Source organism: Blastococcus litoris (genome assembly GCF_003075095.1).
GTDB lineage: Bacteria > Actinomycetota > Actinomycetes > Mycobacteriales > Geodermatophilaceae > Blastococcus_B > Blastococcus_B litoris.
The window spans coordinates 1-226,506 of the sequence record NZ_QCZF01000008.1; the positions used below are offsets into that span (position 1 = coordinate 1).

The 226,506-nt window shown below is 73.8% G+C and carries 216 protein-coding genes and 3 tRNA genes (1 of these 219 only partly in view); 129 read left to right on the forward strand and 90 right to left on the reverse strand.

What is annotated here, in order from left to right:
* Positions 1-128: 128 nt before the first annotated feature.
* The 4 genes from DCS98_RS16725 to cofD form a co-directional block, all read right to left on the reverse strand.
* Positions 129-626 (reverse strand): MarR family winged helix-turn-helix transcriptional regulator, encoded by a 498-nt coding sequence (locus tag DCS98_RS16725; protein ID WP_116452533.1) that lies wholly within the window; start codon positions 624-626, stop codon positions 129-131.
* Positions 627-690: 64 nt separating this feature from the next.
* On the reverse strand, positions 691-1,299 hold the full coding sequence (locus DCS98_RS16730; RefSeq protein WP_116452534.1) for a dTDP-4-dehydrorhamnose 3,5-epimerase family protein: 609 nt from the start codon (positions 1,297-1,299) through the stop codon (positions 691-693).
* Between the two features lie 26 nt (positions 1,300-1,325).
* Entirely contained in the window at positions 1,326-2,381 is a 1,056-nt protein-coding gene (locus DCS98_RS16735; protein ID WP_116452535.1) for a coenzyme F420-0:L-glutamate ligase, read from the reverse strand.
* Positions 2,378-3,325: a 2-phospho-L-lactate transferase gene (cofD, locus tag DCS98_RS16740; protein WP_116452536.1), complete on the reverse strand. Its 948-nt coding sequence runs from the start codon at positions 3,323-3,325 to the stop codon at positions 2,378-2,380. Before cofD ends, DCS98_RS16735 begins: the two co-directional genes overlap by 4 nt.
* Before the next feature lie 345 nt (positions 3,326-3,670).
* Between cofD and DCS98_RS16745 the strand changes: the two genes are divergently transcribed.
* Both DCS98_RS16745 and DCS98_RS16750 read left to right on the forward strand, forming a co-directional pair.
* Complete coding sequence (locus DCS98_RS16745) at positions 3,671-3,925, forward strand: WhiB family transcriptional regulator (RefSeq protein ID WP_175527062.1); 255 nt, start codon at positions 3,671-3,673, stop codon at positions 3,923-3,925.
* Positions 3,926-4,003: 78 nt separating this feature from the next.
* Positions 4,004-4,813, forward strand: coding sequence for a hypothetical protein (locus DCS98_RS16750; RefSeq protein ID WP_116452538.1), 810 nt, complete (start codon positions 4,004-4,006; stop codon positions 4,811-4,813).
* Between the two features lie 4 nt (positions 4,814-4,817).
* Here the strand turns inward: DCS98_RS16750 and DCS98_RS16755 are convergent, their stop codons facing one another.
* The 3 genes from DCS98_RS16755 to DCS98_RS16765 are packed head-to-tail and all read right to left on the reverse strand — an operon-like array spanning position 4,818 to position 6,956.
* Complete coding sequence (locus DCS98_RS16755) at positions 4,818-5,678, reverse strand: hypothetical protein (protein ID WP_164704621.1); 861 nt, start codon at positions 5,676-5,678, stop codon at positions 4,818-4,820.
* 35 nt (positions 5,679-5,713) lie between these two features.
* Positions 5,714-6,181 carry a metallopeptidase family protein gene (locus DCS98_RS16760; RefSeq protein WP_116452540.1) on the reverse strand — a complete coding sequence of 156 codons (468 nt, stop codon included), beginning with the start codon at positions 6,179-6,181 and terminating at the stop codon, positions 5,714-5,716.
* Positions 6,182-6,203: 22 nt separating this feature from the next.
* Positions 6,204-6,956, reverse strand: coding sequence for a decaprenylphospho-beta-D-erythro-pentofuranosid-2-ulose 2-reductase (locus DCS98_RS16765; protein ID WP_116452541.1), 753 nt, complete (start codon positions 6,954-6,956; stop codon positions 6,204-6,206).
* Positions 6,957-7,057: 101 nt separating this feature from the next.
* On the opposite strand from DCS98_RS16765, the gene DCS98_RS16770 reads away from it, so the two are divergent.
* From DCS98_RS16770 to hpf, 13 genes are all read left to right on the forward strand, one after another.
* Positions 7,058-7,408, forward strand: coding sequence for a DUF3499 domain-containing protein (locus DCS98_RS16770; RefSeq protein WP_116452542.1), 351 nt, complete (start codon positions 7,058-7,060; stop codon positions 7,406-7,408).
* 36 nt (positions 7,409-7,444) lie between these two features.
* Positions 7,445-8,809 carry a phosphomannomutase/phosphoglucomutase gene (locus DCS98_RS16775; protein ID WP_116452543.1) on the forward strand — a complete coding sequence of 455 codons (1,365 nt, stop codon included), beginning with the start codon at positions 7,445-7,447 and terminating at the stop codon, positions 8,807-8,809.
* Complete coding sequence (locus DCS98_RS16780; protein ID WP_116452544.1) at positions 8,806-9,006, forward strand: Trm112 family protein; 201 nt, start codon at positions 8,806-8,808, stop codon at positions 9,004-9,006. The genes DCS98_RS16775 and DCS98_RS16780 overlap by 4 nt, the downstream gene beginning before the upstream one ends.
* Before the next feature lie 41 nt (positions 9,007-9,047).
* Positions 9,048-10,190, forward strand: coding sequence for an SIS domain-containing protein (locus DCS98_RS16785; RefSeq protein ID WP_116452545.1), 1,143 nt, complete (start codon positions 9,048-9,050; stop codon positions 10,188-10,190).
* Positions 10,191-10,277: 87 nt separating this feature from the next.
* On the forward strand, positions 10,278-11,219 hold the full coding sequence (locus tag DCS98_RS16790) for a DUF808 domain-containing protein (RefSeq protein ID WP_116452546.1): 942 nt from the start codon (positions 10,278-10,280) through the stop codon (positions 11,217-11,219).
* 63 nt (positions 11,220-11,282) lie between these two features.
* Complete coding sequence (locus DCS98_RS16795) at positions 11,283-13,046, forward strand: glycerol-3-phosphate dehydrogenase/oxidase (RefSeq protein ID WP_116452547.1); 1,764 nt, start codon at positions 11,283-11,285, stop codon at positions 13,044-13,046.
* A gap of 79 nt (positions 13,047-13,125) precedes the next feature.
* The gene (manA, locus tag DCS98_RS16800; protein ID WP_116452548.1) at positions 13,126-14,301 is read left to right on the forward strand and encodes a mannose-6-phosphate isomerase, class I; all 1,176 of its coding nucleotides are present in this window, start codon (positions 13,126-13,128) and stop codon (positions 14,299-14,301) included.
* A 157-nt stretch (positions 14,302-14,458) separates the two neighbouring features.
* Positions 14,459-15,937, forward strand: a complete 1,479-nt coding sequence (ahcY, locus tag DCS98_RS16805; RefSeq protein ID WP_116452549.1) for an adenosylhomocysteinase — start codon at positions 14,459-14,461, stop codon at positions 15,935-15,937.
* A gap of 139 nt (positions 15,938-16,076) precedes the next feature.
* Positions 16,077-16,784: an MtrAB system response regulator MtrA gene (mtrA, locus tag DCS98_RS16810; RefSeq protein WP_456559068.1), complete on the forward strand. Its 708-nt coding sequence runs from the start codon at positions 16,077-16,079 to the stop codon at positions 16,782-16,784.
* Between the two features lie 16 nt (positions 16,785-16,800).
* Positions 16,801-18,516, forward strand: coding sequence for an MtrAB system histidine kinase MtrB (mtrB, locus tag DCS98_RS16815; protein WP_116452551.1), 1,716 nt, complete (start codon positions 16,801-16,803; stop codon positions 18,514-18,516).
* Entirely contained in the window at positions 18,513-20,240 is a 1,728-nt protein-coding gene (locus DCS98_RS16820; protein WP_116452552.1) for an LpqB family beta-propeller domain-containing protein, read from the forward strand. Before mtrB ends, DCS98_RS16820 begins: the two co-directional genes overlap by 4 nt.
* Before the next feature lie 60 nt (positions 20,241-20,300).
* The gene (locus tag DCS98_RS16825) at positions 20,301-21,095 is read left to right on the forward strand and encodes a phosphoribosyltransferase family protein (protein ID WP_241038197.1); all 795 of its coding nucleotides are present in this window, start codon (positions 20,301-20,303) and stop codon (positions 21,093-21,095) included.
* 39 nt (positions 21,096-21,134) lie between these two features.
* On the forward strand, positions 21,135-21,818 hold the full coding sequence (hpf, locus tag DCS98_RS16830; protein WP_116452553.1) for a ribosome hibernation-promoting factor, HPF/YfiA family: 684 nt from the start codon (positions 21,135-21,137) through the stop codon (positions 21,816-21,818).
* A gap of 37 nt (positions 21,819-21,855) precedes the next feature.
* Here the strand turns inward: hpf and DCS98_RS16835 are convergent, their stop codons facing one another.
* The gene (locus DCS98_RS16835) at positions 21,856-22,428 is read right to left on the reverse strand and encodes a GNAT family N-acetyltransferase (protein ID WP_116452554.1); all 573 of its coding nucleotides are present in this window, start codon (positions 22,426-22,428) and stop codon (positions 21,856-21,858) included.
* 10 nt (positions 22,429-22,438) lie between these two features.
* The gene (locus DCS98_RS16840; RefSeq protein WP_116452555.1) at positions 22,439-22,831 is read right to left on the reverse strand and encodes a pyridoxamine 5'-phosphate oxidase family protein; all 393 of its coding nucleotides are present in this window, start codon (positions 22,829-22,831) and stop codon (positions 22,439-22,441) included.
* A gap of 73 nt (positions 22,832-22,904) precedes the next feature.
* On the opposite strand from DCS98_RS16840, the gene secA reads away from it, so the two are divergent.
* Positions 22,905-25,907 carry a preprotein translocase subunit SecA gene (gene secA / locus DCS98_RS16845; RefSeq protein WP_116452556.1) on the forward strand — a complete coding sequence of 1,001 codons (3,003 nt, stop codon included), beginning with the start codon at positions 22,905-22,907 and terminating at the stop codon, positions 25,905-25,907.
* A gap of 58 nt (positions 25,908-25,965) precedes the next feature.
* Here the strand turns inward: secA and DCS98_RS16850 are convergent, their stop codons facing one another.
* Both DCS98_RS16850 and DCS98_RS16855 read right to left on the reverse strand, forming a co-directional pair.
* Positions 25,966-26,523 carry an Rv3235 family protein gene (locus DCS98_RS16850; protein WP_116452557.1) on the reverse strand — a complete coding sequence of 186 codons (558 nt, stop codon included), beginning with the start codon at positions 26,521-26,523 and terminating at the stop codon, positions 25,966-25,968.
* A 49-nt stretch (positions 26,524-26,572) separates the two neighbouring features.
* Positions 26,573-27,265 (reverse strand): LysM peptidoglycan-binding domain-containing protein, encoded by a 693-nt coding sequence (locus tag DCS98_RS16855; RefSeq protein WP_116452558.1) that lies wholly within the window; start codon positions 27,263-27,265, stop codon positions 26,573-26,575.
* 99 nt (positions 27,266-27,364) lie between these two features.
* Here DCS98_RS16855 and DCS98_RS16860 point away from each other — a divergent pair, with 99 nt between their 5' ends.
* Entirely contained in the window at positions 27,365-27,934 is a 570-nt protein-coding gene (locus DCS98_RS16860; protein WP_116452559.1) for a hypothetical protein, read from the forward strand.
* Positions 27,935-27,938: 4 nt separating this feature from the next.
* On the opposite strand, the gene DCS98_RS16865 is transcribed toward DCS98_RS16860, so the two are convergent.
* Positions 27,939-28,166, reverse strand: a complete 228-nt coding sequence (locus DCS98_RS16865) for a helix-turn-helix domain-containing protein (RefSeq protein ID WP_116452728.1) — start codon at positions 28,164-28,166, stop codon at positions 27,939-27,941.
* A gap of 211 nt (positions 28,167-28,377) precedes the next feature.
* Between DCS98_RS16865 and DCS98_RS16870 the strand changes: the two genes are divergently transcribed.
* The 4 genes from DCS98_RS16870 to DCS98_RS16885 all read left to right on the forward strand — a co-directional run bounded on the left by DCS98_RS16870 (position 28,378) and on the right by DCS98_RS16885 (position 32,464).
* Positions 28,378-29,166, forward strand: a complete 789-nt coding sequence (locus tag DCS98_RS16870; RefSeq protein ID WP_116452560.1) for an SAF domain-containing protein — start codon at positions 28,378-28,380, stop codon at positions 29,164-29,166.
* Complete coding sequence (locus DCS98_RS16875) at positions 29,166-30,461, forward strand: CpaE/TadZ family protein (protein ID WP_116452561.1); 1,296 nt, start codon at positions 29,166-29,168, stop codon at positions 30,459-30,461. The genes DCS98_RS16870 and DCS98_RS16875 overlap by 1 nt, the downstream gene beginning before the upstream one ends.
* Before the next feature lie 62 nt (positions 30,462-30,523).
* On the forward strand, positions 30,524-31,903 hold the full coding sequence (locus tag DCS98_RS16880) for a WS/DGAT/MGAT family O-acyltransferase (RefSeq protein ID WP_116452562.1): 1,380 nt from the start codon (positions 30,524-30,526) through the stop codon (positions 31,901-31,903).
* A gap of 48 nt (positions 31,904-31,951) precedes the next feature.
* On the forward strand, positions 31,952-32,464 hold the full coding sequence (locus tag DCS98_RS16885) for a DUF6912 family protein (protein ID WP_116452563.1): 513 nt from the start codon (positions 31,952-31,954) through the stop codon (positions 32,462-32,464).
* On the opposite strand, the gene DCS98_RS16890 is transcribed toward DCS98_RS16885, so the two are convergent.
* Positions 32,407-36,660 carry an FtsK/SpoIIIE domain-containing protein gene (locus DCS98_RS16890; protein WP_164704622.1) on the reverse strand — a complete coding sequence of 1,418 codons (4,254 nt, stop codon included), beginning with the start codon at positions 36,658-36,660 and terminating at the stop codon, positions 32,407-32,409. The genes DCS98_RS16885 and DCS98_RS16890 overlap by 58 nt on opposite strands.
* Before the next feature lie 153 nt (positions 36,661-36,813).
* On the opposite strand from DCS98_RS16890, the gene DCS98_RS16895 reads away from it, so the two are divergent.
* Positions 36,814-37,107, forward strand: a complete 294-nt coding sequence (locus tag DCS98_RS16895) for a WXG100 family type VII secretion target (RefSeq protein ID WP_116452729.1) — start codon at positions 36,814-36,816, stop codon at positions 37,105-37,107.
* A 229-nt stretch (positions 37,108-37,336) separates the two neighbouring features.
* Positions 37,337-37,843: a MaoC family dehydratase gene (locus tag DCS98_RS16900; RefSeq protein ID WP_116452565.1), complete on the forward strand. Its 507-nt coding sequence runs from the start codon at positions 37,337-37,339 to the stop codon at positions 37,841-37,843.
* A 29-nt stretch (positions 37,844-37,872) separates the two neighbouring features.
* On the opposite strand, the gene DCS98_RS16905 is transcribed toward DCS98_RS16900, so the two are convergent.
* Positions 37,873-38,289 carry an NUDIX hydrolase gene (locus tag DCS98_RS16905; RefSeq protein WP_241038199.1) on the reverse strand — a complete coding sequence of 139 codons (417 nt, stop codon included), beginning with the start codon at positions 38,287-38,289 and terminating at the stop codon, positions 37,873-37,875.
* 75 nt (positions 38,290-38,364) lie between these two features.
* On the opposite strand from DCS98_RS16905, the gene DCS98_RS16910 reads away from it, so the two are divergent.
* The 5 genes from DCS98_RS16910 to DCS98_RS16925 all read left to right on the forward strand — a co-directional run bounded on the left by DCS98_RS16910 (position 38,365) and on the right by DCS98_RS16925 (position 41,761).
* The gene (locus DCS98_RS16910; RefSeq protein WP_116452566.1) at positions 38,365-38,988 is read left to right on the forward strand and encodes a DUF6758 family protein; all 624 of its coding nucleotides are present in this window, start codon (positions 38,365-38,367) and stop codon (positions 38,986-38,988) included.
* A 164-nt stretch (positions 38,989-39,152) separates the two neighbouring features.
* On the forward strand, positions 39,153-39,311 hold the full coding sequence (locus DCS98_RS23100) for a hypothetical protein (protein WP_164704629.1): 159 nt from the start codon (positions 39,153-39,155) through the stop codon (positions 39,309-39,311).
* A gap of 12 nt (positions 39,312-39,323) precedes the next feature.
* Complete coding sequence (locus DCS98_RS16915; protein ID WP_116452567.1) at positions 39,324-39,974, forward strand: PH domain-containing protein; 651 nt, start codon at positions 39,324-39,326, stop codon at positions 39,972-39,974.
* A gap of 22 nt (positions 39,975-39,996) precedes the next feature.
* Positions 39,997-40,854 (forward strand): PHP domain-containing protein, encoded by an 858-nt coding sequence (locus tag DCS98_RS16920; RefSeq protein WP_116452731.1) that lies wholly within the window; start codon positions 39,997-39,999, stop codon positions 40,852-40,854.
* 37 nt (positions 40,855-40,891) lie between these two features.
* On the forward strand, positions 40,892-41,761 hold the full coding sequence (locus DCS98_RS16925; protein ID WP_241038201.1) for a RecB family exonuclease: 870 nt from the start codon (positions 40,892-40,894) through the stop codon (positions 41,759-41,761).
* Here DCS98_RS16925 and DCS98_RS16930 read toward each other — a convergent pair.
* From DCS98_RS16930 to DCS98_RS16945, 4 genes are read right to left on the reverse strand one after another with little or no spacing between them, the layout of a single operon-like run.
* Complete coding sequence (locus tag DCS98_RS16930; RefSeq protein WP_116452568.1) at positions 41,758-42,618, reverse strand: oxygenase MpaB family protein; 861 nt, start codon at positions 42,616-42,618, stop codon at positions 41,758-41,760. The genes DCS98_RS16925 and DCS98_RS16930 overlap by 4 nt on opposite strands.
* Positions 42,615-43,532, reverse strand: coding sequence for an alpha/beta fold hydrolase (locus DCS98_RS16935; protein WP_116452569.1), 918 nt, complete (start codon positions 43,530-43,532; stop codon positions 42,615-42,617). Before DCS98_RS16935 ends, DCS98_RS16930 begins: the two co-directional genes overlap by 4 nt.
* Positions 43,533-43,575: 43 nt before the next feature.
* A complete protein-coding gene (locus tag DCS98_RS16940; protein ID WP_116452570.1) occupies positions 43,576-44,724 on the reverse strand; it encodes an outer membrane protein assembly factor BamB family protein in 1,149 nt (382 codons plus the stop codon).
* A gap of 14 nt (positions 44,725-44,738) precedes the next feature.
* The gene (locus DCS98_RS16945) at positions 44,739-46,358 is read right to left on the reverse strand and encodes a DEAD/DEAH box helicase (protein ID WP_116452571.1); all 1,620 of its coding nucleotides are present in this window, start codon (positions 46,356-46,358) and stop codon (positions 44,739-44,741) included.
* A 383-nt stretch (positions 46,359-46,741) separates the two neighbouring features.
* Here DCS98_RS16945 and DCS98_RS16950 point away from each other — a divergent pair, with 383 nt between their 5' ends.
* Both DCS98_RS16950 and DCS98_RS16955 read left to right on the forward strand, forming a co-directional pair.
* A complete protein-coding gene (locus tag DCS98_RS16950; RefSeq protein WP_241038203.1) occupies positions 46,742-47,395 on the forward strand; it encodes a ferritin-like fold-containing protein in 654 nt (217 codons plus the stop codon).
* A 10-nt stretch (positions 47,396-47,405) separates the two neighbouring features.
* The gene (locus tag DCS98_RS16955; RefSeq protein ID WP_116452573.1) at positions 47,406-48,074 is read left to right on the forward strand and encodes an SDR family NAD(P)-dependent oxidoreductase; all 669 of its coding nucleotides are present in this window, start codon (positions 47,406-47,408) and stop codon (positions 48,072-48,074) included.
* A gap of 54 nt (positions 48,075-48,128) precedes the next feature.
* On the opposite strand, the gene DCS98_RS16960 is transcribed toward DCS98_RS16955, so the two are convergent.
* Positions 48,129-48,365, reverse strand: a complete 237-nt coding sequence (locus tag DCS98_RS16960) for a DUF3107 domain-containing protein (RefSeq protein ID WP_116452574.1) — start codon at positions 48,363-48,365, stop codon at positions 48,129-48,131.
* Between the two features lie 95 nt (positions 48,366-48,460).
* Entirely contained in the window at positions 48,461-49,102 is a 642-nt protein-coding gene (locus DCS98_RS16965) for a TetR/AcrR family transcriptional regulator (RefSeq protein ID WP_116452575.1), read from the reverse strand.
* Positions 49,103-49,170: 68 nt separating this feature from the next.
* Between DCS98_RS16965 and DCS98_RS16970 the strand changes: the two genes are divergently transcribed.
* The 11 genes from DCS98_RS16970 (at position 49,171) to DCS98_RS17015 (ending at position 63,861) form a co-directional block, all read left to right on the forward strand.
* Positions 49,171-50,238 (forward strand): alpha/beta fold hydrolase, encoded by a 1,068-nt coding sequence (locus DCS98_RS16970; protein ID WP_116452576.1) that lies wholly within the window; start codon positions 49,171-49,173, stop codon positions 50,236-50,238.
* Between the two features lie 33 nt (positions 50,239-50,271).
* Entirely contained in the window at positions 50,272-51,309 is a 1,038-nt protein-coding gene (locus DCS98_RS16975; RefSeq protein WP_241038211.1) for a DUF3152 domain-containing protein, read from the forward strand.
* Positions 51,310-51,429: 120 nt separating this feature from the next.
* Positions 51,430-52,338 carry an ABC transporter ATP-binding protein gene (locus tag DCS98_RS16980; protein WP_116452578.1) on the forward strand — a complete coding sequence of 303 codons (909 nt, stop codon included), beginning with the start codon at positions 51,430-51,432 and terminating at the stop codon, positions 52,336-52,338.
* Positions 52,335-53,978 (forward strand): ABC transporter permease, encoded by a 1,644-nt coding sequence (locus DCS98_RS16985; RefSeq protein WP_116452579.1) that lies wholly within the window; start codon positions 52,335-52,337, stop codon positions 53,976-53,978. The genes DCS98_RS16980 and DCS98_RS16985 overlap by 4 nt, the downstream gene beginning before the upstream one ends.
* A 93-nt stretch (positions 53,979-54,071) precedes the next feature.
* Positions 54,072-55,232 (forward strand): adenylyltransferase/sulfurtransferase MoeZ, encoded by a 1,161-nt coding sequence (moeZ, locus tag DCS98_RS16990; protein ID WP_116452580.1) that lies wholly within the window; start codon positions 54,072-54,074, stop codon positions 55,230-55,232.
* Positions 55,233-55,303: 71 nt separating this feature from the next.
* Positions 55,304-55,885: a TIGR03086 family metal-binding protein gene (locus tag DCS98_RS16995; RefSeq protein WP_116452581.1), complete on the forward strand. Its 582-nt coding sequence runs from the start codon at positions 55,304-55,306 to the stop codon at positions 55,883-55,885.
* A gap of 95 nt (positions 55,886-55,980) precedes the next feature.
* On the forward strand, positions 55,981-56,271 hold the full coding sequence (locus DCS98_RS17000) for an MGMT family protein (RefSeq protein WP_116452582.1): 291 nt from the start codon (positions 55,981-55,983) through the stop codon (positions 56,269-56,271).
* Between the two features lie 46 nt (positions 56,272-56,317).
* Positions 56,318-56,488, forward strand: coding sequence for a hypothetical protein (locus DCS98_RS23105; RefSeq protein ID WP_164704630.1), 171 nt, complete (start codon positions 56,318-56,320; stop codon positions 56,486-56,488).
* 63 nt (positions 56,489-56,551) lie between these two features.
* A complete protein-coding gene (locus tag DCS98_RS17005; protein ID WP_116452583.1) occupies positions 56,552-59,734 on the forward strand; it encodes an ATP-dependent helicase in 3,183 nt (1,060 codons plus the stop codon).
* On the forward strand, positions 59,731-63,051 hold the full coding sequence (locus tag DCS98_RS17010) for an ATP-dependent helicase (protein ID WP_116452584.1): 3,321 nt from the start codon (positions 59,731-59,733) through the stop codon (positions 63,049-63,051). Before DCS98_RS17005 ends, DCS98_RS17010 begins: the two co-directional genes overlap by 4 nt.
* Positions 63,052-63,195: 144 nt before the next feature.
* A complete protein-coding gene (locus tag DCS98_RS17015) occupies positions 63,196-63,861 on the forward strand; it encodes a DUF998 domain-containing protein (protein ID WP_164704631.1) in 666 nt (221 codons plus the stop codon).
* A 7-nt stretch (positions 63,862-63,868) separates the two neighbouring features.
* On the opposite strand, the gene DCS98_RS17020 is transcribed toward DCS98_RS17015, so the two are convergent.
* A complete protein-coding gene (locus DCS98_RS17020; RefSeq protein WP_116452586.1) occupies positions 63,869-64,720 on the reverse strand; it encodes an alpha/beta fold hydrolase in 852 nt (283 codons plus the stop codon).
* A gap of 58 nt (positions 64,721-64,778) precedes the next feature.
* Between DCS98_RS17020 and DCS98_RS17025 the strand changes: the two genes are divergently transcribed.
* A complete protein-coding gene (locus DCS98_RS17025; RefSeq protein ID WP_116452587.1) occupies positions 64,779-66,200 on the forward strand; it encodes a M20/M25/M40 family metallo-hydrolase in 1,422 nt (473 codons plus the stop codon).
* On the forward strand, positions 66,197-67,741 hold the full coding sequence (locus tag DCS98_RS23370; RefSeq protein WP_206340316.1) for a serine/threonine-protein kinase: 1,545 nt from the start codon (positions 66,197-66,199) through the stop codon (positions 67,739-67,741). Before DCS98_RS17025 ends, DCS98_RS23370 begins: the two co-directional genes overlap by 4 nt.
* A gap of 6 nt (positions 67,742-67,747) precedes the next feature.
* Here DCS98_RS23370 and DCS98_RS17035 read toward each other — a convergent pair whose 3' ends face one another.
* On the reverse strand, positions 67,748-68,512 hold the full coding sequence (locus DCS98_RS17035) for a putative protein N(5)-glutamine methyltransferase (RefSeq protein WP_116452588.1): 765 nt from the start codon (positions 68,510-68,512) through the stop codon (positions 67,748-67,750).
* 53 nt (positions 68,513-68,565) lie between these two features.
* On the opposite strand from DCS98_RS17035, the gene DCS98_RS17040 reads away from it, so the two are divergent.
* From DCS98_RS17040 to nudC, 4 genes are all read left to right on the forward strand, one after another.
* Positions 68,566-69,453 (forward strand): DUF2510 domain-containing protein, encoded by an 888-nt coding sequence (locus DCS98_RS17040; protein WP_116452734.1) that lies wholly within the window; start codon positions 68,566-68,568, stop codon positions 69,451-69,453.
* Positions 69,454-69,601: 148 nt separating this feature from the next.
* Entirely contained in the window at positions 69,602-70,912 is a 1,311-nt protein-coding gene (locus DCS98_RS17045) for a M16 family metallopeptidase (protein WP_116452589.1), read from the forward strand.
* On the forward strand, positions 70,909-72,264 hold the full coding sequence (locus DCS98_RS17050) for a M16 family metallopeptidase (protein WP_116452590.1): 1,356 nt from the start codon (positions 70,909-70,911) through the stop codon (positions 72,262-72,264). Before DCS98_RS17045 ends, DCS98_RS17050 begins: the two co-directional genes overlap by 4 nt.
* Entirely contained in the window at positions 72,261-73,181 is a 921-nt protein-coding gene (gene nudC / locus DCS98_RS17055) for an NAD(+) diphosphatase (protein WP_116452591.1), read from the forward strand. The genes DCS98_RS17050 and nudC overlap by 4 nt, the downstream gene beginning before the upstream one ends.
* Here nudC and DCS98_RS23685 read toward each other — a convergent pair.
* The 3 genes from DCS98_RS23685 to DCS98_RS17070 all read right to left on the reverse strand — a co-directional run bounded on the left by DCS98_RS23685 (position 73,174) and on the right by DCS98_RS17070 (position 74,820).
* Complete coding sequence (locus tag DCS98_RS23685; protein WP_241038213.1) at positions 73,174-73,512, reverse strand: hypothetical protein; 339 nt, start codon at positions 73,510-73,512, stop codon at positions 73,174-73,176. The genes nudC and DCS98_RS23685 overlap by 8 nt on opposite strands.
* 311 nt (positions 73,513-73,823) lie before the next feature.
* Complete coding sequence (locus DCS98_RS17065; protein ID WP_241038215.1) at positions 73,824-74,381, reverse strand: ANTAR domain-containing protein; 558 nt, start codon at positions 74,379-74,381, stop codon at positions 73,824-73,826.
* A gap of 172 nt (positions 74,382-74,553) precedes the next feature.
* Positions 74,554-74,820, reverse strand: a complete 267-nt coding sequence (locus tag DCS98_RS17070) for a mycoredoxin (RefSeq protein ID WP_116452594.1) — start codon at positions 74,818-74,820, stop codon at positions 74,554-74,556.
* A 166-nt stretch (positions 74,821-74,986) separates the two neighbouring features.
* On the opposite strand from DCS98_RS17070, the gene DCS98_RS17075 reads away from it, so the two are divergent.
* The 4 genes from DCS98_RS17075 to DCS98_RS17090 all read left to right on the forward strand — a co-directional run bounded on the left by DCS98_RS17075 (position 74,987) and on the right by DCS98_RS17090 (position 78,264).
* The gene (locus DCS98_RS17075; RefSeq protein WP_116452595.1) at positions 74,987-76,999 is read left to right on the forward strand and encodes an ATP-dependent helicase; all 2,013 of its coding nucleotides are present in this window, start codon (positions 74,987-74,989) and stop codon (positions 76,997-76,999) included.
* A 215-nt stretch (positions 77,000-77,214) separates the two neighbouring features.
* Positions 77,215-77,508, forward strand: a complete 294-nt coding sequence (locus tag DCS98_RS17080; RefSeq protein ID WP_116452596.1) for a hypothetical protein — start codon at positions 77,215-77,217, stop codon at positions 77,506-77,508.
* 157 nt (positions 77,509-77,665) lie between these two features.
* Positions 77,666-78,007 carry a WhiB family transcriptional regulator gene (locus tag DCS98_RS17085; protein ID WP_116452597.1) on the forward strand — a complete coding sequence of 114 codons (342 nt, stop codon included), beginning with the start codon at positions 77,666-77,668 and terminating at the stop codon, positions 78,005-78,007.
* Complete coding sequence (locus tag DCS98_RS17090; RefSeq protein ID WP_116452598.1) at positions 78,004-78,264, forward strand: hypothetical protein; 261 nt, start codon at positions 78,004-78,006, stop codon at positions 78,262-78,264. Before DCS98_RS17085 ends, DCS98_RS17090 begins: the two co-directional genes overlap by 4 nt.
* Positions 78,265-78,380: 116 nt before the next feature.
* Here the strand turns inward: DCS98_RS17090 and DCS98_RS17095 are convergent, their stop codons facing one another.
* The 3 genes from DCS98_RS17095 to DCS98_RS23110 form a co-directional block, all read right to left on the reverse strand.
* The gene (locus DCS98_RS17095; RefSeq protein WP_241038217.1) at positions 78,381-79,703 is read right to left on the reverse strand and encodes an ABC1 kinase family protein; all 1,323 of its coding nucleotides are present in this window, start codon (positions 79,701-79,703) and stop codon (positions 78,381-78,383) included.
* Between the two features lie 71 nt (positions 79,704-79,774).
* On the reverse strand, positions 79,775-80,905 hold the full coding sequence (locus tag DCS98_RS17100; protein WP_116452599.1) for a ThiF family adenylyltransferase: 1,131 nt from the start codon (positions 80,903-80,905) through the stop codon (positions 79,775-79,777).
* A gap of 115 nt (positions 80,906-81,020) precedes the next feature.
* Positions 81,021-81,173 (reverse strand): DUF5679 domain-containing protein, encoded by a 153-nt coding sequence (locus tag DCS98_RS23110; protein WP_012950213.1) that lies wholly within the window; start codon positions 81,171-81,173, stop codon positions 81,021-81,023.
* 403 nt (positions 81,174-81,576) lie between these two features.
* On the opposite strand from DCS98_RS23110, the gene DCS98_RS17105 reads away from it, so the two are divergent.
* A complete protein-coding gene (locus DCS98_RS17105; protein WP_241038219.1) occupies positions 81,577-82,281 on the forward strand; it encodes a M48 metallopeptidase family protein in 705 nt (234 codons plus the stop codon).
* On the opposite strand, the gene DCS98_RS17110 is transcribed toward DCS98_RS17105, so the two are convergent.
* Positions 82,278-83,648: a zinc-dependent metalloprotease gene (locus DCS98_RS17110; protein ID WP_116452600.1), complete on the reverse strand. Its 1,371-nt coding sequence runs from the start codon at positions 83,646-83,648 to the stop codon at positions 82,278-82,280. The genes DCS98_RS17105 and DCS98_RS17110 overlap by 4 nt on opposite strands.
* 106 nt (positions 83,649-83,754) lie before the next feature.
* Between DCS98_RS17110 and DCS98_RS17115 the strand changes: the two genes are divergently transcribed.
* The 3 genes from DCS98_RS17115 to DCS98_RS17125 all read left to right on the forward strand — a co-directional run bounded on the left by DCS98_RS17115 (position 83,755) and on the right by DCS98_RS17125 (position 88,008).
* Entirely contained in the window at positions 83,755-84,777 is a 1,023-nt protein-coding gene (locus DCS98_RS17115) for a YlbL family protein (protein WP_116452601.1), read from the forward strand.
* 117 nt (positions 84,778-84,894) lie between these two features.
* A complete protein-coding gene (locus DCS98_RS17120) occupies positions 84,895-87,861 on the forward strand; it encodes a UPF0182 family membrane protein (RefSeq protein ID WP_241038289.1) in 2,967 nt (988 codons plus the stop codon).
* Positions 87,862-87,934: 73 nt separating this feature from the next.
* Positions 87,935-88,008 (forward strand) — tRNA-Met (locus DCS98_RS17125).
* A 234-nt stretch (positions 88,009-88,242) separates the two neighbouring features.
* On the opposite strand, the gene DCS98_RS17130 is transcribed toward DCS98_RS17125, so the two are convergent.
* The 9 genes from DCS98_RS17130 to DCS98_RS17170 all read right to left on the reverse strand — a co-directional run bounded on the left by DCS98_RS17130 (position 88,243) and on the right by DCS98_RS17170 (position 95,884).
* A complete protein-coding gene (locus DCS98_RS17130) occupies positions 88,243-89,049 on the reverse strand; it encodes a DUF4386 domain-containing protein (protein ID WP_116452603.1) in 807 nt (268 codons plus the stop codon).
* 92 nt (positions 89,050-89,141) lie between these two features.
* Positions 89,142-89,597, reverse strand: a complete 456-nt coding sequence (locus tag DCS98_RS17135) for a hypothetical protein (protein ID WP_116452604.1) — start codon at positions 89,595-89,597, stop codon at positions 89,142-89,144.
* 128 nt (positions 89,598-89,725) lie between these two features.
* Positions 89,726-90,529, reverse strand: coding sequence for an ABC transporter permease subunit (locus DCS98_RS17140; RefSeq protein ID WP_116452605.1), 804 nt, complete (start codon positions 90,527-90,529; stop codon positions 89,726-89,728).
* The gene (locus DCS98_RS17145; RefSeq protein ID WP_116452606.1) at positions 90,526-91,428 is read right to left on the reverse strand and encodes an ABC transporter ATP-binding protein; all 903 of its coding nucleotides are present in this window, start codon (positions 91,426-91,428) and stop codon (positions 90,526-90,528) included. Before DCS98_RS17145 ends, DCS98_RS17140 begins: the two co-directional genes overlap by 4 nt.
* A 62-nt stretch (positions 91,429-91,490) precedes the next feature.
* Positions 91,491-92,339, reverse strand: coding sequence for an SDR family NAD(P)-dependent oxidoreductase (locus DCS98_RS17150; protein ID WP_116452607.1), 849 nt, complete (start codon positions 92,337-92,339; stop codon positions 91,491-91,493).
* Between the two features lie 65 nt (positions 92,340-92,404).
* Positions 92,405-93,487, reverse strand: a complete 1,083-nt coding sequence (locus DCS98_RS17155; RefSeq protein ID WP_241038221.1) for an NAD(P)-dependent alcohol dehydrogenase — start codon at positions 93,485-93,487, stop codon at positions 92,405-92,407.
* A gap of 220 nt (positions 93,488-93,707) precedes the next feature.
* Positions 93,708-94,463 (reverse strand): DUF4389 domain-containing protein, encoded by a 756-nt coding sequence (locus tag DCS98_RS17160; RefSeq protein ID WP_116452738.1) that lies wholly within the window; start codon positions 94,461-94,463, stop codon positions 93,708-93,710.
* Between the two features lie 175 nt (positions 94,464-94,638).
* On the reverse strand, positions 94,639-94,896 hold the full coding sequence (locus tag DCS98_RS17165) for a putative antibiotic biosynthesis monooxygenase (protein WP_116452608.1): 258 nt from the start codon (positions 94,894-94,896) through the stop codon (positions 94,639-94,641).
* 52 nt (positions 94,897-94,948) lie between these two features.
* Positions 94,949-95,884: an NAD(P)/FAD-dependent oxidoreductase gene (locus tag DCS98_RS17170; RefSeq protein ID WP_116452609.1), complete on the reverse strand. Its 936-nt coding sequence runs from the start codon at positions 95,882-95,884 to the stop codon at positions 94,949-94,951.
* 76 nt (positions 95,885-95,960) lie between these two features.
* On the opposite strand from DCS98_RS17170, the gene DCS98_RS17175 reads away from it, so the two are divergent.
* The gene (locus tag DCS98_RS17175) at positions 95,961-96,542 is read left to right on the forward strand and encodes a helix-turn-helix domain-containing protein (protein ID WP_241038223.1); all 582 of its coding nucleotides are present in this window, start codon (positions 95,961-95,963) and stop codon (positions 96,540-96,542) included.
* A gap of 514 nt (positions 96,543-97,056) precedes the next feature.
* Here the strand turns inward: DCS98_RS17175 and DCS98_RS17180 are convergent.
* A complete protein-coding gene (locus tag DCS98_RS17180) occupies positions 97,057-97,521 on the reverse strand; it encodes a hypothetical protein (RefSeq protein ID WP_164704632.1) in 465 nt (154 codons plus the stop codon).
* 139 nt (positions 97,522-97,660) lie between these two features.
* On the opposite strand from DCS98_RS17180, the gene DCS98_RS17185 reads away from it, so the two are divergent.
* The 4 genes from DCS98_RS17185 to DCS98_RS17200 all read left to right on the forward strand — a co-directional run bounded on the left by DCS98_RS17185 (position 97,661) and on the right by DCS98_RS17200 (position 99,677).
* Positions 97,661-97,734, forward strand: a tRNA-Met gene (locus tag DCS98_RS17185).
* 136 nt (positions 97,735-97,870) lie between these two features.
* Positions 97,871-99,169 carry a cytochrome P450 gene (locus DCS98_RS17190; protein ID WP_116452612.1) on the forward strand — a complete coding sequence of 433 codons (1,299 nt, stop codon included), beginning with the start codon at positions 97,871-97,873 and terminating at the stop codon, positions 99,167-99,169.
* Positions 99,166-99,360, forward strand: coding sequence for a ferredoxin (locus DCS98_RS17195; protein WP_116452613.1), 195 nt, complete (start codon positions 99,166-99,168; stop codon positions 99,358-99,360). The genes DCS98_RS17190 and DCS98_RS17195 overlap by 4 nt, the downstream gene beginning before the upstream one ends.
* A 32-nt stretch (positions 99,361-99,392) precedes the next feature.
* Positions 99,393-99,677: a GNAT family N-acetyltransferase gene (locus tag DCS98_RS17200; RefSeq protein WP_116452614.1), complete on the forward strand. Its 285-nt coding sequence runs from the start codon at positions 99,393-99,395 to the stop codon at positions 99,675-99,677.
* A gap of 7 nt (positions 99,678-99,684) precedes the next feature.
* Here DCS98_RS17200 and DCS98_RS17205 read toward each other — a convergent pair whose 3' ends face one another.
* A complete protein-coding gene (locus DCS98_RS17205) occupies positions 99,685-100,194 on the reverse strand; it encodes a VOC family protein (RefSeq protein ID WP_116452615.1) in 510 nt (169 codons plus the stop codon).
* Positions 100,195-100,261: 67 nt separating this feature from the next.
* Complete coding sequence (locus DCS98_RS17210; protein WP_116452616.1) at positions 100,262-100,528, reverse strand: helix-turn-helix domain-containing protein; 267 nt, start codon at positions 100,526-100,528, stop codon at positions 100,262-100,264.
* A 46-nt stretch (positions 100,529-100,574) separates the two neighbouring features.
* Here DCS98_RS17210 and map point away from each other — a divergent pair, with 46 nt between their 5' ends.
* A complete protein-coding gene (gene map, locus DCS98_RS17215; protein ID WP_116452617.1) occupies positions 100,575-101,345 on the forward strand; it encodes a type I methionyl aminopeptidase in 771 nt (256 codons plus the stop codon).
* Between the two features lie 102 nt (positions 101,346-101,447).
* Here the strand turns inward: map and DCS98_RS17220 are convergent, their stop codons facing one another.
* On the reverse strand, positions 101,448-102,587 hold the full coding sequence (locus DCS98_RS17220) for a cystathionine gamma-synthase (protein ID WP_116452618.1): 1,140 nt from the start codon (positions 102,585-102,587) through the stop codon (positions 101,448-101,450).
* Positions 102,584-103,966 carry a cystathionine beta-synthase gene (locus DCS98_RS17225; RefSeq protein ID WP_116452619.1) on the reverse strand — a complete coding sequence of 461 codons (1,383 nt, stop codon included), beginning with the start codon at positions 103,964-103,966 and terminating at the stop codon, positions 102,584-102,586. Before DCS98_RS17225 ends, DCS98_RS17220 begins: the two co-directional genes overlap by 4 nt.
* A gap of 90 nt (positions 103,967-104,056) precedes the next feature.
* On the opposite strand from DCS98_RS17225, the gene DCS98_RS17230 reads away from it, so the two are divergent.
* Genes DCS98_RS17230 through DCS98_RS17245 form a run of 4 tightly spaced genes read left to right on the forward strand, consistent with a single transcriptional unit; the run spans position 104,057 to position 107,724 of the window.
* Positions 104,057-104,839: an aldo/keto reductase gene (locus DCS98_RS17230; RefSeq protein ID WP_241038226.1), complete on the forward strand. Its 783-nt coding sequence runs from the start codon at positions 104,057-104,059 to the stop codon at positions 104,837-104,839.
* Positions 104,840-104,861: 22 nt separating this feature from the next.
* A complete protein-coding gene (locus tag DCS98_RS17235; RefSeq protein WP_116452620.1) occupies positions 104,862-105,869 on the forward strand; it encodes an aldo/keto reductase in 1,008 nt (335 codons plus the stop codon).
* Complete coding sequence (locus DCS98_RS17240) at positions 105,866-106,339, forward strand: XdhC family protein (RefSeq protein WP_116452621.1); 474 nt, start codon at positions 105,866-105,868, stop codon at positions 106,337-106,339. The genes DCS98_RS17235 and DCS98_RS17240 overlap by 4 nt, the downstream gene beginning before the upstream one ends.
* 5 nt (positions 106,340-106,344) lie before the next feature.
* On the forward strand, positions 106,345-107,724 hold the full coding sequence (locus DCS98_RS17245) for an FGGY family carbohydrate kinase (protein ID WP_116452622.1): 1,380 nt from the start codon (positions 106,345-106,347) through the stop codon (positions 107,722-107,724).
* Between the two features lie 4 nt (positions 107,725-107,728).
* On the opposite strand, the gene hisN is transcribed toward DCS98_RS17245, so the two are convergent.
* The gene (gene hisN / locus DCS98_RS17250; RefSeq protein ID WP_116452623.1) at positions 107,729-108,532 is read right to left on the reverse strand and encodes a histidinol-phosphatase; all 804 of its coding nucleotides are present in this window, start codon (positions 108,530-108,532) and stop codon (positions 107,729-107,731) included.
* Positions 108,533-108,606: 74 nt separating this feature from the next.
* Between hisN and DCS98_RS17255 the strand changes: the two genes are divergently transcribed.
* Positions 108,607-109,143, forward strand: a complete 537-nt coding sequence (locus DCS98_RS17255) for a DUF2087 domain-containing protein (RefSeq protein WP_116452624.1) — start codon at positions 108,607-108,609, stop codon at positions 109,141-109,143.
* On the opposite strand, the gene rsgA is transcribed toward DCS98_RS17255, so the two are convergent.
* The 3 genes from rsgA to DCS98_RS17270 form a co-directional block, all read right to left on the reverse strand.
* Entirely contained in the window at positions 109,140-110,012 is an 873-nt protein-coding gene (gene rsgA, locus DCS98_RS17260) for a ribosome small subunit-dependent GTPase A (RefSeq protein ID WP_241038228.1), read from the reverse strand. The two genes, DCS98_RS17255 and rsgA, sit on opposite strands and share 4 nt — an antisense overlap.
* A 140-nt stretch (positions 110,013-110,152) precedes the next feature.
* Positions 110,153-111,433, reverse strand: a complete 1,281-nt coding sequence (gene aroA / locus DCS98_RS17265) for a 3-phosphoshikimate 1-carboxyvinyltransferase (RefSeq protein ID WP_116452626.1) — start codon at positions 111,431-111,433, stop codon at positions 110,153-110,155.
* Positions 111,434-111,479: 46 nt separating this feature from the next.
* Positions 111,480-112,943 (reverse strand): NAD-dependent succinate-semialdehyde dehydrogenase, encoded by a 1,464-nt coding sequence (locus tag DCS98_RS17270; RefSeq protein ID WP_116452627.1) that lies wholly within the window; start codon positions 112,941-112,943, stop codon positions 111,480-111,482.
* A 132-nt stretch (positions 112,944-113,075) separates the two neighbouring features.
* Between DCS98_RS17270 and DCS98_RS17275 the strand changes: the two genes are divergently transcribed.
* Positions 113,076-113,822, forward strand: a complete 747-nt coding sequence (locus tag DCS98_RS17275; RefSeq protein WP_116452628.1) for an SOS response-associated peptidase — start codon at positions 113,076-113,078, stop codon at positions 113,820-113,822.
* Positions 113,823-113,878: 56 nt separating this feature from the next.
* A complete protein-coding gene (locus DCS98_RS17280; protein WP_241038230.1) occupies positions 113,879-115,351 on the forward strand; it encodes a fused MFS/spermidine synthase in 1,473 nt (490 codons plus the stop codon).
* Position 115,352: 1 nt separating this feature from the next.
* Here DCS98_RS17280 and ybaK read toward each other — a convergent pair whose 3' ends face one another.
* Complete coding sequence (gene ybaK, locus DCS98_RS17285; protein ID WP_116452630.1) at positions 115,353-115,826, reverse strand: Cys-tRNA(Pro) deacylase; 474 nt, start codon at positions 115,824-115,826, stop codon at positions 115,353-115,355.
* 209 nt (positions 115,827-116,035) lie between these two features.
* Between ybaK and DCS98_RS17290 the strand changes: the two genes are divergently transcribed.
* The gene (locus DCS98_RS17290; RefSeq protein WP_116452631.1) at positions 116,036-116,722 is read left to right on the forward strand and encodes a sigma-70 family RNA polymerase sigma factor; all 687 of its coding nucleotides are present in this window, start codon (positions 116,036-116,038) and stop codon (positions 116,720-116,722) included.
* A complete protein-coding gene (gene rsrA, locus DCS98_RS17295) occupies positions 116,719-117,048 on the forward strand; it encodes a mycothiol system anti-sigma-R factor (protein WP_116452632.1) in 330 nt (109 codons plus the stop codon). Before DCS98_RS17290 ends, rsrA begins: the two co-directional genes overlap by 4 nt.
* A gap of 64 nt (positions 117,049-117,112) precedes the next feature.
* Here the strand turns inward: rsrA and DCS98_RS24135 are convergent, their stop codons facing one another.
* Positions 117,113-117,187 (reverse strand): 50S ribosomal protein bL37, encoded by a 75-nt coding sequence (locus DCS98_RS24135; RefSeq protein WP_014377707.1) that lies wholly within the window; start codon positions 117,185-117,187, stop codon positions 117,113-117,115.
* A gap of 170 nt (positions 117,188-117,357) precedes the next feature.
* Between DCS98_RS24135 and DCS98_RS17305 the strand changes: the two genes are divergently transcribed.
* Together DCS98_RS17305 and DCS98_RS17310 are read left to right on the forward strand one after the other, a co-directional pair.
* A complete protein-coding gene (locus DCS98_RS17305; RefSeq protein ID WP_116452740.1) occupies positions 117,358-118,404 on the forward strand; it encodes a biotin carboxylase N-terminal domain-containing protein in 1,047 nt (348 codons plus the stop codon).
* Positions 118,405-118,458: 54 nt separating this feature from the next.
* Entirely contained in the window at positions 118,459-118,683 is a 225-nt protein-coding gene (locus DCS98_RS17310; protein ID WP_116452633.1) for a biotin/lipoyl-binding carrier protein, read from the forward strand.
* A gap of 3 nt (positions 118,684-118,686) precedes the next feature.
* Here the strand turns inward: DCS98_RS17310 and DCS98_RS17315 are convergent, their stop codons facing one another.
* Positions 118,687-119,160, reverse strand: a complete 474-nt coding sequence (locus tag DCS98_RS17315; protein ID WP_241038240.1) for a GNAT family N-acetyltransferase — start codon at positions 119,158-119,160, stop codon at positions 118,687-118,689.
* Between the two features lie 89 nt (positions 119,161-119,249).
* Here DCS98_RS17315 and DCS98_RS17320 point away from each other — a divergent pair, with 89 nt between their 5' ends.
* Positions 119,250-120,731, forward strand: a complete 1,482-nt coding sequence (locus DCS98_RS17320; protein ID WP_116452635.1) for a sensor histidine kinase — start codon at positions 119,250-119,252, stop codon at positions 120,729-120,731.
* Between the two features lie 235 nt (positions 120,732-120,966).
* On the opposite strand, the gene DCS98_RS17325 is transcribed toward DCS98_RS17320, so the two are convergent.
* The gene (locus tag DCS98_RS17325; RefSeq protein ID WP_116452636.1) at positions 120,967-121,218 is read right to left on the reverse strand and encodes a WhiB family transcriptional regulator; all 252 of its coding nucleotides are present in this window, start codon (positions 121,216-121,218) and stop codon (positions 120,967-120,969) included.
* A 310-nt stretch (positions 121,219-121,528) separates the two neighbouring features.
* Complete coding sequence (locus tag DCS98_RS17330) at positions 121,529-122,551, reverse strand: diacylglycerol/lipid kinase family protein (RefSeq protein WP_116452637.1); 1,023 nt, start codon at positions 122,549-122,551, stop codon at positions 121,529-121,531.
* 95 nt (positions 122,552-122,646) lie between these two features.
* Between DCS98_RS17330 and DCS98_RS17335 the strand changes: the two genes are divergently transcribed.
* Positions 122,647-123,135, forward strand: coding sequence for a hypothetical protein (locus DCS98_RS17335; protein WP_241038242.1), 489 nt, complete (start codon positions 122,647-122,649; stop codon positions 123,133-123,135).
* Here DCS98_RS17335 and DCS98_RS17340 read toward each other — a convergent pair.
* From DCS98_RS17340 to sodN, 7 genes are all read right to left on the reverse strand, one after another.
* Positions 123,132-123,914, reverse strand: coding sequence for an HAD-IIA family hydrolase (locus tag DCS98_RS17340; RefSeq protein WP_116452638.1), 783 nt, complete (start codon positions 123,912-123,914; stop codon positions 123,132-123,134). The two genes, DCS98_RS17335 and DCS98_RS17340, sit on opposite strands and share 4 nt — an antisense overlap.
* Before the next feature lie 16 nt (positions 123,915-123,930).
* Positions 123,931-124,368, reverse strand: coding sequence for a hypothetical protein (locus DCS98_RS17345; RefSeq protein ID WP_116452639.1), 438 nt, complete (start codon positions 124,366-124,368; stop codon positions 123,931-123,933).
* Positions 124,365-124,871, reverse strand: coding sequence for a GNAT family N-acetyltransferase (locus tag DCS98_RS17350; RefSeq protein WP_116452640.1), 507 nt, complete (start codon positions 124,869-124,871; stop codon positions 124,365-124,367). Before DCS98_RS17350 ends, DCS98_RS17345 begins: the two co-directional genes overlap by 4 nt.
* Positions 124,868-125,668 (reverse strand): CDP-diacylglycerol--serine O-phosphatidyltransferase, encoded by an 801-nt coding sequence (gene pssA, locus DCS98_RS17355; RefSeq protein ID WP_116452641.1) that lies wholly within the window; start codon positions 125,666-125,668, stop codon positions 124,868-124,870. The genes DCS98_RS17350 and pssA overlap by 4 nt, the downstream gene beginning before the upstream one ends.
* Before the next feature lie 10 nt (positions 125,669-125,678).
* Positions 125,679-126,344, reverse strand: coding sequence for a phosphatidylserine decarboxylase (locus DCS98_RS17360; RefSeq protein ID WP_116452642.1), 666 nt, complete (start codon positions 126,342-126,344; stop codon positions 125,679-125,681).
* A 48-nt stretch (positions 126,345-126,392) separates the two neighbouring features.
* Positions 126,393-127,619, reverse strand: a complete 1,227-nt coding sequence (locus tag DCS98_RS17365; RefSeq protein WP_241038244.1) for a PP2C family protein-serine/threonine phosphatase — start codon at positions 127,617-127,619, stop codon at positions 126,393-126,395.
* A 121-nt stretch (positions 127,620-127,740) separates the two neighbouring features.
* A complete protein-coding gene (sodN, locus tag DCS98_RS17370) occupies positions 127,741-128,145 on the reverse strand; it encodes a superoxide dismutase, Ni (protein WP_241038246.1) in 405 nt (134 codons plus the stop codon).
* Between the two features lie 51 nt (positions 128,146-128,196).
* On the opposite strand from sodN, the gene DCS98_RS17375 reads away from it, so the two are divergent.
* Positions 128,197-128,574 carry a S26 family signal peptidase gene (locus tag DCS98_RS17375; RefSeq protein ID WP_241038248.1) on the forward strand — a complete coding sequence of 126 codons (378 nt, stop codon included), beginning with the start codon at positions 128,197-128,199 and terminating at the stop codon, positions 128,572-128,574.
* Between the two features lie 40 nt (positions 128,575-128,614).
* Positions 128,615-129,814, forward strand: coding sequence for an NAD(P)-dependent malic enzyme (locus DCS98_RS17380; protein WP_116452645.1), 1,200 nt, complete (start codon positions 128,615-128,617; stop codon positions 129,812-129,814).
* On the opposite strand, the gene DCS98_RS17385 is transcribed toward DCS98_RS17380, so the two are convergent.
* From DCS98_RS17385 to DCS98_RS17425, 8 genes are all read right to left on the reverse strand, one after another.
* Positions 129,804-131,252: a pyridoxal phosphate-dependent decarboxylase family protein gene (locus DCS98_RS17385; protein ID WP_116452646.1), complete on the reverse strand. Its 1,449-nt coding sequence runs from the start codon at positions 131,250-131,252 to the stop codon at positions 129,804-129,806. The two genes, DCS98_RS17380 and DCS98_RS17385, sit on opposite strands and share 11 nt — an antisense overlap.
* A complete protein-coding gene (locus tag DCS98_RS17390; protein WP_116452647.1) occupies positions 131,249-132,583 on the reverse strand; it encodes an MFS transporter in 1,335 nt (444 codons plus the stop codon). The genes DCS98_RS17385 and DCS98_RS17390 overlap by 4 nt, the downstream gene beginning before the upstream one ends.
* An 18-nt stretch (positions 132,584-132,601) precedes the next feature.
* Positions 132,602-134,113, reverse strand: a complete 1,512-nt coding sequence (locus DCS98_RS23690; RefSeq protein ID WP_241038250.1) for a metal-dependent hydrolase — start codon at positions 134,111-134,113, stop codon at positions 132,602-132,604.
* Positions 134,110-134,292 carry a DUF6104 family protein gene (locus DCS98_RS17405; protein WP_116452648.1) on the reverse strand — a complete coding sequence of 61 codons (183 nt, stop codon included), beginning with the start codon at positions 134,290-134,292 and terminating at the stop codon, positions 134,110-134,112. Before DCS98_RS17405 ends, DCS98_RS23690 begins: the two co-directional genes overlap by 4 nt.
* Positions 134,293-134,296: 4 nt before the next feature.
* The gene (locus DCS98_RS17410; protein WP_241038259.1) at positions 134,297-138,034 is read right to left on the reverse strand and encodes a multifunctional oxoglutarate decarboxylase/oxoglutarate dehydrogenase thiamine pyrophosphate-binding subunit/dihydrolipoyllysine-residue succinyltransferase subunit; all 3,738 of its coding nucleotides are present in this window, start codon (positions 138,032-138,034) and stop codon (positions 134,297-134,299) included.
* Between the two features lie 161 nt (positions 138,035-138,195).
* The gene (locus DCS98_RS17415) at positions 138,196-139,005 is read right to left on the reverse strand and encodes an ankyrin repeat domain-containing protein (protein WP_116452650.1); all 810 of its coding nucleotides are present in this window, start codon (positions 139,003-139,005) and stop codon (positions 138,196-138,198) included.
* A 39-nt stretch (positions 139,006-139,044) separates the two neighbouring features.
* Entirely contained in the window at positions 139,045-139,800 is a 756-nt protein-coding gene (locus tag DCS98_RS17420; protein ID WP_116452651.1) for an ABC transporter permease, read from the reverse strand.
* Positions 139,797-140,717 (reverse strand): ABC transporter ATP-binding protein, encoded by a 921-nt coding sequence (locus DCS98_RS17425; protein ID WP_241038262.1) that lies wholly within the window; start codon positions 140,715-140,717, stop codon positions 139,797-139,799. The genes DCS98_RS17420 and DCS98_RS17425 overlap by 4 nt, the downstream gene beginning before the upstream one ends.
* A gap of 204 nt (positions 140,718-140,921) precedes the next feature.
* On the opposite strand from DCS98_RS17425, the gene DCS98_RS17430 reads away from it, so the two are divergent.
* From DCS98_RS17430 to DCS98_RS17440, 3 genes are all read left to right on the forward strand, one after another.
* The gene (locus DCS98_RS17430; protein WP_241038263.1) at positions 140,922-141,392 is read left to right on the forward strand and encodes a universal stress protein; all 471 of its coding nucleotides are present in this window, start codon (positions 140,922-140,924) and stop codon (positions 141,390-141,392) included.
* Positions 141,393-141,408: 16 nt separating this feature from the next.
* A complete protein-coding gene (locus tag DCS98_RS17435) occupies positions 141,409-142,473 on the forward strand; it encodes an adenylate/guanylate cyclase domain-containing protein (RefSeq protein WP_116452654.1) in 1,065 nt (354 codons plus the stop codon).
* Positions 142,474-142,568: 95 nt separating this feature from the next.
* The gene (locus DCS98_RS17440; RefSeq protein WP_116452655.1) at positions 142,569-144,206 is read left to right on the forward strand and encodes an ABC-F family ATP-binding cassette domain-containing protein; all 1,638 of its coding nucleotides are present in this window, start codon (positions 142,569-142,571) and stop codon (positions 144,204-144,206) included.
* 4 nt (positions 144,207-144,210) lie between these two features.
* Here DCS98_RS17440 and DCS98_RS17445 read toward each other — a convergent pair whose 3' ends face one another.
* The 4 genes from DCS98_RS17445 to DCS98_RS17460 are packed head-to-tail and all read right to left on the reverse strand — an operon-like array spanning position 144,211 to position 147,736.
* Positions 144,211-144,753 (reverse strand): GNAT family N-acetyltransferase, encoded by a 543-nt coding sequence (locus tag DCS98_RS17445; protein WP_116452656.1) that lies wholly within the window; start codon positions 144,751-144,753, stop codon positions 144,211-144,213.
* A 1-nt stretch (position 144,754) separates the two neighbouring features.
* Positions 144,755-145,876: an alpha/beta fold hydrolase gene (locus DCS98_RS17450; protein WP_116452657.1), complete on the reverse strand. Its 1,122-nt coding sequence runs from the start codon at positions 145,874-145,876 to the stop codon at positions 144,755-144,757.
* Entirely contained in the window at positions 145,797-146,237 is a 441-nt protein-coding gene (locus DCS98_RS17455; RefSeq protein WP_116452658.1) for a hypothetical protein, read from the reverse strand. The genes DCS98_RS17450 and DCS98_RS17455 overlap by 80 nt, the downstream gene beginning before the upstream one ends.
* On the reverse strand, positions 146,234-147,736 hold the full coding sequence (locus DCS98_RS17460) for a long-chain-fatty-acid--CoA ligase (RefSeq protein WP_116452659.1): 1,503 nt from the start codon (positions 147,734-147,736) through the stop codon (positions 146,234-146,236). Before DCS98_RS17460 ends, DCS98_RS17455 begins: the two co-directional genes overlap by 4 nt.
* Before the next feature lie 144 nt (positions 147,737-147,880).
* On the opposite strand from DCS98_RS17460, the gene DCS98_RS17465 reads away from it, so the two are divergent.
* Positions 147,881-148,627 carry an SDR family NAD(P)-dependent oxidoreductase gene (locus DCS98_RS17465; protein WP_116452660.1) on the forward strand — a complete coding sequence of 249 codons (747 nt, stop codon included), beginning with the start codon at positions 147,881-147,883 and terminating at the stop codon, positions 148,625-148,627.
* Positions 148,628-148,645: 18 nt separating this feature from the next.
* Here DCS98_RS17465 and DCS98_RS17470 read toward each other — a convergent pair whose 3' ends face one another.
* Entirely contained in the window at positions 148,646-149,533 is an 888-nt protein-coding gene (locus DCS98_RS17470; RefSeq protein WP_241038265.1) for an alpha/beta fold hydrolase, read from the reverse strand.
* A gap of 102 nt (positions 149,534-149,635) precedes the next feature.
* Here DCS98_RS17470 and DCS98_RS17475 point away from each other — a divergent pair, with 102 nt between their 5' ends.
* A complete protein-coding gene (locus DCS98_RS17475) occupies positions 149,636-150,043 on the forward strand; it encodes a RidA family protein (protein ID WP_116452745.1) in 408 nt (135 codons plus the stop codon).
* 43 nt (positions 150,044-150,086) lie between these two features.
* Here the strand turns inward: DCS98_RS17475 and DCS98_RS17480 are convergent.
* From DCS98_RS17480 to DCS98_RS17490, 3 genes are all read right to left on the reverse strand, one after another.
* Positions 150,087-150,158, reverse strand: a tRNA-Arg gene (locus tag DCS98_RS17480).
* A 59-nt stretch (positions 150,159-150,217) separates the two neighbouring features.
* Entirely contained in the window at positions 150,218-150,919 is a 702-nt protein-coding gene (locus DCS98_RS17485; protein ID WP_116452661.1) for a DUF305 domain-containing protein, read from the reverse strand.
* Positions 150,919-151,743 (reverse strand): DUF3105 domain-containing protein, encoded by an 825-nt coding sequence (locus DCS98_RS17490; protein WP_116452662.1) that lies wholly within the window; start codon positions 151,741-151,743, stop codon positions 150,919-150,921. Before DCS98_RS17490 ends, DCS98_RS17485 begins: the two co-directional genes overlap by 1 nt.
* Before the next feature lie 195 nt (positions 151,744-151,938).
* On the opposite strand from DCS98_RS17490, the gene argS reads away from it, so the two are divergent.
* From argS to DCS98_RS17605, 23 genes are all read left to right on the forward strand, one after another.
* Complete coding sequence (gene argS, locus DCS98_RS17495; protein ID WP_116452663.1) at positions 151,939-153,600, forward strand: arginine--tRNA ligase; 1,662 nt, start codon at positions 151,939-151,941, stop codon at positions 153,598-153,600.
* Positions 153,597-155,090 (forward strand): diaminopimelate decarboxylase, encoded by a 1,494-nt coding sequence (lysA, locus tag DCS98_RS17500; protein ID WP_116452664.1) that lies wholly within the window; start codon positions 153,597-153,599, stop codon positions 155,088-155,090. Before argS ends, lysA begins: the two co-directional genes overlap by 4 nt.
* On the forward strand, positions 155,087-156,382 hold the full coding sequence (locus tag DCS98_RS17505; RefSeq protein ID WP_116452665.1) for a homoserine dehydrogenase: 1,296 nt from the start codon (positions 155,087-155,089) through the stop codon (positions 156,380-156,382). The genes lysA and DCS98_RS17505 overlap by 4 nt, the downstream gene beginning before the upstream one ends.
* The gene (gene thrC / locus DCS98_RS17510) at positions 156,379-157,455 is read left to right on the forward strand and encodes a threonine synthase (protein ID WP_206340318.1); all 1,077 of its coding nucleotides are present in this window, start codon (positions 156,379-156,381) and stop codon (positions 157,453-157,455) included. Before DCS98_RS17505 ends, thrC begins: the two co-directional genes overlap by 4 nt.
* The gene (gene thrB, locus DCS98_RS17515; RefSeq protein WP_116452666.1) at positions 157,452-158,363 is read left to right on the forward strand and encodes a homoserine kinase; all 912 of its coding nucleotides are present in this window, start codon (positions 157,452-157,454) and stop codon (positions 158,361-158,363) included. Before thrC ends, thrB begins: the two co-directional genes overlap by 4 nt.
* Before the next feature lie 244 nt (positions 158,364-158,607).
* Positions 158,608-160,746 (forward strand): transcription termination factor Rho, encoded by a 2,139-nt coding sequence (gene rho, locus DCS98_RS17520; protein WP_116452667.1) that lies wholly within the window; start codon positions 158,608-158,610, stop codon positions 160,744-160,746.
* Between the two features lie 128 nt (positions 160,747-160,874).
* Entirely contained in the window at positions 160,875-161,108 is a 234-nt protein-coding gene (gene rpmE, locus DCS98_RS17525) for a 50S ribosomal protein L31 (RefSeq protein ID WP_116452668.1), read from the forward strand.
* Between the two features lie 90 nt (positions 161,109-161,198).
* Positions 161,199-162,275 (forward strand): peptide chain release factor 1, encoded by a 1,077-nt coding sequence (gene prfA, locus DCS98_RS17530; RefSeq protein ID WP_116452669.1) that lies wholly within the window; start codon positions 161,199-161,201, stop codon positions 162,273-162,275.
* Between the two features lie 14 nt (positions 162,276-162,289).
* Entirely contained in the window at positions 162,290-163,126 is an 837-nt protein-coding gene (gene prmC, locus DCS98_RS17535) for a peptide chain release factor N(5)-glutamine methyltransferase (RefSeq protein ID WP_277394624.1), read from the forward strand.
* 27 nt (positions 163,127-163,153) lie between these two features.
* Positions 163,154-163,795, forward strand: coding sequence for an L-threonylcarbamoyladenylate synthase (locus tag DCS98_RS17540; RefSeq protein ID WP_116452670.1), 642 nt, complete (start codon positions 163,154-163,156; stop codon positions 163,793-163,795).
* A gap of 100 nt (positions 163,796-163,895) precedes the next feature.
* A complete protein-coding gene (locus DCS98_RS17545; RefSeq protein ID WP_116452671.1) occupies positions 163,896-165,149 on the forward strand; it encodes a glycosyltransferase family 4 protein in 1,254 nt (417 codons plus the stop codon).
* A complete protein-coding gene (locus DCS98_RS17550; RefSeq protein ID WP_116452672.1) occupies positions 165,146-165,634 on the forward strand; it encodes a Cg1360 family ATP-synthase-associated protein in 489 nt (162 codons plus the stop codon). Before DCS98_RS17545 ends, DCS98_RS17550 begins: the two co-directional genes overlap by 4 nt.
* Positions 165,635-165,650: 16 nt before the next feature.
* Positions 165,651-165,992, forward strand: a complete 342-nt coding sequence (locus DCS98_RS17555; RefSeq protein ID WP_116452673.1) for an AtpZ/AtpI family protein — start codon at positions 165,651-165,653, stop codon at positions 165,990-165,992.
* Entirely contained in the window at positions 165,989-166,816 is an 828-nt protein-coding gene (atpB, locus tag DCS98_RS17560; RefSeq protein ID WP_116452674.1) for a F0F1 ATP synthase subunit A, read from the forward strand. The genes DCS98_RS17555 and atpB overlap by 4 nt, the downstream gene beginning before the upstream one ends.
* A gap of 64 nt (positions 166,817-166,880) precedes the next feature.
* Entirely contained in the window at positions 166,881-167,108 is a 228-nt protein-coding gene (gene atpE / locus DCS98_RS17565; protein WP_164704633.1) for an ATP synthase F0 subunit C, read from the forward strand.
* A 41-nt stretch (positions 167,109-167,149) separates the two neighbouring features.
* Positions 167,150-167,713 (forward strand): F0F1 ATP synthase subunit B, encoded by a 564-nt coding sequence (locus tag DCS98_RS17570; RefSeq protein ID WP_116452675.1) that lies wholly within the window; start codon positions 167,150-167,152, stop codon positions 167,711-167,713.
* Positions 167,713-168,588 (forward strand): F0F1 ATP synthase subunit delta, encoded by an 876-nt coding sequence (locus DCS98_RS17575; RefSeq protein ID WP_116452676.1) that lies wholly within the window; start codon positions 167,713-167,715, stop codon positions 168,586-168,588. The genes DCS98_RS17570 and DCS98_RS17575 overlap by 1 nt, the downstream gene beginning before the upstream one ends.
* Positions 168,589-168,643: 55 nt before the next feature.
* Positions 168,644-170,281, forward strand: a complete 1,638-nt coding sequence (atpA, locus tag DCS98_RS17580; protein WP_116452677.1) for a F0F1 ATP synthase subunit alpha — start codon at positions 168,644-168,646, stop codon at positions 170,279-170,281.
* 3 nt (positions 170,282-170,284) lie between these two features.
* The gene (locus DCS98_RS17585; RefSeq protein ID WP_116452678.1) at positions 170,285-171,262 is read left to right on the forward strand and encodes a F0F1 ATP synthase subunit gamma; all 978 of its coding nucleotides are present in this window, start codon (positions 170,285-170,287) and stop codon (positions 171,260-171,262) included.
* 43 nt (positions 171,263-171,305) lie between these two features.
* Complete coding sequence (gene atpD, locus DCS98_RS17590; protein ID WP_116452679.1) at positions 171,306-172,751, forward strand: F0F1 ATP synthase subunit beta; 1,446 nt, start codon at positions 171,306-171,308, stop codon at positions 172,749-172,751.
* A 164-nt stretch (positions 172,752-172,915) separates the two neighbouring features.
* On the forward strand, positions 172,916-173,149 hold the full coding sequence (locus DCS98_RS17595; protein ID WP_116452680.1) for a hypothetical protein: 234 nt from the start codon (positions 172,916-172,918) through the stop codon (positions 173,147-173,149).
* A gap of 83 nt (positions 173,150-173,232) precedes the next feature.
* Positions 173,233-173,619 carry a F0F1 ATP synthase subunit epsilon gene (locus DCS98_RS17600; protein ID WP_116452681.1) on the forward strand — a complete coding sequence of 129 codons (387 nt, stop codon included), beginning with the start codon at positions 173,233-173,235 and terminating at the stop codon, positions 173,617-173,619.
* Positions 173,620-173,665: 46 nt separating this feature from the next.
* The gene (locus DCS98_RS17605) at positions 173,666-174,067 is read left to right on the forward strand and encodes a DUF2550 domain-containing protein (protein ID WP_116452682.1); all 402 of its coding nucleotides are present in this window, start codon (positions 173,666-173,668) and stop codon (positions 174,065-174,067) included.
* Here DCS98_RS17605 and DCS98_RS17610 read toward each other — a convergent pair.
* Positions 174,064-174,678: a cob(I)yrinic acid a,c-diamide adenosyltransferase gene (locus DCS98_RS17610; protein ID WP_116452683.1), complete on the reverse strand. Its 615-nt coding sequence runs from the start codon at positions 174,676-174,678 to the stop codon at positions 174,064-174,066. The genes DCS98_RS17605 and DCS98_RS17610 overlap by 4 nt on opposite strands.
* Positions 174,679-174,716: 38 nt before the next feature.
* On the opposite strand from DCS98_RS17610, the gene murA reads away from it, so the two are divergent.
* A complete protein-coding gene (gene murA, locus DCS98_RS17615; RefSeq protein WP_116452684.1) occupies positions 174,717-175,997 on the forward strand; it encodes a UDP-N-acetylglucosamine 1-carboxyvinyltransferase in 1,281 nt (426 codons plus the stop codon).
* On the opposite strand, the gene DCS98_RS17620 is transcribed toward murA, so the two are convergent.
* A complete protein-coding gene (locus DCS98_RS17620) occupies positions 175,994-176,332 on the reverse strand; it encodes a hypothetical protein (RefSeq protein WP_241038269.1) in 339 nt (112 codons plus the stop codon). The two genes, murA and DCS98_RS17620, sit on opposite strands and share 4 nt — an antisense overlap.
* A gap of 94 nt (positions 176,333-176,426) precedes the next feature.
* On the opposite strand from DCS98_RS17620, the gene DCS98_RS17625 reads away from it, so the two are divergent.
* From DCS98_RS17625 to DCS98_RS17635, 3 genes are all read left to right on the forward strand, one after another.
* The gene (locus DCS98_RS17625) at positions 176,427-178,445 is read left to right on the forward strand and encodes a protein meaA (RefSeq protein WP_116452685.1); all 2,019 of its coding nucleotides are present in this window, start codon (positions 176,427-176,429) and stop codon (positions 178,443-178,445) included.
* A gap of 18 nt (positions 178,446-178,463) precedes the next feature.
* Positions 178,464-179,234: an enoyl-CoA hydratase-related protein gene (locus DCS98_RS17630; RefSeq protein WP_116452686.1), complete on the forward strand. Its 771-nt coding sequence runs from the start codon at positions 178,464-178,466 to the stop codon at positions 179,232-179,234.
* A gap of 201 nt (positions 179,235-179,435) precedes the next feature.
* On the forward strand, positions 179,436-180,800 hold the full coding sequence (locus DCS98_RS17635; RefSeq protein ID WP_116452687.1) for a dicarboxylate/amino acid:cation symporter: 1,365 nt from the start codon (positions 179,436-179,438) through the stop codon (positions 180,798-180,800).
* A gap of 59 nt (positions 180,801-180,859) precedes the next feature.
* Here the strand turns inward: DCS98_RS17635 and DCS98_RS17640 are convergent, their stop codons facing one another.
* Positions 180,860-181,750, reverse strand: a complete 891-nt coding sequence (locus tag DCS98_RS17640) for a hypothetical protein (protein ID WP_116452688.1) — start codon at positions 181,748-181,750, stop codon at positions 180,860-180,862.
* Positions 181,751-181,807: 57 nt separating this feature from the next.
* Between DCS98_RS17640 and nucS the strand changes: the two genes are divergently transcribed.
* The 3 genes from nucS to DCS98_RS17655 all read left to right on the forward strand — a co-directional run bounded on the left by nucS (position 181,808) and on the right by DCS98_RS17655 (position 184,654).
* Complete coding sequence (nucS, locus tag DCS98_RS17645; RefSeq protein ID WP_116452689.1) at positions 181,808-182,479, forward strand: endonuclease NucS; 672 nt, start codon at positions 181,808-181,810, stop codon at positions 182,477-182,479.
* 84 nt (positions 182,480-182,563) lie between these two features.
* On the forward strand, positions 182,564-184,345 hold the full coding sequence (locus DCS98_RS17650; RefSeq protein ID WP_116452690.1) for a 3-hydroxyacyl-CoA dehydrogenase family protein: 1,782 nt from the start codon (positions 182,564-182,566) through the stop codon (positions 184,343-184,345).
* A 3-nt stretch (positions 184,346-184,348) separates the two neighbouring features.
* Positions 184,349-184,654, forward strand: a complete 306-nt coding sequence (locus DCS98_RS17655; RefSeq protein WP_116452691.1) for a hypothetical protein — start codon at positions 184,349-184,351, stop codon at positions 184,652-184,654.
* A gap of 1 nt (position 184,655) precedes the next feature.
* Here DCS98_RS17655 and DCS98_RS17660 read toward each other — a convergent pair whose 3' ends face one another.
* The 4 genes from DCS98_RS17660 to mce form a co-directional block, all read right to left on the reverse strand.
* Positions 184,656-185,987: a class F sortase gene (locus DCS98_RS17660; RefSeq protein ID WP_116452692.1), complete on the reverse strand. Its 1,332-nt coding sequence runs from the start codon at positions 185,985-185,987 to the stop codon at positions 184,656-184,658.
* Positions 185,988-186,061: 74 nt separating this feature from the next.
* The gene (locus tag DCS98_RS17665) at positions 186,062-187,255 is read right to left on the reverse strand and encodes a hypothetical protein (protein WP_116452693.1); all 1,194 of its coding nucleotides are present in this window, start codon (positions 187,253-187,255) and stop codon (positions 186,062-186,064) included.
* 125 nt (positions 187,256-187,380) lie between these two features.
* Positions 187,381-188,712: a crotonyl-CoA carboxylase/reductase gene (ccrA, locus tag DCS98_RS17670; RefSeq protein WP_116452694.1), complete on the reverse strand. Its 1,332-nt coding sequence runs from the start codon at positions 188,710-188,712 to the stop codon at positions 187,381-187,383.
* 68 nt (positions 188,713-188,780) lie between these two features.
* Complete coding sequence (mce, locus tag DCS98_RS17675; protein ID WP_116452695.1) at positions 188,781-189,233, reverse strand: methylmalonyl-CoA epimerase; 453 nt, start codon at positions 189,231-189,233, stop codon at positions 188,781-188,783.
* 174 nt (positions 189,234-189,407) lie between these two features.
* Between mce and DCS98_RS17680 the strand changes: the two genes are divergently transcribed.
* The 3 genes from DCS98_RS17680 to DCS98_RS17690 all read left to right on the forward strand — a co-directional run bounded on the left by DCS98_RS17680 (position 189,408) and on the right by DCS98_RS17690 (position 193,124).
* A complete protein-coding gene (locus DCS98_RS17680) occupies positions 189,408-190,598 on the forward strand; it encodes an acetyl-CoA C-acetyltransferase (protein WP_116452696.1) in 1,191 nt (396 codons plus the stop codon).
* 83 nt (positions 190,599-190,681) lie between these two features.
* Positions 190,682-191,617, forward strand: coding sequence for a methylmalonyl Co-A mutase-associated GTPase MeaB (gene meaB, locus DCS98_RS17685; protein ID WP_241038279.1), 936 nt, complete (start codon positions 190,682-190,684; stop codon positions 191,615-191,617).
* 37 nt (positions 191,618-191,654) lie between these two features.
* Positions 191,655-193,124 carry a phytoene desaturase family protein gene (locus DCS98_RS17690; protein ID WP_116452698.1) on the forward strand — a complete coding sequence of 490 codons (1,470 nt, stop codon included), beginning with the start codon at positions 191,655-191,657 and terminating at the stop codon, positions 193,122-193,124.
* A gap of 21 nt (positions 193,125-193,145) precedes the next feature.
* Here DCS98_RS17690 and DCS98_RS24030 read toward each other — a convergent pair whose 3' ends face one another.
* Positions 193,146-193,682 carry a C40 family peptidase gene (locus DCS98_RS24030; protein ID WP_338070215.1) on the reverse strand — a complete coding sequence of 179 codons (537 nt, stop codon included), beginning with the start codon at positions 193,680-193,682 and terminating at the stop codon, positions 193,146-193,148.
* A gap of 403 nt (positions 193,683-194,085) precedes the next feature.
* Between DCS98_RS24030 and DCS98_RS17700 the strand changes: the two genes are divergently transcribed.
* The 4 genes from DCS98_RS17700 (at position 194,086) to DCS98_RS17715 (ending at position 200,254) form a co-directional block, all read left to right on the forward strand.
* On the forward strand, positions 194,086-194,595 hold the full coding sequence (locus DCS98_RS17700; RefSeq protein ID WP_116452700.1) for a MarR family winged helix-turn-helix transcriptional regulator: 510 nt from the start codon (positions 194,086-194,088) through the stop codon (positions 194,593-194,595).
* A gap of 22 nt (positions 194,596-194,617) precedes the next feature.
* Positions 194,618-196,297, forward strand: a complete 1,680-nt coding sequence (locus DCS98_RS17705; RefSeq protein WP_116452701.1) for a coenzyme B12-dependent isobutyryl-CoA mutase large subunit — start codon at positions 194,618-194,620, stop codon at positions 196,295-196,297.
* Positions 196,298-196,386: 89 nt separating this feature from the next.
* Positions 196,387-199,158 carry a penicillin acylase family protein gene (locus DCS98_RS17710; protein WP_116452702.1) on the forward strand — a complete coding sequence of 924 codons (2,772 nt, stop codon included), beginning with the start codon at positions 196,387-196,389 and terminating at the stop codon, positions 199,156-199,158.
* A 130-nt stretch (positions 199,159-199,288) separates the two neighbouring features.
* The gene (locus DCS98_RS17715) at positions 199,289-200,254 is read left to right on the forward strand and encodes a tetratricopeptide repeat protein (protein ID WP_116452703.1); all 966 of its coding nucleotides are present in this window, start codon (positions 199,289-199,291) and stop codon (positions 200,252-200,254) included.
* A gap of 231 nt (positions 200,255-200,485) precedes the next feature.
* Here the strand turns inward: DCS98_RS17715 and DCS98_RS17720 are convergent, their stop codons facing one another.
* The 5 genes from DCS98_RS17720 to DCS98_RS17745 all read right to left on the reverse strand — a co-directional run bounded on the left by DCS98_RS17720 (position 200,486) and on the right by DCS98_RS17745 (position 210,093).
* Positions 200,486-201,871, reverse strand: a complete 1,386-nt coding sequence (locus tag DCS98_RS17720; RefSeq protein WP_116452704.1) for a neutral zinc metallopeptidase — start codon at positions 201,869-201,871, stop codon at positions 200,486-200,488.
* A gap of 130 nt (positions 201,872-202,001) precedes the next feature.
* A complete protein-coding gene (glgB, locus tag DCS98_RS17725; RefSeq protein WP_206340319.1) occupies positions 202,002-204,770 on the reverse strand; it encodes a 1,4-alpha-glucan branching protein GlgB in 2,769 nt (922 codons plus the stop codon).
* Positions 204,771-204,798: 28 nt separating this feature from the next.
* Positions 204,799-206,169, reverse strand: coding sequence for a maltokinase N-terminal cap-like domain-containing protein (locus DCS98_RS17735; protein WP_116452706.1), 1,371 nt, complete (start codon positions 206,167-206,169; stop codon positions 204,799-204,801).
* The gene (gene treS, locus DCS98_RS17740) at positions 206,166-208,010 is read right to left on the reverse strand and encodes a maltose alpha-D-glucosyltransferase (protein WP_116452707.1); all 1,845 of its coding nucleotides are present in this window, start codon (positions 208,008-208,010) and stop codon (positions 206,166-206,168) included. The genes DCS98_RS17735 and treS overlap by 4 nt, the downstream gene beginning before the upstream one ends.
* A gap of 49 nt (positions 208,011-208,059) precedes the next feature.
* On the reverse strand, positions 208,060-210,093 hold the full coding sequence (locus tag DCS98_RS17745) for an alpha-1,4-glucan--maltose-1-phosphate maltosyltransferase (protein ID WP_116452708.1): 2,034 nt from the start codon (positions 210,091-210,093) through the stop codon (positions 208,060-208,062).
* Between the two features lie 149 nt (positions 210,094-210,242).
* Between DCS98_RS17745 and glgP the strand changes: the two genes are divergently transcribed.
* Together glgP and DCS98_RS17755 are read left to right on the forward strand one after the other, a co-directional pair.
* On the forward strand, positions 210,243-212,792 hold the full coding sequence (gene glgP, locus DCS98_RS17750) for an alpha-glucan family phosphorylase (protein WP_116452709.1): 2,550 nt from the start codon (positions 210,243-210,245) through the stop codon (positions 212,790-212,792).
* A 122-nt stretch (positions 212,793-212,914) separates the two neighbouring features.
* Complete coding sequence (locus DCS98_RS17755; protein ID WP_116452710.1) at positions 212,915-213,868, forward strand: FHA domain-containing protein; 954 nt, start codon at positions 212,915-212,917, stop codon at positions 213,866-213,868.
* Positions 213,869-213,988: 120 nt separating this feature from the next.
* On the opposite strand, the gene glgX is transcribed toward DCS98_RS17755, so the two are convergent.
* Positions 213,989-216,148, reverse strand: a complete 2,160-nt coding sequence (glgX, locus tag DCS98_RS17760) for a glycogen debranching protein GlgX (protein WP_116452711.1) — start codon at positions 216,146-216,148, stop codon at positions 213,989-213,991.
* Between the two features lie 70 nt (positions 216,149-216,218).
* On the opposite strand from glgX, the gene DCS98_RS17765 reads away from it, so the two are divergent.
* Complete coding sequence (locus DCS98_RS17765; RefSeq protein ID WP_241038281.1) at positions 216,219-217,022, forward strand: ABC transporter ATP-binding protein; 804 nt, start codon at positions 216,219-216,221, stop codon at positions 217,020-217,022.
* A 6-nt stretch (positions 217,023-217,028) separates the two neighbouring features.
* On the opposite strand, the gene DCS98_RS17770 is transcribed toward DCS98_RS17765, so the two are convergent.
* Positions 217,029-217,997, reverse strand: coding sequence for a hypothetical protein (locus tag DCS98_RS17770; RefSeq protein ID WP_206340320.1), 969 nt, complete (start codon positions 217,995-217,997; stop codon positions 217,029-217,031).
* A 134-nt stretch (positions 217,998-218,131) separates the two neighbouring features.
* On the opposite strand from DCS98_RS17770, the gene DCS98_RS17775 reads away from it, so the two are divergent.
* From DCS98_RS17775 to DCS98_RS17810, 8 genes are all read left to right on the forward strand, one after another.
* Positions 218,132-218,911 (forward strand): enoyl-CoA hydratase/isomerase family protein, encoded by a 780-nt coding sequence (locus DCS98_RS17775; RefSeq protein WP_116452712.1) that lies wholly within the window; start codon positions 218,132-218,134, stop codon positions 218,909-218,911.
* Positions 218,912-219,036: 125 nt separating this feature from the next.
* Positions 219,037-220,179, forward strand: coding sequence for an ABC transporter substrate-binding protein (locus DCS98_RS17780; RefSeq protein ID WP_116452713.1), 1,143 nt, complete (start codon positions 219,037-219,039; stop codon positions 220,177-220,179).
* A 59-nt stretch (positions 220,180-220,238) separates the two neighbouring features.
* Positions 220,239-221,087 carry an ABC transporter permease gene (locus DCS98_RS17785; protein WP_206340321.1) on the forward strand — a complete coding sequence of 283 codons (849 nt, stop codon included), beginning with the start codon at positions 220,239-220,241 and terminating at the stop codon, positions 221,085-221,087.
* Positions 221,084-221,962 carry an ABC transporter permease gene (locus DCS98_RS17790; protein ID WP_206340322.1) on the forward strand — a complete coding sequence of 293 codons (879 nt, stop codon included), beginning with the start codon at positions 221,084-221,086 and terminating at the stop codon, positions 221,960-221,962. The genes DCS98_RS17785 and DCS98_RS17790 overlap by 4 nt, the downstream gene beginning before the upstream one ends.
* Positions 221,959-223,053 (forward strand): ABC transporter ATP-binding protein, encoded by a 1,095-nt coding sequence (locus DCS98_RS17795; RefSeq protein WP_116452714.1) that lies wholly within the window; start codon positions 221,959-221,961, stop codon positions 223,051-223,053. Before DCS98_RS17790 ends, DCS98_RS17795 begins: the two co-directional genes overlap by 4 nt.
* A complete protein-coding gene (gene cds1 / locus DCS98_RS17800; RefSeq protein ID WP_116452715.1) occupies positions 223,050-224,153 on the forward strand; it encodes an L-cysteine desulfhydrase Cds1 in 1,104 nt (367 codons plus the stop codon). The genes DCS98_RS17795 and cds1 overlap by 4 nt, the downstream gene beginning before the upstream one ends.
* Before the next feature lie 150 nt (positions 224,154-224,303).
* Positions 224,304-225,677: a hemolysin family protein gene (locus tag DCS98_RS17805; protein WP_116452716.1), complete on the forward strand. Its 1,374-nt coding sequence runs from the start codon at positions 224,304-224,306 to the stop codon at positions 225,675-225,677.
* Positions 225,674-226,506, forward strand: the 5' portion of a protein-coding gene (locus DCS98_RS17810) for a hemolysin family protein (protein ID WP_116452717.1). 187 nt of this gene lie beyond the right edge of the window; only the first 833 of its 1,020 coding nucleotides appear in the window; the start codon lies at positions 225,674-225,676; the stop codon falls past the right edge of the window. The genes DCS98_RS17805 and DCS98_RS17810 overlap by 4 nt, the downstream gene beginning before the upstream one ends.

Genomic DNA, 226,506 nt, shown 5'->3' on the forward strand with positions numbered 1-226,506 from the left:
GACCTCCGGGTTCGTGTCGTGGGTGCCTTCAGCAGCTCCACTCCACGTCCGGAGGTCCTCCCTTCACAAGACCGCTCAATCAGATCTCGTGGTCACACGCCCTCAACCAACGTCGCTGGGCAGTACATCTAGGTCGGGCAGGAGCCGCCGGGGTCGACCCGGTCCAGGATGCGACCCCCGATGTGCCGCAACTGCTCGGCCTGCTCCGGGCCCAGCGCGTCGAACACCAGCCGGCGCACGGCCGCCACGTGCCCGGGCGCGGTGGCGACCACCTTGTCCCAGCCGGCGTCGGTGAGGACGGCGTTGGTGGCGCGGCGGTCGTCCGCGCAGGCCTCGCGGACGAGGTAGCCCTGGTCCTCCAGGCGGCGGGCGACGTGCGAGAGCCGGGACAGGGACCCGTTCGCCAGGGCGGCGAGCTCGCTCATCCGGGCGGTCCGGTCCGGCCGTTCGGAGAGCATCGCCAGGACCATGTACTCGAAGTGGCTCAGTCCCGCGTCGCGCTGCAGCTGGGCGTCCAGCGCTCCCGGCAGCAGCGTGATCACGCCGGCGAGGGACAGCCACGCAGCGCGCTCGCCGGCGTCCAGCCAGCGCGGCTCGGACGTGGCCGCCCCGTCGGTCGTGGGCACGCACCCAGCCTACGCCGGTACTTGACGCTTCAACGTCTCGCTGCCGGGAGGGCCGGTCCGAGCCTCAGCCGGCTGCGGCTCGCAGTTCGGCGTAGCGGGCGGCGCACTGCTCCATCGTCGGCAGCAGGCCCTGCTCCTGCGCCTCGGCGAGGCTGGGCGCGGCCTGGTCCTTGGCGGAGAACTCGAACTCGACGTCGCTGGGCCAGGGCAGGTCCAGCGCCGGGTCCATCGGGTTGATCCCGAACTCGCGGCCGGGGGAGTAGCCGGTGGAGACCAGGTAGGTGACCGAGCTGTTGTCGGCCAGCGACACGAACGCGTGCCCGAGGCCCTCCGCGAGGTAGACGGCCCGCGGCTGCTCGCTGTCGAGCAGGACGGAGTCGTGGACCCCGAACGTCGGGGAGCCCACCCGGATGTCGACGATCACGTCGAGGACCTTGCCCGCGGGGCAGTAGACGTACTTGGCCTGGCCGGGCGGGACCAGGGCGAAGTGCACCCCGCGCAGCACGCCGCGGGCGGACACGCTGTGGTTGGCCTGCGCGAGCGTGAGCCCGAACCCGGTCTCCTGCGCCAGGACCCCGGCCTTGTACCACTCGGTGAAGCGACCGCGGGAGTCGCCGTGGGGTACCAGGTCGAGGACGTAGCTGTCAGGTACGGCGAGCTCGCGGATCTCCACGCCGCGACGCTACCGAACCCGGCTGGTCACGAGGGTGGGGTGCCCAGCCAGAGCCGCCCGACGAGCGACGAGCCGCCCGGCGTCCCCACCGGCTCCCAGCGGGTCGTCCAGCCCTCCGCGTGCAGCTGGACGATGGCCGCCCCGAGCAGTGCGCCGAGGTTCAGCGCCGTCGTCAGGTTCGGGGTGTCGGAGAGGTGGACGTCGACCACGCCGTCGCCCTCGCCGCCGTGCCGCAGGACCACGGGGAACTCCGGCAGCGCGGCGCTGGCGACCCGGAAGGCGGAGGCGACCGCGGCCAGCTCGCCGGTCCGCGGGACCAGCTCGGCGCCCGGCCCGCGGGAGCCGACCAGGTCGCGGGCGCCGTAGGGGAAGAGGTCGTCGGCGGGGAGCCGCACCAGGGGACGGGTGCCCGGATCGGGGTCGGGGCGCTCGACGGGCAGCCCCCGGACGACCGCGACGGGTACGCCGGCGAGCTTGCCCTTGACGAGGTCGGCCGCCGACGCCAGCTCGTCGACGACCGCCACGCGGGTGGTCTCCAGCCGGTTGCCCCAGGCGTCCACCGCACCGCGGTGGTCGAGCAGCGCCGGGATGCCCGCGGAGCCGACCGCCACGTCGGTGAGCCCCTCGCGCCAGGTGCGGCCGAACGTGTCGCTCACCACCACGGCCACCTCGACCCCCCGCAGCTCCCGCAGCCGGTCGCGCAGGCGGCGGGCCGAGGCGTCGGCGTCCTCGGGGAGGAGCACCAGGGCGTCGGCGCCCACGTTGGAGGCGTCGATCCCGGCCGCGGCGACCACCCAGCCCTGGCGGGTCTGCACGATCGCCAGCGGCCCCCGGCGGGCGACGACGCGCACCGCCTCGTCCTCGACGGCCTTCAGCCGCAGCGCCTCGCGGTCGGCGCCCGGCGGGACGTGGACGAGCCTGCCCTCCACCTTCGACACGGCCTTGGAGGTGACGACGACGACGTCGCCGTCGGCGAGCCACGGCGCGGCGGAGGCGATCGCGGCGGCCAGGTCGTCGCCGGGGGAGAACTCGGGCAGCCCGTGGACGGGCAGGACCGACAGGCCCGGAGGGGGCCCGCTCACCGCGCGGCGTCGAGGGCGGCGCGGGCGAGGGCGGTGGTCGCCTCCCGGTCGGACATGAGCAGCGGCACCTGCCGGACGTCGACGCCGGGGACGTCCGCGGCGTCGTCCGGGGCGACCAGCCAGGCGTCGAGCAGCCCACCGGCCGACCGCGCGCCGTAGTGGCGCCCGACGCCCTCGGCGCTGACCTCGATGCCGAGGGCGGGCAGGCAGCGGTCGGCCATCCCGCGGACGACCGCGCCCCCGACGACCGGCGAGACGCCGACCACGCGGGCGGGGGAGGCCAGCAGCGCCTCCCGGAGCCCGGGCACGCCGAGCACCGTCCCGATCGACACCACCGGGTTGGACGGCGCCAGCAGGACGACGTCGGCGGCCGCGAAGGCCTCGGCGACCCCGGGGGCCGGCCGGGCGGCGTCGACGCCGATCTGGACGAAGGCCTGGGGGTCGAGGCCGGCGCGGTGACGCACCCACCACTCCTGGAAGTGGATGGCGCGCTGCTTCCCGTCCTCCGGGTCGGTCACGACCACGTGCGTCTCGACCCGCTGGTCGCTCATCGGCAGCAGGGTCACGCCGGGCTGCCACCGGTCGGCCAGCGCCGCGGTCACCGCAGAGAGCGGGTAGCCCGCGTCGAGCATGCGGGTGCGGATGAGGTGGGTGGCCAGGTCGCGGTCGCCCAGCCCGAACCAGTCCGGGTCGGCTCCGTAGGCGGCCAGCTCCTCCTTGACGGTCCAGCTCTCGCCGGCCCGGCCCCACCCGCGCTCCTCGTCGATGCCGCCGCCGAGGGTGTACATCACCGTGTCGAGGTCGGGGCAGATGCGCAGACCGTGCAGCGTCACGTCGTCGCCGGTGTTGACGACGGCGGTGATCTCCGCCCCGGGCGCCGCCCATCGGACGCCACGCAGGAAACGAGCCCCTCCGGTCCCACCGGCCAGCACGACGATCTGCACGAAAGACATGGTGCCCGATAGGCACTTGTCGACTGTTCCACGGGCGTGTCGGGGGCCTGGACGAGAATTGACGAACGGCTGGTACGCGTGGGGCTGGTGTGGCGTGTCGCTTACACCGGGCGAAGTTGACGGGCAGGCAACGACACGCGTGTAATTCCGGCGATGTCATCGAGTGCAGAGCGGTCCGGGAACGTCCCGGGGACCGCGCACCGGGACAAGAGCGAGAGGGGACGCACCACCATGGCCGAGGTTTCGTGGCTGAGCGACTACGTCAGTGGCAACGACCGGTCCGACCGGTTCGGCGCGGGGGCGGGCTCGGGCCTGGGTCAGGGCGCGAACCAGGGCATCGCCGGCCTGCTGGGCATCGGGGCGGAGGCCGACGCGCAGTCGTGGCAGGAGCAGGCGCTGTGCGCCGAGACCGACCCGGAGGCGTTCTTCCCCGAGAAGGGCGGCTCCACCCGCGAGGCCAAGAAGATCTGCACCGGCTGCGAGGTCAAGGCCCAGTGCCTCGAGTACGCGCTGGCCAACGACGAGCGCTTCGGCATCTGGGGCGGCCTGTCCGAGCGTGAGCGCCGTCGGCTGCGCCGCCGCGCCGTCTGAACCACCGCACGACCCGGCCCCTCGGGTCGTCCCACGGCCGCCGACGGTCCCCGTCGGCGGCTGTGGTCGTATTCGGAGGTGCTCACGCGGATCGCCGTCGGTCGTGACCGGGTGGTCCGGGAGGTCCGTGCCGCGGCGCCGTTGATGGCCGACCTGCGCGCCCCGGTCACGGCCCGGGCGCCGTGGCTGACCGCGGTGCTCAACGCCTCGGCCGCACGGCGAGGGGGCGGCCGCCCGGTGGCCGTCGTCGTCGATCCGCACGGGCAGGGCCGTCCGGAGGCGGTGGCGTTCCTCGCGCTGCGGCGTCGCACAGCGGTCACCCTGGTCACGATGCTGGGGGACGGGGTCGGCCCGCTGCCGCAGGGGTGGCCGCCGGCGCGGCTGCTGGCCCGCGACCCGTCGGCGGCGGAGCAGCTCGCGGCCGGCATCTGCGACGTCCTCGGCACGCTGCGCGGGCCGCACCGCCTGCGGCTGACCGGCCTGCCGCTCGGGGACCCCACGGTGCGCGCCCTGGCCGCCCGTCTCCCCGACGGGATGGTCGGCAACGCCCGCAGCACCGCGATCACCGACGCGCTCGACGGCGCGGGCGAGGTGTGGCGTACCCGCGATCCCCGGGAGCTCGACCGCCGGCTGCCCGAACTCCTGGCGCGCGTTCCACGGGCCGGCGACCGCGCCTTCCTCCGCGCCGCCGCCCGCCTGCACGCGGCGATCGGTCAGCTCGAGCTCGCGGTGCTGCCCGGCCGGGACGGGCCGCGTGCCGCGCTGCTCACCCTGCTCGACGGCGGCGCCCGAATGCCGTGGTGGGGCTGGTCCGACGTCGGCGGGCTGGACGCGGCGATGGGGGCGCCCGTGGTCACGCTTTCCGACCCGGCCCGCGGCTGGCCCTGAGGGCTCAGCCGGCGGCGGTGATCTCGTTCCGCCCCGCCTCGCTGGGGACCGCCCGTTCGTCGCCCAGCGTCAGCGACCCGGTCGCCGGCTCGCTGCCGCCGTCGGCCGTGCCGTCGCGGGGGGCCACCTCCACGGCGATCTCGTAGACCCGGCCGGTCGGTGCCGGGGCCGAGCCGTTGGAGCGGCGGAACGCCGGGAAGGAGCCGGAGACGGTGAGGGCGTCGCCGTGGGTCTCCAGGGCGAGCGCCGGGGACGCCAGCTCCGCGTGCTCGACGACCGACCGGGAGCAGCCGGCCACCACCGGATCGGCGGGGGCGCTGTCCCGGAGGCAGTTCCAGGTGGGCAGCTCCACCTCGGCGGCCGCCCGGCCGTCGCGCACGGTCACCTCGACCCGGGGGTAGGCCACCGTGACGCCCACGGGGTGGCGCTCGAGGACCACGCCCTCGAAGGCGAGCTGCGCGGTGGTGGCCGGCGGTGGTGCGGGGTCGCGGTCCGACCGGCCGGCGTCGTCCGCCCCGCCGACGGCGGCGACCGTCGCGACCGCGCCGACGAGCACCAGCGCGGTCGCCCCCATCGCGGCCAGCGCCCTCCGGGTCCCGTCGTCGCGGACCGGGGCCGGGTGCGCCGGCGGCGCCGGTGGGCCCAGTGCGGCCCATCCCTCGGCCGCGGCGGGCGCGGGGCCCGTGCCCGGAGGGGACTCGAGGAACCCCGGGAGGTCGTCGCCCCCGGGGTCGGGTTCGCCGGCGGGCGCCGCCGCCCCGCGGCGGCGCGCCAGCAGGACGGCTGCCGCCGCGAGCAGGGGGAGGAGCAGCCCCAGGACGACGCCGAGCACGAGCCAGGGCCCGGCCGCCACGGGGATCTCCATCGCGGTCAGCATCCCAGGCGAGCCGGGCCGGTCGATCAGCCCGTGGGGTCGATCTCCTCGGGGTCGCGGCCCAGGAGCACGGCGACCTGGTCGACGACGACGTCGCGGACAAGTTCGGCGAGGTCGTCGCGGTCGTGCGCGCGGATCTCCAGCGGCCGCCGGTAGACGACGATCCGCGGCGGCACCTCGCGGCCGTTCTCCCGGTGGCCGGGGAGCACGCGGGCCAGCGGCACCGAGCCGTCGTCCAGGACGTCGGCGTCGAGGACGACCTCGTCCGGGCTGGTGTGCTCGACCCAGGGCACGTCCTCGACCGCGAACTCGACGCCGGCCAGCTCCCGCTCCCAGCGGCGCTCGATGTCCTCGACGGCGTCCAGCACGAGGTCGTCGAACTGCTCGGCGCGGCTGCGGGCCAGCGGCACCTCGGCCGGCACCAGGCGCCCGCGCAGGCCGCGGCCGTGGCGGTCGCGGCGGGAACGGCCGGGGCGGCGGGGTGGGCGGCTCATGACGGGTCGAAGGGTACGGCCCTCAGCGGGGCAACCGGCGCCACACGGGCCGGGGGAGCAGCCGCATCAGGAAGAACACCGGGCGGAGCACGGCGGGCACCCACACCTCGCCCCGCCCGCGGGTCAGGGCGCCGACGACGGCGTCGGCCACCTGGGCCGGCGTGCTGGCGAACGGCGCGGGCGGCATGCCCGCCGTCATGCGGCCCACGACGAAGCCTGGCCGCACCAGCAGCAGCCGGACGCCGGACCCCGCCAGCGCGTCGGAGAGCCCGCTGGCGAAGCCGTCCAGGCCCGCCTTGGCCGACCCGTACACGTAGTTCGCCCGGCGCACCCGCACCCCGGCGACGGAGGAGAAGACGACCAGGGTCCCCCGCCCGGCCGCGCGCAGCCGGGCGGCGAGCAGGGTCAGCAGGTGCACGTGCGCGACGTAGTCGGTGTGCACGACGGCGAGCGCGGCCGCCGGGTCCTCCTCCGCCGCGGCCTGGTCGCCGAGGATCCCGAACGCGACGACCACCGTCGCGGGGGTGCCGAACCGTGCCTCGACCTCGTCCAGCACCGCCGCGTGGCGGGCCAGGTCGTCGGCGTCGAACTCGACCCGGCCGACCGTCGCGGCACCGGCGCGGCGCAGCTGCGCCTCCTGCCCGTCGAGGTCAGCGGCCCGGCGCGCGGCGAGGACGACGGTCGTGCAGCCGCGTGCGGCGAGCCGCTCCGCGACGGCCGTGCCGATCTCGCTGCGGCCGCCCAGGACGAGGACCGGACCGGTGTCGATGCCCACGGGGTCATCGTGCAGGATGGGGCGCCCGCTCCCGATTCCCCCGCGTGCCTGCTGCGGCCGACCGCCGCGCAGGTTTACTGTGCCTGCGTGAGGAACCGGTGGTGAGGCAGTCACGTCGCTGCTCGCGCAGCGGCTGCGCGCAACCGGCAGCGGCGACCTTGACGTACGTGTACGCGGAGTCGACGGCCGTTGTCGGCCCGTTGGCGACGTTCTCCGAGCCGCACAGCTACGACCTGTGCGAGTTCCACGCCGAGCGGCTGACCGTGCCGCGCGGGTGGGAGGTCGTCCGGCACGAGATCGACCTCGACGACGCCGGCCCGACCGGTGACGACCTGCTCGCCCTCGCTGACGCCGTCCGCGAGGCGGCCCGGCCCGAGCCCCCGCGCGACCCCGCCGACGACGGCAGCGGCACGCGGCGTGGCCACCTCCGGGTCATCCCCAACCTGCCGTAGCGGGGCGCGCGGGCTGCTCCCTTATAGGGTTCGGGCGTGCGAGACCTCTCCTCGATCATCAAGGCGTACGACGTCCGCGGCGTCGTGCCCGACCAGTGGGACGAGGACGTCAGCCGGGCCATCGGCGCCGCCTTCGCCGAGTTCGTGGTCGCCGACAGCGGCGCCACCGCGGTCGTCACGGCCCACGACATGCGGGAGTCGTCGGTCCCGCTGTCCCGCGCCTTCGCGCAGGGCGTGATCAGCCGCGGGGTCGACGTCGTCGAGGCGGGCCTCGGCTCCACCGACCTCCTCTACTTCGCATCGGGGTCCCTCGACCTGCCGGGCGCGATGTTCACCGCGAGCCACAACCCCGCGCAGTACAACGGCATCAAGATGTGCCGCGCCGGCGCCGCCCCGATCGGTCAGGACTCGGGCCTGGCCACCATCCGCGAGTGGGCCCAGCGCGACTCCTACGACCGCGACCCGGGGCGGGTGGGTGCCGTGACCGGGCAGGACGTCCTCGCCGCCTACGCCGCGCACCTGCACTCCCTGGTCGACCTGTCGGGCATCCGTCCGCTGAAGGTCGTCGTCGACGCCGGCAACGGCATGGGCGGGCACACCGTGCCCGTCGTCCTCTCCGGCCTGCCGCTGGAGGTCGTACCGCTCTACTTCGAGCTCGACGGCAGCTTCCCCAACCACGAGGCCAACCCGCTCGACCCGGCGAACCTCGTCGACCTGCAGGCCGCCGTCCCGGCCCACGGGGCCGACATCGGGCTGGCCTTCGACGGCGACGCCGACCGCGTGTTCGTCGTCGACGAGAAGGGCGACCCGGTCAGCCCGTCGGCGGTGACCGCCCTGGTCGCCGTGCGCGAGCTGGCCAAGGGTCGCGGGACGACGGTGATCCACAACCTGATCACCTCGCGGGCGGTGCCCGAGATCGTGCGCGAGCACGGCGGCGAGCCGGTCCGGACGCGGGTGGGGCACTCGTTCATCAAGGCCGAGATGGCCCGCACCGACGCGATCTTCGGCGGCGAGCACTCCGCCCACTACTACTTCCGCGACTTCTGGCGCGCCGACACCGGCATGCTCGCGGCCATGCACGTCCTCGCGGCGCTGGGGGAGCAGTCCCGCCCGCTGTCCGAGCTGACCGCCGCCTACAGCCGGTACGCCGCGTCGGGCGAGATCAACTCGACCGTGGCCGACGCCCCGGCGCGGGTGGCCGAGGTGCGTGCGCGGTACGAGGAACAGGACGGCGTCACCGTCGACGAGCTGGACGGCCTGACCGTGCAGCTGCCCGACGGCGCGTGGTTCAACCTGCGGGCGAGCAACACCGAGCCGCTGCTGCGGCTCAACGTCGAGGCGCCCGACGCGGCGCGGATGGCCGACGTCCGAGACCGAATCCTGGAGATGGTGCGCGCATGACCCAGTCGTCCACCGGGCCCCTGGGCCTGGACCCCGAGCTGCTGTCGATCCTGGCCTGCCCCGACACCCACCACAGCCCGCTCACCGTCGACGAGCAGGCGGGCGAGCTCCTGTGCACCACGTGCGACCGGGCCTACCCCGTGCGCGACGGCATCCCCGTCCTGCTGCTCGACGAGGCCCGGCACCGGGGCGCGTGAGCGCGGCATGACCGGAGCCGGCCGATGACCGGGATCACCCCATGACCTCGCCCGACTTCGCCGAGGAGGTCCTCGACGACCTCGACCTGCTGCGCGCCCGCGACCCCCGCGGCCTCCTGCCGGCGGTCGCGGGAGCGGGCGCGCAGGTCCGCGAGACCGCCCGGCTCACCGAGGAGGCGGGCCTGCACCGGGTGACCGGCGGTGGCCGCCCGCGAGGGCTGGTGATCGTCGCCCGGCGCGAGGGCGCGGTGGCGGCGTCGGTCCTCCGCGCACTGCTGGGACCTTCCAGCCCGGTCTCCGTCGAGGTCGTCTCCGGGCCCTCCCTGCCGGTGTGGACCGGCCCCAGCGACATCGCGGTCGTGGCCACCCGGACCGGCGCGGGCACCTACGCCGTCACCCCCGCCTACGAGGCGGCCCGCCGGGGCGTCTCCCTGGTCGGCATCGGCGCGGAGGACGCGCCGTTGCGCGCCGCCTGCTCGGCGGCCCGGGCCCCCTACGTCGCGCTGCCGGCGTCGCGGGTGCGGCACACGACGCTCTGGTCGCTGCTGACGCCGCTGCTGCTCCTCGCCCGCGAGCTGCGCCTGCTGCCAGCCGACGCCGCCGACCCGGACGCGATCGCCGCGGCGCTCGACGAGGTCGCGACGGAGTGCGGGCCGGCGCAGGAGTCCTTCGTCAACCCGGCGAAGACGCTCGCGCTGGAACTGCTCGACGCCCTGCCCGTGGTCGCGGCCGAGGGGCCGCTGGCCGGTGCCGCGGCGACCCGGGTGGTCGACCAGCTGGCCACGCTGGCCGGGCTGCCGGCCACCGGGTTCCGGCTGCCCGACCAGCGGGTCGCCGCCTGCTCCGTGCTCGGCGGGCCGCTGGCCCCCCGGGACGGCGACGACTTCTTCCGCGACCGCGCCGAGGACGAGGGCCGCCGGCTCCGGTTGCTCACCATCCGCGACGCCGACGCCGGCGGGCACGACGGCGCGGGCGAGCGGGAGCCCCGGTCGGCGGCGGTGGCCATGGACGAGGTCCTGCGGACGGCGGCCGCGCACAACGTCCCGGTCAGCGGGCTGGCCGAGCACGGCGATCCCGGCCGCTACGGCCGTCTGCCCCACCTGGCGCGGCAGCTGGCCGTCGCCGACTTCAGCGCCGTCTACCTGGCGCTGGCCCTGGACAACGAGCGGGCGCTGCGCCCCTGAGGCCGCGTCGATCGCGCGCCGGGCGCCCGGACACGCGACGATCTACAGCGACAGCGCACCGGCGCTGACCGACCGGAAGGACTTCCCGTGGCGGGTGGACTCGTAGCCCTGCTGGACGACGTGGCGGTGCTGGCGAAGGCCGCCGCCGCCTCGGTGGACGACATCGGTGCCGCCGCCGGCCGCGCGAGCATCAAGGCCGCCGGGGTGGTCGTCGACGACACCGCCGTCACCCCGCAGTACGTGCACGGGCTGAACGCCGACCGCGAGCTGCCGATCATCCGCAAGATCGCGTTCGGCTCGCTGCGCAACAAGCTGCTGATCATCCTGCCCGCGATCATGCTGCTCAGCCAGTTCCTGCCGTGGCTGCTCACGCCGATCCTCATGGTCGGTGGCGCCTACCTCTGCTACGAGGGTGCGGAGAAGATCTGGCACCGGCTCAGCGGCCACGCCGAGGCGCACGCCTCGGTCGAGGACGCCCTGCCGGACGAGAAGACGATCGTCTCCGGGGCGGTGCGCACCGACTTCATCCTCTCTGCCGAGATCATGGTGATCTCGCTCAACGAGGTGGTCGACGAGCCGTTCCTCTCCCGGCTGATCATCCTGGCGATCGTCGCGCTGGGCATCACCGTGCTGGTGTACGGCGTCGTCGGGGTCATCGTGAAGATGGACGACATCGGGCTGAACCTCGCCCAGCGCTCCAGCCAGGGGGTGGCCCGGTTCGGCCGCGGGCTGGTCAAGGCCATGCCGAAGCTGCTCAGCGTCCTCACCGTGGTCGGCACCGTCGCGATGCTGTGGGTCGGTGGGCACATCATCCTGGTCGGCACCGACGAGCTCGGCTTCCACCCGGTCTACGAGTTCGTGCACCACCTCGAGGAGGCCGCGCACGACGCCACCGGGGCCCTCGGCGGCGTGGTGGGCTGGCTGGTCAACACGCTGGGGAGCGCGGTGCTCGGCCTCGTCGTCGGCGCGCTGGTGGTCCTCGTGATGAACCTGACCGTCCACCGGAAGAAGAACGCGGAGGCCCACTGAGGCGGCTGGGGCGTGTGATCCGGTTCGCGGCACGACGACCACCCGTCGGGGGACAGTAGGGACATGCATCCGGGGGAGACCGACCGCACGCTGCTGTCGCCTGAGCGCCGTCGGGCCGATCGCGCCGCGCTGGCCGACGGGGTCGTCGACGTCCTCGTCGTCGGCGGAGGCGTCACCGGCGCCGGTGCCGCGCTGGACGCCGCCAGCCGCGGGCTGTCCGTGGGCCTGGTCGAGGCGCGCGACTGGGCCGCGGGGACGTCCAGCCGGTCGAGCAAGCTGATCCACGGCGGTCTGCGCTACCTCGAGCAGTTCGCCTTCCCGCTGGTGCACGAGGCGCTGTCCGAGCGGGCGCGGCTGGTGCAGACCATCGCCCCGCACCTGGTGACGCCGCTGCCCTTCCTGCTGCCGCTGACCTCACCGGTGTGGCAGCGGGCCTACTTCGGCGCCGGCGTCGCGCTGTACGACGTCCTGGGCGCCGCCTTCACGCCCGGCCGGGAGATCCCGCGCCATCGGCACCTGTCGCGGACGAAGACCCTCGCCGCGTTCCCCGGGCTGCGCGGGGACGTGGTGCGCGGGGCGATCCGCTACTGGGACGCCCAGGTCGACGACGCCCGTCACACCCTGGCCGTCGTCCGCACCGCCGCCGGGTACGGCGCGCGCGTGCTCTCCAGCGCCCGGGTGACCGGGCTGCTCCGCGAGGGCGACGCTCCGGACTCCCCGGTCGTGGGCGCGCGCGTGTCCGACCTGACCGACGGGTCGTCGTTCACCGTCCGTGCCCGGAGCGTGGTCGCGGCGACCGGCGTGTGGAGCGACGACATCGGCTCCATGCTCGGCGACGCCGCGCCCAGCCTGAAGGTGCGCGCCTCGAAGGGCGTCCACCTGGTGCTGCCGCGGTCGGCGATCGACGGTGCGCACCTGGAGGAGGCCGGCGGCACGCAGGCGGGGCTGATCCTGCGGACGCCGACCAGCGTGCTGTTCGTGATCCCGTGGCGGGACCGCTGGATCGTGGGCACCACCGACACCCCGTGGCGGCTGGACCGCGACCACCCGGCCGCGAGCAGCGCCGACATCGACTACATCCTCGACCAGGTCAACCGGGTGCTCGTCCGGCCGGTGCGCCCCGACGACATCCTCGGCGTCTACGCCGGCCTGCGCCCGCTGCTGGCGGGGGAGTCCGACGAGACCAGCCGGCTCTCGCGCGAGCACGCCGTCGTCACCCCTGTCCCCGGCCTGGTGCTGGTGGCCGGCGGCAAGTACACGACCTACCGGGTCATGGCCGAGGACGCCGTCGACGCGGCGGCCGCCGGACTGCCCGGGGTGCCGCCCTCCCGCACCCAGCGGCTGCCGCTGGTCGGCGCGCACCGCTGGGGGGACGTCCGCGGCGCGGCGGAGACCCTGGCCGCCGCCTCCGGCCTGTCCGAGGAGGCGGTGGAGCGGCTGCTGCACCGGCACGGCGACCGGATCGGCGACGTCCTCGACCTGGTCCGCCGCGACCCGTCGCTCGGCCGGCCGCTCACCGGTGCGCCGGACTACCTGGCCGCCGAGGTCGTGCACGCGGTCAGCGCGGAAGGCGCCCTGCACCTGGACGACGTCCTCACGCGGCGCACCCGGATCTCCATCGAGACCGAGCACCGGGGTGTCGAGTCGGCGGCGGAGGTGGCCCGGCTCATGGCATCGGTGCACGGCTGGGAGCCGGACTTCCTCGCGCGCGAGGTGGCGCACTACGAGGCCCGCGTCGAGGCCGAACGGGAGTCGCAACGCATGCCGGACGACCGCACGGCCGACGCGGCCCGGCTCGGCGCCCCGGACGTGCGGGCCACGGTCTGACGGTGCCACCGGGCGGAGCCGCCCCGGAGGAGTGAGGAACCGCGGGGCCGGGGCCGCCGTCCGGGTAGCCTCTCGCCCGATGTGGCAGCTGACGAACACCGTGCGCCACTACCCATGGGGGTCGCGCACGGTGATCCCGGAGCTCCTCGGTGAGCTGGCGCCTGCCGAGGAGCCCTACGCCGAGCTCTGGATGGGTGCCCATCCCGATGCGCCCAGCCTGCTGTCGACCGGCACCCCGCTCGACAAGGCGATCCAGGCCGAGCCCGACCTGATGCTGGGAGCGGCCGTCCGCGAGCGCTTCGGGGGGCGGCTGCCGTTCCTGATGAAGGTGCTGGCCGCCGAGCGGCCGCTCTCCCTCCAGGCGCACCCCACGCCCGAGCAGGCGCAGGCCGGGTTCGCCGCCGAGGAGACCGCCGGCATCCCGCGCGACGACCCGAAGCGCACGTTCAAGGACCCCTTCCACAAGCCCGAGCTGCTCCTCGCGCTCACCGAGTTCGAGGCCCTGTGCGGCTTCCGCCCGGTGGAGGAGTCGCTGCACTGCCTGGCCAAGCTCCAGGTGCCGGTGCTCAAGCCGACGATCGCGGCGCTGGCCCGCGGCGGCCTGCGCGCCGCCATCCCGCAGCTGCTCGCGCTGACGCCGGAGCTGCGCGACGAGCTGGTCACCGCCGTGGCCGCGGCGGCGGCCCGGTTCGTCGCCGCGCACGACCCGGAGTTCATCAACACCTACCGCTGGGCGGCGTCGCTGGCCGAGACCTACCCGGGCGACCCCGGGGTCGTCATCTCGCTGATGTGCAACCACCTGAAGCTGGCCCCCGGCGAGGCGGTCTTCCTGCCCGCGGGGAACCTGCACGCCTACCTGTCCGGGGCCGGCGTCGAGGTGATGGCCAGCTCGGACAACGTCCTGCGTGGCGGGCTCACGGGCAAGCACGTCGACCTCGCCGCCCTCATCGAGGTGCTCGACTTCACCGACGGGCGGGTGCCGGTCCTGCACCCCGTCCTCGGCCCGGGCGGGCTGCGGTACCCGGTTCCGGTCGAGGACTTCGACCTCACCCGCATCCAGCTGGACGCTCAGGCGGGCACCATCACCGCCGACGGACCCCAGGTGCTGCTGTGCACGGAGGGGGCCGCCGAGCTGACGTCGGCCGGCGGCACGCTGCACCTGACCAAGGGCTCGGCCGCCTTCGTCCCGGCCGGCACCCCGGTCACCGCGTCCGGCCCGGCGCTGCTCTTCCGGGCCACCACGAACCTCGGCTGAGCCCCGCCGTGGTCCCCAGGGCGTAGGCTGGTCGACGGCACGAGCCCCGCCGAAGCCTCGGCATGCTCGCTCTCCCCGCCCGCCCGCGGGGATCGCAGCGATCCGCATCCGACACGCAAGGCCTGGCCACGGCGCCGGGCCGGACTCCTGGAGCGTCATGACCAGCCCTGGCACCACCCTGACCGACGTCGACTACAAGGTCGCCGACCTCTCCCTGGCCCCGTTCGGGCGCAAGGAGATCCAGCTCGCCGAGCACGAGATGCCCGGCCTGATGGCGCTGCGCGCCGAGTACGGCGACCAGCAGCCGCTCGCCGGCGCCCGCATCGCCGGCTCGCTGCACATGACCGTGCAGACCGCCGTCCTCATCGAGACCCTCACGGCCCTGGGCGCCGACGTGCGCTGGGTCAGCTGCAACATCTTCTCCACCCAGGACCACGCCGCCGCGGCGATCGTGGTCGGCGAGGGCACCCCGGAGCAGCCGGCCGGCGTCCCGGTGTTCGCGTGGAAGGGCGAGAGCCTCCCCGAGTACTGGTGGTGCACCCAGCGCCTGTTCGAGTTCCGCGACTCCTCCGGCGAGATCGTCGGCCCGAACATGCTGCTCGACGACGGCGGCGACGCCACCCTGCTCGTGCACCTGGGCACCCGGTTCGAGGCCGACGGCGTCGTCCCCGACACCACCGAGGCCGACTCCGAGGAGTACGCCGTCATCCTCGACGTCCTGCGCGGCACCCTCGCCGAGGACCCCGGCTACTGGACCCGCATCGGCCGGGGCATCGCGGGCGTCACCGAGGAGACGACGACCGGCGTCATGCGCCTCTACGAGCTGGCCCGCGACGAGCGGCTGCTCTTCCCGGCGATCAACGTCAACGACTCGGTCACCAAGAGCAAGTTCGACAACCTCTACGGCTGCCGGCACTCCCTGATCGACGGCATCAACCGCGCCACCGACGTGATGATCGGCGGCAAGGTCGCCGTCGTGTGCGGCTACGGCGACGTCGGCAAGGGCTGCGCCGAGTCGCTCCGCGGCCAGGGCGCCCGCGTCATCGTCACCGAGATCGACCCGATCAACGCCCTGCAGGCGGCGATGCACGGCTACGAGGTGACCACTCTCGACGAGGTCATCGGCAAGGCCGACATCATCATCACGGCCACCGGCAACAAGGACATCATCACCGCCGAGCAGCTCGCCCGGACGAAGCACCAGGCGATCGTGGGCAACATCGGGCACTTCGACAACGAGATCGACGTGGCCGGCCTCGCGCGCACCCCCGGCATCACCCGGACGACGATCAAGCCGCAGGTCGACGAGTGGCGCTTCGCCGACGGCCACACGCTGATCCTGCTGTCCGAGGGCCGGCTGCTGAACCTGGGCAACGCCACGGGCCACCCCAGCTTCGTCATGAGCGCCTCGTTCTCCAACCAGGTGCTCGCCCAGATCGAGCTGTGGACCAACCGCAGCGCCTACGAGGGCAAGCTCCCCGGCGTCACCGTGCTGCCGAAGAAGCTCGACGAGCACGTGGCGCGGCTGCACCTCGACGCGCTGGGCGTGCAGCTCACCGAGCTCACCAAGGTGCAGGCCGACTACATCGGCGTCCCGGTCGAGGGCCCCTACAAGAGCGACCACTACCGCTACTGAAGAAGGACCCGGCCGCCCCCCGGAACACGCTTCGCGCGCCCGGGTCCCTGCGGCCGGGCCGTTCCATCCGGTCACCGGGAAAGCGGCTCACCCTGACGGGTGGGCCGCTTTCCTTGCCTCGCAGCGCAGAATGGGCGTCGTGCCACCCACCGCTCCGCAGAACGGGCCCAGCCGCGGCCGTGTCCTGGTCGTCGACGACGACGCCGCTCTCGCCGAGATGCTCGGCATCGTGCTGCGCAGGGAGGGCTACGAACCGGCGTTCGTCTCCGACGGCAACCGGGCGCTGGGCGTCTTCCAGCAGACCCGGCCCGACCTGGTGCTGCTGGACCTGATGCTGCCCGGACGCAACGGCCTGCAGATCTGCCAGGACATCCGCACCCAGTCGACGGTGCCGATCGTCATGCTCACCGCCAAGGGCGACACGATCGACGTCGTCCAGGGCCTGGAGGCCGGCGCCGACGACTACGTGACCAAGCCCTTCAAGCCGGTCGAGCTGGTGGCCCGCGTCCGGGCCCAGCTGCGCCGCGGCGAGACGGGGCAGGCGGAGAACCTGAGCATCGGCGACGTGCAGATCGACGTCCCGGCGCACCAGGTCACCCGGGACGGCGTCCCGATCGCGCTCACGCCGCTGGAGTTCGACCTGCTCGTCGCGCTGGCGCGCAAGCCCCGGCAGGTGTTCACCCGCGAGCTGCTGCTCGAGCAGGTGTGGGGCTACCGGCACGCGGCCGACACCCGGCTGGTCAACGTCCACGTGCAGCGGTTGCGGGCCAAGATCGAGCGCGACCCGGAGAAGCCGGAGGTCGTGCTGACGGTGCGCGGCGTCGGTTACAAGGCCGGCCCGCCCTGACAGTCACACTGGAGCCGTGACCCGCACGACGCTGCCCGAGGGTGCCGCGCCCGCGGCTCCTGCGCCGGAGCCGCGTCCTGGCGTGGGCGCGGAGGTCCGGCGCCTCCGCAAGGGCCTGGGGCGGCGCTTCCGGCTCGCCCGCCGGATCGCGCAGCGCAGCGTGCGCGAGCAGACCCGCCGCGCCGTCCGCGCCTGGCGCTCGTCGCTCCAGGTGCGCATCGGCGCGATCACCATGGTCGTGGCGGGCACCGTCGTCGTCATCGTCAGCCTGGTGCTCTTCAGCCAGATCCGCGACCAGCTCCTCTCGGTCAAGGAGGAGGCGGCGATCGACCAGGCGCAGGCCGGCGTGGTCTACGCGCAGAGCCAGGTCGCGACCATCGCCGCGGGCGACGGCGCGAGCGTGCGCTCCGCGCTGAGCCGCACCGTCAACGCGCTGCTCCAGCGCGGCGGCGCGGCCGGTGATTTCGAGGTGGTGATGATCCACCGCACCGGCGACATCGAGCGCCCGGCCGCCAGCCGGCGGGCGGTGCTCGAGTCGCTGCCGCCGGATCTGCGCGCCGACGTCGCCTCCGGTGGCCAGTCGCGCAAGTACTCGCCGGTGCCCGACGCGACGGGGGAGCCGCAGCCGACCCTGCTGGTCGGCGCCGCGGTGCCGACGGATGCGACCGGCGTGCAGCAGGTCGAGCTCTACTACGCGTTCCCGCTGGCGCAGGAGGTGGAGAGCCTCTCCCTGATCCGCAGCACCGTCGTGATCAGCGGCATCGCCCTCACGCTGTTCGTCGTCATGATCGGCGTGATGGTGACCCGGCTGGTGGTCGACCCGGTCCGCCGGGCCGCCGGCACCGCCCAGCGGCTGGCCGAGGGGCAGCTGGAGGAGCGCATGACCGTGCGCGGCGAGGACGACCTCGCCCGGCTGGCCACGAGCTTCAACGCGATGGCCGACAGCCTGCAGCGCCAGATCACCCAGCTCGAGGGGCTCTCTCAGCTGCAGCAGCGGTTCACCTCCGACGTCTCCCACGAGCTGCGCACCCCGCTGACCACGGTGCAGATGGCCGCCGAGGTCCTGCACGAGGCGCGCACGGACTTCCCGCCGCACGTCGCACGGTCGGCCGAGCTGCTGCGCGCCGAGCTCGACCGCTTCGAGAGCCTGCTGACCGACCTGCTGGAGATCAGCCGCTACGACGCCGGGGCCGCCGTCCTGGACGCCGAGCCGGCCGACCTGGGCGCGCTGGTCGACCGTGTCGTCGCCGGCATGGAGGCCCTGGCCCGGCGGCACGACTGCGAGCTGCTGGTGAACCGGCCGCAGGAGGCCGTCATCGCCGAGGTCGACGCCCGCCGCGTGGAGCGGATCCTGCGCAACCTCGTCGGCAACGCGATCGAGCACGGCGCGGGCCGGCCGATCGAGATCACCCTCGCGGCCAACCGGACCGCCGCCGCGGTCACCGTCCGCGACCAGGGGGTCGGGCTGAGCTCCGCCGACGCGCAGCACGTCTTCGACAGGTTCTGGCGCGCGGACCCCTCCCGGGTGCGGACGGTCGGGGGCAGCGGCCTGGGCCTGTCCATCAGTCTCGAGGACGCCCGCCTGCACGGCGGCTGGCTGCAGGTGTGGGGCCAGCCCGGCGCCGGGGCGCAGTTCCGGCTCACCGTGCCGCTGACCGCCGGCGGCGAGCTGACCAGCTCGCCGCTGCCGCTGCGCCCGGCGTTCATCCGCCGGCCGGGGACGCCGGTATGAGCCGCCTGCGCGCCGTCCTCGCCACGGCCCTGCTGCTCGGGCTCGCCGGCTGCTCCACCGTGCCCATGACGTCGTCCACCGTGCAGATCACCCAGGCCCCCGGGCGCCCGGCGGAGGTCGTCGGCATCGAGCCGCTGGCTCCCGAGCCCGGCGCGGCGCCCGAGGACATCGTGAAGTCCTTCATCGACGCGGCGGCCAGCACCCGCTTCGGCCACCCGGTGGCCCGCGAGCACCTCACCGAGGAGGCCGCGCGCGCCTGGGACGACGAGACCGGCATCCGCGTGATCGGCCAGGAGTACGCGACGACCGTCATGCCCGACAGCGGGACGGTCGAGGTGACCGCCAACGTCATCGGGACCATCGACGACCGGGGCGTGTTCACCATCGCCGAGGGCACCACGCTGACCCAGCAGTACACCCTCGAGCAGGTCGACGACGAGTGGCGGATCAGCGACCCGCCCGACGGCCTGATCATCCTGGAGCCGGACTTCCAGCGGCTCTACGAGGAGGCCGCGCTCTACTTCGTCGACCCGACCGGGTCCCGGCTCGTCCCCGACCCGCGGTACGTGCTGGCCGGCGAGGCGCTGCCGACGACGATCGTCGAGCGGCTCGTGAGCGGGCCCTCGCCGTATCTCGCCGCCGGAGTGGGCAACCGGCTGGCCGGCGCCCAGCTGCGCAGCGCCGTCACCCTCGACGGGCAGCTCGCCGTCGTCGACCTGACCAACCTGCCGGCCGAGGCGTCCCCGGCGCTGAACGCGGCCGCCGCCCAGCTGGTCTGGACGCTCACCTCGCTGCGCAACGTGTCGATCAACTCGGTGGAGGTGCGGATCGACGGCGAGCCCGTGCCGATCGACGACGTCCCCGACGAGCAGACCACCGACCACTGGAGCGGCTTCAACCCCGACGCCGTCCCGCTGGAGACGGTGGGGCACTACCTGACCGGTGGGGCGCTGCACACGGTGACCACGGGGGAGCCGACCCCTGGCCCCGCGGGGGCCGGCGCCTACGGGCTCACCGAGGCGGCCGTGTCCGTGGACGGCGCCAGCGGCGAGCTCTCGTTCCTCGTGGGGGTGCGGCCGGAGGCGAGCGGGGCGAGCCTGCTCGCCGGCCCGTACGACGGCGAGCTGGCGCCGGTGCTCAGCGGTGCCCGGCTGACCTCGCCGACGGTGGCGGCGACCCGCCCGGAGGTGTGGGTCGTGCGGGACGACTCCTCCGTGGTGCGGGTGCAGGCCGGCGGACCGCCGCAGGCCGTGACCGCGCCGACGCTCCCGGGGCTCGGCGCCACCAGGGTGCTGCGCCTGTCACCGGACGGCGTCCGGGCGGCGCTGATCGTGGAGGGGCCGACCGGGCGGGCGCTCCAGGTGGGCACCGTCGTCCGGGCCGAGGACGGCAGCGTGGCGCTCCGCGACTTCCGCGCCATCGCGCCCACCCTCTCCCGCGTGGTGGACGTCGCCTGGCGCGACAGCGGGACGCTGCTCGTCCTCGCCGGGGACGCCGGCGAGGACCGGGTCGTGCCCTACAGCGTGGGCGTCGACGGGTGGGGGCTGACCCAGATCCCGCGGTCCGGGCTGCCGGGCCAGCCGCAGTCGATCGCCGCGGCGCCGGCGCGGCAGCCGCTGGTCAGCGCGAACGGGACCATCTGGCAGCTGGCCGGCGGTACCTGGGTCACCCTGGTGCGCGGCCAGGAGCCGCTCCCCGGGATGGCGCCCTTCTACCCGCTGTAGCCCGTCCACACCTGCGCGGCGAGGGCCCCACGGGTGCCCGGGGAACGTCAGGCTGGCCCGGTGGAACGGGCCGGGATCGCCGCGCTGGCCGATCTGCTCCTGCCCCGCACCTGCGCCGGCTGCGGCGTGCCGGGCGCCGTCCTGTGCCGGTCCTGCGCGGGGGCACTGGCCCGACCCCACCTGGCCGCACCCCGGCGCTTCCCGTGGGGCTTCCCGCCCACCGTGGCGGCCGGGGCGTACGCGGGGCCGGTGCGGCCGGCGGTCGTCGAATTCAAGGAGCGCGGGCGGGCCGAGCTCGCCGTCCCGCTCGGCGCGGCGCTGGCCCTGGCGGTGGCCGCGGTGACCGCCGCCGTGCCCGGCCCGGTGCGGCCCGTGGTGCTCGTGCCGGTGCCCAGCACGCGCGCGGGGCTGCGGGCCCGCGGCCGCGACCACGTGCGCGAGCTGACCGCGCGGGCGGTGGTCGAGCTGCGGGCGGCCGGCCTGCCCGCGGCGGAGGCCCGGCTGCTGCGCCGCCGCGGGCGGGCCCGCGACTCCGCCGGGCTGTCGGCGGCGCAGCGGCGGGCGAACCTGGCGGGGACGTTCGAGCGGCTCCGCGGCGACGTCGCGCCGGGCGCCGTCCTGGTGCTCGTCGACGACGTCGTCACCTCGGGAGCCACCCTCACCGAGGCCGCGGCGGCGCTGTCGTCCGGCGGGTCCGCGCGGGGGGCTCCGGTGCTCGCCGCGGTCGTCGCGGCGACCCCCGCGACCGGCCGGGAGCACTCTTCGCGGGCCGACCTGCACGTTGTCCGGAACCGGCCCGAGAACGTCCGTCGGAGTCCTCACGATCGACTGTCGGGACAGGTGAACAGGGACTAGCGTCGAAGCGACCTGCAACCGGCTCAACCGGGAGGTCCCATGGAGATCGTGGTCCGAGGTCGCAACGTCGAGGTTCCGGTGCACTACCGCCAACTCGTCGAGGACAAGGTCGGGCAGAGCGACCGCTTCGACGGCAAGCTGAAGATCCTCCGCATCGACGTGGAGCTGTTCCACGAACCGAATCCCCGCCAGTCCGCCAGCTGCCAGCGCGTCGAGATCACGCTGCGCGGCAAGGGCCCCGTCGTCCGTGCCGAAGCCGCCGGTCCCGACTTCTACGCGGCCCTGGACACCGCCTGCACCAAGCTGGACAACCGGCTGCGCCGCGCGGCCGACCGCCGTCGGGTGCACCACGGCCGGCGGACCCCCGCCAGCGTGCGCATCTCGGGCAACAGCGTCGCCGACGTCGAGGGCATGACCACCACCGGGCCCGACACCGTGCCCGCCGGCGGCCCGCTCGTGACCGATCTCGACGAGCACCTGCCCGGGCGCGTCGTCCGCGAGAAGCACCATCCGGCGACGCCCATGACCGTCGACCAGGCGCTCCACGAGATGGAGCTGGTCGGTCACGACTTCTTCCTCTTCCAGTGCGCCGACACCGGGCAGCCGACCGTCGTCTACCGGCGGCACGCCTACGACTACGGCCTGATCCGGCTGACCGAGGTGCCGCAGAACGGCGCCGTCCCGACCCGCACGGACGAGCCGCAGGCCGTCTCCTCCGTCTGACGCCAGGGGTGGGAGGGCGATCAGCCCTCCCACCCGCTCAGTCCCCGGCCAGCCGGCCGAACAGCGCCGCGTCGCCCCGGGTGCCGTCCCGGTACTCCAGGCAGCCGCGGACGACGCCCTCCTGGGCGAACCCGGCCCGTCGCGCCACGGCGAGCGAGGGGGCGTTGCGGACGTCGACGTACAGGTGCACGCGGGGTGCCCCGTGCCCGAGCCCCCAGTCGGCCAGCGCCCGGGCCGCCTCGCTCGCGTAGCCGCGTCCGCGCGCCCACGGGGCGACCGAGTAGCCGATCTCGGGGCCCAGGCGCCCCGGCCGCAGGTACAGCCCCGCGCTCCCGGCGTAGCCGTCGCCGTCCTCGATCACCACCGAGAGCCCCGTGCGGTCGCTGCGCTCGCGCATCGCGACGTCCTCGACGAACCGGCGGGCGTCCTCGCGGGTGTAGGGGTCGGGCATGGCGCTGATCCAGCGCTGGGACTCCGGGTCCTGCGAGGCGCGCAGCACGGCGTCCACGTCGTCGGACCGGAAGGGCCGCAGGGTCAGCCGCCGGGTGCGCACGACCTCGGAGGCGAGGTCGACCTGGCTGAGGTCGAGGCCGGTCAGCTGCTGGGTCACCCCCGCATGGTCACTCGTGACCCAGGACCCGGTCGACCGAGATCTCGATGACCACCCGGGCCGGGTTCTCGCGCGGCTGCCGGTAGCGCCGCGCGTAGCGCGCCACCGCGTCGGCCACCGAGGCCGCGTCGTCCTTCACCACCGCCGTCCCCTCCAGGGTGATCCAGCGGCGGCCGTCGACCTGGCAGACGGCGACCCGCTGCTGACCGGCCCGGACGTGCCGGGCCTTGGCGGAGGAGCCCGACGTGATGACCCGCGCGGTCGCGGTCGCGGCGTCGAAGGTGACCCCGACGGGGACCACGTGCGGGCTGCCGTCGGCGCGCAGCGTGGTGAGGGTGGCGAGGTGCCGCTCGGTGAGCAGCTCGAGCAGGCCGGGGGCGAGGTCGTGGGGGTCGTGGGGCACCCGGGAAGGCTAGTGACCGGTCCGCGGGGTCGCGCTGGCTGATCCCGGCGCATCGGCCGCCTACGCTGGGGGTGTGGTGTTCCAGAAGCTTCTGCGCGCCGGTGAGGGCAAGCTCCTCCGCCGGCTGTCCAAGATCGCCGACGCGGTCGAGTCGTACGCCGACGAGACCGGCGCCCTGAGCGACGCGGAACTGCGCGCCAAGACCGACGAGTTCAAGGAGCGGTACGCCGACGGGGAGTCCCTCGACGAGCTCCTGCCCGAGGCCTTCGCCGTCGTCCGCGAGGCGGCGACCCGCACGCTGGGCCAGCGGCACTACCGCGTGCAGATCATGGGTGGCGCGGCGCTGCACCTCGGCAACATCGCCGAGATGAAGACCGGTGAGGGCAAGACCCTCACCGGCGTGCTGCCGGCCTACCTCAACGCGCTCACCGGCGACGGCGTGCACGTGGTCACCACCAACGACTACCTGGCCTCGCGCGACGCCGAGTGGATGGGTCGCGTGCACCGCTTCCTCGGCCTGACCGTCGGCACGATCGTGTCCGGCCAGAAGCCCGACGTGCGCCGCGAGCAGTACGCCTGCGACATCACGCACGGCACCAACAACGAGTTCGGCTTCGACTACCTGCGCGACAACATGGCGTGGAGCAAGGCCGACCTCGTGCAGCGCGGGCACCACTTCGCGATCGTCGACGAGGTCGACTCGATCCTCATCGACGAGGCGCGCACCCCGCTGATCATCAGCGGCCCGGCCGAGACGAGCGCCAAGTGGTACGGGGAGTTCGCCCGCATCGCGCCGATGCTCAAGCGCGACGTCCACTACGAGGTGGAGGAGGGCAAGCGCACCGTCGCCATCACCGAGGAGGGCGTCGAGTTCGTCGAGGACCAGCTCGGCATCGAGAACCTCTACGAGGCGGCCAACACGCCGCTGATCAGCTACCTCAACAACTCGCTGAAGGCCAAGGAGCTCTTCCACCGCGACCAGCAGTACATCGTCAGCAACGGCGAGGTGCTCATCGTCGACGAGTTCACCGGCCGCGTGCTGGCCGGCCGCCGCTACAACGAGGGCATGCACCAGGCCATCGAGGCCAAGGAGAAGGTGCAGATCAAGGACGAGAACCAGACGCTCGCCACGATCACCCTGCAGAACTACTTCCGGCTCTACGAGAAGCTGTCGGGGATGACCGGTACGGCCCAGACCGAGGCCGCCGAGCTCAACCAGACCTACAAGCTGGGCGTCGTCCCGATCCCGACGAACCGGCCGATGGTGCGGCAGGACAAGTCCGACGTCATCTACAAGACGGAGAAGGCCAAGTTCGAGGCCGTCGTCGACGACATCGCCGAGCGGCACGAGGCCGGGCAGCCGGTCCTCGCCGGTACGGCCAGCGTCGAGAAGTCGGAGATCCTGGCGAAGTACCTGCTCCGCCGCGGCATCAAGCACGAGGTGCTCAACGCGAAGAACCACGCGCGGGAGGCCTCGATCATCGCCCAGGCCGGGCGGCTCGGGTCGGTCACGGTGGCCACCAACATGGCCGGCCGCGGTACCGACATCGTGCTGGGCGGCAACCCCGAGTTCATCGCCGACGAGAACCTGCGGGCCCGCGGCCTGTCCCCGGCGGAGACGCCGGAGGAGTACGAGGCGGCCTGGGACGAGGCCCTCGAGGCCGCCAAGGCGCAGGTCAAGGCCGAGCACGAGGAGGTCGTCGAGGCCGGCGGTCTGTACGTGCTGGGCACCGAGCGGCACGAGAGCCGCCGCATCGACAACCAGCTGCGCGGCCGCTCCGGCCGTCAGGGCGACCCGGGGGAGTCGCGGTTCTACCTCTCCCTCGGCGACGACCTGATGCGCCGGTTCAACGGCCCGATGCTCGAGTCGATGATGAACACCCTGCGGGTGCCCGACGACCAGCCGATCGAGTCGAAGATGGTCAGCCGGGCGATCCTGTCGGCGCAGACGCAGGTCGAGCAGCAGAACTTCGAGGTCCGCAAGGACGTCCTCAAGTACGACGAGGTGCTCAACCGCCAGCGCACCGTCATCTACGACGAGCGCCGCAAGGTGCTCGACGGCGAGGACCTGCACGTGCAGATCCAGACGATGGTCGACGACGTCATCGGCGCCTACGCCGACGGCGCCACGGAGATCGGCTACGCCGAGGACTGGGACCTCGAGCAGTTGTGGACCGGGCTCAAGGCGCTGTACCCGGTGGGCCTGGACATCCAGGAGCTGCTGGACCGGGTGGCCGACGGCGACCAGTCCGCGCTCGCGCCCGAGGTGCTCAAGCAGGAGCTGCTGGACGACGTCCACCGCGCCTACGAGGAGCGGGAGAAGGGGCTGGGCTCGGAGGTCATGCGCGAGCTGGAGCGGCGGGTGCTGCTCTCGGTGCTCGACCGCAAGTGGCGCGAGCACCTGTACGAGATGGACTACCTGCGGGCCGGCATCCACCTGCGCGCGATGGCCAACCGCGACCCGGTCGTGGAGTACCAGCGCGAGGGCTACGACATGTTCAACGCGATGCTCGACGGGATCAAGGAGGAGTCCGTCGGCTTCCTGTTCAACCTCGAGGTGAAGACCAAGGAGGAGCAGGACGCCGAGGCCAAGGCCAAGCAGGACGAGGCCGAGGCCAAGGCGCTGGCCGCCGCGCAGGAGGGCACCGCCCGGGTGCTCGCCCGCCAGGCCGCCGAGGCGAAGCTCGCCGCGGAGGGCCAGACGGCGCAGGCGCCGACATCGGCTCCCTCGGTGCCCACCTCGGCCCCGTCGGGCAACGGGACGGCGACGCCGACGGCGCGCCGGTCGAAGCCGGCCGCCGGTGCGGCCGCTGCCGCGGCGGCGCCGGTCGCGACGCCGAAGCCCACGGGCACCGGGCCGACCCTGGACGTGAAGGGCCTGGACGCGCCGCAGCGGAACATGGACCAGCTCAGCTACTCCGCGCCGAGCCTGGACGCGTCGGCAGGGGAGTCGGGCAAGGCCAAGGCCGCCAAGTCGGCGACGGTCTCCGGCACCAAGGAGACCCCGCGCAACGCGCCGTGCCCCTGCGGCTCGGGTCGCAAGTACAAGCAGTGCCACGGAGCAGCCGGCCGCTGATCACCGCACGACGACGCCCCCGCCGAGATCCTCGGCGGGGGCGTCGTCGTTCCCGGGGCTAGCCGATCTGCAGGGCGGTGCACCGCCAGCGGCCGTCGATGCCCTCGAGCCGGGCGGCGACCGCGTGGGCGCGGCCACCGCGCCGCGCCACGGCACTGACCTCGGCGACCCCGTCGACCGGCTCGCAGACGTGGACGTGGCCGACGAGCAGCGGTCCGGAGCCCTCGGCGCACCAGCGGGGACGCCGGCCCTGGGCGAGGGCGGTGTAGACCCCCAGGGAGGTCATGCCCTGGACCTGGGACAGCGGGCGCCGGCCGGCCAGCGCCTCGAGGGCGCACGTGATGAGGCGGCGTCCCGTCGCACCGGCGTCGGGGAGTTCGGCGCGCACCGACCACGACGGGCCGAAGTCGTCGCCCGGCCGTCCGAGGCTCCGGGCCTCCCGGAGCCTGGGGCCCGGTCGGTGCGCCGGACGCGGCGCCGCGACGCCGGGGACGACGAGCCGGAGCGGCCGGCGTTCGTCCTCGAGCGGTGGCTGCGGGGTGGGGACGACGACCAGCCGGAGGGCGGGCCGGGTCGCGGGCACGACGGCCTCGGGGGTGCTGGGGGAGGCGGTCATCGGGAGCTCCTCGGATCGGCGTTCGGGACGGTGGGCAGGGGCGGCCTGGTCATCCGGCATCCGGCGGGCGCAGCACCTGGCCCGGAAGCAGCCGGTCGGGGTCGGGCCCGATGACGTCGGCGTTCGTGGTCCACCAGGCGTGCACCTCCCGGGCGACGTCGAGCTCTGTCGGCGGCGTCCGGGACCGATCGAGCAGGTGGGCCTGCGCGATGTGCCAGAGGCAGTCGCCCCGGACGACGACGTGCGCGCCCTGCGCGGCAGGCTCGGGCCAGTCCGGGACCACGGCTCCGGTCGAGGCCGGTGCTGGGGCGGGGCGCTCCGCAGCCGGCCAGTCGGGGACAGCGGCGGGGGACGCCGCGACCGCAGGGGTGGCCAGGAGGGGCGTCGCGGCTGCGGCGAGGGGTGCGGCGACGCCCAGACCGATGCCGAGGAGGACGGCCGCGCTGCGCCGTGCCCCGGCAGGCAGGACCACGTGCGTCGCGAGGCGCGCGCCGGAGCCGAGCAGCCCGGGCAGGGTTGAGGCAGCGGTCAGCGCCAACCCCAGGCACCCCCACGACCAGACCACCCAGGCGAGGACCCCGGCCACCGCGAGGACCAGCGCGTCGGGGCCGGCGGTGTCCGCGGTCCGTTGCGGAGCCGCCAGCGTGGTCGCCAGGTCGGACATCGGTGGGGTGAGGGCCACGAGCAGCACGGCGAACAGCGCCATGCCTGCCGATGTGAGCACCAGCCGCCGGATCGACACGCCCCACCTCCTTAATTGACAGAAGGAGACTAAAGCAAGCAAACACATTCAAATGCAACGATCCACAAGCATCTAAGGTCAGGGGACGGAGGTGTCCCGATGCGCTGGCAGCAGCTGTTCGACGATCTGCAGTCGCAGTTCGAGACGGAGGAGGCCGCGGCCGAACGCGCGGAGTCCGCGTCACGAACGCGAGCCGAGGTGGGAGCCGTACGGCTGGCCGAGCGGTTGGGTGGAGCCGTCGGCACGGCGGTGGCGGTCGACGTCCGTGGAGCGGGACGGGTGGCGGGCGTCCTGGTCGACCGCGGCTCCGACTGGCTGCTGGTGGAGGACGACCGCGGGCGCGACCAGCTGGTCGCGGTGGCGGCGGTGCGCACGGTGGCAGGGCTCGGGCGGCGGACCTCGCTCCCGGAGGCGGCCGGCGGCGTGCGGGCGCGGCTGGACCTCCGGCGGGCACTGCGGGGACTGGCGAGGGATCGCGCGGCGGTCCAGGTGGTGCTGGACGACGGCGGGACCGTGACCGGGACGATCGACCGGGTCGGCGCTGACTACGTCGAGCTGGCCGAGCACCCGGCGGACGCGCCCCGCCGGAACGAGGCGGTGCAGGGAGTGCGGGCGGTGGTGATCGACGCGGTGGCGGTCGTGCGGACGGTGCTCCCCGCGCTGAGCTGAGGACCTAGGACTCGGCGGCGGCGTCCTCCGCCGGGACCGTGCCGGCGCGCGCCTCGGCGTACTTCTGCTGGATGAAGCGCTCGAGCTCGTCCACCTCGACGCGCCACTGGCCACGGCCACCGATCTGGATGGCGATCAGTTCCTTGCGGCGGACCAGGGCGTAGGCCTGGGACCAGGAGACGTTGAGGATCTCCGCGACGTCGTCGAGGGTCAGGAAGCGGGGCGTGGGCATCGGGCTCTCCATCCGGTCGCGGCCAGTCTGTCAGCCCGTCCGGGGACAGGTCGGAGTTCTCCACACCCGAACGTGTGGATGGCGAGTGCGCGCCAATGCACGCATGACGCATCATCTGCATCCGAACGCCGTCGTACCGGTACCCCGGTGAGCGACACGCCCTGTCGCAGGCGTCAGTGCGCCGGAAGGTGCTGGAAGAGGTGAGCGTGCTGTGACCGCCGTCCGGCCGTCGGCCGCTCCGCCGTCCGCGGTGGAGGCGGTCCCGGGCCCGACGCCCAGGCGGGTGCGGCCACCCCGCTGGCTGGACCTCCGGCTCGTCCTGGGGGTGCTGCTGGTGCTCGGGTCCGTCCTGCTGGGCGCGCGGGTGGTCGGCGCCGCCGACGCGACCGTGCCGGTGTGGGCGGTCACCGGCGACCTCGCGGCGGGTACCGAGCTGAGCGCCGACGACCTGGTGGCCGTGGACGTCCGGCTCGACGACACCGCCGCCGCCTACCTGGCCACCTCGACCAGGCCGGAGGGGCGCACGCTCGCGCGGGCGGTGCGCGAGGGAGAACTCCTCCCGCGCACGGCGTTGGAGCAGGACGACGAGCTGGTGCAGCTCGCTCTCCCGGTGCAGTCGGGTTACGTGCCGCCCGGGCTCCGGCGGGGGCAGCTGGTCGACGTCTACGCCGTGGCCGACCCCACTGCCGGCGCCACCGCCGTGGCCGACGGCAGCGTCACGCTCGTGGTCCGGAGGGCGCCGGTGCAGGCGTTGTCCGGACGCTCCGAGGGCGTGCTGTCCACGCCGACGACCGCTGTGCAGGTGGTCGTCGCCGTCGCCGCCGACGACGCGGCGGACGTGCTCGCGGCCATCGCGGGCCGCCCGCTCGTCGTCGTCGTGCACGGGTCGGTCGACGGCGACGAGGTCGAGGCCGGGACGGTGGGCTCGCGGGCGAGCGCGGGGACCGGCGCCCCGTCCGCCGACACGGCCCCGTCGGCGCCCGTTGGTCCGGCCGGCTGATGGCGCTGCAGGTCTTCACCGCGGTCACCGGGGCGGCCTGGGAGTCCGAGCTGGTCGGTGCGCTCGACCGCGCCGACCACGGGGTCACCGTGGTGCGCCGGTGCGTCGACGTCTCGGAGCTGCTGGCGGTCGCGGCCACCGGCACCGGGCAGGCGGCCCTCCTGTCGGCCGAGCTCCGGCGGCTGGACGGGGACGCCGTCGCGCGCCTCGAGGCCGCCGGTGTCGCGGTGGTCGGCCTCGTCGAGCCCGGTGACGAGCGGGCCGCCGACCGCCTGCGGCAGCTGGGCGTGCGCCAGGTGCTGCCGGCCGACGCGGACCCGGAGGCCATCGCGCAGGCGCTGCGGGAGGCGGTGGCCGGGGCCCCGGCCGCGGGCCGCGACGTCGCGGACCCCCGGGCCGCGCTGCCGGTGCTGGGCGCGCCCGACGAGCTGGAGGAGCGCCCGGCCGGCCGCGGCCGCGTCGTCGCGGTGTGGGGCCCGACCGGGGCGCCCGGCCGGACCACCGTCGCCGTCGGCGTCGCGGACGAGCTGTCGCGCCTGGGCATGTCGACGTTGCTCGTCGACGCCGACGTCTACGGCGGGGTCGTCGCGCAGATGCTGGGGCTGCTCGACGAGTCGCCGGGCCTGGCCGGCGCCGCCCGCCTCGCGGCCGCGGGCACTCTCGACGGCGCGGGGCTGGTGCGGCTCGCCTGGGCGGTGCGGCCGCACTTCCGGGTGTTGACCGGTCTCGCCCGCGCCGACCGCTGGCCCGAGCTGCGGCCGCGGGCGGTGGGGGCGGTCCTGGAGGAGGCGCGCCGGTTGGCCGGGACCACGGTGGTCGACTGCGGCTTCAGCTTGGAGGACGACGAGGAACTCTCCTTCGACACCGCCGCGCCGCGGCGGAACGGGGCGACCCTCGCCGTCCTCGAGGAGGCCGACACCGTGCTGTGCGTCAGCGGGGCCGACCCGGTCGCCCTGCAGCGGAGCATCCGGGCGCTCGGCGAGCTGCGGGACGTCCTGCCCGACGTCGACCCGGTCCTGGTGGTCAACCAGGTGCGCCGCGGGCCAGTCCCAGGGGATCCGCGCCGGGAGATCGGTGAGGCGTTCGAGCGCTTCGCGGGCAGGGAGGTCCGGTTCTTCCTGTCGGCGGACCGGCGCGCCACGGATGCCGCGCTGGCGTCGGGACGCACGCTGGCGGAGGTCGCCGGCGGATCGCCGCTGCGTACGGAGCTGCGCGCGCTGGCCGCTGCGGTGGCGGACGTCCCGCTACCGGCCGGGCGCCGCCGAGGGCTGCGCCGTGGCGCTGTCGCGGGATGACGGCCGAGGTGTCCCGGCCCGCGGGTGCGCCGTAGCGTGAGCCACCGATCCCGAGGAGACACATGGTCGAGCGGCTGACCCGGCTGGACGCGTCCTTCCTCTACCTGGAGGAGCCGGACACCCCGATGCACGTCGGCGGTGTGCTGATCCTCGAGCGGCCTGCGGGCGGTGTCGAGGCGCTCGCGGACCTGGTGGAGGCGCGGTTGCCGCTCGTCCCGCGCTACCGGCAGCGGGTCGCCGAGGTGCCCGGGCACCTCGCCGACCCGGTCTGGGTGGACGACCCGGACTTCGACATCAACTACCACGTCCGCCGTTCGGGGCTGCCCCGGCCGGGCACCGAGGCGCAGCTGCTGGACCTGGTGTCGCGGCTGACCTCGCGCCCGCTCGACCGCCGTCGCCCGCTGTGGGAGGCGTACCTGGTCGACGGCTTGTCGGACAACCGGGTCGCCGTCGTGACCAAGACCCACCCGGCGCTCGTCGACGGGCTCAGCGCGCTGGACATCGGGCAGGTGCTCCTGGACGTCGATCCGGACGCCCCGGCGCCGCACGCGGAGGAGTGGCGCCCGCAGCGGCCGCCCAACGGCGCGGCGCTGGTCTGGCAGGCGCTGGACGAGTACGTGCGGCGGCCCTCGGCGGTGGTGGACACCGTGCGCGGGGCGGTCACCGACGTCCGCTCGACGGCTGCACGGCTCACCGGGGTCGCCGGCGGGTTGCTGCGGACCGCGCGCAAGGCGGTCATGCCGGCGCCGAACAGCCCCCTCAACGCCTCGGTGGGCCGTCAGCGACGGGTCGCGGTGGCGCGCGCCGAGCTCGACGACCTGAAGAAGATCCGCAAGGCCCACGGCGGCACGGTCAACGACGTGCTGCTGACCGTGGTGACCGGCGCGCTGCGCGAGTGGCTGCTCTCGCGGGGCGAGCCGGTCGTGGCCGGCACCTCGGTCCGGGCGCTGGTCCCGGTGTCGATGCAGGACGAGGACGCGTCGCCCGGGAACCGGGTCTCGTCGTACCTGGTGGACCTGCCGGTGGGCGAGCCGAACCCGCGGGTGCGGCTGACGCGGCTCAGCTACGCCATGCGGGGGATCGCGCTGCACGGCCAGTCCGTCGGCGCAGACAGCCTGATCGCGTTGACCGGATTCGCCCCGTCGACGCTGCACGCGCTGGGCGCCCGAGCGGCCCGCGGTCTCTCGCGCCGGCTGTTCAACCTGGTGGTGACGAACGTGCCGGGTCCGCAGCTGCCGCTCTACGCCTCGGGCAGCCGGATGCTGGAGGTCTTCCCGGTCGTCCCGCTGGCACGTGGGCAGGGCCTGTCCATCGGGATGACCAGCTACGACGGCCGGGTGTACTTCGGCTTCAACGCCGATCGCGACGGTGTGGGGGACGTCGACGTCCTGGCCGATCTGGTGGAGCAGGAGGTCGGCGAGCTGGTGGAGACCGCGGGCTGATCGGGCCGCCGGGATACCGTCGCGCTTTCGACGAAGGGAGCGACCCGGGTGCGCGTGTACCTGCCTGCCACCACCACGGTCCTGAGGACCCTGGTCGACGAGGGCACCCTGCCCGGACCGCACACGGCCTTCGCGGTCACGCCGCAGCTGCGCGAGTTCTACGAGCTCAGCGACGCCGAGGCCGACCTCGAGGAGCTCGAGTACGCCGCGCTGCTCGGTGCGGCCAGGGCCAGCCTGCGGCTGATCGACGTGGACCCGACGGCCGCTCGCCGGAGGGTCGTCGTCGCTGCTGACGTGGCCGACGACTCGGTCCGGCCGATCGACGACCCGGACACCGACCGGGGCGCGGTCCGCGTCGAGGCCGACATCCGCGTCCGCGACGTCGCCAGCGCCCACATCGACGGCACCGACGCCGAGGACGACGTCCGCGCGGCCGTGAACGTCGTGCTCGAGGCCGACCTCGGCAGCGAGGACGCGCAGTTCGTGGTCGACCAGGTGGAGGGTCACGAGCTCGCCTGGTACGCCAGCCAGGAGATGGGCTCGGCGCTCGAGCTGCTCTGAGCCTGCTCCGGGGCGCCGGCCGACGCCTCCCGGCGGGCCACCTGGACCCGCTGCAGGGTCCCGCCCGCGACCAGCCAGCCGCTACCGGGCCGCTGGGGGACTGGCGTGCGCGGCAGCCGGACCCCCAGCAGATCGGCGTCGCCGGGACCGGGGCAGAGCAGCACGCCCGTCCGGTTGCGCCGGAGCGCGGCGACCGGCCCCTGGTAGTGCGTCGACAACTGGCCGGCGTGCGCCGCGGCGAGCAGCGCCACGCGGGAGCTGCTGCCGACCGGGATGCAGGTCAGGGCGGGCGCGTCCGCCGGGTTGCCCAGGTCGTCGGCGACGACCACGCCCGGGCGTCCCTCCAGCGCGTCGATCCACGCGGCGGCCGCGGACTCGTCGGCTCGGTCGACGACGCGCGCCCCCGAAAGCGGCGGCCCCGTGTCCGCCCACGGCGGCCGGCCGACGACGAGGACCGCCGCACCCATCGCGTGCACGTGCTGGGCGAACGCGGTCAGCGCCGAGGAGCGCCCGCTGCCCGGCGGACCGCTCACCAGCAGCCCGCCGGTGCGCAGCAGGTCCACCGTCATCGGCCCACCCTCGTCACCCCCGGGGCCGACGACGAGCGGCAGCGTGCCGGAGCTCCTGAGTGCCGGCTCGGGCAGCGGGAGCAGGGCATCGGCGGGGAGCACCGCGATGCGCAGCGGCAGGGCAGGAGTCGTCCCGCTGGGCAGGGCCGGCGCGACCGGGCGGGGGAGGGCGAGCTGGCACTCCCGAGCCTCCTCGCCCACGAGCGCCCGGCCGGGCGGCCGGTGGGCGGGAACGCTCCTGGCGCTGATCCCGGCCACCGCGTAGTCGGCACGGTCGGGCAGCGGCAGGACGAGGCGCTGCCGGGCCACCGCCGCCAGCCGCCCGCCCGGGATCGCCCGTTCCGCCGTGGCCACGCACGTGACGCCGACGGCGGCGCCGTCGCGCATGACCCGCAGCAGGTTGCCCGAGCCGCGCCCGGGATCGTTCTCGTCGAGCAGGGTGCTGATGGCCTCGACCCCGTCGACGAGCAGCAGGATGGTCGGACGTCCACCCGACGAGGTGGCCGACCGCCGGTCGGCCACCTCCTGGGCGAGCCGGTCGACCAGCCGCACCGTCCGGAGCGCGTCCTCACCGCCGATCACCGTGCCGCCGTGCGGCAGCCGGCCGGCTTCAGCGGCCACTGTGCCGGCGCCGGCTTCGAGGACGTGCACGTGCAGCTCGTCGGGGCCGAACCGGCTGACCGCCTCGGCCAGGACGGCCCGGAGCAGGGTGGATCGCCCGCTCCGTGGGCCGCCGACGGCAAGCCACGTCCCGCCCTGATCGAGGTCCAGCTGGAGGAGGTGCTGCGTCTGGCGCTCCGGGTCGTCGACGAGACCGAGCGGCAGCAGAGCCCTGCCGGGGGCGGACCTGCGGACGTGTTCGTCCAGGGCGTCGGGGGCGAGGCGGTCGGGCAACGGCGGGCACCAGGGACGGTGCGGTGCCCGTGCGCCGCTCGTCCGGAAGCGGTGGACGAGCGCGGTGCACAGCCGGGCGAGGTCGCTGTCCCCGTCCCGCGGCCGCGGTGCCGGCGGGGATACCACGGTCACGGGCCAGGTCCAGGGCCGGACGGTCGGCCGCGTCGCGGTCGGAACAGGCGCGGGGGCGGCCACCCGTGCCACCTGGAGCAAGGTCGGGGCGGCGCTCCCCGAGCGGAGCCAGGCGCGGCCTGGCCGGTCCAGCGGGAGGTGGGCAGCCTGCGGCGTCCCGAGGACGTCGCGCGACTCCGCCTCGTCGGTGGTGCGCAGGCAGATGCGCAGGCTGCAGTTGGCCCGGATCTCCGGTGAGACCACACCGCTGGGCCGCTGGGTGGCGAGCACGAGGTGCACGCCCAGCGATCGCCCGCGCTGGGCGATCGCGATGAGCCCCGGCACGAACTCCGGCAGCTCGTCGGACAGTCCTGCGAACTCGTCGACGACGATGACGAGGCGGGCGAGGTCGGCGTCGGGAGGGAGGGCGGCGATGTCGGCCACGCCGTGGTCGGCCAGGACCTGCTCCCGTCGGGTCAGCTCGGCGGCGAGGGAGCGCAGCGCCCGCGCGGTCGTCTGGCCGTCCAGGTCGGTCAGGAGCCCGACGGTGTGGGGCAGCGCGGCGGCCTCGGCGAAGGCGGCGCCGCCCTTGTAGTCCACGAGCAGGAAGGAGCAGCGGTCGGGCGCGTGGTTCACGGCCAGGCCCGCGATGAGGGTCTGCAGGAGCTCCGACTTCCCGGAGCCGGTCGTGCCGGCGACGAGGGCGTGCGGCCCCTGCCGGCACAGGTCCACGACGAGCGGGCTGTGAGCGGTGCGTCCCAGGGGGGCGAGGAGCCGGTCCCGGTCCCTCGGCCAGGGACCCGGCGTGCTGCCCCCGTCTCCGTCGACCAGGTCGAGCAGACGGACCTCGCGCGGCAGGGTGGCGTGCGATGTCCCCGGCTCCAGAGCGCCGAGGTCCCGGGCGATCTCGGCGGCCACGGGCAGTGCCAGGCGGTCCACCACCACCGGCTCCCGGTCGGGGACGCCCTGACGGCTCAGCACGGCGGCGTCGCCGGTCTCCCCGGTCAGGCGCAGCAGCGCGTCCACCTCGACCGCGATGTCGTCGGCGCCGTCGGGGAGGGCCACGGTGACGACACCGAGGTCGCGTGCGCCGCGGAGCGCGGCCGCGCTCCGCGGTTCGAGCGGCCCGTCGACGACCACCACCAGCCAGCCGAGCTGCTCGGGAGGACCGCCGGCCACGGCCCGCCGTGCCGCGGTGATGGACGCGAGGCGCCGGTGGACGTCGTCGCCCCCACCGGGGTGCAGCTGGTCCTCCGGGTCGGGCAGCACGAGGACGCCGGCCGGATCCAGGTGTGGCAGCCAGCGGACCCACGTCCAGTCGCGGAGCCGATCCGCCGACGACAGGAGCAGGAGGTCGACCTCGCCCGGCGCGTGCAGCGAGCAGAGCTGGGCGAGGATCGAGCGGAGCACGCCGGTCGCCCGCTCGCGAGGTCCGACGACACCGAGCCCACCCGTCCCGCGGAGCTCGACGAGGACCGGGACGTGCGGCGCCGTGGCACGTTCACGAGCCCCCTCCCCGTCGATGCGGCTGACTCGCGTGGGGCCGGGGCCGCTGCCGATGCGGACGACGAGCGCCTGGTCGTCGGACCGCGACCTGCTCCACAGCAGGGAGGTGCGGCGACGGACAGCGCCGGCGACCGTCGCGAGGTCGGGGTGCGCCGCCTCGGCGGTCCGAACGTCCATGCGGACGGCGTCGGCGAGCCGGCGCTCGGCTGCGTGCAGCTCGACCGCGTGCGCGGCCGCCTCCCGCCGACCGCTGCGACGTCCGTTCCAGCGCTCGGAGAGCCAGGTGCCCAGCGCCACGACCGGGCTCAGCAGAGCGAAGAACAGGAACGTCGGGGTGTGCAGCAGCCACGCCATCGCCACACCGGCGATGGCGGGGACGGCGATCGCTATCAGCGCGAGCCGACGCCGGGGTGCCGGCGCCGGAGGGCGCGGGAAGCGGACCTCGACCTCCGGCGCCGGAGCCGACAGCCGGGGGAGTGGACGCACCCGACGGCGCCCACCGGCTCCGGCGTCCAGGGGCACGGACGGCTCCACCGTCCCCGTGAGGCGAAGGGCGCTCGCCCCCAGGCGGAGTACGGCACCCGTAGGCCACTCGCAGGGTTCCCGCGCGAGCTCGTGGTCGTCGAGCAGGGAGCCGTTGCTCGACCCCAGATCGGCCAGCCGGACGGTGCCCCCGCCCACGTGGACGACCACGTGCCGGCGGGACACGTCCGGGTCGGCGAGCCGGATCGTCGCGTCTCCGCTGCGGCCCACGACGTGCTCGCCCTGACCGAGCGGGATCGTCCGGCCGGCGTCGGGGCCGCCGACGACGTGCAGCTCGAGGGCACTGACGGGGCGCCCCTCGCGGATGCGTCGTCCCGGCCTGCCCACCCCGAGGACCGCGCCGTGGTCGAGAACGGCTGCGGTGAGCGGTGTGTCGTCGGCCAACCGGGTCGACCCGGCCCACAGACCCTCGACGGGTCGGCCGAGGAGTTCCGCGACCACCGTCAGCACCTCGGACAGGGGTGCGTCGGCGGACGCCACCACCTCGACGTCGACCGCCCCGAAGTCTCCGGTCAACGTCCAGCAGCGGGCGGCCGGTGGACGGGACGGCAGGTCGGCCGGGGCGGGGATCACGGTCGCGATCGTGTCCCGCGCCGCCGCGCGGCGGGGTGGCCCGGGCGGATCTGTGGACAGCGCACCGCTTGTGGACAGCCGGAGCAGCCGGAGTGAGTCACGTCCTAGCGTTCGCCGCCACCGGGACGGACCCGGAACCCCCGAGGAGGAACCGTGAAGGTCGACATCGCCACCCTGCAGCACATGGCCGGGCAGTGCCGGGCCGAGGCCGCCGACACCGCCGGCCGGCACGCCACCCTGTCCAGCAGCATCAACACCTCCGTGCTCGACGGCTGGACCGACAGCCAGGCGGCCGTGCAGTTCAGCGAGCTCTACGAGCAGTGGCGGATGTCCGCTCAGGGCGTCAGCGACGCGCTGACCGGTATGGGGTCGTTGCTCACCAGCGTCGCGTCGTCGTACCAGCAGCACGAGGCCGACATGGCCGCCCGGATCGGCGCGATGCTCTGACCGGCGCGCGGGGCAGCGGCCCCCGGTCCGGCGGGCGAACGGTCATGGCGCCGCCGCCCCGCGTCCCGGTGGTCCAGGAGGCGACGCCGGGTGACGTCCGTAAGATCACCACCCGTCCAGGCGGGTCACCGGTGCTTCGCGATGGGCAGCCGGCCCGCTGCGCGTGCGCGCGGGCCTGCCGCTCCGGCGCCCGGTGCGCCGCCGTCGTCGTGAGGTCGGGAGCCAGCACATGCAGTTCGGTCGGTACTACGAGGAGTTCGAGGTCGGGGCCGTCTACAAGCACTGGCCCGGCAAGACCGTCACCGAGTACGACGACCACCTGTTCTGCCTGCTCACCATGAATCACCACCCGCTGCACCTGGACGTGAACTACGCGGAGAAGACCACCGACTTCGGCAAGAACGTCGTCGTCGGCAACTACATCTACTCGCTGCTGCTGGGCATGAGCGTCCCGGACGTCTCCGGCAAGGCCATCGCCAACCTGGAGATCGAGTCGCTGCGGCACGTCGCCCCGACGTTCCACGGCGACACGATCTACGGCGAGACGACCGTGCTCGACAAGACGCCGTCCAAGTCGAAGGACGACCGCGGCGTGGTCTACGTCGAGACCATCGGCTACAAGCAGGACGGCACGGTGGTGTGCATCTTCCGCCGCAAGGTGATGGTGCCCAAGCAGTCCTACGGCGAGGCCCGTGGCGGGGAGCAGCCCGGTCGTCCGGAGCCCACCCCGCGCTGACCGGCGGTCGCCGTGAGGTCGCGAGGGCGTCAGCCCGGCAGCACGCCCCACCCGCGGAGGGTCTCGACCAGCCGCGGGGTGCACGGCAACGCGTCGAGGGCGGCGGGGTCGGCGAGCACGACGTCGGCCGCGTCGTCGCCGGCCCGCGGCTCCTGCGCGGCCGGGTGGAGGGTGCACGCGAAATCGGTCACGTCGTACAGGACGGCGCCCGCGGGAATGCGCACGCTGCCGACGACGGGGCCCACCCGCACCGAGCAGCCGGTCTCCTCGAGGACCTCGCGGCGGACCGCCTGCTCGAGGGTCTCGCCGTCCTCGACCCGGCCGCCGGGCAACGACCACAGGCCCGCATGCGGGTCGTGGCCGCGCCGGATCAACAGCAGCCGGCCGGCGTCGTCCACCACGACCGCGCCGACGCACGCCACGACCGGCAGCTGCTCCGTTCCCACGCCCCGCACGCTACGCAGCGGTCCGCCGACGGCACGGCTTGACGAGCGGCGGCGCTCCCGCGACCGTGATGCGCGATGAGCGTCACGCCGGTCTGCCCCCGATGCGGCGAGGCGCTGGTCGTCCGGCCGGGCTCGACGGCGCAGGCGTGGTGCCACACCCACGGCGCGGTCACCCCGCTGCACCACACGGTCCTGGTGGCCCACGACGCGATCTCCGCCGTCACCGCCGACGCGCGCGTGCCCGCCTGGGTCCCCGACCCGATGCCCGCCGGCTGGTCGGTCACCGGGTTGGCGTGGGGCGGGGAACCGGGCGCCCGGGCCATCGTCGTGGACTGCGCCGGGCCGGCCCCGCTCGGCGGATCGGCCGAGCTCGTCCTGGTCGCCGAGGAGCCCGGCACCGGCGTGGGTTGCGGGTACGCCGGGCTGCCCGGGTTGGACCCCGGCGACGTCATCGAGGGGCCCTCGTCGGTGGACGTGAAGGCGCACGGCCAGCACGCCCCGCTGTGGGCGGTGCCGACCACCGACGACCGGGCCGCGTTCGTGGGCGAGGCCTACGGCGTGTGGCTCTGGCTGGTCATGTGGCCGATGAACGCCGCCTGGCTGCTGGCCGAGCAGCTCGAGCTCATCGACCTGCGCGACCGCATCTACCCCGACCTCCCGCTCGGACCGCCGAGCGAGCACCTGCTGCCCGGACGCTGAGCGGACCCGACCGGTCCGCATCATGATCGGCGCGTCGCCGGTGCGACCGGTGGGGCATCTGTTACCCATGGGACGAAGCAGTCCGCCGCAGTCGGGTGGACCCTGTACCCGCAGGCTCGCAGTCCCCGAGCCCTGCCCGCCCGAGCGCACCCGTGGAGGTGGCGGTGAACCTCAAGAAGGTCGTCACCTGGTTGGTCGTCGCATTCGTCGTCTTCTACGTCATCCAGGCTCCCGAGCAGTCCGCCGCGCTGGTGCGCAACGCCGGTCAGGCGCTGGGCGACGCGGCGTCGTCCCTGGCCCAGTTCGTCGGGTCCCTGGTCTGACCCGCTGACGGCGTGAGCGGACCCACGCCCCTGGACCTCCCTCCCCGGGCGAGCAAGGACGTCGAGAAGTACCTCCTGCCCGACGAGACGGCGGTGGTCGCCACCCGCCGGCACTGGGCCGTGCTGATCGAGCCGACCGTCAAATTCCTCCCCGTCTTCGTCGCCGGTGCCTGGCTGCTGCTCTTCGACCCGGAGAACCGGGTGACCAGCTCCGCCGGGCTGCTCGTGATCGTCGCGGCGCTCGTCTACTACGGGCTGCGCGTGGGCGAGTGGTGGATGCGGCACTTCATCGTCAGCACCCGTCGCGTCCTGCTGACCTCGGGCGTGATCGTCCGCACGGTGACGCTGCTGCCGCTGCGCCGCATCACCGACCTGACGTGGAAGGAGACCCTGCTCGGGCAGGTGCTCGGCTACGGCACCTTCCGGTTCGAGTCCGCCGGGCAGCAGCAGGCGCTCTCGGAGATCACCTTCCTGCCGGGCGCCGACGTCCTCTACCGCCGGGTCAGCGCGCTGCTGTTCAGCAGCGACTGGGGCAGCGGTGGCGGCGGGGGAGGCGGCGCCGCCTCGATGGGCGACGACGAGGGCAACCCCGAGCCGCCGCAGGCCCCGCCACCGGCCCAGGGCGGGCGGCAGGACACCGAGCCCATCCCGCGCGTCACGTGAGCGTGCGGCAGGCTGGGCCGTGATGCGGATCGACCTGCACACCCACTCCTCGGTGTCCGACGGCACCGACACCGTCGCGGAGCTGCTCGTCACAGCCCGCGCCGCCGGTCTCGACGTCGTCGCCCTCACCGACCACGACACGACCGCGGGCTGGTCGCTCGCCGAGGCCGCGCGCCCGTCCGGGCTCACCGTCGTCCCCGGCATGGAGCTGTCCTGCCGGTGGTTCCCCGACGACCAGCCACCCATCAGCGTCCACCTGCTCGCCTACCTCTTCGAGCCCACCCACCCCGGGTTCGCCGCCGAGCGGGCGCGGCTGCGCGACGAGCGGCTCGAGCGCGGCGAGCGCATCGTGACCGCCCTCGCGGCAGCCGGCTACGGCATCTCGTGGGACCGGATCGTCGAGAGGTCCGAGGGCGGCGTCGTCGGCCGGCCGCACATCGCCCGCGCGCTGGTCGACGCCGGGGCCGCCGACTCCGTGGACCACGCCTTCGCCACCCTGCTGCACCACCGCAGCCCCTACTACGTGGCCAAGGCCGACACCGACGTGCGCGAGGGCATCGCCCTGGTCCGGGCCGCGGGCGGGGTGCCGGTGTTCGCGCACGGCCTGGCCACCAAGCGGGGCCGGGTCGTCGGTGACGCCGCGATCGCCGCGATGGCCGAGGCCGGCCTGCTCGGTCTGGAGGTCGACCACCCCGACCACTCCGAGGAGGAGCGCGCGCACCTCCGGGGGCTGGCCGCGGACCTCGGACTCATCACCACCGGGTCCAGCGACTACCACGGCACCAACAAGGTCACCCCGATCGGCGCCTGCACCACCGACCCCCACCAGCTCGAGGCGCTGCTGGCCGCCGGGACCGGCAGCGCGCCGTTCGGCGACTGACCCGGGAACGTCGGACCCCGCGGCTACCGTGGCGCCCATGCGCAACCCGACCGACGGCGGGCAGGCGGTGCTGCCCGGCATGCCGAAGCGGCTGCTGCGCGCCTCGCCCCGGTCGCTGGCCGACTTCTCCGACTGCCCCCGCCGCTACCGCTACGCCAACATCGACCGGCCCAGCCCGCCGCGAGGCCCGCGCTTCGCCCACCACACGGTCGGGACGGCGCTGCACCAGGTGCTGTCCTCGTGGTGGGACCTCCCGGTCGAGCGCCGCACCCCAGGGGCCGCGCGGCAGCTGCTGTACGCGGCCTGGTCCCCGGCCGGCTTCCGGGACGACGAGCAGTCCGACCGCTGGCGCGCGCGGGCCGCGGGCTGGCTCACCGACTACGTCGCCGAGCTCGACCCCACCGAGGAACCGCGGGCCCGCGAGCGCACCGTCAGCACCATGACCGAGCGCATGACGCTGTCGGGCCGGGTCGACCGGATCGACGAGCGCGGCGAGGAGCTCGTCGTCGTCGACTACAAGACCGGCCGGGTGCCCTGCACCGACGACGAGGCGCGCGGGTCGCAGGCGCTGGCGCTCTACGTGCTGGCCGTCCGCCGCACGCTGCGCCGTCCCTGCAGCCGGGTCGAGCTGCACCACGTCCCCAGCGGCACGGTGGCGGCGTTCGAGCACACCGATCGGTCGCTGGCCAACCACGTCCGGCGGGCCGAGGACATCGCCGTCGACATCACCGCGGCCACCGAGCGCATGACCGCGGGGGAGGACCCGGACGCGGCGTTCCCCGCCGTCCCCGGCCAGCAGTGCGGCTGGTGCGACTTCCGGTCCAGCTGCCCGGCCGGCCAGGCCGCCGTCCCCGCCCGGGAGACGTGGAGCTTCCTGCCGGAGGAGGACCCGGCGGCCGCTTCCTAGGCGGCCGGCTCGTCGGCCACGCGGTCCCAGCCGGCCCAGACGATCGGGGACCGCTGCGCCCGCTGGGGGAGCCGGAGCAGGGTCTGCCGGAACGCCTTCAATGCGCCGGTCGCCGCCGCGTCGGTGAGCCCCAGGCCGGGCAGCGAGTACATCCGGCGGGCCCACTGCGGCAGCAGCGCCACCGCCAGCGCGGCCAGCCCGCCCCAGGCGCCTTGGGCCGGCGTCAGGTAGCGCACCCAGGTGGGCATCGGCGGCACCGTGACCAGGCGGTAGGCGTCCCGGGCGGCGGCGGTCACCGCCAGCTGCGGCCGGACCGCCTCGAAGTACTCCGCGAGCGCGGTCACGGAGTCCGGCGCGTCCTCCCGCGCGATCCCGATCAGCTCCGCCGCCGTCACCTGCTCGGCCACGTACCGGTCGGCGTCCTCGTCGGTCAGCGGCACCCCGGCCCGGCGCGCCACGTGCAGCAGCGAGTCCACCTCGCAGCAGTGCACCCACAGCAGCAGGTCGGGGTCGTCGACGCGGTACGTGCGCCCCGTCGTCTCCTCCGTGGCGCCGAGGCGGCGGTGGATGCCGCGCACCCGCGCCACCGCACGTACCGCCTCGGTGCGGGTGCCGAAGGTGAGGGTGTCGACGTAGGTGGCGGTCCGGATCAGCCGCGGCCACGGCTCGTCGCGGAACCCGCCGGAGAACCGCGCGACGCCGTCCATCGCCACCGGGTGCAGCGCCTGCAGCAGCAGCGCGCGCAGCCCGCCGACGGAGAACGAAGGGTCGGAGTGCACCCGCCAGCTCACGCTCTCCGGCCCGAAGAAGCCGAGCCGGTCCTCCTCCGGGGTCCAGCCGGACGGCAGCGGCGTCACGACGCCGCCGAGGCGTCGGCCCAGAAGTCGAGCAGCACCTCGAGCGTGCGCGCGGGGTTCTCCACCGCGGGGGAGTGGATCGAGTTCAGGATGACCTCGTGGCGGGCGCCGAGGCGCTGCGCCATGTCCGCCTGCACGTGCGGCAGCCACGCGTCGTCGGCCTCGCCGTGCGCCACCAGCAGCGGCAGCCCAACGCCCGCCAGCTCCGCGACCCGGTCGGGCTCGTTCAGCATCGCGTCGGCCATCCCGCGCAGCCCCGCCTCGGAGTTGCGCAGGAACCGGCGGGAGTAGAACTCGCGGGTCGCGGCGGGCACGGCCTGCGCCTTGGGGTCGGTCATCGCGACCTGCTCGAGCGTCTCGTGGACGAGCTTCACCCCGCCGGCCTCGAGCAGCGGCCCGAGGTGGTCGAGCAGCTCCGCCCGCCGCCCGCGCAGCTGCCCGGGGCCCGAGCCGAGCAGCGTGAAGGAGGTGAACAGGCCCGGCTCGGCGAGCACCGCGGCGCGCGTGACCAGGCCGCCGAAGCTGTGGCCCAGCAGGTGCAGGGGCTCGCCCGACTCCTCGCGCAGGACCCGCGCGACGGCGACGACGTCGCGACCCAGCTCCTCGACCGAGTAGGCGGACGGGTCGTCGGGGCCCGGCGACTCGTACTGCCCGCGCTGGTCGATCGCGACCACCCGGTACCCCGCCTCGCAGAGCGGCCGCAGCAGGGGAGCGAAGTCCTCCTTGCTGCCGGTGTAGCCCGCGACCAGCAGGGTCGTGCCGCGCACCGCCTCGCCGCCGGTGTCCAGCGCGGCCAGCGGGCCGGCGCCCCCGGAGAAGGTGCGGTGCGCCGCGTCGTGGTCGGCGAGCTGCCGCAGGTCGTCGGGGGCGATGGCGAGGGACACGATGTCGTCGGGGCCGCCGGGCATGACCATGGTCCCCAGTGAACCTCGCCCCAGCGCGCCGTGCAGCGGCGGGTCAGCGGTAGCCGAGCACCTGGTCGTCGAGCCGCAGCAGGACGACGGGGCCGATCGCCGACGCTGTGCCGCCGCCGGGCAGTCCGCCGACGGCGGAGCGCGCCGACTCAGCGCCCGTGGCGGGGTCCCGGAAGGAGAAGCCGTCGGCATCGGGCAGCACCAGCGCGGGCGGCCGCGCCGGGTCCTTGGGCGGTGCCGCGGCCACCGGCAGCCCGGTCGCCGGGGCCTCCCACGACCGCTCCCCGGACGCGGTGTCCAGCGCCGTCACGGTGCCGCCGATCCGCACCAGCGAGACCGTGCCGACGGTCGACTGCTGGACGTCGGTCACGTCGGCCGGCACCGGCAGCCGCGCCAGCTCCGTGCCGTCGGGGCCGGCGAGCGTCTGCACCTCGTCGCCGACGAGCACCGTCACCACGCCATCGGCCCCGAGCAGGCGCACGACGTCACCCGCGGCCACCGGCAGGTCGCGGCTCCAGTTCGGCGAGCCGGCGAAGCCGTCGAGCAGGCGCACCTGCACCTGATCCCTGTCGGAGCAGCGCTGCAGGACGACGACGCCGGTGCTGCCGACGTCCGCGCCCACCAGCCGGCAGCTCTCCGGAGCGGCGTACCGCCAGCGGACGTTGTTGCCGCGCGGGTCCAGCGTCAGCACGCCGGTCGGGTTGCTGGCCAGCACGATCGACCGGGTCGAGTCCAGGACGGCGTCGCCGGCGAGGCTCAGGCTCCGGGTCCAGGCGCGCACCCCGGTCGAGGCGTGGAGCGCGACAGCCTCGTCGCACCGGTCCGCCGTGGCGAACACGGCGACCACGACCCCGTCGGTGGCCGTCACGCCGCACATGCGGGCGTTCGAGCGGGTGTAGTGCCAGGCCTCCTCTCCGGTGACCGGGTCGAGCGCGCGCACCCCGTGCTCGGAGCCGACGATCACCCGGCCCTCGGCCAGCACCACCTCGGGCAGCGGACCGCCGTCGGCCGACCACGCCTGCGAGACGGCACCGGCCGGCGTCCCGGTGGGGACGTCGGCCGGTGAGGCGGTGGTGCTCTCCGTGGCGGCCGCGTCGGAGCCCCGCCAGAGCAGGGTCGCGACGAGCAGCAGCGCCAGGCCGGCCGCGGTCCACACCCAGACCCGCAGCGGCGGGAGGCGGAGTGCGGACACGGCGACCGGGTGGATCAGGCGGCGGACTCGGAGCCGCCACCGCCGCGGTTGGCGCCACCACGGCGGCGACGGCGGCGAGGCCGGGTGCTCGTGCCCTCGGACGGGGCGGACTCGGTGCCCGTGGTCGGGGCGGACTCCCCCTGAGCGGTACCGGAGCCACCACCGCGCGTGCGGCGACGCGGACGGCTCTTGCCGCCGCCGGCGCCCTGCTCGGCGTCACCGCTGCGGCCGCCCGACGGACCGCGCGAGTCGCCGCGACCACCGGAGGACGCCGGCCGGTTGCGCTTGCCGGTCTCGCCGAGGTCCTCGAGGGTCTCGGCGTCCAGACCCTCGCGGGTGCGCTGCGAGCGGGGCAGGCGGCCGGTGGCCGTCGTCGGCACGTCGAGGTCGGTGTAGACCCACGGCGACGTCGAGTACGTCTCCGGCGGGTCGGCGAAGTCGAGGTCCAGCGCCTTGTTGATCAGCTGCCAGCGGGGGATGTCGTCCCAGTCGACCAGCGTGACGGCGACACCCGTGGAGCCGGCGCGGCCGGTGCGGCCGATCCGGTGCACGTAGGTCTTCTCGTCCTCGGGGCACTGGTAGTTCACGACGTGGCTGACACCGGTGACGTCGATGCCGCGGGCGGCGACGTCGGTGGCGACGAGGACGTCGACCTTGCCGCTGCGGAACGCGCGCAGCGCCTGCTCGCGGGCGCCCTGGCCGAGGTCGCCGTGCACGGCGGCGGCGGCGAAGCCGCGCTCGACCAGCTCGTCGGCGACCTTCTGCGCGGTCCGCTTGGTGCGGCAGAAGACCATCACCAGGCCGCGGTCGCGGGACTGCAGCACGCGGGCCAGCAGCTCCGGCTTGTCCAGGTTGTGCGCCCGGTAGATGAACTGGGTGGTCTGCGGGACCGTCGAGCCCTCGTCGTTGCCGTGGGCGCGGATGTGGGTCGGCTGGGTCATGAACGACCGGGACAGGGTGACGATCGGGCCCGGCATGGTGGCCGAGAACAGCATCGTCTGGCGCTTGTCCGGGACCATGGCCAGGATCCGCTCGATGTCGGGCAGGAAGCCCAGGTCGAGCATCTCGTCGGCCTCGTCGAGGACCAGCCCCGAGACCTTGCCGAGGATCAGGTGGCCCTGCTGGGCCAGGTCGAGCAGCCGGCCGGGCGTGCCGACGACGACCTCGACGCCGGCCTGCAGGGCGGAGACCTGCGGCTCGAACGCGCGACCGCCGTAGATCGCCTGCACGCGGATGCCGCGCTTGGCGCCCGCCGTCCCGAGGTCGCGGGCGACCTGGACGCACAGCTCCCGGGTGGGGACGACGACCAGCGCCTGCGGGACGCCGTCGGCGCCCTCGCTCGGCGGGGTCACACGGGTCAGCAGCGGGACGCCGAAGCCCAGGGTCTTGCCGGTGCCGGTGCGCGCCTGGCCGATCAGGTCGTTGCCGGCCAGCGCCAGGGGCAGCGTGAGCTCCTGGATGGCGAAGGTGCGGGTGATCCCGGCCTCGGCCAGCGCGGCCACGATGTCGGGGTGCACGTCGAAGTCGCTGAACAGCGGGCTGTCGCTGGCGACCGGCGCGCCGCCGAGCTCCTCGACCTGCTGCTCGAGCTCCTCGGGAGCCGGCGCACCGGTCTCGGCGTGCTCGAGGGCCACGGCCTCGGGGGTGGCCTCGGGGGTGGCCTCGGTGGATTCGGGCGTGGGGGTGTTCTCGGTGGAGGTCAGTGCTCTCGCCTCTGGTCTGCTGGGGGAGAGGTCCGCGGCGCTCGTCGCAGCGGTCCCGTCCCGGTGGTGGTCGCGGGATCGGTTCCAGCGCCAACGCAGCCAGCAGAACCGGGCGTGTTCGAGATCGGCCCGGGAGACGGCCCCGGAGGGCGTCGTCCAGCGGTCGTCAGCGCACAGATACACAGCGCACCCGGGGGTGCACCGATTCCCATGGTAGCGCGGGCACCCGTTAGCCTCGGCCCGCCGCGCTGTCCGGGTGAGCTGCGCCACCTGCCGCGACCGGCCCCGGCGACCCGCGGAACCAGGAGATGCGTGTGACGACCCCGGTCGACAGCAGTGCCGTCGTGGACCTGCTGGGTGCGCTCGCCTACGCCGAGCTGACCGCCTTCGACCGCCTGGCCGAGGACGCCCGGCTCGCGCCCACCCTCACCGGCCGGGCGGCGCTGGCGAAGATGGCGGCGGCCGAGATCGGGCACCACTGCCGGCTCGTCGAGCGCCTGGAGCAGCTGGGTGCCGACCCGTCGCAGGCCATGGCGCCGTTCGTCCGGGCGCTGGACGCCTTCCACGAGAGCACCCGGCCCAGCACCTGGCTGGAGGGCCTCGTCAAGGCCTACGTCGGGGACGGCCTGGCCACCGACTTCTACCGGGAGATCGCCGCGTTCCTGCCCGATCCCGACCGCGCGCTGGTCCTCGACGTGCTCGCCGACACCGGGCACGCCGACTTCGCCGTCCGCGAGGTCCGCGCGGCGATCACGGCGGACCGGAAGGTGCCCGGCCGGCTCTCCCTCTGGGGGCGGCGGCTCGTGGGCGAGGCGATGAGCCAGTCGCAGGCGGTCATCGCCGAGCACGACGGGCTGGCCGAGCTCATCATCGCCGGGACGGGGGACCTCTCCGGCGTCGCGAAGCTGATCGAGCGCATCACCAGTGCCCACACCAAGCGGATGAAGGCCCTCGGCCTCAACCCCTGATCGGAGTCCCGTGCCGCACCTGCTCGTCGTCGGGGCCGGCCCCGGCATCTCGGCCGCGACGGCCCGCCGCCTCGGTGGCGAGGGGTACGCCGTCGGCCTGATCGGCCGCCGGGAGGGCGCGCTCTCCGAGCTGGGCGCCGAGCTCCGGCAGTCCGTCGCGCGCGTGGCCTGGGCCGGTGCCGACGCCGGCGACCCGCGCTCGCTCGCCATCGCCGTCGAGGCCCTCGTGCAGGAGCTCGGGCCGGTCGACGTCCTGCTCTACAACGTGTCGGTGGGCCGTGAGGTCGGCGTCCCCGACCTCTCCCCGGAGGACCTGCTCGCCGACCTGGCGGCCGGTGCCGTCGGCCTGCAGACGGCGCTCCGCGCGGCGCTGCCGGGCATGCGGGAGCGCGGCACCGGGACGGTGCTGGTCACCGGAGGCGGGTCCGCGGACAAGCCGATCCCGTCGATGTCGAGCCTGGGCGTGCAGAAGGCGGCGCTGCGGGCGCTGGCCGAGGTGCAGGCGCGGGCGCTGGCCCCCGAGGGCATCCACGTGGCGACGGTGACCGTGCGCGGCCTGGTGGGGGAGGACCGGCAGATCTCGCCGGACCGCGTCGCCGGTGTCTACGCCGAGCTCGTCGCGGAGACCACCGGCCCGCCCGAGCGGTGGCGGACCGTCGTGGAGCTCACGGCCCGCTGAGACGACGGAGGGGCGTCCCCGCGGTCCGCGGGAACGCCCCTCCGTGCGTGGGGACTACGCGCCGGCGATGAAGCCCACGCGGCGCTGGTCGGGCTGCGCGATCTCGACGTAGGCGATCCGGTCGACGGGGACGACGACGCGACGACCCCGCTCGTCGACCAGGGTCAGCAGGCCGTCCTTGCTCGAGCCGGACATGGCCGCGGCGACGTCCTTCTCGATCTCATCGGGGGTCTTGGGGCTGTCGATGACCAGCTCCCGGGGGGAGTGCTGGACGCCGATCTTGACTTCCACGTGGGCGATGCCTCCTCGGTTCGCGACTGCCCACCACGCTAGCCCAGCCGCGGGCCGACCGGCCCGCCGTCGGGGTGCGCCGTCAGCGAACGCCCTCAGTGCTCGCCGTCGACCCGGGGGAAACCGGAGATGCCGCGCCACGCGAGGGCCGACACCAGCGCGACGGCCTCGTCGCGGGAGACCGTGCCCTTGCGCGGCAGCCACCAGCGCGCGCTCGTCTCCGACAGGCCGGTCAGCCCGGAGGCGAGCAGCAGCGCCCGCTCGGGGTCGAGGCCGGTGTCGGCAGCGATGACCTCTGCGATCGCCTCCACGCAGGCCCCGGTGCCCTTGTCGACGATCGCCCGGACGTCGGCGTCGTTGCGCAGGTCGGACTCGAAGACCAGCCGGAAGGCCTCGCCCTCGGCGTCGATGAAGTCGAAGTACGCGCCGACGGCGCCGTCCACGCGGGCCCGGTTGTCCTCGGTGCCGCCCATCGCCTCGGCGACGCGGTCGGCCAGCTCGGAGACGTGTTCCTCCAGGAGGGCCAGGTACAGCTCCCGCTTGCCCGGGAAGTGCTGGTACAGGACCGGCTTGCTGACCCCGGCGCGGTCGGCGATGTCGTCCATCGCGGCGGCGTGGAAGCCCTGGGCGACGAACACGTCCTGCGCCGCGCGCAGCAGCTGCAGGCGACGGGCGCCCCGGGGGAGGCGGGACGTGCGCCGGTTCGTGTTCACGGCGGCGGGACGAGGCGGCTGCATGGCGAACGGGATGTTACCGGCGAGTTCCCCAACCGCATGCCGGACGGGCGGGGATTACCGTCGAATGGATGTCCGAGGCCACCCCGCCCGACGGCGCGACCGCCGGAGCCCCGGTCGCCCGCCCGTCGGCCACCCCGCTGCCCCCGCTCACCTCGCTCGTCCCGCCGTGGCCCGGTGAGCATCTTCCCGTCCGGGGCGGCGAGGTCTTCGTGCGCAGCACCCCGTGGACGGGCCCGGTCGACGGTGCGGACGGTCCGCGGGAGCGGGCGCTGTACGTCCACGGGCTGGGCGGCGCCTCGACCAACTGGACCGACCTGGCGGCGCTGCTCGCGGTGCGCTTCGACGGGTGGGCCGTGGACCTGCCGGGGTTCGGCCGGTCCCAGCCCCCGCCGCGCGGCCGGTACTCGATCCGCGGGCACGTGCGGGCCGTGGTCGACGTCCTCGAGCACGTCGTGGCCCGGCCAGGCGAGGCGCACGGGCGTCCCGTGCACCTGCTCGGCAACTCGCTGGGCGGGCTGGTCAGCCTGCTGGTCGCCTCCCGCCGTCCCGACCTGGTGGCCACGCTGACCCTGGTCTCGCCGGCGATGCCCGTCTACCGCGTGCCGCCCGCGTTCAGCCGCGCCCTGCTGCTCCTGCTCGTGCCCGGCGTGCCGTCGCTCGCGGCGCGGCGCATGGGCGCGATCACGCCGGAGGAGAGCGTGCGGGCGATGGTCCGGATGTGCTTCGGCGAGCCGCGCAAGGTTCCGCCGGAGCGGATCGAGCAGGCGGTCCAGGAGATGCGCGAGCGGTCGGAGCAGCCGTGGGCGGACCACGCGCTGACCCGCAGCATGCGCGGGCTCATCACCTCGTACCTGCGGGTCGGTGCTGCCAACGCCTGGCGGGCGGCGCGCACCCTGCGGATGCCGACGCTGGTGCTGTGGGGGGACCGGGACAAGCTCGTCGACCCGGCCATGGCACCCCGCCTGGCGGCGGCGGTCCCCGACGCCCGGCTGGAGGTGCTGGAGCGGGTCGGGCACGTCGCCATGCTGGAGGCGCCGGAGGCCACCGCCCGCGCGGTGCTCGGCCTGGTGGAGACGACGGCGGCGTGCCGGGAACCGCTGGCTGCTGTCGACACGCCACGCAGCGTGAGACGCTGAGAAGCTGACACCGGAGGACGACGAGGAGCACGAGTGCGGCCAGTGGGAGGACGTCCGGGGGACGGCCGTCCCTCGGGTGGCCGTCCGGGCGCCGCGCGCACCGGCCGGCCCGCGCCCCCGCCGCCGGTGCCGCCCCGCTCGATCCCGCCCCGCTCGATCCCGCCCCGCGCCGTGGTCCGGACCGCCGAGCGGCCGGGCCGCCCGCTCGTGGCCCGCGTCGACCCCGACCAGCCGGGCCGGCCCCGCGCCCCTCGGCAGCCGGTGAGGCCGCCGGCCGGACGCCTGCGCCGGTTCGCGCAGCGCTACGGCTGGCGCGCGTACGCCATACCGCTGCTGACCATCGCCACGATCGTCACGCTGGTCGACCTGGGTCTCAGCTCGCCCCTCGCGCCCTCCGGAGGCGGGGCGGCCGCCGCGCCGACGACCGCCTCGGACTCGACCACGCCGCCCGCGGTCGACTCCGCGCCGGTGTCACCGGCGGAGGGCGACGTCGCCCCCGCGGAGGCGCCGCCGACGGTCGGCGTCGAGAGCTACGTGGAGCAGGGCGCGGGAACGCTCTCGGTCGTCGACGGCACCTCCGCCGTCTACGGCACCGGGCCGCTGCGGCGGTTCATCGTCGAGGTCGAGGACGGCATCGGTGTCGAGGGACTGCCCTTCGCGCAGGCGGTCGAGGCCACGCTCGGCGACCCGCGGTCCTGGGGGAACGGCGGCCGCATGTCCTTCCAGCGGGTGGGTGCCGCCGAGGCCGCGGCCGGCCAGTTCGACATCAAGGTGAGCCTGGTCAGCCCCGGCAGCATGGAGACCTACTGCCCAGGGGTCGGCACCGGTGGCTACACGTCCTGCCGCTACGGCGACCGCGCCGTCATCAACCTCGCGCGCTGGGCCACCGCCGTCCCCGACTACGAGGGCGACGTCGCCACGTACCGGCTGTACGTGGTCAACCACGAGGTCGGGCACGCGCTCGGCAACGGGCACCAGAACTGCCCCGGCGCCGGCCAGCTCGCCCCGGTGATGCAGCAGCAGACGCTCGGCCTCGAGGGCTGCGTCAAGAACGCCTGGCCCTATCCCTGAGCCGCGCCTCCGACGCGCCGACCGGGGCTCTGGTGCAGGACCGACGTCGGGTCTAGCGTCGTCCCCGGTGCGCCGGGAAGCCTGGTCGGCAGTCGAGTTCCCGACTGCGATCGGAGTGCCATGTCCGCCTCGTCCGTCCCTGCGCTGCGCACCGAGCACCTGGGCAAGCGTTTCTCCTCCACCGTGGCGGTGGACGACCTCGACCTGACCGTCCCGCCGGGTGAGGTGTTCGGCTTCCTCGGCCCCAACGGCGCCGGGAAGTCCACGACGATCCGCATGGTCCTGGGTCTGCTCCGGCCCACCAGCGGCGCCGCCTGGGTCTTCGGCGACGACGCCGCCGACGTCGAGCGGGCGCACCGCCACCTCGCCTACGTGCCGGCCGACGTCGCGCTCTGGCCCGCGATGACCGGGCAGGAGTGCCTGGACCTGCTCGCCGGGATCGGGCCGGGCACCGACCTCGGCTACCGCGCGGAGCTCGTCGACCGCTTCCAGCTCGACCCCGGCAAGAGGGCACGCGCATACTCGACCGGCAACCGGCAGAAGGTCGCCCTGGTGGCCGCCTTCGCCACCCGGGCGCCGCTGCTGATCCTCGACGAGCCGACCAGCGGGCTCGACCCGCTGATGGAGCGGGAGTTCCGGCGGTGCATCCGCGAGGCCGCCGACCGGGGGCAGTCGGTCGTCCTGAGCTCCCACCAGCTGGCCGAGGTCGAGGCGGTCTGCACGCGCGTCGGCATCCTGCGGCAGGGGCGGCTGGTGGAGGTGGCCGGCCTCGAGGACCTCCGCCGGCTGCGGCGGTCGGAGGTCGTCGTCGACCTCGGTCACCCGGCGCCCGAGCTCGGGCGGCTGGCGGAACTGTCCGAGGTGGCCGACCTGCGGTGGACGTCGGACCTGCAGCTGGCGCTCGCGCTCGTCGGTCCGCCGGCCCGGGTGCTGCGCGCTCTGGCCGACGCCGACGTCGCCCGGATCGACGTCCGCGAGCCCTCGCTCGAGGAGATCTTCCTCGACTACTACGGCGAGGTGACGGCGTGACCACGCGGACGCCGGCGCGCGCCGGGGCGGACGTCGACCGACCCGGACCGCCCGCCCGGCCGGGGGCGGCGGTCACCCGCGGCCTGGTGCAGCAGCTCCGCCGCGGCACCCTCGTCGTCGCGCTGCTCTGCGGTGGGCTCGCGGCGTTCGTGGCGCAGGAGTACGAGCGCACCTTCAGCGGCGCGATCGGCGCCGACTCCCTCCTCTCCCTGGCCGAGAACCCGGCGATCCGCACCCTGTTCGGTCCACCGGTCGCCCTCGACGACCCCGGCGGGTTCACCGTCTGGCGCACCGGCACGGTGCTCGCCGTGCTGGCCGGCCTCTGGGCGGCGCTCGCCGGCACGCGGGTCACCCGCGGCGAGGAGGACGCCGGACGGGTGGACCTGCTGCTGTCCGGCCGGGTGCGGCTGAGCAGCCTGGTGCGGCGCTCGCTGGCGGTGCTCCTGGCAGCCGGGGCCGTCATCGGGGCGGCCGTCGTCGGGGGGATGCTGCTCGCCGGCACATCGGTCACCGGCTCGCTGCTCTTCGGAGCGGTCCTCGGCGGCACGGCCATGGTCGGCGGCACGGTCGGTGTGCTGGCCGGCCAGCTGCTGTCCGAGCGCCGGTCGGCCTCCGGGCTCGCGGTCGGCGCCATGCTCGCGGCACTGCTCCTTCGCATGATCGGGGACGGCGTCGACGCGCTGGCCTGGCTGCAGTGGCTGAGCCCGTTCGGCCTGGCGAGCCGGGTCGCTCCGTACGCCGACGACCGGTGGGCGCCGCTGCTCGTGCTCGCCGCGCAGGTCCTCGTCCCCGCCGTGCTCGCCGTGGTCCTCGCGGGCGACCGGGACATCGGCCGGGGCCGGTGGCGGGGAAGGGACCACTCCAGGGCGCCCAGCAGGCTGCTGCGGTCGTTGCCCGGCCTCGCGGTGCACCGCACGCGTCGCGCGACCGCGACGTGGTCGGCCGGTCTGGCCGCCTACTTCCTGCTCATCGGCCTGCTGGCGACGGCGATGCTGGACTTCCTGCGGGAGAACCCCGTGTTCGCCGAGCTGGCCGCCTCGTCGGGCTTCGTCCGGCTCGCCTCCGTGCAGGGCTACGCGTCGTCGCTGTTCTCGCTGCTCGCCGTCCCGGTCGGCGCGTACGCCGCCGCGCGGATCGCCGCGCTCGCGGCCGACGAGGTGGCGTCCAGGCTGACGCTGCTCTACTCCCGTCCGGTGACCCGTGTGCGGTGGGCGACGTGGGAGGCGCTGGTGGTCGCCGTCGGCACCGTCGTCCTCGCGGTCGTGGCCGGCCTCGCCGCGTGGGTCGGGGCGACGGTGGTCGACGCCGGGCTCGGTCCCTGGGAGGCGGTGGGCGGGGCGTTGAACGCAGTCCCCGTGGCGTTGCTGTGCGCCGGAGCCGCACTCCTGGCGCTCGGATGGCTGCCGTCGGCCGTGCTCCTGGTCGGCGTGCTCCCGGCTGCCGGGGGCTTCCTGCTGCTCGTGCTGGCCGACTCGTTCCGGTGGACCGGCTGGGTGCGTGAGCTGTCACCGTTCGCGCACGTGGCCGCCGTCCCCGCCGAGCCCGTGGACGTCGCCGGGACCGTCGGCATGCTCGTCGTAGCCGTGCTCCTGGCCGTCCTGGGCCTGCTCGGGTACGCGCGCCGGGACCTCCGTGGTTGACGTCACGGCGGCGGGAAGAGTCCCGCGTGCCACGCTGTTATCAGCGTGAACGGCGGCCCCCGGGCCGCAGTCGGACGATCTGAGGAGCACGACGTGTCCCTGCCACCCCTGGTGGAGCCCGCTGCCGATCTCTCCATCGAGGAGGTCCGCCGCTACAGCCGCCACCTGATCATCCCGGACGTCGGGATGGACGGGCAGAAGCGACTCAAGAACGCCAAGGTGCTCGCCGTCGGCGCCGGCGGTCTCGGGTCGCCCGTGCTGATGTACCTCGCCGCGGCCGGGGTCGGCACGCTCGGCATCGTCGAGTTCGACACCGTCGACGAGTCGAACCTGCAGCGCCAGATCATCCACGGGCAGTCCGACGTGGGCCGGTCCAAGGCCGAGAGCGCGCGCGACTCCATCAAGGAGATCAACCCGCTCATCGACGTCCGGCTGCACGAGACCCGCCTGGACAGCGACAACGTGCTGGAGATCTTCGGTCAGTACGACCTGATCGTCGACGGCACCGACAACTTCGCCACGCGCTACCTCGTCAACGACGCGTGCGTGCTGCTGAACAAGCCCTACGTGTGGGGCTCGATCTACCGGTTCGACGGCCAGGTCTCGGTCTTCTGGAACGAGCACGGGCCGAACTACCGCGACCTGTACCCGGTCCCGCCGCCGCCCGGCATGGTCCCGAGCTGCGCCGAGGGCGGCGTGCTCGGCGTCCTCTGCGCGACGGTCGGCGCCATCCAGGCCACCGAGGCGGTCAAGCTGATCACCGGCATCGGCGAGACGCTGCTCGGCCGGCTGATGGTCTACGACGCCCTCGAGATGACCTTCCGCGAGATCAAGGTCCGCAAGGACCCGGAGGGCGAGCCGATCACGGAGCTCATCGACTACGAGGCCTTCTGCGGCGTCGTCTCGGTCGAGGCCCAGGAGGCCGCCGCCGGCTCGACGATCACCGTCGACGAGCTCAAGGACATGATGGACGCCGGCAAGGACTTCGAGCTGATCGACGTCCGGGAGCCCAACGAGTACGAGATCGTCTCGATCCCCGGCGCGAAGCTGATCCCCAAGGACGAGATCCTGTCGGGTCGCGCCCTGGCGCAGCTGCCGAACGACAGGCCGATCGTCCTGCACTGCAAGACGGGTGTCCGCTCCGCCGAGGCCCTCGCCGCGGTCAAGGCGGCCGGGTTCAGGGACGCCGTGCACGTGCAGGGTGGCGTGACCGCCTGGGCGACCCGCATCGACAAGGCGCTCCCCACCTACTGACGCTGTCGGTCGACGGCCCGGTCCGTTCCCCTCGGGGGGCGGGCCGGGCCGTCGTCGTCTTGACTGGCGCCATGGCCGACTTCTCTCCCGTCGAGCTGCTGGAGCTCTTCCAGCGCGCCCAGAACCAGTTCACCGACCGGGTGGATGCCGTCGAGCCGGGGCAGTGGGAGGACGAGTCGCTGCCCGGGTGGACCGTCGCGGACCTCGTGGCGCACCTCGTGAGCGAGCACCTGTGGGCGCCACCGCTGCTGGCCGGTGAGCCGTTCGCGGAGGGACGGTTCCCGGACGAGACGAGCGACCTGCTGGGTGCCGACCCGTTCACCGGCTGGGAGTCGGCCGCCGACAACTCGTTGTCGGCCTTCGCCGAGGACGACGCGCTGATGCGCACCGTCCACCTGTCGCGCGGGCCGACGCCCGCGACGCAGTACATCCTCGAGATGACCGCCGACCTGACGGTGCACGCCTGGGACCTCGCCCGCGCCACCGGCGGCGACACCGAGCTGGACGGCGAGCTGGTCACGGCGACGCTGGTCTTCGCCGAGCAGCTGCCCGAGGACGGCATCCCCGGGGTGTTCGACCCGCCGCTGGACGTCTCCGCCGCCGCCCGGCCCCAGACCCGGCTGCTCGCGCGGTTCGGCCGCAAGGAGCACTGAACAAGGACCGTCCGGCCGGCGGGCGTCGTCCCCCAGCCGGCCGTTCCCGGTCCCGTTCCGTCCGCTGCCGGGACATCGCTTGCCATGATCGTCGGGTGACCGACCCCGCCGACGTCGACGAGGCGGTGTTCGACGTCGTCGACCAGATCCCGCCGGGCCGGGTCAGCACCTACGGCGCGATCGGCGAGCTGATCGGCGTCGGCCCGCGGCGGGTGGCCCGGGCGCTGTCGTCGGGCGGCGGAGCGGTGCCCTGGTACCGCGTGGTGCGCGCCGACGGGTCGGCGGCCGAGCCGGTGCGGGTGCGGCAGCTGGAGCTGCTCGCCGCCGAGGGCGTACCGATGCGGGCCGGGCGGGTGGTGCTGTCCGCCGTCCGCTGGCCCGATTGACCGGATGCGACTTCAGGAACTGTCGCGGCGTGCCGATCCCCTCGGCATGAACGACATCGCGTGCAGTGCCGTGGCCCAGGCCGGCCTGAGCGCGGCGACGGCGTCCCTGGACTCCGAGTCCGAGTGGCCGCTCCTGCTGGTGGCCGGCTGGCTGACCACCGCGGCCGACCTGGTGGTCGAGGCCGCGCTCCGCGACGCCGCCCTCGCCCTGACCTGAGGCCTTCCTCCCACCCGTCCCAGCCGCCCCGGAACTGTCGGCCCGCCGTGATTCCATCGGGGGGTGGCACAGGGGGGAACGGCGCCGGTCTACCGGCTCGTCACGGGTGAGGCCCCTCGGCTCACCGCACCCCGGCTCGACCCCACCCAGCAGGCGGTCGTCGACCACGAGTCCGGCCCGCTGCTCGTCCTCGCCGGCCCCGGCACCGGCAAGACGACGACCATCGTCGAGGCGGTCGCGGCACGGATCGACGGCGGCATCGACCCCGAGCAGATCCTCGTCCTGACCTTCAGCCGCAAGGCGGCCGCCGAGCTGCGCACGCGCATCACCGGACGCGTCGCGCGCACCATCCGCGAGCCGCTCGCCCGCACGTTCCACTCCTACGCCTACGGCGTCCTCCGCCGGGCCGCGCTGCTGCGCGGAGACGCCCCGCCGCGTCTGCTGACCTCCGCCGAGCAGGACGCCGTCGTCGCCGAGCTCCTGCGCGGTGATGCGGAGGAGGAGGGCGCCGTCCGCTGGCCCGACGCGCTGGCCCCCGCCCTCGGCACCGCGGGCTTCCGCAGCGAGCTGCGCGACCTGCTGATGCGCGCCACCGAGCGCGGTGTCGGCTCCCGGCAGCTCGCCGCATGGGGCAGGGACACCGGCCGCGACCACTGGGTGCTCGCCGCCGCGTTCCAGGAGCAGTACGAGAACGTCACGACCTTCGCCACGGTCAGCCGTGGCGACGCCTCCGGCTACGACCCGGCCGAACTCGTGCGGGCGGCGATCGCCGAGCTGGAGGACGACCCCGAGCTGCTGCGGCAGGAGCGCGAGCGGGCCCGCTGGCTGTTCGTCGACGAGTACCAGGACACCGACCCGGCCCAGGTCGAGCTGCTCGAGCTGCTCGCCGGGGGAGGGGGCAACCTGGTCGCGGTCGGCGACCCCGACCAGGCGATCTACGCGTTCCGCGGCGCCGAGCCGCGCGGGATGGTCGAGTTCGCCGAGCGCTTCCGGCACACCGACGGCCGGCCCGCCGGCCGGGTGTCGCTCGGCGTGTGCCGCCGATCGGGCGAGGAGCTGCTCCGGATCAGCCGGAAGGTCGCCGAGGGACTGCCCGGGCCGTGGGAGCACCGTCGCCTCGTCCCCGGTGGGGCGACCGACCCGGGCGCGGCCGAGGTGCACGTCTTCGGCTCCGCCGCGGTGGAGGCGGCCTACCTCGCCGACGTCCTGCGCCGCGCCCACCTGCTCGACCGCGTGCCGTGGTCGCAGATGGCCGTCATCGTCCGCTCGTCCATGGCCCTGGGGCCGCTGCGCCGCGCGCTGGCCTCGGCCGGTGTGCCCGTCGCGGTCTCGACGGACGACCTGCCGCTGGCCGGCCAGCCGGCGGTCGCGCCGCTGCTGACGGCGCTGGACGCGCTGCTCCCGGCAGCCGGGTCCGACGGTGCAGCCGTCGGGCTCGAGGAGCCGGCGGCCGAGGCGCTGCTCGCGTCGCCGCTCGGCGGGGCGACGGTGCTCGACCTCCGCCGCCTGCGCCGGGCCGTCCGCATCGCCCTCGTCAGGCAGGGCGTCGACCCGGCCGAGCGCGGCGCCCCGCTGGCCCTCGCCCTCGGCGACGACACCCTGATCGACGCGCTGCCCGACCACGTCGCCGCCCCTGCGCGCCGGGTGGCTGCCGTCCTGTCCGCGGGGCGGCTCGCGCTGGCCCACGACGGCACCGCGGAGGACGTCCTCTGGGCGATGTGGCAGGCCAGCGGCCTGGCCACCACGTGGGCCCGGGCGAGCGCAGCCGGCGGGCCGTCGGGTGCGGTGGCCGACCGCGACCTCGACGCCGTCGTGGCCCTCTTCGACGCGGCGGCCGGGTTCGTCGACCGCCTGCCGTCGGCCGACGTCCGGGCGTTCGTCGCGCACCTCTCCGCCCAGGAGCTGCCCGGTGACACCGGCGCGGCGCGCGCGGTCGCGGGAGAGACCGTGCGGCTGCTCACCGCCCATGCGTCCAAGGGCCTCGAGTGGGACGTCGTGTGCGTCGCCGGCGTCCAGGAAGGCGTCTGGCCCGACCTGCGCGAGCGGTCCAGCCTGCTCGGCATCGAGGAGCTGGTCGAGCGCGCCTCGGGCGTCGACGGCACCGCGGTCGACCGCCGCACCCTGGCCCTGGCCGAGGAGCGACGCCTGTTCTACGTCGCCTGCACCCGGGCGCGGGCGCGGCTGGCCGTCACCGCCGTCGAGGGTGCCCTGGACGGCGCCGACGCAGGAGCCACCGCCTCCCGCTTCCTCGACCTCGTCGTGCCCCCGCCGGAGGACGGCCGTCCGCTCACCGAGCTGCCCCGGTCCCTCACCCTCCCCGCGCTCGTCGCCGATCTGCGGCGTGCGCTGACCGATCCCGACACCCCCGCGCACCGGCGGTCGGCCGCCGCGTCGGTCCTCCGGCGGCTCGCCGACGACGGTGTCGCCGGGGCCGCGCCGTCGAGCTGGTGGGGTCTCGCCCCGCTGTCGGACGACGCGCCCCTGGTGCCCGAGGACGACGCGGTCCGCGTGCGCCCCTCGGCGATCGAGACCTTCCAGCGCTGCCCACTGCGGTGGGTGCTCGGCGCGGTGGGCGCCGAGGCATCACCGGACACCACCCGCACCGTCGGGTCGGCGGTCCACGCGGTCGCGCAGCAGGTCGCCGAGGGATTGCCGGCGGCCGAGGCGAAGGCGGCCCTCGACTCCGAGCTCGACCAGCTGGACCTCGGCCCCGGGTGGTCGGATCAGCGGCAGCGCGTCACGGCGCAGGAGATGCTGGACAAGTTCCTCCGCTGGCACGCCGCCAACGGCCGCGAGCTCCTCGGCGCCGAGGAGGACTTCGACGTGACCGTCGGCCGCGCCCGGATCCGCGGGCAGGTCGACCGGCTCGAGCGGGACGCCGAAGGGCGGCTGGTGGTCGTCGACCTCAAGACCGGCAAGACCGCGGCGAAGAACACCGAGGAGCACGGGCAGCTGGCCGCCTACCAGGTAGCCATCGCCGCCGGCGCCTTCGGCGACCACGGGAGCGTGCCCGGTGGCGCGGCGCTGCTGCAGGTCGGCACCGGAGCCAAGGCGAAGGAGCAGCACCAGGAGCCGCTGCCCGCGGACGTGCCGGTCGGCGAGACGTGGGCCGGGGAGCTGCTCGCCCAGGTCGGCGAGGGCATGGGCGCGGCCACGTTCGAGGTCCGCACCGGGTCGCACTGCTCGCGGTGCCCCGCCCGCCGCAGCTGCCCGCTCCAGGAGCCCGGCCGGCAGGTGACGGCGTGACCCCGCGGGCGGGTGCCCCCGCCGACCAGTTGTCGTTCGACGACCTCTTCGCCGAGGAAGTTCCGGCGCCGACGGCGCCGAGGCGGTGGCTCGGCCCTGCGGAGGTCGCCGCCCGCTGCGGGCTGTCGTACGCGCCCTCGCCCGAGCAGGCGCGCGTCGTCGAGGCGCCGGCCGACCGGCCCCTCGTCGTCGTCGCCGGTGCAGGGTCCGGCAAGACGGAGACGATGGCGGCGCGGGTCTCCTGGCTGGTCGCCAACCACGTGATGGCACCGGAGGAGATCCTCGGCCTCACCTTCACCCGGAAGGCGGCCAGCGAGCTCAACGAGCGGATCCGGCTGCGGCTGGGCGCCCTCGCCCGCCACCCCGACACCGAGCCGGAGCTGCGGGAGCGGCTCGACATCGCCCAGCCCACCGTGTCGACCTACCACGGGTACGCCGCGGCGCTGGTCGCCGAGCACGGTCTGCGGATCGGTGTGGAGCCCGGCGCCGGGGTGCTCGGCCCCGCCATGTGCTGGGGGCAGGCGGCGCAGGTGGTCACCGCCTACACCGGCGACATGAGCGACGTCCCGCTGACGCTACTCACCACGGTCGAGGACGTGCTGGCGCTCGCCGCCGACCTGGGCGAGCACGACATCAGCCCGGCCGCGCTGCGCGCCTGGACGGCGCGGCTGGAGTCGCAGATCCAGGGCTACGCCGACGCCCCGCGCAAGAAGGGCCCGTACGCGCCCGTCCTGGAGATGCTCGCCCGGCAGAAGGCGCGCGTCTCGTTGCTGCCGCTGGTCGAGGCCTTCGAGGCGCGCAAGCGCTCGGCGGGCGCCATCGACTACGCCGACCAGGTCGCCTACGCGGCGCGGATCGCCGTCGCCTCGGCCGAGGTCGGCCGCCGCGAGCGGGCGCGCTGGAAGGTGGTCCTGCTCGACGAGTACCAGGACACCAGCGTCGGCCAGCTCCGCATGCTCGAGGCGCTCTTCGGCCGCGACACCGGACACCCCGTGCTGGCCGTCGGGGACCCCCGGCAGTCGATCTACGGCTGGCGCGGCGCCTCGTCCGGCACCATCGAGCGGTTCGACCACACCTTCCCCGGGCTCCCGGGGCGGCAGGCCGAACGGCTCACCCTGGCCACGAGCTGGCGCAACGACGACGCCGTCCTGGCCGTCGCGAACGCCGTCTCCGGGATGCTCCCGCCGCCGGACCAGCCGCTGCCCGACCTCGCGCCCGCCCCGACCGCCGGCCGCGGTGGGGTCACCGTCGGCCTCTACGACACCGTCGCGGACGAGACCGAGGCGTTGGCCGACCGGCTGGCCGCCTGCTGGCGGAACGAGGACCCGCTGGTGGCCCGCGAGGACGGGAAGCGTCCGACGGTCGCCGTGCTGGTGCGCACCCGCAAGCAGCTGCCCGGCATCGCCGCGGCGCTGCGCGAGCGCGGCCTGCCCGTCGAGGTGGTCGGGCTCGGCGGCCTCCTTGAGGTCCCCGAGGTCTCCGACGTCATCGCGACCCTCACGGTCCTGGTCGACCCGACCGCCGGGGACGCGCTGGGCCGGCTCCTCAGCGGTGCCCGCTGGCGGATCGGACCCCGCGACCTCGCCGCCCTCGAGGCGCGTGCCCGTGCGCTCGTGCACTCCCGCCGGCCGGCCGCCGCGGACGGCGCGCCGGCGGTCGAGGCGCCGTCCGAGCGCGGCAGCATCGTCGAGGCCCTCGACGACCTCGGTGGCCCGGACGCCTACTCGCAGGCCGGCTACCGGCGGCTGCGCCGGCTCGGCGCAGAGCTCGGGCACCTGCGTGCCCGGTTGTCGGAGTCGCTGCCCGACCTGGTCGACGAGGTCGCGCGGACGCTTGGCCTGGAGACCGAGCTCGCCAGTGCGCCCGGCGCCAGCCCGGCCGGCGCCCGCGCCCACCTCGACGCGTTGCACGGGGTCGCGGCCGAGTTCACCGAGCTGGCCGAGCTGCCGTCGCTGCCGGCCTTCCTCGGCTACCTGAAGGACGCCGAGGAGCGCGAGCGCGGGCTGGAGCCCGGCGAGGTCGCCGTGAACCCCGAGGCGGTGCAGCTGCTCACCGGGCACTCGGCCAAGGGGCTGGAGTGGGACGTCGTCGCCGTCCCCGGCCTCACCGCCGACCAGTTCCCGGCCAAGGCGGACACCAGCGACTCGTGGATCCGCGACCCCGGCGCCGTCCCGGCCGACCTGCGGCTCACCGACCGCGAGGAGCTCCCGCGGCTGCGCCTGCCCGTGCCCGGCTCGGGCGACCAGGCAGTGGTCAAGCAAGCGCTGGAGGAGTACGTCCAGGAGTGGAAGGACTTCGGCACCGCCGAGGAGATCCGCCTGGGCTATGTCGCGGTCACCCGTGCCCGGCACCTCCTGCTGTGCTCGGGCAGCTGGTGGCGCGACGGCGTGAAGCCGTGCGGACCGTCGTCGCTGCTGCTCACCGCCCGGCAGGCGTGCGAGGACGGCGCGGGCGCCGTCGTGCACTGGGCGGAGCCGCCGGCGGACGACGCGACGAACCCGGCGCTGGAGGAGTGGCCGGTCGGCATCTGGCCGGCCGACCCGCTCTCGTCCGGGCGCCGCCGCGCGCTCACCGCCGCCGCCGAGCTGGTCACCGGCGCCGCTCCGCACCCGCTCGACGCCGAGCAGGTCCTCGACGGCGGTGACCCGCTCGTCGAGCTGTGGGTGCGCGACGCCGACCTGCTGCTGCGCGAGCGGGCGCGACACGCCAGCCCGACGGTCGACGTCCCGCTGCCCTCGCACCTGTCGGTGTCGGCGCTCGTGACGCTCCGCCGCGACCCCGCCGAGCTGGCCCGCCGGCTGCGCCGCCCGATGCCGGCCGCGCCCGCGCCGCAGGCCCGGCGCGGCACCGCGTTCCACGCGTGGCTGGAGGAGCGGTTCGGTGCCGCCAAGCTCGTCGACCTCGACGAGCTGCCGGGCTCCGGGGACGAGTTCGCGGCGCCGGACGGCGTGCTGGCCGAGCTGCAGGAGGCGTTCCTCGCGAGCGAGTGGGCCGACCGCCAGCCCGCCGAGGTCGAGGTGCCGTTCGAGACGCCGCTGGGCCCGCTGACCCTGCGCGGGCGCATCGACGCGGTCTTCCAGCGGGAGGACGGCGGGTTCGAGGTCATCGACTGGAAGACCGGCCCGCCGCCGGCCGGTGGCGAGCTGTCCGCCGCGGCGGTGCAGCTGGCCGCCTACCGGATCGGCTGGTCGCGCCTGACCGGTGTGCCCGTCGACCAGGTCAGCGCCGGCTTCCACCACGTCGCCGCGAACCTCACGCTCCGCCCGGTCGACCTGCTCGACGAGACCGGCCTGCTGGACCTCGTCGCCGGGGCCTGACGCCCGCAGGCCGGGGCGAGCTGCGGAGGCCGGTGTGCCCACGGACCCAGAGGGCTGAGGACCTCCGGCTCTGCGCCCGGGACAGGACACCGACGAGGGTCGAGCGTCGACGGCAGTCCGAGTTCCGACGCTCGAGGAGTTCCCGTGACCACCACCCGCACCGGTCCCGACGTCGTCGGTGAGACCGTCCCGCGCGTGTCCCGCCGCGGCGTGGCGGGGTTGCTCCTGCTGATCGCCGGGTCGGGTGTCCTCCTCGGCATCACGACCGCGGAGGTCCTGTACCCGGCGGAGTACGACGTCCACAGCAACACCGTCAGCGACCTCGCCGCGATGCGACCCGACGACCTGGTGCGGCAGCCGTCGGCGGCCATCTTCAACGTCACGATGATCGTCGCCGGCGCACTCATCGTCACCGCTGCGGTGCTCCTGCACCGTTCCCGCGCCCGCCTCCTGGAGACGCTGCCGGTAGCGGGGCTCGGGATCGGCATGATCGGCGTCGGCCTCTTCCCCGGGAACACCGTGATGGCGGTGCACCAGGCGGTGTCCCTCGCGACCTTCCTGTGCGGAGGTCTGGCGGCGATCCTCACCGCCCGGCTGTCGGCCCCGGCGCTGCGTCCGGTGCACGTCGTGCTCGGCGGCGTCGGGCTGGCGTTCCTGCTCGGCTACACCTTCCTGGGGGACCTGGCCGTCTTCGACCGGCTGGGGGAGGGCGGCGTGGAGCGGTGGATCGTCTACACCGTGGTCCTGTGGATCGTCGTCTTCGGCGCGGGACTGGCGGGGGAACGGCGCGAGCCGGCAGAGGTGCCGTGACCGGACGTCACGTCGACGCGATGCGGTCCAGGATCGCGCGGGCCAGCTGCTCCGGCGCCTGCTCCGGGATCCAGTGGGTGATGCCCGGCAGCTCCACGAACCGGTAGTCGCCGGTCACGTAGTTCGCGCACGCCTCGGCAGCGGTCCGGCCGATGGCGGCGTCCCCGTCGCTCCAGACGTACGTCGTCGGCAGGTCGACCGGGTCGACCCGGGTGTCCGAGCTCATCGCGCGGTACCAGTTCAGCGCGGCGGTCAACGCTCCCGGCGCCGACAGCACCGACACGTACTCCTCGATCGCCTCCGCGGGGATCCCGCTGGCCTGGTCGCCCCCGCTGAGCATCCGGCGCAGCCGCCGGGCGTCGTCCTCGAGCAGCACGTCCTCGGCCTTGCCGGCCTGCCAGAACAGCCGGATGTAGCCCGACCGCTCCTTCTGCTCGGGATCGGTCCGGTAGGCGACGGTGTAGGCGGCCGGGTGCGGCACCGAGGCGGCGGTCAGCGAGCGGACGCGGTCGGAGTGCCACGCGGCCAGGGTCCACGCCACGTTCGCGCCCCAGTCGTGGCCGACCACGTCGGCGACCGGGATCTCCAGGGCCGTCATCAGGTCGGCGGTCACCTGCGCCAGGTTCTGCGCCGAGTAGGCCTCGACCTCGCCGGGGCGGGCGCCGGGGGAGTAGCCCAGCTGGTCGGGGGCGTAGGTGCGCAGCCCGGCCTGCGCGAGCAGCGGCGACACCGCCGCCCACGACGCCGACGTCTCCGGGAACCCGTGCAGGAGCAGCACCGGGCGCCCGTCCTCCGGACCGTCGACGCGGACGTCGAAGGTCAGGTCGCCGACGTCGGTCCGCAGCAGCTCTCCGCCCATGCCCCGGACGCTAGCCGGACGCGGAGCGCGCCGCCGACGGGCACTACCGTCGGCACCCGTGAGCAACCCCGAACGCGACTTCGTGCTCGACCACGTCGACGACCTGCACACCGACCTCGAGGCCTGGGTCCGCATCCCGTCGATCTCGGCCGACCCGGCCCACGCCGGCGACGTCGCCGCCAGCGCCGAGTGGCTCGCCGACGCGCTGCGCCGCACAGGCTTCCCGACCGTCGAGATCTGGCCGACGCCTGGTGCTCCCGCCGTCTTCGCCGAGTGGCCGTCGGCCGACGCCGACGCCCCGGTCGCCCTCGTCTACGGCCACCACGACGTCCAGCCGGTCGACCCGCCCGAGCTGTGGGTGCACCCGCCGTTCGAGCCCACCCGTGTCGACGGTCCCGACGGACCCGAGCTGCACGGCCGCGGCGCCAGCGACGACAAGGGCGTGCTGATCGTCCACCTGCTCGGCCTGCGCGCCCACCTGGCCGCCACCGGCCGCGACACCCCCGCCGTCACCGTCAAGGTGCTGATCGAGGGCGAGGAGGAGTCGGGCTCCCCGCACTTCGCCGCCCTCCTCGCCGAGCGCCGCGCGCGGCTGGGCTGCGACGTCGTCGTCGTCAGCGACACCGGCATGGCCGCTCCCGACGTCCCGAGCGCGGTCACCGCCATGCGCGGGCTGGCCGACGCCGAGATCACCCTCCGCGGACCGGCGGTCGACCTGCACTCGGGGTCGTTCGGCGGCGCCGTCCCCAACCCGCTGCACGCCCTGGCCGAGCTGCTGGCGAGGCTGCACGACGACCAGGGCCGGGTCACGCTGCCCGGCTTCTACGACAAGGTCCGCCTGCTGACCGACCGCGAGCGCGAGCTGATGAGCCGCGTGCCCTTCGACGAGCAGGCATGGCTGGCCGGCCCGGCCGCCTCGCGCGCCACCTACGGCGAAGCCGGTTTCAGCACCCTGGAGCGCACCGGCGCCCGCCCGACCGCCGAGGTCAACGGCATGTGGGGCGGTTACACCGGCCCCGGCCACAAGACGATCATCCCTTCCGAGGCGCACGCCAAGCTCACCTTCCGGCTGGTCTCCGACCAGCGGCCCGAGGACGTCGGACCGCAGCTGCGCGCGTGGGTGGAGGCCAACGTGCCGGCCGGCATCGAGGCCGAGGTGCACACCCCGCCCGGCGGCGTCTCGCCGTGCGCCAGCGACCTCGACTCCCCGGCGATGGAGGCGCTCCTGCGTGCCATCGGCCAGGCCTTCGACACCGAGCCCGCGGACGTCCTGTTCACCCGCGAGGGCGGCAGCGGCCCCGAGGCCGACCTGGTCGAGGCGCTCGGAGCCCCCCTGCTGTTCCTCGGCGCCGGGTTGCCCACCGACCGCATCCACTCGCCGAACGAGCGCGTGCTGCTGCCGATGCTGCACCGCGGCGCCGAGGCGGCCGCCCACCTGTGGCGCGAGCTGGGCGCCATGCGGCTCCGAGGCGGTCGGTGAGCGCACCCCCCGAGGAGCGGTTCGGCCCCTACCGGGTCCTCGGGGTCCTCGGCAACGGAGGCATGGGCCGGGTCCTCCGCGCCCACGACGCCGAGCACCAGCGGGACGTCGCCCTGAAGGTCCTCCACCCGCAGTGGGCGCAGGACGAGAACTACCGCAGCCGGTTCCGGCGCGAGGCGCAGATCGCGGCCCGGCTCAACGAACCGCACGTCATCCCGATCCACCGGTACGGCGAGATCGACGGCCAGCTCTTCCTCGACATGCGCCTGGTCGAGGGGGAGAACCTCGACTCGCTGCTCCGCCGGAGCGGGCCCATGGACCCGGCGCGCGCCGTCGACGTCGTCGGCCAGGTGGCCCGGGCGCTGGACGCCGCCCACGCCGGTGGCCTGGTGCACCGGGACGTCAAGCCGTCCAACGTCCTGCTGGTCGCCCGCGGCGACGGCGGTGACCTGGCCGCCTCCGCGGCCGGCGAGGACTTCGCCTACCTGGCCGACTTCGGCATCGCCCGCATGGCCGACGAGGGCACCGGGCCGGCGCTCACCACGACGGGCACCGCGATCGGCAGCACCGAGTACATGGCGCCCGAGCGTTTCGGACCGAACCCGCCCGACGCACGGTCCGACGTCTACTCGCTGGCCTGCGTGCTGTTCGAGCTCCTCACCGGTTCCCGGCCGGTCCCTGTCTCCGAGCCCGTGGCCGCCATGTACGCGCACCTGCACGAGCAGCCGCCCGCGCCCTCCCGGGTGCGGCCCGGGGTGCCCGCCGCGCTCGACGGCGTGGTCCTGCGCGGGCTCGCCAAGGACCCGGCCCAGCGCTGGCAGACCGCCGGGCAGCTGGCGGCCGCCGCACGGTCCGCGCTCGCGGCGAGCGGCGTCCCGGTCCCACCGCCGGACGGCGTCCGCGCGGGGGTGGCGCCCGCTCCCGTGGACGGCGGGTCGGCCGGAGCGCGTCGGGCCTCCCGGGGCCTCGCCGCCCGGGCGCCCTGGCTGGTGGCCACCGCGGCGCTGGCGGCGGTCGTGCTGCTGGCCGTCGTCCTCGTCGTCCTCGACCGCCGGGTCGACGCCGCCCGCGAGGGCCGCACCGAGGCCGCCGAGCGCCTGGTGCGGTTCGCCCTGCCCGCCGGCCTCGACCGGGGGGAGTGCAGCACGGACGCCCCCGGGGACGGCGAGCTGTACGCCCTGAGCTGCCCGGCGGCGGGGCAGCCCGACGGGTTCCCGGCGTCCACCTGGACGGTGCTCGCGGACGACGGTGCCGAGGCGGCCGTGGCCGCCGTCGTCCACGACCTCGACCTCCCGGAGCTCGACGACGTGTTCTCCTGCGGCGACGAGGACGCACCCGAGGGCTGGGTGCAGCTGGCCGGCTTCGACGACGAGCCGCTCGGGCGCCTCACCTGCACCGTCGACGGCGACGGCGACCCGCAGCTGCGCTGGTACTGGGAGGACCTCGGCGTCCTCGGCTTCGCCGAGCTGCGCGGAGGTGGGGCCGAGGCCCTGGCGGACCTGCAGTCGTGGTGGTCGGACAACGCCGACCGCGGCCTCTGACCGCGGTCAGGCCCGGTTGCCGGTGCCGACGACGACGGTCGCGCCGATCTCGTCGTCGGTGACCACCCTCGGCGCGAACCCGGCCGCGGCGACCACCGCGGTCGCCGTCGGCACCTGGGCCTCGCCGACCTCGAAGAGCAGCGACCCGCCGGGCGCCAGCCACGCACCGGCGCCCCCGACGACCCGCCGGGCCACGTCGAGGCCGTCGCCGCCGCCGTCCAGGGCGGTGCTCGGCTCGTGGTCCCGGGCCTCCGGCGGCATGAACGCGATGGCCGCGCTCGGCACGTAGGGGACGTTGGCCACCAGGACGTCCACCCGCCCGTGCAGCGAGGACGGCAGCGCGTCGAACAGGTCGCCGAGGTGCACCGAGCCCTCGGGCAGGTTCCGGCGGGCGCAGGCCACCGCCGCCGGGTCGACGTCCGAGGCGTGCACCTCCACGCGGTCGAGCCGGTCGACGAGCGCCGCGGCCACCGCGCCCGAGCCGCAGCACAGGTCGACGACGACCGCCCCGGGCGGCGCCAGTGCCAGCGCCTCGCAGACCAGCAGCTCCGACCGGCGCCGCGGCACGAACACGCCCGGCGCCACCGCGACGCGCAGGCCGCAGAACTCGGCCCACCCCAGCAGGTGCTCCAGCGGCTCGCCGGCGACGCGGCGGCGCACCAGTTCCTCGAGCCGAGCCGAGGAGCCGGCCTCCGCGGTGAGCAGCCGCGCCTCGTCCTCGGCGAACACGCAGCCGGCCGCGCGCAGCCGGGCGACGGCAGCAACGCTCACGGCGCCTCCTCGGTGGGGGCGCGAACGCTACGCGCCGTCCTAGGGTGGACGCCGTGACCGGACCCGACCAGCCGGCCCCGCCCCCCGGCTGGTACCCCGACCCCGACGGGACACCGGGGCTCGTGCGCTGGTGGAACGGGCTCACCTGGTCCGACGTCGCCATCCCGTCCGGTCCGGGCGTCGCCGTCCAGTCCTCGCCGGTCCTCGCTCCGCCGTCGCGCCCGCCGTCGCCGGTGCCGCCGGCCGAGGAGCCGTCCGGCGGGGGCGGCGGCGCGCGGACGGCCTGGGTCGTCGGCGTCTCGCTCGTCGTGCTGGTCGCCGTCGTCGTGGCCGCCGTGTTCCTGGGCCGGCCCGCGTCGGAACCGGTCGCGGAGCAGCCGACGCCGTCCGCGCAGCTGCCGCCGGCCGGACCGGAGTTCCCGCCGGGGACCGTGCGGATCATCGACGAGGCCTCCGGGATCTCCTACCCCTACCTCGGCGAGAACTGGTACGAGTTCGACCTGGGCATGCAGGCCGAGGTCACCGCGATCGCCGGGCAGTACTTCGTCACCCAGGACCTGACCCCCGAGGGGACGACGTTCATCGCCCAGTGCACGTCCGGCCCGCTCTCGGACGGCCTCGGCTGGGCCGGCCCGTCGACGCTGCAGACGACGACGCTCACCATCGCCGACAGCGTGCGGTTCAACTACTACCCGCGGCCCAACGAGCGGACCGTCCTCCGTGACGAGGCGCGCACCGTCGACGGGCACGAGGCCTACCTCTACGAGTTCCAGCTGGCGTGGGATGCCCCGGGCTACGACGCGAGCGGGGAACGCGCGGCGCTGCTGCTCATCGACGTCGGCCGGCCCGCGCCTGCGCTGCTCTACCTCTCGATCCCCAACACCCACGCCGAGCTCTACGGCGTGATCGACCGGGTCATCGACGCCGTCGACGTGCTGTGACACGGCGATCCTCCGGATCGCACCGCGGCCACGTGCCGTCCCCCTGCTGCGCTGAGCCGCTCCGTCGCGCCTGCGCGGACCCCTCCGGGGCCCACTCGGCCCGACACCGCTGCCCTCGCCGATCGTCCTCCGCCGTTACTGTCGTGGTGTGACTGCAGCCGGGACCGAACTGACCCTGCGGCACCCGGTGGAACGCTTCACCCTCGACAACGGGCTGCGCGTCGTCCTCGCCCCCGACCGCAGCGTGCCGGTGGTCGCGGTGAGCGTCTTCTACGACGTCGGGATGCGCAACGAACCCGAGGGGCGCACGGGCTTCGCCCACCTCTTCGAGCACATGATGTTCCAGGGCTCGGCCAACGTGCCGAAGATGGAGCACGCCCGCCTGGTGCAGGCGGCCGGCGGCACCTTCAACGGCTCGACCCACCAGGACTACACGAACTACTTCGAGGCGCTCCCGGCCGAGGCCCTCGAACGCGCGCTCTTCCTCGAGGCCGACCGCATGGCGGCGCCGGCGATCACCGAGGAGAACCTCCGCAACCAGATCGACGTGGTGAAGGAGGAGATCCGGGTCAACGTGCTCAACCGGCCCTACGGCGCCTTCCCCTGGCTGCAGCTGCCGCAGATCGCCTTCGAGAGCTTCGCCAACACCCACGACGGCTACGGCTCCTTCGTCGACCTCGAGTCCTCGACCGTCGACGACGCGGCCGACTTCTTCTCCACCTACTACGCACCCGGCAACGCCGTCCTCTGCATCGGCGGCGACCTCGACGTCGCCGAGACCGAGCGGCTGGTCCAGCGGTGGTTCGGCCCGGTGACCGCCCGACCGGTGCCGCCGCTCCCGCCGACCGGTGAGCCGCTGCCGACGAGCGTGCGCACCACGGTCGTCGAGGACGCGCTGGCCCCCGCGCCGGCCCTGGCCATCGGCTGGCGGGTCCCCGACCCCGTCGGCGACTTCGACCGCTACCTGGGCACCGTGCTGCTCGGCGAGCTGCTCAGCGAGGGCGACGCCTCCCGGCTGGAGCGCCGGCTCGTGCACGACGACCGCATCGCCATCGCGCAGAGCAGCTACGTCGGTCTCTTCGGTGACCCGTTCGACGTCCGGGACGCCACGCTGCTCACCACCCAGGTGCACCACCCCGCCGCCGTCGCGCCGGAGACGGTGCAGGCCGCGGTGCACGAGGAGGTCGCGAAGATCGCCGACGACGGCGTCCCCGCCGACGAGCTGCGCCGCGTGCAGGCCCGCACCGAGGCGCAGCTGCTCCGGCAGGCCGACTCGGTGCTGGGCCGGACCCTCGGCTTCGCCGCTGCGGAGCTGGTCCACGGCCGTGCCGAGCTCGCCGGCGAGCTGGCCGCGCGGCTCGCTGCGGTGACGCCCGAGCAGGTGCAGGCCGCGGCCCGCGACCTGGATCCCGGCACCGCCGCCGTCCTCGAGCTGCGCGCCACGGGAGGACGGCGATGAGTCTCGACCTGTCCCTGATCCCGCCGCTGGGGGAGCCGCGGCCGCAGCCCGTCCCGACGGCGGTCGAGTCGACGCTGCCGAGCGGCCTGCGGCTGGTCGTGGTCCCGCGCCCCGGCGTCCCGCTGATCGAGCTGCGGCTGCGCGTGCCCTTCGCGGCGACGACGGCCGCCGACGCCGGCCTGCACACCGCGCAGGGCTCCGTGCTCTCCGGAGCGGTCCTGCTGGGCACCGCTGCCCACGACCAGACCGGCATCGCCCAGCTCCTGCAGGGCCACGGAGCCGAGCTGTCGGTCTCCACCGACCCCGACCGGCTGCTCTTGGCGACCACGCTGCTGCCCGACGGGCTCGGCCCCGTCCTCGGGGTGCTGGCCGAGCTGCTGACCGGGGCCACCTACCCCGACGACAAGGTGGAGGGCGAGCGCGAGCGCGTCGCCGAGCGGATCGCGATCGCCCTCTCCCAGCCCGGCGTCATCGCGCGCAGCGCCCTGGCCGCGCGACGCTACGGCGACCACCCCTACGCGATCACGCTCCCGGACCCGGGACTGGTGACCGGCGTCGACGGCGCCGCGCTGCGCGAGCTCCACCGCGCGCGGGTGCTCCCCGCAGGCAGCAGCCTGGTGCTCGTGGGCGACCTCGACCCGGCGGCCGCCGCCGACGCGGTCGCCGCGGCGCTGGGGGAGTGGGCCGGCAGCGGGCACGCCGTCGAGGCGCCCCCGGCACCCGAGCTGCACGGCGCCGGCATCGAGGTGGTCGACCGTCCTGGGGCGGTGCAGTCGAACATCCGCCTCGGCGGCCCGGCTCCCGGCCGGACCGACCCCGACCTGCCCGCGGTGCGCCTGGCCAACATGATCTACGGCGGGTACTTCTCCTCCCGCCTGGTCGAGAACATCCGCGAGAACAAGGGCTACACGTACAGCCCGCGCAGCTCGGTCGACCACCTGGCCGCCGGCTCGTCGTTCCTCGTCGAGGCCGACGTCGCGACCGAGGTCACCGGCCCCGCACTGCTCGAGACCTGGTACGAGCTCGGCCGCATGGCCCTGCTGCCGGTGACCGAGGCCGAGCTCGACGCGGCGCGGCGCTACGTGCTGGGCAGCATGGCGCTGTCCACGGCCACGCACGCCGGGCTCGCCAGCACCCTCTCCGCCCTGGTCGGCGCGGGCCTGCCGCCGGGCTGGCTGGCCGAGCACCAGCAGGCACTGGCCCAGGTGACGGTCGAGCAGGTCCGGGAGGTCTCGCACCGGTACCTCGCCTCGACCGGGCTCACCGCGGTGGTCGTGGGCGACGCCGAGCGGATCTCCGGTCCGCTGGGTGCGCTCGCCCCGGTCAGCGTCCGGGCCGGCACCCCCGGATGACGGTCCCCGCATCCGCGTGGCCGGAGGGCACCGGTCCCTCCACCGGCGAGGTCCCGGTGCTCAGCCGCGTCGCGCACGACCGGGCGCACCTGTCCCGCACGCAGCCCGACCCCACGGGCGGGCGGCCGGTCCGCGTCCTGACCGTCGACCTGAAGCGCACCGTGCCGGTGGTCGAGGGCGCCACCGGGCCGGCCCTGGTCTGGGACGAGCAGCCCGAGCTGCCCCTGGGCGCGGTCTACCTCGGCGAGGCCGACGGCGTCCCGTACGCGGCCGTACGCGGCGAGCGCTCCCTCACCGTGAACGGGCGGCCGGTGGACACCTGGACCGGGCTGCGCGAGGTCGGCGCCGACCTGGGTGACCTGGACGCCGGCCTGCTCGTCGAGGCCATCGGCATCCTGGAATGGCACGACCGGCACCGCTTCAGCCCGCTGACCGGCAACGCCACCACCGTGGAGCGCGCCGGCTGGGTGCAGCGCGACCCGGAGACCGGCACCGAGTTCTTCCCGCGCACCGACCCCGCGGTGATCATGCTCGTCCACGACGGCGACCGCGTCGTCCTCGGTCGGCAGGCCGTCTGGCCACCAGGACGCTTCTCCATCCTGGCCGGCTTCGTGGAGCCGGGGGAGTCGGCCGAGGCGGCGGTGGCCCGCGAGGTCGCCGAGGAGGTCGGCCTGGCGGTGACCGGCATCCGGTACGTCGGCAGCCAGCCCTGGCCGTTCCCGCAGTCGCTGATGCTGGGCTTCGTCGCCCGCGTCGATGGTCCCGACGACCTCGTGCTCGACCCCACGGAGATCGAGGAGGCCCGCTGGTTCACGCGGGAGGAGCTGGCTCGAGGGGAGGGACCGGCCGCGCTGCCGCCGCCGGTCTCGATCGCCCGGCACATCCTCGACCGCTGGATCGCCGGCGAGTTCAGCTGAGGAAGCGGCCGGCCAGCACGAGGGCCGGCCGGTCCGGGTGGTCGGCGAGGACGACGGCGTCGGCGAGCGCGGCCGGGTCGACCTCCTCGTCGTACCGGTCGAAGGCCGGCAGCTCCCAGGCCTGGTCCGGCGGGGTGAGCCGGCGGCGCGCGGCCGGTGCCATCCGCAGGTGGACCACGACGTCGAAGGGCAGCCCGATGCCCTGCAGGAGGGGCCCGGGCACCAGCAGCACGCCCGCCGGTGGGGCCGGCAGCCGGCGGGCCCGGGCGGCGCGGTCGCGGACGACGTCCCACAGCACGGGCAGGTACTCGCCGGTCCCGCCGGGCCCCACGGGGGCGAGCACCTCGCGGGTGAGCGCCCCGGCGTCGAGCCAGTCGGTGTAGCGGGCGTCGGGGTCGGTGCGTCCGTGCTCCAGCCGGAGCGAGGCTGGGCGGTAGAAGCCGTCGGCGGGGACGACGACGGCCGGGCGGCCCAGCGTCGGGAGGTGGTCGGCGACCGCCGCCGCGAGGCGCGCGGGAGCCGCCGCGTCCGGGCCGTCGAGGGCTATGCGCAGCGCGGATGCGCCCGGCTCGGGTGGCAGCGGGGCCAGGAGGGCGGCCAGGCGCTCGGCGAGGGCCGGCGGGGTGAGCGGCTGCGGACTGCTCAGGAAACGCCGTCCACGGCGGCGGCCGACGGCTCGCGGGGCGCGCGGGGCAGCGGGGGAGCCACCTCGGCGACCACGGCGCCGGGACGCAGCCCGGGAGCGGGTACCGACCGGCTCCCGCGGCGGGAGGCGTCGTCGGCCGGTGGGGGGTCGGCGGTCAGGCCGTCGAGGACCTCGCGGGCCAGCTCGGCGACCGGCCGGCCCTGGGAGCGGGCGTCGCGGCGCAGCGACTCGAACGCGTCGCGGGCGCTGGTGCCGTGCCGCTCGGCCAGCACACCGATGGCGCGCTCGGTGGAGACGCGCGCGGCCAGGGCGTGCTCGAGCTGCGCGACGGTGCGCTCCAGCTCGGCCACCCGTGCGGCCGCCGGGTCGAGCGGTTCGGCCTCCGAGGCGGGACCCCGGGCCGACCGGCGGGCGGTGCGGTCGGGCTCGACGAGGGCACCGAACTCCTCGGCCACGAGGTCGGCGAGCGAGAGACCCTCCACCAGGTCTGCCGCCGGGTCGGCCCCGGCCGGGGACTGGACCGCCCAGCCGCGGGCAGTGCGGGTCAGCGCCACCGGGGAGGGGCAGGGCCCAGCCGGGGAGGGGGACTCGGGTCCCGAATTCTCCACGGGGGCCTCCGGGAGGGAGTCCGGCGAAGCGTGCCGGAGGACGTCGGTGCCGCGGTCGCGGCCCGCTCCAGGGCGATTGTGCCCTGTCGAGGGCCGGGGACCGGGGATCACCTGGTGCTCACGCCTCCGCAGCCGAGCTCAGCTGGGCCTTCACCTGGTCGATCGAGGGGTTGGTCAGCGCGACGCCGTCCGGGAACACCAGCGTGGGCACGGTGCGGTTGCCGCCGTTGGCCTGCATGACCAGCTCGGCCGCCGTGGCGTCGCGCTCGATGTTGACCTCGGAGAAGGCGATCCCCTCGCGCTCCATGAGCTTCTTGAGCCGGACGCAGTACCCGCACCAGTCGGTGGTGTACATGGTCACGAGGGCCGTGGGGGTCGAGGTCATCGAGGGGGATCCTCCCTGGTAGCGCCGAGCGGGTCCACCCCCGTGAGGGTGGCCTTGATCTGTCCCCGGACCAACGCCCCGACCCTGGGGATGCTTCCCGGCCTCGTCGCACCCGGCTGAGAGGATCGGGGTACGCACGTCGGCCGCGAGGACGGAAGGGGGTCCGATGGCGCAGACCGGAGCCGAACCGGCCTCCCGGGCCGAGGCCGTGCTCGCCGCGCTCGACGACGAGCAGCGCGCCGCCGCGCAGGCGGTCACCGGGCCGGTGTGCATCCTCGCCGGCGCCGGCACCGGCAAGACGCGCACGATCACGCACCGGATCGCCTACGGCGTCCACTCGGGGGTCTACGTCCCGGAGCAGGTCCTCGCCGTCACCTTCACCGCCCGGGCGGCGGGCGAGCTGCGCGGGCGTCTGGCCGCCCTGGACGTCGGCGGCGTGCAGGCCCGCACCTTCCACGCCGCGGCGATGCGCCAGCTGCGCTACTTCGCGCCCCGGGTGCTCGGCGGCCCCATGCCGGGGCTGATCGAGAACAAGCTCCGCGTGGTCGCGACGGCGGCGGCGCGCAACCGCCTCACCACCGACCGCGCCAGCCTCCGCGACCTGGCCAGCGAGATCGAGTGGGCGAAGACCACCCTGGCCACGCCCGACGACTACCCGGCGCGAGCGCAGGCGGCCGGTCGCGAGCCGCCGTTCGACGCCGCCGCCGTGGCGTCCGTGTACGCCAGCTACGAGACCGCCAAGCAGCGCGACGGTGCCCTGGACTTCGAGGACCTGCTGCTGGTCACCGCCTACGCGATCGAGGAGCACCCCGCGGTCGCCCGCGAGGTGCGCGCGCAGTACCGGCACTTCGTCGTCGACGAGTACCAGGACGTCAACCCGCTCCAGCAGCGGCTCCTCGACGCGTGGCTGGGCGGCCGTGCCGAGGTCTGCGTCGTCGGCGACCCCAACCAGACCATCTACTCCTTCACCGGCGCCGATCCCGACTACCTGCTCGGCTTCGCCGACCGGTATCCCGACGCCGCGGTGGTCAAGCTCGAGCGCGACTACCGCTCGACCCCGCAGGTGGTCGGCCTGGCCAACCGGCTGATCGGGCAGGCGCCGAAGCGCAAGGGGCTGCCCGGCCTGCGGCTGCTCGGCCAGCGCCCCGACGCAGGCGAGCCCACGTTCGTCGAGCACCCCGACGAGCCGGCCGAGGCGGCCGCGGTCGCGGCGAGGTGCAAGGCCCTCATCGACTCCGGGATGCCGGCTGCGGAGATCGCGGTGCTCTTCCGCATCAACGCCCAGTCGGAGGTCTACGAGTCGGCGCTGGCCGACGTCGGGGTGCCCTACGTGCTCAAGGGCGGGGAGCGCTTCTTCGAGCGGCCCGAGGTCCGCGAGGCCGTGCTGCTGCTCCGCGGCGCCGCCGCCGGGGGCAGCGACCCCGGCGCGCTGGTGCCCACGGTCCGCGACGTGCTGGCCTCCATGGGTTGGGCCGAGCACCGGCCGCCGGCCGGCGGAGCCGCCCGGGACCGCTGGCAGTCCCTGGCCGCCCTCGTCGACCTCGCCGTCGACCTCGTCCAGGAGAACCCGACGCTCGACCTGGCCGGCTTCGTCGGGCACCTCGCAGAGCGGGCCAACGCCCAGCACGCCCCCACGGTGCAGGGCGTCACGCTGGCGTCGATGCACGCGGCCAAGGGCCTGGAGTGGGACGCCGTCTTCGTCGTGGGCCTGGTCGACGGCGTCGTGCCGATCTCCCAGTCGTTGAGCAGGCCCGTCGCGGTCGAGGAGGAGCGTCGCCTGCTCTACGTGGCCATCACGCGGGCGCGCGAGCACCTCTCGCTCTCCTGGTCGCTCGGGCGCAACCCGGGGGCCAAGCGCGCCCGTCCGCGCAGCCGCTTCCTCGACGGGCTGGCCCCCGGCTCCGGTCCCACCGCTCCCGCGGCCCGCCGGCCGGCCAAACGGGCGAAGGTGGTCCTCGAGGGCGAGGCGGGGGAGCTGTTCGAGCGGCTCCGGGCATGGCGCAGCCAGGCGGCGCAGTCGGCGTCGGTGCCGGCCTACGTCGTCTTCACCGACGCGACCCTCCAGGCCATCGCGGAGACCCGGCCCTCGACGATGCGCGAGCTGTCGGGGCTCCCCGGTATCGGCGCCCGCAAGCTGGAGCTCTACGGCGCGGACGTGCTGGCCACCGTCACCACCTGACCTGCGCCGGCGCCGCTCCGGACGCGGGCCGGGGTCCGCCCCGAGCGCGACGGCAGGCGCTCGACGTGGCCGTCCTGACACGTTCTGAGGAACTCGTCGTTAATTCGATTGACCCGCTTCCGGCCGGGGTCATAGTGTCCCCGCACACACGAGATGCACCCCCGTGCTCCTGGCCGTCCTGGCCAGGGCCGCGACCGAGGAAGGAGGGGGTACCTGTGATCAGCACGACGTGGACCAAGACCCCCGCCGATCTCCTCGGCGCGGGTGGCATCGACGTGCGCCCGGCCTACGGCCCGGGCCTGTGCGGCGGCTCCGCCGATCTCCTGGCGGTGCAGATCGCTGCGCCCACCGCTCCGCTCCAGGGGACCGGTCTGCCCGCAGGCAGCACCGCTGTCCGCCTCCGTCCCGTCACGCGCCGGCCGATCGGCGACGTCGTCGTGACCGAGCACCTCTTCCAGAACAACGGCACCACCCTCGGGATCCACTCCTCGAGGAGACCGCAGAGCTAAGCGCTCGACCGGTCCTCCTCCAGGCCGCGGAACCCGAACCCCGGGATCCGCGGCCTTTCTCTTTCTCCGCGACTCCCGGCACCGACCACCGGTCGGCGGGCCACCGCCGGCCACCTGCCTGAAGCCCAGCAGAGACGAGAAGCAAGGAGGAGCGGCAGTGCAGCAGACGATCGCCCGCCCGACGTCCCACCGCCGAACCGGGCTCCCCTGGACCGGGGGATCCCCGCCGAGACGACCCACGCCACTGGCCCCCGCGCCGGTGCGGCGCCCGCTGCCGTGCCGGGTCGAGGACCCGGAGCTGTGGTTCGCCGAGAGCCCCGCACAGCTCGAGCAGGCCAAGAGCTTCTGCGGCGGGTGCCCCATCCGGAGCGCCTGTCTGGCCGGCGCCCTGGACCGGGGCGAGCCGTGGGGTGTCTGGGGCGGCGAGATCTTCGAACGGGGCGCCGTCATCGCCCGCAAGCGTCCGCGGGGCCGTCCCCGCAAGGTCGTCGCGGCGTGAGCCGCGACGGCAGCACCGCTGAATGCATCCAGCTCGACCGGTCCCTCCTCATGTCGGAGGGATCGACCACTCACCCAGAAGGAACGACTGCCATGTACATGCTCGAACAGGATCTGGCGCGCAGCCGGATGGGCGAGATGCAGGCGGAGGCCGCCGCGGCCTCGCGCGCTCGTCGTCTCTACCTGGCCCGCCGCGCGGCTCGTCGCGCGGAGCGTGCGGTCCGCCGTGCCGCGCGGGCTTCCGCCGCCGTCTACTGACGGCACCAGCCCCGGCGGAGCCGGCCGACCAGGCCGGTGACCCGCCTACCCCCGAGCCGAGGCCGGGTTCGGGACGCTCCCGGTGCGTCCCGACCCGGCCTCGCCCATGCCCGGGGTCACTCCACGAAGCCGGGGAGCCACTCCTCCAGGACGCTGCGGAAGTCCCCGGCCGCGTCGAGCTGGCACAGCACGCCGATGGACCCGATGGTCACCCGGTGGATGAGCAGGTAGGCCGGTGGCAGGTTGAGCTGCCGGCCCAGCCTGCTGGCGTCGTTGCGCGGATCGGCGATCCGCGCCGCCTGCTCCTGCATCCACGCGCGGGTGAAGTGGAAGTGGTGGGTCGCCACCGGGTCGAGCATCGGGCGCAGGAAGTCGTGCACGCCCTGGGCGTCGATCTCGATGTTCGCCCGGACGAACCCCTCGGCCCGCAGGTCGGCCAGCACCTCGTCCGCCTTGCCGGCCAGCGCCCACCGCAGCAGCCGGCCGATCGGTTCGGGGTGCCCGTCGGGCAACCGCGCCGTCGCCCCGAAGTCGATGACGCCGAGGCGCCCGTCGGGGAGCAGCCGGAAGTTCCCCGGGTGCGGGTCGGCGTGCAGCATCCCCGCCCGCTCCGGACCCGAGAAGTGCAGCACCGCCAGCAGCTGCCCGGCCCGGTCGCGCTGCTCGCGGGTGCCGTCGGCGATGATCCGGGACAGCGGAGTGCCGTCCAGCCACTCGGAGACGATCACCTTGGGCGCGCTCGCGACGACCCGGGGGACGACGATCTGGTCGTCACCGGCGTAGGCCTTCGCGAAGGCGCGCTGCGCGTCGGCCTCCAGCCCGTAGTCCAGCTCCTCGACGACGCGCGCCTTGAGCTCGGCGATCAGCGGCTTGACGTCCATGCCCGGGAACAGCGCCGCGAACAGGCGCGCGAATCGGGCCAGCTGGTTGAGGTCGGCCATCAGGGCGGTGGCCGCACCCGGGTACTGGATCTTGACGGCGACGTCACGCCCGTCCCGCCAGGTCGCACGGTGCACCTGGCCGATGCTGGCCGCGGCGGCGGGCTGGTCGTCGAACTCGGCGAACCGCGTGCGCCAGGTGCCGCCCAGCTGCTGGGCGAGGACCGCGTGCACGGTCCGCACCGGCATCGGCGGCGCCTCTTCCTGGAGCTTGACCAGGGCCTCGCGGTACGGGGCGGCGACCTCCTCCGGTACGGCCGCTTCGAAGACCGAGAGCGTCTGGCCGAGCTTCATGGCTCCGCCCTTGAGCTGCCCGAGCACGGCGAACAGCTGCTCGGCCGTCCGCTGCTGCAGCTCCGCGGTGACGGCGTCCGCCGGCCGGCCCGAGAGGCGCTTGCCCAGGCCGAGGGTCGCCCGGCCGGCCGCCCCCAGGGGGAGCGACGCCAGTCGTGCGGTCCGCGACACGGAGCCCCTCGGCATCACCGGTCCGTCGTCACTCACGCGTTCCTCCTCGCCGGCGCTCGCGCCCCGTCCGGCACCGCCGTGTGGTCTCGGTGAGCTCGTGAGCTCGGTCAGCCGCCCATTGTTCCCTGCCGAGGGGCCTCCGTGCCCACGGGAACCGCGGTCGGCTCGCCCGGGCGGGTGGCGGCGGAGGTGGCGGGAGGCCTCTCCGCGGCTCCGCACGGGCACGCCGGGTGCGCCGGCCACCTGCGGACCCGCGGCGTCAGGTGCGGTGGCGGCAGCTCCACCGTGGCCGCGAGGGCGGCGGGGGCCGACGTGCCGTCCAGGTAGGCGAGCACCTGGAGCGCCGCCGTGGCGGCGGTCAGCAGGCAGGTGATCGTCGCGCCGCTGGGCGGGGGCTGGCTCCGGGTCAGCTGGGCGGCGAGCCGCGGCCAGCGGGGGTCGGCGTCGCGGCGGCGCAGATCGGCGCACTGCAGGCAGCTGGTGACGCCCGGGACGACCAGCGGTCCGACGACACCCGTCTCCCCGCGCACGGTCGCGACCAGGTGCGGCACGCCGGCGCGGTGGGCTCCGGCCGCGAGCGGGTCGGACGCCGCCCACGGCCGGGCCAGCACGACCAGATCGGCGGCGGTGTCGGCGCCCAGGGGCCGCAGGTCGGTGAGCGGGCTCGCGCGGCGCACGGCGTCGGCTGCCGCGAGGGCCCGCGGTCGTCCCTCGTCGGCCGCGCCGAGGCCGCCGACGACGGCGTCGCCGGCTGCCGTCAGCCCGGTGTCCCGGACCGTCACGCGACCTATCCCGCTCGCGGCGAGCATGGCGGCCAGCGGGGCGCCGACGCGCGTGGCGCCCTCGACGACGACGGCGGCCTGCCGTCGCGTGCGCCAGCCGCCGGGACGGGCCGATGCCGCGGGCAGCTCCACGGCGGTGCGGGCGGCGGCCGCCGGTCCCGCGTCAGCAGCGAGCAGGTCGCCGGCGTCGAGGTCGACCAGCAGCCCTGCCGAGCGCAGCCCGTCGAGCACCCGGAGGACGACGGCGGGGTCCAGGCCCGCCTCGGCCGCGTCGGCGAGGACGGCCTTCTGCGCGCGCCGCCCGTCGAGCCCGCGCAGCAGGGCCACGACGGCGGCACCCCCCGGACCGAGCGCGAGCCCGTCGCTGCCGTCGACCCCGCCCACCTGCGCGGCCCCGTCGTCATCGCGCAGCAGCGGGGTGGCGGCGGGGAGCAGGGGGTGGGCGAAGTCGGTCACCCGGGCAGCGTCGCAGCGCCGAGGAGGGCGCGCGGGCGCCGTCCACAGGCTCCGGGACGACGAACGGCGGCGCCCCCGCAGGGGCACCGCCGTGTCAGGAGCGCGCGGTCAGCGCTCAGGCCTTGCCGAGGATCCGGTTCATCTTGGTGCCGCAGACGGGGCAGGTGCCCTGCGCCATCCGGCGGCCGGACTCGCTGACCTTCACCTCGCCGTCGAAGTCGCGCTTCTCCTTGCACTTCACGCAGTAGCCGTTGTAGCTCTCCGCCACGGGGGTCTCCTCGAACTCGGGGTGCCTCGGCACGCGCGCCGGGCGCCGTTGCGCAGGCACGCTACCCGTGCGGGCGGTCGATGGTGTGACGGGCGGTCGCCGGAACACGGCCGTTCGGGACCCCTCTGCCCACAGCCTGTGGACAAGGCTGTGGAGCGCGTGGGGACGACCCGGCGTGTCCCTGTGCGCGGAGCGGGGACAGGGTGGGGGAGCAGCCCGACCCGGACGGGCCGACCTGCCGTCCCACCTGCGGCTACGGGCCCGTCCGGGCTGTGGACCGACCACCCAGCGCAACCCTTGTCACCGGGTGGAGCGGCGGTCGTGTCCACCGTCCGTGCGACGTGCACCCGAGTGGGTGCCCTCGCAGAGGCGCAGGGTCGGCACGGTGCCTTACGGTGCCCCCGTGCCCGGATCGACTCCCGACGCTCACGCGTGCCCCGAGCCGACCGGCCCGTCCACCTCCGCCGGCCGGGCCGGCCGCGCGATCCCGGCTGCCCGGCCGCGCAAGGGAGCCGATCAGGGTCTCCCGGCGCCGGAGCAGGCGCGCGGAGATCTCGCCGGCGGCCCGGCGAGCCTCGGGGAGGTCGAGGTCCGGCGCAGCGCCCGCCGGCGCCGGACGGTGACCGCCTACCGCGAGAAGGGGCGGACCGTCGTCCTCATCCCGGCCGCCTTCAGCCCGGCCGAGGAGCGGCGCTGGGTGGCGCAGATGGTGGCGAAGCTGCAGACCCGCGAGGAGCGCCGCCGCCGGTCCCTCGGGGGCGACGACGAGCTGATGGACCGCGCCCGCGCGCTGTCGGCCGCCCATCTCGACGGTCTGGCCGAGCCGCTCAGCGTGCGGTGGGTGGACAACCAGAACCGCCGCTGGGGCTCCTGCACGCCCGCCGACGGCAGCATCCGCCTGTCGAGCCGGCTGCGGTCGATGCCGGAGTACGTCGTCGACTACGTCCTCGTGCACGAGCTGGTGCACCTGCTCGAGCCCGGTCACGACGAGAACTTCTGGGCACTCGTCGCGCGTTACCCGCGCGCCGAGCGCGCCCGCGGTTTCCTCGAGGGCGTCGAGACGGCGGGCGCGGGGGCCGAGGGGGAGTCGGCCGACCTCGTCGACTAGCCCTGCTGCCGGCCGCCCTCGTCGTCCTCGGGCTTCTCCGCGTCCTCGGCGGTCAGGGCCGCCAGCTCGTCGTCCAGCCCCTGGCGGGCCACGAAGTCCAGGGGCTCGTCCAGGTCCTCGGACGTGGGCAGCAGGTCGGGGTGCGACCACAGGCGGTCCCGGGCGTCCGACCCGTGCTGCTGGGTCATGGCGCCCCACACCGTCGCCGCGTCGCGGAGCCGGCGGGGACGCAGCTCCAGGCCGACCAGCGTGGCGAAGGTCTGCTCGGCGGGACCACCCGAGGCCCGACGGCGGCGCATCGTCTCGGCGAGCGCCGGGTGACCGGGCAGCCGGTCCCTGGCCGCCTCGGCGACGACGGTGTCGACCCAGCCCTCGACCAGCGCGAGCAGCGTCTCGAGGCGGCGCAGCGCCATCTGCTGCTCCGGGGTCTCCTCCGGCTCGAGGACGCCGCTGCCGAGCAGCTGCTGGATGCTCTCCGGGTTGCTGGGGTCGATGCCGCCCTCCATGCCCGACATCGCCTCGCCGAGCTTCTGCTCGATGGCCTCGCGGTCGATCGTGATCCCGCGGGCGTAGGCGTGGACGGCGTCCTGCAGCTGCTGGCGCAGCCACGGGACGTGCGCGAACAGCCGCTGCGACGCCGCCTCGCGCAGGGCGAGGAACAGCCGCACCTCGTCGGCCGGCCGGTCCAGGCCGTCGGCGAAGGCCCCGACGTTCTGCGGCACCAGGACACCGGTGCCCGCGGGGGCCAGGGGGAGCCCGACGTCGGTGCTGGTGACGACCTCGTCGGCGAGCTTGCCGAGCGCCTGGCCGACCTGGGCGCCGAACATCAGCCCGCCCATCCGGCCCATGATCCCGGCGACCGGGCCGAAGGACATGGCCGCCTCCTGGGGGAGGGCGCTGGTCATCGCGCCGACGACCTTCTCGGCGAGGGGGTCGATGAGCGCGCGCCACGCGGGCAGCGTCTGCTCCACCCACTCGACCCGCGACCAGGCGGCGGTGCGCTCGATGCCGGAGGGCAACCCGGTGGCCTGGTCCAGCCACAGGTCGGCCAGCCGCAGCGCCTCGGCCACGGCGGTGCGCTCGGCGTCCGACGACGGCTGGTGCCCGGCGGCGAGCTGGCTGATCGCGCCCTGCCGGGCGAGGTCCCAGTTGACCGGCCCGCCGGACCAGTTCATGAGCTTCTGCAGCTCGGCGAACAGCGGCATCTTGCCGAGCAGGTCCTCGGGCGAGCCGCCGCCGGCGATGCCACCGAACAGGGCGCCCAGGCCGAAGGGGTCGCCGGGGTTGCCGGGGGTGCCCCCCTGGCCGGGCTCGCGGCGCTCCGGGTCGCGGTCGGGCAGTCCGAAGCCGAACGGCACGTCACTCATGCACCCACGGTAGACGCGTGATCTTCGCCGGGGTGACGACGCGTTGCGCCCACGGCGGACAGGACGCGACGGCGCCGTCCAGCTCCGCCGCATAGGCTCGCCCGTCGTGACCCGCCGGATCGCCGTCCTGACCGCCGGTGTCGTGCTCCTGCTCCTCTTCGGGATCCTGGGGACGACGCTGCCGGTGCCCTACGTCGCGCAGGTGCCGGGGCCGACGTTCAACACCCTGGGCGACATCGACGGCGAGCCGATCATCGACGTCCAGGGCCGCGAGCGGAACGACGTCGAGGGCAACCTGAACCTGACGACGGTCGGCGTGAGCCGTGGCGGGCTCAGTCTGGTTCAGGCGGTGCGCGGCTGGTTCGACGACGAGGTGAGCGTGGTCCCGGAGGAGGCGGTCTACCCGCCCGACCGCTCCGAGGAGGAGACCCGGCAGGCCAACCGCCAGGCGTTCCTGACCTCCGAGCAGGCGGCCATGTCGGTGGCCCTGGGCCGGCTCGGCTACCCGGTGAAGGTGGTCGTCCAGGGGCTGGCCGACGACTCGCCGTCGGAGGGCGCGCTCGAGGAGGGCGACGCCATCGAGGCCGTCGACGGCGTCCCGACCCCGGACACCGACGCCCTCGACGAGGTCCTGAGGGCCATCCCCGGCGGATCGACGGTGACGGTGTCCTACACGCGGCTCGGCGAGCCGGGGACGGCGACGGTCACCACCCGCGAGGCGGAGGACAGGGAGGGGTCGCTGCTCGGCATCACGATCCTCGAGCAGCCGTCGGCCCCGTTCGACGTCGACATCCAGGTGGAGGACGTCGGGGGTCCGTCCGCGGGGCTGATGCTCACTCTCGGCATCCTCGACCTCGTCGGCGACGAGGACCTGACGGGCGGTGCGGTGATCGCCGGGACGGGCACGATCGACGCCGACGGCGCCGTGGGGCCGATCGGCGGCATCCCGCTGAAGATGGTCGCCGCCGAGGAGATCGGCGCGGAGCTCTTCCTCGTCCCGGAGGGCAACTGCGCCGAGGCGGACGCCGCGGCCGACCCGGGCTTCCCCCTCGCCAAGGTCGCCACCCTCGACGACGCGCTCGACGCCCTCGCCGACTTCCGCGCCGGGCGCACACCGGAGACCTGCTGAACCGCTGACCTCGCGGGGAACCCCGTCGGCCCCCGCGCGTTGTGCTGGGATGACCGGGCGTCCCCCGTGTCACCGCACTCTGCAACTGCCTGCAACTGAAGGAGAGCGCTCGTGGCCATGCGGCCCCCCGTGCCGGTGCCGACCCTGTCGCGCCGCGCGAAGCTGGTCCTCGGCGCCGTCGCCGTGCTCCTGGTCCTGTTCACGGCCATCGGCACGCTGACCAACGTCTACGTCGACTACCTGTGGTTCGACGAGACGAACTACACCGAGGTCTTCTGGACCGAGATCCAGACCCGGGCGCTGCTGTTCGCCGTGGCCGGAGTGGCCACCGGTGGCCTGGTCGCCCTGTCGATCCACCTGGCGTACCGGTTCCGGCCGACGTTCCGGCCGATGTCGCTCGAGCAGCAGAACCTCGAGCGCTACCGCCAGTCGCTCGAGCCGCGCCGCGGGCTGGTGCTCACCGCCGTGGCCGTCGTGCTGGGCCTGTTCGCCGGGTTCACGGCGCAGGGCAGCTGGCAGACCTGGCTGACGTTCCGCAACAGCACCGACTTCGGCCGGACCGACCCGCAGTTCGGCGTCGACCTGTCGTTCTTCGTCTTCGACTACCCCTTCTACCGGTTGGCCCTCGGCTTCGGGTTCGCCATCGTGCTGCTGGCGCTGATCGGGGCGGTGCTGACCCACTACGTCTTCGGCGGGCTGCGCCTGCAGACCCCGGGCCAGAAGCTGACGGCGGCGGCCCGCGTGCAGCTGTCGGTGCTGCTGGGCCTCTTCGTCGCGCTCAAGGCGGTCGCCTACTGGCTGGACCGCTACGGGCTGGTCTACTCCGACCGCGGTGACGTCTTCACCGGCGCGAGCTACACCGACGTCAACGCCCTGCTGGTCCCCAAGACCATCCTGATGTTCGTCGCCATCGTCTGCGCTCTGGCGTTCTTCGCCAACATCTTCGTGCGCAACTTCCTGCTGCCCGCCGCCGCGCTGGTGCTGCTGCTGGTCTCCAGCCTGGTGATCGGCGTGGCCTACCCGGCGATCGTCCAGCAGTTCGTCGTGCGGCCCAGCGCCGACCAGAAGGAGGCGCCCTACATCGAGCGGGCGATCGACTCCACCCTCGACGCGTACAACCTGTCCGACATCGACTACGTCAACTACGCGCAGGACGCGACCGGCGACTCGGTGGACACCGCGGCGGCGCAGGCGGAGCTCCGCAACGACACGGAGACGATCCCCAACGCGCGGCTGCTGGACCCGAACGTCCTGTCCCCGACGTTCACCGCCCGCCAGCAGATCCGCAACGTCTACGGCTTCCCGGAGAAGCTGGACATCGACCGGTACACGGTCGACGGCGAGACCCGTGACTACGTGGTGGCGGTGCGCGAGCTCAACAGCTCCGGTCTCTCCGAGAACCAGAGCAGCTGGATCAACCGGCACACCGTCTACACCCACGGCAACGGGTTCGTCGCCGCACCGGCCAACGAGGTCGTCGCCGGCCAGGAGGGCGGCGAGCCGAACTTCACGACCGGGGACCTGCCCACCCGCGGCAACATCGAGGTGGACGCGAACGGTGCGCGGATCTACTACGGCGAGCTGATCCAGCAGAACGGCCAGGACGTCTACTCCGTCGTCGGCGCTCCCGAGGGTTCGGAGCCGCGCGAGTTCGACCGTCCCGAGGACGGTTCGGACGAGGGCCAGGTGAACAACACCTACGACGGCGAGGGCGGCGTCGAGATCGGCAGCTTCTTCCGTCAGCTGACCTTCGCCATCTACTACCGGGAGCGGAACTTCCTGCTGTCCGGGGCGGTCAACGACGAGTCGAAGGTGCTCTACGTGCGTGACCCCCGGGACCGCGTCGAGAAGGCGGCACCGTTCCTCGAGGTGGACGGCGACCCGTACCCGGCGGTGATCGACGGCCGCGTGACCTGGATCCTCGACGGCTACACGACCTCGGACGCCTACCCGTACGCGGAGCTGCGCGACCTCGGGACGACGGCCGCCGACTCGCTGACCGGCGCCGGCACCACGGCGCTGCCCAACGACCAGTTCAACTACATCCGCAACTCGGTGAAGGCGACGGTCGACGCGTACGACGGCACGGTCACGCTCTACGAGTGGGACCGCGAGGACCCCGTCCTGCAGACGTACATGAAGGCGTTCCCGGGCACGGTCACCTCGTACGACGACATCCCGGACGAGCTGATGAGCCACGTCCGGTACCCGGAGGACCTGTTCAAGCTGCAGCGCGACATCCTGACGCGCTACCACGTCTCGAACCCGGTCGACTTCTACAACCAGAACGACCGTTGGCAGGTGCCCGACGACCCGACCCAGGACACCGATGCCGCGCAGCCGCCGTACTACATCCTGGCGCAGCGGCCCGGTGACGACGAGGCGTCGTTCCAGCTGACCAGTGCGCTGAACGCCTTCAACCGCGAGAACCTGTCCTCGTTCATCTCGGCGTCCAGCGATCCGGACACCTACGGCGAGATCCAGGTCCTCCGATTGCCGGGCAACACCCCGTTCCGTGGCCCTCAGCAGGTGCAGCAGTCGTTCATCACGAACAACCAGGTGAGACCTGACCTGACGCTGTTCAACAGCCAGGAGTCCCGGGCGGTCTTCGGGAACCTGCTGACGCTGCCGATCGGGGAGGACGGGCTGCTCTACGTCGAGCCGCTGTACGTCCAGGGCACGGGGGAGAACTCCTTCCCGCTGCTGCAGAAGGTCCTCGTGAACTACGGGGACCGGGTCGGGTACGCCAACACGCTGTCGGAGGCGCTCGACCAGGTCTTCGGCGCCGGGGCGGGGGAGTCGGCCGTGGACAGCGGTGACGCGCCGCCCACGGATGCGCCCGAGTCGCCGGAGACGACGGCACCTACGACGCCGACCGCCCCGCCGGACACCGGCGACGGCACCTCCGGGAACGCGTCGCTGGACCAGGCGGTCGCGGACATCCAGAGCGCGCTGGAGGCCCTGCAGACCGCGCAGCGCAACGGCGACTTCGCCGGTCAGGGGCAGGCGCTCGAGGACCTGCAGCAGGCGGTCACCGCCTACCAGCAGGCGCAGCAGGCCGCCGCGACGTCGCCGGGCGGCTGATCCGGCCGGGTGGGGGGACCGCGGGACCCGCGGTCCCCCCACCTCCGGTGGCGTGTACAGTGGGTTCTACCGACGCGGGGTGGAGCAGCTCGGTAGCTCGCTGGGCTCATAACCCAGAGGTCGCAGGTTCGAATCCTGCCCCCGCTACAACATGCAGGGGCCCTCACAGTGACTGTGAGGGCTCCTGTCGTATGCGCAAGGATCCGCGAGCAGTCGCATCGAGATGTCGCTCACCTGCGGCCCGACGCTGGCGCGGTCCCCCACCGGGGAGTCCGACGCAGGGCCCCGGTGGGCCGACCGGAGCCCTGCGTCGACGGGGTGAGGGACGCGGCCCGAATCCGCGCGGGTGTGCCGTGCGGGCAGCGGCCCGTGGTCGGTTCGCTATCGGACGAGTTCCGAGCCCCGCTCGTCGAGTTGGGGCTGGCCGGTCCTCGGGGCGGGAATCCCGACCTCGGTGTTCGGCCGGGCAAACACAGGGGAGGCGGGGTTGAAGCCCTTGACGAGCAACCAGATCCCGACGGAGAGCTCGAAGGCAGCGACCGGGATCACGGCGAGCCCGGCGAGGAGCGCCACCCGGTCGTAGACCCCGAAGAAGATCGCGATGTCGGAGGCCAGCAGCAGCGGGGCGCCGACGAACGCGACGATCGGGAGGATGCGAGGTACCAAGCGGGACCTGAAGAGCAGGTAGCCCAGGAGTAGGTCGCAGAAGACGGGCATGAGGCTCTGCGACAGCAGGAACGTCCGGTCGTAGGCCGCGAGCAGGGTGTGGCCGGTCGTGGTCAGCGAGGCGTTGTCCGCGCCGGCGGTTCCGGCGACGTCGGTGCGCAGGGTGATGATCGTCAGCAGGCTCGTGACGCTGACGAAGATCAGCGTGGTCTCCACGAGTCGGGCGGCGACCAGCCCGAGCGCGGCGGACTCGTTCTGCCGCTTGAGCACGGGGAACAACACGAGCGCGGTGCTGATGCCGGCAACGCCGACGATCACCTCGGTGAAGGCGCCCCAGAGCACGCCGGTTTGGCTTCCAGCTCCCAGGATGAAGTCGGCGTGATCCCGGATGGGGTTGTAGAGCCCGAGGGTGGGGATCGAGACGAAGGTGAGCAGGTAGAGCACGCCGGCGAGGCGGGCTCTGCCCCTCATCGGGTTCGTCGCGGCTCGTGCGGCGGCCGGGGTGTGGGCGGTGGCGGTCATGGTCGGCTTCCTGGGCGTCGGTGCGGGGGACGCAGCGGCGGTCGCCGCTGTGGGCAAGTCGGGGGCCGCGCCGGCGGGCGCGGTGCGGCGGCTCATCGCCACCGCTCGCCCTTCGCGACGACGTAGTGGCGCCAGACGTACCCCCAGGGCACGACGGCCAGGATGACGATGTCGAACGAGCAGTTGAAGATGGTCTGGCTCATCGCCTGGTTGACCTCGCCGGCGAGCGCCGCCGGCAGCGCCACCACCGACAGCCAGATCACCTTCCACAGCGACTCGAACAGCAGGATCGGCAACAGCCGCACCGGATACCGCAGCCCCAGGAACGCCAGCAGGGACATCGCCGTCAGCAGCACGGCGACGACTCCTTCGAAGAGCGGGAAGGACTGGTCGTAGCCGATGACGATGGGCCACTTCACCACGGCGAGACCGACGCCCATGAAGGCGTAGCCGACTCTCATCGCGTGCAGCCGCCACAGCGGCAGCTCTTCCGCGTCGACGCTCGGGGAACGGTCGGACGCAGCCGGGGTGTGCGCGGTGGCGGTCATGGATCACCTTCGGAGTGGTGGTGCGCGGTGCGCAGGCGGCTCGTGCCGCCGCTGGCCAACGCCGTGCGGCAGGTCAGGTCGGGAGTCCTACGGACGTGACCGATGAGACGACCTCGCCCTGGCTGCCTCTACTTGACTTCGGATCTCATGACCAGACGGAGGCCGATCAGCACGGGGATGAGCAGCCACGTGATGCCGGTGACGGCGATGTGGGCCCATTCGTGGCCGGTCAGGGCGTGGGCGAAGAGGAACAGTCCGGCTTGGGCGAACTGGATGTCGATCCAGGGCTGCAGGGTGTGGAACCACTGCTGTGAGTTGGCCAGCAGCCCGAACACGGTGGGGATGAGGAAGGTGAGCACGAAGTAGGCCACGAGCGCCCCGATCGACGCCCGGAAGAGCACTCCGAGCATGAAGCCGATGAGCAGGCTCAGCACCATGCCCAGGACGTAGTACAGGCACTGGGTCACATTCACGTCCCAGACCAGGGCCGAGCCTCGGATGGCGGCGCCCAGCAGGTTCCCGAGCGCGCCGACCGCGAACGCCAGCACCATGGCGGCGATGGCGATGCCGACTGAGGAGATGGCCTTGGCGGTGATGATGCGGCCGCGGTGGGGAACCAGGGTGAACGTGGTGAGTCCGGTGCGTTGGCTCCACTCGCTGGTGACCGCCAGGATCGCGATCAGCGGCAGGATGATGACGACCGGGAAGCGGATGGCAGTCGCGAAGGTCGAGTAGGTGAGGCTGCCGTCGGGTGCCCACAGGATGACGCCGCCCGCGGCAAGCAGCGAGGTGATCGCGATGCTGGCGATCAGCCAGAACCCGGAGCGGGTGTCGAACATCTTGCGGAGCTCGACCGCGATGATCCGGGTCAGGGGGATCGGCTCGACGGTCGCGCGAGGGAGGCGGACTTGAGCTGCTGCGATGGCGGTCATGCCGGTGCTCCTTCTCGTTGGGTGCCGGCGGTGAGCTGGAGGAACGTGTCTTCGAGCCCGGCGCTGGAGGCGGCCCGGAGCTCGGTGAGCGGGATGCCGGCGTCGAAGGTGACCTGCCCGACCAGGGCGGCGGCCGCGTCGGTGTGCAGCGTCGAGCCGTCGGAGGAGGTCGTGGCGGTCAGCCCGCGCTGGGTGAGGGCGAGCTCGAGCGCCAGGAGGTCGACGGCACCGACGACGGTGCCGGCCTCATGAAGTAGGTCGGCCTTGGTCCCCATCGACACGATGCGGCCGAGCCCGATCATGACGATGTCGTCGGCGATGACCTCGATCTCGTGGAGCAGGTGCGAGGACAGCAGGACCGTGCCGCCGCGGTCGGCATAGCCGCGGAGAAGGTCACGCATCCACCGGATCCCGGCCGGGTCCAGGCCGTTGGCGGGCTCGTCGAGGATCAGCACTTCGGGGTCACCGATCAAGGCGGTCGCTATCCCGAGCCGTTGACGTATCCCGAGTGAGTACTCGCCCACCCGACGCGACGCCTCGGTCGGGGTCAGACTGACGATCTCCAGCATCTCCTCGACGCGGGCCCGCGGCAGTCCCATGAACTGCTGGGCCAGGGTGAGGATCTCCCGGCCGGTGCGGCCGGCGTGCTGGGCCGAGGCGTCCAGCAGGACGCCGACCTCGAGTCCCGGGTTGGGCAGATCCACGTAGCGGCGCACGGAGATGGTGGCGCTCCCGGCGTCGGGTCGGGTGAGCCCGACCATGATCCGCAGGGTGGTCGACTTCCCGGCCCCGTTCGGTCCCAGAAAACCGGTGACCCGGCCCGGGGAGGCGGTGAAGCTGACGTCGTCGACCGCGAGGGTGGTGCCGTACTGCTTGGTGAGGTTCTCGATGGTGATCATGTTCCGACTCGCTGACTTCGGGCTGAGGGGCGGTGTGGGGTCGGCCGAATGCCGCTGGTGGTTCAGGCGGTCGCGGTGAGCCCGACCGATTCGGCGCTGACCTGCCAGAGCCGCGCAGCCACTGCCTCGTCGTAGCTGCCCGGGGAGGACGACGTGGCTGTGCTGCTGACGAAGTACCGGCCGCTCACCTCCGCCAGCTCGGGGGCCGAGGTCAGATGAATGGAGGTGACCGCGCCTCGGGTCACCGACTTCATGAACGGCCGCAGCAGCGGGACGAAGATGCGTTGGGTGCCTGCGGGGTCTTCAGAGCCGAAGCCGGTGCGCACCATGCCCGGGTGCAGGGCGTTGACGGTGACGGCGAAGCCCTCCAGTCGCCTGGCCAGTTCGTAGCTGAACAGGATGTTGGCGAGCTTGGACTGGTTGTACGCCCGACCGCCGGAGTAGCTGCGTTCGCCCCGCAGGTCGTCGAAATCGATGCGGCCCAGCTTGTGGGCGTTGGAGGCGACGGTGACCACGCGGGCCGGGGCGCTGTCCTTGAGCCGGTCGAGGAGCAGGTTGGTGAGCAGGAACGGCGCGAGGTGGTTGAGGGCGAAGGTGCGTTCGAGCCCGTCCGCGGTGATGTGTCGGGTGTTCCAGTAGCCCCCGACGTTGTTGACCAGTGCGTCGATGCGGGGCATGCGCTCGAACACCTCGCCGGCCACCCGCCGCACCTCGGACTGGGCGGACAGGTCGGCGATGAACGCATCCACCGGTCCGCCGCCGGCGGCACGGATCTCGCGGACCGCGTCCTGGGTCCGCTGGGGGTCGCGGCCGGTGACTGCGACATGCGCTCCGAGCGCGGCGAGGCCGAGGGCCGTCGCCTTGCCGATGCCTCCGGTGCCGCCGGTGATCAGCACCGTCTTCCCGATCATCGGCCTCGACCGGGGTGGTGGGTGTCGGTGGCCCAGCGCCGACGGGGAGGGCGTTCGGTTCTCGGTCATGCCGCGCTCCCCGCGTCCGGAGTGGGGGTCGTGGTGGGGGTGACGGAGACGACGAGCTTGCCCCGGGCCCGCCCGTCGAGCAGGTGACGGATGGCTGCGGCGACGCCGGTCAGCGGGTAGGTCCGGTCGATGGCGGGGGTGACCGTGCCGGCCTCGATGAGCTCGCGCAGGGCTTCTAGGTCAGCGGCGTTCTCCGACGCGACGAAGGTGCCGAGCTTCTGGCCGATGAACGCCGACAGCAGCGTGGCCCGGATCTGGCGGTCGCTGCCACCCAGCCACCGTCCGTCGGTCTCGCCGCCGACGATGACCAGCCGCCCGGTCGGGGTGAGCGCGCGGCGCAGCCGGGAAAGCCGGCTGTTGCCGCCGGTGTCGAGGACGACGTCGTAGCGATGCCGGCCGTCGGTGGCATCCTCCCGGGTGTAGTCGAGAACATGGTCGGCACCCAACGCGCGGACCGCGTCGACCTTCGCCGTGCTGCACACCCCGGTGACCTCGGCCCCGAACGCCTTGGCGATCTGCACAGCGAAGCTGCCCACTCCACCGGAGGCGCCGATGACGAGCACCTGCTGGCCGGCCTGGATCCGTCCGTGATCGCGGACGGCCTGCAGCGCGGTCAGTCCGGAGACGGGCACGGCTGCGGCCTGGTCGAAGGTGAGGTTCACCGGCTTGGCGGCCAGCTTGTCCGGTCGGGCGCGGGCGTACTCGGCGAAGGTGGCGTCGCCGACACCGAACACGGCGTCGCCCACTGCGAAGCCGGTCACGGCGGCCCCGACCGCCTCGACCGTTCCTGCCAGACTCCGTCCCGGGTTGGTGTACTTGGGACGGCGCACCCCGAAGCCGGCCAGCCGGATGGGGTAGGGCAGCCCGGCCATGATGTGCCAGGTGCCACGGTCGACGCTGGCCGCGTGCACCCGGACGAGGACCTCGTCGTCCGCGATGGTGGGCCGGTCAATCCCTTCGACGCGGAGGACCTCCTCGGGGGCGGGGCCGTAGCGGTCCTGCACGACCGACGTCATGGTGAGGCGCCCTCTGCCCGTGGCGGGCGGGTCGGTGAGCGGGTTGGAGTGCGTGGTCGCCATCGGGATCGTCTTCTCTCGTCGTTGACCGGGTCGTTCGGGAGGTGGCGCGCTGGAGGACGAAGTCGCTGTGGTGCTGTGGTCGAGCCCGATGCTGGAACCGACAGAACGGTTGCGGGTCCGGAAGAAGGGACGGATTCAGTGGGTTACCCGCCTGGTCTGGTGCGGGGGTGGAAGGCCGTCCCTAGCCCGCCGACAAGGTTGGCGCCCGATGGGACGTTGGCTAGGCGACCGGCGCCGGAGCCACCGGGCTGGGACCACCGGGCACCCCGGAAGGCGGCGGGGCCGTGGATACCGCCGGGGTGGAGCCGGGGTCGGTGCCGCCCTGGTCGAGCCGGAACGGCGGATACCGGTCGGTCATCAGCGCGGCGTAGGCGGCCACCCGCAGCGCCCAGCGGTCCATGCCGAGGATGAAGTCGTACAGCGACCGGGGGTAGCGGCCGGTGAACAGGATCACGATGCCGGCGATGAGCACGAGCAGGCCGACCAGCCCGCCGGCCGCCCACGCGTCGCTGCTGTGCCGCCCGTGCGCGCCGAACCACAGGCCGCCGCCGACGAAGATGCCGACGATCACGTACTGCGGGATGGCCAGCAGCCACCACTTGATCAGGACGAGCCCGCGGGACAGCCGCTCGGGATAGGCGACGTCCAGGTGCGCCGGGTAGTCCGCGACCTCAGCGAGGGTGAAGGGCGGGTAGCGGTCGGTGGCCAGTGCCCCGTAGCCGTAGTAGTGCACCCGCCACGACCAGCGCATGACACCGATGTTGAAGTCGAACAGCCCCCGCGGGTAGCGGCCGGTGACAAGGATCGCGAAGAACGCGACGATCCCGACCGCGTAGAACGCCAGCCACAGGAACACCAGCACGACCAGGTGTGGCACCAGCAGCAGCCACTTGACCAGCCACAGCCCGCGGGAGACGGCTTCGGGCTCTGCTGCCCCGTCCACGCGCACGGGGTATGGCGGGCGGTACTCGGTCATGACGACCTCTCCGCCCATCGGCTCGTGCCAATCCCGGCGAAAGCCGGAGTGCCGGTGGAGCGCCCCCGCTCGGTGCGCACCCCACGATGTGAGGTGGCGTCGGGGACCATCCTCGCGGCCGGAAAGGGTGTCAAGGGGCGCAGCCGCGGCCCCGCATCCCCGGCCTGGACGGCGGTCACCGGGTCCTCCCGCGCGTGAGGCGGACCCGCAGCCGATGCAGCTGGGGCATCAGCCCGTAGATGACGATCGGCACCGCGACGGTGGCCAGCACGAACGTGCGCAGCAGGGGCGGCAGCGTCGTCAGCCAGTCGCCCAGTGCCAGGTTGAGCACGGTGAGGGTGGGGAAGACGGCCAGCCAGATCATCAAAGCCAGCTGGTGCTTGCTCGGCGGCGCGATCGGCGCGGACGCGGGAATCGGGGATCGGTCGGACATGGGTGCTCCTGGGGGTCGAAGGGGGGGGTGAGGTGCGAATGGGCGGGTGGTCTCAGACCACGGCGCCGGTGGTGAAGGCGTGCACGGCGGCGCGGACGTCCTCATCGACGAGGTCGCCGTTGATAGCGATGGCGGCCGCGGAACCTTCGCCGGCGGCGGTGATGACCTGAGCGCGCGGATTGGCGACATTGCCGGCGACCCAGACGCCGCCGACGCTGGTCGACCCGTGGGGACCTGTGGTGACCCAGCCGTTCTCGTCCATGGCGCAGCCCAGGCCCACCAGCAGGTCGTTGTTCGCGATGAACCGCTGCGGGACGAACAGCGCCGTCCGCGGGACGACGCGCCCGTCGTCGAGCTCGACGCCGCAGAGGTGGTCGTCCTCGACGAGGACCTGCTTCACGGGGCCCTCGACGATCCCGATGGCCCGGGCCACCAGCTGCGCCCGCTCGGCGGCGGTGAGTCTGCCGGCCTGCGTGAAGAGGACGACGTCGTCGGTCCACTGGCGGACGATCTGGGTGTAGCGGACCGCGTCGGGTGAACCGCCGAGGACGCCGAGGGGCTGGTCCCGGACCTCGTAGCCGTGGCAGTACGGGCAGTGCAGCACGTCGCGCGCCCACCGGTCCCGCAATCCAGGGATGTCGGGCAGTTCGTCTCGCAGGCCGGTCGTCACGAGCAGTCGGCGCGTCGAGATCCGCCGGCCGTCGAAGAGGAGGACCCAGAAGCCCGCGGACCCGTACCGCACCAGCACCCTGACGGTGCCGGACAGGATCTCCCCGCCGTAGCCGATCACCTCCGCCCGTCCGAGGGCCAGGAGGTCACCGGGCGGCAGACCGTCGCGGGACAGGAATCCCTGCATGTGCGCGGCTGGAGCGTTGCGCGGCGTTCCGGCGTCCACCACGAGAACGCGGCGGCGGGCCCGCGCCAGCACCAGCGCCGCGGACAGCCCGGCCGCGCCGCCGCCGATCACCACTACGTCGCAATCGCTCATGCCGGAAGGCTGGCGAGGGCATCGCCGCCGCGACAACAAGCGTCCCTGTTTCCGGGAAACGCGGTGGGATGGGTGCGTGGACACGACAGTTATCGCGGCGGCGCTTGATCAGGTGGCACCGCGGCTGAAACGCTTGCGCACCGCACGGGGGCTGACGCTCACCGGTCTCGCGGCGACGACCGGCATCTCGAAGAGCACCTTGTCCCGGCTGGAAACCGGACAGCGCCGCCCCAGCCTGGAGCTGTTGCTCCCGCTCGCGCAGGCCTACCGCGTACCCCTGGACGACCTTGTGGGCGCACCCGAGGTGGCCGACCCTCGCCTTCGCCTCAAGCCCCGGCGCGCCCGCGGGCGGACCGTCATCCCGCTCACCCAGCAGCCCGGCGGCATCCAGGCACGCAAGATCCTTATCCCCATCGCGACTGCCGAGCCCGCACTGCGCTCCCATGAGGGGCACGAGTGGTTGTTCGTCCTGACCGGCCGCATGCGGCTCCTCCTCGGCGAGCAGGACCTCGTCCTCGGACGAGGTGAGGTGGCCGAGTTCGACACCCACGTGCCGCACTGGTTCGGCAGCACCGGTGACGACTCCGCGGAGGTCTTGAGCCTGTTCGGAGAACAGGGCGAGCGGATACACGTCCGCGCCAAGGCGGGGCGTACGTAGCCACACTGACACCTCATTCCATGCATCGACCCTGAGCTCAACGCTGTCCGCCGCCAAGGAGGGCGCCGCCCTCGCCGCCTGCCTGAGAGCCACCATGCGCGCCGGAGACGGGGAGCCCGGCGCGGTGCAAGACCTGCGGTCCATCCATGACGACACCGAGAGTTTCGGTGACCGCGAGGTTCAGGCGATGGCGAGCGCGGCACGGGTCGGAGCGACGAACCTCTGATCGGTGGATCTGGTTGAGATCAAGTTTCCGGCATGCATGTCAAGATCACTTCGAATCCCGAGGCGACAGGGCGGCGGGTCGGGAAACGGACCAGACGGGGGTATGCAGATGCCTAGGCGCAACGCCCCGACCTGCAGGAACGGGCGACAACCAACAGTGAAAGCGGTGGTTCGGCCGGTCCCCCCGCTACCACCGACAGGAAGCCCGGCCCCTCAGGGGGTCGGGCTTCCTGTCTTTCAACGACGCTGTCCCGGGCCCGTGCGGGGTCGGGGGTCGCTGTCGAGCCGCTCAGACGACGCTGAGGTAGGCCTCGACCTTGGTCAGGTGGTGCGTGCGCCGGGGCGCCGGCACCGGTTCGGGCCGCGCGACCGCGTCGGAGGGCGCCGGTGGCACGGAGCTCCGCGGCGCCGGCGGCTGCACGACGTGGGCGGGCTTCGCCGGGCGGATGCCCATCGCCGCGAAGAGCGCGTGCGGTCGCGTGGCGTCCGCCTCGTCGCGGTCCTGGCGGTGCACGACCGCCGGGAACGGCTCCTTGTGCGGCGGACGCTTCGGATCGGGCAGGCGCAGGTCGGACAGGTCCACCCAGGCGGAGTGGCGCAGCCCGTCGACGCGGCAGCGCACGCGTGCGGCCACCCGGTCGTCGCTCTCGTGCCGCCAGCCGATCAGCTCGCCGGAGTACCAGATCCCACGGTGGTGGATCTCCACCGGCTGTGGCTCCCCGGCGAACATGCTCGCCGCGTCATCCCCCACCACGTAGCGGACTGTAAGCGGGCGAGCACGCTGCGAGCGGCAAGGCGCGCGCGTGCTGGGACCGGTGTGACGGAGTGGTACCGGAGGGCGTCCCGGGTGGCGGTGGGGCCGCTCCGGGTGGTGTGTAACCTGGGACGCGCGACGCGGGGTGGAGCAGCTCGGTAGCTCGCTGGGCTCATAACCCAGAGGTCACAGGTTCGAATCCTGTCCCCGCTACGACGAAAGGCCCGGTCACCACGGCGACCGGGCCTTTTTCGTGCGCGCACCGGTGCAGTGTGTTGTGCACCACGGCCTGCACTCCCTAACGTCAGCGCCAGTCACCGTTGACCGTTACTGCAGGAGGTCGTGCCCCATGGCCGTCGACGCCGCATCCGGACTGGCTCCCGCAGCCCCCGACCTGGACGACATCGACCTCTCCGACCGCGACTTCTGGGTCGAGCCGCCCGAGGTGCGGCACGCCGTCTTCGACCGCCTGCGCGCCGAGCGCCCCTTCGCCTTCTTCGCCGAGCCGGAGGTGCCCGGCATGCCCATGGGGCCGGGCTACTGGGCTGTCACCCGGCACGCGGACCTCGACGCGATCAGCTCCCAGCCCCAGGTCTTCTGCTCGGGCAAGGGCGCGGTCTCGATCCAGGACATCCCGGCCGACCTGCACGAGTTCTACGGCTCGATGATCAGCATGGACGACCCCCGGCACGCCCGGATCCGGCGGATCGTCTCGAAGACCTTCACGCCACGGATGCTGGAGCGCGTCGTCGACTCGGTGCGCGGGATCGTCGAGGAGGTGCTGGCCGAGGCGCGGCGCACCGCCGAGGCGAACGGCGGGTCGCTAGACGTCGTCGCCGACATCGCCGCGCCCATCCCGCTCCGGGTCATCTGCGACATGATGGGCGTGCCCGCGGAGGACCGTGCGCAGGTGCTGGCGGCGTCCAACATCATCCTGTCCGGCGGCGACCCCGAGCTGATCGAGGACCAGGAGGAGCCGCTCACGGCTCTCTTCCAGGCCGGTATCGACCTCGCCGGGATCATGGAGCGGCTGGCCGCCGAGCGGTTGGAGAACCCCACAGACGACCTGACGACGGCGTTGGTGACCACCGAGGTCGACGGCGAGCGCCTGACCCACCAGGAGATCGGCTCGTTCTTCATCCTGCTGCTCGTCGCCGGCAACGAGACGACGCGCAACGCCATCTCGCAGGGCATCCTCGCGCTGTCGGAGCACCCCGAGCAGCGGGCGCGCTGGATGTCCGACCCGTCGATCGACAAGACGGCGGTGGAGGAGATCGTGCGCTGGACCAGCCCGATCACGTGGATGCGGCGCACGGCGACGCAGGACGGCGAGGTGAACGGGCACCGGTTCGCCGCCGGTGACAAGTTCCTGCTGTTCTACGCCGCGGCCAACCGCGACCCGGCGTTGTTCGCCGACCCCCAGGTCTTCGACCTGACCCGCGACCCGAACCCGCACGTCGGGTTCGGCGGGCACGGTCCGCACTTCTGCCTCGGCGCGCACCTGGCCCGACGGGAGATCGCGGTGACCTTCCGCCAGCTGTTCGACCAGCTGCCCGACCTCGAGGTCGCCGGGGAGCCGGCCCGCCTCCGGTCGTCGTTCGTCAACGGGCTCAAGCGGTTCCCGGCACGGCTGACCGGTGCGGCGTGAGCCGCGTCGAGGTGGACCGCGAGCGCTGCGTGGGATCGGGTACCTGCGAGGCGCTGGCGCCCGACGTGTTCGAGGTGGACGACGACGGAGTCCTGGTCGTGCACCGACCGGAGCCGGGCGAGGACGAGCGCAACGACGTCGAGGACGCCGTCCAGGCATGCCCGACGCGGGCGCTGTCGCTCGCGGAGTGATCGGACCGGCTCAGCCGGGGTAGGGGAGCGGCATGGAGCCCACTGTGAAGGACGTCCCCGAGGCCAACCGGTACGAGATCCGCGACGGCGAGCAACTGCTCGGCCACGCCGACTACCAGCGGCGGGGCGACACCACCGTCTTCACCCACACCGAGGTCGACCAGGACTCCGGACGCACGGGGCTGGGCAGCACGCTGGTGAAGGCCGCGCTGGACGACGTCCGGTCGAAGGGCGGCTCGGTCGTCCCGCAGTGCTCGTTCGTGCGGGGTTACATCGACAAGCACGAGGAGTACGCCGACCTGGTGCAGGCGCGGTAGCTCCGCGTCAGAGCACGTGCTGGCCGTACATCTCGCCGAGCGGGTCGGCGATGAGCTCGATGCGGGCACCGTCGGGGTCGCGGAAGTAGACCGAGACGCCGCTGTGCACCTCGTGCTCGACGCCGGCCTCGGTCAGTCGCTGGACCAGGGTCGACCAGCGCTCGGGGTCGACGCTGATCGCCATGTGGTGCAGCCCGCCGAGCACCTCGGCGTACGGGCCGACGTCCAGGCCGGGGAAGTCGAAGAACGCCAGCAGGTTGCCGTTGCCGATGTCGAAGAAGAAGTGCGACGAGCCGGGGTAGTCGCGGTTCTCGATCAGCTCGGTGAGCGGGAAGCCGAGCACGTCCTGGTAGAAGCGCACGGTCCGCTCGACGTCGCCGCTGATCAGCGCGGTGTGGTGGAGCCCGCGCGCGGTCGACCCGGGGCGCTCGCCGGCCGGCTTGAGGTGCACCTCGCGGATGCGGGCGCGCTCGGCCTCGAGTGCGGTCAGGTCGCGGGTGTTCTCGGTGGTGCTCACGGGGCGGATCCTCCTCGGTCGGGCCGTCTGCCGGGCCCAACCGCGACGCGGTGGATCTGCTTCCCGCTCAGGCGGTGAGGGCGCCGTCGCCGGACGGGGCCAGCTCTGCCGTCAGCCGGTCGAGCGGGATGCCCAGCGCCTGGGCGAGCGCGGCGACGGTGAAGAAGGCCGGCGTGGGCACGCGCCCGGTCTCGATCTTGCGCAGCGCCTCCAGGCTGACGCCCGAGGCGGCCGACACCTCCGCCGGGGTGCGGGTGCCGCGGGCCTCGCGGAGCAGCGCACCCAGCCGGCGGCCGCGCTCGCGCTCGGCAGGGGTCAGCGGGGGGCGCACCATGCCCGTGATAGTAATACCGGGATAGTCATACCGGAAGGACGGCGACGTGATCGAACTGCGCACACCCGGCGAGCTGGACGCGATGCGGGCGGCCGGCGCCGTCGTGGCCGACATGCTGGCCGCCGTCCGGGCGACCGCGGCACCCGGCGTCCGGCTGAGCCAGCTCGACGCCGTCGCCCGCGACGTCCTGGCCGACGCCGGCGCCACCTCGCCGTTCCTCGGCTACGCGCCGCTGTCCACCACGCCGCCCTTCCCGGGCGTCGTGTGCCTGTCGGTGAACGACGTCGCCCTGCACGGGATCCCCTCGCCGGACGTCCTCGACGACGGCGACCTGCTCAGCGTCGACGCCGGCGCGACCCTCGACGGCTGGGTCGGCGACGCGGCGATCACCTTCCCGGTGGGGACGCCGCGCCCCGAGGACCTCGAGCTCGTGGCGACCACCGAGCGGGCGCTGGAGGCCGGCATCGCGGCGGCCGTCGTCGGCAACCGGATCGGGGACATCTCCGCCGCCATCGGCGCCGTCGGCCGGGCTGGGGGAGTCGGCATCAACACCGACCAGGGCGGCCACGGGGTCGGCCGGTCGATGCACGAGGCGCCGAGCGTCCCGAACGAGGGCCGGGCCGGTCGCGGGGTGCCCCTGCGCGCCGGGCTGGTCATCGCGATCGAGCCGTGGTTCCTGGGCGGTGGGAGCGACGACTACCGGGTCGACGCCGACGGCTGGACGCTGCGCAGCGCCGACGGCAGCCGCGCCGCCCACGTCGAGCACACCGTCGCCGTGACAGCTGACGGACCGAGGATCTTGACCCTTCCCAGGTAGCCACCCGGTCGTGCCGAGTGGGCCCGGAGGGTCCGCGCAGGCGCGACGAAGCGGCTCAGTGCGGCCGGGGGACGGCTCCTGGCCGCGGTGTGACCCGGAGGGTCACCGTGTCATCGCCTGGTCGAGGTCGGCGAGGAGGTCGTCGACGTCCTCGATGCCGACCGAGAGCCGCACCAGGTCGGCCGGCACCTCGAGCGGTGAGCCCGCTGCGCTGGCGTGGGTCATGCGGCCCGGGTGCTCGATCAGCGACTCGACACCGCCCAGCGACTCGGCCAGCGTGAACAGCTGCGCGCGCTCGCACACCTTCAGCGCGGCGTCCTCGCCGTCCTCCAGCCGGAACGAGATCATCCCGCCGAACCCCGACATCTGCTTCGCCGCGACGTCGTGACCCGGGTGCGACGGCAGGCCCGGGTACAGCACGGTCGAGACGGCGGGGTGGTCGAGCAGGAACTCCGCCACGCGCGCGGCGTTCGCCGAGTGCCGGTCCATCCGGACGCCGAGCGTCTTGAGGCTGCGCAGCACCAGCCACGAGTCGAACGGCGACGCGACGGCGCCCATCGCGTTGTGGTTGTAGGCCAGGCGCTCGCCGAGCCCCGCGTCCCGCGTCACCAGGGCACCGCCCACGACGTCGGAGTGCCCGCCGAGGTACTTGGTCGTGGAGTGGACGACGACGTCGGCGCCGAGGGTGAGCGGGCGCTGCAGGTACGGCGAGGCGAAGGTGTTGTCGACGACGAGCAGCGCGCCGGCCTCGTGCGCGACCGCCGCGGTGGCCTCGATGTCGGTGATGTTCAGCAGCGGGTTGCTCGGCGTCTCGCACCAGACCACCCGCGTCGTGGGCCGCATCGCGGCGCGCACGGCGTCGGGGTCGTCGAGGTGGACCGGCGTGTGCTCCAGGTCCCACTCCGACAGCACCCGGGAGATCAGCCGGAAGGTGCCGCCGTACGCGTCGCCGCCCAGCACGACGTGGTCACCGGCGCGGCAGACCGTCCGGAGGAGGGTGTCCTCCGCGGCGAGACCGGACGCGAAGGCCAGCGCCGTCGAGCCCTCCTCCAGCGAGGCGAGCGCCTCGTGCAGGGCGTTGCGCGTCGGGTTGCCGCTGCGGCTGTACTCGTAGCCGCCGCGCAGGCCGCCCACGCCGTCCTGCTTGTACGTCGTCGTCAGGTGCACCGGGGGGATGACCGCGCCGGTGGCCGGGTCGGGCTCCTGCCCCGCGTGGATCGCCCGCGTGCTGAAGCCGCTCATCGCGTGATCCCCGCCAGGTGGCTGAGCACGTCCTGCCGGGTGACGACGCCGGCGGGCTTTCCGTCGACGTGCACCAGCAGCGCGTCGTTCGAACCCAGCGCGGTGACGGCGGCGGTCACCGCCTCGCCCGAGCCGATGATCGGCAGCGGCGGCGACATGTGCTTCTCCACCCGGTCGGCCAGGGTCGCCGTCCCGGCGAAGAGGGCGTCGAGCAGGGTCTTCTCGTCCACCGAGCCGATGACCTCGCCGGCGGTGACCGGGGGCTCCGCCCGCACGACCGGCATCTGGCTGACCCCGTACTCGCGCAGGATGTCGATCGCGTCGCGGACGGTCTCGTTGGGGTGCGTGTGCACCAGGGACGGCGTCTCGCCCGACTTGGTGTGCAGCAGCTCGCCGACCGTCTCGCCGACGGCGGAGTCCAGGAAGCCGTAGTCGGCCATCCAGCGATCGCTGAAGATCTTGTTCAGGTAGCCGCGGCCGCCGTCGGGGAGCAGCACGACCAGGACGTCGTCCTTGGTCAGCTTCTCCGCGGCGCGCATCGCCGCGACCACCGCCATCCCGCAGGAGCCGCCGACCAGGAGGCCCTCCTCGCGGGCCAGCCGCCGGGTCATGGCGAAGGAGTCGCCGTCGGAGACCGGGATGATCTCGTCGGCGATCTCGCGGTCGTAGGTGGAGGGCCAGAAGTCCTCGCCCACGCCCTCGACCAGGTAGGGGCGACCGGTGCCGCCCGAGTACACCGAGCCCTCCGGGTCGGCGCCGACCACGCGGACCTTCCCGCCCGAGACCTCCTTGAGGTACCGGCCGATGCCGCTGATCGTCCCGCCGGTGCCCATGCCCGTCACGAACGTGGTGATCCGGCCCTCGGTCTGGGCCCAGAGCTCCGGCCCCGTCGTCTCGTAGTGCGACTGCGGGTTGGCCGGGTTCGAGTACTGGTCGGGCTTCCACCCGCCGGGCGTCTCCCGGGCCAGCCGGTCGGACACCGAGTAGTACGAGCGCGGGTCGGACGGGTCGACCGCCGTCGGGCAGACGACGACCTCCGCGCCGTAGGCCTTGAGGACGTTGATCTTCTCCTGACCGACCTTGTCGGGGCAGATGAAGATGCACCTGTAGCCGCGCTGCTGGGCGACCAGGGCCAGCCCGATGCCGGTGTTGCCGCTGGTCGGCTCGACGATGGTGCCGCCCGGCTTCAGGGCGCCGCTGGCCTCGGCCGCGTCGACCATGCGCACGGCGATGCGGTCCTTCACCGAGCCGCCCGGGTTGAGGTACTCGACCTTGGCCAGCACGAGCGGGGCGTCGGGGCCCAGGTCGCGGGTGATCGAGTTGAGCCGGACCAGCGGGGTGTTGCCGACCAGGTCCACGACGGACTCGGCGTACTGCACGGTGCCTCCTCGGTGCGGGTACGCGTGCCCGCTGCCCCCATCCCACCAGACGGACGTGTCCGGGGGTGGGCAGCGGGGCAGCCCCCGTGCATGACGACCCCTTCGATCCCCGTCGCCGAGCTCCGGGGCGGTGGCCGGATGCCGCTGCTCGGCTTCGGCACCTGGCAGCTGCGCGGACGCGAGTGCTACGACGCCGTCCGCGCAGCGCTCGACAGCGGCTACCGGCACCTGGACACCGCGACGATGTACCGGAACGAGGCGGAGGTGGGCCGGGCGCTGCGGGACTCCTGCGTCTCCCGGGACGAGGTCTTCGTGACCACGAAGCTGCCGCCCGACCGGGCCGACCGCCCCGAGGAGACGATCGCGGCGTCCCTCGACGCGCTCGGCCTGGAGTCCGTCGACCTCTGGCTGGTGCACTGGCCGCCCGGCGGTCCCGGTGTGGAGCTGTGGCGCCGGTTCCTCGCCGCGAGGGACGCCGGGCAGGCGAGGGACGTCGGCGTCAGCAACTACTCGCTGGCGCAGCTGGACACCCTGGCCGAGGAGACCGGGGAGATGCCGGCCGTGAACCAGATCCGCTGGGCGCCCGCCCTGCACGACGCCGCGGTCGAGGAGGGCCACCGGGAGCGCGGCGTCGTCCTGGAGGGCTACAGCCCGCTCACGAGCACCGACCTGGACGACCCGGTGCTGCGGGACGTCGCCGGGGCGCACGGCGCCACGACGGCGCAGGTGGTGCTGCGCTGGCACCTGGAGCACGGGATCGTGGTGATCCCGAAGTCCGCCGACCCCGGGCGGATCGCGGCCAACGCCGCGGTCACCGGGTTCTCCCTGTCGCCGGAGGAGGTCGGCCGCATCGACGCGCTGGCGGGCGGCTGACGGCCGGGGCGAGGATGCGGGCATGACTTCACCGGTGGGTACCCGCACCCTGGGCCGCGACGGCCTGACCGTCTCCTCCCTCGGCCTCGGCTGCATGGGCATGAGCCAGATGTACGGCGCGGCCGACCGGCAGGAGTCGATCGCCACCATCCACCGCGCGCTCGACCTCGGCGTCACGTTCCTCGACACCTCCGACGTCTACGGGGAGGGGCACAACGAGGAGCTGGTCGGCGAGGCGATCGCCGGACGGCGGGACGAGGTGCAGCTGGCCACGAAGTTCTCGCTCAGCCACGACGGGCCGGGCATGACCATCGACGGCCGTCCGGAGAACGTGCGGCGGTGCGCCGAGGCCAGCCTGCGGCGGCTCGCCGTGGACGTCATCGACCTCTACTACCAGCACCGCGTGGACCCGCAGGTGCCGATCGAGGACACCGTCGGGGCGATGGCCGAGCTCGTCGCGGAGGGCAAGGTCCGGCACCTGGGGCTGTCGGAGGCCAGCGCCGCCTCGATCCGGCGGGCCGTGGCCGTCCACCCGATCGCCGCGCTGCAGAGCGAGTGGTCGCTGTGGACCCGCGACCTCGAGGGAGAGGTGCTGGGCGTCGCCCGCGAGCACGGGATCGGCATCGTGCCGTTCAGCCCGCTGGGCCGCGGCTTCCTGACCGGCGCCATCACCAGCCCGGACGACTTCGCCGAGGACGACTGGCGGCGCACGCACCCGCGCTTCACCGGCGAGGCGTTCGCGGCCAACCTGCGGCTGGTCGAGGCGGTCCGCGACCTCGCGGAGCAGCGGGACGTGACGCCGGGGCAGCTCGCGCTGGCCTGGGTGCTGGCTCAGGGTGACGACGTCGTCCCCATCCCCGGGACCAAGCGGCGCAGCTACCTCGAGGAGAACGTGGGCGCCGCCGCCGTCGAGCTGACCGCCGACGACCTCGCGCGCCTCGACGCCATCGCGCCGCCCGGGGTCGCGGTCGGCGGGCGGTACGCCAACAGCGCCTACGCCTACGGCGACAGCCCGGAGCGGGTGGCGTGAGCGACCGGCTGCTCGTGGCGGTGTTCGCCTCGCCGGTGGCCGAGGTGCTGCTGCGGTGGGGGACGGAGCTCGGCTTCCGCACGGTGCTGGTGGAGCCCGGCGAGTCAGCGGGCGACGTCCGCGCCGACCGGACCGCGCGCGGCTTCGCGGAGATCGAGGACGAGCTCGCCGGCGGCAGCGCCGACGTCGTCGTCACCGACCACCACCGGGACGAGCTGGGCGAACTCCTCCGGGACGCGCTCGCGCGGCCGGCGCGCTGGATCGGCGTCATGGGCAACCCCCGGCACGAGGGCCCCCACGTCGCGGCGCTGACCTGCCTCGGGGTCCCGCCGGCGGAGATCGCCCGGGTGCACCGGCCGATCGGGCTGGACATCGGGTCCCGCCGGCCGGCCGAGATCGCCGTGTCGACGCTGGCCGGGCTGCTCGCCGACCGCAACGGCCGCGCCGGCGGCTTCGCCCACGGCGGCTGACCGACGTGACCGACGTGCTGCTCGGCGCAGATCTGGGCACCTCGGGTCTGAAGCTGGTCGCACTGGACGCGACGGGGGCGGTGGTCGCCGAGGCCGAGCACGCCTACGGGTACGACCGTCCGGCGCCGGGACGGGCGGAGAGCGACGTCGCGACGTGGCGGTCGGCCCTGGACAGCACGCTCGCGGAGGTCGCGTCCCGGCTCGGCGGGCGCCGGGCCGCGGCCCTCGGCTTCTCCGGGCAGATGCACGGGGCGGTCCTGGTGGACGACGACGGCGCGCCCCTGCGCCCCGCCGTGCTGTGGCCCGACCAGCGGGCCGCCGCCGAGCTCGACCGCTGGCGCGCCCTGCCCCCCGGCGCGCGCGCCGGTCTGGCCAACCCGCTGGTGCCCGGGATGACCGGTCCGGTGCTCGCGTGGCTGGGTGACCACGAACCGGAGGTGCTCGACCGGGCGGCGGCGCTGCTCCTGCCCAAGGACGCGCTGCGGGCCTCGGTGCTGCCCGGCGCCGCACCGGTCACCGACCGCAGCGACGCCTCGGCGACCCTGCTGTGGGACGTCGTCGCCGACTGCTGGAGCGCGCCGGCGGTCGGGGCGGCCGGCATCGACGCCGGTCTGCTGCCGCGGGTCGTCCCGTCGGCCGAGGTCGTCGGTGCCGCGGAGCTCGCGGTCGGGCAGGTGCCCGTGGTGGTGGGTGGCGCGGACACGCCGCTGGCGATGCTGGCGGCCGGCGCGGCCGGCGCACAGGTCAACCTCGGCACCGGCGCGCAGCTGCTGCGGTCCCGCCGGGAACCGACCGCGGCCCCCGACCCCGTCGTGCACACCTACGCCGACACCGCCGACGGCTGGTACGCGATGGCCGCGCTGCAGAACGGGGGCTCGGCGTGGGAGTGGGTGTGCGGGATCCTCGGGCTGTCGCTGACCGAGTTCGTCGCGGCTGCCGCGTCGGTGCCGGCCGGTGCCGGCGGCGTGGTGTTCCGGCCGTTCCTCACAGGGGAGCGCGGCGGCGTGGCCGGCCCGGACGACCGCGGGGCGTGGACCGGGCTGCACGCGGGCACCACCCGCGCCGACCTGGCACGGGCCGCGGCGGAGGGCGTCGTCTTCGCGATCCGGGCCGCGTTCGACCTGCTCGACGTCACCGACCACGCAGCCGTCCTGCTCACCGGCGGGGCGGCGCGCTCGGGCATCCTCACCCAGCTGCTGGCCGACGCCCTCGGGCGGCCGGTGCGTCCCCTCGGCCTGCGCAGCGCCTCCGCCGTCGGCGCCGCGCTCCTGGCCGGGCGGGGCGTCGGGCTCGACGTCGACCCTGCCCGGGAGGAGGGGCCGCTCGTGGAGCCCTACGGCGAGACGCACCTGGAGCAGGCGTACGCCCGCTGGGCGGCCTGCTGAGAGGTCAGTCGTGCCCGGGCAACCGGACGTGGCCGAGCGCGGCGTCGTGCAGGGCACCGTTGGTGGCGATCGCGTGCCCGCCGGCCGGACCGGGGGCCCCGGTCAGGTCGGTGAACCGGCCGCCGGCCTCGCGGACGATGACGTCGAGGGCGGCGAGGTCCCAGATCGACACCTCCGGCTCGCAGGCGATGTCCACCGCGCCCTCGGCGAGCAGGCAGTAGCTCCAGAAGTCGCCGTAGGCGCGGGTCCGCCAGACCGACCGGGTGAGGTCGAGGAAGCCGTCGAGCACGCCGCGCTCCTCCCAGCCCGAGAGGCTCGAGTAGGACAGGCTCGCGTCGCTGAGCTCGGTCACCTCGGAGACCCGGCAGCGGGCGGCGTTCTCCAGCCGCCGACCGGTCCAGGCACCCACGTCCTTGGCCGCCCACCAGCGCTTGTTGAGCGCGGGCGCCGACACCAGCCCGACGACCGGCTCGTCGCCGTCGAAGAGCGCGATCAGCGTCGCCCACACCGGCACCCCGCGGACGAAGTTCTTCGTGCCGTCGATCGGGTCGAGCACCCAGCGGCGCGGCCCGTGGCCGGTCGTCCCGAACTCCTCGCCCATCACCGCGTCGCGGGTGCGCGCCCGGCTCAGGGTGATCCGCAGCTGCTCCTCGACGGCGCGGTCGGCATCCGTGACCGGCGTCAGGTCGGGCTTGGTGTCGACCGCGAGGTCCTGCGCCTTGAACCTGTCGAGGCTGATCGAGTCGGCCTGGTCGGCCAGCACGTGAGCCAGCCGCATGTCCTCCGAGAAGCCCCGCCCCGACGTCATGGGCACCCAACCTAGTCGGGCCGGTCCCCGAGGACGTCGAAGCGGGCCCGGAACGGCGTCGATACCGTCGGGGAGTGGACGCCGCGACGATCGCCGGGCTGCTGGCCGACCCCGCCCGGCTCAAGGTCGTCGCCGCTCTCGCCCTCGGTGCCACCACCATCGAGGAGGCCGCCGAGGCATCGGGCCTCCCGCTCAAGGACGTCGCGCTCGCCGCCCGTCGGCTGGCCCGTGCCGGGCTGGTCGCTCGCGACGGGCACGGGCTGGCCCTGCACACCGAGCGGTTCGGTGCCGCGGCGCGGGCCGCTGCGGAGTCGGCGCCGCCGCCGGAGCCGCTGTCCGCCGACCCCGCCGAGGACGCGGTGCTGTCGGCGTTCGTCCGCGGGGGCCGGCTGGTGTCGATCCCCGCCCAGCACAGCAAGCGCCGGGTGGTGCTGGACCACCTGGTGCGCGTCTTCGAGCCCGGCGTGCGCTACCCGGAGCGCGAGGTCAACGCGCTGCTCGGCGTGTGGCACCCGGACGTCGCGGCGCTGCGGCGGTACCTCGTCGACGAGGGGCTGCTGACCCGCGAGGCCGGTGTCTACTGGCGCAGCGGAGGCTGGGTCGACGTCTAGTAGCCGGGGCCGACCTGGCCGACGGCGCCGAGCAGCACCCGGAGGGCGGCCAGCTGCTGCTGCCGCACGGGCGGTCCCGCGGCCGCCCACGCGTCGAGGGCGCAGTCGGGGTCCTCGGCGGTGTGCCCGCAGCCGGGTGGGCACTCGGTGGCCGCCTCGGCGATGTCCTCGAAGGCCGCCAGGACGTCGTCGGCGGTGACGTGGGCCAGCCCGAACGAGCGGATCCCCGGCGTGTCGATGACCGTGCCGCCGCCGGGCAGGTCGAAGAGCACGGCCGAGGACGACGTGTGCCGTCCCTTGCCGATCTTGCTGACGTCGCCGGTCGCCCGGAACGCGTCGGGGACCAGCCGGTTCACCAGGGTCGACTTGCCGACGCCGGACTGCCCGACGAACACGCTCATCCGGTCGAACAGCCGGTCCAGGAGCGGCTCCAGCGGCGCCTCGCGGGAGAGGGCGACCGCGTCCAGGCTCAACCCCGCGTAGCGGTCGAGCAGCGGCTGGGGGCTGCCGAGATCGGTCTTGGTCAGGCAGAGCAGCGGCTCGAGGCCCCCGGCGTAGGCGGCGACCAGGCACCTGTCGAGGAAGCCCAGCGCCGGCTCGGGGTCGGTGACGGCGGTGACGACGACCAGCAGGTCGGCGTTGGCCACGACGACGCGCTCGGTGGGGTCGGTGTCGTCGGCCGTGCGGCGCAGCGACGTCGTCCGCTCCTCGATCGTGACGATGCGGGCGAGGGTGTCGGGGCGGCCGCTGGTGTCGCCGACGAGGCGCACGCGGTCACCGACCACCACTCCGTGCTTGCCGAGCTCGCGGGCCCGCATGGAGGTGACGTCGACCGGCTCGCCGGCCGGGCCCTCGACGCGCACGGTCATGCGCCCGCGGTCGACCGCCACGACCAGCCCGGGGACGGCGTCTTCGTGGGTCGGCCGCTGCCGGGTGCGCGGACGGGAGCCACGACGGTTGGGCCGGACCCGGATGTCGTCCTCGTCCGAGCGGCTGTCGTGCCGGCGGCTCAGGAGACCACCCCGGCCGGCTCGCCCAGCAGCCCGCTCCAGCGGTCCACGAAGTCGGGCAGCGTCTTGGTCACGGCGCCCGGGTCGCCCGCCCGCACGCCCTCGATGGCGAGCCCGAGGACGGCCGCCGCGTGGACCATGCGGTGGTCGGCGTAGGAGTCCAGCAGCGCAGGCCGCTGCGGGCCGGGCTCGATCACCAGTCCGTCGGGCAGCTGTTCCACCCGCGCGCCGACCGCCGTCAGCACCTCGTCGAGGGCCTGCAGCCGGTCGGTCTCGTGGCCGCGCAGGTGCCCGATGCCGGTCAGCCGCGAGGGCCCTCCGGCGAGCGCGCAGAGCGCGGCGAGCACGGGCGTCAGCTCGCCCACCTCGCCGAGGTCGGCGACCAGCGGCGCGATCGTGCCCGAGCCGGTGACCTGCAGCCCGTCGGCGGTCCGCCGCACCTCCGCGCCCATCTGCGTGAGCAGCCGGTCGAGCTGGGCGCCGGGCTGGGTGGTGGCCTCCGGCCAGTCGCGCACGGTCACCCGTCCGCCGGTCACCAGCGCGGCGGCGAGGAAGGGAGCCGCATTGGAGAGGTCGGGTTCGACGACGACGTCGCGCGCGGCGATGTCGCCGTGCGCGACCCGCCAGCCACGGCCGGTCGCGGCGACGTCGACGCCGTGCGCCCGCAGGGTCGTCACGGTCATGTCGACGTGCGGCATGGAGGGGACGCCGCCGGTCAGCGACAGGTCGAGCCCGTCGTCGAACAGCGCCGCGGCGAGGAGCAGACCGGAGACGATCTGGGAGGACTCGCTCGCGTCGACGGTGATGGCACCCCCGGCCACCCCTCCGGTGCCGTGCACGGTGAAGGGCGCCTTGCCGCGACCGCCGTCGTCCACCTCGACCCCGAGGTCCCGGAGGGCGGCGATCAGCCCCGCGTTCGGCCGTTCCCGCAGCCGCGGATCGCCATCGAAGGCGACCCGGCCGGAGGTGAGCGCCGCGACCGGCGGCAGGAAGCGGAGCACCGTGCCTGCCAGTCCGGCGTCGATGTCGGCCGGGCCGCGGAGCAGCTGCGGCGTCACCAGCCAGTCGGCGCCGTCCTCGGTGATCTCGGTGCCCAGGGACCGCAGGCCGGCCGCCATCAGGTCGGTGTCCCGGGCACGCAGCGGCCGCACCAGGCGGCTGGGCCCGTCGGCGAGGGCCGCCAGGATCAGGGCCCGCGCGGTGATCGACTTCGACCCGGGCAGGCTGACGACGGCGTCGACGGGTGCCGTGCGGTGCGGCGTCGTCCAGACCGGGGTCATGGCTACATCCTGCCCGGTCGGCGGCGTCGCACCGCGCGGCCCCGCCTCAGCCCGCCTGCGGCTTCTCGGCCTTCTTCGCCGGCACGGTGCGCAGCAGCCGCCGGTTGGCGAACTCGAACATCGCCAACTCGGAGAGCTCGCGGCCGTACCCGGAGCGCTTGATCCCGCCGAAGGGCAGCTCGGGGGAGGACCCGGTGGGCTGGTTGATCCAGACCATGCCGGCCTCGATCCGCTCGGCCACCGCGCGCGCCCGGTCGAGGTCGCCGCTCATGACGGTGGCGCCCAGGCCGTACACGGTGTCGTTGGCCAGGGCGACCGCCTCGTCCTCGTCCTTGACCTTGTAGACGACGGCGGCCGGGCCGAACAGCTCCTCGTGGTAGGCCCGCATGTCGGGGGTGACGTCGGCCAGCAGGGTCGGCTCGACGAAGGCGCCGGGCAGGTCTGGCCGGCCGCCGCCGGCCAGCACGGTGGCGCCCTTCTCGACGGCGTCCTGGATCTGCGCGTGAAGGTCCTTGGCCGCCTGCTCCGACGACAGCGGCGCGAGCGTTGTCGACGGGTCGGAGGGGTCGCCGGGGGAGAAGGTGGCCCAGGCCTGCTGCAGCCCGGCGACGACGGGCTCGTAGACGTCCTCCGTCACGATGATCCGCTTCGCGGCGATGCAGGCCTGGCCGGTGTTCTGCATCCGGCCGGTGGTCGCCGCCTTGACCGTGGCGCCGAGGTCGTCGGCGTCCAGGACGATGAACGGGTCGCTGCCGCCGAGCTCGAGCACCGACTTCTTCAGGTGCTTGCCGGCGAGGGCGCCGACCGCGCTGCCGGCGCGCTCGCTGCCGGTGAGCGTCACGCCCGCGATGCGCGGGTCCGCGACGACCTGCTCGACGTCGGCGATGCGCAGGAAGGTGTTGGTGAAGACGCCCTCGGGAGCGCCGGCGTCGGTGAACAGCCGCTCGATGGCCTGCGCGCACTGCGGGACGATCTCGGCGTGCTTGAGGACCACCGTGTTCCCGAGCACCAGGTTGGGGCCGGCGACGCGGACCACCTGGTAGTAGGGGTAGTTCCACGGCTCGATGGCCAGCAGCGCGCCGACCGGCTGCGTCTCGACGACGGCTTCGCCCTTGCCCAGCAGCGGCTGGATCGGCGTGGGCTGCAGGAACGCCGGCCCGTTGTCGGCGTAGTACTTGAGGATCATCGAGCAGAGGAAGAGCTCGCCGGCGGCCTCCTCGAGGCGCTTGCCCATCTCCTTGGTGGCCAGCGCGGCCAGCTCGTCGCGCCGCTCGTCCATGAGCTCGGCGGCCCGGCGGACCACGGCCGCCCGGTCCTCCACCGACCGCTGACGCCACTCCTGGAAGGCGGCGTGCGCCCGCCCGACGATCCCGTCGATCGCCTCGGTGGGGGTGAAGTCGAACTCCTGCTCCGTCTCGCCGGTGAACGGGTTCACCGTCGCGTAGCGCCGCTCCCCGGTGGGGCCGGCGGTCTTCGGGTGCTCGGTCGGGGGGTTCTGGGTGGCGGTCACGCGCGTGGTCCTCGTCTCTGGGGAACGTCGTCCGCTACGAGGTCTACCCCTCGGCCCGGGACGCACGCACGGCGGGTTGTCGCAGGCCGCACCTAGAGTCGGGGGGACAGCCCGAGCAGGGAGGAAGCGCCGATGTGCGGTCGCTACGCGGCCAGCCGCAGCCCCGACGACCTCGTCGTCGAGTTCGAGGCGGTCCGCGCCGAGGGCCAGGAGCCGCTGCCGGCCGACTACAACGTCGCGCCGACCAAGGACGTCTACGTCGTCCGGCACAAGAAGGAGCGCGACGCCGAGGGGGCGCCGACCGGCGCCGGGCACCGCGAGCTGCGGTCGGTGCGCTGGGGCCTGGTCCCCTCCTGGGCGAAGGACGCCTCGGTGGGCAACCGGCTGCTCAACGCCCGCGTGGAGTCGCTGACGGAGAAGCCGGCGTTCCGCAAGGCGGCGGCCTCGCGCCGGTGCCTCGTGCCCGCGGACGGCTGGTTCGAGTGGGCCAAGCGGCTGGACGCACCCACCAAGCAGCCGTACTTCATCACCCCCCAGGACGGCTCGGTGCTGGCCTTCGCCGGCCTGTGGGAGGTGTGGGGTCGCGGTGAGGACCGGCTCTACACCTGCACGATCGTCACCGCGCCGGCCGTCGGCGAGCTCGTCGAGATCCACGAGCGGATGCCGCTGGTCCTGCCGCCGGACCGCTGGGGCGCGTGGCTGGACCCGGCCCGGGAGGACGTCGGCGAGCTGACGGAGCCGACGCCGGTCGAGGTGGTCGAGGCGCTGGAGCTGCGGCCGGTGAGCACCGCGGTGAACAACGTGGCGAACAACGGGCGCGACCTCCTCGCCCGTGCGGAGTCGGTCAGCCCGCCGGCGGACCAGCCCGCGCTCTTCTGACGGTGACCGCCCCCGCGGAGCCGAGCCCGAGCACGGACCGGGGTACGGCCGAACCGTTGCCCGGGTGGGTCGCGGCAGCCGTCACCTTCCTGTGCTCGGGCGCGGTGCTGGTGATGGAGATCGTCGGGCTGCGGCTGATCGCCCCCTACGTCGGCGTCACGCTGCAGACGAGCACCGCGGTCATCGGCTACGCGCTGGCGGCGATCGCCGTCGGCGCCTGGGGCGGCGGGATCGTCGCCGACCGCACCGACCCGCGCCGGCTGCTCGCCCCGCTGATGGTCGCGGGCGGTGCGCTGGTCATCGCCGTCCTGCCGCTCGTGCGGTTCACCGGGTCGCTGCTCAGCGGCCCGGACGCCGGGGCGGTGCTGCTGCTGGCCGCGGTGGCGGTGGTCGTCCCGGCGGCGCTGCTGTCGGCGGTGCCGCCGATGGTGGTCAAGCTGCAGCTCGCGAACCTCGACGAGACGGGCGCGGTGGTGGGCCGCCTGTCGGGCATCGGCACCCTCGGTGGCATCGCCGCCACGTTCGTCACCGGCTTCGTGCTGATCGCGATCCTGCCCAGCAGCGTCATCCTGGTCGGCACCGGTGCCGTCACCGTGCTGGCCGGCGTGGCGGTGGCCGTGTTCCTGCGGCGGACTGCCGCGGGGAGGGTCCCCGCCGCGCTGCTGGTCCTCGCCCTCGCGGGGGCCGGTCTGGCGGCGATCGCGCCCAGCCCCTGCGAGACGGAGACCGGCTACCACTGCGCCCGGGTGGAAGCCGATCCCGGACGCGACTCGGGGCGCGTCCTCTACCTCGACACGGCGCGGCACTCCTACGTCGACCTGGCCGACCCGACCTACCTGGAGTTCCAGTACGTCCGGGCGATCGCCTCGGTGACGGACGTGCTGGGCGCCGAGGCGGCGCCGCTGTCGGCGCTGCACGTCGGTGGGGGAGGCCTGACCCTGCCGCGCTACCTGGCGGACGTGCGGCCCGGCACCGAGAGCCTCGTCCTGGAGGTCGATCCGGGTGTGGTCGCCATCGACCGCGAGCAGCTGGAGCTGGAGACGTCGGACCTCCTGCGGGTGCAGGTCACCGACGGACGGGTCGGTCTCGCCGGGGAGCGCGCCGGCTCGCGCGACCTCGTGGTGGGCGACGCCTTCGGCGGGTTGTCGGTGCCCTGGCAGCTGACCACCCGCGAGGCGGTCGCGCTGGTCGACCGCGCGCTGACCGACGACGGCGTCTACGCGATCAACCTCATCGACCACCCGCCGCTGGCGTTCGTCCGCGCCGAGCTGGCGACCCTGCGGGCGGTCTTCCCGCACGTCGCGCTGCTCGCCGGCCCGGCCACCCTGAGCGGGGACGAGGGCGGCAACGTCGTCGCCGTCGCCTCCCGGTCGCCGATCCCGGCGGCGGCCATCGCCCAGCGGCTGGCCGAGCGGGACCTCGACTGGCAGGTGGCCGAGGGGGAAGACCTCGACGACCTCGTCGGCGACGCGGCCGTGCTCACCGACGACTTCGCGCCGGTCGACCAGCTGCTCACCCCGTACGGCTGAGTCAGCGGCCGATCGGCGCGGTGCGCGCGCGGGTGAGCGCGACCAGGTCCTGGGGCGGCAGCTCCAGCTGCAGGCCGCGCTTGCCGGCGCTCACCATCACGGTCGCGAAGCCCAGCGCGGTGTCGTCGACGACGGTGGGCAGCGCCTTCTTCTGCCCGAGCGGGCTGATGCCGCCGAGCACGTAGCCGGTCGCGCGCTCGGCATCCGCGGGCTCGGCCATGGCCGCCTTCCGGCCACCGACCGCCGCGGCCAGCGCCTTGAGGTCGAGGGTGCCGGCCACGGGGACGACGGCGACGGTCAGCGTGCCGTCGACACGGGCCACCAACGTCTTGAAGACCCGGTGCGGATCGGCGCCGAGTGCGGCCACGGCGGCCTCGCCGTGGCCCTGGTCGGCCGGGTGCTCGGGGTCGTAGGGATGCAGGGTGTGCACCACCCGGGCCTTTTCCAGTACCCGCACCGCAGGGGTCGCCGCCACGGAGCCGGAGCGTAGCGAGGGTCTCGTGCGCGGTGGCCGCCGCCGGGAATCGGTGCCCACCGGCGTCGGTTGCAGGGACCGTGAGCAGCACCGTCTCCAGCGCCCGCCCCAGGGCCGCGCACCGGCGGCCCCCGGGCCGTCCCGACGCCGCGCGGCTAGGATCGACCGATGCGGCGCCCCGCATCCGGGGGCCCCAGAGAGGACGGTCGGTGCCTGAGCAGACCGCAGATCAGACCCCCGAGGTGACGGTTCCCGTCGAGACGCCCGAGGCCCGGGCCGACGGGAGCCGGTCCGGGGTGGCCGAGACCCGTGCCGAGCGGGACGCCCGCTTCGAGCGGGACGCGCTGCCCTTCCTCGACCAGCTCTACCCGGCGGCGCTGCGGATGACCCGCAACCCGGCCGACGCCGAGGACCTGGTGCAGGAGACCTTCGTGAAGGCCTACTCGGCCTTCCACCAATTCGCCGAGGGCACGAATCTCAAGGCGTGGCTGTACCGGATCCTGACGAACACCTACATCAACAGCTACCGCAAGAAGCAGCGCCAGCCGCAGCAGTACCCCACCGACCAGGTGCAGGACTGGCAGCTGTACGCCGCCGAGGAGCACACCTCCAGCGGCCTGCGGTCGGCCGAGATCGAGGCGCTGGACCACCTCCCGGACTCCGACATCAAGGAGGCCCTGCAGCAGCTGCCGGAGGACTTCCGGCTGGCGGTGTACCTCGCGGACGTCGAGGGCTTCGCCTACAAGGAGATCGCGGAGATCATGGGCACCCCGATCGGCACGGTGATGTCCCGACTGCACCGCGGCCGCCGGGGCCTGCAGAAGCTGTTGGCCGATTACGCCCGCGAGCGCGGCTTCGTCCGCGCCGGAGCCGGTGAGGAGGCGAGCCAGTCATGACCGACGACGTCCATGGCGGGGCTGAGCCGATCGACATCACCTCGTGCGACGACGTGCTCTCCCACGTCTTCGAGTTCCTCGACCACGAGACCGGGGACGCGCGGCGGGCGCAGATCGCCGAGCACCTCGAGGACTGCTCGCCGTGCCTGCGCGAGTTCGGCATCGAGCAGGAGTTCAAGGCGCTGGTACGCCGCCGCTGCGGGGGCGACGCGCCGCCGTCGGGCCTCCGCGAGCGGATCAAGATCCAGCTCACGAGCATCTCCTTCGAGGAGGACGGCACGCAGGTCAGCGTCGAGCGGATCACCGCCGAGCGCACCGGCGAGTAGCCACCCGCCGACGACGAAGCGCCCCACCTCTGCATCCGCGGAGGTGGGGCGCTTCTCGTCGCTCTCAGGCGTTGGGCCGCTTGCCGTGGTTGGCCTTGTTCCCCTTGCGGGAGCGACGCTTGCGTCCACGCTTGGACATCGCGCTGCCCTCCTCTCGCTGCCGGTGGGGCTGCAGACCCCTCGTTCTCGCGGGCCGGGACGCCGGTCACTATCGTGCGCGGGGCCGCCGGAACCGCCAAGCTGACGCTGCAAGCCTCTCACGGGGCGCTCCGGCTGCGTGCCGGGCGGGGGGTTGCTGAGGGGGCAGTGGTGGCGCAGCTGGCGATCGAGAGCGTGCTCGTGGCAGGACGGGGGCCGGCCGCGTGTGCCGTGATCTCGGCGTGCACCCGTCTCGGGGTGAAGGCCGTGGCGGTGCACTCGGAGGCCGAGCGGTCGGCGCGCCACGTGCGGCTGGCCGACGAGGCGGTGCTCCTCGGGCCGGCTCCGGCGAGCGAGTCCTACCTCGCCGTCGACCGCATCGTGGAGGCGGCCCGGCGCAGCGGTGTCGGCGCCGTCCTGCCGGTGCCGCCCGCGCTGGCCGGCAACGCGCGCCTGGCGGCGGCGGTGGTCGACGCCGGGCTGACGTGGGTCGGACCCGACGCCGAGGTGCTCGAGCGCCTCGGCGGTGACGGCGTGGAGCCGGCGAGCGAGCGGGGGTTCCTCGCGTGGGTGACCGCCGACGGCCTGCGGTTCGCGACCCCGGTCGCGCGTGACCGGGCGGCCGGGATCGCCCGCGTCTCCTGGACCCCGGACGGGTGGGACGGGAGCGCGCCGGCGCTGCCCGCGGCCGCCCGCCGGGTGGCAGAGGTGGGCTGGCGCGGGCTGGCCACGGTCGGCGTGTCACCCGACGGAGAGCTCGCCGAGGTGGCGGCCGGCTTCTCGCTCGACATCGCCGTCCTCGAGCGTGCCCACGGCGTGGACGCCGTGGAGCTCGCCCTCCGCAGCGCGGGTGGCGCAGCCGCGCCGGCGCCGGCCGGCCGCGGCCCGCGTGCGGCGGTGGCCGCGCAGCTGCGGTCGACGCTCCCCCCGGGGACGGCCGGGCGGGTCACCGGCTCGCTGCCGGTGCAGTCGGGACGTCCGGCGGACGACGTGCCGGTGGTGGCCGTCAGCGGCTACGAACCCGGCGACCGGCTGGACGGGTGGTACGACGCCCTGCTGGCGACGGTCAGCGCCGGCGGCCCGGCGACAGCGACCGCTGCAGGAGCTGTCTCCCGGGAGCTGTCGGACCTCCCGGACGTGGGCGTGCCGCACGACGGCGACGAGGTCTGCGCGGTGCTCGCGCGACTGGCTGCCGGGAGCAGCGTCCCCACCGCCTGAGTGGCGTGCTTGGATGCAATCGCCGGGTTCGGTGCACGCTCACGAGGAGGCACGGTGGCGGTCGAGGAGATCCACGCGGAGATGGTCTCCAGCGTCTGGAAGGTCCTCGTGGAGCCCGGCGCGACGGTGGCGCCCGGCGACACCCTGGTCATCCTCGAGTCGATGAAGATGGAGATCCCCGTCCTCACCGAGCGCGCCGGTGTCGTCCAGGAGATGCACGTGGTGGAGGGCGAGGTGCTCCAGGAGGGCGACCTGATCGCCACCGTCACCGACGCCTGAGGGTCACAGCTCCAGCGCGTAGACCATGAGGTCGATGCCGGGCACCGGCGTCCAGTCGCGCTCGGGCAGCCGCCGGAAGCCCAGCCGTTCGTAGAGGCGGTGGGCCGCCGTCATCGCCGGGCCGGTCGAGAGCACCATGCGCCGCTTGCCAGCGGCGCGGGCCAGGTCCAGGCAGGTCCGGACCAGCAGCTCGCCGGTGCCGCGGCCCCGCGCCTGCGGGTCCACGACGAGCATCCGGAACGCGGCCTCGTCGTCGGACTCGGTCACCTCGCCGAAGTTGCCGTCGAGGACGAGCGCCACGCTGCCGATCACGCGGCCGTCGTCGTCCCGGACCACCAGCAGCTGCGACCGCGCGGACCGGCCGCTGACGTCGGCCAGCTCGGCGACGTACCCGGAGGAGGCGAGGCCGCCCTCCACGTAGACGCCGACGGTCAGCTCGGCGATGCGCTCGAACTCGTCGGGGCGGGCAGGCTGCACGGACGGAGCAGGAGCGGGGCGGACCACCCGGGCAGCCTAAGGCGTGGGCCGCCTTACGCTCGGAGCACCATGGACACCTCCGGCGCCGCATGAGCAGCCTCTCGGACCGGCTGACCCGCGGGTCGGCGTCGCACCCCTCGCAGGTCGAGCACGCCCGTCGGCTGGTCGCCGACTGGCAGCTGCTCGCCGACCTCGCCTTCGCCGACCTCACGCTGTGGGTGCCGCTGGCGAGCGGGGCCTGGTGGTGCGTGGCGCAGGTGCGGCCGCTCACCGCACCGACGAGCCGGCCGGAGGACCTGGTCGGCAGCGAGGTGTCCGGAGAGATCGCCGCGCCCTTCGTGACCGCGCACCGGGAGGGCCGGCCGGTCACCGAGGGCGAGCCCGACTGGTCGGGTGCGGCACCTCGGCGCCGCGAGGTCATCCCCGTCCGCCACGACGGGGTGGTGGTGGCGGTCCTGGCCAAGGACACCAATCTGGCCGTCACCCGGTCGCCGTCGACGCTGGAGCTCACCTACCTCGACATCGCCGCTGACCTGTGCCTGATGGTGTCGGCCGGCACGTTCCCGCCGGAGAAGCTGCAGGACGCCGAGATGAGCCCGCGGGTGGGTGACGGTCTGGTGCGCCTGGACGCCGGGGGCCGGGCCATCTACGCGAGCCCCAACGCGCTGTCGGCCTACCGGCGCATCGGCGTCCCGGGCGACGTGGTGGGCGCCGACCTCGCGGAGCTGACCCGGGTGGCGGCGGCCGACCGGGTCGCCGGCGAGTCCGCCGCCGCGGGCATCGCCGCCGCCGTGTCGGGGCGGTTCCCCGACCCCGTGGACGTCGAGGGGCCCACGGCCACGATGCTGGTGCGGGCGCTGCCGCTGCAGGCACCCGGGGCAGAGGCGGGTGCCCTGGTCCTCGTGCGCGACGTCACCGACGTCCGGCGCCGGGACCGGGCGCTGCTGACCAAGGACGCGACCATCCGCGAGATCCACCACCGGGTGAAGAACAACCTGCAGACGGTCGCCGCGCTGCTGCGGCTGCAGGCCCGGCGCATGACCGAGCCGGCGGCACGGGCCGCGCTGGAGGAGTCGGTGCGGCGGGTGGCGTCGATCGCCGTCGTCCACGAGACGCTGGCCGGCAGCCGGGAGGACGTCGTGGACGTCGACGACGTCCTCGACCAGGTGCTGCCGATGCTGGGCGACCTGACGTCGGTCGGTCCCGCGGCCCGCACCCGGCGGACGGGGTCCTTCGGGGAGCTGCCCGCGGCCGCGGCCACGCCGCTGGTCCTGGCGGTGACCGAGCTGCTGCACAACGCCGCCGAGCACGCCTTCCCCGACGGGGAGCCGGGGAGCATCGAGCTGGTCGCGGAGCGGGACGGCGACGACCTGGTGGTGCGGGTGCGGGACAACGGTCGCGGCCTGCCCGAGGACTTCGACCCCGCGGCCAGCGACGGGCTGGGCCTGCAGATCGTGCGGACGCTGGTCACCAGCGAGCTGGGCGGCACGCTGACGATGGGCAGCCCGCCCGACCAGCAGGGAACAGAGGCCGTTCTGACGCTCCCAGGAGCCGGCCAGCCGAGGCGCTAGCAGGGAGCCGGGGACGAGCCGTCGCGGCGAGTGGGGGCCGGAGGCTCCCGCGCAGCCGCGACACAGCGGCTCCGCTCAACAGGGGACGGCAATTGGTGGCGGTGTCGTCCGGAGGACGACAGATCACACGGCACGAAGGCCGGCCCGGGAAGTTCCCGGACCGGCCTTCGTGGCGTTCTGTCGGTCGTGCGGGGCGCCGCGGGGGAGGTCCCCCGGGTGCCGGTGGTGCTCCGGCTCAGGCGGTGTGCACCCGGGTGCGAGCCTGACGGCGCTTCAGTGCGCGTCGCTCGTCCTCGGACAGCCCACCCCAGACGCCGGAGTCCTGACCCGAGCGCAGGGCCCAGTCCAGGCACGACTGCACCACGGGGCAGCGGCGGCACACGGCCTTGGCCTGCTCGATCTGCACGACGGCCGGACCGGTCGTCCCGATGGGGAAGAACAGTTCCGGATCCTCGTCCCGGCAGAGCGCGCGGTGGCGCCAGTCCATGGCGGTGTACTCCTCGGTGTCGTCTACGGTTGGTACATCAGTCGCCGGCCTCGGACCGCGGTTCAGGGCCGACACCGGTTGCCCAGCGCTTTGGCTCAGCGACTCACTTGCTTTGTTACCGGCAAGTTGCGTTCTTCACGCGATGTTTTCACGAGAAAGACGCCTGTCAAGCAGATCGAGGCCGTCGTGGGACCCCTCGTGAGCAAGCTCACCACGGGCGTGCTAGGCCCGCCACTCGACGGAACCACACGCCGTCGAGGAGCGTTGACAACGCCCGTCCGCCGTGCGTGAGGGGCCGGGGCGGCACGGGTCAGGCGACGACCCGGAGAGCGGCCGGCACGTGCTGCACGCGCAGACCCGTCGCCGTCCCCAGGTGCTCGCCGTCCACCTGCCACCCCTGGGGTCGCGACGCCGTCAGCGTCAGCTCCCCGAGGTCGTGCCGGCGGTGCACGCCACGGCCGCGGGCGTCGGGTTCGCGCGCCAGGGTCTGGCGGAGGGTGTGCAGCATCCGCAGGGGCCCCATCCGGCCCATGGCGAAGACGTCGAGGCCGGTGTCGAAGGAGGCTTCCGGGGACGGGTTCACCGGGCGGGCGCCCAGGTACGTCCAGGGGCTGACGTTGGAGACCAGGCAGAGGAACAGCCCGTCGAGGTCCGGCTCGCCCGGCAGGTGCAGGGACATCGCCGGACGGCGCCGTTCGCGGCCGAGCAGGAAGGCCGCGGTGGCCTCCTTGACGTACAGCGGGCCGGTGGAGCGCCGGCCCGCGGCCCGACGGGCCTCGACACGGGCGATGACCTCGGCGTCGAAGCCCAGGCCGGCGGCGAAGACGAACCAGCGCGGCGTCGTCCACCGGTCGTGCGCGGCGGCGTCGGCGGCGGCCACCACCTCGGCGGCGCCGGGTGCGGTGCCGCTCACCGGCGCGGTGCTCGTCCCCGTCGCGCTCGCCGTGCCGAGCGAGACCAGCCGGGTGCGGCCCGCGCGCAGCGAGGCGAGGATCTCGGCCGTCGCCTCCACCGGGTCCCGCGAACGGCCCAGCGCCCGCGAGAACACGTTGGTCGATCCGCCCGGGACCACGGCGAGCGTGGGCAGGTGCGGGGACGGCCCCTCGGCCAGCAGGCCGTTGACGACCTCGTTGACGGTGCCGTCGCCCCCGACGGACACCACGAGATCCATGCCCTCGGCGGCGGCCTGCGCGCCGAGCTCGCGGGCGTGCCCGCGGTGGGAGGTCTCGACGACGTCCAGCTTCAGCTCGCTGGCGAGCGCGCCGACCAGCACGTCGCGCATCTTGGAGCTGGTGCTGGTCGCCGCCGGATTCACCACCACGAGCGCGCGCATGGAGGTCAGGCTAACCAGCAGGGGCGCGGATCCGCCGGAGGCCGGCCCCGACCGGAACGGCCGGACGGCGGGCGCACCCGCGTAATCTCGCCGTCGTGACCGAGCCGACGCAGCCGCCCCGCCGCGCCCTGGACCGGTTGTTCGGCGCGGCCGCCGACCCGACGGCACCGCGCCCCGAGCGACCGCGCACCGAGGCCCCCGGGTCGCTGCGCTGGGCCGCCGTCGTCGTCGGCGTCCAGGCGGCCGCCGTGGGTGCCGGTGCCGTCGTCTGGCTGTGGCTGACCCTGACCAGCACGCCGGACAGCTACGCCCGGGCCCTGGCCGAGGTGGTGATCCTCGCCCTCGTCGCGGTGGGCCTCGCCACGGCGGCACGCGCGCTGGCGCGGGTCGCCGGCTGGGCGCGCGGGCCCGTCATCGCGGCCCAGATCTTCTTCGGCCTCACCGGGTTCGTCACCGCGTTCGAGGCCCAGCGCCCCCTGATCGGGCTGCCGATCCTGCTGCTCGTCGCCGCGGTGCTCTACCTGCTGACCACTCCCGAGGCCCGGCTGGCCTACGTCGAGCGCGACGAGGAGCGTCGCGGCTAGATCAGGTCGATGACGTCGGCGATCGAGTCGAGGATCCGGCTCGGCCGGAACGGGAACCGCCCCACGTCGCCGGCGGCGGTCGACCCCGACAGCACCAGGACCGTCTCCAGGCCCGCCTCGATGCCCGCGACGACGTCGGTGTCCATGCGGTCGCCGATCATGATCGTCGACTCCGAGTGGGCCTCGATCCGGTTCATGGCGCTGCGGAACATCATCGGGTTCGGCTTGCCGACGAAGTAGGGCTCCGCGCCGGTGGCGCGGGTGATCATCGCGGCGACCGACCCGGTGGCGGGCAGCGGACCCTCGGGCGACGGCCCGGTGACGTCGGGGTTCGTGGCGATGAAGCGGGCGCCGCGGCCGACCAGCCGGATCGCGCGCGTGATGGCCTCGAACGAGTAGGTGCGCGTCTCACCGAGGACGACGTAGTCCGGGTCGGTGTCGGTCATGACGTAGCCGACCTCGTGCAGCGCCGTGGTCAGGCCCGCTTCGCCGATGACGTAGGCCGAGCCGCCGGGCAGCTGGGTGGTGAGGAAGTCCGCCGTCGCCAGCGCGGAGGTCCAGATGGACTGCTCGGGCACGTGCAGGCCGGTTCGGGCCAGCCGCGCCGCCAGGTCGCGCGGGGTGAAGATCGAGTTGTTGGTGAGCACGAGGAACCGGCGCTGCTTCTGCACCAGCCGCTCGAGGAACTCCGCCGCGCCCGGCAGCGCCTTCTCCTCGTGGACGAGGACGCCGTCCATGTCGGTGAGCCAGCACTCGGGCGGCACGCGCTCGGTCGTCATGGTGTTCTCCCGTTCGTCAGAGCCACGTGCGAGGTGTGCCCTCGGCCAGGCGGAGGGCGGCGAAGCGTGCGCGCTTCCGGATGAGGCCCTGCAGCGAGTAGGGCGCCAGCACCGCCAGGGCGGGTCCTCCGTCGCGGTGTTCGAGCTCGACGCGGACGGCGTCGGACCCCTCGTACCGGACGTCGGCGACGAAGGCGACGGCGCGCAGGGAGTCGCGCTCGGCGCCGGCACCGTCGTACAGGACCTCCAGCACCGCCTGCGAGGGTGGGCGTTCGCCGTGTCCGGGGTCGCCGTGGACGAAGCCGAGACCCCCGTCAGCTGTCAGGGTCAGGGAGAAGGGGAAGAACTCCCCGTTCTCGTTGAGCAGCTGCTCGGCTGTGTCCAGGGCGGGCCCGACCAGCCCATCGAGATCGTCCTGGACCGGCTGGGGGGTGCTGTCGCGCCAGTCGATCATGAAGGAGACGCTAGCGGTCGAGCCGTCCCCTCGACGGAGGCGAACGAGGTCAGCGCGTCGTCGGTGAGCCGGAAGACAGTCCACTCGTCCATCGGGACCGCGCCGGCGGCCTTGTAGAACTCGATCGACGGCGCGTTCCAGTCCAGCACCGACCACTCCAGCCGGGAGTACCCGCGCTCGACGCAGACCGCCGCCAGCGTGCGGAGCAGCTCCTTGCCGAGCCCGCTGCCGCGGTGCCCGGGGGAGACGTACAGGTCCTCGAGGTAGATGCCGTGGGTGCCGCGCCAGGTCGAGAAGTTGAGGAACCACAGCGCGATGCCGACGACCTCGCCGTCGTGCTCGGCGACGTGCCCGAACAGCGCGGGGGAGTCGCCGAAGAGGCACGCGGTGAGCTGCTCCTCGGTGAGGCGGACCTCGTGCAGCGCGCGCTCGTAGTCGGCCAGCTCGCGGACGAGCCCGACGACGGCCGGGACGTCGTCCGGGCGGACGGGGCGCACGGTCATGACAGGACCTCCTTGAGGCGAGTCGGCAGGAGCTTCGCCAGCGGGGACACGATCGGCAGCAGCAGCGGTGCGAGCAGGTAGCCGTAGGCCAGCGCGACGCCGGTGACCGTCGGCGCCAGCGCGAAACCGACGACCAGGACGACGGCGAGGGCGATGATCGCGTAGGGCTTGCCGCTCTTCGGGCTGACCAGCGACCGGAACGACCGGAACCGGATGTTGCTGACCATCAGCAGGGCCGGCACGACGACGACCAGGAGCACCCAGAGCCGGTCACGGCCCTCCAGGTGGTCGCCGAAGGCGAACACCGACGCCAGGACGACACCGGCCGCCCCGGGGCTCGGCAGGCCGGTGAAGTACCGCTTGTCGGCCGTCGGGTCGACCGTCGTGTTGAAGCGCGCCAGCCGGATGGCGGCGCAGGCCAGCCACACGAAGCAGGCGACCCAGCCCAGGGGGTCCCACTCGTCGCGGCCCTGCGAGAAGAGCGTGAAGGCCAGGAGCGACGGGGCCAGCCCGAACGACACCAGGTCGGCCAGCGAGTCGAACTGCAACCCGAACGGCGTCACCGCTCCGACCAGCCGGGCCACGGCGCCGTCGGTGATGTCGAAGACGATCGACAGACCGATGAGGACGGCGGCCAGCCGGTACTCGCCGCGGATGGCGACCAGGATGGCGAAGAACCCGCAGAACATGTTGGCGAGCGTGAACAGGCTGGGCAGCGTCGCGAGCGCCCGCCGGCGGGTGCCGCGGACGGACCCGCGGACGAACTCGACGGTGGTCGTGCGGCGTGTCGATGGCATGCGGTCCCCCTCAGCCCGCGGCGGGCCAGCGGGCGATGACGGTCTCGCCGCCCCGCACCCGCTGCCCCTTCGTCACGGTGACCGTGCACTCGGGTGGCACGAAGACGTCCATCCGGGAGCCGAACTTCATCAGGCCCATCCGCTCGCCCGTGGCCAGCCGCTGACCCGGCCCCGTCCGCGTGACGATGCGCCGCGCCAGCACGCCCACGATCTGCCGGAAGACGACGGTGCGGTCGCCATCGCGCACCCGCAGCTCGCTGCGCTCGTTCCGGTGCGCGGACTCCTTGCGGTAGGCGGCCAGGAAGCTGCCCTTGCGGTAGGAGCTCTCCACGACCTCGCCGCGGTAGGGGGAGCGGTTGACGTGCACGTCGACCACGGACAGGAAGACGCTGACCTGCTGCCATTCGCCGTCGGGCGCGACGCCGTCCTGGGGCTCGCCGGCGACCATGACCACGCCGTCGGCGGGGGAGAGGACGTCGTCAGGGTCGGGCGGCACCCTGTCGCAGCGCCGGTCGGGGTCGCGGAAGAACAGCGCCATGTAGGCGGAGAGGGCCAGGAAGGGCCAGGCGAGGCGGCCCAGGCCGCGCCGGCCGGTCGACCGGCTCACGACCCACGCGAGGGCCGCCGGGGCCAGGGGTCCGGTGATGAAAGGCCACCCGGCCCGGTCGATGCGCATGGTGAGCCGAACGGTACCGGCCCGCGCCCGGGAGGTCCGAGGTGCCGATCAGGCGGGGCCCGACGCGCGCCCTGGATCCGCACCGAACTCGGTGACGCGGTCGCGCTGCGGCCCGCCGTACCAGTCGAGGCACACCATGGTCGCGTCGTCGCGGAGGTCGCCCCCGGTGGCCCGCAGGACCGCGGCGCCCAGCTCGTGGACCACCTCGCGGGGGTGCAGGTCCGCGCTGCAGGCCAGGGCGGCGGCCACGTCGAGGCTCGCGGCGTTGCGCTCCAGCATGCCGTCGGTGAGGAAGACCAGCCGGTCGCCCGGTTCCAGCGGGAACGGCTGCACCTCGAACGACCGGCCCGGGACGACGCCGAACGGCGGCTCGATGCGCAGGCCGATCTCCTCGACGCGCCCGTCGCGCAACCGCAGCGGCAGGGTGTGCCCGGCGTTGACGATGCCCGCCGTCCCCCTGTGCAGGTCGACCTGCAGCAGCTGGCCGGTGACGAACTGACCCGGCCCGGCGTTCTCGGCCAGCGCGTCGTTGGCGTAGCCGGCCTGGTCGGCGAGGCCGAGGCCCCGCCGACGGGCGTTGCGCAGCGCTCCCACGAGCAGCGTGGCCACCAGGGCCGACTGCACCTGGTGCCCGACGGCGTCGGTGATGGACAGCTGGAGCGTGTCCCGGTCGAGGGAGTAGTCGAAGGTGTCCCCACCGACGGTGGCCGCCGGCTCCAGCCAGCCGGCGAGGGTGAACTGACCGGCCTCGCAGGTGTAGGCGGGGGGCAGCAGCCGGCGCTGGATCTCCGCGGCCAGGACGAAGGGGGTGGAGCGCTGCCCCCACTCGAAGACGTCGGTGTGCCGGCGTGCGGCGATGAGCACGTAGGCCAGGGCGTGCGCCGCGCCGCTGATGTCCTCGACCTCGTCGGCCGAGGGGTAGCGCGGCAGGTCCAGCTGCAGCAGCCCGATGGCGTCCCCCCGGTCGGTGACGGGGACGAGCACGCGGGCGCCGTCCCCGACCGGCTCGACGTCCGCCTGCTGCGTGCGCAGCACGTGCTCGTAGCGGGTGCCCGGGAGCGGCAGCGTCTCCGCCCGCTCGGAACCCTGGGCGCGTGCGCCCTCGACCAGCTCCGCGGAGGTCAGCCGGACGACGGCCCGTCCGCTGAAGTCGGCGACGAGGAGGTTCACCGCCCGCGCGTCGACCATGCGGCCGAGTTCGGCGGCCACCACCTCGACGGCGTCGATGGGTGCGGCCGCCTCCACCTGCTGGAGCAGCGCCCCGACGTCGATCACGATGGTCCCCGTCCTGCCGCCCGGCCCCGGCCCCGGCGAGGCACCGTATCCCCACCGCACGACGGACGGCGCCGGACGACCGAGGTCATCCGGCGCCGTCCGCGGCGTTCTCGTGCGGAGATCAGGCGGCGGCCTTGGTCTCCCAGAAGATCTTGTCGATCTCGGCGATGTAGTCCAGCAGCTTCTGGCCCTCGGCCGGGTCCATGCTGCCCTTGCCACCGGCCGCGCCGGCCTGCTTGGTGGCCTTGTTGAACAGCTCGTGCAGCTGCGGGTACTTCTCGAAGTGCGGGGGCTTGAAGTAGTCGGTCCAGAGCACCCACAGGTGGTGCTTGACCAGCTCCGCTCGCTGCTCCTTGATCAGGATCGCGCGGGTGCGGAAGACCGGGTCCTCGTTGCCCTGGTACTTCTCCTGGATGGCCTTGACGGACTCCGCCTCGATGCGGGCCTGGGCCGGGTCGTAGACGCCGCAGGGGAGGTCGCAGTGCGCGGTGGCCTCGACGGCGGAGAACATGCGGGTGAGACGCACGGATGTACCTCCGGATGTCGTGAATTCGGGTCGTCTGCGACCCTACTCGCGGTGATCAGCGACGACAGGGCGGGAGACCAGCCTCACGCGCCGGTCGCGCCGCTGGAGAGCGTCTGGGTCACCGTCCGGGTCACCGGGCCCTCGATGTCGCCGTCGGTCCGCCACGGCGACCGGCTCCTCGCCCGCCGCGTCCGGTCGTCCTCGGCCGTGCGTCCCGGCGACGTCGTCCTGGCCCGCTTCCCCGCCCGCCCCGAGCTGCTGGTCGTCAAGCGGGTGCGGCGCGAGGTGCCGGGCGGGCACTGGGTCGAGGGGGACAACGCGTTCGTGGGGGACGACAGCCGGGCGTTCGGCCCGGCGGTCGTCGTCGGCCGCGTGGTGTGCCGCCTCTGGCCGCGCCCGGGACGGGTGCCGGCCGTACCGCGCACCTGACCGGCGGTACAGGTCCGCCGCCCGATTACGCTCGGTGTCCATGGGCGGCAACTCTCCCGGTGGCGACGACGCCGCCACGACCGACCGCTTCGCCGACGACCCGGCCTTCGCGGTGCACGAGGGCGGCAAGCTCTCGGTGACGGCGACCCGGCCGATCGAGTCGATCGCCGACCTCGCGCTCACCTACACACCGGGCGTGGCCCGGGTGTCGAGCGCCATCGCCGCCGAGCCGGAGCTGGCCCGCCGGTTCACCTGGGCGCCCCGCGTGGTGGCCGTCGTCTCCGACGGCACCGCCGTCCTCGGGCTCGGGGACATCGGGCCCACGGCGTCCCTGCCGGTCATGGAGGGCAAGGCCTGCCTGTTCAGGGAGTTCGCCGACCTCTCGGCGGTCCCGGTCGTGCTGTCGACGACGGACGTCGACGCCATCGTCGAGACGGTGGCCGCGATCGCCCCGTCCTTCGGCGGGATCAACCTGGAGGACATCAGCGCTCCGCGGTGCTTCGAGATCGAGGCGCGGCTGCGGGACCGCCTGGACATCCCGGTCATGCACGACGACCAGCACGGGACGGCGATCGTCGTCCTGGCGGCCCTGCGCAACGCCGCGAAGGTCGTCGGCCGCGAGCTCGGCGACCTGCGCGTGGTGGTCGCGGGCGCCGGGGCGGCGGGGGTCGCGTGCACGAAGATCCTGGTCGAGGCGGGCATCGGCGACATCGCGGTGGCCGACTCGAAGGGCGTGCTGCACGCCGGCCGCGACGACCTGACGCCGATGAAGCAGTGGCTGGTCGCGAACACGAACAGAGCCGGCTACGCCGGGACCATGGTCGGCGCCCTCGAGGGTGCCGACGTCTACCTCGGGCTCTCCGGTGGATCGGTCCCGGAGTCGGCGATCGCCTCGATGGCCCCGGACTGCATCGTCTTCTCCCTGGCCAACCCGACGCCGGAGGTCGACCCGGAGATGGCCGCGAAGTACGCCGCCGTCGTGGCCACCGGGCGCAGCGACCTGCCGAACCAGATCAACAACGTGCTCGCGTTCCCCGGTGTCTTCCGCGGTGCGATCGACGCCGGGGCGACCAGCATCACCGAGGAGATGAAGCTCGCCGCGGCCACCGCCATCGCCGACGTGGTCGGCGACGAGGTGCGCGCCGACTACGTGGTGCCCAGCCCGCTCGACCGCCGGGTGGCCGAGGCCGTCGCCGCGGCGGTCGGTGCCTGCGCGCGGGAGCAGGGCGTCACGCGCTAGCGACGTCCCGGCTCGGCCGGTAGACCAGGTCGAGGACGCCGGCGAGCAGCCGCTCGGCCACGGGCCGGGGGAGCGCCGCCACGAGGGCGTGCACCGGCGCCATGCGCTCGGGCAGCTGCCCGCCGCCGACCCCGGCCAGCTCCAGGAGGCCGTCGACCTCGGCCACCGTCAGGGTCGCGGGGTCGAGGGTCGCCGCGGCCGCGACGAGCTCGGGGTCGGCGACCGGGCGGGGCAGCGCGGCGGCGACGCGGGCCGCTTCCGCCAGATCAGCCAGCAGCGCGTCGACGCGGCCCGCGGTCGCGCCGGTGACGGTCAGGTGCAGCGTGGCCGGCAGCTCGCCGTCCGGCTGGGCGAAGGGCGGCTGCGGCTGGAGCAGCCATCCGCGCGCGGACATCTCGTCGGCCAGGTTCAGCACGTCGACGCCGTCCGGGCCGTCCTGGGCGACCGCCACCAGGGTGGTGACCGGGTCGCCGACGACCCGGAGGCCGGCGATGCCGCCGATACCCGACGCGAGGGCCCGCGTCGCCTCGTGCGCCTGGCGGGCCAGCGCCCGGTAGCCGTCGTCCCCGAGCCAGCGGTGGATCGCCCAGGCAGCGGCCATGGCGCCGGCCGGGCGGGTGCCGGCCAGCGTCGGGTTCACCACCGGGTAGCCGGGCCAGCCGGCGGTGGCGAACCAGTGCTCCTGCCGCAGCTCCGGGTCCGCGGTCAGCAGCACCGAGACGCCCTTGGGGGCGTAGCCGTACTTGTGCAGGTCGACCGAGAGCGAGGTGACGCCCGGCACCGACAGGTCGAAGGGGTCGGGGACGTCGTCCAGGAAGGGCAGGATCCACCCGCCGATGCAGGCGTCGACGTGGCACGGCACGCCCGCCGCGGCGGCCGCCGCGGCGATCTCGCCGACCGGGTCGAGGACCCCGTGCGGGTAGGACGGCGCGCTGACGACGACCAGCGCCGTCCGCTCGTCGAGGAGGTCCGCGACGGCGGACGGGACGGCACGGCAGGTGGCGGGGTCCACCGGGACGTCGGCGATGTCCAGGTCGAACAGGTGCGCGGCCTTGCGGAAGGCGGCGTGCGCGGTCACCGGCAGCAGCAGGCGCGGGCGCCCCTGCCCACCCCGCCGGCGCCACCGCTCGCGCGCGGCCAGCACCGCCAGCAGGCAGCTCTCCGTGCCGCCGCTGGTCAGCGTCCCGACCGTGGCGGCGTCCCCGCCGAGCAGGCCGGCGGCGGCCCCGACGAGGTCGTTCTCGATGCGCGCCACGCTCGGGAAGGCGGTCGGGTCGAGGGCGTTGGTCCACTGGAACGCCGCCTGCGCGGCCGCCGCCAGTTCCTCGATCTCCGTGCGGCCGGAGTCGTAGACGTAGGCCATCGTCGCGCCGCCGTGGGTCGGCAGGTCGCCGGACTGGAGAGCGGTCAGCTCGGCGAGCACGTCCTGCGGGGTCATGCGGAGGTCTCCACGGCGTCGAGGCGGTACCGGGCGAGGACGGGGATGCTGGCCAGGACGAGCAGAGCCGGGACGATCGTGAACCCGATGCGCACGGCGGCGACGGCGGGGCCGGACTGCGCGACCACCTCGTCACCGGTCGAGGACACGTATCCGGCGGCGGCCAGCAGGAGGCCCAGCAGCCCGGGGCCGACGGCCAGCCCCAGCGTCTCCGCCGCCGTCCAGACCCCGGTGAAGACGCCGGCCCGGCGCTCGCCGGACGCCGTCTCGTCGGCGGCGATGACGTCGGGGAGCATCGACAGCGGGAACATCTGCATCCCGGCGTAGCCCACACCGATCAGCACCACCAGCGGCAGGGCTGCCGCGGTGCCGAGCGGGCCTGCGATCGCCAGCATCGACGCCCCCCAGGCGAACAGGGACGACGCCAGCAGGAGCCCTCGGCGCTTGCCGAGCCGACGCCCCACCCGCAGCCAGAGCGGCATCACGAGGATGGCCGGGGCGACGAGCGCGGCGAACAGCAGCGTGCCGGCGTCGGGGTCGTCGAGGACCTGCTCGGAGAAGTACGGGACGCCGGCGAGCATCACGCCGATGCCGAGCGCCTGGACGACGAACCCGACGAGCAGGACGCGGAACGGCCGCGACGCCCAGGCCAGCCGCAGGGTCGCCCCGAGGCGCCCCTCGCTCCGGACGCGGGTCAGCGTCGGCGCACGCCGTGTCCCGGCGACGGCGCCGAGCATCCCGACGGCGAGCAGCAGGGCGACGAAGACCGACATCGCGAGGTAACCCCCGCGCCCGTCGCCGAAGGCGTCGACGACGGCGGGTGCGCCCGCACCGGCGAGCAGGATGCCCAGCGCCAGGGCGGCCACGCGCCAGGACATCAGCGTGGAGCGCTCACCCGGGTCGTCGGTGATCTCCGCGGGCTGGGCGACGTAGGGCACCTGGAAGCAGCCGTACGCGGTCGCGGCCAGCAGGAACGTGACGGCCACCCACACCGCGCCGAGACCCGGGGCTTCGCCGGGCCCGGCGAAGATCAGGACGAACAGCAGCGGCAGGGTCACCGCGCCGGCCAGCATCCACGGGCGCCGGGGCCCCCACCGGCTCTCGGTGCGGTCGGACCGGCTGCCGATCCAGGGGTTGAGGACGACGTCCCACGCCTTGGGCAGGAACACCACCAGCCCGGCGATCCCGGCGGCGACGCCGAGCACGTCGGTGAGGTAGTAGAGGAGCAGCAGGCCCGGCACGGTGCCGAAGGCGGCCGTCCCGATGGAGCCCAGCGCGTAGCCGACGTGCGTGCCGCGGGTCAGGCGCGGCGCGGGGGAGACGGCGGTCACGAGATCGGAACGTACCGGTCAGCCGCCCGAGCTGAGGATTCTCTCCACGATCGGGTCGATGGTCGTGCCCGCCGCGGTGTTGAGGTACACGAACACGGCGATCGCGACGAGGAACGCCGGTACCAGCACGGCCTTCTCGACGAAGGCGCCGGTGCGCAGGTGGATCGGCGCCAGCCGACTGCGCCGGATCAGCCAGAAGACCGGGACGGGGATGCCCTCCTTGGTCAGGAAGTCACCCGCGATGTGGGTGAGCACCCCCAGGGCGACCGCCCAGGGCAGCCAGGCGGGGCTCGGGCTGTGCTCGAGCAGGTACCAGGCGCCACCCCAGGAGAGCAGCAGGTTGCCGATGATGGTCGTCTCGGTGGTCCCCGGGATCACGAAGTGCAGCGCCCGCAGCGCCAGGCCGATGGCCAGCGCCATCAGCAGCAGGCTGGACCAGTACGCACCGGCCGCGAGGTAGGCCAGCCCGCCGAGCACGGCGGGGGCGAGGACGGCGTCGTGGGTGCCCCAGCGGTGCCCACGGGCGACCGTGCCCACCAGGCCCGAGGGCGCGTCGGTGAACGGCCCCCACATCCGCGAGATCGTCGACCCCTGCTGGTCGAGGTCGGGCAGCATCGCGAACCCGCCGGCCGCCGAGATCCAGGCGACCTGCGCGACGGTGCCGTGCACGGGCGCCCAGGGGAGCGTCGCCGCACCGGCAGCCAGGCCCGACAGGGCGTGCGAGTGTCCGAGCACGCGCACAGGGTGACGGCACGTCGTCGGCCGGCGCGGGAGGCGCGCGGATCGGCCCCCTCCAGAGGCTCGCCCCGAGCGTGCGAGGGGTGAGGGGGAGGGGGTGCTTCCACAGTCGCGCACGAGATCCAGCTCGCTCCACGTCCGCTCGGTGAACCCCGAGGCGTCGAGCTCGTAGATGCGGGCATCGGGCAGCGCGGCCAGCAGAGGGGAGTGGGTGGCCAGAACGACCTGCGACCCCGTCGTCCGCATGCCGTGGAGCAGCGCCAGGAGGCGCAGCGACGACCGGAACGACAGCGCGGACTCCGGCTCGTCGAGGATCCACAGCCCCCGTTCCAGCGTGCGCGACTCGAGCAGCGCGAGGAAGGCCTCGCCGTGGGAGCGGGCGTCGAGAGGGAGGCCGTCGAAAGCGCGCAGCTCGACGGCGGCGCTGTCCATGCCGGCGAACAGGCCGTGCATCGCCTCGGCACGCAACCAGACACCGCCCTGCGGCCGGGGATGCTGGCCGTGGAGCTCCAGCTCCCGCCAGAGGTCGGCGTCCTCGGCGGAGGGGAGCGGGCCCCAGTGCTTCACCTGGGCGGTCAGCGACTCCTGCCACGCCCGGGCGACCGCCTCGACGACCGTCGCCTTGCCGCTGCCGTTCTCACCGACCAGCACCGTCACCGGGGCGAGGTCGAGCCCTCCGGAGCGCAGCTGCGCGACGGCGGGCACCTCCCAGTACCAGGCGTCCGGGTTCCGGACGTCGGACCGGACGGCGACCCGCGCCAGCGGCAGCTCAGCCGCCGCCGGCGCGGTCACTCGTCGTCGTCGTCCGTGCCCCCGCGGGCCAACCAGGTGGCCAGCCGCTCGACCGGCACCTCGAAGTCGGGGTTCTGGTCGACGAACGCCTGCATCTGGTCGGCCAGCCAGGCGAGCGTCACCTGCTCCTCGCCGCGCCGGTCGGCGAGCTCCTCGAGCCCGCGATCGGTGAAGTACATGCGCTCAGTCCGCGAACGCCTCGGTGATCAGCTTCCGCTGCTCGACCTCGTGCACCTTGGCCGACCCGACCGCCGGGCTCGCCGACGCCCGCCGGCTGACCCGGCGGAACGTGCGGCCCTGCGGCAGGTGCTCGGGGAGGTTGACCGCCATGAACTGCCAGGCGCCCATGTTGGCCGGCTCCTCCTGCACCCACACGACGTCGTTCGCGTCCGGGTACCGCTCCAGCTCGGCCCGGATCTGCTCGGCCGGCAGCGGGTAGAGCTGCTCGACGCGCACGATCGCGGTGTCGGCGGTGCCGTCGTTCTCCCGCTGAGCCAGGAGGTCGTAGGCGACCTTGCCGCTGCAGAGCAGCACCTTGCGGACGGCGGACGCGTCGAGCGGCTCACCGCCGACGCCCGTGTCGGGCAGCACCGGCCGGAAGCTCTGCTCGGTGAAGTCCTCCACGGCGCTGACCGCCGCCTTGGCCCGCAGCAGCGACTTCGGCGTGAAGACCACCAGCGGGCGGTGCACGTCGGAGAGCGCCTGGCGGCGGAGCAGGTGGAAGTAGTTGCCCGGCGTCGAGCAGTTGGCGACCGTCATGTTGTTCTCGGCCGACAGCTGCAGGAACCGCTCGATGCGGCCGCTGGAGTGGTCGGGGCCCTGACCCTCCAGCCCGTGCGGCAGCAGCATGACCACGCCGGAGCGCTGGCCCCACTTGGCCTCACCGGAGCTGATGAACTCGTCGATGACCATCTGGGCGCCGTCGACGAAGTCGCCGAACTGCGCCTCCCAGAGCACGAGCGCCTTCGGGTTGGCCACGGAGTAGCCGTACTCGAAGCCCAGCGCCGCGTACTCGGACAGCAGCGAGTCGTAGACGAAGAACTTCGCCTGGTCGTCGGTGAGGTTCAGCAGCGGCGTGTACTCGGCAGCGGTCTCGCGGTCGATGAGGACCGAGTGGCGCTGCACGAAGGTGCCGCGGCGGGAGTCCTGGCCGGCCAGGCGGACGGGGACGCCCTGCATGAGCAGCGACCCGAAGGCGAGCAGCTCGCCCATCGCCCAGTCGATGCCGCCCTCGCTGACCATCGCGGCCCGCTTCTCGAGCATCTTCTGCAGCTTGGGGTGCGGGGTGAAGTCCGGCGGGAAGGAGACGTGCGCGTCGCCGACCGCCTTGAGCACCTCGCGGCTGATCGCCGTCTCGACCTGCGACTCCTGCGGGGTGCGCGGGTCCATGACGGGCTCGGGCTTCGAGGAGTCCTGGGCGTCGTGGGTCTCGGCGAAGGCCCGCTCGAGCTGGCCCCGGTAGTCCTTGAGGGCCTCCTCGGCCTCGTCCAGCGTGATGTCGCCGCGACCGACCAGCGCCTCGGTGTAGAGCTTCCGGACCGAGCGCTTGCGGTCGATGATGTCGTACATCAGCGGCTGGGTCATCGACGGGTCGTCGCCCTCGTTGTGCCCGCGCCGGCGGTAGCAGACGAGGTCGATGACGACGTCCTTCTTGAACTCCTGCCGGTAGTCGACCGCGAGGCGGGCGACCCGCACGCAGGCCTCGGGGTCGTCGCCGTTCACGTGGAAGACCGGGGCGTTGACCATCCGGGCGACGTCGGTCGAGTAGAGGCTCGACCGGGCCGCGGTCGGGCTGGTGGTGAAGCCGACCTGGTTGTTGACGACCACGTGCACGGTGCCGCCGGTGCGGTAGCCGCGCAGCTGGGAGAGGTTGAGCGTCTCCTGGACGACGCCCTGACCGGCGAAGGAGGAGTCGCCGTGCAGGAGGACCGGCAGGACGGTGAAGCCCTGCTCGCCCTTGTCGATCATGTCCTGCTTGGCCCGGACGATGCCCTCGAGCACCGGGTTGACCGTCTCGAGGTGGCTCGGGTTGCTGGCCAGCGAGACGGCGATCTCGGCCTCCGGCTTGAACGGGTTGCGGAAAGTGCCCGTGGCGCCGAGGTGGTACTTCACGTCGCCGGAGCCCTGGACGGTGCCGGGGTCGATGTTGCCCTCGAACTCGCCGAAGATCTTCGCGTAGCTCTTGCCCAGCACGTTGGCCAGGACGTTGAGGCGGCCGCGGTGCGGCATGCCGATCGCGACCTCGTCGAGGCCGTGGTCGGTGCCGGCGAGCAGGACCTCGTCCAGGACCGGGATCAGCGACTCGCCGCCCTCGAGGCTGAACCGCTTCTGCCCCACGTACTTCGTCTGGAGGAAGGTCTCGAACGCCTCGGCGGCGTTGAGCCGGCCCAGGACGTGCTTCTGCTTCTCGCGGTCGGGCTGCTCGTGCTTGACCTCGACCCGCTTCTGGAGCCACTCGCGCTCCTCGGGGTCGGTGATGTGCATGTACTCCACGCCGACCGTGCGGCAGTAGGAGTTGCGCAGGACACCGAGGATGTCGCGCAGCGCCATCAGCTTCTCGCCGGCGAAGCCGCCGACGGGGAACTTCCGGTCGAGGTCCCAGAGGGTCAGGCCGTGCTCGAGGATGTCGAGGTCGGGGTGGGTGCGGACCTTGAACTCGAGCGGGTCGGTGTCGGCCATGAGGTGGCCGTTGCGCCGGTAGGACTCGATGACCTCGATGACGCGGGCTTCCTTGTCGATCTGCCCCTCGCGCGTGATCCGCACGTCCGGCATCCAGCGCACCGGCTCGTAGGGGATCCGCAGCGAGCGGAAGACCTCGTCGTAGAAGCCGTCCTCGCCCAGCAGGAGGGCGTGCAGGCGGCGCAGGAAGTCGCCGGACTCGGCGCCCTGGATGATCCGGTGGTCGTAGGTCGAGGTCAGCGTGATGATCTTCGACACGGCCATCTCGGTCAGCGCGTCGGGGTTCATCCCCTGGAACTCGGCCGGGTACTCCATGGCCCCGACACCGATGATCGCGCCCTGGCCGGCGGTCAGCCGCGGAACGGAGTGGTTGGTGCCGATCGTGCCCGGGTTGGTCAGGCTGATCGTCGTGCCGGAGAAGTCCTCCATCGTCAGCTTGTTCTGGCGCGCCCGGCGGATGACGTCCTCGTAGGCGGCCCAGTACTGGGCGAAGTCCATCTCCTCGGCCGCCTTGATCGAGGCGACGACGAGGGAGCGGGAGCCGTCGGGCTTCGGCAGGTCGATGGCCAGCCCGAAGTTGACGTGCTCGGGCTGCACCAGCACCGGCTTGCCGTCGACCTCGGCGTAGGCGTTGTTCATGTTCGGGAAGTCGTCCAGCGCCCGCACCAGCGCGTAGCCGATGAGGTGCGTGAAGGACACCTTCCCACCGCGGGAGCGGGCCAGGTGGTTGTTGATGACGATGCGGTTGTCGGCCAGCAGCTTGGCCGGCACCGCGCGCACGCTCGTCGCCGTCGGGACGGTGAGCGACACGTTCATGTTCTTGACGACGGCGGCGGCAGCGCCGCGCAGCGGCGACTGGGAGCCGGCGGCGACCGGCGTCGCGGGGGACTTGGCGGCGGCCGGGGCGGGCTTGTCCGCGGGCTTCTCGGCCGGCGCGGGGGCGGGCTTCTCCGCGGGCGCGGCGGCGGCCGGCTTCGGGGCGGGGGCCGGCTTCGGCGCGGGAGCGGGCGCGGCCGGCTGCTGCTTCGGCGCGGCGGCCCCGTTGGACGCCGCCTGCTCGGTGCGGTCGGCGGCCCCCACCGGGCTGCCGGGCCGGTAGTCGGCGAAGAACTCGTGCCACGCCTGGTCCACGCTGGCCGGGTCGGCGAGGTACTGCTGGTACATCTCCTCGACCAGCCACTCGTTGGTGCCGAAGCCGGCCACCGGGGAGGAGGACGCGGGGGAGGGCCGGGATGAGCTCACGCTTGACACGGGGTCGAGTGCCTTCTTCGTCTGTTGGCTGCGTCGTGTGTGCAGTGCTGCTGTCGTCGTGACCGCAGGCCGTGGTGCACGAGCCTGAGGGCATGGCTGGACCGGGTGTCGAGTCTACGCCCGGTCGTCGTCCCCGACCGGGTGCGACGGTCCTAGTCGGTGGCGCCGTGCGACACGAGGAGATCGGCCAGGGCGTCATTGGCCGTGGCCCGGCCCGCATCCGCCCGCCGGTGGCGCGCCGCGGCGACCCTGCTCATGTCGAGGGCGCTCGCGCCGTCGTTGGTCGTGGCGGTGACGTCCGCCCCGGCAGCGAGCAGGACCCGGACGATCTCCGCCGCGTCGTCCCCGGGGTCGGCGCCGACTGCCGCGTGCAGCGGCGTCCGCCCGGTGGCGGGATCCCGCCGGTTCACCTGGGCGCCGGCCTCGATCAGCAGGCGGACGAGCCGCAGCCGCCCTCCCCCCGCCGCGTAGTGCAGCGCGCCGGTGTCGGCGTCCGCACCGCGGGCCAGCAGCAGCTCGGCGGTCGGCTCCGCGCCGCCGAAGGCCGCCCACGACAGGAGGTCGGCGCCGCTGGTCCGGTCGCCGGGCTCGACGCCGTCGTCCAGGTGGCGGCCGAGCTCGTCGACGTCGCCCAGGTAGGCGGCGCTCGGCGCGTCCACCGCAGCCCCGAGCTGCCGCAGCAGCGGCACGAGCTCCGGGTGGTGCTGCAGCGCCATGTGCAGCGGCGTCCGGTTGAACTCGGTGCGGGCCGACAGGTCGGCACCCGCCTCGACCAGCACGCGCACCACGTCGGGCTGCCCCTCGGCGACGGCGACGTGCAGCGGGGTCCACGCGCCCTGGCCGTCCCGCTCGAGGGTCGCGCCGACCAGGCGGGGCGACGCATCGAGGGCGGCGCGCACCTCGTCGACGTCCCCGGCGGCGATCAGCCGGCTCAGTCGCTGGACCGTCATGCGCGTGGTCACGCGGACCTCCGTTCTCCGTGGGCGGGGACGGGGCCCTGGCTACACGACGTCGCGCCGCACCGCCAGCAGGGTCCCGAGCAGCGCCGCGAGCAGGCCGTAGCCGATCAGCAGCAGGGCGCCCTGCCAGCCGGCCAGGAGCTCCGGGCCCTCGAACGTCGCGGTCAGCGCCTCGAGGGCGCCCCCCGGCATCCACTTGTACGCGCCCGCCGTCGCCGGGATCGACCGGATGACCGGCTCGACGACGAAGAGGTAGACCAGCCCGCCCACGATGGCGCCGACCTGGTTCTTCAGCAGCGCGCCGATGCCCACCCCGATGACGGCGTAGATCACCAGCGCCAGGGCCGACCGGCCGAGCACGGCGGCGTTCTCCGCGTTCAGCGCGGGGGCCGCGCCCCGGGCGCCGGCGTGGATGGCGACGACCGCGTAGGTGACGGCGGAGACCACCAGTGCGAACACCGCGGAGACGGCGGCGTAGGCGAGCAGCTTGGCGACCACGACCTGCCCGCGCCGGGGCGTGGTCAGGAAGGTGGGTGTGGCGGTCCGGTGCCGGTACTCCTGCGTCATCCCGATGATCCCCAGGATCAGGAACAGGATGTTCGCGTTCGCCGCCTGCGAGAGGGCCAGCTCCTCGTAGAGCGAGGACCCGACCGGCGGGATGCCGCTCTCCGGGTTGCCGGCGAACGAGGTGAACAGGATCGAGAAGCCGACGACCATGACGATCGAACCCAGGAGCAGGCCGAGCCAGACCTTGGTCGTGAAGAGCTTGGTCCACTCGGCGCGCACCAGGCGGATCATCGGGTTGCCTCCTGAGCGGTCGGCGAGGGAGCGGCGAACTGCTCCTGGCCGCTGGTGAGCTGGAAGTAGATCTCCTCGAGGCCGCTGGTCCGCGAGCGCAGCTCGTGCAGCTCGACGCCGGCGGCGAACGCCCGGCGGCCGACCTCGGCCGGCGTGGACCCGGTGACGGTGAGCGCGCCGTCCTCCTGGGTGACGTGCGCGCCGTCGGCGCGGAGGACGTCGGCCAGCCGGGCCACCTCGGGGCTGCGGACGAGGACCGTGCCCGCGCCGTCGGCGCCCGAGCGCAGCTGCTCCATGGAGCCCTCGCGGACCAGGCGGCCGGCGCCCACGATCACGACCCGGTCGACGGTCTGCTCGACCTCCGACAGCAGGTGGCTGGACACGAGGACGGTCCGTCCCTGGGCGTGGGCCATGTGCCGGAGGAAGCCGCGCAGCCACTGGATGCCCTCGGGGTCCAGGCCGTTGGCCGGCTCGTCGAGGACGAGGACGGCGGGATCGCCGAGCAGTGCGGTCGCCAGGGCCAGCCGCTGGCGCATGCCCAGCGAGTAGCCGCCGGCCCGCCGGTTGCCGGCATCGGCCAGCCCGACCTGCACCAGCACCTCGTCGGCGCGGGAGAGGGGGAAGCCGGCGGCGCGGCAGTAGACGCGCAGGTGGTTGCGGCCCGTGCGCGCGGGGTGGAAGGCGGTCTCCAGGACGGCGCCGACGCTCCGCAGCGGCTGCGCCAAGGACGTGTACGGGGCGCCGTTGAAGGTCGCCGTCCCGGCGTCGGGCTGCATGAGGCCGAGCAGCATCCGGAGGGTGGTGGTCTTCCCGGCGCCGTTCGGGCCCAGGAAGCCGGTCACCGAACCCGGCTCGACGGTGAAGCCGAGGTCGGAGACGGCGCGCACCTGTCCGAAGGACTTGCTGAGTCCGCGCACCTCGACCCGGACGGGGTCGACCGTCGCGGTGCTGGGGATGGAAATGAGGTCTCCTTCGGGTGGGCCGCCGGGGCGCACCCATCCAAGCGCACCAGGGGTTGCTCCCGGGAGCCCCCGCGGCCCGTCGGCGTGCCGCCGGGCCGCGCCGAGCGAGGGAATGATCTCGGGATGACCTGTGTCATCGGGTCACATAGAGTCCCCGCCGTGAGCGAGTCCTCGAGCGCCTACCGGACGATCGTCGTCGGGACCGACGGGTCGGAGTCCTCTCTCCGCGCCGTCGCGCGGGCGGGTGCCGTGGCCGGCGCCGCCGGCGCCACGCTGGTCATCGCGTGCGCCTACCTGCCGACCGAGACCGACGACCGCGAGGTCTCCCGCGCCCAGGACGCCCTCGGCGAGGACGCCTACCAGGTCGTCGGATCGCACCCGGCAGAGGACACCGTGCGCACCGCCGCCGAGCGGGCGGGCGCCGCGGGCGCGCAGAACGTCAAGACCGTCGCCGTCCAGGGGTCGCCGGTGGAGGCGCTGCTCGACGTCGTCCGCCGCGAGGACGCCGACCTGCTGGTCGTCGGCAACCGCGGCCTGGCCGGCATCAAGGGCCGCCTGCTCGGCTCGGTCCCCGCTGACGCGACCCGACGCTCGCAGGTCGACGTGCTCGTCGTGCACACCACCGGCTGAGGTCGCGCGAGCGCACATGGACGACCGGGGGGAGGCGCGCGGCCCGGACGCACGGGAGGCGCTCGAGCGGCTGCTGCTCGACGGGCCGCGCCGCTACACGCGGCTCGAGGTGGCCCAGCTGGCCGGGATGCCGCCCGAGCGCACGCAGCGGCTGTGGCGGGCGCTGGGCTTCCCCGACGCCGCGGACGACGACCCGGCGTTCACCGACGCCGACGTCGCCGCCCTGGGTGTGCTCTCGTCGATGATCGAGTCCGGCTTCGTCGGACCCGACACCGAGGCCTCGATCGCACGGGCCATGGGTCAGTCGCTGTCGCGGCTGGCCGACTGGCAGACGGACATGCTGGCCGACGCGCTCGCCCGCGCCGGAGGGGACGACGACCGGCCGACGGCGTCGGTCGACGAGGCCATCGACGCCGCCCGGCTCCTGCTGCCCAAGCTCCGCCAGGTCCAGGACTACGTGTGGCGGCGGCACCTCGCCGCCAACGCCGACCGGCTGCTGGCCGCGACGGGCACCGGGGACCGCCGCGAGCTGGCCGTGGGCTTCGCCGACCTGGTCGGCTACACCTCCCGCAGCCGCGGCATGGGCGGCCGCGAGCTCGGCGCCATGGTCGAGGACTTCGAGAGCATCGCCACCGAGGTCATCGCCCGCCACCACGGCCGGGTCGTCAAGACGGTCGGGGACGGCGTGCTCTTCACCGCCGCGAGCGCGGTCGACGCCGTCCGGATCGGGCTCTCGCTGCCGGTGGCGTGGAACGCCGACGAACGGCCGCCCCTGCGGGTGGGCGCGGCCTACGGCGCCGTCCTGACCCGCCTCGGCGACGTCTACTCCCCGGTGGTCAACCTGGCCAGCCGGCTGACCTCGCTGGCGCGCCCGGGCACGATGCTCGTCGACCGCGATCTCGCCGACTGGCTGCGCGAGCACCCCGCCTACAAGGTCCGCCCGCTGCGCCGCGTGTCCGTCCGGGGCTACGACCACCTCCAGCCGTGGCTCGTGCGGCCCCGGCCCACCGGCGACGACGCGGCCGAGACGGACGGCTACGACGAGGACGCGTTCGACCCGGACGACGACAACGACGGGTGAACCCCGCTGCGGCTCGGCTATCGTCGGGTCGTGCTCTCGCTGCGGTAGTCGCCGATCCCGTCCGGCCCTCTCGTACCGCCTAGGAGCAACCCCTCATGAGTGCCACCCTCGTCGCGCGCGGCCTGTCGGCCGGTCACGGCGCCCGCGTCCTCTTCTCCGGTCTCGACCTCGTCGTCGCGCCCGGCGACGTGGTCGGCCTCGTCGGCGTCAACGGCGCCGGCAAGTCCACCCTGCTGCGGACGCTCGCCGGCGAGCTGCCCGCCGGGGCCGGTTCGGTGGTGGTGAGTCCGCCGACGGCCACCCTCGGCTACCTGCCGCAGGAGCACGAGCGCCGGGAGGACGAGACCGTGCTCGGCGCGCTCGCCCGGCGCACCGGCGTCGCGGCCGCGCAGGCGGCGCTGGACGCCGCCACCGACGACCTCGCCGCCGGCCGACCGGGTGCGGACGACGCCTACGGCGACGCCCTCGAGCACTGGCTGGCCCTCGGCGGTGCCGACCTCGAGGAACGGGCGGTGGAGGTCGTCGCGGAGGTGGCGCCGGGGGTGGCGCTCGACGCGCTCACCACCGGTCTCTCCGGTGGGCAGGCGGCCCGGGTGGGCCTCGCAACGCTGCTGCTGTCGCGCTACGACGTCCTGCTGCTCGACGAGCCGACCAACGATCTCGACCTCACCGGGCTCGACCAGCTGGAGCGGTTCGTCGGCGATACACGGGCGGGCATCGTCGTGGTCAGCCACGACCGGGAGTTCCTCGCCCGCACGGTGACGCGCGTGGTCGAGCTCGACCTGGCCCAGCAGCTCGTGCGGGTCGTCGACGGCGGCTACGAGGCGTACCTGACCGAGCGCGAGGTCGCCCGGCGGCACGCGCGCGAGGAGTACGACGAGTACGCCGACACCAAGGCCTCCCTGGAGGCGCGGGCGCGGATGCAGCGCAACTGGATGGCCAAGGGCGTCCGCGACTCGATCAAGAAGTCCAGCGACGGCGACAAGCACATCAAGGCCAAGAACCGCGCGTCCTCGGAGAAGCAGGCCGCCAAGGCGAAGCAGACCGACCGCCGGATCGAGCGGCTCGAGGTCGTCGAGGAGCCGCGCAAGGAGTGGGAGCTGCGGATGGAGATCGCCGCCGCCCCCCGCGCCGGCGCCGTCGTGGGCACCCTGCGCGGCGCCGTCGTCCGGCGCGGCGACTTCGTGCTCGGCCCGGTCGACCTGCAGGTCGACTGGGGCGACCGGCTGGCCATCACCGGCGCCAACGGCTCCGGGAAGTCGACCCTGCTCGCGGCGCTGCTCGGCCGCGTGCCGCTGGACGAGGGCAGCGCCTCGCTGGGGCCGGCGGTGCAGATCGGCGAGATCGAGCAGGCGCGCAGCCGGTTCTTCGGCGCGGAGCAGCTGCTCGACGCGTTCTCCGCGGAGGTGCCCGACTGGCCGACGTCCGAGGTGCGCACGCTGCTGGCCAAGTTCGGGCTCACCGCCGAGCACGTGCTGCGTCCGGCGGCCACCCTCTCACCGGGGGAGCGCACCCGCGCGGGGCTCGCGCTGCTGCAGGCGCGCGGGATCAACGTCCTCGTGCTCGACGAGCCGACCAACCACCTCGACCTGCCGGCGATCGAGCAGCTGGAGCAGGCGCTCGCCGCCTATCCGGGCACGCTGCTGCTGGTCACCCACGACCGCCGGATGCTCGACGCGGTGCACACCACCCGCCGGCTGGAGGTCGTGGACGGCCAGGTCGCCGAGCGCTGAGCGCTCAGTTCGCCGACGCCTCCAGCTCCTCCGCGATCCCGACGGTGTCCATCCCCGCCCACGTCTCGTCCACGTGGTGGGCCAGCACCATCAGGTCGCGCAGCTCGCCGTTCCGGTCGCGGATGTGGTCGCGCAGCAGCGCCTCGCCGCTGAACCCGAGCTCGGTGAACAGCGCGAGCGCCGCGCCCTGCTCGGCGACGATCTCGACGACCAGCTTCGACAGGCCGGACGAGACGGCCTCGGTCAGGGCGTGCCGGGCGAGCGTGCGGCCCAGCCCGGTGCCCCGACTGGCGGGTGAGACCACCAGCCGCACCTCGCCGACGTGGTCCGACCAGCCCGACAGCGGCCGGACGGCGACGTAGCCGGTCACCTCGTCGCCCTCGACGGCGACCCACCGTCCTCCCGGTGCGCTCGTGGTGGCCCAGGAGCGCACGGTGTCGGGGTCGGTGACCTCCTCCTTGATGAAGGTCAGGTCCCCCTCGGGCAAGGAGCCGAAGAACGCCAGCAGGGCGTCGCAGCGCTCGGGTCCCAGCTGCTCGACGTGCACCTCAGGCCTCCTTCTGCGCGTCGTCGGTGAGCGGGTCGCTGCGCCGCCGGACGAAGTCGATGATCGTGGGCACCGTCGTCTTCGCCGCCGTCCGCCCGACGACGAGACCCATGTGGCCGGCGTCGAGGCACAGCTCGTGCTTGTCGGGGGAGCCGACGAGGTCGATCAGCGGCGCGGTGGCGTCCGGCGGCACGATGTGGTCGCGGTTGGCCCGCACGGTGAGGAACGGCACCTGGATGTCGCCCAGGTGGACCGGGTCGCCGCCGACGGTGAGCCGGTCGGTGAGCATGCCGTTGTTCCGCACCAGCATCTCGGCGGTCTCGCGGGCGGCCGCACCCGGGAACGGCACGTGGTCGTCCGACCAGCCCGTCATGGCCTGGTAGGAGGCGACGTAGTCGTCGTTCCAGAGCCGCTCCCACAGGGTCACGTACCGGCTCACCTCGGCCGTGGGCGTCAGCGTCCGGAAGCCCTGCACGACCACCGACGGCGGCACGTTGCCGTCGTCGCCGAGGACCGATCCGACGTCCATCCCGCCCACGCTGAAGATGTCGGCGAGCGGGCCCATGTGCCGGAAGTCGATCGGCGTCGCGAGCACGGTGAGGCTCCGCAGCGGGGCGTCGGGGTGGTGGGCGGCGTAGAGCAGGGCGAGGTCGCCGCCGAAGCAGTAGCCGAAGAGGTTGACCTCGTCGGCGCCGGAGAGCTCCATGACCCGGTCGATGCCCGCCGGGATGTAGTCGTCGACGTAGTCCTCGAGGCGGTTCTCCGCGTCCCGCTCGTCGGGCTCGCCCCAGTCGAGCATGTAGACGTCGAACCCCGCCTCCAGCAGCTGCTCGACGAAGCTGTTGCCCGGCGTCAGGTCGAGGATGTAGCTGCGGCTGATGAGGCTGAACACCAGCAGCAGCGGCGGCCCGTACCGCACACCGCCGTAGGTCTCGGGGTCGTTGCGGTAGTGCCACAGCTGCGTGCGGCCGCGCTGCCAGACGACGTCCTTGGGGGTCTGGCCGACGCCCGGGCGGTCGACGCCGGCGACCAGCTTGATGCCGTTACGGGCGCGCAGGGCGTTGCGCTCGACGTCGCGCCGGACGCGGTCGAGCACCGTCTGCGGGCTGGGCACCGTCGGCATCGCTGTCCTCCGTCGACGTCGTGGGGAGGGGCCGGGCGCCGGCCGAGCGCCGTCGCTCCTGCTCCAACTGGATGGTCAGGCGCCGCACCTCGCGGTCGAGCGCCCCGATCTGCGTGCGCAGCCGGCGGACGTCGCTGCCCGCCGGCAGGTTGAGCAGGTGCCACGCGCGTGCGCTGAGGTCCTGGGCCGACCGGCCGGCGAGCATCCGGGCGCGCCGGGCCAGCGCGACGCCGAGGGAGAAGTACTCCGTGCGGACCAGCTCCTCCGCCCGCGGGGCGACGGCGCGCTCGGCCGCGTCGAACGCCTGACGCCACAGGGGTGGCGCTGGCGCGGCCTTCTTCGGCCGGGCGGGCTCGCTCACCGCCGGCCCACCTGCTCGGGGACCTCCACCGCGCGGCGGAGGATCTTGCCCGTCGGGCCCTTGGGCAGCGAGTCGACCAGCCACAGGTGGCGGGGGTACTTGTAGGCGGCGACGCGCGCCTTCGCGAACTCGCGCAGCTCGTCGACCTCTGCCTCGGCGCCCGGCTTGAGTGCCACCGCCGCGGCCACCTCCTCGCCGAGCTCGGGGTGCGCGATGCCGATGCAGGCCACCTCGGCGACCGCGGGGTGCTCGTAGAGCGCTTCCTCGATCTCGCGCGGGTACACGTTGTAGCCGCCGCGGATGATCATCTCCTTCTTGCGGTCGACGATGAAGAAGTAGCCGTCGTCGTCCTGGCGGGCGAGGTCGCCGGTGCGGAACCAGCCGTCGGGGATCGCCTTCGCCGTCTCCTCCGGCTTGCCCCAGTAGCCCTTCATGACGTTCTCGCCGCGGATCGCGATCTCGCCGACCTCGCCGGCGGTGACGTCCGCTCCGTCGTCGTCCACCAGCCGCATCTCGACGCCCGCGATCGGAGTCCCGATGGAGCCGGGCTTGCGCTCGGCGTGGGGGTGGTTGAACGAGGCCACGGGCGAGGTCTCGGACAGGCCGTAGCCCTCGAGGATCGTGCAGCCGAACTTCTCCTCGAACGCCCGCATGATCTCCACCGGCATCGCCGACCCGCCGGAGACGCACAGCCGGAGGCTCGAGACGTCCTGGGTGCCCGCGGCCGGGGAGTGCAGCATCGCGGCGAACATGGTGGGCACGCCGTCGAAGATCGTGACCTGGTCGCGGGCGATGACCGACAGGGCCTTGGTGCCGTCGAACCGCGGGATGAGGGTGAGCGTCGAGCCCTTGAGGACGGCGGTGTTGAGGCCGCAGGTGAGCCCGAAGACGTGGAACAGCGGCAGGCAGCCCATGATCACGTCGTCGGCGGTGTTCTCGGCGAGGGTGTCGGCGGTGGTCCGCGCGTTGCCCGCCATGTTCGCGTGGGTGAGCTCGGCGCCCTTCGGCTGCCCCGTCGTGCCGGACGTGTAGAGGATGACCGCGAGGTCGTCGTCGTCCCGCTCGGCGGCGGCGTCGACGGGTTGGCCGTCCATCAGCTCCTCCGGTCGTGCCGGGCCCACGCCGACCGCGTCGATGCCGACCGTCCCGGCGGCCTCGACGACAGCGGCGTCGGATCCCGCGAGGGCCACGACGACCCGGGCTCCGGAGTCGCGCAGGTAGTACTCCACCTCGCGGGCCTTGAGCAGCGGGTTCATCGGCACCACGGCGGCGCCGGCCAGCAGGGCGCCGTAGAAGACGACGGGGAAGGAGAGGACGTTGGGCAGCACCATGCCGACCCGGTCGCCGGGCTCCACGCCGCGCCTGCGCAACGACCCGGCGACGGCGAGGGACGCGTCGCGGAACTGCCCGTAGGTCAGGACCGCGTCGTCCATCCTCAGCGCCGGGTGCTCGGCGTGCTCCGCAGCGGTGTCCAGCAGGTTCTGCGCCAGGTTGGTCACGGGTCGTTCCTCCCCCTCGAGGTCCGGGTGTGCGCCCTACCCGCCCGACGGGTGACCTACCCCACGATCTGGTTACCGTGCCGGGGAACGCACGACATCCGACGACAGGAGCTGACTCCGGTGGCAGACCGCACGATCCTTGACATGTTCCGGCTCGACGGCCGCGTGGCGATCGTGACGGGGGCGTCCTCGGGTCTCGGGGCCGTGTTCGCCCGGACGCTCGCCGAGGCCGGTGCCGACGTCGTCCTCGGAGCGCGACGGGCCGACCGGCTGGCCGACACCCAGCGAGCGGTCGAGGCCGCCGGCCGCCGGGCACTCTCCGTCCGCACCGACGTCGCCGTGCCCGAGGACTGCCAGGGCCTCGTGGACGCCGCGATGGCGGAGTTCGGCCGGGTCGACGTGCTGGTGAACAACGCAGGTGTCGGCACGGCGGTGCCGGCGACCCGCGAGACCCCGGAGCAGTTCCGCCAGGTCGTCGACGTCAACCTCAACGGCTGCTACTGGATGGCGCAGGCGTGCGCACGGGTGATGCAGCCGGGCAGCTCGATCGTGAACATCTCCAGCGTGCTGGGGCTGACGACGGCCGGTCTGCCGCAGGCGGCCTACGCGGCCACCAAGGCCGGCCTGATCGGGCTGACCCGCGACCTCGCCCAGCAGTGGACCGGCCGCAAGGGCATCCGGGTCAACGCCCTGGCGCCGGGCTTCTTCGAGTCGGAGATGACCGACCAGTACCCCGAGGGCTACATCGAGTCGCAGCTGACCCGCGTGCTGGTGGGTCGCAAGGGCGACCCCGAGGAGCTGGCTGCCGCGCTGGTCTTCCTGGTGAGCGACGCCGGCGGCTACGTGACCGGCACGACCATCCCGGTCGAGGGCGGGATGCTCACGAGCTGAGCCGTCGCCCGCCCGCCCTCACCCCGCCCGGGGGATCAGCGCGGAGATCCGGTCGAGGATCTCCGGCCACATGGCCCGCGGGAGGTCGTGCCCCATGCCCTCGACCAGCAGCAGCTCCGCGCCGGGGACGGCGGCCGCCGTCGCCTTGCCGCCGCTGACGTCGACCAGCGTGTCCTTCGACCCGTGGATCACGAGGGTCGGGACGGCGACCTTCGCCAGGTCGGGCGTGCGGTCGTGCGTGGTGAGGATCGCGGCCAGCTGACGGGCCACGCCGGCCGGGTCGTGCGCACGGTCGAACGACAGCCCCGCGCGGTCCCGCAGCGCCGCCTCGTCGAACTCGAAGCCCGGCGAGCCGATGACCCGGTAGGTGTCGACGACCCGCTGGATCGCGCTCTCGCGGTCCGTGGCGGCAGGTGCGAGCAGCACGGGGAGGGCCACCTCGGCGGGCGCGCCCACCCCGGGCTCGCCGGTCGTGGACATGATCGAGGTGAGGCTGCGGACGCGCTCGGGCGCCTGGACGGCCACCAGTTGCGCGATCATGCCGCCCATCGACGCGCCGACCAGGTGCACGCTGTCGAGCCCGAGGGCGTCGAGCAGGCCGATCGTGTCGCCGGCCAGGTCGGGCAGCCCGTAGGCGACCGTCGAGGCGTCGCCGCCGAACACCGCCATGATGTCCGGCGCACCGGCGCTGTGCAGGTGCGTCGAGAGGCCGATGTCGCGGTTGTCGAAGCGGACGACGAAGTGCCCGCGACCGGCCAGGTCGGCGCAGAACTCGTCCGGCCAGCCGATCATCTGCGTGGCCAGGCCCATGACCAGGAGGACCGGCGGATCGCCGGCGTCGCCGAAGGTCTCGTAGGCGATCTCGAGGTCGCCCACCCGTGCCCGCTGGATGCCGCTCGTCTGCATGCGCGGACGCTAGCCGAGCCGCTCCACCCGGGACTGTCGGACCCCTCCGCCATGCTGCCGGCCACCGCCGGTCGGGCGGTGGACGAATCGCAGGAGGTCCCCGTGCCGGTCGAACTGATCAACCCCGAAGGTCTCCCGACGTCCGACGCCTACGTCCAGGTGGGCGTGGCCACCGGGTCGCGCACCGTCTACGTGTCGGGGCAGGTGGCGCGTACGGCCGACGGTCAGCCGGTCGGCGGGGGAGACCTCGCGGCCCAGGTCGAGCAGGCCTACCTGAACCTGCACACCGCCCTGTCCGCCGCCGGCGCGGGCTTCGACGACCTGGCCAAGGTCAACGTCTACGTCGTCGGCTGGGACGCGTCGAGCCTGCCCGCTCTCATGGAGGGCGCGGGACGGGTCGCGGCGCGGCTGGGGAGCTTCCCGATCCGGCCGATGACGCTCGTCGGGGTCGTGGCCCTGACCGAGCCCGACCTGCTGGTGGAGGTCGAGGCGGTGGCCGTGCTGCCGTGAACCGGCTGTCGCGCCCGGACCGTGTCCGCGCGGATCGGAAGAGTGCCCCCGGCAGGATTCGAACCTGCGCCCCTGCCTCCGGAGGGCAGTGCTCTATCCCCTGAGCTACGGGGGCTCGTCCGGTCGTTCGGTGGAGACGCTATCAGCCGCCGGACGACGCCCGGCGGGAGCCCCTCACGGCGCCGGGAGCGGTGTGCCGCCCCGGGCGGTGAGCATGTCCGTCATCGTCCCGGTCTCGGCCGTCTGGGTCTGCGCCATCGTGTCGGCGAGCTCCCGGACGGCCCGCTCCTGGGCGTGCTCGGCGGCGTACTCCGCCATCTCCCGGCCGCCCTGGTGGTGCCGGATCATCAAGCGGAGGAACTCGACGTCGAACGGCGTGCCCGACAGCTGCCGGAGGTTCGCCAGCTCCTCCTCCGTCGCCATGCCGGGCATCAGACCGCCGTCCATGCCCGCCATGTCGTGGTCGTGGCTCCCGGACGCCGACATCCACGCCATCGCGTCGCCGCCGCTCGTGGGCAGGCCCCAGAGCGCGAGCCAGCCCTGCATCCGGCCCGCCTGGTTGGTCTGCGTGGCGGAGATGTCGAAGGCCAGCTGCTGCACCTCGGGGTCCTGGCTGCGTTCGGCGACCAGGTTGGCCATCTCCACGCCCTGCAGGTGGTGGCGTGCCATGTCCCGCGAGAAGCCCGCGTCCACGGAGTCCACGGTCGGGTCCGCCGTCCGCCCGATGCCCAGCGCCACCGCGAGTCCGCCGCCGAGGAGCACCAGGCCGACCGCGATGACCGCCAGGAGCGCCGTCCGCAGCGGGCTGCGGCGATCGGGTCGGTCCTCGGTCACGTCGTCCACCTCCTCGGCGTGCGGCCGCACGTCTGCGGTCATCAGGGGGCGCTCGTCTCCGTCGGCTCCGTGGCGGCCGGCTCGGTCGTCGTCGGCTCGGCCGACGGCGTCGGCGTGGTCGGCATGTCGCTCTCGCCGATCGGCGTGCTCGCGTCGCCCTCGACGAGGGGGCTGGCGACGAAGGCCGGGTTCTCGCAGCTGGCGCCCGGCTCCGGGAACTCACCGGTGCGGAGGGTCAGGAAGTCGGCGAACTGCTCGATGCGGATGTCGTCGGCCGAGTCGACCTTCAGCTGGTGGTTCCACGACTGCAGGCTGATCGGGGAGTCCAGCCCGGCGTAGGGGGACATCATCCGGCCGTTCTCGCCCTCGACCAGGTCGGCGAGCGTCGCGATGTCGTCGTCGGACACCTCGTCGGGGTTGTACGTGATCCACACCGCGCCGTGCTCGAGGCCGTGCACCGCGTTCTCGTGCCGGATGTCGACGTCGTAGACCGTGCCGGTGCAGTCGGCCCAGTTGCCGTCGTGCGGGCCGCCGACCGGGGGGTCCTCGGTGTAGTCGACCTCGGTGGTGACGTGGTCCTGACCGGCCGCGTAGTCGAAGGTCTGGACGCCGTCGATCTCGTCGATCGACTCGACGTCGTTCTCCTTGGACTTGTTCACCTGCACCACCGCGTAGGTGATGACGGCGGCCGCGAAGACCACGACGGCGAGCGCCGCGGCGATCAGGCCCCAGGGCCGCTGCGGGGAGACGACGTTGGCCGACGGCCGGTTGCGCCCGCCGGAGGCGGAGGACCCGCCCCTGCCGGCGGAACCGCCCTTCCCGGCAGACCTGCCGGTGCCGGTCGCGGGCTTGCGGTCCTTGGCCAAGGCCTCTCCTCGATGCTGGGTGCGGGTGCTGGGTGCAGATGCTCGCGGGCGGGGGGAGACGGGCACCCGTGGACAGGTGCCGGTCCCGCGCCCGTGCGAGTCTAGGTGGGCTCCCTGTGCGGTCCCTGGGAACGTGGGGTTCCTGGGAGAAGGCGGGTGGACGGGGCCCGGGAGGCCGGTCAGTACGCTCGTGCGGTGACACCTGAGCAGCTGCGTGACGTCGTCCGGACCGTCGTGGCCGCGGCCGTCGGCCGTGGCGCGCTCGCGGTCGAGGTGCCCGACGAGGTCGTCGTGGAGCGCCCGAAGAACCGGGCCCACGGCGACTACGCCACCAACGTCGCGCTCCGGCTCGCCAAGGCGGCGGGCCGTCCGCCGCGCGAGGTCGCCGGCCTGCTGGCCACCGACCTCGCCGCGCAGCCGGGCATCGCGGCCGTCGACGTCGCGGGCCCGGGCTTCCTCAACATCACCCTCGCCCAGGGCGCGCTCGGGCAGATCGCCGTCCAGGCCGTCACCGCCGGCGCCGGCTACGGGCGCACCGAGGTGCTGGCCGGGCAGCGGATCAACCTGGAGTTCGTGTCGGCGAACCCGACCGGCCCGGTGACCCTGGGCTCGACCCGGTGGGCAGCGGTGGGCGACGCCCTGGCGCGGCTGCTGGAGGCCAGCGGCGCCGACGTCAGCCGCGAGTACTACGTCAACGACGCCGGCGCCCAGATCGAACGGTTCGGGCGCAGCCTGCACGCCAGCTGGCTGGGGCGGGACATCCCCGAGGACGGCTACCAGGGCGACTACGTGGCGGAGGTCGCCGCGCTCGTGGCCGCCGGGGCCCCCGAGCTGCCGGGGCTGGGCGAGGACCAGCAGATCGCCCTGTTCGCCGAGCGGGGCGTCGAGGCGATGGTCGAGGTGATCCGGTCGACCCTGGGTGCGTTCGGCGTCCGGTTCGACACGTTCTTCTCCGAACGGACCCTGCACGAGTCCGGGGCGTTGGAGAAGGCGGTCGCCACGCTGCGCGGCCAGGGGCACGTCTTCGAGGCCGACGGTGCCGTGTGGCTGCGCACCACCGACTTCGGCGACGACAAGGACCGGGTGCTGGTCAAGGCCGACGGCGAACCCACCTACTTCGCCGCCGACTGCGCCTACTACCTGGACAAGCGGGCCCGCGGCTTCGACCGCGTCGTGATCCTGCTGGGCGCCGACCACTCCGGCTACGTCGGCCGCTACAAGGCGCTGGTCGCGGCGTCGGGCGACGACCCGGCCACGCACCTGGAGATCCAGATCGGCCAGCTGGTGAACCTGGTCAAGGACGGCGAGCCCGTCCGCATGAGCAAGCGCAAGGGCAACTTCGTCCTGCTCACCGACCTCGTGGACGCCGTCGGGGTCGACGCCGCCCGCTACGCCCTGGCCCGGGCGTCGGTCGACCAGCAGATCGACATCGACGCCGACCTGTGGAGCCGGCAGACCAACGACAACCCGGTCTTCTACGTCCAGTACGCGCACGCCCGGATCTCCTCGGTGCTGCGGAACGCCGCCGACCTCGGGCTGGCGCTGGGCGAGGCCGGCGACGTCGACGTCACGCAGCTGGCCCACGAGCGGGAGAGCGACCTGCTGCGCGCCATCGGCGAGTTCCCGCGGGTGCTCTCCGCCGCGGCGGAGCTGCGCGCTCCGCACCGGGTCGCCCGCTACCTCGAGGAGCTGGCCGGCACCTACCACCGGTTCTACGACTCCTGCCGGGTCCTGCCGCGCGGCGACGAGGAGGCCACCCCGTTGACGACGGCGCGGCTGTGGCTGTGCGCCGCCACCGCGACGGTGCTGCGCAACGGCCTCGACGTCCTCGGCGTGAGCGCACCGGAGCGGATGTGAGGGCGCACCCGGCGGGGCCGCTGCACGGCACCATCCAGCAGCCCACCGCCGCCGGCGCCCCACCGAGCGACCTCGGCGCGCTCGACCCGCACGTCTGGCCCCGGACCGCGCAGCGGATCGACGGCGAGCTGCACCTGGGCGGCCGTCCGGTCACCGAGCTGGTCCGCGAGCACGGCACCCCGCTGTTCGTCCTGGACGAGGCCGACTTCCGCGGCCGGGCGGGCGACTTCGCGTCGGCGTTCGCCGACGCCGACGTCCACTACGCCTCCAAGGCGTTCCTCTGCGGGCAGGTGGCCCGCTGGATCGCCGACGACGGTCTGCACCTGGACGCCTGCAGCGGCAACGAGCTCTCCCTCGCCCTCGCCGCCGGCTTCCCGGCGGGGCGCATCGCACTGCACGGCAACAACAAGTCGCTGGTCGAGCTGCAGCTCGCCGTCGACTCGGGGATCGGGCACATCGTGCTCGACTCGTTCGACGAGATCGACCGGCTCGTGCCCCTGGCCGAGGCGCGCGTGGCCGCCGGCGGCATCCCCGTGCCGGTGCTGATCCGCGCGACGGTCGGCATCGAGGCGCACACGCACGAGTTCATCGCGACGGCCCACGAGGACCAGAAGTTCGGGTTCTCGCTGGCGACCGGGGACGCGCTCACCGCGGCCGTGCGGGTCATCCGCGAGCCCGCCCTGGAGCTCACCGGGCTGCACAGCCACATCGGCTCGCAGATCTTCGACACCGCCGGGTTCGAGGCCGCCGCGCACCGCGTGGTCGGGCTGCTGGCCCAGGTGCAGCAGGCCACCGGCCGGCTCCTCGGCGAGCTCAACCTCGGCGGCGGCTTCGGCATCGCCTACCTCGCCGAGGACGACCCGGTCACCCCCGACGACGTCGCCACCCGGCTGCGCGCGGTCGTGGCGGCCGAGTGCGCGGCGCTGGGTCTGCCGGTGCCCCGCCTGGCGGTGGAGCCCGGACGCGCCATCGCCGGTCCCGGCACGGTCACCCTCTACGAGATCGGCACCATCAAGCCGGTGCGGCTCGGTGCCAGCGGCGCCCCCGGCACCCCGCTGGTGCGCAACTACGTCTCGGTCGACGGCGGGATGAGCGACAACATCCGCACTGCGCTCTACGACGCCAGCTACACCTGCGTCCTCGCCAACCGGACCTCCGACGCCCCGCCCGCGCTCTGCCGGGTGGTCGGCAAGCACTGCGAGAGCGGCGACATCCTGGTGCGCGACCTGTGGCTGCCCTCGGACGTCCAGCCCGGCGATCTCCTGGCCGTCGCGGCCACGGGCGCCTACTGCTGGTCGATGGCCAGCAACTACAACTACCTGCTCAAGCCGCCGGTCGTCGCGGTCCGGGACGGCGCGGCCACCGAGATCGTCCGGCGGCAGACGCTGTCGGACGTGTTCGCCCTGGACGCCGTCCTCGCCGACCGGCCCGCGCCCTCGCCGGCGCCGTCCCAGCCGGCACCGGAGCACCCCGTGGGAGCTGCCTCGTGACCACCGCCCCGCTCAAGGTCGCCCTCCTCGGCTGCGGCACGGTCGGCAGCGCCGTGCTGCGGCTGATCGAGGAGCAGGCCGACGACCTCGCGGCGCGCATCGGCCGCCCGGTCGAGGTGGCCGGCATCGCGGTCCGGCGGCCGGCCCACCACCCCGACGTCCCGCAGCACCTGCTCACCACCGACGGCCAGGCGCTGGTGACCCGCGACGACGTCGACCTCGTCGTCGAGGTGATCGGTGGCATCGAGCCCGCCCGCACGCTCATCCTCGCCGCGCTCGAGGCCGGCAAGCCGGTGGTGAGCGCCAACAAGGCGCTGCTCGCCGACGACGGCCCGCAGCTGCACGCCGCCGCCGCGAAGTCCGGCGTCGACCTGTACTACGAGGCCGCGGTCGCCGGCGCGATCCCGCTGCTGCGCCCGCTGCGCGAGTCGCTGGCCGGTGACCAGCTCCGCCGGGTGGTCGGCATCGTCAACGGGACGACGAACTACATCCTGTCCCGGATGGCGGAGACCGGCGCCGGGTTCGCCGAGGCCCTGGCCGAGGCCACCGAGCTCGGGTACGCCGAGGCCGACCCCACCGCCGACGTCGACGGCTTCGACGCCGCCGCGAAGGCCGCGATCCTCGCCTCGCTGGCCTTCCACACGCCGGTGTCGGCCGCCGACGTCTACCGCGAGGGCATCTCCGCGGTGTCGGCCACCGACGTCGCCCGGGCCGCGGAGATCGGCTGCACCGTGAAGCTGCTGGCCATCTGCGAGCGGGTGGCGAACGGTTCCGGCGACTCCGTGGCCGTGCGCGTGCACCCGGCGATGATCCCGACGACGCACCCGCTGGCCTCGGTGGGCGGCGCGTTCAACGCCGTCTTCGTCGAGGCCGAGGCGGCCGGTCAGCTCATGTTCTACGGACAGGGCGCCGGGGGAGAGCCCACCGCCAGCGCTGTGCTCGGGGACCTCGTCGCCGTCGCCCGCAACCGGATCGCGGGCGCCTCCGGGCAGGGACCGACCGGCTACGCGAACCTGGCCGTGCGGCCCATCGCCGAGTCCCCGACCCGCTACCACGTGAGCCTCGACGTGGCCGACAAGCCGGGTGTCCTGGCGACCGTCGCGCAGGAGTTCGCCCGGCACGAGGTGAGCATCGCGACGGTCCGCCAGAACGGGCACGGCGACGCCGCCACGCTGGTCATCGTCACGCACAGCGCCCCGGACGCGGCGCTGTCTGCCACGATCGCCGCGCTGCGGGACATGCCCGCCGTCCGGGCCGTGACCAGCGTGCTGCGCGTGGAGGGGTTGTCATGAGCATCTCGCCGACGACGGTGTCGCCCGGCTGGCCCGGCCTCATCGAGGCCTACCGCTCCCGGCTGCCGGTCAGCGACGACACCCCGGTCATCACCCTGCAGGAGGGCGCGACGCCGCTGCTGCCGGCGCCCGAGCTCTCCCGCCGCACCGGTTGCGACGTCTTCCTCAAGGTCGAGGGCGCCAACCCCACCGGGTCGTTCAAGGACCGCGGCATGACGATGGCCATCACCAAGGCCGTCGAGGAGGGGTCGAAGGCCGTCATCTGCGCCTCGACCGGCAACACCAGCGCCAGCGCCGCGGCCTACGCCGCCCGCGCCGGGCTCACCTGCGCCGTGCTCGTCCCGCAGGGGAAGATCGCCATGGGCAAGCTGGCGCAGGCGCTGGTCCACGGCGCCCAGCTGCTGCAGGTCGAGGGCAACTTCGACGACTGCCTGGCACTGGCCAGCAAGCTCGCGATCGACTACCCGGTCAGCCTGGTCAACAGCGTCAACCAGTTCCGCATCGAGGGCCAGAAGACGGCGTCGTTCGAGATCGTCGACGTGCTCGGCGACGCCCCGGACATCCACTGCCTCCCGGTCGGCAACGCCGGCAACATCACCGCCTACTGGCAGGGCTACCGCGAGTACGCCGCCGACGGCACCGCCACGCGGACCCCGCGCATGTGGGGCTTCCAGGCCGCCGGTGCCGCGCCGATCGTCTCCGGGACGGTCGTGGAGAACCCGAGCACGATCGCGACGGCGATCCGCATCGGCAACCCGGCCTCCTGGACGAAGGCGCTCGCGGCGCGGGACGAGTCCGGCGGTCGCATCGACGCCGTCACCGACCGCGCGATCCTGTCCGCGTACCGCCTGCTCGCCCGCAGCGAGGCCGTCTTCGTGGAGCCGGCGTCAGCGGCGTCGGTCGCCGGGCTGCTGCAGGTGGCCGCCGCCGGTGAGCTCGAGCCGGGGCAGCGCGTCGTCTGCACCGTCACCGGCAACGGGCTCAAGGACCCGGAGTGGGCGATCTCGGGTGCGCCGGCGCCGGTGACGATCCCGGTCGACGCCGCCGCGGCCGCCGCGCAGCTCGGCCTGTGAGCGCCGTCCGCCTCCGCGTCCCCGCCACCAGCGCGAACCTCGGCCCGGCGTTCGACTGCGCGGGCCTGGCGCTGACCCGGCACGACCACCTCGAGTTCGAGGTCACCGGGTCCGGGCTGGAGGTGGAGGTCTCCGGTGTCGGCGCCGGCGAGCTGCCCACCGACGAGTCGCACCTGGTCGTGCGGGCCTTCCGCGCTGCCTGCGCGGAGCTCGGCTGGTCGCCCGCGGGGCTGCGCGTCGTCGCGGAGAACTCGATCCCGCAGGGGCGGGGGATGGGCTCCTCCGCCGCGGCCGTCGTCGCCGGTGTCGTCGCCGCCTGGGCGCTGTGCCCCGACGTCGGGGCCGTCGACGACGACGCGGTCCTCCGGCTGACCACGGAGCTGGAGGGGCATCCCGACAACGTCGCCGCCTGCCTGCTCGGCGGCGCCACCCTGTCCTGGATGACGCCGGACGGCGCACGAGCGGCCCGGCTCGACGTGGCGCCGTCGGTCGCGCCCGTCGTCCTCGTGCCCGGCGACACGCTCTCGACGCACGTCGCCCGCGGGCTGCTCCCGGCGACCGTCCCGCACGCCGACGCCGCGCACGCGGCAGGCCGCGCCGCGCTGCTGGTCCACGCCCTGACCCGGGAGCCGGCGCTGCTGCTCGACGCGACCGAGGACCGGCTGCACCAGCGGCAGCGGACGGCTGCCATGCCGGCGTCGCTGGCGCTCGTCGACCGGCTGCGCGAGCGCGGCCTCGCCGCGGTCGTCTCCGGTGCGGGGCCCAGCGTGCTCGCCCTGACGACCGGCGCGGCGGACCTCGGGACCGTGCGCGAGCTGGCCGCCGAGGGGTGGTCGGTGCTGCCGCTGGCGGTCGACGAGGATGGGGCCCGAGTTCTCCATGGGAACCCGCAGGTATCGTCTCGGTAACGAGGAACACGCGCCGAACCCACCGGTGTTGTCGAGTCCGTGAGCTGCGTCTAGGCTCACGGCGTAGCCGCCCACCTCGGGCGAGCCTCGCGCGGGGCCGAAGCCGACGAACTCTTCGCCGCTGATCCGCCTCGCATCTTTTCGACCCGTTCCCTTCTGCGTTCCCGCCTCCGGGCCGGACGTCCAGGGGCCGGGGGACCCCTGCGCCGGTAGGCGCAGGTTCACCGCAGGGAAGGACCTGTACGTGAGTGAAACCACCGACCTCGCCGTGAACGGTGCGCAGGACGCCGCCGTCCCGGCCGAGGCGACTGCCGCTTCTGGGACGACGGGCACCTCCCGTCGCCGCGGCAACGGACTGTCGGGGATGCTGCTGCCCGAGCTGCAGCGGCTCGCCGGCGAGCTCGGCATCTCCGGCACCGGCCGGATGCGCAAGGGCGACCTCGTCGCCGCCATCTCCGCCCGCCAGGTGGGTGCCGGCGCCCCGAACGGCGCCCCCACCGAGGCCCCTGCCGACAGCGCTCCCGCCGACGGCCCCCGGGCCGACGGCACGCCGACCACCGGCGGCGCTCCCGAGGCCCGCGGCATCGCCGCGTCCTCGGCCCCGCTCGAGGCCCCCGTGAGCGGCGGCGCCAACGGCGGCCCGCTGACCGGCGCCACCGAGGGCACCCGCCCCACCCGTACCCGCCGCGGCGCCAGCCGTCCGGCCGGTTCCCCGTCCACCGACGTCGCGCCGGCCGCCGACGCGACCCCGGACGCGGCCGCCCCCTCGACGGACGCTCCGGCCGACGGCGACCAGCGCACCGACGACGACCGCCCGCAGCGCAACCGCGACCGCAACCGCACCCGGGGCGACCGCGACGGTTCCCCGCGTGACGGCGGCAACCGTGACGGCGGCAACCGCGACGGCGGCAACCGCGACGGTGGGACCGCCCGCGACGGCGGCAACCGCGACGGTGGGTCCGCCCGCGACGGCGGCAACCGCGACGGTGGGACCGCCCGCGACGGCGGCAACCGGGACGGCAACCGCGGTCCCGACCGCTCTGACCGCAACGACCGCGGTGGGCGCCCGGACAACCGGAACGACAACCGCACCGACGGCCGCGGCCCCGCGGGCGACGAGGACGACGACGACTTCGAGGGCGGCCGCGGGCGCCGCGGGCGCCGCTACCGCGACCGCAACAAGCGCGGCGGCAACGCCAGCGGGCGTGACCGGTACGAGCAGGGCGAGCCGACCGTCAGCGAGGACGACGTCCTGCTGCCGGTCGCCGGCATCCTCGACGTCCTCGACAACTACGCCTTCGTCCGGACGTCGGGCTACCTGACCGGCCCGAACGACGTCTACGTGTCGCTGTCGCAGGTGCGCCGCTACGGCCTGCGCCGCGGTGACGCCATCACCGGTGCCGTCCGCCAGCCCCGCGAGGGCGAGCGCAAGGACAAGTACAACGCGCTCGTCCGGCTCGACACCGTCAACGGCCTCGACCCCGAGCAGGCCAAGCGCCGCCCGGAGTTCACCAAGCTCACGCCGCTCTACCCGCAGGAGCGGCTGCGCCTGGAGACCGAGGCGCACGTGCTGACCACCCGGGTCATCGACCTGGTCATGCCGATCGGCAAGGGCCAGCGCGCGCTGATCGTGTCGCCGCCCAAGGCCGGCAAGACGATGGTGCTGCAGTCGCTCGCCAATGCGATCACGACGAACAACCCCGAGTGCCACCTCATGGTCGTCCTCGTCGACGAGCGGCCCGAGGAGGTCACCGACATGCAGCGCTCGGTGAAGGGCGAGGTCATCGCCTCGACCTTCGACCGGCCGCCGTCGGACCACACCACCGTGGCGGAGCTGTCCATCGAGCGGGCCAAGCGCCTGGTCGAGATGGGCCACGACGTCGTCGTCCTGCTGGACTCGATCACCCGGCTGGGCCGCGCCTACAACCTGGCGGCCCCCGCCAGCGGGCGCATCCTCTCCGGTGGTGTCGACTCCACGGCGCTCTACCCGCCCAAGCGCTTCCTCGGTGCGGCCCGCAACATCGAGAACGGCGGCTCGCTGACGATCATCGCCTCGGCGCTGGTCGAGACCGGCTCCACGATGGACACGGTCATCTTCGAGGAGTTCAAGGGCACCGGGAACGCCGAGATCAAGCTCGACCGCCGTCTGGCGGACAAGCGGGTCTTCCCCGCGGTCGACGTGAACGCGTCGGGCACCCGCAAGGAGGAGATCCTGATGAACCCCGACGAGCTGGCCATCGTGATCAAGCTCCGGCGGGTGCTCGCGGCGCTCGAGCCGCAGCAGGCGCTCGAGCTGCTCCTGGACAAGCTGAAGAAGACGCGCAACAACGTCGAGTTCCTCATGCAGATCCAGAAGACGACGCTGGGTCCGGACAAGGACTAGTGCCCCGGCGGCCGGCCGGTCTCCCGGATCTGGGAGACTGGTCGACCGAGCCCGCTGTGCGCCGGAATAACCGCCGGCCGCCGGCGTTCCACCACCTGGACGACCAAGACTTCCGCAGAAGAGGCGATATGAAGCCCGACATCCACCCGGCCTACAACGTCACCACCGTGACCTGTGGCTGCGGCAACACGTTCCAGACCCGCAGCACCTCGCCGACCGGTCAGCTGACCGTCGAGGTCTGCTCGGCCTGCCACCCGTTCTACACCGGCAAGCAGAAGATCCTGGACACCGGTGGCCGCGTCGCCCGCTTCGAGAAGCGGTTCGGCAAGCGCGCCGCTGCCGGGGCCGACGCCGGCAAGTAGCTCGTCCGACGGCGCCCGTGCCGCTCCTCCTCCGAGGGGCGGGACGGGCGCCGTTCGCATGTCCGCACCCCGCCGTCCCGAGGAACTCCCATGACCAGCACCGAGGCGCAGCCCGACCGGCTGGCGGACCTGCTCGCCGAGCACGCGTCCCTGGAGCAGGAGCTCGCCGACCCCGACGTGCACGCCGACCAGTCCCGTGCCCGGAGGCTGGCCCGTCGCTACGCCCAGCTGGCCCCGCTCGTCGAGACGTCGCGTGCCCTCGAGGAGGCGTGCGGAGACCTCGCCACGGCCCGCGAGCTCGCGGGCGAGGACTCGTCCTTCGCGGCCGAGGCGCGGTCGCTGGAGGCCCGGGTCGAGGAGCTGTCCGGCCGGCTGCGCGAGCAGCTGCTGCCCAAGGACCCGGACGACGACAAGGACGTCATCCTCGAGATCAAGGCGGGGGAGGGCGGCGCCGAGTCGGCCCTGTTCGCCGGCGACCTGCTGCGCATGTACCTGCGGTACGCCGAGCGGCGCGGCTGGTCGACCGAGGTCCTCGACGCCGTCGACGCCGAACTGGGCGGGTACAAGGACGTCGCCGTCGCCATCAAGTCGCGCACCGACGAGGGCATCTGGTCCCGCCTGAAGTTCGAGGGCGGGGTGCACCGCGTCCAGCGGGTGCCGGTGACCGAGTCGCAGGGCCGCATCCACACCTCGGCCGCAGGTGTGCTCGTCCTGCCCGAGGCCGAGGAGGTCGACGTCCAGGTCGACCCGAACGACCTGCGCATCGACGTCTTCCGGTCGTCGGGGCCCGGCGGGCAGAGCGTGAACACCACCGACTCCGCCGTCCGCATCACCCACCTGCCGACCGGCATCGTGGTCAGCTCGCAGAACGAGAAGAGCCAGTTGCAGAACAAGGAGTCGGCGCTGCGCGTGCTGCGCTCCCGGCTGCTGGCCGCCGCGCGCGAGGAGGCGGAGGCCGCCGCCAGCGACCAGCGGCGCAGCCAGGTGCGGACGATGGACCGCAGCGAGCGGGTGCGCACCTACAACTTCCCGGAGAACCGCATCGCCGACCACCGCGTCGGCTACAAGGCGCACAACCTCGACCAGGTCATCGACGGCGACCTCGACGCGGTGATCGACGCGCTGGTCACCGCGCACACCGCCGAGCTGCTGGCGGCCGGCTCCTGAACGTCCGGAGCCTGCTGACCGGTGCCGCCCGGCGGCTCGGCGACGCCGGGGTGGAGTCGCCACGGGTGGACGCCGAGCTGCTGCTGGCCCACGTCCTCGGCGTCCCGCGCGCCCGGCTGCTCACCCTCGACGCGGTCGCCGACGACGACGCCGCGCGCTTCGAGGGGCTCGTCGAGCAGCGCGCCGACCGGGTGCCGCTGCAGCACCTCACCGGCCGGGCCCCGTTCCGCCACCTCGAGCTGGCGGTGGGCCCGGGGGTGTTCGTGCCCCGGCCGGAGACCGAGCAGCTCGCCGGCTGGGCGCTGGACCGGCTGGCGGGGACCGAGGGCGCGATCGTCGTCGACCTCGGCAGCGGGTCGGGCGCTCTCGCGCTGTCCATCGCCCACGAGCACCCTGGCACCCGGGTCACCGCGGTCGAGCGCGACCCCGGCGCGATCGCCTGGACCAGGCACAACGCCATGGCCCGGGTGGGTGCGGGGGACACCCCCGTCGGCGTCGTCCAGGGCGACATGACCGACCCGTCGCTACTCGCCGAGCTCGACGGGCGGGTGACCGTGGTGGTGTCCAACCCGCCGTACGTGCCCGACGACGCCGTGCTGCCCCGGGAGGTCGCCGACCACGACCCGCCTTCGGCGCTGTGGGGCGGGCCGGACGGTCTCGACGTCGTCCGCGGCATGCTGGCGGTCGCCGCACGGCTGCTCCACCCCGGCGGCTGGCTCGGCATCGAGCACGCCGATCAGCAGGGCACGGCGCTGCCGGCGGTGGTGCGGGCCCACGGCGGCTTCACCGACGTCGAGGACCACCCCGACCTCGCGGGACGACCCCGCTTCACCACCGCCCGCAGGCGCTGAACATCGGCTGGGGGAGACTCCCTGCTCGTGGCTGACCTCTTCGACTGCACCGACCCGGAGCAGCGCGCCGCCGGGCTGGACGCCGCGGCCGCCGCGATCGCCCGCGGCGAGCTGGTGCTGCTGCCGACCGACACCGTCTACGGCGTGGCCGCGGACGCGTTCACCCCGGCCGCCGTGACCGGCCTGCTGGCCGCCAAGAACCGCGGCCGGACGATGCCCGTCCCCGTGCTGATCGGGGAGGCGTCGACGCTCGCCGGCCTCGTCGTGAACCTGCCCACGGTGGCCAACGACCTCGCGCAGGCGTTCTGGCCCGGCGGTCTCACCCTCGTGCTCGAGCACGCGCCGTCGCTGGCCTGGGACCTGGGCGACGCCGAGGGGACCGTGGCCGTCCGGCTCCCGGACGACGAGATCGCCCGCGACCTGCTCCGGCGCACCGGGCCGCTGGCCGTCTCCAGCGCCAACCGCTCGGGCCGGCCCGCGGCCACGACGGCGGCCGAGGCGGTCGAGCAGCTCGGCGGCCACGCGGCGGTCGCGCTGGACGGCGGCTCGCGCGCCGGGTCGGCCGCCAGCACGATCGTCGACTGCACCGGGCCGGTCCCGCGCGTGCTCCGCGTCGGCGCGCTGCCCGTGGAGCGGCTCCGCGACGTCGTCCCCGCGATCACCGACTGACGGGTTCTCCCAGCGCCAGGCATTACCGTGGGTGCACCGCCGCGCGCCCGCACGGCGTCGCGGGCAGCCGCATCGATCCGATCGAGTGGGGGTCCGACCCGTGCGCGAGTACGCCGTCGTGCTCCTCACCGCCGCGCTGGTCACCTTCCTGACCACACCGGTGGTGCGGATGCTCGCCATCCGCGCGCGGATGATGGCGGCGCCCCGCGAGCGCGACGTCCACGTCATCCCGACCCCCCGCGGTGGCGGTGTGGCGATGTACCTCGGGGTGGCCGCCGCGATCCTCGTCGCGACCCGGCTGCCGGCGCTGCAGCGGACCTTCGACGACTCCCAGACGTTCGCCGTGCTCGTCGCCGGCGGGCTGATCTGCCTGCTCGGTGTCCTCGACGACCGCTGGGGTCTCGACGCCCTGACGAAGCTGACCGGCCAGATCGCCGCGGCCGGCGTCCTCGTCCTGCTCGGCGTCCAGCTCGCCTTCCTGTTCCTGCCGGTCGCCGACATCGGCACCATCTCGCTCGGCCCCGACATCGGGGTGCCGCTCACGATCCTGCTGACCGTCGCCACGGTGAACGCGCTCAACTTCATCGACGGCCTGGACGGCCTGGCCGCCGGGGTCTCGGGCATCGCGGCGCTGGCCTTCTTCGCCTACAGCTACCACCTCGGGATGGTCGGCTACGACGACGTCGCGAGCGCTCCCGCCCTGATCACGGCGGTGCTGGCCGGCGCCTGCATCGGCTTCCTGCCGCACAACTTCAGCCCCGCCCGGATCTTCATGGGCGACTCCGGGTCGATGCTCGTCGGCCTGATGCTGTCGGCGGCCGCGGTGACGGCGACCGGTGGAGTGGATCCGCAGTCGTTCGACTCCGCGGCCAGCCTGCTCCCGCTGGCGCTGCCGCTGCTCGTGCCGATCGCGATCCTGTTCATCCCCTTCGTGGACCTGCTGATGGCGGTCATCCGGCGCACGCGCAAGGGGCAGTCGCCGTTCTCGCCGGACAAGATGCACCTGCACCACCGGCTGCTCTCGATCGGGCACTCGCACCGCCGCGCGGTGCTGGTCATGTACTTCTGGGCCGCCCTCCTCTCCTTCGGCGCCGTGGGGCTGTCGATCACCGGCGGCCAGGCCGAGCTCCTCGTGGCCATCGCCGTCCTCCTCGTGGTGGGCGTCGTCGTCGTCCTGAGCCCGCGGGCCCGGCGGGCGGCCCGCGAGGCACGGGCCGCCGAGCTCGCCGCGCAGCGCGAGCGCAGCCGGGCCGAGCACCCCACGGCGCGCTCGGTGCGGGACCGGACGGCCGCGCAGCGGCCCCGCACGGGCTCGGAGAAGCGCGCCGCCGGAGCCGGGCAGGTGCTCCGGTGACCGGCCCCCCCGCACGTCCGCGCAGCGACGCCCCCTGGGACATCTCGTTCCTGCGGCCGGGCCTGCTCGTCACCGCTGCCGCCGTGGCGGTGGCGGCCCCGATCGCCGGCCTGGTCGGCGGGTGGGGGAGCGCCGTGGCGGTGCTCGCCGGTGCCGTGGTCGTGGCGGCCTTCTTCTGCGTCTCCGCCGTGGTGATCGCGTGGGCCGGCCGGATCGACGACGCCTTCGCGCTGCCCGCCGCGCTGGGGACCTTCCTGGTCAAGGCGCTGGTGCTGTTCGCCCTGCTCGGCTCCCTGCCCGAGGACGGCTGGCTGGACCGGCTCACCCTGGCCTGGACGGTGATCGCCGGAGCGCTGCTCTGGAGCGCCGTCCAGGTGCGGTGGGTCTGGACCCGGCAGCTGTACTACGTGCCCCCGCCGGCGCCCTCGTCGGGAGCGCCCCGGGACCCCCGGCCGGACCCGGAAAAGCCCGCGCCACGCGGCTGAGATAGTGTCCGGACCGATGGCCGAGGACAGCCCTGCTCGCGGGGACGCTCGACCTCGATCCACGGAACCGGCCGACCGTCAGCCCAGTGGGGCGGACATCGGCTGGGGGATCACCGGGACCCTGCTCTCGGGGATCATCGTGTGGGGCGGGGTCGGGGTGCTGCTCGACCGGTGGCTGGAGACACGGATCTTCGCCTTGGTCGGTCTCATCCTGGGCCTCGGGACGGCCGTCTACCTGGTGGTCGTCAAGTACGGGGCCGTCGACCCGCCCGCGGGAGGGCGGCCCACCAGCACGACCCGGGGCGGGCAGCGGAGTCGGCCGCCGGAATACCGCAAGACGCAGAAGGGACGACGGTGACCTCAAGCGCCTCAGCGCTCGGCAGCGTGCTCGCAGCCGAAGGATCCGGCGGAGACGGCTTCGAGGCTCCGACGATCGCCGAGTTCTACCCGGAGCCCATCGCGGAGTTCCATGTCCTGGGCATCGACTTCGCGATCACGCGCATCACGCTGATCTCGTGGATCGCGACCGCGGCGATCCTCATCTTCCTGGTGCTGGCGTCGCGCAAGGCCTCGATCGTGCCGGGCAAGCTCCAGTACCTCGGCGAGAGCGGCTACTCCCTGGTCCGCGACGGCATGGCGCGTGACGTGATCGGGCCCAAGGGCCTCCCGTTCGCCCCGTTCCTCGCCTCGCTCTTCTTCTTCATCCTGGCGAACAACGCGATGAGCATCATCCCGTTCGCGCAGATCTCGCCGATGTCGAAGTTCGCCCTGCCGCTCGTGCTCGCCGTGCTCGTCTGGATCCTCTACAACTGGGTCGGCATCCGGGAGCAGGGCGCGGGTCGCTACTTCAAGGACGCCGCGATCCCGCCCGGCGTGCCCATCGGCGCGCTGATCCTGGTGACGCCGATCGAGCTGCTGCAGGTCTTCGTGATCCGGCCGTTCACCCTCGCCGTCCGGCTCTTCGCCAACATGTTCGCCGGCCACATGCTTCTCGCGGTGTTCGCGCTCGGCACGGTCTACCTGCTGCAGGTGGGCAACTTCTCCGTCATCTTCAGCCCCTTCGCGTTCCTCATGGCCCTGGCCATGACGTTCTTCGAGGTGCTGGTGATCATCCTGCAGGCCTACGTCTTCACCGTTCTGACCGCGACCTACCTCAACGGCGCCGTCGAACCCGCCCACTGACCGCTCCACCCCCGCCAGCCGCCCGGGACGACCCGGGCGACCGACACAGGAGGAAGACCCCCCAATGATCGAGGTACTCGCAGAGCTCGAGGGCAACATCGGTGCGGTCGGCTACGGCCTCGCCGCCATCGGCCCCGGCATCGGTGTGGGCATCGTGTGGGCCGCCTACATCCAGGCGACCGCCCGCCAGCCCGAGTCCGCCGGCCTGACCCGGACCTACGCCTTCCTCGGTGCCGCCCTCTCCGAGGCACTGGCGCTCATCGGCCTGGTCGCGCCCTTCATCTACGGCTGAGCCAGCCGGTCCTGTCCAGCTGACGTAGGGACGTGCACAGCATGAACATCCAGGCTGCGGAGAGCGCCAACCCGCTCCTGCCTCCGGTGGGCGAGATCATCGTCGGCCTGATCACCTTCGCGATCCTCGCGTTCGTGGTGATCAAGTTCGTGGTGCCCCAGTTCGAGAAGGCCTTCGTCGCTCGCCGTGAGGCGATCGAGGGCGGCATCGAGCGGGCTGAGGCCATGCAGGCGGAGGCCAAGGCGGCGCTGGAGCAGTACCGGGCGCAGCTGGCCGACGCGCGCAACGAGGCCGCGCAGATCCGCGACCAGGCCCGGGCCGAGGGTCAGCAGATCCTCGAGGAGCTGCGGACCCAGGCGCAGGAGGAATCGGCCCGGATCGTGGCCCGTGGCGAGGAGCAGCTGGCCACGGCACGGCAGCAGGTGGTCAACGAGCTGCGCGGCCAGATCGGGACGCTCGCCGTCCAGCTGGCCGGCCAGGTCGTGGGTGAGTCGCTGGCCGACGACGCCCGGCGCAGCGGCACCGTCGACCGCTTCCTCGCCGAGCTCGACGGCATGGCGGCAGCCGGTGACGGCGCCGTCGGCGCACGGGAGGGCTCCCGCTGATGGAGGCCTCCAGCCGGGCGGCGCTCGCGGAGGTGCGCGAGCGCCTCAGCGGGCTGACCCGTCCCGCCTCCGGCGTCCTCGAGCGCGCGAAGGACCGCCTCACCGGGCAGCCGTCGCGCGCCGCGACCGGTCCCGAGCTGCTGGCCCTGGCCGACGAGCTCTTCTCGGTCGCCCGCCTGCTCGACGGCCAGCTGGCGCTGCGCCGTGCCCTCTCGGACCCGGCCGGCCGGCCTGAGGAGCGTGCGGGCCTGGCCCGCCGGCTGTTCTCCGGGAAGGTCTCCGGCACCGGGCTCGACATCGTCGAGACCGTCGCCCGTCAGCGGTGGTCCCGCCCGCTCGACCTCGTCGAGGCGTTCAGCACGCTGGCGACCGAGGAGTCCCTGGACGCCGCGGACGCACGGGGCGAGCTCGACGGCGTCGAGGACGAGCTGTTCCGCTTCGGCCGCATCGTCGGTGGCGACCGCGAGCTCGCCCGCGTCCTGGGCGACCGCAAGGCGCCGGCGGAGGGCAAGGCGGCCCTGCTGGACCGGCTGCTCACCGGCCGGGTCAGCCCGGTCACCGAGCAGCTGCTCCGCAACGTGCTCACCGGCGGCCACGTGGGCAACCCGGAGGTCGCCATCGAGCGGCTCTCGGACGTCGCCAGCCGTCGCCGCGGCCAGTCGATCGCCCGGGTGACCACCGCGGTGCCGCTGACCGCCACGCAGGAGCAGCGCCTGACCGACGTCCTCGGTCGGCTCTACGGGCGGACCATCGGCCTGCAGGTGACCGTGGACCCGAGCGTCCTCGGCGGCCTGGTCGTCCAGGTCGGCGACGAGGTCATCGACGGCAGCATCGCCCACCGCCTGGAAGTCGCCGAACGGCGACTGGCCGGCTGACCGCCCCCACCGACCCCACTCCAGACACGACCCCGCAGGGAAGAGGACCGAGACCATGGCCGAGCTGACGATCTCCGCAGACGAGATCCGCAGTGCCATCCAGAGCTACGTCACCGAGTACAGCCCCGACATCTCCCGCGAGGAGGTCGGCACGGTCACCGAGTCCGGCGACGGCATCGCCCGTGTCGAGGGGCTGCCCTCGGTCATGACCAACGAGCTGCTCGAGTTCGAGAGCGGCGTCCGCGGCCTGGCGCTGAACCTCGACGTCCGCGAGGTCGGCGTCGTGGTCCTGGGTGACTTCTCCGGGATCGAGGAGGGCCAGCAGGTCCGCCGGACCGGCGAGGTGCTCTCGGTCCCCGTCGGCGACGGCTACCTCGGCCGGGTCGTGGACCCGCTGGGCAACCCGATCGACGGGGCCGGCCCGATCGAGACCACCGGCCGCCGCGCCCTCGAGCTGCAGGCGCCGACCGTGGTCCAGCGCCAGTCGGTGAAGGAGCCGCTGCAGACCGGGATCAAGGCCATCGACGCCATGACCCCGATCGGCCGCGGCCAGCGCCAGCTCGTCATCGGTGACCGCCAGACCGGCAAGACGGCGATCGTCACCGACACGATCATCAACCAGAAGGAAGCCTGGGCGACCGGCGACCCGGCGCAGCAGGTCCGCTGCATCTACGTCGCCGTCGGCCAGAAGGGCTCGACGATCGCGGCCATCCGCTCGGCCCTCGAGGAGGCCGGGGCGATGGAGTACACGACCATCGTCGCCGCTCCCGCGTCCGAGGCCGCCGGCTTCAAGTACATCGCCCCCTACACCGGCTCGGCCATCGGCCAGCACTGGATGTACGAGGGCAAGCACGTCCTGATCGTCTTCGACGACCTGTCCAAGCAGGCCGAGGCCTACCGCGCCGTCTCGCTGCTGCTGCGTCGCCCGCCGGGCCGCGAGGCGTACCCGGGTGACGTCTTCTACTTGCACTCCCGCCTCCTGGAGCGCTGCGCCAAGCTCTCCGACGATCTGGGTGCCGGCTCGATGACGGGTCTCCCGCTCATCGAGACGAAGGGCAACGACGTGTCGGCCTACATCCCGACCAACGTCATCTCGATCACCGACGGGCAGATCTTCCTCGAGACCGGCCTCTTCAACTCCGGTGTCCGCCCGGCCATCAACGTCGGCGTCTCGGTGTCCCGGGTCGGCGGCTCCGCGCAGATCAAGGCCATGCGATCGGTCGCCGGCCGCCTGCGCCTCGACCTGGCCCAGTACCGCGAGCTGGAGGCCTTCGCCTCCTTCTCCTCGGACCTGGACGCCTCCAGCCGTGCGACGCTCGACCGCGGTCAGCGCCTGGTCGAGCTGCTCAAGCAGGGCCAGTACCAGCCGTACCCGGTCGAGCGCGAGGTCGTCTCGCTGTGGCTGGGCACCACCGGCAAGCTGGACCGCGTGCCGGTCGGCGACGTCCGGCGCTTCGAGTCCGAGTTCCTCGACTACATCAGCCGGGGTGACAACGGGATCTACGACGCGATCCGCCAGAGCAAGCAGCTCGGTGACGACACGGTGGCCGGCCTGGACAAGGCCGTCGAGGCCTTCTACGGCCAGTTCACCACCTCCGAGGGCGAGAACCTGGCGGGCAACGAGCCCGAGGCCGAGGCCATGGACGCCTCGGAGCGGGGTCAGGAGCGCGTCCAGGTCAAGCGGGCCGGCTGACCGATGGCCGCGTCCCTCCGCGCGCTGCGGCGCCGCATCCGCTCCACGCAGTCGACGAAGAAGATCTTCTCGGCGCAGGAGCTGATCGCCGGTGCCCGCATCGTGCGCGCCCAGGCCCGGGTGGAGGCGTCCAAGCCCTACGCCCGGGAGATCACGCGGGTGCTGTCGGCGCTGGCCTCCTCGGCCAGCCTCGACCACCCGCTGCTGACCGAGCGGCAGAACCCGCAGCGGGCCGCGGTCCTGGTCATCACCTCCGACCGCGGCTTCGCCGGCTCGTACAACGTCAACGTGCTGCGCCGCACCGAGGAACTGCTCTCCCTGCTCCGGCAGGAGGGCAAGGAGCCGGTCCTCTACGTGGTCGGCCGGAAGGGGGAGACGTACTACTCCTTCCGCGACCGCGAGATGGCCGACACCTTCACCGGCTTCTCCGAGCAGCCCGGCTACGAGGACGCCCAGCGCGTCGGCCAGGAGCTCATCGCCGCCTTCACCGCAGGTGAGGACGACGAGGACGGCGGTGCGGGGGCCGACGGCATCCTCGGCGTCGACGAGCTGCACATCGTCTACACCGAGTTCCGCTCCCTGCTCGCGCAGGTCCCGGTCGCCAAGCGGATGGCTCCGCTGGAGGTCGAGGAGGTCGAGGAGTTCGACTACGAGCGGGAGGACAGGGAGAGCGGTGGAGCGGCCGGGTCCGACTCCGGCGTCCCGACGTCCTACGAGTTCGAGCCCTCCGCCGAGGGCCTCCTCGACGCGCTGCTGCCGAAGTACATCACCACGCGGATCTACGCGGCGATGCTCGAGGCGGCCGCCTCGGAGTCGGCGTCGCGCCGCCGCGCGATGAAGTCGGCCTCCGACAACGCCGAGGAGCTGGCCAAGAACCTGTCGCGGCAGGCCAACCAGGCCCGCCAGGCCGAGATCACCCAGGAGATCAGCGAGATCGTCGGCGGCGCCGACGCTCTGGTCTCCGCGGGTGCCGACGACTGACCTTTTCGAGACACCACCGAGCCCGAGGGCAGGAGCAATACAGATGACCGTCACCGAGGACCGTCCGACCACCTCGCAGACCACCGGCACCGGCCGCGTCGTGCGGGTCACCGGGCCGGTCGTCGACGTCGAGTTCCCGCGCGACGCGATGCCCGACCTGTTCAACGCGCTGAAGGTCGACGTCACCCTGGCCGACCTCAGCAAGACCCTGACCCTCGAGGTCGCCCAGCACCTCGGCGAGAACGTCGTCCGGACGATCTCCATGGCGCCGACCGACGGCCTGGTCCGCGGCGCCGAGGTGACCGACACCGGCTCGGCGATCAGCGTCCCCGTCGGCGACGTCGTCACCGGGCACGTCTGGAACGCCCTGGGCGAGTGCCTGGACGAGCCCGGCTACGGCAGCGACGCCGAGCGCTGGACGATCCACCGGCACGCGCCGCGGTTCGACCAGCTCGAGGGCCGCACCGAGCTGCTCGAGACCGGCATCAAGGTCATCGACCTGCTGACGCCCTACGTGGCCGGCGGGAAGATCGGTCTGTTCGGCGGCGCGGGCGTGGGCAAGACCGTCCTGATCCAGGAGATGATCCGACGGGTCGCCCAGGAGTTCGGTGGCGTGTCGGTGTTCGCCGGCGTCGGCGAGCGCACCCGCGAGGGCAACGACCTCATCACCGAGATGACGGAGTCCGGGGTCATCGAGTCCACTGCCCTCGTCTTCGGGCAGATGGACGAGCCGCCGGGCACCCGGCTGCGGGTGGCGCTGTCGGCGCTGACGATGGCTGAGTACTTCCGCGACGAGAAGAACCAGGACGTCCTGCTCTTCATCGACAACATCTTCCGGTTCACCCAGGCCGGTTCCGAGGTGTCGACCCTGCTGGGCCGCATGCCCTCGGCCGTGGGTTACCAGCCGACGCTGGCCGACGAGATGGGTGAGCTGCAGGAGCGGATCACCTCGACGCGGGGCCGGTCCATCACCTCGCTGCAGGCGATCTACGTGCCCGCCGACGACATCACCGACCCGGCGCCGCACACCACCTTCGCCCACCTCGACGCGACGACCGTGCTCTCGCGGCCGATCTCGGAGAAGGGCATCTACCCGGCCGTCGACCCGCTGGACTCCACCAGCCGGATCCTCGACCCGCAGTACGTGGGCAACGAGCACTACGACATCGCCCAGACGGTGAAGCAGATCCTGCAGCGGTACCAGGAGCTCCAGGACATCATCGCCATCCTCGGCATCGACGAGCTCTCCGAGGAGGACAAGGTCACGGTCAACCGTGCCCGGCGCATCGAGCGCTTCCTCTCGCAGAACATGTTCGTCGCCGAGGCGTTCACCGGTCAGCCCGGTTCGTATGTCCCGCTCTCGGAGACCCTCGAGGCCTTCAAGGCCATCGCTGACGGCAACTACGACAACGTGCCCGAGCAGGCCTTCTTCATGTGCGGTGGCCTCGAGGACCTCGAGCGCAACGCCGACAAGCTGAAGAAGAGCTGACGCCCGCTCCGACGCCTGGCCGACGGCCGGACCCCTGCAGGGGTCCGGCCGTCCGTCGTCGGGGGTCCGGTGCGCACGATCGGGGGAACCTGCCGTCACCCGTGTGGGTGGATCGGGTCTAGGGTCTCTCCTGGCCGGCGCCACGGGTGCCGACCATTCGACCGATGGGCCCGAGCCGCGGGCACCGTGACGAGGACGACGTGGACCTGGACGACGGCATGCGCACGAACGTGGAACCCGGTTCCGCCGATCCCGGCTGGACCTGGCCCCCGTACGCGCCGTGGGAGCCGGTCGACGGGGAGCCCTTCGGTGTCCAGGAGTGGGCGCCGGCCTCGACGGTGCGGCGTCCCTGGGTCCGGCTCGGGCGCTGGACGCTCCTCTACCGCCGCGCCTCCTAGCGGCCCGCTCCGGAACCCGCCAGGGGTGGCCGGGAGTCGGTCCTTATAGAGTGAGGGCCCCGTCCGGAATCCCGAGGAGAGTCGTGGCGACCCTGCAGGTCGAGTTGGTGGCCGTCGAGCGGAAGATCTGGTCCGGCGAGGCGACGATGGTCATCGCCCGCACGACCGAGGGGGAGCTGGGTGTCCTGCCCGGGCATGCCCCGCTCCTCGGCGAGCTGGCCGGCGGCGGTGTGGTCACCATCCGCACGGAGTCCGGCGAGGACGTCGTCGTGGCCGCCCACGGAGGTTTCCTGTCGGTCACCGAGCGCGGGGTGTCCATCCTCGCGGAGACCGCCGAGATCTCGACCGAGATCGACGTCGAGCGCGCCCGCGAGGCGCTGCGCCGCGCGGAGGACTCGGACGAGCCGGAGGCGCTCGACGCCACACGTCGCGCCCAGTCCCGGCTGCGGGCGGCCGGCGAGAGCGCCTGAGCCACCGGCCCACCTCCGCCGAGTCCCCGCCCGCCCGAGCCGCGTCGTGACCACGGTCCTGCTGGTCCTGCTCGGCGTCCTGGTCGTGGTGCTGGCGGTCGCCTTCCTGCTGCGCCGCCGCTTCCTCCTGTCCGGCCTCGGGGCGGTCACCATGTGGCTGCGCCCCGTCCGGTCGCCGCGGTGGTCGGTGGGCGTCGCCTGGTACGGCGGCGACATGCTGCTCTGGTACCGGGGGCTCTCCCTCGCGGTACGGCCGCACGAGCGGTTCTCCCGCGCCGAGCTGGGCGTGCAGGCGCGCCGCAGCGCCAGCCGGGACGACCTCGCCCTGCCCGCGGACGTCGTCGTCCTGACGATCACCACCCCGGAGGGGCCGCGCGAGCTGGCGATGGACCCCTCGACGGTGACCGGCTTCCTGTCCTGGCTGGAGTCCGCGCCCCCCGGGGGCTAGGGCTGCTCCGTCCGTGCGGCTCGCCGCTGGGCGTGGGCGCCGCTGTGCGCACCCGGCTCCCACAGGATGTCGCCGCCGGGGTTGGCCACCCGGGCCAGGATGAACAGCAGGTCCGAGAGCCGGTTGAGGTAGCGGGCCGTCTCGGGGTTGGTGCGCTCGGCGTCGACCTCGAGCAGAGCCCACACGCTGCGCTCCGCCCGCCGGGCCACCACGCGGGCCTGGTGCAGCAGCGCTGCTCCGGCGGTGCCGCCGGGCAGGATGAAGCTGTCGAGCTTGGGCAGCGTCTCGTTGTACTCGTCGCACGCCGCCTCCAGCCGCTCGGTGTAGGCGGCCGTCACGCGCAGCGGCGGGTACTCCGGGTCGGGGACGATCGGCGTGCAGAGGTCGGCGCCGACGTCGAACAGGTCGTTCTGGATGCTGCGCAGCAGTTCGGCGACGGCCGGCTCCGGCGCACCGAGCGCGAGCGCGGTGCCGATCACGCTGTTGGCCTCGTCGACGTCGGCGTAGGCCACCAGCCGGGGGTCGGTCTTGGCCACCCGGCTCATGTCGCCGAGGTGCGTCTGGCCGGCGTCGCCGGTCTTCGTGTAGATGCGGGTCAGCCGGACGGTCATGCCCCGGAGCCTAGAAGGGGCCGCCGTAGGGTGGTCACGTGGAGTGCTTCGAGGTGACCGGCGGTACGGCCCTGACCGGCCGGGTGCGGGTCACGGGTGCGAAGAACAGCGCGCTCAAGCTCATGGCCGCCGCCCTGCTGGCGCCGGGCCGCACGACCATCGACGAGGTCCCCGACATCCTCGACGTCGCCATCATGAGCGAGGTGCTCCGGCGGCTGGGCTGCGACGTCGACTACCGGCGGACCGGCGACGGCGGTGGTGGCGGGCGGGTGACGATCGACGTCCCGGAGGCGCCGTCGACCGAGACCGACTACGACCTCGTCCGCAGGATGCGCGCCTCGATCAGCGTGCTCGGGCCTCTCGTCGCCCGCTGCGGCAGCGCAAAGGTGGCGCTGCCCGGCGGTGACGCCATCGGCTCCCGCGGGCTCGACATGCACATCTCGGGCCTGGAGCGGCTCGGCGCCACGATCGTCAGCGAGCACGGCTTCCTCGTCGCCACCGCGCCCCGGTTGGTCGGGACGTCGATCTGGCTGGACTTCCCGTCGGTCGGCGCCACCGAGAACCTGGTCATGGCTGCAGTGCTGGCGAGCGGCACCACCGTCATCGACAACGCCGCGCGCGAGCCGGAGATCGTCGACCTGTGCTCGATGCTGCGGGCGATGGGCGCGCTCATCGACGGGGCGGGGACGTCGACGATCACCGTCGAGGGCGTCGGGTCGCTGTCGCCGGTCACCTACACGACCGTCCCGGACCGGATCGTCGCCGGCACCTGGGCCATCGGGGCGGTGATGACCCGTGGCGACGTCCTCGTCGAGCGGGCCGTCGCCGAGCACATGGCCGTGGCGCTGGACAAGCTCACCGACGCGGGGGCCACCGTCGAGGCGCAGCCCGGTGGCGTGCGGGTGGCGATGACCGAGCGCCCGCGCTGCGTGGACATCGTCACGCTGCCCTTCCCCGGCTTCCCAACCGATCTGCAGCCCATGGCGGTCGCCCTCGCGGCGGTCTCCACGGGGACGGCGCTGATCACGGAGAACGTGTTCGAGGGCCGGTTCATGTTCGTCAACGAGCTCGTCCGCCTCGGCGCCGACGTGCGGATCGACGGCCACCACGCGGTCGTCCGCGGCCGGGAGAAGCTGTCCAGCGCACCGGTCGTCGCGACCGACATCCGCGCCGGCGCCGGCCTGGTGCTGGCCGGCCTGGTGTCCGACGGCGTCACCGAGGTGCAGGAGGTGCACCACGTCGACCGGGGCTACCCGGACTTCGTCGAGCAGCTGCGCGGGCTCGGCGCCACGATCGAGCGGACCGAGCGCCCGGGCTAACCGGGGAACGTCGCAGCGAGGGACCGCGCGCGGGCGGCGTCCTCCGGGAAGACGAGGACGTCGACGCGGCGGGGGGCGGTGTCGCGGACCGTCGAGCGGATCCCGGCGTCCGACAGCACCGCGCGCAGGGCCAGCGCCGACTCCCGGCGGCTGAGCGTCGCGACGGCGGTCAGCAGGCCCTCGTCCGGCGGCGGCGCGGCGGGCCGGCGCGGCTTCTCGCGGCCGTGCCCGGTGCCGAAGGCCCAGCGCATGAACAGCGCGAGCAGGCCGAGGACGGCGAACGCGACCACCGGCCCCACCAGGGGCTGCACGCTGCCGGCCAGCGCCATCGACATGGTCGTCCTCCGCTCCGCCCGTTCGAGTGTGCCACCGCTCACGGTCCCCGGCCGGAGCTGCTACTCGCCGGTAACCGCCCTACACTCCGCCGGTATGCCGTTCCCTTCAGAGCCGAAGGAGCGCGACCGCCCCTGGGTCATGCGCACCTACGCCGGCCACTCCTCGCCGGCCGAGTCCAACGCCCTGTACCGGCGCAACCTCGCCAAGGGGCAGACCGGTCTCTCGGTCGCCTTCGACCTGCCCACCCAGACCGGCTACGACCCCGACGACGAGCTCGCGGTCGGTGAGGTCGGCAAGGTCGGCGTCCCGGTGACGCACATCGGCGACATGCGCGCCCTGTTCGACGGCATCCCGCTCGACGAGATGAACACGTCGATGACGATCAACGCCACGGCCATGTGGCTGCTCGCGCTCTACCAGGCGGTCGCCGAGGAGCACGGGCACGACGTCAGCAAGCTCGCCGGGACGACGCAGAACGACATCATCAAGGAGTACCTGTCGCGGGGGACCTACGTCTTCCCGCCGGCGCCGTCGATGCGGCTGATCACCGACATGGTCGCCTACACGGTGACGACCATGCCGAAGTGGAACCCGATCAACATCTGCAGCTACCACCTGCAGGAGGCGGGGGCGACGCCGGAGCAGGAGATCGCCTACGCCATCAGCACCGCGGTCGCCGTCCTGGACTCCGTCCGCGACTCCGGCCAGGTGCCGCAGGAGAAGTTCGGCGAGGTCGTCGCGCGCATCTCCTTCTTCGTCAACGCGGGCGTCCGCTTCGTCGAGGAGATGTGCAAGATGCGCGCCTTCACCCAGCTCTGGGACGAGCTGACGAAGGAGCGCTACGGCGTCGAGGACCCCAAGCACCGCCGCTTCCGCTACGGGGTGCAGGTCAACTCGCTGGGCCTGACCGAGGCGCAGCCGGAGAACAACGTCCAGCGCATCGTGCTGGAGATGCTGGCCGTGACCCTCTCCCGCGACGCCCGCGCCCGCGCGGTCCAGCTGCCCGCCTGGAACGAGGCGCTCGGCCTGCCCCGGCCGTGGGACCAGCAGTGGTCGCTGCGCCTGCAGCAGGTGCTGGCCTACGAGACCGACCTGCTCGAGTACGAGGACCTCTTCACCGGCTCGGTCGTGGTGGAGAAGAAGGTCGCCGACATCCTCGAGGGTGCCCGCGCCGAGATCGCCCGCGTGCAGGAGATGGGCGGTGCCGTCGCCGCCGTCGAGTCCGGGTACATGAAGGGCCAGCTGGTCGGCTCGCTGGCCGAGCGCCGCCGGCGGATGGAGAGCGGCGAGGACGTCGTCGTCGGCGTCAACAAGTTCGACACCACCGAGCCCAACCCGCTGACCGCCGATCTCGACACCGCGATCATGACGGTCGACCCGGCGGTCGAGAACGCCGCCCAGGAGGCGGTGCGGGCGTGGCGCGCCGAGCGCGACCAGGCCGCGGCCGACGCGGCGCTCGAGGCGCTGCGCGAGGCAGCCTCGTCCGACGTCAACCTGATGGCGGCCACCCTCGACTGCGCCCGTGCGGGTGTCACCACGGGGGAGTGGGCGGGCGTGCTCCGCGAGGTGTTCGGCGAGTACCGGGCACCGACCGGCGTGGCGGCGGCCAGCGGCAGCGGCGAGGCGGACGAGACGCTCCTGGACATCCGCGAGCGCGTGCGGGCGACGGGCGAGGAGCTCGGCGGCCGGCTGCGCTTCCTGGTCGGCAAGCCGGGCCTCGACGGCCACTCCAACGGCGCCGAGCAGATCGCCGTCCGGGCGCGCGACGCCGGCTTCGAGGTCATCTACCAGGGCATCCGGCTGACGCCGTCGCAGATCGTCTCGGCCGCCGTCGAGGAGGACGTGCACGTCGTCGGCCTGTCGGTGCTGTCGGGTTCGCACCTGCAGGTGGTGCCCGCTGTGCTCCAGGGCCTCAGGGAGGCCGGCCTGGACGACGTCCCGGTGGTCGTCGGCGGGATCATCCCCGACAGCGACGCGCGGCGGCTGCGCGAGCAGGGCGTGGCCCGGGTCTTCACGCCCAAGGACTTCGGCCTGACCGAGATCATGGGCCAGGTCGTCGACGTCATCCGCGAGGCGAACGGCCTGGAGGAGAAGGTGCCCGCTCCCGCCTGATCCGGCTAGCGTCGGGGCATGGCTGACGGCGCACCCCGGGTCGAGCGCGACGGCGACGTCGTCCGCATCACGATGGTGCGGGCGGCGCGCCGCAACGCGCTCTCCCGCGAGCACCTGACCCAGTTGCTCGCCGCCGTGACGGAGGCGGGGGAGAGCGACGCCACCGGCATCGTGCTGGGCGGCGAGGGACCGGTGTTCAGCGCCGGCCACGACTTCGCCGACGTCGCCGGCAAGCCGGTCGCCGAGGTGCGGAGCCTGCTGCAGCTGTGCACCGAGCTGATGGGCATGATCCAGCAGGTGCCGCAGGTGGTGGTGGCGCGCGTGCACGCGCTGGCGACGGCCGCCGGCTGCCAGCTGGTCGCCTCCTGCGACCTCGCGGTCGCGGCCGAGTCGGCCGGTTTCGCCGCCCCCGGCGGCAAGGGCGGCTGGTTCTGCCACACGCCGATGGTCGCGATCGCCCGGAACGTCGGGCGCAAGCGCGCCATGGAGCTCGCCCTGACCGGCGACGTCATCGACGCCCGGACGGCGCTGGACTGGGGCCTGGTCAACCGGGTGGTCCCGGACGCCGAGCTCGACGCGGCGGTGGACGAGCTCCTGGCCCGGGCGACGCGCGGGTCGCGGGCGAGCAAGGCGTGGGGCAAGCAGACGATGTACGCCCAGCTGGACCGCCCCGAGCGGGACGCCTACGCGACCGCCGTGGAGGTCATGGCCGCCGCGAGCCAGCTCGAGGGCGCCCGGGAGGGCATGGCCGCGTTCCTCGAGAAGCGGCCGCCGGTCTGGACCGACTGAGCGCGGGTTCCCGCGGCCGGGTGAAACGGGCCACAACCCGGCATGAGACGCGGCCGGCCCGCATTGACCCTTCCGTGCAGAACCTGTGGGGCCTCACGCGTCGGCGGGCCCTCGACTTCGGACGGATGACGACCGCCGGCTGTTGACGCCGGCCGCTGCTCGTCCCCTCCTCGTCCGTTCCCCCGAAAGGCCCTCTTCGTCGTGCTCGCCCGTCTCCGCCGCGTGCCCTTCGCGGCGCAGGTACTCCTCGCCCTCGTCGTCGGCGTCGCCCTCGGCTTCGTCGCCCGCGAGATGGGCCCCGTCTCCGACGGGTCGCCCAACTGGCTCACCAGCACCCTCCAGACCATCGGCGGCACCTTCGTGACGCTGCTGAAGACGCTGGTCCCGGCGCTCATCGTCACCGCGGTGATCGTCAGCATCGCCAACCTCAAGCAGGTCTCCAACGCCGCCCGGCTGGCCGGTCAGACGCTGCTCTGGTTCGCCGTCACCGCGCTGATCGCCGTCGGCATCGGCATCGGCCTGGGCCTGCTCCTCGAGCCCGGCCGCAACAGCTCCGTCGACGCCTCGAACGCCCAGGCCGTCGGGACCACCGGCGGCTGGTGGGACTTCCTCAACGGCATCGTGCCGGGCAACGTCTTCGGCCTGCAGGCCTCGGCCGGTGACGACGGCTCCGTCGGTCTGTCGTTCAACGTGCTCCAGCTGATCGTCATCGCGGCCGCCATCGGCATCGCGGCGCTCAAGGTCGGCGAGGCGGCCGAGCCGTTCCTCGGCTTCGTGCGCTCCGCCCTGGCCATCGTCCAGAAGGTGCTGTGGTGGGTCATCCTGCTCGCGCCGCTGGGCACCGTCGGCCTGATCGGCAACGCCGTGGCCAGCTACGGCTGGGAGTCCCTCGGTTCGCTGGGCGTCTTCGCCGGTGCCGTCTACACCGGCCTCGCGCTGGTGCTGTTCGTCGTCTACCCGGTGCTGCTCCGGCTGCACGGCCTCTCGCCGCTGCGCTACTTCGCGGGCGCCTGGCCGGCCATCCAGCTGGCCTTCGTCTCCCGCTCGTCCATCGGCACCCTGCCGGTGACCGAGCGGGTGACCGAGCAGAACCTCGGCGTCCCCCGGTCCTACGCCTCGTTCGCCGTGCCGCTGGGCGCGACGACGAAGATGGACGGCTGCGCCGCGATCTACCCGGCGCTGGCCGCGATCTTCGTGGCCCAGTTCTTCGGCGTGGACCTGTCGATCACCGACTACCTGCTGATCGTGCTCGTCTCGGTCATCGGCTCGGCGGCCACCGCCGGCGTCACCGGCGCGGTGGTCATGCTGACCCTCACCCTGTCGACGCTCGGCCTGCCGCTGGCCGGTGTGGGTCTGCTCCTCGCGATCGACCCGATCCTCGACATGGGCCGTACCGCGGTGAACGTCGCGGGTCAGGCGCTCGTCCCGACCATCGTGGCCAAGCGCGAGGGCATCCTCGACGTCGAGCGCTACCGGTCGACCTCGACGATCGACCCGCTCGCCCGGGTCGAGGAGCGCAAGGGCGTCGACGCCGACCTGCGTCTGCCCGAGCCCGCCGCCGCGTAGCTCCGCACGCACCCGACCGGCCCGGTCCTCCGTCCTGGAGGGCCGGGCCGGTCGTCGTCTCAGCCGGTGAGGTCGGCGCAGCCGGTCTCGTCGGGCAGCAGCGGGCGGAACGTGACCGACCACCGGCTGCCGTCGGGGGACAGCCACGGCGTGAGGACGTTCGCGTCCTGCGCCGCCGCCACGACGGCGGCAGCCTGCTCGCCCGTCGCCGTCACGCAGCCGAGGTCGGGGAGCGGGCCGACCGGCTCGCCGGGCAGCGGCGGACCGGGCCAGGCGACAGCTTCCGGCGTCAGCCCCTGGGCGACGTCCTCGTCCGACGCCGTCCACGGACGGGTGATCGCGGCGACCGCGTCGGGCGTCCACGGCTCCGGGGCCGGAGGCCCGGCGGCGAGGTCGCCGACCGCCGTGAACAGGTCGAGCAGCTCCGCCCGGGCGGCCTCCTGCTCGTCCGTGAGCCCGCTGCCGGGCATGCCGGCGGTCTCGCTGAGCGCGTACACCTCGCGGACGTGGGTCCCCTCCTCGGTCACCAGCGTGAACCGGGTGGACGGCGCGTCGGCGATCGGGGGCGTGCCCAGGTCGCCGGTCTCGGCGACGCCCGCGGCCAGCGCGCGGTCGGCGAGTTCCTGGACCCCGTCCGCGCCGATGTCGAGCACCTGGACGTTGGGCCAGGCGAACCCGGGGTAGATGAGCGCGACCGGGCCCTCGACGAACACCCGGCCGTCGCCGTAGACGCTGGCGACGGGCAGCCGGCCGACGGTCGTCTCCGGCGTCACGAAGCCGCCGGTGTACTCGACCCGGAACACCAGCGCCGCCGGGTCCGCCGGCACCTGGGCGCTGCTCGGGGAGGCGGCGTCCGGAGGTGGCGACCCGGTCCCGCGCTCGGCGCAGCCGGCCACCCCCAGCGCCAGGACGACGAGGACCGCCGGGCCGGCTCCGCGCACGATCGTCATGCCTCTCCGACGACGGGGCGGCGGGCCGGGTTCCCGCGCGCGGTAGCGTCGGGCCCCGTGCGCCTGGTCATCGCCCGCTGCTCCGTCGATTACATCGGGCGGCTCACCGCTCACCTGCCGATGGCGACCCGCCTCCTGCTGGTGAAGGCCGACGGCTCGGTGTCCATCCACGCCGACGACCGCGCCTACAAGCCGCTGAACTGGATGACCCCACCGTGCACCCTCAAGGAGGACGTCACCGACGGGGCCGGCACCTGGACGGTGACGAACAAGGCCGGTGAGCAGCTGATCATCACCATCGAGGCGGTCGAGCACGAGCACTCCCACGACCTGGGCGTCGACCCCGGGCTGCAGAAGGACGGCGTCGAGGCCGAGCTGCAGCGGTTGCTCGCCCTCCACGTGGAGACCTTCGGCCAGGGCTGGTCGCTCGTCCGCCGCGAGTACCCGACGGCGATCGGGCCGGTCGACCTGCTCTGCCGCGACGCCTCGGGCGCGGTGGTGGCCGTGGAGATCAAGCGGCGGGGCGAGATCGACGGCGTCGAGCAGCTGACCCGCTATCTCGAGCTGCTCAACCGCGACCCGCTGCTGGCGCCGGTCAAGGGCGTGTTCGCCGCGCAGGAGATCAAGCCGCAGGCACGGGTGCTCGCCCAGGACCGCGGCATCGACTGCGTGACCGTCGACTACGCCGTCCTGAAGGGCACCGACGACCCCTCGCAGCGGCTGTTCTGAAGTTACCGACGGGTAGGCCCGCGAGGCGGCCACCGGCCCGGGGTGAGAGACTGCCCGCGATCACCGGCGATGGGAGATGGCAACGTGGCCAGGGAACTGAACGAGGTCGGCGTCGTGGGGCTGGGCACCATGGGTGCCGGCATCGCGGAGGTGCTCGCACGGGCGGGCCTGTCGGTCACCGCCGTGGAGGTCACCGACGAGGCGCTGGCCCGCGGCCGCGGCCACGTCGAGCAGTCCACCGACCGCGCGGTGAGCCGCGGCAAGCTCGACCCCGCCGACCGGGACGCCATCTTCGAGCGGATCCGCTTCAGCACCTCGCTGGAGGACCTCGCGGACGCCGAGCTGGTGATCGAGGCCGTGCCGGAGCGCATGGAGCTCAAGGCCGAGGTCTTCACGCAGCTGGACAAGATCTGCGCACCGGACACGATCCTGGCCACCAACACCTCGAGCCTCTCGGTCACCGAGCTCTCGGTCGTCACCGGACGCCCGAGCAAGGTCATCGGCATGCACTTCTTCAACCCGGCCCCGGTCATGAAGCTGGTCGAGGTCGTGCAGACGGTCGTCACCGAGCCCTCGGTCGTCGAGGACGTCGAGGCGCTGGCCGAGCGGCTGGGCAAGGTCGACGTCACGATCGGCGACCGCGCCGGCTTCATCGCCAACGCGCTGCTGTTCGGCTACCTCAACCACGCGGTCTCCATGTACGAGAACCGCTACGCCACCCGCGAGGACATCGACGCGGCCATGCGGCTGGGCTGCGGCCTGCCGATGGGCCCGCTCGCGCTCATGGACCTCATCGGCATCGACACCGCCTACGAGATCCTCGACACGATGTACAAGCAGTCGCGCAACCGGCTGCACGCGCCCAGCCCGGTGATCAAGCAGATGATGACCGCGGGGCTGCTCGGCCGGAAGTCCGGCCGCGGCTTCTACAGCTACGCCGAGCCGGGCTCGGCCCAGGTCGTCGACGACGCCGCGACCCCCGCTGCGGGCGGGGCCGCCGAAGGCGCCCGGGCGGTGCAGGCGGTCGGCGTCATCGGGTCCGGCACGATGGCCACCGGGATCATCGAGGTCGTGGCCAAGGGCGGCTACGACGTCCGGTTCGTCGCTCGCACGCCGGAGAAGGTGGAGGCCGTCACGACGGCGCTCACCAAGTCCCTCGACAAGCAGGTCGTGCGCGGCCGGCTGGAGGAGACCGCCAAGGACGAGATCCTGGGCCGCGTCAGCGGGACGACGTCGCTGGACGAGCTCGCCGACCGCGACCTCATCATCGAGGCCGTCGTCGAGTCGCTGTCGGTCAAGGAGGCGCTGTTCGCCAACCTCGGTGAGATCGCCAAGCCCGGCGCGGTGCTCGCGACGACGACGTCCAGCCTGCCGGTCATCGAGTGCGCCAAGGCCAGCGGCCGCCCCGCCGACGTGGTGGGCATGCACTTCTTCAACCCGGCGCAGGTCATGAAGCTCGTCGAGGTCGTCTCGACCATCTCGACAGCTCCCGACGTCGCCGCCACCGCGCACGCGGTCAGCGCGAAGCTCGGCAAGCACGCCGTCGCGTGCACCGACCGGGCCGGCTTCATCGTCAACGCGCTGCTCTTCCCGTACCTGAACGACGCGGTGAAGATGCTCGAGGCGCACTACGCCACCGCCGACGACATCGACGCCGCGATGAAGGTGGGCTGCGGGTACCCGATGGGGCCCTTCGAGCTGCTCGACGTCGTCGGCCTCGACGTGTCGCTGGCCATCGAGCGCGAGCTCTACATCGAGTTCCGGGAGCCCGGCTTCGCGCCGGCTCCGCTGCTCGAGCACCTGGTCACCGCCGGCTACCTGGGCCGCAAGACCGGCCGCGGGTTCCGGGACTACGCCAGCCGCTGACGGGTGCCCCGTCGCCGTCCCCGGGCCGGCTCGCGACCCACCGGTCGTGAGCCGGCCCGCCGGACCGAGCAGGTCGAGGAGGCCGCGGACGGCGACTGGGTGGTCCGCTCCGTCACGGGCGCCGCGACGGGGAAGACCTACCGCTGCCCGGGCTGCGACCAGGAGATCCGGCCCGGGACGCCGCACGTGGTGACCTGGGCGGCCTACGCTCGCGACTCCGACCTGGACCCCTGGGACACCGACACGGCGGCCGACCTGCGCCGGCACTGGCACACCGCCTGCTGGCGGGCGCGCGACCGCCGCCGCTGAATCAGCCGACCGCCTCGGCGAAGACCACCACGTTGTCCCGGTAGCTCCCGGCGGCGCGGTCGAACGACCCGCCGCAGGTGATCAGCCGCAGCTCCGCGCCGCTGGTGGGTGCGTACACGTCGTCCACCGGGAAGTCGGTCTTCGGCCGGGAGACGACGCGCGTGACGGTGAAGCGCGCGGTGCTGCCGTCCGCCCGACCGACGACGACCTCGGCACCGGGGCGCAGCTCGCCGAGGCGGGAGAACACCGCGGGCGCGCCCGCCCAGTCGACGTGCCCGGCGATGACCGCGGGGCCGGGCAGGCCGGGAACCGGGCCGCCGGTGTACCAGCCCGCCAGCGCGGGGTCGGCGGGCGGCACGAGCGCGCCCGCGCTGTCCAGCCCCGCCCCCGCGAGCAGGGCGTCCACGCCGGCGTCCGGGACGCTGAGGCGGACGGGGGCGGCGGGGGAGCCGGCCGCGCTGACCGCCACCACCGGCGCGACCGCTTCGGCTGCGCCGGCCGGGGCGGTCACCCCGGTGACGGCGGCCAAGCCCGTCGCGACCAGCAGCACCCTTCCCCGCCGGCCGGCGAGGACCAGCCCGGCCAGGGCGGCGAGGGCGGCGAGGGCGACCGGAGCGGGACCGCCGGGGAGGTCGCCGGTCCCCGCCTCGACCGCGCCGGTGGGCACGACGGAGGGGCCGGCGGCGTCGACGACGGGGCGCACCAGGAGCCCGCCGCCCTCCCCGTCCAGGACGAGGAGGGTGACGACGGAGCCCGCGGCGAACGTGACCGGCACCGGCTCCGCGTCGCCCACGAGCAGGGTCGCCGGACCGGCGGGAACCGTCCGGGGCTCGGCGGCCGCGCCGAAGGGGAGCCCTGACGCGAGCGCGGGTCCGCCGCTCAGCGCGACGTCGGCCGCCGGGAGGCTCCCGGCCGCTGCCAGGACCCGGACGCGTGCGGACCCGGGCGGGGGAGCGGACAGGTCGTCGGTCAGCGTGGCGACCCCCAGGTCGGCGAACGAGCCGGTGAGGGTCACCGTCAGGGCGCCGCCCGCCGGGACGTCGACCCGCGCCGACAGGGCCGGCGGCACGCTCCGCGCCGCTCCCTCGGCGCGGACGCTGACCGCGTAGCTGCCGGCGGGGAGGTCGAGCGCTTCGCTGACCGCCCCGTAGGCGAGGCCAGTGGTGGCGTCCTCACCCGGGTCGGTCAGCGGCCCCGTCCGGTCCGACGGCAGGGGAGCGACCGCGACGTCCACGGCGGGGGTGTCGGGGGAGAGGTGCGCGAACCGCAGCTGCCCGCCGTCCTCCGCGCCCGCCGCGGGCATGCCGAGGGACGCGCACAGCAGACCCACCACGACGACGAACAGCCCGCGCGCCGACCGGACCTCGCGGTCCGGCGACGGGCGGGCTGCCGGTCGTGCGTCTGGGTTCAGGAACGCCCCTGGCTCACCGGCTGGTCGATCGCCTGGGTCGGCGGGCCCTGGACGGGGGTCGCCGTGGCGCCGGGACGCGGCGGCATCGGCAGCTGGCGCGTGGCCGGCTCGGTCCGGGTGGGCTGACGAGCCGCGGCCGCCTCGCCCTCACCGCGGGACGCAGCACCCTGGGGAGCGGCGGCGGGTGCGGTCGTCGTCGACGGGGTGGGCGAGGGGCGGCGCTCGGGCTCCCGGGCCGGGGTGGCGGCGGTGGAGCTGCCGGTCGCCGGGGCGCTGCTCGTGCCCGCCTCCGCGCCCTGGGACGACGAGGAGGACTGCTGGGCCGCGGGCTGCTGCGCCGGGGCCTGCGGGGAGGCGCTCTGCTTCGGCTGGGGCGCGGTCTGCTGGGGGCGGTCGGAGAGGTCCGGCAGCGTGGTCAGCAGCTGGCGAGCGGCGAGCAGGCGGCTGGTGAGCTCGTCGCGGACGTCGCGGATGGCCTCCGCCTTGGCCTCCGCCTCGGCGATGAGCTGGGCGGCGTGCTGCTCGGCGGTCGCGATCCGCTGCCGCGCGGCCTGGGTGGAGACGCGCTCGCGCTCCTCCTCCTGCGCGGCGGCCTCGGCCCGGCGCGCACGCTGGGCGATGTCGAAGTCCTCCTCGACCTTGGCCCGGCGCGCCTGCGACTCGGCGTCGAGGCGGGCGACCCGCTCCTGGGCCTTGGCCACGAGCTCGTCGGCGCGCTGCTGGGCCTTCTGCATGATCTGCTCGGCGTTCTGGCGGGCCTCGGCGAGCATCCGCTCCACCTCGGCCTGACCGGCGGCGTGCCGCTCGAGCAGGGCCCGCTCCTCGGCCGCGGTCTGCTCGCGGACCGCCTGGGCGTCGAGCTCGGCGGCGCGGCGGATCTCGCCGGCCTCCTCCTCGGCGAGCTGCAGCATGTGTTGGATGCGCTCGCTGATGTTCTCGAAGGTCGGGGCCGAGGCCGTCGCGGCCTTGCGGCGCAGCGACTCGATCTCGCCGTGCAGCGCGGAGAGCTGACCGGCCAGGTCGGCCGAGCGGTTCACCGCGGCGTCGCGGTCGGCGAGCGCGATCCGGAAATCGGCTTCGAGCCGCTCGATCGTCTCCGCCACCTGGTTGCGGTCGTAACCCCGCAGGACCACGTCGAACGAGTGCTGGGCCTCGTGGATCGGCAGCAGGTCGCGGCGGGGATCGCTCATGTCTCCATCCTCGCAGAAGGTCCGGGGCTCGTCAGCGTGTCGCCGGGAGATCGATGCCAGTGGGACGGCTGTGCAACGCCTCGGGGCCCGGCCGCAGCTGCGGCCGGGCCCCGAGGGACGTGGTGCTAGACCCCGCGGAAGCGGTTGATCGCGTCGAGGTGCTTCTCGCGCTTCTCCCGGTCGCGCACCCCGAGACCCTCCTCGGGGGCCAGCGTCAGGACGCCGACCTTGCCCTGGTGGGCGTTGCGGTGGACGTCGAGGGCGGCCTGGCCGACCTCCTCCATCGGGTACACCTTCGACAGGGTCGGGTGGATGAGCCCCTTGTCGATCAGCCGGTTGGCCTCCCACGCCTCCTTGTAGTTGGCGAAGTGGGAGCTGAGGATCTTCTTCAGGTTCATCCACAGGTACCGGTTGTCGTACTGGTGCATGTACCCGGTGGTCGAGGCGCAGGTGACGATCGTGCCGCCCTTCTTCGCCACGTAGACGCTGGCGCCGAAGGTCTCCCGGCCGGGGTGCTCGAAGACGATGTCGACGTCCTCGCCGCCGGTCAGCTCACGGATCTTCTTGCCCAGGCGCTGCCACTCCTTGGGGTCCTGGTTGTCCTCGTCCTTCCAGAACTTGTACTGCTCCGCCGACCTGTCGATGATCAGCTCCGCGCCCATCTTGCGGACGATCTCGGCCTTCTCCGGGCTGCTCACGACGCAGACCGGGATGGCGCCGCCGTTGAGCGCCATCTGGGTGGCGTAGGAGCCCAGGCCACCGGAGGCGCCCCAGATGAGGACCGTGTCGCCCTGCTTCATGTTGGCGCCGTTGCGGCTGACCAGCTGGCGGTAGGCGGTCGAGTTGACCAGCCCGGGGGCCGCGGCCTCCTCCCAGGAGAGGTGGCCGGGCTTGGGCATCAGCTGGTTGCTCTTGACCAGGGCCAGCTCGGCCAGGCCGCCGAAGTTGGTCTCGAAGCCCCAGATCCGCTGCTGCGGGTCCATCATCGTGTCGTCGTGGCCGGCGGGGTCCTCGAGCTCGACCGAGAGGCAGTGCGCGACGACCTCGTCGCCGGCCTTCCACTTGTTCACGCCCGGGCCGACCGCCAGGACGACGCCGGCGAGGTCGGACCCCACCACGTGGTAGGGCAGGTCGTGCCGCTTGGTCAGCTCGGAGACGCGGCCGTAGCGCTCCAGGAAGCCGAAGGTCGAGACCGGCTCGAAGATCGACGTCCAGACGGTGTTGTAGTTCACCGACGACGCCATGACGGCGACGATCGCCTCGCCCGGCCCGAGCTCCGGCGTCGCCACCTCCTGGACGTGCAGCGACTTGCGCGGGTCCTTCTCCTTGGTGGCCATGCCCTGGAACATGTCCTGCTCGTCCTTGCGGACGACGACGGCGCGGTAGGACTCCGGCACCGCCAGTCCTGCAACGGCATCCAGCTGGTCGGCGAGGATGGCGTCCCTGATCTCGTTCACGCGTACTCCCGGGTCTTCGTCGGCTCGGTAGGGCGGTGCGTCGAGCGGATGTTACTGGTGAGTAATGGTCAGTGCCCAGTCGCGGGCTGCACGAGTTCGACGAGCACCCCGCCGGCGTCCTTCGGATGGATGAAGTTGACCCGGCTGTCGGCGGTGCCGCGCCTGGGCTCGTCGTAGAGCAGGCGCAGGCCGCGCTCGCGCAGCGTCGCGCTGACCGCCTCGACGTCCTCGACCCGGAAGGCGAGCTGCTGCAGGCCGGGGCCGGAGCGACCGATGAACTTCGCGATCGTCGACTCCGGCGTGAGCGGCGCCAGCAGCTGGATCCGGGTGCCGCCGTCGCCGACGGCGAGCATGGCCTCGCGGACGCCCTGCTCCTCGTTGGTCTCCTCGTGCACCGACTGCACCCCGAAGGCCTGTGCGTAGAAGGCGATGGCCTCGTCCAGGTCGGGCACGGCGATGCCGACGTGGTCGATCGTCGTGAACAGCTCGCCGGGCAGCCCGGCACGCGTCTCGTTGGTCACGCGGGCATCCTGCCGCCAGACGTCTCAGACGTCACATCGATGTGGCGGGGTTCACCCCCGGGTGGTCGAGCCCGGATGCGGGGTGGCTCGTTGTCCAGGGCGCCCTATCCTCATGCCACGAGATCGGCACACGACACGGCTGCCAACGGCGGCGGCCCGGTACTGGAGGCAGCAATGTCCCGCTCCGTCATCGTCAGCGGCGCCCGCACCCCGATGGGCCGGCTGCTCGGCTCGCTCAAGGACTTCTCCGCGGCCGACCTCGGCGGCGTCGCCATCAAGGCGGCGCTGGAGCGGGCCGGCATCTCCGGCGACCAGGTCGACTACGTGATCATGGGTCAGGTCATCCAGGCCGGCGCGGGCCAGAACCCCGCCCGTCCCGCCGCGGTCGCCGGTGGCATCCCGATGTCGGTGCCCTCGTTCACGCTGAACAAGGTCTGCCTCTCTGGCCTCGACGCCATCGCCCTGGCCGACCAGCTCATCCGCGCCGGCGAGTTCGACGTCGTCGTGGCCGGTGGCATGGAGTCGATGACCCAGGCGCCGCACCTGCTGGCCAACTCGCGCACCGGCACGAAGTACGGCGACACGAAGCTCGTCGACGCGATGGCCCACGACGGCCTCTCGGACACCTTCGACCAGGTCGCCATGGGCGTGCTCACCGAGCAGGCGAACAGCCGCTACGACCTGACCCGCGAGGAGCAGGACGAGTTCGCCGCCGCCAGTCACCAGAAGGCCGCGCGGGCCTGGAAGAACGGCATCTTCGACGAGGAGGTGACCCCCGTCCTCATCCCGCAGCGCAAGGGCGACCCGATCGAGTTCAAGGAGGACGAGGGCATCCGCCCCGACACCACCGCCGAGAGCCTGTCCAAGCTCAAGCCCGCCTTCGCCAAGGACGGCACCATCACGGCCGGCACCGCCTCGCAGATCTCCGACGGCGCCTGCGCTGTCGTGGTGATGAGCGCGGAGAAGGCGGCCGAGCTCGGCTGCACGGTGCTCGCCGAGATCGGCGCGCACGGCGTCGTCGCCGGTCCGGACGCCACGCTGCAGAGCCAGCCGTCGCGCGCCATCCAGAAGGCCTGTGCCCGCGAGGGCATCGACCCCAAGGACCTCGACGTCGTCGAGCTCAACGAGGCCTTCGCGGCCGTCGGCATCGTCTCCACCCGCGAGCTCGGCATCGACCCGGAGAGGGTCAACCCCAACGGCGGCGCCATCGCCCTCGGCCACCCGGTCGGGATGAGCGGTGCCCGCATCGTGCTCGACCTGGCGCTCGAGCTCCGCCGCCGCGGTGGCGGCGTCGGCGCCGCGGCCCTGTGCGGCGGCGGTGGCCAGGGCGACGCCCTGATCCTGCACGTGCCCGCGAAGGCGTGACGGACGGCGTCGCCGTCCAGACGGACGCCCCCACCGCCTCTCGTGGGCGGCGGGGGCGCCGTGCTGCCGACGTACCCACCCTGGTGGAGCGGGCCCGTGAGGGCGACGCCCGTTCGGTCGCGCGGCTGATCTCGCTGGTCGAGGACGCCAGCCCCGCGCTGCGCGAGGTGGCCGCGGCGCTGGCGCCGCACACCGGCCGCGCCCAGGTCCTGGGCCTGACCGGCTCGCCGGGTGTCGGCAAGTCGACGTCGACGACGGCGCTGGTGCGGGCGCTGCGCGCCGCCGGCAAGCGCGTCGGCGTCCTGGCCGTCGACCCGTCCTCCCCGTTCTCCGGCGGCGCGCTGCTGGGCGATCGCGTGCGCATGCAGGACCACGCCGGCGACAGCGGGGTGTACATCCGGTCGATGGCCTCGCGAGGGCACCTGGGCGGGCTGTCGTGGGCCACGCCCCAGGCGCTCCGGGTGCTGGACGCCGCCGGCTGCGACGTCGTCCTCGTCGAGACCGTCGGGGTCGGCCAGTCGGAGCTGGAGATCGCCTCGCTGGCCGACACGACGCTCGTGCTGGTCGCGCCGGGCATGGGCGACGGCATCCAGGCGGCCAAGGCCGGGATCCTCGAGGTCGCCGACGTGTTCGTCGTCAACAAGGCCGACCGGGACGGCGCCGACCAGACCGTGCGCGACCTCCGGTACATGCTGTCGCTGGGCGGCCGGCACTCCGAGGCCGGGCACTGGCGGCCGCCGATCGTGAAGACCGTCGCGAGCCGCGAGACCGACAACGGGGTCGACCAGGTGCTCGAGAAGATCGAGGCGCACCGCGAGTGGCTCGAGTCCTCCGGCGAGGGGCAGCGGCGGCGCAGCGAGCGGGCGGCGCGCGAGATCGAGGCGATCGCGCTGGCGTCGCTGCGCGAGCGCATGGGTGACGTGCACGGGTCGGCGGCCCTGGGCGCGCTGGCCGACCGCGTGGTCGCGGGGGAGACCGACCCCTACCGGGCCGCCGACGAGCTGCTCGACCAGCTCTGAACGGGCACGTCGCCCCCGGGGCGGCGAGGATGGGCGGGTGAACGGGAAACCCGACGCCGTCGTCGTCGGAGCCGGGCCCAACGGGCTCGCCGCCGCCCTGCGCCTGTCGGCGGCAGGGCTGCGGGTCCAGGTCGTCGAGGCGGCCGAGCGGCCGGGTGGCGGGATGCGCACCGAAGAGCTGATGCGCCCCGGCTACGTCCACGACGTGTGCTCGATCGTGCAGCCGATGGCGGCCGCCGCGCCGTTCTTCCGGGAGTTCGCCCCGGAGAGCCGCGGGGTGCGGCTGGTGCAGCCGGAGATCAACTTCGCCCACCCGCTCGACGGCGGGCGCGCCTCGATCTCGGTCCGGTCGTTGGAGGAGACCGCGGCGGGGCTGGGGCAGGACGCCGCCGCGTACCGGCGTCTGTTCGGGCCGCTGGTCGAGCACGGCACCGACGTCGTCGACTTCTTCCTGACCAGCAGGCTGCGCCGGCTGCCCACCCGCAGCCCGCTGCAGATCGCGCAGTTCGGGCTGAACGGGCTGCCCAACGTTCGCTGGCTGGCCCGCCGGTACTTCGAGAGCGAGGAGGCGCGCGCCCTCCTGGGCGGCGCCGCGGCGCACGGGATGCTCGACCTGACCCAGCCGCTGACCTCGGCGCTCGGGATGCTGCTCGCGATGCTGTCCCACCACGCCGGCTGGCCGTTGATCGAGGGCGGCTCGCAGAACCTGGCCGACGCGATGGTGCGCGCGCTGGAGGAGCAGGGTGGCGAGGTCGTCACGGGGCACCACGTCACCGACCTGCGCGAGTTCGAGGGCGTCCCGGCGGTGCTGCTCGACACGACGCCGGAAGCCTTCGTCGGCATGGCCGGCGACCGGGTGAACGAGGGCTACCGGCGGTGGGTGCGGCGGTACAAGCACGGCGCCGGCGTGTTCAAGATCGACTGGATCCTGTCCGAGCCCGTGCCGTGGACCAACCCGGACGTGCGCCGGGCGGGCACCATCCACATCGCGGGCAACCTCGACGAGACGATCGCCGGCGAGCGGGCGCCGAACGAGGGCCGCGTGACCGACAAGCCCTACGTGCTCGCCGTCCAGCCGACCGTGCCCGACCCCACGCGGGCGCCCGAGGGTGGGCACATCTTCTGGGCCTACGTGCACGTGCCGCACGGCGCCGACGTCGACATGACCGAGGCCATCGAGAAGCAGGTCGAGCGGTTCGCGCCGGGCTTCCGGGACACGGTGGTGGAGCGGTGCACGAAGAACGCCGTGGCGATGGAGCAGTGGAACCCGAGCTACGTCGGAGGGGACATCTCCAACGGCCAGGCGACGCTGCGGCAGATGCTGGCCCGCCCGGTGCCGCGCTGGAACACCTACAAGACGCCGGTGACGGGCGTGTACCTCGCCTCCGCGGCGACGCCGCCGGGCCCCGCGGTCCACGGCCAGTGCGGTGACAACGCCGCCCGGGTGGCGCTGCGCGAGGTGTTCGGCGTGCGGGAGGTCCCGCCGCTGCGCCCCGCTCTGCGCTGAGCGGGGCGGCGGGGAACCGGATCAGGCGATGCGGCGGGCGAAGTTGTAGCCCTCCATGTCGACGCTGGTGACCTCGACGCCGGTGGATTCGTTCGCGGCGTGGACCATCTGGCCGTTGCCGACGTAGATGCCGACGTGGCTCACCGGGCTGTAGAAGAACACGAGGTCGCCGGGAGCCAGGTTCGCCCGGTCGACGGGCGTCCCCAGCTCCGACTGGCCGCTGCTCGAGTGCGGCAGCGAGATGCCGGCCGAGGCGTAGGCGAACTGCGTCAGACCCGAGCAGTCGAAGGAGTCCGGGCCGGCGCCGCCGTACTGGTACGCCTTGCCGGTCTGCGCGTTCGCCGTCTGCCACGCCTTGTCGGCCGCCGGGCTCGGGGCGGTGTCCGTGCTCGCCGCGGCCGTCGTCCCGGCGTGGGCGGGCGTGGCCACGACCGGCGAGAGCGCGATGGTCAGCGAGGCGGCGGCCCCGGTGAACAGCCCGGCGCCGAGCCGGCGGAGCGGGCGGCGGCCGGTGGAGGGGAGTCGGTGGGCGTGCACGGTCGGCTGAGTGGTTCCCACGGGTGGGAGCTCTCCTTCCCTTCGCCCGCCGCGGGCACGGCGCAGCACACCTGCGCTGGGGGCTGGGTGCTGGTCGCGCTCGCTCACCGGGCGGGCCCTGGTGGGCACACCGCCCCGGGACTGCGGCGGTACCGGCGCCGGGGCCACCCTCGTCGGGCGACGACCACCCGGCCGGCTCATCGACCGTACGAAGCGGTCAGGGGGACCACAACCGGAGAGTCGTCATGTCGAGTCATCGACTCGGCGACATGTCGCGCCAGCAGCGGGAATACGGGCCCTCCTGTGGACCGGGTCACCTCTGCTCCGGCGTCGTCCCCGAGGCGGCCACTTCACCGGGTGCGATGGCTGGTGCAGGGACAGCGCTCCGCCGGAGAGCAGGGACGGGCCCGGTAGCGTTCGCCGCATGGTGCGACCGCTGGGGCTGCCCTTCGACCCGATCGAGCGGGCGGGTCGGAGATGGGAGCAGCGGTTCGGCCCGGCGTCGGCCATGCGGGCCGCGACGAGCGTCTTCCGGGTCCAGCAGATCCTGCTCGCCCGGTTCGACGAGGTGCTCAAGCCGCACGCGCTGACGTTCGCCCGGTACGAGGTGCTCGTCCTGCTCACCTTCAGCCGCACCGGCGAGCTGCCGCTCAAGGTGATCGGCAGCCGGCTGATGGTGCACCCGACCAGCGTCACCAACGCGATCGACCGGCTGGTCGCGGCGGGGTACGTGCGGCGCCGGCCCAACCCGGACGACGGCCGCGGGGTGCTGGCGGGGATCACCGATGCAGGCCGGGACGTCGTCGAGGTGGCCACCAAGGCGCTCACCGATCTCGACTTCGGCCTCGCCGATCTCTCCGAAGCGGACCGCGAGACGCTCTTCGACGTCCTCCGCCGGGTGCGGCTCGGCGCCGGAGACGTCGACGCCGGATAGTTGGACGTCCTACTATCTGGTCATGGGAACCGACGCCGGGCAGCGGTGGCAGCAGCGGTACGACGCGGCGCTGGCCGCGGGCAAGGTGCGCGACGCCGACTTCACGACGCTGTCGGGCGTCGAGGTCCAGCCGGTCTACGGGCCCGCTGACGAGTCGGCCGTCGAGGACTTCGCGCGGATCGGCTATCCGGGGGAGTTCCCGTTCACCCGGGGGTTGCACGCCACCGGCTACCGCGGGCGGGCGTGGACGATCCGCCAGTTCGCCGGCTTCGGCAACGCCCGGCAGACCAACGAGCGCTACCGGATGATCCTGGCCGAGGGCGGTGGGGGCCTCTCCGTCGCCTTCGACATGCCGACCCTCATGGGGCGCGACTCCGACGACCCCCGCGCGCTGGGCGAGGTGGGCCACTGCGGCGTCGCGATCGACAGCGCCGCCGACATGGACGTGCTCTTCGACGGCATCCCGCTCGACGGGACGACGACGTCGATGACGATCAGCGGTCCCGCCGTGCCGGTGTTCTGCATGTACCTGGTGGCAGCCGAGCGGCAGGGCGTCGACCTCGGCAAGCTCAACGGCACCCTGCAGACCGACATCTTCAAGGAGTACATCGCGCAGAAGGAGTGGCTGTTCGCCCCCGAGCCGCACCTGCGCCTGATCGGCGATCTCATGGAGTACTGCGCCGAGAAGATCCCGGCCTACAAGCCGATCAGCGTCTCCGGCTACCACATCCGCGAGGCCGGCTCGACCGCCGCGCAGGAGCTGGCGTACACGCTGGCCGACGGCTTCGCGTACGTGGAGCTCGGGCTCTCCCGCGGGCTGGACGTGGAGCAGTTCGCGCCCGGGCTGAGCTTCTTCTTCGATGCGCACATCGACTTCTTCGAGGAGATCGCCAAGTTCCGCGCCGCGCGCCGCATCTGGGCCCGCTGGCTGCGCGACGTCTACGGGGCGAAGAGCGAGAAGGCCCAGCAGCTCCGCTTCCACACCCAGACGGCGGGCGTGAGCCTCACCGCCCAGCAGCCGGACAACAACATCGTGCGGACGGCGATCGAGGCGCTGTCGGCGGTGCTCGGCGGCACCCAGAGCCTGCACACCAACGCGCTCGACGAGGTGCTGGCGCTGCCCAGCGCCAAGGCCGCGCAGATCGCGCTGCGCACGCAGCAGGTGATCGCCGAGGAGACCGGCGTCATGAACGTGGCCGACCCGCTGGGCGGGTCCTGGTACGTCGAGGCGCTCACGGACGAGCTCGAGCGGCAGGCGGAGGAGATCTTCGCCCGCATCAGGGACATGGGCAGCGACGGCACGATGACCTCGGGCATCCTGCGCGGCATCGAGGACGGCTGGTTCACCGGCGAGATCGCCGAGGCGGCGTTCGTCTACCAGCGGGCGCTGGAGAAGGGCGACAAGAAGGTCGTCGGCGTCAACACGCTCGCCGGCTCCGTCGAGGCCCACGACAAGCTGGACATCCTCCGGGTCAGCCACCAGGTCGAGATCGACCAGAAGGCTGAGCTCGCCGGCCGGCGCGGGCAGCGGGACGACGACGCCGCACGGGCCGCGGTCGCGCGCATGGTGGAGGTGTCGCGCACCGACGCGAACATGGTCCCGGCCATGCTCGACGCCGTCCGGGCGGAGGCGACCCTCGGCGAGATCTGCGACGCGCTGCGCGCGGAGTGGGGGAGCTACACCGAGCCCGCCCGGTTCTGACCTCTCTCGTTCCGCATGGCCCGGTGACGTAACTCACCGGTAACTTCGCTCGTTCCGCACGGCACTGCTCCCGGATCCCGGAGGTCGTCGTGCGGCTGCCCGCCCTGCCCACATCGCTCGTGCTGGTCACCGGCCTGGTCGTGGCCGGCCTGGCCACCCCGGCTGCGGCGACCCCTGCACCGCAGCAGGAGGACTACGGGTCGGTCCGCAACGTGCTTCCACCCGGGCAGCGCGGCTCCATGGACCTCCCCGGCACGATCGGGGCGGTGCTCGGTGACCCGCTCGGGCGGGCGGCGGTCGACGGGCAGAACGCGCCGGACAACTTCGCCGACCAGCTGGAGATGTACGACGCCCTCAACGCGGCCGACCTCTCCGCGCTGACCGAGGAGGACCTCCCGGCCTACTACAAGGACGCCCCGCTCACCCTGACCGACGACGAGGCGGTCAGCGTCGAGCGGCCGCGGGACGGCGTGGTCATCCGCCGCGACGGGTACGGCGTCCCCTACATCGAGGGCGAGACCCGGGAGGACGCCGCGTTCGGCTCCGGGTACGCCGGGACGCAGGACCGGATGTTCCTCATGGACGTCCTCAGGCACGTGGGCGCGGCCCGCGCCGCCGAGTTCCTCGGCCCCAGCGAGGCCAACATCGCGATGGACCAGGAGCAGCTGCGCTCGGCGTTCTACACCGAGGAGGAGGCGGCCGCCCAGGTCGAGGAGGTCGCCGAGCGCTTCGGCGAGGAGGGGCAGCGGCTGCTGGCCGCCTTCGACGCCTTCATCGCCGGCATCAACGCCGCGCAGCAGCAGCTGTGCCCGGGTCTCGTGCTCGGCCCGGAGTGCCCGGCCGAGTACGTCGCCCTCCAGCGGGTGCCCGAGCCCTGGGACCGCGCGGACGTCGTCTACATCGCCTCGCTGGTCGGCGGCATCTTCGGCAAGGGCGGCGGAGCCGAGTTCGCCAACGCCCGCTGGCTCCAGCAGCTCGAGCAGCAGTTCGGGGCCGACGAGGGACGGCGGATCTTCGACGACCTGCGGTCCGCCGACGACGAGCACGCCCCGACCACGTCGTCCACCGCGGCGCCGTACGGCGGCGGTCCGGTCGACCCGACGAAGCCCGGCGTCGCCCTGCCCGACCTGGACGGCGAGACCGCCCCGGGCACGGGTGCGGACGCCGGCGCGGGGGAGCTGCCGCTGCCGTCGCTCGGCGCGCTGTCCGGCCGGCTCGACCCCGCGCCGATGGCGGTGACCACGCCGTTCGGCACGATCGACCTGGCCGCGGTCGCCGACGGCATGAGCAACGCGGCGCTGGTGTCCGGTGACCGCACCGCCGACGGGCACCCGGTGACGGTGTTCGGCCCGCAGACCGGCTACTACGCGCCCCAGCTGCTCACCGAGCAGGCCGTCGTCGCCCCGGGCATCCACGCGCGGGGTGTCTCGTTCGCCGGGACCAACCTGGTGGTGCAGCTCGGCCGCGGCGTGGACTACGCCTGGTCGGCCACCAGCGCCAACAGCGACAACGTCGACACCGTCGTCGTCCGCCTGTGCGAGCCCGACGGCGGCGAGGCGACGGTGGAGTCGGAGGGCTGGCTGGACGGCGACCGCTGCGTGCCGATGGACCGGCACGTGCACGAGGAGGTCGCGACGCCGACGCTCGGCGGCGCGGGGGCGCCGCAGGTGCTGGAGTTCCTGGTCCTGCGCACCGACGACGGCATCGTGCAGCTGCGGACCACCGTCGACGGCGAGCCGGTCGGCATCGTGACCCAGCGGACGACCTACCACCGCGAGCTGGACTCGGTCGTCGGCTTCGAGCGGTTCGGCAACCCCGAGGTCACCTCGGACGCCGCGAGCTTCCAGGGGGCCGCCGCGGCCATCGACTACACGTTCAACTGGTTCTACGCCGACGATCGCGACATCGCGTACTTCTCGTCGGGCCGGCTGCCGGTCCGCGCCGAGGGGACCGATCCGCACCTCCCCCGCTGGGCCGGTGACGAGTACGCGTGGCAGGGCTGGCTGAGCGCCGGCGACCACCCGCAGCAGGTCAACCCGCCGTCGGGCTACTTCGTCTCGTGGAACAACAAGCCGGCGCCCGGTTGGGCCGCGGCCGACGACGGCTGGGGCTGGGGACCGGTGCAGCGCAGCCTCGCGCTCTCCGACCGGGTGGGCGCCCTGGCGCAGGGCGGCGGGGTGACGACGACCGACCTGGTCGCCGCCGTCCAGGACGCCGCCACCGTCGACTCGCGTGCCTTCTACACGCTGCCGCACCTGCTCGACGCGATCGGGGACGACCCGGAGCTCGCCGAGGCGGTCGCCCTGCTGCGCGACTGGGCCGGCCGGGGCGCGCACCGCATCGACTCCGACCGGGACGGCGCCTACCAGGACCAGGCGGCGGTCGCGCTGTTCGACGCCTGGTGGGAGACGACGGCCGACGACGGCTCGGTGCAGTCGGTGGCGCACGAGCTGCTGCGCGGGACGCTGGGTGACCTCGTCACCGAGCTGCCGCAACGGCTCGACGACCACCCGCGCCAGGGGCTCGGCTCCTCCTGGAACAACGTGGCCTGGTACGGCTACGTCGTCCGGGAACTGGCCGGCGAGGAGCTCCGGGGCGACGGCGACTGGTCGCGCTCCTACTGCGGCGGCGGCGACCGGGCCGCCTGCCAGGAGGACCTGCGGGCCTCGCTGCGCGCCACGGTCGACCGCGTGCTGGCCGAGCAGGGGGTCTCGTCGGTGGACGAGCTGACCTACGACAAGCACGTCGACGACATCCGCTCGGTGGCGACGGGTGTCGTGGGCGTGCGGGCCATCGACTGGCAGAACCGGCCGACCTTCCAGCAGGTGGTGGAGTTCGACCGCCACCGGCCGCGGAGCTGACCGCCCCGACACGCCCGGCGGCGAGACGAGTGGGGCCCGGAGGGTCCCGCGAGGAGTGCCGGGACGGGCTCCGCGCAACTCGGGAACGCCCCCTGGCCGCGGTCGGAGCCCGGAGGGCGACAATGGACACATGCAGCCCACCCGCCCCGGACGTCCCGACCCCCGCGCTGCCGCCCAGCAGGCCCAGCTGGCGGCGGCCATGTCCGGCGCCGTCGACCTGGCCGCCGTCAAGGCCCGGTCGGAGGCCGCCGCGCGTGCCGCGACGGCGCCGCCGCCGAGCGCCGAGGCGCCTGCAGGGGCGCCCGGTTCGGCCGTCGTCGACGTCACCGAGGCGACGTTCCAGGCCGAGGTGCTCGACCGCTCGTTCCAGGTGCCGGTCGTCCTCGACCTCTGGGCGGAGTGGTGCGGGCCCTGCAAGCAGCTCTCCCCGGTGCTCGAGCGACTGGCCGCCGAGGGCGCCGGCTCCTGGGTGCTCGCCAAGGTCGACGTGGACGCCAACCCCGCGCTGGCCCAGGGCCTGCGGGTGCAGGGCATCCCGGCGGTGAAGGCGGTCTGGCAGGGGCAGCTGGTCGCGGAGTTCACCGGCGCCATCCCCGAGGAGCAGGCCCGCCAGTTCGTCACCGAGCTGGTGCGCGCCACGACCGGCGGGGCGGTCCCCGGCGGCGACGCCGAGGAGGCCGTCGCGGAGGACCCGCGGCTCGACGCCGCCGAGGCAGCGCTCGAGCGCGGTGACCTCGCCGCCGCCGAGGCCGCCTACCAGTCGATCCTCGACGCCGAGCCCGACCACCCCGAGGCCGCGCTGGCCCTGCGGCAGGTGCAGCTGTTCCGGCGGGCCGACGAGGCCGGCCCCGACGCCCTGGAGAAGGCCGACGCTGCGCCAGAGGACGTCGAGGCGCAGACGCGGGCGGCCGACTTCCTCCTCGGGACGGGCAACATCGAGGCCGCGTTCGACCGGCTGCTCGACGTCGTCCGGCGCACGGCAGGCGAGGACCGCGACCGCGCCCGGGTGCACCTGGTGGAGCTGTTCGCGGTCGTCGGTGACGAGGACCCGCGGGTCGGCGCGGCGCGGCGCCAGCTGATGGCCGCCCTCTTCTGAGAACACGTTGCGGCAGGCGTCGCCCCCCGGACGGCGACCTCGCCGCCGGTGGTGTCGCGGACGGGCGGTTCCACGGGCCGGACCGATGACGATCGTGGCGTCAGCCGCTCAGGCCGGCGGTCGCGGGGGTCAGAACGGCCGGCATCAGGCGGTGCCTCAGCGGTCGGGCCATGACGGGGGCATCGGCGTTCCGGCACGCGCGCACACGCCGACCAGGCCCCGCCCGGGCGGTCAGCCCTCCAGGTCGCAGGCCTCGCCGCCCTCGAGGAAGCCGGTGCGGAAGGCGCCGACCAGCTCGAACCCGGAGGCGTCGACGTTCGGGAAGACCTGGTTGTCGACGCCGTAGGTGAGCAGGAACTGCACCGCCTCGTCGATGTCGCCGGGGCTGATGACGGCGTACTCCTCGAACTGGCGGTTGTACCACTGGGCCTCGTACCAGCCGGTCAGGCAGACCGCCGAGCGGGTGGCGGCCCCGTCGTCCGTCGAGAGACCGGCCTGGTCGCGGACGGCCAGCGAGTACGGGAGGGAGATCGCCGTGGTCAGGGCGAAGTCCCCGATCTCGTCGTAGGCCGGTGTCGCGAGGTCCGTCTCGTCCACGTACACGGTGGAGTCCTCGGCGCAGTACCCGAGGTCGCGGTCCTCGAGGCCCTCGCAGTCGGGTGCCGTGCCGTCGAAGCCCTCGATCGCCGGAGGCTCGAAGTCGGTGCCGAAGGCGGCGGGGAACACGTCGCCGTAGAACAGGGGGAGCGTCGCGCTGATGAACCCGACGGCGTCCTCGAACGGGGCGTTGCCCTGACTGGCGAAGTCCTCGGGCCGCTCGAACTCCGCTGCGGTGAACAAGCGGTCGGAGCCGAAGTCGTCCCGGCAGGAACCCACACCGCCGTCGAACCCGTCGTAGAACGCCGACACGCGGTCGAAGTAGGAGCCGTGCGCCTGGGTGTCGTCGGGGTCGCTGCCCACGTCGTCGCGCAGCAGCAGGAACCCGCGGACCACGTCGTCGAGCTCCGGCGTCCGGATCGAGACGTGCTCGGCCGCCCCGCCGGCCACCCACGACGTCCAGGCGCCGGCCAGGCAGTCGGCCTGGGTCTCGTCCTGGATGCCGCGCTCGGAGAAGCCGAACCGCCCCTGCATGGCGTGGCCGAACTCGTGCGCCATGACGACCGGGACGAGGAAGCGGCCGTAGTCGGTAGCCAGCTCCTCGAGCAGCGCCCGGTCGTAGGCGATGAGGTCGCAGGTGGGGTCGTAGAACGCGTTGCCGGCCACCTCGTCGGGGGAGGTGGGCGAGCCGTCGCAGCCGATGCCGTTCTCCGGGTAGGCGCCCTCGTCGACGGCCTCGGAGTCGACGGAGAAGTAGCCGCCCTCGAGCGGGGCGAACTCGTCGTCGAAGAACTCGGGGTAGGCGTCGGCCCAGAACGTGTTGAGGTCGGCCAGGGCGTTGCGGGCGAACCGGTCGATCGGCTCGTCGCTGACCCCGGTGATCGGGAAGTCGTCGGCGGCGACGTCGACCGGCTCGTCGGCGCCCGGCGAGGCCTGGCCGGTGACGACCTCGGTGGCGCAGCCGGTGAGCAGCAGGACGCCGAGGGCGGCGGGCAGGACACGGCGCAGGACCGGCGTCATCGGCGACTGGTTCCCCCTGTGAGGTGGGCCGGCTCGGGCCCGGACCAACGGCAGCCCCACCAGGATGCCTGGTCAGCGGCCCCCACGGGGATCTCCGGCGCGCCGACGGCGCCGGAGACCCGCCGGTGGATCAGCTCTCGTGCAGCAGCCAGACGGTGCCGAGCGGGGGAGCGGCCACGGTCGCCGAGTACGGCTGACCGTGCCAGGGCGTCTCCTCGGCCTCGACGCCGCCCAGGTTGCCGACGCCCGAGCCGCCGTAGCCCTCGGCGTCGGTGTTGAGCACCTCGCGCCAGTGGCCACCGCGCGGCAGGCCGATCCGGTAGCCGTGGTGCGGCGAGCCCGAGAAGTTGACGACGCAGGCCAGCGCGGAGCCCGCGGCCGGGTCGGAGGCCTCGGCGCCCTCCTTCGCCGGCTTGCCGTACCGGAGGAAGGACAGCACGTTGCCGCTGGCGTCGTTCGCGTCGATCCACTGGAAGCCGGCCGGGTCGACGTCCTGCGACCACAGGGCGTCGAGCTCCTTGTAGCGGCTGTTCAGGTCCGTGACCAGCTGCAGGATCCCGCGGTGCGCCGGGTCGTCGAGGTGCCACCAGTCCAGCGACCGGCTCTCGGCCCACTCGGAGTCCTGCGCGAACTCCGAGCCCATGAACAGCAGCTGCTTGCCGGGGTGGGCCCACATGTAGGCCAGGTACGCCCGCAGGTTGGCCAGCTGCTGCCAGCGGTCGCCGGGCATCTTCCGGAGCATCGAGCCCTTGCCGTAGACGACCTCGTCGTGGCTGATCGGCAGGACGTAGTTCTCCGAGTACGCGTACATCATCGAGAACGTCAGCTGGCCGTGGTGGTAGCTGCGGTAGACCGGCTCGCGCTCCACGTAGGCGAGCGAGTCGTGCATCCAGCCCATGTTCCACTTGAAGCCGAAGCCCAGGCCGCCCAGGTGGGTGGGGCGGGTGACGCCCGGCCACGCCGTCGACTCCTCGGCGATGGTGACCACGCCGGGGACCTCGCGGTAGACGGTCGCGTTCATCTCCTGCAGGAACGCCACCGCCTCCAGGTTCTCCCGGCCGCCGTACTGGTTGGGCAGCCACTCGGTGCGGGAGTAGTCGAGGTAGAGCATCGAGGCGACGGCGTCCACGCGGATGCCGTCGACGTGGAACTCCTTGGCCCAGTACAGGGCGTTCGCGACGAGGAAGTTGCGCACCTCGGAGCGGCCGAAGTCGAAGACGTAGGTGCCCCAGTCCAGCTGCTCGCCGCGCCGCGGGTCGCCGTGCTCGTAGAGCGGGGTGCCGTCGAAGCGCGCCAGCGCCCAGTCGTCCTTGGGGAAGTGGGCGGGCACCCAGTCGACGATGACGCCGATGCCGGCCTGGTGGGCGCGGTCGATCAGGTAGCGCAGGTCGTCCGGGCTGCCGTAGCGCGCGGTGGGCGCGTAGTAGGAGGTGACCTGGTAGCCCCACGAGCCGCCGAACGGGTGCTCGGCCAGCGGCATGAACTCGATGTGCGTGAAGCCGGCGGCCACGACGTAGTCGACGAGCTCGTCGGCGAGCTGCCGGTAGGAGAGCCCCTGCCGCCAGGAGCCGGCGTGCACCTCGTAGACGCTCATCGGCCGCTCGTGCCAGCCCCCGCCGGCCCGCTCGGTGAGCCAGGCGTCGTCGGCCCACTCGTAGGTGGACTCGGTGACGACGGAGGCGTTGAGCGGCGGGACCTCGGTGGCGAACGCCAGCGGGTCCGACTTCTCGCGCCAGGTGCCGTCGGCCCCGAGCACGTGGTACCGGTACCGGCTGCCCACCTGGACGCCTGGGATGAAGATCTCCCAGACGCCGGAGGAGCCGAGCGAGCGCATCGGGTAGGCGCGCGCCTCCCAGTAGTCGAAGTCGCCGGTGACCTTCACGCCCGTGGCCGCGGGTGCCCAGACGGCGAAGGAGACGCCCTCGACGGTGCCGCGCGGGGTGTCGTAGCGCCGGACATGGGCGCCGAGCACCTCGTAGAGCCGCTCGTGGCGGCCCTCGCGGATCAGGTGCTCGTCCATGGGGCCGAGCGTCGGCATCCAGCGATAGGGGTCGTCGACGGTGAACGTGTTCTGCCCGCCCTGGCCGTCGGGGTAGACGACCTCGATGCGGTAGTCGCCGGGCTGCTGCGGCAGCTCGGCCTCGTGGATGCCGCCGGCGTGCAGCTGCCGGGCCTCGTAGCGCGTGCCGTCCTCGTCGACGACGGCCACGGAGACGGCGTCGGGACGCAGCGTCCGCACCACCCAGCCGTCGCCGGCCCGGTGCGCGCCGAGGATGCCGTGCGGGTCGTGCGACCAGCCCTCGACGATCGCGCGCAGCTCCTCGTCGGTGACCTGGCGCGTGGCAGCGGCGCCCGTGCCTCCCGCCGGCGCGCCGGCGTCGTCGGCCGCGGCGGGGACCGGTGCGGCGTCCTCGGCCGGCGATGCGTCCGGGGCCTGCGGCGTGCTGGGTTCTGCGGGATCGGTGCTGGGCGGCTCCGGCTGGGAAGCCGGGGCGCCGGTGGGGTCGCCGGGCTCGGCGATGGGCGCCGGCGCGACCACGGGGGTGGCCGTCGTCTCCTCGGCGGGGCCCTCGTCGGGCCGGTTGACGGCGTCGGGCCGTTCCTCGAGCTGGGCCGGCGCGGCCGCCTTCTTCGCCGCCGGCGTCCGCTTCGCCGTCGTCTTCTTCGCGGCGGGTGCCTTGGCGGCGGCGGTCTTCTTGGCAGCCGTGGTCTTGGCGGCCGCCGTCTTCTTCGCGGCGGGCGCCTTCTTGGCGGCGGTCGTGCGGGCGGCCTTCGCGGCCGGCTCGGCGTTCACGACGGGGTCGGTGCCGGCGGCGGCCTCGGCGGCTGCCACCCGTTCCTCGACGGCACGCTGCAGATCGTCCTTGCCGGCCACCGGGCCGCTGTCGTCGGTCGTCATCGTCTCGCCGTCCTCTTCGGTGCTGGGGTCACTGAGCGCTGGTGAGTCGTGACAGGGAGTTGAGCGGGATCATCAGCCAGTGCGGACGGTTCCGTGCCTCGTAGACGCACTCGTAAACCGCTTTGTCCGCCTCGAACGCCCGAAGGAGTGGTGACTCGCCGCACGGGTCGAGGCCGCTGGCGGCGGAGTAACCGGCGCAGTAGGCCGCGCGGTTGCGGGCTGCCCACTCCTGCGCCCGGTAGGCGCGCTGGGCGTCGTCGGGCTGCTCGACCAGCATGTGCCGGGCCGCGTAGTCGAAGCTGCGCAGCATGCCGGCGACGTCCCGGAGCGGGCTGTCGAGCTCCCGGCGGCTGGCCAGGGACCGGGCCGGCTCGCCTTCGAAGTCCAGGACGATCCAGCCGGTGGCCGTGCGCAGCACCTGGCCGAGGTGCAGGTCGCCGTGCACCCGCTGGCGGACGACGGGTTCCCGGCTCCCGGCGACGGCGGCGTAGAGCGCCCGCAGGCCGTCGGCGTGCTCGGCGAGCTGCGGGACGACCTCGATGGCCGCGTCGAGCCGCTCGTTCATCTGGGCGGCGGTCGCGGCGTACCACTCCTCGCCGGCCGGCTCGCTGGGCAGGACGCGCGCCATGTCCGCGTGCACCGACGCCGTCGCCGCGCCCAGCCGCTCGCTGTCGGCGGCGAAGTCGCCACCGACCTCGTCGGCGTGCAGGTCACCCTCGGCGTAGAGGTCGCGGACGCTCGCGGTGGCCAGCCGCCACCCGTCGCTGGCGTTCGGCACGAACGTCTGCAGCATCGCGACGGTCGCCGGCGGATTGCCCGGATCCGGGTCGTCGATCTCGATGTGCCCGAGCAGCGGCGCGATGTGCTCGTTGTCGGTCTCCCGCAGCGCCGCGTGCACCTCGACGTCGGGGTTGAGACCGGGCTCGAGCCGGCGGAACAGCTTGAGGATCGCCTCCTGGCCGTAGGTCAGCGAGGTGTTGCTCTGCTCGCCGGAGACGATGTCGCCGGGCAGGCCCTCCGGGATGTAGGCGACGCCGGCCGGGTGGAAGTGCATCGGCCCGACGGTGGAGGCGTTGACCAGGTGGATCAGCCACGGGGTCGTGGCCTCCCGGTCGCGCATCGCGTCGTAGGCGTAGGTCTCCCGGCCGTCGTTGGCCACCGCACCGATGAATGCCGCCTCCAGCTCGTCGGCCGGGTGGTCGCGCCAGGACAGGGGGACCAGGTAGGTCTCCCGCGTGCCGTCGGTGTAGCTCACCCGGACCCGGTGCACCGACACCACGGGGTTGCCGCGGTCGAGGAAGAAGCCGTCCTCGGTGACGTCGGCCCACTCGCGGCCCTTGCTCCCGAACCAGCGCTGGTGCGGCATCCACTCGCGGAACAGGTCGGTCAGGGCCTTCATCGGTCGTCTCCCGATCCGGGGGCGATGTCGTCGGGGAGGTTGTCGCCCGGGGTCTCCTCGGCCGCGCTGACCAACCCCGCGGCGAGCAGGGAGTCGGCGACGGCGCTCGAGGTCGCGGTTTCCCAGTCCTCGTGCTCGTCGGTGACGACGGCGGCCGGCTTGCTGAGCTCGAACCAGTAGAAGCCGTGCCCGGCGAGGGTGAGCATGTAGGGCAGGACGCCGATCTCCGGGAACTCCACCCGCCCGGTCAGCTCGATCGGCCGGTAGCCCTCGAACTGCCGGAGGTCGAGCTCCACCGGTTGCGGGAACCGGGACAGGTTGTTCACGCACAGCACGACGTCGTCCCCGAAGCGCCGCACGAACGACAGCACCGTGGGGTTGCGGGAGCCGATCTCCTCGAAGCTGCCCAGGCCGAAGGTGGGGTGCTCGTTGCGCACCTGGATCATCCGCCGGATCCAGTGCAGCAGCGAGGTCGTGTTGCGCAGCTGCGACTCGACGTTGGTGACCTGGTAGCCGTAGACCGGGTCCTGGTTCAGCGGCAGGTACATCCGCTGCGGGTCGGCGGTGGAGAACCCGCCGTTGCGATCGGGGGTCCACTGCATCGGCGTCCGGACTCCGTCGCGGTCACCGAGCCAGATGTTGTCGCCCATGCCGATCTCGTCCCCGTAGTAGAGGACCGGCGAGCCGGGCAGGGACAGCAGCAGCGCGTTGAACAGCTCGAGGGTGTTGACGTCGTTGTCGAGCAGCGGTGCCAGCCGGCGGCGGATGCCGATGTTGGCCTTCATGCGGGGGTCCTTGGCGTACTCATCCCACATGTAGTCGCGTTCCTCGTCGGTGACCATCTCGAGGGTGAGCTCGTCGTGGTTGCGGAGGAAGACGCCCCACTGGCAGTTGTCCGGGATCTCCGGCGTCTGCGCCATGATCTCCGAGATCGGGAAGCGCTGCTCCCGTCGCACGGCCATGAACAGGCGCGGCATGACCGGGAAGTGGAAGGCCATCTGGCACTCGTCGCCGTCCTCGCCGAAGTACTCGACGACGTCAGCGGGCCACTGGTTGGCCTCGCACAGCAGCACGCGGTCGGGGTAGTCGGCGTCGACGACCTTGCGCACCTGCTTGAGGAACTCGTGGGTCTTCGGGAGGTTCTCGCAGTTGGTGCCCTCCTCCTCGAAGAGGTAGGGCACCGCGTCGAGGCGGAAACCGTCGATGCCGAGGTCCAGCCAGAAGCGCAGGGCGTCGATGATCGCCTCCTGCACGCGCGGGTTCTCGAAGTTGAGGTCCGGCTGGTGGGAGAAGAAGCGGTGCCAGAAGTACTGCTTGCGCACCGGGTCGAACGTCCAGTTCGAGCTCTCGGTGTCGACGAAGATGATCCGCGCGTCGGCGTACTTCGTGTCGTCGTCGGACCACACGTAGAAGTCGCCGTAGGGCCCGTCCGGGTCGCTGCGACTGGCCTGGAACCACGGGTGCTGGTCCGAGGTGTGGTTCATGACGAAGTCGATGATCACCCGCATGCCACGGGCGTGGGCCTCGGTGAGGAACTCCCGGAAGTCCTCGATGTCCCCGAACTCCGGCAGGACGGCGGTGTAGTCGCTGACGTCGTAGCCGCCGTCGCGCAGCGGGGAGGCGAAGAACGGCGGCAGCCAGAGGCAGTCGACGCCGAGCCACTGCAGGTAGTCCAGCTTGTCGATCATGCCGCGGATGTCGCCGACGCCGTCGGCGTTGCTGTCGGCGAAGCCCCGCACCAGGACCTCGTAGAAGACGGCGCGCTTGAACCACTCGGGGTCCGTCCCGGGCGGGGGGAGCGCGGATCGGGAGTCGGGGAAGTCGGGGACGGGAACGGTCATCGCTTCGAGCAGACCTCGTTCGGTTCGCGGGCGGTCAGGGGCAGCGGGTTCAGGTGACCGGGGGCGGGAACTGCACCGGCCGCGGCAGGGTGACCGCGAAGACGTGGGCCGGCTCCCGGTAGGGGTCCAGCTCCAGGTAGTTGAACTGGCCCCAGTCGTAGCGGGCGCCGGTCAGCTCGTCGGTGACGCCGAACCGCTCGTGCCAGTCCAGGCCGAGCACCGGGAGGTCGAGGGCCGTCGTCCCGATCTGGGTGTTGTGGCTGGACAGGTTGACCACCACGAGGACGGCGTCCTGCGACCCGGGATCGGTCTTGGTGAAGCAGAGCAGGTTGGGGTTGTCGACCGAGTGGAAGTGCAGCGTGCGCAGCTGCTGGAGCGCCGGGTGCGCGCGGCGGATCTCGTTGAGCCGGCGCAGGTAGGGCGCGAGGCTGCGCCCGGACGCCTCGGCGGCCTCCCAGTCGCGGGGGCGCAGCGAGTACTTCTCGCTGTCGAGGTACTCCTCGCTGCCCGGCTTCACCGCCACGTGCTCGAACAGCTCGAAGCCCGAGTAGACACCCCAGGTGGGGCTCATCATCGAGGCGAGCACGGCGCGGATCTTGAACATCGGCGGGCCGCCGAACTGCAGCGACTCGTGGAGGATGTCCGGGGTGTTCACGAAGAAGTTGGGCCGCATGTAGTGGCTGTTGGTGGCCAGCTCGCGGCCGTACTCCTCGAGTTCGCCGCGCTCGGTCCGCCACGTGAAGTACGTGTAGGACTGCGTGAACCCGATGCGCGCCAGCTGGTGCATCATCGCCGGCCGCGTGAAGGCCTCGGCCAGGAAGAGCACGTCGGGGTGGCTCTGCTTGACGTCCCAGATGAGCCAGTGCCAGAAGTTCAGCGGCTTGGTGTGCGGGTTGTCGACGCGGAAGATCTTCACCCCGGCGTCGATCCACACCTGGATCACCCGCCGGCACTCGGCGTAGATGCCCTCGGGGTCGTTGTCGAAGTTGATCGGGTAGATGTCCTGGTACTTCTTCGGCGGGTTCTCCGCGTAGGCGATCGTGCCGTCGGGCTTGGTGGTGAACCACTCCGGGTGGGCCTCCACCCACGGGTGGTCCGGCGCCGCCTGGAGCGCGAAGTCCAGGGCCACCTCCATGCCGAGCTCGCGGGTGCGCGCGACGAAGGCCGTGAAGTCCTCCATCGTCCCCAGCTGCGGGTGGACGGCGTCGTGGCCGCCCTCGGCGCTGCCGATCGCCCACGGCGAGCCGACGTCGTCGGGGCCGATCTCGTGCGGGTTGCCCCCGGGGAACTGGGTGGAGTTCGGCCCCTTGCGGTTGACCGTGCCGATGGGGTGGATCGGCGGCAGGTAGACGACGTCGAAGCCCATCTCGGCGACGGCCGGCAGGCGGTCGGCCGCGTTGGCGAAGGTGCCGTGGGTGGGCTTGCCCCCCACGACCGGGCCCTCGGAGCGCGGGAAGAACTCGTACCAGGACCCGTACAGCGCCTCGCGCCGGTCGACCCACACCTCGTAGCGCGGCGAGCGGGTGACCAGCTCGCGCACGGGGTGCTCGTGCAGGTACCGCTGCAGGCCCGCGGCCAGTGCGGGCGCGATGCGGACGGTGAGCTCCTGCGACTCGTCGCGCAGCGCGGCAGCCGCGGCCGTGACCCGGTCCCGGAACTCGCCCTCGGCCTCGGCGGCGACGCGGTCGAGCAGCCGCGCGCCCTCCTCGAGGTCGTTGGCCAGCTCCTCGGGGCCCTGCCCGGCCTCGACCTTCACCTCGACGGCGTGCCGCCAGGTGGCCAGCGGGTCGCTCCACGCCTCGACGCAGTAGGACCAGCGGCCCTCGCGGTCGGGCACGACGGTGGCGAGCCAGCGGTCGGGCTCCGGCGGGAGCTTCGCCATGCGGACGAAGGGCGACTTCGAGTCGTCGTCGCCGGGGGCGGTCCACACGACGTTCGCGGCGACGGCGTCGTGGCCCTCGCGGAAGACGGTGGCCGTGATCGGCAGGTGCTCGCCGACCACGGCGCGGGCGGAGAACGACCCGCAGGACACGACAGGGGCGACATCGGAGATGCCGAGGCGGAGATCAGGGCGGCCAGTCATCGCCGACCACGCTACTGAGGTCCCGTCCCACCAGCACCTCGGCTGCGATCACGCCCCACCCACCTCACCCGTACGGGCGTGCGCGGGGGTCGCTCCACCAATTCGCCGGAACCCCTGGCGGTACGCCGTCCGCTCGTTAGTCTCGGCCGGTGCGTGCTCTTCGTCGGTTCACCGTCCGTGCGGCGCTGCCCGAACCCCTGACGCCCCTGTCCCAGCTCGTGATGAACCTCCGGTGGTCCTGGCACCCCGAGACCCGCGACCTCTTCGAGACCCTCGACCCCGCGCTGTGGCAGACCTGCGGCGGCGACCCGGTCCGGGCGCTGGGCGAGGTGTCGGCCGAGCGCCTGGCGGCGCTGGCCAAGGACCGCAGGTTCGTCCGTCGTCTGCAGGACGCCGTCGACGACCTCGAGGAGTACCTGACGACCCCGCGCTGGTACCAGTCGCTGGGCTCCGAGGCGCCGAAGAGCATCGCCTACTTCTCCGCGGAGTTCGGCATCACCGAGGTGCTGCCGCAGTACTCCGGCGGCCTGGGCATCCTCGCCGGCGACCACCTCAAGGCCGCCTCCGACCTGGGCGTGCCGCTGATCGGCGTCGGGCTGCTCTACCGCGCCGGCTACTTCGCCCAGGGGCTGTCCGCCGACGGCTGGCAGCTGGAGCACTACCCGTCGCTGGACCCGCACGGTCTGCCGGTGAAGCTGCTGCGCGAGCACGACGGCTCCGCAGCGGTCATCAACGTGCCCCTGCCCGAGGGGCGCACCCTGTACGCGCACGTCTGGCGGGCCCAGGTCGGCCGCGTGACGCTCCTGCTGCTCGACAGCGACATCGAGGAGAACGCCCCCTCCGAGCGGCTGGTGACCGACCGGCTCTACGGCGGCGACGAGGACCACCGGCTGCGCCAGGAGATGCTGCTGGGCATCGGTGGCGTCCGCGCCGTGCGCGCCTACTGCGGACTGACCGACACCCCGCTGCCCGAGGTGTTCCACGCCAACGAGGGCCACGCGGGCTTCCAGGGGATCGAGCGGATCCGCGAGCTGACCGAGGCCCACGGGCTCTCCTTCCCCGAGGCGCTGCAGGCGGTGCGCGCGGGCACCGTGTTCACCACGCACACGCCGGTCCCGGCCGGCATCGACCGCTTCCCGAAGGCGCTCATCGAGCGGTACTTCGCCGCCTTCGGCGTACCGCTGCACGACCTCCTCGCGCTCGGCGCCGAGGAGGACCCGTCGAAGTTCAACATGGCCCACATGGGCCTGCGGCTGGGCCAGCGCGCCAACGGGGTGAGCGAGCTGCACGGGCACGTCAGCCGCGGCATGTTCAGCGACCTCTGGCCGGGCTTCGACGAGTCCGACGTCCCCATCGGCTCCATCACCAACGGCGTGCACGCCCCGACGTGGACCGCGCGCGAGCTGGTCGAGATGGGCACCCAGAGCACGAGCCAGGGCGACCCGCTGGAGATCCACGGGCCCGTGCACTTCGACGGCGTCGACAAGATCCCCGCCGCCGACCTCTGGAGCATCCGCCGCACGCTGCGCGGCCGGCTGGTCGAGGAGGTGCGCCGCCGGATCCGCGAGACGGCCCTGTCCCGCGGGGCGACCGACGCCGAGGTCGGCTGGACCGACACCGCGTTCGACCCCGACGTCCTGACCATCGGGTTCGCCCGCCGGGTCCCGTCCTACAAGCGGCTGACCCTCATGCTCCGCGACCCGGCGCGGCTCAAGGCGCTGCTCCTGGACCCCCAGCGCCCCATCCAGCTCATCATCGCCGGCAAGAGCCACCCGGCCGACGACGGCGGCAAGAAGCTCATCCAGCAGATGGTGGAGTTCGCCGACGACCCGGAGATCCGGCACCGCATCGCCTTCCTGCCGGGCTACGACATCGGCATGGCGCGCTACCTCTACTGGGGCTGCGACGTCTGGCTGAACAACCCGCTGCGGCCGCTCGAGGCCTGCGGCACGTCCGGGATGAAGGCAGCGCTCAACGGCGGCCTGAACCTCTCCATCCGCGACGGGTGGTGGGACGAGTGGTTCGACGGCCAGAACGGCTGGGCGATCCCGACCGCCGACGGCGTCACCGACCCCGACCGGCGCGACGAGGTCGAGGCGCGGGCCATCTACGAGCTCCTCGAGAACCAGGTGCAGCCGCGCTTCTACGAGCGCGACGCCAACGGCATCCCCGCCCGCTGGGTGGAGATGGTGCGGCACACGCTGCGCGAGACCGGGCCCAAGGTGCAGGCCACCCGCATGGTCCGCGACTACGTGCAGGCCCTGTACGTGCCCGCAGCCGGCTCGGCGCGGGTGATGGCGGGCGACGGCTACACCCCGGCCCGCGAGGAGGCGGCCTGGCGGTCCCACCTGCTGTCGAACTGGCAGTCGGTCCGCGTGGCGCACGTGGAGGCGACCGGCGCCGGTGACACCCCGGAGATCGGGACGACGCTCGCCCTGCGGGCCGAGGTCGAGCTCCCGGGCCTGGCCACGGGCGACGTCGTGGTCGAGGCGGCGTACGGCCGGGTCGACGACGCCGACGGGCTGCACGACGTGACCAGCGTGCCGATGGCGCACGAGCACACCGAGGGCTCCCGGCACTGGTTCACGGCGACGGTCCCGCTCGAGCGGACGGGTGCATTCGGTTACACGGTGCGCGTTCTCCCGCACTCCGAGCGCATGGCCGATCCGGCCGAGCTGGGTGTGGTGAGCAGCGCATGAACGTTGTGCACCAGGCACTTTCATCACAGGTGACCCAATGACCTCGCGGAACGTGGCGACAGCCCGGCGTGGCGGGGGCGCGGGCGCGCCGAGACGGCGTGGCGATCACTAGGCTGGAGGCCATGCCTGACCGCTGTGAAGTGCTCCCCGGAGATTCTGTCGTCGCCCGCCGCGGCGGCGGACTGCTGTGGGTCGACGCTCCCGGCTCGCCCGCCCTCGTCGCGGCCCTGCACGCCTGCCTCGGTGTGTCGGGTCCCGGCGCCGACCGGGTGCTCGCCGCCGTCGCCGGACAGGTGAGCTCCCTCGCCCACGGGGCGGCCTCCTTCGCCCTCGTCGTCGCCGACCCCGCGACCGGTACGGGCGTCGCCCTGTGGTCCGGCAAGGGCCAGCCGGCCGTGGACGGCGTCCCGATGTCCGGGTCGTCGGTCGAGGGCGGCACGCTCGCCTCCGGCTTCCAGCTCGGCCAGACGCTGTACGTCGGTCCCGGGCAGGCCGCACCGCAGATGCCCCCGGGCGTCGCGTACGACCTCGTGGAGGGAACGGTCCCCGGCTCGGGCGCCATGCTCCAGCTGGCCGCCTCGGCACCGGCCTCCGCCGCGGCCCAGCCGTCCTCGGCGCCGTCCTTCAGCGCCGCGTCCGACGCGGGCTTCGGTTCGGGCTCGGGCTCCAGCCGGGTCGCCGCGCCGGACTCGGGTGAGCAGACCGCGTTCTGGCGGCCGGACACCAAGGCGTCCGCGCCGGTGCTGCGGTTCGACGACGGCATGGTCGTCACCGTCGACGAGGACATCGTGCTCGGCCGCCGTCCCGACAACCACGAGATGGTGACCAGCGGCGGCGCCCGCCCGGTGCCGATCGCCGACACCCAGAACGTGCTGTCGTCGGCGCACGCCGCGCTGCAGCGCTCGGGCAGCGAGGTCTCGCTGGTCGACCTCGGGTCGCTGAACGGCACGCACGTCGCCGGCCCCGAGGCCACCGAGTGGACGCAGCTCGAGCCGGGTGTCGCCCACCCGCTGTCGGACGGCGACCGCCTCCTCCTCGGCTGGACCGTCATCACCTTCGAGCAGCCGCAGGACTAGATCAACGCGGTCCTCCGGACCGCACCGCGGCCACGTGCCGTCCTCGGTGGGCGGAGCCGTTGAGTCGTGCCTGCGCGGGACCCTCCGGGCCCCACTCGGCGCGACGGCGGCTCCGCCGCCTCATGGGCGGCGCAGGACGCGCAGCAGCCAGACGCAGCGGCTGGGCACCTCGACGGTCCCGGGCGCGATGATCGCCGTCTCCGGGGGAGTGCCGGTCGGGTACTCGGTCGAGACGACCAGCTCGTAGCCGTCCGCCCACGGGGGCCCGGGCAGCTCGACGGTGACCGGCGCCGGCCCGGCGTGCAGCTGCACCAGGTAGGAGTCGTCGACCACCGGCCGGCCGTGCTCGTCGCGGTGCCGGATCCCGCGGCCGTCGAGGTACATGCCGACCGTCTGCAGGCCGGTGTCGAACCAGTCCTGCGTCGTCAGCTGGCCGCCGTCCGGCGCGAACCAGGCGAGGTCGCGGGTGCCACCGCTGCCGGGGATCTCGTGCCCCTCGAAGAACGCCTCCTGCCGCAGCACCGGTGAGCCCCGGCGCAGGCGGATCAGCTCGGTGACGAACGCGCGCAGGTCGTCGTCGACGTCCTTCCAGTCCATCCAGGACACCTCGTTGTCCTGGCAGTAGGCGTTGTTGTTGCCCTGCTGGGTGCGGCCGAGCTCGTCGCCCGCGGTGAGCATCGGGACGCCGGTCGAGAGCAGCAGCGTCGCCAGGTGGTTGCGCACCTGGCGGGCTCGCAGCGCGGTGACGTCGGGGTCGACGGTCGGCCCCTCGACGCCGCAGTTCCAGTTCCGGTTGTGGCTCTCGCCGTCCCGGTTGTCCTCGCCGTTGGCCTCGTTGCGCTTGTGCTCGTAGGTGACCAGGTCGCTCATCGTGAAGCCGTCGTGCGCGGTCACGAAGTTGATCGAGGCGAACGGGCGCCGCCCGTCGGACCGGTAGAGGTCCGACGAGCCGGTCAGCCGGTAGGCCAGGTCGCGGACGCCGACGTGCGCCCCCGACCAGACGTCGCGCACGGTGTCGCGGTACTTGCCGTTCCACTCCGTCCACGGCGGCGGGAAGTTGCCCACCTGGTAGCCGCCCGGGCCGACGTCCCAGGGCTCGGCGATCAGCTTCACCTGGCTGACCACCGGGTCCTGGTGGACGACGTCGAAGAAGGCCGAGAGCCGGTCGACGTCGTGCATCGAGCGGGCCAGCGCGGAGGCGAGGTCGAACCGGAAGCCGTCGACGTGCATCTCGGTGACCCAGTAGCGCAGCGAGTCCATGAGCAGCGCCAGCACCGCCGGCCGGCGCACGTCGAGGGTGTTCCCGCAGCCGGTGTAGTCGGTGTACCGGCCGCGGTTGCCGCCGTCGAGCCGGTAGTAGCCGGCGTTGTCGATGCCCTTGAACGACAGCGTCGGGCCGGTGTGGTCGCCCTCGGCGGTGTGGTTGTAGACGACGTCGAGGATCACCTCGATGCCGGCGGCGTGCAGCTCCTTGACCATGGTCTTGAACTCGACGACCTGCCCGCCCCCGCTGCCCGAGGCGCTGTACGCGGCGTGCGGCGCGAAGTACCCGAGGGTGTTGTAGCCCCAGTAGTTCGTCAGCCCGCGGCGCAGCAGGTGCGGCTCGCTGACGAACTGGTGCACCGGCAGCAGCTCCACCGCCGAGACCCCGAGCGACTGCAGGTGCTCCACGAACGCGGGGTGCGCCAGGCCCGCGTAGGTGCCGCGCAGGTGCGCCGGGACGTCCGGGTGCGCCGCCGTGGCGCCCTTCACGTGCACCTCGTAGATGACCGTGTCCGACCACGGGGTGCGCAGCGGACGGTCGCCGTCCCACGGGAACGGGTCGTGGACGACGACGCCGCGGGGCACGTAGGGGGCGGAGTCCTGCTCGTCGCACGCGCTGCCGTCGACGGAGTCCCCGACGTACCCGAAGAGCGACGAATGCAGCGAGACGTCGCCGTCGACCGCGCGGGCGTAGGGGTCGAGCAGCAGCTTGGCGGGGTTGTACCGCTGGCCGGCGCCCGGGTCGTAGGGACCGTGGACGCGGTAGCCGTACCGCTGGCCCGGGCCCACACCGGGCACCCGGCCGTGCCACACCTGGTGCGTGGTCTCCTCGAGCCGGTGGCGGTGCTCGGTGCCGTCGGCGTCGAACAGGCACAGGTCGACCGCCTGGGCGCCGGACGACCAGAGCGCGAAGTTCGTGCCGGTCCCGTCCCAGACCGCGCCGAGCGGCGACGGCGTCCCCGGCAGCACCTCCCGCGCGCGTTCGGTGCCGGTGCGGTCGCTGCCTGGTCCGCTCATGCCGCGATCGTGCCAAGTCCGTCGTCGATGCGTGCGCAGGTTCGGCGTCGCGGGTTGATTGGATGGGGGCGTGTCGAGCCCCACCGCTGACGAGGCGGTCGTCCGGATGACCGGTGTCGACGTCGTGCGGGGGGACAACCACCTCCTCCGCGGCGTCGACTGGACCGTCGAGGCGGAACACCGGTGGGTGGTGCTGGGCCCGAACGGGGCCGGCAAGACGACGCTCATGCAGCTCGCCGCCGCGCAGCTGCACCCCACCCGCGGGGAGGTCCGGCTGCTGGGGGAGACGCTCGGCGCGGTCGACGTCTTCGAGCTGCGGCCGCGCATCGGGATCACGAGCGCCGCGCTGGCGCAGCGGATCCCGCCGTCGGAGACCACCGGCGACATCGTGGTCTCCGCCGGCTACGCGGTGGTCGGCCGGTGGCGGGAGCGCTACGACGTCCACGACCTGACCCGCGCCGGGATGCTCATGCAGCAGTGGGGCGTCGCGCAGTACGCGCACCGCCCGTTCGGGACGCTCAGCGAGGGCGAGCGCAAGCGCGCGCAGATCGCCCGCGCGCTCATGCCCGACCCGGAACTGCTCCTGCTCGACGAGCCGGGCGCCGGCCTCGACCTCGGCGGCCGGGAGGACCTCGTCGCCCGGCTGTCGGACCTCGCCAAGTACCACTACGCCCCGGCCCAGGTGCTCGTCACGCACCACGTCGAGGAGATCCCGCCCGGCTACACCCACGCGCTGCTGCTCCGGGACGGCGAGGTGGTCACCGCGGGTCCTGCCGACGACGTCCTCACCCCCGAGGCGCTGTCGGAGACGTTCGGGCTCGCGCTCTCCCTCGAGCGGCGCAACGGCCGCTTCACCGCCCGCCGCGCCGCCTGAGCGCCGTCAGCCCACCTTCCGGGGCTGCCACGAGAAGACCTTCGCCGTCGCGGGGTCGATGGTGACGCGGAGCCAGTACCGGGCCGTGCTGCCGTAGGTCTCCAGGCGGGTGAGGTCGGGGACGCCGCCGTAGCCGGTCTCCACCTCGTACACGTGCTCGTCGCCGTGCACCAGGAGCACGGGCCGCGCGAACTGCCGGGCGCGGGTGAGGATCAGGCTCCGCTCGGCGCCGAAGGCCGAGCTCTGCGTCGGCTCGGCCTGCAGCAGAAGGACCACGCCGTAGGCCCCGGTCGAGCGGGCGGCGTCGAACGCCGCATCGATCCAGGCGAGGTTCGCGGCCCTGCGGGCGTCGAACTCCGCGCGCCGCTCCGCCGGCCGGTCGCCGCCCGGCAGCTCGTCCCAGGCAGCGAGGTCGTTGGCGCTGCCGACGACGTGCACGGTCGCGAGCACCACCCCGCTCCGGACGAACCGCACGTTCTCCACGTAGGGCGCGTGCGCCGGCTGCTCCTGCCGCTGGGTCGCCACGGCGGCGGGGGAGCCGCCGAGGGTCCGCCCCGGCACCGGGAAGAAGATGCGCCGCAACGCCGAGAGCCGCTCCGTCGGCACGAAACCGCCCGTGGAGACCCGGTGGCAGTCGGTCCAGTCGTTGTCGCCCGGCGTCAGCACGAACGGGTCGTCGAAGGTCCCGAACAGGGTGGCCAGGCCGCGCAGCTGGGTGTCGGAGCAGCTGGTGGAGCTGTTCTTGATGTCCCCGGCGTGCAGCACCAGGCTGACCGCGGGGTCGGCGTCCACCGCCGCGACCAGCGCCGGGAACTGCGCGCGCTGGGTGGCGCTGTAGGGCACGTCGCCCAGCAGGGCCAGGGTCGTGGGGGCCGGGGCCGAGGCGGCGTCGGCCGCCGGCGAGAGGACGACCGGCAGGAGCGCGATCGCCATCAGCGACGAGGCGGCGCGGGCGCGCCGTCGGCCGACGGGCACGACCGGACGGTAGGCCGGGCGCGCGGCTCGTGGTCGGTTCCCGGGCGCGCGACGTCCGGGTGCGGCGTTCCCGCGGCGGTGCTCCTCCGGGCGGTTCCGGAGCCGGCCGGTGGCGCCACGGCTAGGGTTCGCCCATGCCTGAGTTCGTGACCCTGCAGGTCGAGGACGGGGTCGGCACGATCCGCCTCGACCGGCCGAAGATGAACGCGATCGACGAGCAGCTGCACCAGGAGGTGCGGGTCGCGGCCATGGAGGCCGCCGAGCGCGCCGAGGTCCGCGCGGTCGTCATCTACGGCGGCGAGCGGGTGTTCGCCGCCGGCGCCGACATCAAGGCGATGTCCCAGCTCGACGGCACCGGTATGACGGCGTGGGGCCGGGAGCTGCAGAACTCGTTCCGCACCGTCGCCCGCATCCCGAAGCCGGTCATCGCCGCGGTCACCGGCTACGCCCTGGGCGGCGGGTACGAGCTCGCGCTGTGCGCCGACTTCCGCGTCCTCGGGGCGAGCGCCAAGATCGGCCAGCCCGAGATCCAGCTCGGCGTCATCCCGGGCGCCGGCGGGACCCAGCGGCTGGCCCGCCTGGTCGGCCCGGCCAAGGCCAAGGACCTCGTCTTCACCGGCCGGCACGTCGGCGCCGAGGAGGCCCTCGAGATCGGTCTGGCCGACGCCGTCGTCCCGGACGACGAGGTGTACACCACCGCCGTGGCCATGGCGAAGAAGTTCGCCGCAGGACCGCCGCTGGCGCTGGCTGCCGCGAAGCAGGCCATCGACGAGGGCCTCGACGGGACCCTCGACGAGGGACTCGCGCTGGAGACCCGGCTGTTCGCCGGCCTCTTCGACACCGAGGACCAGAAGACCGGCATGCGGTCGTTCCTGGAGAACGGACCGGGCAAGGCGCAGTTCAGCGGTCGCTGACTCTTCACACGACGTTCGTGTGCCGCAACCGCCCAGGCACACGCGGCGTCCGCCACAATCTCGACGCCGGCCGCCCAGCGTCAACGGGGCACTGGGCAGGCCCGGCGCCACCACCAGGAGGACACGTGCGACGAACCACCCTGCGGACCGCGGTCGCGGTCGTCACGGCCGGGCTCACTCTCACCGCGTGCGGCTCGGGCGACGACGGCGGCTCCGGGGGCAGTGGGTCCGACGCCGCGACCGCCACCTCGGCCGAGGACTTCGGCGGCATGGACGCGCTGATCGAGGCCGCGCAGGAGGAGGGCACGCTCAACGTGATCGCCCTGCCCCGCGACTGGGCGAACTACGGCGAGATGCTCGACACCTTCAGCGAGAAGTACGACATCGAGATCAACGAGGCCAACCCCACCGGCTCCAGCCAGGACGAGCTCAACGCCGTCGACAGCCAGAAGGGCCAGGACCGCGCGCCCGACGTCCTCGACCTGGGCACCGCGTTCGCCCGGCAGGCGCAGGCCCAGGGCCTCACCGCGCCGTACCAGGTGGAGACCTGGGACGAGATCCCCGAGGGCCAGAGGGACCCCGACGGCCACTGGTACAACGACTACGGCGGCTACATCTCCATCGGCTGCAACGCCTCGGTCATCGCCGAGTGCCCCACGTCGTTCGAGGCCCTGCTCGACCCGCAGTACGCCGGCAAGGTCGCGCTCAACGGCAACCCGACCCAGGCCGCGGCGGCGTTCGCGGGTGTGTGGGCGGCCTCCCTGGCCAACGGCGGGGACCTCGACGACATCGGCCCGGGCATCGACTTCTTCAGGGAGATCAAGGAGGTCGGCAACTTCAACCCGGTCGAGATCACGCCGGCGACCATCCAGAGCGGCGAGACGCCCATCTCGATCGACTGGGACTACCTCAACGCCGCGCAGACCGAGACGTTCGCCGCCGACGGCGTCGAGTGGGTGGTGAACGTGCCCAGCGACGGGCTCTTCGGCGGCTACTACAGCCAGGCGATCAGCAAGTTCGCCCCGCACCCGGCGGCCGCCCGGCTCTGGCAGGAGTTCCTCTACAGCGACGAGGGCCAGAACATCTGGCTGAAGGGTGGCGCCCGGCCGGTCCGGCTGCCCGCGATGGAGGAGGCCGGCACGGCAGACACCGAGGCCCTGTCCGCGCTGCCGTCCGTCGAGGGGACGGCGGAGTTCCCGACGCAGGAGCAGGAGACCGCTGCTCAGCAGGTCGTCGCCGAGCGCTGGAACGCGGAGATCTCGGGCTGAGTACCGCAGCCCCGGCCACGGTCGCGCCGGTCCCTCGCAGGAGGGGCCGGCGCGGCCGTGTGCTCGCCGTCCTCGGCGCCCTGCCGTTCTTCCTCTACGTCGCGGTCTTCCTGCTGCTGCCGATCGCCGTGATGTCGGTCGAGGCCTTCCGCGCGGTCGACCCGCTGACCTTCGAGGAGTCCTGGTCCACCGACTCCATCCAGGCGGTGACCGAGGGCGCCTACCGCCGGGCCTACGTCGGCAGCCTGCAGCTCTCGGCCATCACCGCTGTGCTCGGCGCGGCGCTCGGGCTGGCCCTCGCCGTGGCGATCCTGCGCTCCCGCCGGGGCCGGCTGCTGCGCCGGATGGTGCTGACGGCGTCCGGCGTCCTGGCGAACTTCGGCGGCATCCCGTTGGCCTTCGCCTTCATCGCCACCATCGGCACCAGCGGCGTGGTCACCGCGTTGCTCACCGACACGCTCGGGCTGGGCCTGGGCGGGTTCTCGCTCTACTCGATGACCGGGCTCGCCCTGGTCTACCTCTACTTCCTCATCCCGCTCATGGTGCTGACGATCATCCCGGCGCTCGAGGCGCTGCGACCCCAGTGGCGGGAGGCGGCGGACAACCTCGGGGCCAGCGGCTGGCAGTACTGGCGGCACGTCGGCGGACCCGTGCTCGCCCCGCCGGTCGTCGGCGCCACCATGCTGCTGTTCGCCTCGGCCTTCGCCGCCTACGCCACGGCGAAGGCCCTGGTGGGCAGCAGCGTCCCGCTGGTAACCCTGCAGATCGCCGACGCGCTGTCGAGCAACGTCGTCGTCGGCTCGGAGAACCTGGGCAAGGCCCTCGCGCTCGGCATGGTCGTGCTCATCGGCCTGGTGATGGTCTTCTACGCCTGGGTCCAGCGCCGCACGTCGCGGTGGCTGTCGTGACGGCCCTGGCGGAGGGCGTCGTCGGCGCCGGGAGCGTCGCACCGGAGACCCCGGTCCGGCCGGGACGGCGGGGGAGCGGCGCCTGGCGCGTCGTCGTCCTCGGCGTGCTGGGGCTGTACTTCCTGGTGCCGATCGTCGCCTCGGTCTGGTTCACCGTCCGCGAGCGGGACGGCGTCTCGCTGGGCACCTACGCCGAGATCCCCGGCGCCGAGGGCTTCGCCGAGGCGTTCACCCGCTCGCTGGCGCTGGCCGGCCTGACGGTGGTCCTCGCACTGCTGCTCATGGTGCCGACCGTCGTCCTGGTGAACCTCCGGCTGCCCCGGCTGCGGACGACGGTGGAGCTGCTGACCCTGCTGCCGCTGGTGCTGCCGCCGATCGCGCTCGTGGTGGGCGTGCGCAGCGTGCTCGCCTGGGCGCCGGACTACTTCTTCGGGACGCCGCTGGCCGAGGCGTTCTTCGCCCTCCAGGAGCCGGCGCTGCCGTGGATCCTCGTGCTCGTCTACGTGGTCCTGGCGCTGCCGTTCGTCTACCGGGCCCTGGACGCGGGCGTGCGGGGTGCCGACCTGCGCACGCTCACCGAGGCGGCCCGCAACCTCGGCGCCTCGTGGTTCCGGGTCATCGTCTCCGTGGTCCTGCCCGTGCTGCGCACGTCGGTGCTCAACGCCTCGTTCCTGACCTTCGCGCTCGTCATGGGCGAGTACACGGTCGCGGTGATCCTGGGCTTCGAGACCTTCCCCACGTGGATCGTGCGCATCTCGGGCTCGCAGGCGCAGCTCTCGGTCGCCGTCTCGGTGCTCTCGCTGCTCGTCACGTGGCTGCTGCTGCTGCTGATCTCCGCGCTGGACCGCCGGCGCGGCACGAAGGAGACCTCATGACCGCCGTGTCCGCCCGGGCCGCCGGGCCGGCCGACCTCCGGGACCGGCCGGGCGTGCCCATCAGGCTCGAGGGCCTGACCCGCCGGTACGGCTCCGTGGTCGCACTCGACGGCCTCGACATGGACATCGCCGGCGGCGAGTTCCTCGCGCTGCTCGGCCCGTCGGGCTGCGGCAAGACGACGGCGCTGCGCGCGATCGCCGGGTTCGACCGGCCCGACGAGGGCCGCGTGCTGGTCGACGGCCGCGACATCACCGGCGTCCCGGCCAGCAAGCGCGACATGGGGATGGTCTTCCAGGCCTACAGCCTCTTCCCGAACCTGACGGTCGCCGAGAACGTGGCGTTCGGCCTGCGGGTCCGGCGGCGGCCGAAGTCCGAGCAGACGGCGCGGGCAGCGGAGCTCCTCGAGCTGGTCGGACTCGCCGACCGCGCCGCCCGCTACCCGCACCAGCTGTCCGGCGGCCAGCAGCAGCGGGTGGCGCTGGCCCGCGCCCTGGCCGTGGCGCCGCAGGTGCTGCTGCTCGACGAGCCCCTGTCGGCGCTCGACGCCCAGGTGCGCGTGCAGCTGCGCGAGGAGATCCGCCGGATCCAGCTCGAGCTCGGCATCACCACCGTCTTCGTCACCCACGACCAGGCGGAGGCCCTCTCCGTCGCCGACCGGGTCGGCGTGCTGCGCAGCGGCCGGCTGGAGCAGGTCGCGACCCCGGACGAGCTCTACGAGCGGCCCGCGACGGCGTTCGTCGCGGAGTTCGTCGGCACGATGAACCGGGTGCCGGCCCAGCTCTCCGGCGGGGAGGTGCAGCTGCTGGGCGTGCGCCGGCCGCTCGCCGGCGGGGCCCCGCCGTCCGGTGGCGTCGTCGCGCTGCTGCGGCCCGAGGCGCTGCTGGTGTCGGCCGACCCGGCGGGGAACGCGCGGGTGGTGACGCGGACCTTCTCCGGCGCCTCGACCCGGGTGCTCGTCGCGCTGGCCGACGGCGTCGAGGTGCGGATCGACGTCGCGAGCGCGACCAGCGCCGACCTCGTGCCGGGAGCGGTCGTGACCGTCGCACCCGCGGAGCGGCCGGTGCTCGTCGTCCCGGAGGAGCCGCAGTGAGCAGGCCCGGCGACGTCGACCGATCGGATCCGGCCGGACGGGCCTGGGTCGACCGGGCGGTGGCGATCGTCGAGGCCGACGCGCGGCGCAGCGCCGACACCCACCTGCTGGTCTACCCGCTGCCGCCCGAGTGGGGGGTGGACCTCTACCTCAAGGACGAGTCGACCCACCCCACCGGCAGCCTCAAGCACCGGCTGGCCCGCTCGCTGTTCCTCTACGGCCTGTGCTCCGGTCAGATCACCGAGGGCAGCACGGTCGTGGAGGCCTCCAGCGGCTCCACCGCGGTCAGCGAGGCCTACTTCGCCCGCATGCTCGGGCTGCCGTTCGTCGCCGTCATGCCCGCCTCGACCAGCCCGGAGAAGGTCGAGCTGATCGAGTTCCACGGCGGGCGCTGCCACGTCGTCGAGCACGCGCCCGACATCTACGAGGAGGCCCGGCGGCTGGCGGCGGAGTGCGACGGCCACTACCTCGACCAGTTCAGCAACGCCGAGCGGGCCACCGACTGGCGCGGCAACAACAACATCGCCGAGTCCATCTTCAGCCAGCTCGCGCTCGAGCGGCACCCGCTGCCGGAGTGGGTGGTCGTCGGCGCCGGTACCGGCGGCACCAGCGCCACGATCGGCCGCTACCTCCGGTACCGGCGGCTGCCCACCCGGCTGGCCGTCGTCGACCCCGAGGGCTCGTCCTTCTTCCCCGGCTGGCGCGACCGCGACCCCTCGACCGCGACCGGCCGCTCCTCGCGCATCGAGGGGATCGGGCGGCCGCGGGTGGAGCCGTCCTTCGTGCCGACGATCGTCGACCGCATGATCTGCGTCCCCGACGCCGCGTCGCTGGCCGCGATGCGCGAGCTGGAGCGGGCCACCGGGCGGCGGGCGGGCGGATCGACCGGCACGAACCTCTGGGGCGCCTTCCAGCTGGTCGCGGAGATGGTGGCCGCCGGCCGGACCGGGAGCGTCGTCACCCTGCTCTGCGACGGCGGGGAGCGGTACGCCCACACCTACTACTCCGACGACTGGGTGCTGGCGCAGGGCCTGGACCTCGAGCCGCACACCGCCACGCTGGCGCGCTTCGCCGCCACGGGGGAGTGGGTCCCCGCCTGATCGGGGAAGCGCGGAACGACGAGGCCCGGCCGGCCGTTGTCCCGGGACGGCGACGTTCGTCCGCCCTCCCGCTCCGACGAAGAGAGACATGAGCACCGACCACATACGCACGGCCGCGTCCCCCGGACCTGACGAGGGGGTGCGCGGCCGGTGACAGAAGTGCTCACGCTCGGAACCGGGCTGCTCGTGGTCCTCGGGATCACGGTGGTCACCGGGTACTTCGTGGCCCAGGAGTTCGCCTACATGGCCGTCGACCGGGCGGAGCTGAGCGCCCGGGCCGCTGCTGGTGACGCGGCGTCCGCGCGGGCGCTGACGGTGACCCGGCGGACCTCGTTCATGCTCTCCGGCGCGCAGCTGGGCATCACGGTGACCGGCCTGCTCGTGGGGTACGTCGCGGAGCCGCTGATCGGGGAGAGCCTCGGCACGCTGCTCGGCGGCGTCGGCATCCCCACCTCGGTGTCCGTCGGCGTCGGCGCGGTCCTGGCGCTGCTGTTCTCCACCGTCGTCCAGATGCTGTTCGGCGAGCTGTTCCCGAAGAACCTCGCCATCGCCCGGCCGCAGCCGGTCGCCCGGCGGCTCGCCCGCTCGACGACGCTGTACCTGGCCGTCTTCGGCTGGCTGATCGCCGTCTTCGACGCAGCGTCCAACCTGCTGCTCAGGGTGCTGCGCATCGAGCCGGTGCACGACGTCGAGCACGCCGCGACCGCCCGCGACCTCGAGCACATCGTGGAGGAGTCCCGGGAGAGCGGGGACCTGCCCGCGGAGCTGTCGATGATGCTCGACCGCATCCTCGACTTCCCGAACCGGGACGTCGGGCACGCGATGATCCCGCGCCCCCGCGTGGACACCGTGTCCGACCGCGACACCCTCGGCCACGTGCGCGAGCTGATGGCGCAGGGGCACTCCCGCTACCCGGTGCTGGCCTCCGACACCCGCGACGTCGTGGGCGTGGTGCACCTGGTCGACCTGCTGGCGACGTCCGAGCCGGACACGGCCGGTGTCGCGACGATCGCCCGGCCGGCGCTGGCCGTCTCGGAGTTCAGCCCGCTGCCCGAGACGCTGCGCCTGCTCGCCGCGTCCGGGGACCAGCTGGCCTGCGTCATCGACGAGTACGGCGGCTTCGCCGGGGTGATCACGGTCGAGGACCTCGCCGAGGAGCTCGTCGGGGAGATCACCGACGAGCACGACGACGAGCACCCCGGGTACGTGCCGGTCGAGGGCGACGGCGTCTGGGAGATGCCCGGCGACGTGCACGTCGACGAGGTCGAGCGTGCCCTGGGCGCGGACCTGCCGCGGGGCGATTTCGAGACCGTCGCCGGGATGGTCATCGCCGTCCACGGCGCCCTGCCCGAGCCGGGCACCCGGCTCGCCGTCGAGCTGCCGCCGGACCTCTCGGACCTGGTCGCGGCCGACGAGGCCGGGCCCCGGTACCTGCACGTCGAGGTCCTCGCCGTCGAACGCCACGTCCCCTCGCGGGTGCGCCTCGAGCTGCCCGACCGCGCCGCGCCGGAGGAGGAGCGATGAGCGACGACCCGTGGGTGGTGGTCCCGGCGACGGTGGTGATCGTCGCCCTGAGCGCCTTCTTCGTCGCGGTCGAGTTCGCCGCCCTGGCCGCCAAGCGGCACCGTCTCGAGGACGCGGCGCTCAGCAGCCGCTCCGCGCGCGCGGCGCTGCGCAGCTCCTCCGAGCTCACCCTGCTGCTGGCCGGGTCGCAGCTGGGCATCACCGCGGCCACCCTGGCGCTGGGTGCGATCAGCAAGCCGGCCGTGCACCACTGGCTCACCCCGCTCTTCGAGTCGTGGGGCCTGCCCCTCGTCGCGGCCGACGTCGTGGGTTTCGTGCTCGCGCTGGTCGTCGTCACGTTCGTCCACCTCGTCGTGGGGGAGATGGCTCCCAAGTCGTGGGCGATCGCCCACCCCGAGCGCTCCGCGACCCTGCTGGCCCTGCCGATGCGGGCGTTCATGGTCGTCTTCCGGCCGCTCCTGCGGGTGCTCAACGCGGCGGCCAACGCCCTCGTGCGGCGGGTCGGCGTGGAGCCGTCGAACGAGGTCGCCGCCGGCCACAGCCCGGCGGCCCTGCGGCACCTGGTGGAGCACTCGGTGGACGTCGGAGCCCTCGACGCCGGCTTCTCGACGCAGATCTCCAGCGCGCTGGAGCTGGAGCGGCTGACCGTCCGGCAGCTCGTCCCCGCGGACGCGCGACCGGTGACGGTGCCTGCCGGCGCGACCGCCGGGGAGGTGCGCGAGCGGACCCGCACCAGCGGGCACCTGCGGATCCTGGTGGAGGACGCGGCGGGGATCACCGGGGTCGTGCACGTCAGGGACACGCTCGCGGCACCGGACGAGGCGCCCGC

Excerpts from the sequence above, each read along its gene's own strand:
- DCS98_RS16755 (WP_164704621.1), bottom strand. The coding sequence starts at position 5,678 with ATGGAGATCCCCGTGGCGGCCGGGCCCTGGCTCGTGCTCGGCGTCGTC.
- DCS98_RS16760 (WP_116452540.1), bottom strand. The coding sequence starts at position 6,181 with ATGAGCCGCCCACCCCGCCGCCCCGGCCGTTCCCGCCGCGACCGCCAC.
- DCS98_RS16780 (WP_116452544.1), top strand. The coding sequence starts at position 8,806 with ATGACCCAGTCGTCCACCGGGCCCCTGGGCCTGGACCCCGAGCTGCTG.
- DCS98_RS16785 (WP_116452545.1), top strand. The coding sequence starts at position 9,048 with ATGACCTCGCCCGACTTCGCCGAGGAGGTCCTCGACGACCTCGACCTG.
- DCS98_RS16795 (WP_116452547.1), top strand. The coding sequence starts at position 11,283 with ATGCATCCGGGGGAGACCGACCGCACGCTGCTGTCGCCTGAGCGCCGT.
- manA (WP_116452548.1), top strand. The coding sequence starts at position 13,126 with ATGTGGCAGCTGACGAACACCGTGCGCCACTACCCATGGGGGTCGCGC.
- ahcY (WP_116452549.1), top strand. The coding sequence starts at position 14,459 with ATGACCAGCCCTGGCACCACCCTGACCGACGTCGACTACAAGGTCGCC.
- DCS98_RS16820 (WP_116452552.1), top strand. The coding sequence starts at position 18,513 with ATGAGCCGCCTGCGCGCCGTCCTCGCCACGGCCCTGCTGCTCGGGCTC.
- hpf (WP_116452553.1), top strand. The coding sequence starts at position 21,135 with ATGGAGATCGTGGTCCGAGGTCGCAACGTCGAGGTTCCGGTGCACTAC.
- DCS98_RS16850 (WP_116452557.1), bottom strand. The coding sequence starts at position 26,523 with ATGACCGCCTCCCCCAGCACCCCCGAGGCCGTCGTGCCCGCGACCCGG.
- DCS98_RS16860 (WP_116452559.1), top strand. The coding sequence starts at position 27,365 with ATGCGCTGGCAGCAGCTGTTCGACGATCTGCAGTCGCAGTTCGAGACG.
- DCS98_RS16865 (WP_116452728.1), bottom strand. The coding sequence starts at position 28,166 with ATGCCCACGCCCCGCTTCCTGACCCTCGACGACGTCGCGGAGATCCTC.
- DCS98_RS16875 (WP_116452561.1), top strand. The coding sequence starts at position 29,166 with ATGGCGCTGCAGGTCTTCACCGCGGTCACCGGGGCGGCCTGGGAGTCC.
- DCS98_RS16880 (WP_116452562.1), top strand. The coding sequence starts at position 30,524 with ATGGTCGAGCGGCTGACCCGGCTGGACGCGTCCTTCCTCTACCTGGAG.
- DCS98_RS16900 (WP_116452565.1), top strand. The coding sequence starts at position 37,337 with ATGCAGTTCGGTCGGTACTACGAGGAGTTCGAGGTCGGGGCCGTCTAC.
- DCS98_RS16910 (WP_116452566.1), top strand. The coding sequence starts at position 38,365 with ATGAGCGTCACGCCGGTCTGCCCCCGATGCGGCGAGGCGCTGGTCGTC.
- DCS98_RS16920 (WP_116452731.1), top strand. The coding sequence starts at position 39,997 with ATGCGGATCGACCTGCACACCCACTCCTCGGTGTCCGACGGCACCGAC.
- DCS98_RS16925 (WP_241038201.1), top strand. The coding sequence starts at position 40,892 with ATGCGCAACCCGACCGACGGCGGGCAGGCGGTGCTGCCCGGCATGCCG.
- DCS98_RS16935 (WP_116452569.1), bottom strand. The coding sequence starts at position 43,532 with ATGGTCATGCCCGGCGGCCCCGACGACATCGTGTCCCTCGCCATCGCC.
- DCS98_RS16965 (WP_116452575.1), bottom strand. The coding sequence starts at position 49,102 with ATGCAGCCGCCTCGTCCCGCCGCCGTGAACACGAACCGGCGCACGTCC.
- DCS98_RS16970 (WP_116452576.1), top strand. The coding sequence starts at position 49,171 with ATGTCCGAGGCCACCCCGCCCGACGGCGCGACCGCCGGAGCCCCGGTC.
- DCS98_RS16980 (WP_116452578.1), top strand. The coding sequence starts at position 51,430 with ATGTCCGCCTCGTCCGTCCCTGCGCTGCGCACCGAGCACCTGGGCAAG.
- DCS98_RS16995 (WP_116452581.1), top strand. The coding sequence starts at position 55,304 with ATGGCCGACTTCTCTCCCGTCGAGCTGCTGGAGCTCTTCCAGCGCGCC.
- DCS98_RS23105 (WP_164704630.1), top strand. The coding sequence starts at position 56,318 with ATGAACGACATCGCGTGCAGTGCCGTGGCCCAGGCCGGCCTGAGCGCG.
- DCS98_RS17020 (WP_116452586.1), bottom strand. The coding sequence starts at position 64,720 with ATGGGCGGAGAGCTGCTGCGGACCGACGTCGGCGACCTGACCTTCGAC.
- DCS98_RS17050 (WP_116452590.1), top strand. The coding sequence starts at position 70,909 with ATGAGTCTCGACCTGTCCCTGATCCCGCCGCTGGGGGAGCCGCGGCCG.
- nudC (WP_116452591.1), top strand. The coding sequence starts at position 72,261 with ATGACGGTCCCCGCATCCGCGTGGCCGGAGGGCACCGGTCCCTCCACC.
- DCS98_RS17070 (WP_116452594.1), bottom strand. The coding sequence starts at position 74,820 with ATGACCTCGACCCCCACGGCCCTCGTGACCATGTACACCACCGACTGG.
- DCS98_RS17075 (WP_116452595.1), top strand. The coding sequence starts at position 74,987 with ATGGCGCAGACCGGAGCCGAACCGGCCTCCCGGGCCGAGGCCGTGCTC.
- DCS98_RS17110 (WP_116452600.1), bottom strand. The coding sequence starts at position 83,648 with ATGAGTGACGTGCCGTTCGGCTTCGGACTGCCCGACCGCGACCCGGAG.
- DCS98_RS17120 (WP_241038289.1), top strand. The coding sequence starts at position 84,895 with ATGCGGCCCCCCGTGCCGGTGCCGACCCTGTCGCGCCGCGCGAAGCTG.
- DCS98_RS17130 (WP_116452603.1), bottom strand. The coding sequence starts at position 89,049 with ATGACCGCCACCGCCCACACCCCGGCCGCCGCACGAGCCGCGACGAAC.
- DCS98_RS17135 (WP_116452604.1), bottom strand. The coding sequence starts at position 89,597 with ATGACCGCCACCGCGCACACCCCGGCTGCGTCCGACCGTTCCCCGAGC.
- DCS98_RS17140 (WP_116452605.1), bottom strand. The coding sequence starts at position 90,529 with ATGACCGCCATCGCAGCAGCTCAAGTCCGCCTCCCTCGCGCGACCGTC.
- DCS98_RS17145 (WP_116452606.1), bottom strand. The coding sequence starts at position 91,428 with ATGATCACCATCGAGAACCTCACCAAGCAGTACGGCACCACCCTCGCG.
- DCS98_RS17150 (WP_116452607.1), bottom strand. The coding sequence starts at position 92,339 with ATGATCGGGAAGACGGTGCTGATCACCGGCGGCACCGGAGGCATCGGC.
- DCS98_RS17155 (WP_241038221.1), bottom strand. The coding sequence starts at position 93,487 with ATGGCGACCACGCACTCCAACCCGCTCACCGACCCGCCCGCCACGGGC.
- DCS98_RS17160 (WP_116452738.1), bottom strand. The coding sequence starts at position 94,463 with ATGACCGAGTACCGCCCGCCATACCCCGTGCGCGTGGACGGGGCAGCA.
- DCS98_RS17165 (WP_116452608.1), bottom strand. The coding sequence starts at position 94,896 with ATGTCCGACCGATCCCCGATTCCCGCGTCCGCGCCGATCGCGCCGCCG.
- DCS98_RS17170 (WP_116452609.1), bottom strand. The coding sequence starts at position 95,884 with ATGAGCGATTGCGACGTAGTGGTGATCGGCGGCGGCGCGGCCGGGCTG.
- DCS98_RS17190 (WP_116452612.1), top strand. The coding sequence starts at position 97,871 with ATGGCCGTCGACGCCGCATCCGGACTGGCTCCCGCAGCCCCCGACCTG.
- DCS98_RS17200 (WP_116452614.1), top strand. The coding sequence starts at position 99,393 with ATGGAGCCCACTGTGAAGGACGTCCCCGAGGCCAACCGGTACGAGATC.
- DCS98_RS17210 (WP_116452616.1), bottom strand. The coding sequence starts at position 100,528 with ATGGTGCGCCCCCCGCTGACCCCTGCCGAGCGCGAGCGCGGCCGCCGG.
- DCS98_RS17220 (WP_116452618.1), bottom strand. The coding sequence starts at position 102,587 with ATGAGCGGCTTCAGCACGCGGGCGATCCACGCGGGGCAGGAGCCCGAC.
- DCS98_RS17230 (WP_241038226.1), top strand. The coding sequence starts at position 104,057 with ATGACGACCCCTTCGATCCCCGTCGCCGAGCTCCGGGGCGGTGGCCGG.
- DCS98_RS17235 (WP_116452620.1), top strand. The coding sequence starts at position 104,862 with ATGACTTCACCGGTGGGTACCCGCACCCTGGGCCGCGACGGCCTGACC.
- hisN (WP_116452623.1), bottom strand. The coding sequence starts at position 108,532 with ATGACGTCGGGGCGGGGCTTCTCGGAGGACATGCGGCTGGCTCACGTG.
- rsgA (WP_241038228.1), bottom strand. The coding sequence starts at position 110,012 with ATGACCGTGCGCGTCGAGGGCCCGGCCGGCGAGCCGGTCGACGTCACC.
- aroA (WP_116452626.1), bottom strand. The coding sequence starts at position 111,433 with ATGACCCCGGTCTGGACGACGCCGCACCGCACGGCACCCGTCGACGCC.
- DCS98_RS17275 (WP_116452628.1), top strand. The coding sequence starts at position 113,076 with ATGTGCGGTCGCTACGCGGCCAGCCGCAGCCCCGACGACCTCGTCGTC.
- rsrA (WP_116452632.1), top strand. The coding sequence starts at position 116,719 with ATGACCGACGACGTCCATGGCGGGGCTGAGCCGATCGACATCACCTCG.
- DCS98_RS17320 (WP_116452635.1), top strand. The coding sequence starts at position 119,250 with ATGAGCAGCCTCTCGGACCGGCTGACCCGCGGGTCGGCGTCGCACCCC.
- DCS98_RS17325 (WP_116452636.1), bottom strand. The coding sequence starts at position 121,218 with ATGGACTGGCGCCACCGCGCGCTCTGCCGGGACGAGGATCCGGAACTG.
- DCS98_RS17330 (WP_116452637.1), bottom strand. The coding sequence starts at position 122,551 with ATGCGCGCGCTCGTGGTGGTGAATCCGGCGGCGACCAGCACCAGCTCC.
- DCS98_RS17340 (WP_116452638.1), bottom strand. The coding sequence starts at position 123,914 with ATGACGACCGAGCGCGTGCCGCCCGAGTGCTGGCTCACCGACATGGAC.
- DCS98_RS17345 (WP_116452639.1), bottom strand. The coding sequence starts at position 124,368 with ATGATCGACTGGCGCGACAGCACCCCCCAGCCGGTCCAGGACGATCTC.
- DCS98_RS17350 (WP_116452640.1), bottom strand. The coding sequence starts at position 124,871 with ATGACCGTGCGCCCCGTCCGCCCGGACGACGTCCCGGCCGTCGTCGGG.
- pssA (WP_116452641.1), bottom strand. The coding sequence starts at position 125,668 with ATGCCATCGACACGCCGCACGACCACCGTCGAGTTCGTCCGCGGGTCC.
- DCS98_RS17360 (WP_116452642.1), bottom strand. The coding sequence starts at position 126,344 with ATGCGCATCGACCGGGCCGGGTGGCCTTTCATCACCGGACCCCTGGCC.
- DCS98_RS17380 (WP_116452645.1), top strand. The coding sequence starts at position 128,615 with ATGGGCGGCAACTCTCCCGGTGGCGACGACGCCGCCACGACCGACCGC.
- DCS98_RS17385 (WP_116452646.1), bottom strand. The coding sequence starts at position 131,252 with ATGACCCCGCAGGACGTGCTCGCCGAGCTGACCGCTCTCCAGTCCGGC.
- DCS98_RS17405 (WP_116452648.1), bottom strand. The coding sequence starts at position 134,292 with ATGTACTTCACCGATCGCGGGCTCGAGGAGCTCGCCGACCGGCGCGGC.
- DCS98_RS17420 (WP_116452651.1), bottom strand. The coding sequence starts at position 139,800 with ATGATCCGCCTGGTGCGCGCCGAGTGGACCAAGCTCTTCACGACCAAG.
- DCS98_RS17435 (WP_116452654.1), top strand. The coding sequence starts at position 141,409 with ATGGACGACCGGGGGGAGGCGCGCGGCCCGGACGCACGGGAGGCGCTC.
- DCS98_RS17440 (WP_116452655.1), top strand. The coding sequence starts at position 142,569 with ATGAGTGCCACCCTCGTCGCGCGCGGCCTGTCGGCCGGTCACGGCGCC.
- DCS98_RS17450 (WP_116452657.1), bottom strand. The coding sequence starts at position 145,876 with ATGCCGACGGTGCCCAGCCCGCAGACGGTGCTCGACCGCGTCCGGCGC.
- DCS98_RS17465 (WP_116452660.1), top strand. The coding sequence starts at position 147,881 with ATGTTCCGGCTCGACGGCCGCGTGGCGATCGTGACGGGGGCGTCCTCG.
- DCS98_RS17470 (WP_241038265.1), bottom strand. The coding sequence starts at position 149,533 with ATGCAGACGAGCGGCATCCAGCGGGCACGGGTGGGCGACCTCGAGATC.
- DCS98_RS17485 (WP_116452661.1), bottom strand. The coding sequence starts at position 150,919 with ATGACCGCAGACGTGCGGCCGCACGCCGAGGAGGTGGACGACGTGACC.
- thrC (WP_206340318.1), top strand. The coding sequence starts at position 156,379 with ATGAGCATCTCGCCGACGACGGTGTCGCCCGGCTGGCCCGGCCTCATC.
- rpmE (WP_116452668.1), top strand. The coding sequence starts at position 160,875 with ATGAAGCCCGACATCCACCCGGCCTACAACGTCACCACCGTGACCTGT.
- prfA (WP_116452669.1), top strand. The coding sequence starts at position 161,199 with ATGACCAGCACCGAGGCGCAGCCCGACCGGCTGGCGGACCTGCTCGCC.
- DCS98_RS17555 (WP_116452673.1), top strand. The coding sequence starts at position 165,651 with ATGGCCGAGGACAGCCCTGCTCGCGGGGACGCTCGACCTCGATCCACG.
- atpE (WP_164704633.1), top strand. The coding sequence starts at position 166,881 with ATGATCGAGGTACTCGCAGAGCTCGAGGGCAACATCGGTGCGGTCGGC.
- DCS98_RS17570 (WP_116452675.1), top strand. The coding sequence starts at position 167,150 with ATGAACATCCAGGCTGCGGAGAGCGCCAACCCGCTCCTGCCTCCGGTG.
- DCS98_RS17575 (WP_116452676.1), top strand. The coding sequence starts at position 167,713 with ATGGAGGCCTCCAGCCGGGCGGCGCTCGCGGAGGTGCGCGAGCGCCTC.
- atpA (WP_116452677.1), top strand. The coding sequence starts at position 168,644 with ATGGCCGAGCTGACGATCTCCGCAGACGAGATCCGCAGTGCCATCCAG.
- DCS98_RS17585 (WP_116452678.1), top strand. The coding sequence starts at position 170,285 with ATGGCCGCGTCCCTCCGCGCGCTGCGGCGCCGCATCCGCTCCACGCAG.
- atpD (WP_116452679.1), top strand. The coding sequence starts at position 171,306 with ATGACCGTCACCGAGGACCGTCCGACCACCTCGCAGACCACCGGCACC.
- DCS98_RS17595 (WP_116452680.1), top strand. The coding sequence starts at position 172,916 with ATGGGCCCGAGCCGCGGGCACCGTGACGAGGACGACGTGGACCTGGAC.
- DCS98_RS17610 (WP_116452683.1), bottom strand. The coding sequence starts at position 174,678 with ATGACCGTCCGGCTGACCCGCATCTACACGAAGACCGGCGACGCCGGC.
- DCS98_RS17620 (WP_241038269.1), bottom strand. The coding sequence starts at position 176,332 with ATGTCGATGGCGCTGGCCGGCAGCGTGCAGCCCCTGGTGGGGCCGGTG.
- DCS98_RS17625 (WP_116452685.1), top strand. The coding sequence starts at position 176,427 with ATGCCGTTCCCTTCAGAGCCGAAGGAGCGCGACCGCCCCTGGGTCATG.
- DCS98_RS17630 (WP_116452686.1), top strand. The coding sequence starts at position 178,464 with ATGGCTGACGGCGCACCCCGGGTCGAGCGCGACGGCGACGTCGTCCGC.
- DCS98_RS17640 (WP_116452688.1), bottom strand. The coding sequence starts at position 181,750 with ATGACGATCGTGCGCGGAGCCGGCCCGGCGGTCCTCGTCGTCCTGGCG.
- DCS98_RS17665 (WP_116452693.1), bottom strand. The coding sequence starts at position 187,255 with ATGAGCGATCCCCGCCGCGACCTGCTGCCGATCCACGAGGCCCAGCAC.
- DCS98_RS17680 (WP_116452696.1), top strand. The coding sequence starts at position 189,408 with ATGTCCCGCTCCGTCATCGTCAGCGGCGCCCGCACCCCGATGGGCCGG.
- DCS98_RS17700 (WP_116452700.1), top strand. The coding sequence starts at position 194,086 with ATGGTGCGACCGCTGGGGCTGCCCTTCGACCCGATCGAGCGGGCGGGT.
- DCS98_RS17705 (WP_116452701.1), top strand. The coding sequence starts at position 194,618 with ATGGGAACCGACGCCGGGCAGCGGTGGCAGCAGCGGTACGACGCGGCG.
- DCS98_RS17715 (WP_116452703.1), top strand. The coding sequence starts at position 199,289 with ATGCAGCCCACCCGCCCCGGACGTCCCGACCCCCGCGCTGCCGCCCAG.
- DCS98_RS17720 (WP_116452704.1), bottom strand. The coding sequence starts at position 201,871 with ATGACGCCGGTCCTGCGCCGTGTCCTGCCCGCCGCCCTCGGCGTCCTG.
- glgB (WP_206340319.1), bottom strand. The coding sequence starts at position 204,770 with ATGACGACCGACGACAGCGGCCCGGTGGCCGGCAAGGACGATCTGCAG.
- DCS98_RS17735 (WP_116452706.1), bottom strand. The coding sequence starts at position 206,169 with ATGAAGGCCCTGACCGACCTGTTCCGCGAGTGGATGCCGCACCAGCGC.
- treS (WP_116452707.1), bottom strand. The coding sequence starts at position 208,010 with ATGACCGTTCCCGTCCCCGACTTCCCCGACTCCCGATCCGCGCTCCCC.
- DCS98_RS17745 (WP_116452708.1), bottom strand. The coding sequence starts at position 210,093 with ATGACTGGCCGCCCTGATCTCCGCCTCGGCATCTCCGATGTCGCCCCT.
- DCS98_RS17755 (WP_116452710.1), top strand. The coding sequence starts at position 212,915 with ATGCCTGACCGCTGTGAAGTGCTCCCCGGAGATTCTGTCGTCGCCCGC.
- glgX (WP_116452711.1), bottom strand. The coding sequence starts at position 216,148 with ATGAGCGGACCAGGCAGCGACCGCACCGGCACCGAACGCGCGCGGGAG.
- DCS98_RS17775 (WP_116452712.1), top strand. The coding sequence starts at position 218,132 with ATGCCTGAGTTCGTGACCCTGCAGGTCGAGGACGGGGTCGGCACGATC.
- DCS98_RS17795 (WP_116452714.1), top strand. The coding sequence starts at position 221,959 with ATGACCGCCGTGTCCGCCCGGGCCGCCGGGCCGGCCGACCTCCGGGAC.